This window comes from Microtetraspora sp. NBRC 16547 (genome assembly GCF_030268965.1).
Lineage (GTDB): Bacteria > Actinomycetota > Actinomycetes > Streptosporangiales > Streptosporangiaceae > Microtetraspora.
Map to the genome: position 1 here is coordinate 1 of NZ_BSSE01000017.1, position 175190 is coordinate 175190.

The following is a 175190-nucleotide window of genomic DNA, read 5'->3' on the forward strand; positions in this document are numbered from 1 at the left end:
ACCGTTCAGGGGCACATCCCTCCCCACGACACGCGAACGCGCACAAAGACGAGTGGGGACTTAAAACTGGCCACCAGCGGTGACCTCAACCCGGCCACCTGCGGCTACTTTTACACGGCCACGGACAACAATGTGTTCGCCTCGCCTCGCCCCGCCGTGGCGGCGATCTGTGCCTGCAACGAGGTCCATCGAGTGCGCAGGCCCTTCGGTAGCCCCGAGTCGCGCTCAGGACTGTCACCGGCACGTCGGGAAGCCGTGAGGAGGCACGCAGCCGTCGGATAGCCGGGATGTGAGCCCGGAGCAATCCGTACTCCGCGGCGGCGGTGCGCCTCTGATGCTCGTGCGCATCGCAGGCCGATTCCGCATCGACGAGCAGATCCCGGACGCGTGGGTCTTCGCTCTGTTCGCCTGCCTCCTGTGCGATCCGCTCGCGACGAGTACCGTCAGCCAGCCCTAAGGACGCTCTCAAGACAGACAGGCGGGCGAGTATCGCCTCAGCCGCGCGTATGGTCCAGGGCTGGAACTCCTCGTGCGCGGGATCCACGAGAACCAGCCCCGCGATCAGCTCCGGATCGGCCCAGGCCACGAGCTGGGCCAGCATCGTGGAGAGATACGCGTCCATCATGAGCCCGTAAGGAGGGGCACGTAGCGGCAATCATTGAGACGCCTTTCTCGGCTTGAGGTGCAGGGCCGTCATAACCTGCCGCGGTCACCCGACCACCTTGTCCAGGAATCCGGCCAGGTTAGCCGTGGTCCTCTCGATCTGCTCCTCCAGCGTGAGCGACTCATGAAGCCGCCCGCCGGGCCCGACCTCCTTCTTCCCGCGCAGGTAGAGCGAGCAGGCCAGATCAGTGCAGATGTAGGCGCCCACCGAGTTGCCCTGCTGCCCGTTCCGCCCCGCTCTGCGCGCGGTCAACAGCGAGACGCCGTCTCCCGTGTGCATGGTCAGGCACAACGAGCACATGCTCCGCCGTACATGCCCGGCATGCGGCGCAGCCCGCCGCAGCGCCACCGCCATGAACCCGTCGCCGGACTCGGCGACCAGGTAGGCCCGCTCCGGCGAAGCCGGGTCCCGCCAACCGAGGAAGTCCAGGTCATCCCATGGCCGCGCGGCCAGATCCCTGGGTACGGCCAGACGCTTCGCCTCGCCCTTGGTGCAGTTGACGAATGACGCGCGGATGTCGCGCTCGGTAACCGGTCTCACAGATCAGAAAGCTACTGTTCCTAGAGAAACATGGCGAGTGATTATTTATTATCCTAGACCCTCTAGGTTGGCCGCCGGCTTCGTGTTCGTCGATGGGTCCAGGCGCCACCACCGAGGCTCGGTTCCCGCGAGCCCGCTTGTTCGAATTCGGACCCCACCCGCGGGTGTCAGGGCTGGGCCCTGTCGGCGAGAGAACCCCGCTCGGGAATGGAGCCGAGCTTGCCCACCTCCTGGGCCAGCCCCTCGAGGACCGCGCGGAGCTGCACCTGCGTGACTTCCGCGAACGTACGCAGGTAGGCGATCCGGCGTTCCAGCTCCTCGGCGTCCGCCGTCTGGGGGGCGGCCCCCTCGCGGTACGTGCCGGCCGCCCGCTCCGCCGCCTCCTCCGCCCGCTGCTTCGCCTCCTGCAGGATCTGCTCGTACTGCTGACGGGCCTGACCGATGATCTGGCGGGCGTAATCCTCCGCCTCGGCTATCTGGGCGTCGGCCGTCTGCTGCGCACGGGACAGGATGTTGACCGCGTCGACGCTGAGGCCGCCCAGCTGGACCATGTCCGCGGGATTCATGTTGATCCCGTGCTCCTTGTACCACTGCCTCATGCGGTCGACGTCCGCGCGCAGGTCGGCCTTCTCCCTGTCGCCGGACGCCATGTCCTCGGCCACGCGGTACAGGAAGGTGCGCACCTCGTCCGCGCTGTAACCGCGTTGTCCGATCTTGCTGCGCGAGAACTCCTGGTTGCGCACCCGGTCCGGGGTGAGGGGCTGGTGATCGCCCAGCAGGCGATTCTCCCATCGGGTCTCCACCGTCATGACTCCAGACCTCTTTCGCTTGTGAACTCGTCGAAATGGATCTGATCGGCTGGCACGCCGGCATCAAGCAGGCGTGCGACGGTGGCGCGAACCATCTCCTCTGAGCCGCACACGAAGACCTCCTGGCCGCGCCAGGACTGCAATGCGACGTCCACCGCGTAGCCGCGATTCCCCCGGTAGAAAGGGTCGTGGGAGACGGCGGGCGTCACCGTCAGCCACGGTTGCTCGGCGTCCATCTTCGTCAGCGTGTCGAGGTCGTACAGGTCCCGGGATGTGCGGGCGCCGACAATGAGATCGACCTTGCGCCCGGGTCCCCCGAAGATCGCCTGTTCCACGAGCGCCTTGAGCGGCGCGAGACCGGTGCCGCCGGCGATGAGGAGCAGGTCACCGGGCATGTCGGGGCGGAGCGTCAGCCGGTCGCCCACGGGCGCGCCCAGCCGCAGGATGTCACCACGCCGAGTGCCCAGCACGAGAGCCGTGCTGACGGCTCCACCGTCGACCATGCGGACATGCAGGTCGATGGTGTTGTCCTGCCGCGGCGCGTTGGCCATGGAGTAGTACCGCCAGCGCCCGGATCGCTTGACGACCGACACCGAAGCCGACTGGCCGGGCTGGAATGGGTACTGATATTTCATGCGGGCCCGGATGACGGCGGTCTCCAGGGTGCGGAGCTCATGGCTGATGACCTCGGCCTCCCACCAGGGTGGAGTCGTCTTCGCCGCCTCCGCGGCGGCCTCGACCATGACCTGGGCGACCAGGTCGTACGCCTGCGTCCAGGCCTGTGCCAGGGCGGGCGTCCAGCGATCGCCGAGGAAGTGCTCCAGGGTGGCGAGCAGCGCCCTGCCGACGGCGGGATAGTGGTCGGCGACGACGGAGAACTTGCGGTGGTCGCGGCCGAGTTGCTGCAGGAACGGAACCAGTTCGTTGACCCGGTCGACGTTGCTGACGATGTGCCCGAGTGCGCCGACGAGCCTGTCACGTTGATGTGCCATGGAGACCGGGAACATGTTCCGCGTCTCCGGATACATCAGGAACAGTGCCGAGTAAAAGTACAGCGGCACCTGGTCGCCCGAGCGGGAGACCTGGTGCCAGCTGTCCTTCAAAGCTTGCGCGTCCACCTATTTCGCGTCCGCGGGCTCGCCCACGATGGACGGCATGACGCCGTTCAGGGTCTCGACGACGTGCTGGAGGATCTCCTCTCCGACGCCGCCGTCCCGCAGGATCGTCACGAGGATCTCGCCGACCTTCGCGTAGTGCTCGGGGGTGATGCCCATGCCCCGGTGCGCCTCGCCCAGGTCACGGCCTTCGTACGGGTCCGGGCCGCCGAGGACGGAGCACAACAGCATGACCATGTGCCGCTTCAGCTTGGGCATCTCGACATCGGCGAAGTATGGCTTCAGGTCGATGTCGTCGAGCACGACCACGTAGAAGCGCTCGACCACGTCACGGACGACCGACGCGCCCCCGACCTGGTCGTAATACGACAGCTGGGTTTCCACAGAACCTCCTAAACCGCGCTATGACAGCATGGGGCGAGTTGACGGCCATTTGATCACTTGGCCAACCCGTGCGGTCATGGCGCGGTCGAACCGAGACGGACGACGCCCGGCGGCTCGGGATATCCGGCCGCTCCCGCCCGCGAAAGGGGGCCCGGAGCAACCTGGACACCCCAGGAAAGATGCCGAATGAGGGCGCGCGTGCCGCCATTCCGTCACCCTCCTTCGAGGCCAGAGCGCAGGAAATGCCGAGGTGTCGAGCCGCGTCCGAGACTGTGGTGCGGGCGGTCACCTCAACAACCTCGCCCTATCTAAGCAGCAATCACTCGGGACTGTCACAGTAATGGCAATATGCGACCAATTCTTCCGATTTTTGCCGATCAGGCCGTACGTAGAGTCATATATCAAGGTCAGTCGTGGTGGCCGCCGCGAGAAGTCCGTACGTTACGGAACGCTCCAGCGCCTTGTACCGCGCCAAAACTCGTCACATGGGACGTGAGCTGGGAGTTTCTCCAGAGCTGCTGCTTGGAACGGTGGATATTCATTGATCAGCCCGCCGAGCGGCCACTTCCATGACGAACAGGACGCGAATATTTTTCAAGAAATGTTTTTTAAGAACATCGCGTCGGAAAAAATCGATCTTGCCCGCATCGCCACCTCAGTCGGAGGATCAGCAACGTGGAAAGGCGTGGACCGCCGCACCAGCCCGGTGGACCCCCCTACGTCAGGGGTCGTCGTACCGGCGTCGGCCCACGCCTTACTACCACCGGGCGGTCAGTTGCCGGGGTCGATGATCAGGTCCTTGTCGAGTTTCCTGATGGCCTCGCGGTCGGCGTAGATCTGCTCGACATCGTCGTGGGCGAGGATGACGTAGCCCATGGTCATGCTCGCCACGATGTCGGTGGTGGCTTCCACGCGGTCACCGGTGCGCACCACGTGCTGGCGGAGTGCTGATACGGCGGGATCAATCGAGGTCCTTGACCGCCTGGTATGCCTCGTCGATCGCCGAGTCCACGTAGGCGCGGGGCCCCGCGTCCGTGTTGGCGATCGCCAGGTTACCGTACGGCCGGCGGGCGGTCGCGCTGGGCAGCGGGCCGTCCGGGTAGAAGGTCGCCCACGGCCTGCCGTACTCCAGGGCGTAGCCGTGAGCCCACCGGTTGACCGTGATCGCCGTGATGTCGCGGGCCGGATCGAAGCCACCCTGGCCCAGGCTGCGCAGCAGCAGTTCCCTGGTGGTGCGCTCGATCTGCTCGAAGGGAGTCTGGATCAGCTCGACGCGCCCCTTCACCGCGCCGATGCGCGGGTCCGGGTTGGGCAGGGCGCACGCCCGGGTGAGGTGCAGGGTGATCGGCTCGTCGGGGTTGCGTGGGTGCTCGTAGCCGCCCATGCTGACCGGGAAGTCGAGCGAGGCGCCCACCCAGTACGACCCGGGGTAGCGGACGCTCTGGATGCCGAGGTTCTTGAACGCCTTCCAGTCGCGCAGCACCACATTGGTGTAGAGCAGCGGCAGCCGTACCGCTTCCTTCAGCGCGAGTCGCTGATCCTCGGGGAGGTCGGGCACCAGGTAGGGGATCATCTGGTGCTGGCACGCGAGGATCACCTTGGCGCCGTGGACCGAGCGGAGGCTGCCGTCCTGGACGTAGGAGACCTCGCCATCGCCCGTGACCTTGACGACCGGGCTGGACAGGCGCAGCCGTACCTTCGAGCCCTTCACATCGAGCTGGTCGTAGCGGACCTTGGCCGTGACCAGCTTCTCCATCGTGTGCCCGGAGGCGGAGCTGGGGATCAGCGCGCGGACCAGCGCCCTGGCCACTCCGGCGTTGCCGTCCGGGAAGTGGTAGATGTACTCGTCCTCGGCCTCCCAGAACTTCCACGCGGTGGGCGAGCTGAGCCGGTGCGGCTTGGAGCTGTCGAGCTGGAGCCCGCCGAAGCCGGGGTAGCCGTCCCCCCACGCGTCCAGCGCACCGACCGCGTCGGCACCGTAGCCCCAGTTGCCGCTCGGCATGGTCTGCACGTACTTGATCACGTCGGGGTGGACCTTGACGACGTCGCGCAGGTAGTCGACGTAGGTCAGCTCGGCCAGCCGGAGCTTCTTCTCCTCGTCCGACAACCCCGTCAGCCAGTCCTGGGAGTCGAGCCCGGCCAGGTCCTTCAGCGCGTCGGCGTGCAGCGGCGCCTCGGCCAGCCCGTCCTTGCCGATGGCCAGGTAGTCGCGGCCGAAGGTCTCCTTGTCGAAGAAGGTCGCCCGCCCCAGGCCCTTGTAGGTCTCCTTGTGGAAGTAGCTTTCGAACCGCTGCACCTCGATGCCGACGTCCTTCAGCAGGCCCTTGGCTTGCTCCGAGTAGGTGGAGGGGTGGTCCAGCGACTGCGAGCCGCCGTAACCGATCAGCCTGCGCCCGTCCACCTCGAACTCGTTGCGTACGGCATGCCCGCCGAAGTCCTCGCCCACCTCCAGCAGCAGGATCGTGGCGTTGGCGTGCTTCTTGTGGTAGAACCAGGCCGCTGCCAGCCCGCTGAGCCCTGCGCCGACCACCACCAGGTCGTAGCGCTCTCCGGTCGGCTTGGCCTGGCCCATGTCGAATGTGCCGTTGCGCAAGGCGTGCGGCACCTTGAACATCTCGTCCGTCTGGCCTCTGAGCCCACTCTTCGCAGGGGGGTACGGCCCGGCCGTCGGCTTGTCCGCCGCCGCGGTCGATGCCGCATGGGCGGGGCCACCCGCGGTGCCGACCGTGAGCCCGGCAGCGGCGGCGGTGAGGACGACGCCGTTGAGGAAGTCCCGCCGGTTGATAGCTCGATCCATACCAAGTTCGCGGTCAGAGAACATGGCATCTCCTTGATCTTGGGGGATGGCGAGGAGTCAAGCACCGCGCTGGTTATACGCACAAGCACGATGCATGTAACGACACACCGGCAAGCTGTTACACGTTGTCGGACGCAATGACGGCGGATGACGGAAGCGCAGGAGGGGATGGCTGCTTAGGCTCCCTGCGGGTCGGGTGTCTCGGCGAGCTCAGCCGGCCAGCGCGTTCCGGACCCATTCGCGCAGCTCCGACGCCGGCGCCGCGCCTCTCTGCCGGCTGACGACCCGCCCCTGTTTCAATACGGCGAGGGTCGGGATGGCGTGGACGCCGAAGCGCTCCGAGAGCCGGGGCGCCTCGTCGACGTTCACCTCCACCAGCTTTACTCGCCCTGCCAGTTCCTCCGCCACCTGCCGGAGCACCGGGGTCACCATGCGGCACGGTCCGCACCACTTGGCCCAGAAGTCGACGACGACCGGGATCTGCGCCCCCTCGACGACCTCGGTGAAGTCGTCGTCCCCGGCTTCGGTGACCCAGGGCAGGGGCTCGCGGCACTCGCCGCAGCGTGGGATCCCTGACGCGGCGCGGGGCAGCCGGTTCTTACGCCCGCAGTGCGGGCAATGCACGACGCTCGACTCCGTGACCTTGGGGGGCATTCGTCATGCCTCCGGATTCTCACTCACACGCTGGTGGTCCAGATCCGCCCTACCCTCACCTCAACCCGACAAACCGGGCGCCGCTGCGGCAGCTGCACCTTCGTGTGTGACTTGGCGTCCTCCATCCTCCAAATATCCATGGAATATTGTGCGCGATGCGGGCGCTGCGACCAGCACATCCCGCAGATTCGGATTTTTGGAGGACTGCCATGGGCTTCGCCGACGACCACCTGATACCGCTGAACCCGCACGCCGACTTCCTCGTGGCCTGCGGGCCCGCCCACTACGCCGCCGTCCACGGTCGGCACCTCGCGGGCGGAACGGAGGGCCGGCCGTGAGCACCGCCTCCAGCACTCCGTCGACCGCGTCGCCCACGTCAACCGCGTCGACCGCGTCACCCGCGTCCGGACGACCGCCCATCCGGCTGGGCCTGCGCGAGAACTGGCTGCAGTTCACCCTGCTGGTCATCGTCAACGCCTGCGTCGGCGGCCTGGTCGGCCTGGAACGCACCACCGTCCCGCTGATCGGCACCCACGTGTTCGGCCTGGCCAGCGACCTGGCCGTGTTCTCCTTCATCATCGCCTTCGGCGTCACCAAGGCCCTGACCAACCTCGCCGCCGGCGCCCTCACCGCCCGCTTCCGCCGCAAGCAACTCCTCGTGGCGGGTTGGCTGATCGGCATCCCCGTGCCCTTCGCCCTGGCCTGGGCGCCGTCCTGGGGCTGGATCGTCGCCGCCAACGTGGCCCTCGGCATCAACCAGGGCCTGACCTGGTCGATGACCGTCAACATGAAGATCGACCTCGTCGGCCCCGCTCGTCGCGGCCTGGCCACCGGCCTGAACGAGGCCGCCGGATACGTCACCGTCGGCGGCATCGCCCTGCTCACCGGCTACCTCGCCACCGCCCACGGCCTGCGTCCCGTCCCCGAACTGATCGGCGTGATCTTCGTCGCTGCCGGACTCGCCCTGTCCCTCGTCGTCCGCGACACCGCCGCCCACGTCGCCCTCGAACTCGCCCAGCACCCCAAACCGACGCCCTCCGAGGAGTCCACCGGACTGGCCTCCGCCTTCGCACGCACCACCTGGCGCGATCGCTCCCTGCGGGGCGCCAGCCAGGCCGGCCTGGTCAACAACCTCAACGACGGCCTGACCTGGGGCGTCTTCCCCCTGCTGTTCACCGACCACGGCCTCGGCCTCGCCGCTGTCGGCCTCATCAAGGGCCTCTATCCGCTGCTGTGGGGCATCGGCCAGATCCCCACCGGCCACCTCGCCGACCGCTCCGGCCGCAAACCCCTCATCGTCACCGGGATGCTCGTCCAGGCCGCCGGCTTCGTCCTCGCCCTCGCCCTGCTGGAGCGTCCCCTGCTCGCCGGCATCCTGTCCGCCGTCGCGCTCGGCATCGGCACCGCCATGGTCTACCCCGCTCTCATCGCCTCCGTCTCCGACCACGCCCACCCCACCTGGCGTGCCAACGCGCTGGGCACCTACCGCTTCTGGCGCGACATCGGCTACGCCGCGGGCGCCCTCGTCGCCGGCATCCTCGCCGACGCACTCGGCCTGAACGCCACCGTCATCGCCGCCGCCGTCCTCACCGCCGCCTCCGGCCTCCTCGCCGCCCGCTGGATCACCGAACACCCCACCCGCTGATCCCGACGGACAGCGCCGACGAGCCGGGGCGGGATGGTCAGACCTTGGTGATGCGGACGGCGTCGGCGATGACGTAGCCCGTGGTGGAGGTCCACCGGCTCACGCCCACCACCTTGTACGTCCCGGCGGCGAGGGTGAACGTGCCGAGCGAGCGCCACTGGCCGCCGCCCGTGCGCTGGTCCACCGGCACCGTCTGGTTGCCGCCGCTCGCCGCCACGATGTACGGCGTCGCGCTGTTGTAGCCGGAGTTGGCCGGATACCAGACCTCCACGCGGTAGCTGCCCGCGCTGGGGATGGCCGCGGTGAACCAGGCCGGGTCGCTGGCGGCCACCGGGGTGGCGAAGCGGTAGTCGGCGCCGTACGCCTGGGAGGAGTAGGACGAGGTGCCCCAGGCGGAGCCGGCGGTGAAGGACGGATCGGAGTTGTCGACCACGACGCTGAACGCGCCGGAGGCCACCGTCTTGCCGGTGCTGGGCGCGCTCTCCTGCTGCCACCGGTCGAGGGCGGTGATGTAGTAGGTGGCGGTGCCCCCGGGCGCGGTGTCGGTGTAGCTCGTCTGCCTGGTCGTCCCGAGCAGGTTGCGCGCGTCCGCGAAGAAGCACGGATCCGCCGTCGAGGGGGTGCCGTCGACCCGGTATACCGCGTACGAGGTCGGCGAGCCGGTGGCCTGCCAGGAGAGGGCGACGGCGTTCGACGTCCGGGTGGCCGAGGTGATCGTGGGGGCGGCGGGCGCGCTTCCGGTGCCGCGGGCGGGCAGCAGCGCCGGCTTGGAGTAGTGCGCGGAGGCGAGGGCGGAGAAGCCGCCGATCCGGTCCGCCTTGACGTCCTTGGCGCTGAAGTACACGTCGCCGGCGACCTCGGGGTGCTTCCTGTTCTCGTAGAGGTGGTTGCTGAGCTCGGCGGGATTCTGCCAGGCCGCGTCCTGCCCGCTCACGCCGACCCGGTAGGCGGCCTGGCCGACGACGAACTGGACGCCGGTCCCCTTGACGACGTCGGACCACCACGCGGTGAGCACGTCGTAGGCGGCGGGGGCGTACCCGATGTGCCAGTAGATCTGCGGCGCGATGTAGTCCACCCAGCCCTGCTTCACCCATTGCCTGCTGTCGGCGTAGATGGCGTCGTAGGACTGCAGGCCCGACGTGCGGGAGCCGAGCGGGTCGGTGGAGGAGTTGCGCCAGATGCCGAACGGGCTGACGCCGAAGGCGAGCCACGGCTTGGCCGCGTGGATGCGCTGGTCCAGCTCGCGTACGAGCCGGTTGACGTTGTCGCGGCGCCAGTCGCCGATGTCGGAGAAGCCCCCGCCGTACCGGCTGTAGGTGGCGGCGTCGGGGATGGTCTCGCCGCTCACCGGATACGGGTAGAAGTAGTCATCAAGGTGGACGCCGTCGATGTCGTACCGGCTGACCGCGTCCATGATCGCGTCTTCGATGAAGGTGCGGACCTCCGGAATGCCGGGGTTGTAGTAGAGCTTGCCGCCGTAGGCGAAGCGCCAGTCGGGATGCTGCCGCGCCGGGTGGGTGGACACCAGCTTGGTCGGGTCGGCGTGGTTGGCGATCCGGTACGGGTTGAACCAGGCGTGCAGCTCCAGGTTGCGCGCGTGGGCCTCGGCGACCATGAACGCCAGGGGGTCGTAGCCGGGGTCGACGCCCTGGGTGCCGGTCAGCCACTGCGACCACGGCTCGTACGGCGAGGGCCAGAAGGCGTCGGCGGTCGGCCTGACCTGGATCATCACCGCGTTCATGCGCTTGCTGACGGCCAGGTCGAGCGAGGCGCGCAGCTCGGCCTGTTGCGCTGAGACGCTCAGGCCGGTCTTGCTGGGCCAGTCGATGTTGGCGACCGTGGAGATCCACATGGCGCGGAGCTGTCGCTTGGGAGTCGCGGGGTCGGTGGCGCAGGCCGCCGCCACGGCGGAGGTCATGGCGGAGGTGGGGATGACGAGGTTGACGATCGCGACGGTGAACACTGCCAGGAGGGTACGCAGAAGCGCGGTCACGAAAGGAAGTTTCAAGACATTGCATTCTTAGCGCAATAGTCTTCACGCGATCGAGGGGCTCAAATCTTGCGGAGCCCGGATGCTCGGCATCTCCGGCATCACTTAGGGCGAAAATTTTCATCTAACACAGATCGTTTGTCAATTATCGACATCGTGTCAGAAGTGCCATACGGTGCAGCCGTACCCCCGCGATCAGGAGCCCCCCATGCCCCTCCCCCTCGCCCGATTAACTGCTCTCATCGCCTCCGCCATCGCCGCCCTCGTCGTCCTCGCCGGCCAGCCCGCGATGGCGGCCAAGGAGCTCCCGCTCCCGGCGGCGTTCGCCCGTGCGGCCGCCGCGCAGGACGTGCCGCAGGACCTGCTGGTCGCCGTCGCCTACGCCGAGACCCACCTGGACGCCCACGAAGGCAAGCCCAGCGCGAGCGGCGGCTACGGTGTCATGCACCTGGTCAGCAACCCCACGACCCACGCCCTGGAGAAGGCCGCCGAGCTGACCGGACTGCCGGCCGGGAAGCTCCGCACCGACACCGAGGCCAACATCATGGGCGGCGCCGCCATGCTGCGCGCGTACGCCGATGAGCTCGGCCTCGACGAGGCGGCCAGGAAAGACGCCGGCCGCTGGTACCAGGCCGTCGCCAAGTACGGCAACGCGTCCACACCGGAGGTCGCCCGCCTCTACGCCGACGCCGTCTACGAGCAGCTCGGGCTCGGGATCGACACCCGCGGCGTCAGCGTCAAGCCGCAGGAGATCACCGCCGACCGCGGCGAGTACGCCAAGGCACGCGACCTGAACGCGGCGGTCGACCCGAACGCGGCGGCGGGCATACTCAGCGCCGACTATCCGCCCGCGAACTGGGTCGCGGCCAGTTCCAGCAACTACACGGCCTCCAGCCGTCCGTCGGCCTACGCCATCGACCGCGTGATCATCCACGTGACCCAGGGCTCGTACGCCGGCTCCATCTCCTGGTTCCAGAACCCCAGCGCCCAGGTCTCGGCCCACTACGTGGTCAAGTCGTCGAACGGCGAGATCACGCAGATGGTCCGTGAGAAGGACGTCGCCTGGCACGCGGGCAACTGGAACTACAACACTCGCTCCATCGGCATCGAGCACGAGGGCTACATCAACGACGCCTCGTGGTTCACCGACGCCATGTACCGCGCCTCGGCGGCCCTGACCCGCGCCATCTGCGACAAGTACGGCATCCCGAAGGACCGCTCGCACATCATCGGCCACATCGAGGTCCCCGGCGCCACGCACACCGACCCCGGCCCGTACTGGAACTGGACCACGTACATGAACTACGTGACCGGCGGCGGCACTCCCCCGTGGTCGGCCACGATCGACAACTCGAGCGCCGGGTTCTCGGCGAGCGCGAACTGGGGCACCTCGTCCTACTCCAGCCAGCGCTACGGCGCCGACTACCGCTTCGCCAACCCCGTGGCGGCCAGCGACCCGGCCTGGTACCAGGCCAGCATCCCCAGCGCCGGCACGTACAAGGTCGAGGTGTGGTACCCGGCCGACCCCGGCTACAACTCCTCGGCGCCCTACATCGTGGCGGCGTCGGGCGGTAACCAGACGGTCTACGTCGACCAACGCTCCGGCGGCGGCACGTGGCGCAGCCTGGGGACGTTCTCCCTCAACGCCGGCACGTACAACGCCGTCGGCGTCAGCCGCTGGACCTCGGGCACGGGCTACGTCATCGCCGACGCCGTCCGTATTACGCGGGTCTGACACCCGTACGAACTGTTCAACCTGTTCAACCTGTTCAACCTGTTCAACCTGTTCAACCTGTTTCAACCTGTTTCAACCTGTTTCAACAGCACGGCCCGCGCCGGTCGCCCGGCGCGGGCCGTGCCGCGTTTCCGCCGCAAGAACGTGTCGTTACTTTAAGTAGTGGTCAATGTGCTGTAAGTAAAGAGTCGAGGCTGCCTCACGCAACACCCGTCTCATCAGTCCAGAAGATCGGAGTCTTCATGCGACCAGCCGCGACCACTGCGACCACGACCGTCCGACGCCCCCGAGCCGCCACCCTGGCAGTGCTCACGGTCCTCGCCCTGGCCCCCGGCGTCGGCACCTCCCTGGCCGCGGGCTCGACCGGGCACCCGGCCACCAAGGCGGGAAGGGCGGGCACCGGCTACTGCCTGGACAGTGGCGGGGACAACTCCCAGATCAAGGTCCGCGCCTACCAGTGGGGCGACTGCACCAACCCCTCAGCGAACCTGAAGTGGGTCATCCAGAACGGCCAGATCAAGAACGCCGCCACCGGCTACTGCCTGGACAGCGGCGGGGACAACTCCCAGATGAAGGTGCCCGCCTACCTGTGGCGCGACTGCACCAACCCCTCAGCGAACCTGAAGTGGGTCATCCAGAACGGCCAGATCAAGAACGCCGCCACCGGCTACTGCCTGGACAGCGGCGGGGACAACTCCCAGATCAAGGTCCCCGCCTACCTGTGGCGCGACTGCACCAACCCCTCAGCGAACCTGAAGTGGGTCATCCAGAACGGCCAGATCAAGAACGTGGGCTGACACAGGCCCGGGCCCGGATCGACCTTCGCGGGCCGATCCGGGCCATCGGGCCGACCGCCTCACTCGGCACCGCCGAGTGAGGCGGCAGCCGCGCCCCCTACGGATCGGGCGGCGATCGGGCGGCACAGTCAAGGCCGACGCCCCCTTCTACGGCCACGTTCACCCCGGAACCGCTCGGCCGGCCTCCCCTTCATGGTCATGCGTCCGGCCGCCCAGCTGGGCCCGTAGCCCCGCCAGCAGCGCGACCAGCCCGAGCTCGAAGGCCGAGTCGGCCCGGCCGGAGGTGGGGGTGGCCTGGACGGCGGCGGCGAGGCGCGGGTGGCGGGTGGCGTCGGCGGACAGGTCGATCATCTCCTCGGGAGCCGCGAGGTCGAGCGCCGAGCCGAGGATGAAGGCCTCCAGCGTGGTGAGGATCCAGATGACCTGGTCGGAGCGCCAGCCCGCGTCCTCCAACGAGGCCACCACCAGCTCGTATTGGTCCAGCACCTCAGAGGTACGCACGGGTGTGGTGGCCAGCAGCTTGACCGTGTTGGGGTGTTCGGCGAACACGGCCCGGTAGGAACGCGCCCACTCCGCCAACACCTGGTCCCACGTCAGGCGGCCCAGGGGCGACCAGTCCATCTCCGCCGCGAGCAGGATGCGCACACCGTGGACCACCTGCTCTCGGCTGTCGACGTGGTTGTACAGCGAAGGCATCCGCACGCCGAGCGCTTTGGCCAGCCTGACCAGGCTGAATGCCTCGATTCCCTCCCCGTCGATGAGGTCGAGGGCGGCCCGATAGATGGCTTCGGCGCTCAGAATCGCGCGGCGGGGGCGGCCCGCCGGTCTGGTGTGCCTGCTCATGACATAGCCAGATTAAGGGTCTTCCCAGCGAGATGAGAGGGAGCTACTCTTCCCCAAAACTACACCCTAAAGTTTTAGGGAGATCCAATGTCCCCACCCCCCGCCCTGGAACGCGATGCCATCGGCACCTGGGACCTGGTGTTCTTCGTGGTCGCCGCCGCGGCGCCGCTCACCGTCATGGCCGGTATCGCCCCCATCGGCCTGGCCGTCGCCGGGCCCGGCGCGGTCTCCGGATATCTCATCGCCGGACTGGCCCTGTTGCTCTTCTCCGTCGGCTTCACCTCGATGAGCCGGCACATCAAGAACGCCGGAGCCTTCTACGCGTACATCGCCGAGGGCCTCGGCAAGCCCGCCGGCGTCGGCGCGGCGCTGGTCGCGCTGATCTCCTACAACGGCATCGGCATCGGCCTGTACGGCGCGTTCGGGTTCTTCGCCGCCACCACCGTCGCCGACCTGACCGGGCTCGACCTGCCCTGGTGGGCCTGGGCGCTGGCGGGGGTCGCGCTGGTCTGGTTCCTGGGCTTCCGCCGGGTCACGGTCAGCGCCAAGGTCCTCGGCTACGCGCTGCTGGCCGAGGTGCTCGTCCTGGTCGTGCTCGCCATCGCCGTGCTGGTCAAGGGCGGACCCGAGGGGTTCAGCATGGCGTCCTTCGCCCCGAGCAACGTCTTCACCGGCGGCCTCGCCGGGGCGCTGGCGGTCACCTTCGGCGCCTTCATCGGCTTCGAGGCGACCGCGATCTACGGCGAGGAGGTTAGGAACGCCGGACGCGCCGTGCGCCGCGCCACCTAAATCGCCGTCGGTTTCCTCGCCCTCTTCTACACGTTCATCGCCTGGATCGTGGTCACCGCCTACGGCCCGAGCATGATCGGCGCCACGGCCGCGGAGAACCCCGCGCTCGTCTTCACCGCCACCGGCGATTACGTGGGCACGCTGGCGGTCGACGTGATGAACATCCTGATCGTCACCAGCTCGTTCGCCGCGGTCCTGGCCTTCCACAACGCGGCCAACCGCTACTTCTACGCGCTGGGTCGCGAGCGCGTGCTGCCCTCGGCGTTCGCCCTCGTCCACCCGCGTACGCATTCGCCCTGGGTGGGAGGGGTGGTCGGCACGGCCCTGGCCGTGGTCGTCGTCATCGCTTTCGCGGTGGCCGGCCTCGACCCCTTCACCAACCTGCTGGTCTGGCTCAACACGCCGGGCGTCATCGGGATCATGGCGCTCCAGGCGCTGTGCTCCTTCGCCGTCGCGGGCTTCTACCGGAAGCGCGCCGACCTGCCCGGCAGCACCTGGGTCCGGCTGATCGCCCCCCTCCTTGGCGGGCTCGCCCTGACCGCCGCCTCCTGGCTGGCGGTGACCCACGTCGACCTGCTCACCGGGGCCGGTGCGACCACCAATCTGATCCTTCTCCTCCCCCTTCCCCTCATCTTCCTGGTGGGCGTGCTGCTGGCTATGCGGCTGCGTGCCGCCGACCCGAACGCCTACGCACTACTCGCAACCACCGACGTCGAGGAGACGACAGCATGACCCGCTCTGACTGGTCCGACGAAGAACTTGGAATGCGCCGCCGGATCACCCGCCGCGACTTCCTGGACGGGGTCGCGGTCTCCGTCGGCGCGCTCGCCGCGGGATCACTTCTCGGGGGTACGGCGTCGGCCGACAGCCGCGGGACGTACTACCCGCCGGCCCTCACCGGCATGCGGGGCAGCCACGACGGTGCCTTCGAGGTCGCGCACGCCCTCCGCGACGGCACCTTCTGGGACAACGCGGGCAGCCCCGACTCCACGGGTGAGAGCTACGACCTGGTGGTGGTGGGCGCCGGGATCAGCGGACTCTCGGCCGCGCATTTCTACCTGCGCGACGTCGACCCGCGGGCGAGGATCCTGATCCTCGATCCGCACGATGACTTCGGCGGGCACGCCAAGCGCAACGAGTTCCAGGTCGGCGGCAGGACGCTGATCGGCTACGGCGGGTCGCAGTCGATCGACACGCCCAGCGCCTATCCGGCCGAAGCCGCCCAACTGCTCACCGACGTGGGCATCGACGTGCAGAAGTTCACCACCTACTACGACGGGAGCTTCTACCGCCGCAACGGCGCCGGCGGCCGGGCGGTGTTCTTCGCCAAGGAGCAGTGGGGGCGCGACCACCTCGCCAAGGGAAGCTCGGCCGCCCAGCTCCTGGCCGACGCGCCCATGGACGACGAGGCCAAACGCCTGCTCATCGAGGTGCTCAGCGGGGGGAAGGACTACCTGCCGGGCCTGACGCCCGAGCAGAAGCTGGAGCGGCTGCGGCAGATCAGCTACGGCACCTACCTGAGCCAGGTGGTCGGGCTGACCGGCGACGCCTACCGCTACCTGGAGGGCTCGACCCTCGGCGGGGCCGGGGTCAACGTCGACCAGTTCCCGGCGCTGGACGCCGCCGCCCTGGGCTACTCCGGCACGTCCGGGCTCGGGCTGGACTTCTCGGGCGGGCCGTGGCCCGGGCTGAGCAAGACGGGTCAACGGTTCTGGGGTCACAAGGATCCCTACATCTTCCACTTCCCGGACGGCAACGCCTCCGTCGCCCGCGCGCTGGTGCGCAAGCTGAACCCGCGGGCGCTGCCGGGCTCCACGATGGAGGACCTGGTCACCTCCCCGTGCGACTACAGGAAGCTCGACAACCCCGGCTCCCGCACCAGGATCCGGCTGAACAGCACCGTCGTCCTCGCCAAGCACCGCCCCGACGGCAAGACGCTCGACGTCTCCTACGTCCAGGGCGGCAGGCTCTACTCGGTGCGCGCCGGCGGCGTCGTGCTGGCCTGCTGGAACGCGATGATCCCGCACATCGCGCCCGACCTGTCCGCCGAGCAGAAGGCGGCCGGCCACCAGGCGGTCAAGTACCCGCTCATCTACGCCAACGTCGCGCTCACCAATTGGAGGGCCTGGCAGCGGCTCGGCGCCTCCGGCATCTCCTTCCCCGGCGGTTTCTGGAAGAGCGCTTCCCTGGACTTCCCCGTGAGCATGGGCGGGTACCGCTTCTCCTCCGGACCCGACGACCCGATCATCGTCCACTTCGAGACGGCCCTCACCAAACCGGGACTGAACCCTCAGGCGGGGGCCAAGGCCGGTCGAGGCCAACTCGCCCGCACCCCGTTCGCCGACCTCGAACGCTCCATCCGCGACATGCTCGCGCGCAGTCTGAGCCCGTACGGCTTCGACCCCGCCGCCGACATCGCCGGCCTGACCACGAACCGGTGGGCGCACGGCTTCGCGCGCTACTACGGCCTGCCGTTCGACGCCGCGTTCTGGCCGGCCGGCCCGACACCTGCCGACATCATCGGCACACCCGCCGGCCGCATCACCGTGGCCACGACCGACCAGGCCAACCACGGCTTCGTGGACGGCGCCATCGAATCCGCCTATCGGGCGATCCAGCACCTGGGAGGGTATCTGTGACATCCAGCGGGCACGCCGACCTCGTATTGACCGGGGCCGCCGTCTATACCCAGGACACACGCCGGCCCAGGGCGGAAGCCGTGGCGATCTCCGACGGGCGGATCGCCGCGGTCGGCTCGGATGAGGAGATCCGCTCGTGGATCGGCCCTCGCACCGAAGTCCGCCCACTCGACGGCCGCATGGTCATCCCGTCCTTCCAGGACGCGCACATCCATCCGCTGATCGGCGGACTGGAGATGCTGCGGTGTGACCTGACCGGCCTGACCCAACGCGAGCAGTACCTGTCGGCTGTCGCCCGCTACGCCGCCGATCATCCAGCCGCTTCCTGGATCACCGGGGGCGGCTGGATGATGGCCGCCTTCCCCGGCGGCACCCCCCTTGCCGCCGATCTCGACACCCTCCTCCCCGACCGGCCGGCCTTCCTGCTCAACCGTGACCACCACGGCGCCTGGGTCAACTCCCGAGCACTGGAACTGGCCGGCATCACCACCGCCACGCTCGATCCGGCGGACGGCCGGATCGAGCGCGACGCGAGCGGCCGCCCGACCGGCGTGCTCCACGAAGGCGCCATGCACCTGGTCGAGAAGCTGATCCCGGCGCCCGGGCTCGACGAGCAGGTCCAGGCGCTCCTGGCCGCGCAACGCCGTCTGCACGCGTTCGGCATCACCGCCTGGCAGGACGCCCTCGTCGGCGCATACGCCGGCTCTCCCGATCCGATCCCCGCCTATCAGGCGCTGATCTCCCGCGGACTGCTCACCGCCCGCGTGCGCGGTTGCCTGTGGTGGCGCCGCGACCAGGGTGTCGGGCAGATCGACGATCTCCTCCACATACGCGCGACGGCCGGTCCCGGCCTGGCCCTGGACGCCGTGAAAATCATGCAGGACGGGGTGTGTGAGAACTTCACCGCCGCCACCCTCACCCCCTACCTGGACCGACACGGTCATCCGACCGACAACCGCGGCATCTCCTTCTTCGACCCGGCCGAGCTCACCGAGACCGTGACCCGCCTCCACGGCACCGGTCTGCAGGTGCACTTCCACACCATCGGCGAACGCGCCGTCCGTGAGGTTCTCGACGCGGTCGAGGCCGCGCTGGTCCATCATGGCCGCTGCGACCTGCGTCACCACCTGGCGCACATCCAGATCGTCCACCCCCACGATCTGCCCCGCTTCGCCGCGCTCGACGTCGGCGCCACCATGCAACCGCTCTGGGCCTACCACGACGACCAGATGACCGACCTCACCCTGCCCTTCCTCGGCGAAGAGCGCGGCCGCTGGCAGTATCCCTTCGCGGCCCTGGAACAGTACGGCACCCGGTTGGCCATGGGCAGCGACTGGCCTGTCTCCTCACCCGACCCGATCCTCGGCCTCCACGTGGCGGCCAACCGCACCACCTACAACCCGGGGGCCGATCCGGCCCACGACGCCCATCGGCCTTTCCTGCCCGAGCAGCGCCTCACTCTCGCCAGCGCGCTGCGTGCGGCCACCGCCGGATCGGCCTACGTGAACCACCTTGACCAGGTCACCGGCACCATCGAACGGGGCAAGGACGCCGACCTCGCCATCCTGGACCACGACCTCTTCTCCCTCCCCACCGAGGACATCTACACCGCCTCGGTGCTCACCACCATCGCCAGAGGGGTCGTGGTTCACGACACCAGTCGCCAGTAATGCTCTGTCAGGCCGACCCGCTGTCGCCTGGTCAGGCTGAACGCCCTTGGCCCACTCCGATCAACGGGCCAAGGGCGTGCACGCAGGGCCTCATGTGCCGGAGCCGTATGCTTTGGATGTGCCCGCTCAGGAAGCATGATGGTTCTGTCGCAGGTCAGGGCCACAGCACAAATCAGCACTCGCCGAGATGGCGAATCTCGTCCTGAGGGCGAGCGGGGAGATCACCCGCGGTGGCGGAGTCGTCTCGCCTCCGGCCCACGTACTCTCGCCGATCACATCCAGCGCCGGGCGTGGTCGATGGAAGAGATCGCGACGGTCGATGCGGAGGGAGAGCCGTGAATCTCCAGATACTCCCGTTGGCCGCCACCATGATGATGGGACCGCAGATCATGTGCGCCATCATCCTGGTGACCGCCGAACATGCCGTACGTGTTTCGTTGGCGTTCCTCGTCGGCGTCGCCGCCGCCGCGACGACAGGGGTCGCCGTCGCTCGTGGCGCCTTCGCGTTGCTCGGCAACAGCATCTCGCTGGACACCGCCTCCGGCACCGGATCGGCGGGAACCGCCATTCAGGTCGGTCTTGTCGCTGTTCTGCTCGCCATCGCGGTGAAGAACTACGTGCGGCGGAAAACGACCGAACCGCCAAAATGGCTCGGAAAGTTGATGGGAGCGGATCCATGGAAAGCTCTCACGACCGGCTTTCTGGTGATCCTGCTGATGCCCTCGGACATCTTCGTCCTGCTGACGGTAGGTGCGAATCTGAAGCAATCGGACGCGAGGCTGATCGCGGCGTTGCCGTTCATCGGGGCCACCCTCGTGATCGCGGCTCTGCCGCTGCTGGGTCTCCTGCTCTTTCGCGAGCGCGCCGAACGTGCCATGCCCCGGGTCCGGGAGTGGATGACGTCCCACGGCTGGCTCATCAACATCGCCACCTGCCTGATCTTCATCGCGCTGATCCTGTGAGCCGCACCGCCCGAGCCTGCGGGACGACGGTCCGCGAAAATTGTCCGGCTCTGGGGTGTAGGCCGTATGACCCGTGGCAGATGGAACAGCACGCGGACACCACACAAGGGGGACATATGACCTCAGCGACACCCCCCGGAGCGGCCGGCCCGGTCAGCGGACGGATGTTCGACACGTTCAACACACGACTGGCGAGCCGCGCCTGGGGAATAGGCGTGACCGCCGGCATCCTGTCGGTGCTGTTGGGTCTGGCCATCGTGGTGTGGCCGAACATCACCATCGGTGCCATCGCCGTAATCTTCGGTCTAAAGCTGATCATCCAGGGTGTGTACCGGACCGCGCAGGCCATCGTCGCGCTCGAGGCGAGCGGCGGCACACGCGTTCTCTTCACCCTTCTGGGCGTGTTGTCGTTCTGCGTCGGTGTCCTCGCCCTGCGCCACCCGTTCCACACCGTCGAGCTCCTGGCTCTTCTCTTCGGCCTCTTCTGGCTGATCAGCGGCATCATCGGGGTCGTCATCGCGCTGACGGACCGAACCATGCAGGGGCGCGGCTGGGCGGCCTCCTTGGCGGGCCTGTCCGCGCTCGTGGGGATCGCCCTGCTTCTCTGGCCCGGTATCACTCTGGTGGCGCTCGCGTGGTCCTTCGGTCTGTGGCTCATCATCTGGGGGTCGCTGACGGTGGCCCTCACCCTGTGGTTGCGACGTGTCGACAAGCGACTGATGAGCGCGGGTCGATGACCCACTCTCCGTGCAACCACGGCTATGACGATTCGTGAGTGATCGTTCCACCCTTACGGGTGACGGTGAGGCTGCGCCGGCCGCGGCTGTGGCCCAGGTCGGCCAGATCGGCGGTGCAGACCTCCGAACCCAAACGTCCTCGGCTGGGTCGGGGCTGGCGCTGGGACCGATCTCAGTGCTGACACGGATTACTCCCAGCCACTCGCGAGCCTAACTTGAGAGTCGTGGCCACGACCATGACGCCAGGGAGGGCACGAGCAGCGCCGCGAGTCCCCGCCGGACAACCGGGCGACCATCGGTTAAGCGCACCCGGATGAGCACCCGCCTCCTGGAGGCATGTCTCGATCATGGTGCCGGCCCGGCGATCCGTCTGGGGCCGTGCCCCTACTTGTGCCGAGAAGTCTCCCGGCACAAGTAGGGGCATCGCCCCATGCGTCCCGGGCGCGGGACTCCGAAAGTGGCGTGTATCCCCGCCTCGCCAACAGAGCGCCGGTCTGCCCCCAACGGTTTCCCCACTCAAGGCCTGCCCGCCACCACCGGGGCACGCCCCGGACCCGACCCCCACAGGAGGAGACGATGCGTACTCCACGGAAGATCACGGTAGTTGTCGCGATGGTCCTGGCCGCTGTTTCGGTGGTCTCACCATCGGCGTCGGCGGAGTCCAACGCCACCGCCCCGTATCAGTACAGCGCCTATCATGGCCTGAATTTCCTCGACAAATACCGCCGCGACAAGCTCATCCGGAACAACAAGGCGTTACGTCCGGTGACCATATCGGTCGGGCTGCAGGATTCTCAGGAAAGATACGCGATGTTCTGGGACAACAGGCCCGGCCCCACGTGGCTTCAGCGTGTGGTCAACGCCACAGGGGATGCCGGTGGATATACCGGCGGATACCAGAGGCTGTTCGACCAACTCACCTCTCAGGGCTACCAGCCCAGCGTGGTGAGCGCGACAGGCAGCGGGTCGGCCGCCACATTCGCCGCCATCTTCGAGAAGAAGACGGGCAGGTTCGTCGCCCGCCACGGCATGAGCGCGACCGAGTTCGACTCGATCAACTTTGAGCTGCGGAACAACCAGGGCTACATGCTCAGCTCGCTCAACGTGTACGGCACGCCGTCCGACCCGCGCTACGCAGCGGTCTGGGTGCCCAACCCATCGGACATCTCCTGGAACTACAGCCTCTCCATCAGCGCATCCAGCTATCAGAGCCTTTTCGATGCCGCTGTCAAGGCCGGAACCCGGCCGTCCGTCATCGCGGTCGGCCCTGATGGGAAAACGTACTCAGTTGTCTGGGTCAAGGACGGGGTCCGCACCTGGTACGCCTTCCACGGGATGAGCGCGGCCCAGTACCAGAAGCGGTTCGACGAGATGACGGCCAAGGGCCTGTACCCGACTTCCATCGACATGGAGAACGGCGTCTACGCCGCCGTGTTCACCCCCAGGTGACAGGCCTTTGAGAGCGAACCGCAAGGGTTCACGGCGGCCGACGTCAGTAAGAAGGTCGACGCGGCTACCAAGAAGCTCATGGCCGCCTGCTCCTGAGCCCCTTCAGTGCTCCAGGCCCCAGTCGTGCGGGCCGAACAGTTCCGGGAGACGGCCGCCCTCAAGCACCAGGAGGCCGGGCCAGGCGTCAGCGCTTGACGGCCCGCAGGACCACGAACCTCGGGTCGCTGGCCGCGACCTCGCAGTTGCCGAAGAGCCGGCGCAGCTTCACGTGGTAGCCGAGGTGGCGGTTGCCGACCACCCACAGCTCACCCCCGCGGCGCAGCGCGGCGCGCGACCCGTTGAACATGCGCCAGGCCGTTGCGTCGGTCGTCGCGCGGTGCGAGTGGAACGGCGGGTTGTTCAGAACCAGGTCCACCGTCCCCGGCGGAACGGACGACATGCTGTCGGCCGGCAGGAACGCCGCCCTGCCGACCGGGCCCGCGTTGGCCAGGAACGTCGCCTCCGCCGAGGCCAGCGCCTGGTGGGACTCGTCGATGAACGTCACCCTGGTCTCCTCGTCGGACAGCGCCGCGGCGAGCCCGATGACCCCCGTGCCGCAGCCGAGGTCCACGACATGCTCGCGTCCGCGGATCGGCGGCAGGTTCCGTAGGAAGAGGCGGGTGCCGATGTCGAGGCGGTCGGCGCAGAAGACGCCCGCGTGGCCGGTGACGACGCGGCCGGAGACGATGCCGACGTCGTCCGGCAGCGGGTACGTCCGCGGCCAGGGGTTGGCGCCCCTCGACAGCCGGGGGGCCGGCGTGCTGAAGATCAGCCGGGCCTTCTTCGCCGCCAGCGACGTCCTGGTCGGTCCGAGGACGCGCTCAAACAGGGCCAGCGTGGAGGTGTGGATCTCGGTCACCATGCCAGCGCCCACCACCACGGTGTCCTCGTGCAGGCGGGGGGCGAGGCGGTGCAGCTGGTCCTCCAGGAGGGCGAGGCTCTTGGGCACCCGCACCAGGAGCACGTCGATCCGGTCCGGCGGCGCGTCCCTAGTCGTCAGGAGCCGTACCGCGTCCTCGGCCACCCCGGCGCGCCGCAGGTTCGCACGGGTCGCCTCCCGGCCCAGGAAGGAGTCGGAGATCTGTACGGGACGGTGACCGGCGAGCGCGGTGACCAGCGCGCCCCAACGGTCGCCCAGCACGACCACCGTGCCCGACAGGTTCACGGGTCCGGCGTCGATCCCGTCGAGGTGCCGCAGCAGGTACTCGTCGGCGGCGTCCCAGGCGCGGAACGGGTCGCGGGGATCCTCCGGGAAGCGGGTGAGGTCGAGTTCGCCCCTCGACGTCGTCAAATGGTTCATCGCGCCCCAGGTTAGCGATCGGCCCGCCGTGCTCGCGCACCGTCCGCGCCTGCGGGCGGCTCGGGTGAAGGCGTCCGAGACGGGCACAGATTCCCCCCGTTCCGAGCTTCAAAAATGGAACAGGTTCTATTATCCTCTGCTTCCATGCGGTTCACCTACGCCGAGGCCATGACCGACCCGTCGTACTACCTTCCGCTGGCCCAGGCCGCCGAGGCGGCGGGGTACGCGAACTTCAGCGTGGCGGACTCCCTCATCTATCCGAAGGAATCCGACACGAGCTATCCGTACACCGCGGACGGCGACCGGGAGTTCCTGGAGGACAAGAGCTTCATCGAGACGTTCATCCTGATCGCGGCCATGGGAGCGGTGACGTCGACGATCCGGTTCACGCCGTTCGTGCTCAAACTGCCGGTCCGCCCGCCGGCGCTGGTCGCCAAGCAGGCGAGTTCGATCGCCTACCTGACCGGCAACCGGCTGGGCCTCGGCGTCGGACTCAGCCCGTGGCCCGAGGACTTCGCGGTGATGGGTGTGCCGTGGCCGCGGCGCGGCAAGCGGATGGACGAGGCCATCGAGGTGGTCCGCGGCCTGACAAGCGGCGGCTACTTCGAGTACCACGGCGAGTTCTACGACCTGCCGCCGGTGAAGATGTCTCCGGCTCCCACCGAGCCGATCCCGATCCTGGTCGGCGGGCACAGCGAGGCGGCACTGCGCCGGGCCGCCCGCCTCGGCGACGGCTGGATGCACGGCGGAGGCGACGCCGAGGAACTGGACGCGCTGCTGACCAGGCTGGCCACCGTCCGCGTCGAGGAGGGCACAGCCGACCGGCCCTTCGAGGTCCACGCGATCTCCTACGACGCGTACACCGTGGACGGGGTGAAGCGACTGGCCGACAAGGGCGTCACCGACCTGATCGTGGGTTTCCGGAGGCCGTACATCAAGGGTCCGGACACCGAACCGCTGGCCAAGAAGATCGAGCATCTTGAGCGCTTCGCCGAGTCGGTGATCTCCAAAGTCACCCCTTAACCCACGAATGAGAACAGGTTACAGTTTCAATATGATCGATTCCACCGCTGTCACCTGGGAAGCGCCGGACGGCGACCACCCCGCACGCCGGGCGGCGTGGTCGTCCATGGCCGCGGTCTCCGCCGGACACAAGGCGGACTGGCTGAGGCTGTTCACCCCGGACGCCGTCGTCGAGGATCCCGTCGGCCCCTCGATGCTCGATCCCGAAGGGAAGGGGCATCGCGGCCACGACGAAATCGAGAAGTTCTGGGACGGCCACGTCGGCTCGGTGCGCGAATTCCACTTCCACGTCAGGGACTCCTTCGCCAACGGGCCATGCTGCGCCAACGTCACTTCCATCACCATGACGCTGGACGGCGGCACGACCATGACGGTCGACTGTGTGGCCATCTACACCGTCGACGACGCGGGTTCGATCACCTCGCTCCGCGCTCACTGGGAACCGGATCGCGCGATGGCCACCCTGACCTCCCCGAAGGCCGGCGCGTAGCGGACCGGGCTTGAACGTCCGCCTCACCGCACGAAGAGGTGCTTCGTGAGGCGGACGAGCCGCGCATGCCATTCGGTGATGCCGAGAACAGCGGCTGGGGACGGTTCGGGCCGCGCGCCGGGAGGCACCGGACAAGCGCGGCGACCTGCGCGAATGGCAATGCCGGCGGGCCCACACCTGTCACGGGGTCCAGAAGTGGGACGTCCGGGATCGCGGGGCCCTATACACCAAACCAAGCGCTTGCTACGCTCCCGCCATGGTGTCCACAATCGTCTGGGGTACCGGCAACGTGGGCCGCGCGGCCATCCGCGCCGTCGAGGCCCATCCGGCACTGGAACTCACCGCCGTGCTCGTTCACAATCCCGACAAGGTCGGCCGCGACGCGGGCGATCTCGGCGGGCTCGACCACCGCCTGGGAGTCGCCGCGACGGACGACGTCGACGCGGTCCTCGCCTCCGGTCCCCGCGCCGTGGTGTACGCGGCGTCCGGCGACATCCGTCCCGACGAGGCCCTCGCCGATATCATCAGGGCGATCCGAGCCGGAGCCGTGGTCGTCACGCCCTCGCTGTATCCGCTGTACGACCAGCGCAACGCCCCGCCCGAGCTGCGGGAACCGGTCCTGGCCGCCATCGCCGACGGCGGCGGCTCGCTCTTCGTCTCCGGCGTCGACCCCGGCTGGGGCAACGACGTGTTACCGCTGCTGGTCAGCGGACTCGGCACCACCATCGACGCGATCCGCTGCCAGGAGATCTTCGACTACACCACCTACGACCAGCCCGACTCGGTCCGGTACCTGGTCGGCATGGGCCAGCCCATGGACTACGAGCCGCCGATGATCGCGCCGACGGTCCCGACCATGGTGTGGGGCGGGCAGGTGCGGATGATGGCCCGGGCCCTCGGCGTCGACCTCGAGGAGATCCGCGAGACCGTGGATCGGCGCCCGCTCGACGCCACCGTGAGCACCACGGCCATGGGCGATTTCGAGGCCGGCACCCAGGGCGCGGTCCGGTTCGAGGTGCAGGGCATCGTCGAGGGCGAGCCGCGCATCGTCATCGAGCACGTCACCCGCATCCACCCGTCCTGCGCGCCCGACTGGCCGACGCCTCCCGACGGCGAGGGGGCGCATCGGGTGATCATCGAGGGCCGCCCGCGCATCGAGGTCACCATCGAGGCCACCGACGAGGGCGGCAACCGGTCCGCGGGCGGGAACGCCACCGCGGTCGGCCGGCTGGTGAGCGCCATCGACTGGCTCCTGGAGGCGAAACCCGGGTTCTACGACGCGCTCGACGTCCCGCTGCGCCCCGCGGTGGGCCGGCTCGGAAGGAAACGATCATGAGAATCGACATCCCCGAGGGCAAGGACCCGATCGAGTACGTGTGGGGCGAGATGGTCCCCGGCATCGGGGCCGCCGCCGCGAACTTCTCGCTGGCGGTGTACGCCCACACCACCCTCGGACTCCGCGAGTTCGAGGCCGCGCGGCTGCGGATCGCACAGATCAACGGGTGCGTCTTCTGCCTCGACTGGCGGACCGAACGGGACGGACAGAAGGTGGAGGAGGAGTTCGCCGACGCGGTGACCGAGTGGCGCACCACCGACGCCTTCGATGACCGCACCCGGCTGGCCGCCGAGTACGCCGAGCGGTACGCCCTGGATCACCACGGCCTCGACGGCGAGTTCTGGACTCGGATGACCGCGCACTACAGCCAGCTCGAGATCGTGGAGCTGACCATGTGCATCGGCTCCTGGCTGTCATTCGGCCGGCTCAACCATGTGCTGGGCCTCGACACCGTGTGCGTGCTGCCCAGCGGCCCCTCCCCCTCCGGCAAGCGATAACGCACCGCCGCCCTCCGGACATGCACATGCAGCCGGACAGTCGACTTATCCAGCAAGGCGCGAACCACCATGTAGAACCCGTTCCCCGTAGGTCGGGGGTAGTCGAGAGTAAAGGACCTCGCATGAGTGACAGCACGTCGGTCGGTTCAGGTGCCAAGGGCGTCTCACGCCGTGGCTTCATCGCTGGAACCGGTTCTCTTCTGGGAGCCATGGCCCTCTCCGGCCGCGCTCCCGCGGCCCTGGCGCAGGCCGTCTCCGCGACCGCTCCGATCGCCGGCGGGGCTCACGTGCCGGCCCTGGTGATCGGCTCCGGATACGGCGGCTCCGTCGCCGCTCTGCGTCTCGCCGAAGCCGGCGTCGACGTACACATGATCGAGATGGGCATGGCCTGGGACACTCCCGGCCCCGACGGCAAGATCTTCTGCAACACGCTCTCGCCGGACCACCGGTCCTACTGGCTGCGCACCAGGACCAAGGCGCCGCTCAACTACTTCCTCGGCGCCCCGATCGACAAGAACATCTCCCGCTACACCGGGATCCTGGACGCCGAGGAGTTCAGCGGCATCACGGTCTACCAGGGTCGCGGCGTCGGCGGCGGTTCGCTGGTCAACGGCGGCATGGCGGTCACCCCCAAGCGCGAGAACTTCGCCGCCATCCTCCCGTCGGTGGACGCCGACGAGATGTACAACATCTACTACCCGCGCGCCAACGCCGGGCTCGGGGTCGGCACCATCGACCCGGCCTGGTTCGACTCCACCGACTGCTACCAGTACGCCCGGGTCGGCCGTAAGCACGCCCAGCGTTCCGGCTTCCCGTGGGTCTTCGTGCCCGACGTGTACGACTGGGACTACATGAAGCAGGAGGCGGCCGGGACGGTCACCAAGTCGGCGCTGGCCGGTGAGATCCTCTACGGCAACAACAACGGCAAGAAGTCACTGCAGAAGACCTACATCGCCCGGGCCAGTGCCACCGGCAGGGTCACCATCTCACCGCTGCACAAGGTCACCTCGGTCGCTCCGGCGGCGGGCGGCGGCTACACGGTCGTCATCGACCAGATCAACACCAACGGCGACACGATAGAGACCAAGACCGTGACCGCGGACAAGGTGTTCTTCGCCGCCGGCAGCGTCGGCACCAGCAAGCTGCTGGTCAAGCTGAAGGCCACCGGGGCACTGCCCAACCTGAACGGCGAGGTCGGCAAGGGCTGGGGCGACAACGGCAACGTCATGTGCGGCCGCGCCAACCACATGTGGGATCCGACCGGCTGCCTCCAGTCGACCATCCCGTGCTCCGGCATCGACAACTGGGCCGCGGGCGGCGCCTTCGCCGAGGTCGCACCGCTGCCCACCGGGATCGAGACCTACGCCTCGTTCTATCTGTCGATCACCAAGAACCCGAACCGCGCCGAGTTCTCCTGGAACGCCGCCACGGGCAAGGTCGACCTGAACTGGCAGACCTCCTGGAAGCAGCCGTCCATCGACATGGCCAAGACGATCTTCGACAAGATCAACGCGAAGGAGGGGACGATCTACCGGACCGACCTCTTCGGCGTCTACAAGATCTGGGGCGACCACCTCACGTACCACCCGCTCGGCGGCGCGGTCCTGAACAAGGCCACCGACAACTACGGCCGCCTCGTCGGCTACCCCGGCCTGTACGTCATCGACGGCGCGCTGATCCCCGGCAACACCAGCGTCAACCCGTTCGTCACCATCACGGCACTCGCCGAACGGAACATCGAAAAGATCATCGCCACCGACCTGTAGGGCCGTCCGCGGCGGGCCGGCCACGCGCGGCCGGCCCGCCGCATCCGACGCGACCGGAGATCCATGCTCCGGACACCTCTGTCCTCGCCGCTCCCCACCCGGTCACTCCGGTCTCCGGCGCCGGAGGATCGCCGACGCGGGAAGCAGGACGGCCAGGGCCAGGCACAGCCAGGCGAACCAGTCGCCCGCCCAGGTGTAGACCGTGCGGGCGGCGCCCGTGCCGACGGTCGCGGTGAGCACCGTCGGCGCGAGACCCGTGGTCGCGGTCTCGGCGCGGACCCTGCCGTACGGATCGCTCACCGTCAGGTTCCCGTTCGCCGCGCTGCGCACGGCCCAGAACCCGTTCTCGACCCCGCGCAACACGGTCGTCCGCGCGTGCTGCCATCCGTCGAGGTCGAAGTCCCAGGCGGGCAGCAGCATGACCTGCGCGCCCCCGCTGCGGTACGCGCGGGCCAGCTCGGGGAAGTCCAGGTCCTTGCAGATCGCCACGCCGGTCTCGGCGCGGAGGAACAGCCGGTCGCCGGGCTCGTACGGCTCCACCCCGGGCACCATGTGCTGCTTGTGGTAGACGCCCGGCTCACCTCCCCCGGCCGGGAAGAACATCGCGGTGTTGTGGTTAGCGTCGGTGACGATCACACCCGCGACCACGTCCATACGCCGCTCGCGGGCCAGCGCCGCGAGCGGGCGGGAGATCAGGGGAAGGTCCGCCGCCGTCGTCACGAACCCGCCTTCCGGCAGGACCACGGCGTCGGTCCCCGGCGGCAGCGCCCGCACCCGTGCCAGCACCTCGCGGAGACGTTCCCGGCCGCGCGGCGTGTCGATCGGCGCCCAGTCGTCCTGCTGCCGGGAGGCCAGCAGGACGACCGTCCTTTCCGTGCCCCTTTCCGTGCCCCTTTCCGTGCCCCTTTCCGTGCCGTACGGCTCGGCCAGGGCGAGCCGTACGGCTCCGCCGACCGCGACGAGGACCGTTAGCGTCAGCGCGGTCACCGCGACCCGCCATGGGCGCTTCGCCGCCTGCCGCCGGTCCCCTTGCCGCGCGTCCCGCCGGGGCGCGGCGGAGGCGGCCAGCGCCGCCGGGACGGCCGTCACCAGGAACGAGATCCCCCACCCGCCGGTCAGCGCGGCGAGCTGGACCACCGGCAGGACCCCGGCCTGCGTGTGCGCCAGGCTCCAGATCGCGCCGTACGGCGTGAGGGCCGCGACGAGGTACTCGGCGCTCACCCACACGGCGGGCACGACCGCCGCCGCCGACCACAGGCGGCCGCGCCGTACCAGTGTCCGGAAGAGCAGGACGGCCAGGGCCGCGACCAGCGCGGGCAGGACGACGGTGAGCAGCGCGACCGGAAGCGGCAGCTCCATCCGGCCCCGCTGGAGCTCCCACATGTTCGCCCCGCCCACGGCCCATGCCGCCACCGCCGCGAGGCACGCGCGGACAGCGGTCGTCCGCGGCGCGATCAGCAGCACCGGCAAGGGAGCCGCCCAAATAAGCCACGGGATCGGATGCAGACCCGTGCCGAAGTGGAGCAACCCCGCCGAGAGCGCCGCGCACGCGACGAGCGCGAGCGGGTCGCCGGCCCGGCGCACGCCACCGAGTCCGCGGGGACGGTCGACCCTCCCGCGGGAACCCTCCGGACGGTCAGTGCCGGAACGGCTGATATCTGGACTGATGGAATCTGGACACATGGGACGGCCTCCTCGCGAATCGCCGTCGATGCTGCCCGCGAAGGGGTGCCGTCCGGATCGCCGCCGCGAGTGAATCCCGGCTCACTCCTGCGATGGAGACCCCGGGACGGCCACCCCCGACTCATACGCGAAGACGACGGCCTGGGCGCGGTCGCGCAGGCCGAGCTTGGTCAGCAGGTTGCTCACGTGGGTCTTCACCGTGTGCTCGCTGACCACCAGCTCGGCGGCGATCTCGGCGTTCGACAGGCCGCGCGCGACCTGCGCCAGCGTCTCGCGCTCCCGGACGGTCAGCTCGTCGAGCCTGGCCTTCAGGCGGGGTACGGCGTGGCCGCCCCGCGCCAGCGTCTCGATCAGTCGCCGGGTCACCGTCGGAGCGAGCAGCCCCTCCCCCGCGGCGACCACCCGAACCGCGCGGACCAGCTCGTCGCGATGCGCGTCCTTGAGCAGGAACCCGCTCGCGCCCGCGCCCAGCGCCGCGTACACGTATTCGTCCAGGTCGAACATGGTCAGCACGAGCACGCGGGCGGACGTGGCGGCACGGATCCGCCGCGTCGCCTCGACGCCGTCCATGGTGGGCATCCGGATGTCCATCAGCACGACGTCCGGCTGGAGTTCGGCCGCCGCGCGAACCGCTTCGACGCCGTCGGACGCCTCGCCGACCACGGTGATGTCCGGTTGCGCGTCCAGGATCATGGAGAAGCCGCCGCGGAACAGGTCCTGGTCGTCGGCGACGAGGACGCGCAGCATCAGCCGGCCGCCTCTCCGGACGGTTTCCGGACCGGGAGCGTCGCCTCGACGGCGAACCCGCCGGACCGTCCCGGCTCCGCCCGGAAGGTGCCGCCGCACGCGGCGACCCGTTCCCGCATCCCGATCAGCCCGTGCCCTCCGCCCGGACCGTGCCCTCCGCTCGGTCCGTCCCCGCGATCGCCGGGGCCGCGGCCGTCGTCGGCCACCTCGATCCGCAGCGCGTCCGGCGACCAGTCGAGCACGACCTCGGCCCTGGAAGCCCCCGCGTGGCGCAGCGTGTTGGTGAGCGCCTCCTGCACGAGCCGGTACGCCGCCACCTCGGCCTCCGGGGGAAGCAGGCGCGGCGTGCCGCGCGACTCGACGGTCACCGCCAGGCCCACCCGCCCGACCCGCTCCGCGAGGTGTTCCAACGCGTCGAGTCCGGGCGGCGGTTCGGCGGGGTCGGGCCCAGTGGTGTCGGGCCCAGTGGTGTCGGGCCCAGTGGCGCGGAGCACGCCGAAGATGTGCCGAAGCTGGCCGATCGCCTCCCGGCCGGTCTGGCCGATAGTCTCGAACGCCGTCTCGGCCCGGTCCGGCCGGGTGTGGACCATCAGCGCGCCCGCCTCCGCCTGGACGACCATCATGCCGACGGAGTGGGTCAGGATGTCGTGCATGTCGCGAACGATCCGGGTCCGCTCCCGCGCGGCGGCGGCCATGCTCTCCTCCTCCAGCCTGCGGGCCCGTTCGCGCAGCGCGGTGATCTCGGCCGAGCGGGCCCGCGCCCCCATGCCCAGCGCGTACGCGGTGGCGAACGCCATCCCGAGGTAACCGAAGGACTCCGGCGGCTCCCCAGGGACGATCAGGGACACCACCAGGGATCCGGCCCAGCAGGCGACGGCCGGGAGCTGCCAGCGCAGCGGGCTGCGCGCCGCGACCGTGTACGCCGCCACCAGCGCTCCGTACGGCAGCGGCGGCATGGCCTGTTCCAGCGACAGCACGGTCGTCGCCGCGCCCACCAGGAGAGCGACGGACACCGGCGCGCGCCGCCTCCACAGCAGCGGCGCGGAGGCGGCGACGGCCGACCCCGTGCCGAGCCATCCGGCGGACGCCCAGGTCAGCTGGGGCCACAGTGTGGCGACCAGAACCAGCGCGGCGATCCCGGCGTCGATCGTGTGCGGTCCCGGGCGGCGCGGTCCGGTCCGCCCGCGCGGAAGCGGGAAAATCAGTGACACGAAGCTCCCTGAACGTTCTCGCTTCCGAGTATCGATCACCGCCCACCGTCCGGGAACGCCGATCCGGCCCGAAGGGCGGGTGCTCAGGACCTCAGCCAGTTGAGGGCGAGCCAGAGGCGGGCCCCCTGACCGCCCTCCCTCCGCGCGTTCAGGGGGCGAACGCGCGGAGGGTGATCTCCACCAGCGCGTCGGCGTACTGCGGGGTGAGCGGCCCGGAGCGGTGCAGCCAGCGCTGGTAGAGCGGGGCGTACAGCACCTCGAGCACCAGGTCAAGGTCGGCGTCCGCGGCGAGCTGGCCGGCCCGCTGGGCGCTGCGTAGCCGTTCCTTCTTGGCCTCGTCGACGGGGCCGGCCAACTTCTCGCGATACTGGGCGGCGAGGGCGGGGTCACCGATGATCTCCGTGTTGAGCGCCCTGATGGGCGCCTCGAACACCGGGTCGGCGAACTCGGCGACGGTCGCCCGCATGACGGTCTTGAGGTCGGCCTCAAGGTCGCCGGTGTCGGGGAGGCTCATGCCCTCCTCGCTCTCACTGAGCGCGAGGAAGGAGTCGAAGATCACCGCACCTTTTGACGGCCACCATCGGTAGATGGTCTGCTTGCCCACTCCCGCCCGGGCGGCGATGGCCTCGATCGAGACCTTGGCGTATCCGAGCTCGGAGACCAGATCGCGCGCGGCTTCGAGGACGGCCTGTCGGGACCGTTCACTGCGGCGGGCTGGGTTCGGTTTTCTGGGTTGGGACATGCCTGGAGCATACCACTCGGCGAGACGAGACGGTCCGTCTTGACATAGAACCGACCTCCCCCCACACTGTGACGTGACGAGACGATCCGTATCGTCTCGAATGACGCGATCGCCGCGTCCAGTCCGCACCGAGAAGAGGAGGTGGGCCTTTGCGTACCGCTCCCCAACTGGCCCTTACGGAGGCAACCAAGCGTTACGGCACCCGCGTCGTCCTGGACCGGGTGTCACTCACCGTCAAACCCGGCGAGCGGATCGGGGTGATCGGCGACAACGGGTCCGGAAAGTCCACCCTGCTCAGGCTCATGGCAGAGACCGAGCGGCCGGACAACGGCGAGCTCGTGGTCGTGGCGCCCGGCGGCATCGGATATCTGCCGCAGTCACTCGCGCTGCCTCCGCACTTGGCCGTGGCCGACGCGGTCGACCTGGCGCTCGCCGATCTGCGCGAGCTCGAAGCCCGGATGCGGGCGGCCGAACGGTCGCTCGGCGAGCCCGGCGCGGAGGCTCGCGCCGGGCTCGACGCCTACGTCCGATTGGTGGCGGAGTTCGAAGCGCGGGGCGGCTACGAGGCCGACACTCGGGTGGAGGTCGCGCTGCACGCGCTCGGGCTGCCCGGACTCGACCGGAGCCGTCCGCTCGGCACGCTCTCCGGCGGCGAGCGATCCAGGCTCGCCCTGGCCGCCACGCTGGCGTCCGCCCCTGAGCTGCTGCTACTCGACGAGCCGACCAACGACCTGGACGACCAGGCCGTGGCCTGGCTCGAACAGCGCCTGCGCGCCCACCGGGGCACAGTCGTGGCGATCACCCACGACCGGGCGTTCCTGGAGCGGGTGACCACCGCAATCCTGGAGGTCTCCGACGGGCAGGTGCGCCGCTACGGCGACGGGTACGCCGGATACCTCACGGCCAAGGCCGCCGAACGCGCCGCCCAGGCGCGGGCCCACGAGGAATGGAAGGCCGAGCTGGACCGGCATGCCACGCTGGTGGCGGCCAACGCGGGCCGGCTGGCCGTGATTCCCCGCAAGATGGCCAAGGCGGGCATGGGCACCGGAGCCTGGCGGGCGCGCTCGCGTACGCACGGGGCCGCCGGACGCATCCGGCAGTCCCAGCAGCGGCTGCGGTGGCTCACCGGCCACCCGGCGCCGCCGCCACCCGAGCCGCTGCGCTTCACCGCCGCGCTCGCCACCGCGGAAACCGCCGCCGGGGCCGAGGTGGCCGCGCTCGACGGCGTGGTGGTGACCGGGCGGCTCCGCCTCGACTCCCTGGCCATCCGCGCCGGTGAGCGGCTGCTCGTCACCGGCCCGAACGGCGCGGGCAAGACCACGCTGATGCGGGTGCTCAGCGGGGAGCTGCAGCCGGACGCGGGCGCGGTACGGCGGGCCGGCCGGGTCGGGTTCTTCCGCCAGGACGAGCTGGACACCGGCGACGTACGGCAGGCCGGACCTGCCGGGGCGGCGGACCGTACCGTGCTGCGGGCCTACGCGCAGGGGCGTCCCGGGAGCCTGGACGAGCACGCGGACGCGCTGCTGGCTCTGGGACTGTTCCGGCCGTCCGACCTGGGGCTGCGCCTGTGCGAGCTCTCTTATGGACAGCGCCGGCGGATCGAGCTGGCGCGGCTGGTGAGTGAGCCCGTGGACCTGCTCCTGCTCGACGAGCCGACCAACCACCTGTCGCCGATGCTCGTGGAGCAGTTGGAGGAGGCGCTGGCCTCTTACCAGGGCGCGCTGGTGGTCGTGACGCACGACCGGCGCCTGCGGGCCGCGTTCACCGGCTCCCACCTGGAGCTGGGCACGGGAGTGGCGGCGTAGCCGGCCGCACGCGAGCGCGCGGACAAGCCGACCTCGGCCAGGACGCCCACCGTCTCGGAACACCACGCCGGTGAGGGCGGGTGCGGGACCTGCTCCTCTTCGCGGGAGGCGTCGGCCTCTTCGTTCTCGGAATCGTGGTGAAGGGCCGTTTTCCGCTCGTCGGTGCGTACGGGTCCGTGGTGGTCATGGCGGCCGGGCTGGTGCTGCTGCTGTTCGGCGTGACCCTGGCCGCGACCTGGTTGATCAGGGCGTACGCCCGCAGGGCCGGTCGACGGGCCCGGTCGGCGGAGGCGCTGCTGGCCGCGCGGCTGGTCGAGGCGGATCCGCGGGCGTGGGCCAGGGCCCTGTCCGTGGTGAGCCTGACGGTGTTCTTCGGCGCGGCGGCCGGGGCCCAGCAGGCCGGCGTCGGCTACTCCCAGGCCCACGCGCTGGTGGACGTCGCGCTCCTGGTGGCACTGGTGACCTCGACGGTCGCCCTGGTGGTGCACCAGGCGGAGGAACTGATCGACCTTCGCCGCTCGTTCGCCGCACTGGCCGCTTCCGGAGTGCCGCAGCGGGCGCTGAGCGGGGTGCTCATGCGGCAGGCCGCCATCGCCGCACTGCCGGTCTGCGTGATGGCGGCCGTCTCGGGAGTTGCCGTGGTGGTTTTTACCGTTATGGACGTCTACCAAGTTCAGTGGCTCGGCTGGGCGGTTGCCAGGGCCGTGGCCATGGCGGGCGTCGGGATGCTCGCCGCGGTGCTCGTCGCCCTGGCGGCACGCCCCCTGTTGCGCGGCGCACTCCGTTTTGAGACGTGGATATGACCACGGTCCCGTAGTAGATGATCGGGAGAAGCGTGATCACCGTCCGCCGGGATCCGCGACCTCCTCACGGAGATCCGCCGGCCGTTGCCGCCGGGCGCGGCTCGCTCGCGCCCGGCAGGTCACGCCGGGAACGCATCGGGCCGAGCGCGAGGATCAGCGAGCACGGCGCGAGCAGCCCAGCCATGATCCACATGGTGGGGCGGAGGCCGAGTAGGTCGCCGAGGAACCCGCCGAGCAGCGACCCGATCGGGATGGTGCTGTGGTTGAGCATCATCGTCGTCGCAACGACCCGCCCCAGCAGGTGGGGCGGGCAGTAGCTCTGCCGGAAGCCGCCCAGCACGATGTTGCAGGCGACGATCCCCGCACCCACCGTGAACGAGCCGACGGCGAAGAGCAGCAGACCGGGGCCCGGCGTGGTCAGCGGCAGCAGGAGCGCGAAGGGGCCGGTGACCAGCTGCAGGAGCAGCATTCCGCGGGCGGTCCCGAAGCTCCGGCCGACCGCGGTGGCGAGCAGGGCGCCGGCGATGCCGCCGAGGCTGCCGACCATGATCAGGCCGCCGACCGTCGCCGCGTTCGCCCCCACCGTGCGTACCAGAAAGACGATCTGGATCCCCTGGTAGCCCATCAACGCCAGGTTGACCAGGGCGCCGTAGACGACCATCGGCCGCAGGTAGCGGTCGTGCACGACGAAGCGCAGGCCCTCGCCGATCTGGCGGCGCAAGGTGTCCCCCTGCGCCAGGGCTGCCGGTACCGGCTCGCGGACGCGGAGCATGAGCAGGCACACGGTCGAGATGACGAAGGTCACCGCGTCGATCAGCAGCCCGGAGACCGCGCCGAAGGCGTCGGCGACCAGGCCCGCCGCACCGCGGCCGATCACACGCGTCGCCGCCTCGCTCCCCTGGAGTTTCGCGTTGCCCTCAAGCAGGTCGCGACCGTCGAGCACGGCGGGAACGTACGCGTGGTACGCCGTGCTGAAGAACACCGTGGCGACACCGCAGACGGCCGCGACGGCGAGCAGGTGGGCGAACGTGAGCGCCCCCAGCCACGCGGCGACCGGGACGCTCGCGTACATGGCCGCCGAGACGAGGTTGCCGGCGATCAGGACGGGCCGCTTCTGGAGCCGGTCCACCCACGCGCCGACCGGCAGCCCGATGACCAGCCACGGCAGCCAGACGACGGCGGCGAGCAGGCCGACGGCGAACGTGTCGACCCGCAGGACCACCACCGCGATCAGGGGCAACGCCACGCCGGTGATACTGGTCCCCAGGCCGCTGGCGGTCTCACCGATCCATAGCAACCGGAAGTCCCGCTGTCCCAGCACGCCGAAGCGGCGGCGTCCGGTCGGCGCGGTGTCGCCCGTCGATTTCATCAAAGCCTCCGAGGGGACCTCCGCCTTTTGGGCAGAGGGGGAATCGGACCTCATACGGAGCAGGGCAGGAGCAGGGCAGGAACCGGCCGGTCGCCGCAGGGCGGCCGGCCATGGTCACGAGTGCGGCAGACGCCCGGCGCGCGTGGCGATCCCACTGCGGACGACGTCGGCGACGGAGAACGGCCCATGGGGAGCGTTCGGCGCGAGAAGGTCACCGCAGACCACGTCGAACGGTCACGACCGGCGCCTCGGGTGCCGCGGCACTCGAGCCGGTGAGTGATTTCCGTGTGCGAGAGACCGCGCCACGGCGTTGCGGCCCTACGGAGCCGAGCCGTACCTGAGGCTCGGACGCGCTGGACCCGTCTGTGTGCCGGTCAGCGAGAGAAGCCGGCTAGGCCTAGCAAGGCCACGACCCGGCGAACGCGGGTACGCGTGATCCGGCCAACCACGAGACGGGGAAGCCGGACGAGGCCATGCGGCGGCACAACGGACATAGCGTCGAACATTAAAGCCCGACCCGACCAGAGGCAACCGATTCGCACCGATCTCCGGCCGGCCTGACCCGGAGCCCGGCCGTGGCGAAGCGAATACCTTCGTCAACCTAGGTTGACGAACTGAAAATTGCCAACTACGGTTATTCGCGTGTCGCTTTTGGCCGATCACCGCGCCTCGCGAGCCGGGCATCGGCGTACCGCGCCGGCGGCCTAAAGCGTCCGGCCCGATCAAATTGCGGATGTCGAAGGTCGAGCCGACGACCCACGACGGCGCCGCTCGCCGAGGATCAAGAAACCCCCGGACGGAAAGAATCGATGAGAGCTCCGAAGATCTCAGGCACCACTTCCGCCTACCTGTTATGTGGTGCGATCGGTGGCCCCCTGTTCGTCGTCGCCTTCCTCCTCGAAGGCGCCACCCGCGCCGACTACGACCCGCTCCGGCATCCGGTCAGTTCGCTGGCGCTGGGGCCGTACGGGTGGATGCAGATCGCCAACTTCGTTGTCGTCGGCCTGCTGATGTTGCTGTTCGCCGTCGGCCTGCGCCGAGGTCTGCACGCCGTTGGGCGACGCTCGACCTGGGGCCCGCTGCTGGTGGGGACGTACGCCATAGCGCTTGTCGGCGCCGGGATCTTCGTGACCGATCCGGTCGGCGGCTACCCCCGTGGCACGCCGGCCCAGAGTGTGCACACGTGGCATGGCATGCTGCACAACTTCCCCTTTTCACTGCTGGTCTTCGCCGCACTGGCCGGCGCGTGCTTCGTCTTCGCCCGGCGCTTCGCCGGTTGGGGCGACCGCGGGTGGGCGCTCTACTCGGCCGCCACCGGCACCCTGGTCGTCATCGGCTTCTTCCTGTCCGGCCAAGCCTTCTCCCAGGCCGAAGGCCTCGTCGAAATCGGAGGGCTGCTTCAGCGGCTGACCATCGCCGTCGGCTGGGCGTGGCTTGCCCTGCTCGCCGTCCATGTGCGCGGGGAGGGGCAGTCGGCCGGCGAGCCGCGATGACAGGCTCCTCTCGGCGGCGGCTCGCGGATCTCACTGGGTAAGGTCCAGGCCGGTGACGCGATCATGCGCGGACGAACGCATCACGAGGGGGGTGGCGCGGTGAGCGCCCTTGACATACGACTGCGACCGGTGACCGAGGACGACCTGGCCATGTTCCGGCGTTTCGCCACGGAGCCGGGGTTGGTCGGCCTGGACTGGACGGGGTTTCGCGACGCGCAGGACCCGGCCCGGCGCTACGCCGCCGACGGGTATCTGGGCGAGGACCACAGCCGGATCATCGTCGAGGTCGACGGCACGGCCGCAGGCTTCATGAGCTGGTCGAAGCAGGGGTTCGGGGTCTCCCGATACTGGGAGATCGGGATCGCGCTGCTCCCCGACTGGCGGGGGCGCGGCATCGGCTGGCGCGCTCAGGCGATGCTGTGCGACTACCTGTTCACCCACACGCCGGTCGAGCGCATCCAGGCGGCCACCCACCCCGAGAACATCGCCGAACAGAAGTCGCTGGTGAAGGCTGGTTTCACGCTGGAGGGCGTCCTGCGCGCGGTGGAGTTCCGCGCCGGACGGTGGCGCGACGGCTGGATGTACAGCAGGCTGCGGAGTGATCCGCCTCCACCCAGCCTGTGACCGATGCGCCCCTCCCGGCATCGAGCTCTGCGGGTAGGTAGCCGCCGAGGTCCGCGATCTCTTCATTGAGATCCGCTGACCGTTGCCGCCGGGCGCGGCTCGCTCGCGACCGGCAAATCACGCCGGGAACGCATCGGGCTGAGCGCGAGGATCAGCGAGCACGGCGCGAGCAGTCCGGTCATGATCCACATGGTGGGCCGGAGGCCGAGCAGGGCGCCGGCGATGCCGCCGAGGCTGCCGACCATGATCAGCCGCCGACCGTCGCCGCGTTCGCCCCCACCGTGCGTACCAGAAAGACGATCTGGATCCCCTGGTAGCCCATCAACGCCAGGTTGACCAGGGCGCCGTAGACGACCATCGGCCGCAGGTAGCGGTCGTGCACGACGAAGCGCAGGCCCTCGCCGATCTGGCGGCGCAAGGTGTCCCCCTGCGCCAGGGCTGCCGGTACCGGCTCGCGGACGCGGAGCATGAGCAGGCACACGGTCGAGATGACGAAGGTCACCGCGTCGATCAGCAGCCCGGAGACCGCGCCGAAGGCGTCGGCGACCAGGCCGGCGGCGCCGCGGCCGATCACACGCGTCGCCGCCTCGCTCCCCTGGAGTTTCGCGTTTCCCTCGAGCAGGTCGCGGCCGTCGAGTACGGCGGGAACGTACGCGTGGTACGCCGTGCTGAAGAACACCGTGGCGACACCGCAGACGGCCGCGACGGCGAGCAGGTGGGCGAACGTGAGCGCACCCAGCCACGCGGCGGCCGGGACGCTCGCGTACATGGCGGCCGAGACGAGGTTGCCGGCGATCAGGACGGGCCGCTTCTGGAGCCGGTCCACCCACGCGCCGACCGGCAGCCCGATGACCAGCCACGGCAGCCAGACGACGGCGGCGAGCAGGCCGACGGCGAACGTGTCGACCCGCAGGACCACCACCGCGATCAGGGGCAACGCCACGCCGGTGATACTGGTCCCCAGGCCGCTGGCGGTCTCACCGATCCATAGCAACCGGAAGTCCCGCTGTCCCAGCACGCCGAAGCGGCGGCGTCCGGTCGGCGCGGTGTCGCCCGTCGATTTCATCAAAGCCTCCGAGGAAACCTCCGCCATTGGGCGGAGGGGGAATCGGCACGGCCGCCTTCGGCGCGGTAGGAAGATCGGAGACACATCGCTCAAACCGGGAGGGTCTGTGTACTCCAGCGATGATCCCTATCTGACGCCGCGCTGCGCGTCGTCGGCGCTGCTGACCGGCGACGTGCAACGCGACTTCCGCTCCGAGGCATTGGCGTGAATCCGCTGCCCACCGTGGCCGTGGTCGCGGCCCTTCGAGACGTCCCCCGCCGATGACCCGCCGGCGCGGTCTCCCGGCCGCCGTGACGGTGATCTCGTACGCCGCGGCCGTATTCACGCTCACCTGGCTGACCATCGACAACCGGCTCGGGGACCAGCTCTACGGGCATGCTGCTGACGGCCTTCCCCGCCTCTGTCCCCGGCCTGCTGGTGGACTCCTGGCTGTACTCGGCCCTGATCGACAACGATGTCTCCCTCGCCGGCGTCGTCCGGGACTACGTGCTGCTGGCCTGGCCGGGCGCCGCTCTCGCCGCCTTCCTCGCGTTCCTGCTCGTCCGGCGCCCGGCCGCGGGCCGCGTCCTGGGCCTGCTGCTGGCCGGTTGCGTCATCCTGACCGGGGTCGCGATCACCTTCGACGAATGGGCGCCGCGCCGCCCGTACGGCTGGCCGTTCTTTCTGTGTGGCATTGTCATGCTCGTCGGCCTGTTCGCGGGTCGTTCGGCCGGAGAGCCGCGATGACAGACGCCGCAGGGTGCCGCGCTACCTCGGACGGGGCGACGGGGTGATGGACCCGCCGCCTCGCCAATTTCCATCCAACCCCGGTGGGCCTTCAGTTGAAGAACTTCACCAGAATCTGCGCCAGGGCCGCCGGGCGCTGCAACACCGCGTGGTCCTCTCCAGGCATCACACGCAGTACTGCGCCCGGCACGGTCGCCGCGACCGCCTTCGTCGCCTCCGCCAGGCCGGGCGCGGTCTGGTCGCCGTAAATCGCCAGCACCGGCACGCCGATCCCGGCGATCCGCTCGAACGGCATGAGCTGCCAGGGCTTGCTGACCAGCACGTCGTACGGGAGGCTCGGCGCCTTGTCGACAAGGAACGGCCACCCCTCGCCGGCCTTCATCCCGGCGATCGCCCCGGCGGGGACGCCGACCGCCTCACCGAGGAACAGCTGCACCGCGCCGTCGCGGTCACCGGCGGCGACCAGGGCCTTGAGGCGGTCGTAGACGTCGGCCCGCGGCTTCGGCTGGCTCTCGTCGGCGCGGTACGGCGGCTCGTAAACGGCGAGCCGGTCGATCGGCAGCCCGTGCACGGCCCCCTCCAGCACGAGGACGGCGCCGGAGGAGTGGCCGAACACCGAGGCCCGGCCGCCGACGTGCTCGATGACGGCCGCCAGGTCGTCGATCTCGTTGGCGACCAGGTAGTCGTCGCTCTTGTCATCGCTGGCCCCCCGGCCGCGCCGGTCGTACGTCACCACGGTGAACGCCGACGCGAGTTCGGCGCCGAGCCCGGCCACGGTCGAGCGGTCGTTGAACGCGCCGCCGACAAGGATCACCGGCACGCCCTGGCCGATCGTGTCGACGGCGAGGGTCGTGCCGTCCTTCGAAGTGATGTTCACGGTCACGTCGGTCAGCCTTTCAGGTGGGCTACGGTCGAGTGAAGGTCATGTGGGTAACACCGCTCGGGGTGGTGACGGACTCGACCCGGAAGCGCTTTTCGAGCCCCTCGAGCCCGTCCCACAGTCGCTCGCCGCGACCCAGGACGATCGGGACGACGGCGACGTGCAGGTGGTCGACCAGGTCCGCGGCCAGGAAATCGCGGACGGTGCTCGGCCCGCCGCCGATCCGTACGTCGAGGCCGCCCGCAGCCTCGCGAGCCTGACGCAGCGCCTCCTCCGGGGTGGCGTCGATGAAGTGGAAGGTGGTGCCCCCTTCCATCTCCACGGAGGGCCGGGGATGGTGAGTCAGAACGAAGACCGGTGTGTGGAACGGCGGGTTCGGCCCCCACCAGCCGGTCCACTCGTGGTTGTCCCACGGGCCCCGCTGCGGCCCGAACTTGTTGCGCCCCATGATCTCCACGCCGACGCCCTCGTTCCATGTGCGGGCCACGGCATCGTCGACCCCGTTGTCGCCGCCCTTCTTTCCGCGCATCTCGTGGAAGATCTGGGTCTCCAAGAACCACTCGTGGAGCCGTCCGCCGGCGTGGCCGAACGGCTCGTCGAGGCTCTGACCCTCACCGGTGGCAAAGCCGTCCAGGGAGACGGCGAAATTGTGCACTCTGACACGCGACATGGCTGGACTCCCGTTCCGGTGATTGCAGGTTGCAACTACCGAGCAGGAGCGTAAATTAGGTAGTTGCAAAATGCAATCACCGAGAGGTCGGCCATGCGACACGATCCGCGATCAGGATGTGCGATCAACGCGGCGGTGGAGGCACTCGGGGATCAGTGGAGCCTCATCGTCCTGCGCGATGTGATCTTCGGCGGGCGCCGGCACTTCCGTGATCTACTCGCCAACTCCGAGGAGGGGATCGCGTCCAACATCCTCAGCAGCCGCCTCAAGTCCCTCGTCGCCGGAGGCCTCCTGACTCATGAGGAGGCGGAGCGGGGACGACGAGGGACCTACAGCCTCACCGAGGCGGGCATCCAGACAGTCCCGATCATGGTCGCGCTCGGGTCATGGGGTCTGCGTCACCGCCCGACGACACCCGAGTTGAGCGTCCGAGCACGCCTGCTTGAGGAGGGCGGCCCACCCCTCTGGGAAGATCTGATGGATGAACTGCGCGAGGCGCACCTGAACATCCCCCGCCCGAACCCAGGCCGCCCGCGCGCGTCCCGACTGCTCCAGGACGCGTACGAAGAACGGAAGAACGCGGTCGCGCCCACGGAAGTGGTGTAAGAGTTTCCGCTGGTAGAGGCGTTCGTGAAATGAGGACGGGACCGTGGACGGGCGGCGTCTCCCGGCGGCGGTGAACCGGCCGGGAGACGCCGGGAGGCCGGCGTTGCGCGCGGCCAGGACCGCGCCGAACACGACACCGGCGTCGGTCCGGTGTCCGGGAGCGGTCAGTCCGCTGCGGAACGCCTGGTCCTGGCCTGCCGGCGGCGGGCCATCCGGCTGTCCGGCCCGGCGTCCGGCCTGTCCTGGGCCGTGAGATGGCGGGCGAGCGCTCCGACGGTCGGGTACGTGTACAGCGTGGTCAGCGGGAGCCGCCGCCCGAGCGAGACCTCCAGACGCTGCTGGACCTGGGCCATGAGCAGCGAGTGGCCGCCGAGGTCGAAGAAGTTCTGCCCCCAGCCCACGTCTGCCACCCCGAGCGCCTCGCACCACGCCACGGCGACAGCCTGCCCGATCTTGGTCTCCTGCTGGGACAAGGAAGCACCGTCTCCGGCGGACACGGCGGGTACGGCGGGCGCCGGCAGCGCGCCGGCGTCCACCTTCCCGGTGGGAGTCAGCGGGAAGGACTTCATCGGCACGATCATCGACGGCAGCATGAAGTCCGGCAGCGTGGAAGCGAGCCTCCGCCGCAGCGCGGCAGCGTCGACCGCGTCGACCGCGTCGGCCGCGTCGACCGGGTTGCCCGGGTCGCCGATCACGTACGCCACGATCCGCCGTTCGCCCCGCACCTCGCGGGCGACGACCGCGGCCCTGGCCACCTCGGGCAGCGCGGCCAGCGCCGCCTCGACCTCGCCCAACTCGACCCGGTGGCCGCGTATCTTCACCTGCCGGTCCAACCTGCCGAGGTAGGCGATCCGGCCGTCCGGCAGCCTGCGTCCCAGGTCTCCGGTCCGGTAGTACCGCATGCCGTCCGGGTCCACGCCGAACCGAGCCTGGTCGCCGTCCGGGTTGCGCCAGTAGCCGGCCAGGTGGGGGCTGCGGATGACGATCTCCCCCTCGGCCTCCCCCTCGGCCTCCCCCTCATCGCCGGCCGCCTCCCCGCCGGTCCGGCACAGCTCGATCTCCGCTCCGTGCAGTGGGAAGCCGATCGGCACCACCCCGGCGCCGGTCCCGCGACCGGCTCTGATGTCCGCGGTGGACAGATGGTTCTGGATCGCGAAGGAGATCTCGGTGGCACCGTACCCGTTGACGAACACGCAGTCGTCGCCGAAATGACGGAGGAACCGGTCCAGGTCATCGCGTACCACCTCCTCCCCGCCCAGCACTACGGCCCGCACGCTCGGGAGCCGGCCGTCGGCGGCCAGTGCGTCGAGCAGGTAGCGGTAGACCGTCGGGGTGGAGTGGTAGATCGTGACTCCGCGCTCGGTGAGCACCTCCGCAAGGTGAGTCAGGCCGTGCCTGCGCATATCCACCGGCACCACGGCCGCGCCGTTGAGCAGCGCGGAGAAGCTGTCCGTGACCGCCATGTCGAAGCTGAACGAGGAGAGCACGCTGGTCCGGTCCGAGGGCCCGATCCGCAGGTTGTTGGTGTGCGTGCGGATCTGGAACAGCGCGTTGCGGTGGGTCTGCACCACGCCCTTCGGCCGCCCGGTCGATCCGGAGGTGAACAGGATGTACGCCGCCGCGTCCGGATCCACATCCACCGGCTCGGCGGGCGGAGCCACCGGGGCGGGCGGCAGTTCGGTGATGTCCAGCACCTTGGCACCGGCGAGCAACGCGTCGGCGAGTCGGCGGTGGCCCGGCCCGGCGATCAGGAGGTCGGGTTCGGCGAGCTGCGCCATCCGGGCCAGCCGTTCCGCCGGGTAGTTCGGGTCGAGCGGGACGTACGCCGCTCCGGCGGTGAGCGTGCCGAGAATGGCGGCCAGCGTGCCGGGACCGTGGTCGAGCAGCAGCGCCACCCGGCCGCCCGGGGAGGTGTGCGCCTTCACGGCCGCCGCGACGGCGCGCACCTCCCCGGCCAGCTCGGCGTAGCTGAGCGTGCGGTCGTCCCCGATCACCGCGAGGCGGTCCGGGTGCTCCTCGACCACCCGCCAGAAGCGGGCCGCGATCGACTCCTCCAGCCACTCGGCGCGGAACTCCCGGTGCCCGGGGTCGCCGCTCCCGTGCACCGCCGCGAACTGGGCCTCAGCCATCGTTCTGCACCTTCCCCGCGGATCGCTCGGCGAGGACCTGCGCGCCGACCAGGTCGTCGGGCAGCGCGTCCGGCATGTCGATGTCGAGCCTGGACAGGATGCGGCTGCGCAGCGACACCACGGAGACCACCGCCATCCCGAGGCCGAACAGGATGAAGGCGAGCGCGATGCCACGTCCGGGGCCGGTGCCGATGACCGCGCCGACCGTGGAGGCAAGCGCCCCGTCGTGTGCCATCAGCGGTTCCAGCACCGCTCCGGACAGCGGCGCCAGGATGCCGAAGCCGATCGGGAACGTCGACCAGGTCACCGCTTGGGTGATCGCGACCACCCGGCCGTGGAAGCGCTGCGGCACCTTCACCTGCAGAATCGTCATGTAGATGCTCTGGCTGAACACCAGCCCCATCCCCGCGCCGAACATGCCCACGGCCACCAGCCCCACCGAGGGCCGCAGTCCGGCGAGTACGAAGAACAGCGCCACCGCCAGGGTGGCGAGGATGGAGCGCGGCATCAGGCGGCGCTGAGGGCCGCCCCACAGCGTCATCGTCAGGCCGCCGATGATCGCGCCGAGCGCTTCGGCGAACGACACCGTTCCGACGTCGGCCATGGTGCCGAACTCCAGCACCAGCGGCGAGATCAGCAACATCGGGGTGGCGAGCAGCAGGTTGAACGACCCGGAGTACAACAGCACGGCGCGGAAGCCGCGGTTGTGCCACAAGTAGCCGAAACCCTGCTTGATCTGGGTGAGCAGCTGCTCGCGCCGGATGCGGCCCATCAGATCGGGGAAGCGGACCATGAGCAGAACACCGACGGCGAGCACGTAGCTGACGATGTCGATGGCGAGGATCGCACCCAGGCCGACTCCGGCGAGCAAGGCCGCGGCGACCAGCGGCATGAACAGCGTCGCGGCTCCGTTGATGAGCTGGTTCACCCCGTTGGCATGGCCGAGATAGCGCTTGGGCGCCAGCTGCGGGATCGCCGCGGTGAACGCCGTCCGTTGGAACACCGAGGCGATCGCGAGCAGGCCGAGCAGGACCAGGACGTACCCGACCTGCAACCGGTCCGTCCAGAAGAGCAGCGCCATCACCAGTTCGAGCGTTCCGGACGCCAGCCCGGCCGCGATCAGGATGCGGCGGCGGTCGAGGCGGTCGACGAACGCTCCGGCCAGCGGCAGCAGGAGGATGCCCGGCACCATCGCCACCACCCCGAACATGCCGAACCAGGTGAGCGAGTTGGTCTGCGTGTAGATCCAGATGGGCAGCGCCCACTGGGTCAGCGCCGTGCCGGTCAGCGACACGAACTGGCCGAGGCTGACGGTGAGGAACCGCCGCATGCTGGGTTCGGCTCGGCTGGCGGCGGTCGCGGCCCGCGTGCCGTCGTCCGGCCCGCCCGGTGGAGCCGCCCCGCCGCCGGCGCGGTCGACGGCGTGTAGCCACCAGGTGGCGTCCGGCCGGGCGGCTGCCTGCAGCGTGTCCTCGGTGCCGTCGGCGATCGCCCGGTGGGTCCCGGTGATGATCTCCACCAGCTCGTCTGCGCGGTACTTCAGGAAGAAATGTCCCGCCTCCTCCAGCACGACCACGGCCGTGGTGCCGGCGAGGAACTGCCACTCCCGGTACCGCTCCTGGTAGTAGTCGGTCACCGGGTCCTGCTCGCCGACCACGGTGATGATCGGCGCCTTCAGCCGGTCGACCTCGTTCTCGGACAGCGTGGTGAAGTGCGCCTCGGCACTGCGCGAGTCGGCCCGCATGTTGCTGATGATCCGGTCGGCCTGCTCCGGGTCGAGCTCGTCCATGGTGACGCCCATGGACTTCAGCCAGTTCTCGTAGTTGCGGTTGCCGGTCAGCCGCTCGAACCGCTCCATCAGCCCGGCCAGCCGCCCCTTCGCCCGGGTGAAGGGGAAGACGGCGCCGGTGTAGACGGCCTCCAGCTCACGGCCGGCGGCCTCCAGCCGGCGGGCCAGCTCCACGATGAGCGCCCCGCCCACGCCGCAGTGGCCGTACAGCACCACCGGGCCCTCGACCTTGGCCAGGATCTCCTCGGTGCACCGCCGGGCCAGCTCGTCGAACGGCAACGACTCCTCGTCCAGTCCGACGTCGTGACCCGGGATGCCGACGGAGTACAGCTCGTGGCCGGGCGGGAGTGCGTCGGCCAGCGGCTGGTAGACCACGGCGCTGCCGCCTCCGTACGGCACGCAGACGTACGACATGACCCGCTGGTGCGCGGGAACCGCCGGGGTCAGCCGGTGAAGCAGCCCGCGCGGGCCGGTGTCCGGGCCGTCGATCAGCGCGGCCAGATCCTCCACCGTGCGGTTGGCGAAGATGTCCATCACGCTGACGGCACGACCGGTGCCGTCGAGCGCCTTGCGCAGCCGGGCCACCACCTGGGTCGCGAGCAGGGAATGGCCGCCGAGGTCGAAGAAGTCGTCGCGTGCGCCGACCTTCTCGACGCCGATCACCTCTGCCCAGATCCGCGCGACGAGGCGTTCGGTGTCGGTACGAGGCTCGATGAACTCCTGGCTGTCGTCCCGGGTGAGGGTGGGGGCGGGCAGGGCCTTGCGGTCGAGCTTGCCGTTGGGCGTCAACGGCAGCGCGTCCAGCTCCACCAGCGCGCCCGGGACCATGTAGTCCGGGAGCCGCTCCTTCAGCGCCGCCCGGATCGCGCTCTGGTCGCCGACGCCGACGAGGTAGCCGACCAGCCGTTCGTCGCGCACGACGACGGCCGCGTCCCGGACCCCCGGCTGGTCGCGCAGCGCGGCCTCGATCTCGCCGAGTTCGATGCGCAGGCCGCGGAGCTTGACCTGGTTGTCGATACGGCCCAGGAAGTGCAGCGTTCCCTCGTGGGTCCAGCGTGCCAGGTCGCCGGTGGCGTACAGGCGACCACCGGCCGGGCCGTAGGGGTCGGGAACGAAGCGTTCGGCGGTCAACCCCGGACGGCCCAGATAACCCCGGGCGACACCGACGCCGCCGATGTGCAGATGTCCGGGTACGCCGAGGGGCACGGGCCGCATGGCGTCGTCCAGGACGTACAGGCGGATGTTGTCGATGGGAGAGCCGATGGTGACGGGGACGCCGGGCTCGCACCGGACGGCCGAGACGTCGACGGCGGCCTCGGTCGGGCCGTACAGGTTGTACAGGCCGCAGCCGGGCAGCCGCGCCAGGAAGTCCCGGGCCACCGGCTCTGGCAGCTCCTCGCCGCTGCAGATCGCTCGCCGCAGCGACGTGCAGTTCTCCAGACCGTCCTCGGAGAGGAACACCGCCAGCATCGACGGCACGAAGTGCGCGGTGGTGATGCGCTCGGCGACGATCAGATCGCGCAGGTACACCGCGTCCTTGTGGCCGCCGGGCTTCGCCATCACCAGCGTCGCGCCGGTCAGCAGCGGCCAGAAGAACTCCCACACCGACACGTCGAACGACGCCGGAGTCTTCTGCAGCACCCGATCCTCGGCGGTGAGCCCGAAATACCGCTGCATCCAGTGCAGCCGGTTCACGATCCCCCGATGGGAGTTGACCACGCCCTTCGGCCGGCCCGTCGACCCCGACGTGTAGATAACGTACGCGGCGCCGGCCGGGTCGACCGGCACCTGCGGCGCCACCGGCTCGCCGGCCCACCCGCCGGTTCCTTCGAGTACCCCGTCCAGGGGCACCGTGGTGGCTTCGCCGTCGGGCAGCCGGTCGGTCAGGTGGCTCTGGGTGAGCACCACCGGCGCCGCGGCGTCGCCGAGCATGAACGCCAGCCGGTCGGCCGGGTACTCCGCGTCCAGTGGCAGGTATGCCGCCCCGGCCTTCAGAACCCCGAGCAGGGCGACCACCAGCTCCACCGACCGCTCGGCGCAGACTCCCACCACCGACTCGGGGCCCACCCCGAGCTCGCGCAGCCGGTGCGCCACCCGGTTCGCCGCGGCATCCAGCTCCGCGTATGACACGCCGGCGCCTTCGCAGACCACCGCCGGAGCGTCCGGGGTGCGGGCCACCTGCTCGGCCACCAGCCCGTGCAGCGTGGCGTGCGCGGGGAACTCCGCGTCGGTGTCGTTGAAGTCGGTCAGGATCCGCCGCCTGCCGGCCTCGTCGAGCAGGTCCAGCTCGCGCACCGGCAGGCCGGGATTCTCGGTCATCGCCCGCAGCACGGTGCGCATCTGGTCGGCCAGCGCGGTGATCGTGGGCTCGGTGAACAGCGTGGTGTTGTAGACGAACGTGCACTGCAGCCGGTCGGGCATCTCGATCGTGTGCAGTTCGAGGTCGAACCGGGTGGAGGCGACGTCCACCGGCTTCCACGACACGCCGGTCCCGTGGTCGCCTCCGTCCAGGTCGCGCATCTCGTAGTTCTGCATGGCGAAGGTGACCTGGAACAGCGGCGAGCGGGAGGTGTCCCGCTCCACCCCCAGCTCGTTGACCAGGTGCTCGAACGGCACCTCGGCGTTGGCGAGCGCGTCGAGCACGGTGCGCCGGGTCCGGTCGAGCAGCTCGGCGACCGTCGGACCGCCGGTCAGGTGCGCGCGCAGCGGGAGCATGTTCACGAACATGCCGACCAGGGCCTCCAGCTCGGGCCGGCTCCGCCCGGCCACCGGCGAGCCGACGGCGAAGTCGTCCTGGCCGGAGAACTGGGCGAGCAACAGCTGGTAGCCGGCCAGCAGGGTCATGAACAGGGTGGCGCCGTGCTCACGGCCCAGCTTGGTGAGGTCGTCGACGAGGTCCTGGTCGAGGTGGAAGACGTGCCGGGCGCCCTCGAAGCTCTGCGTGGCCGGTCGTGGGAGGTCGGTGGGGAGGTCCAGGGGCTCCACCCCCGTCAGCCGGTCCTTCCAGTACGCGAGCTGCCGCGACGGCTGCTCGCCGGTCAGCTGGTCCCGTTGCCAGGCGGCGTAGTCGCCGTACCGGGCCGGCAGCTCGCGCAGACGCGGCGGCCGTCCCGCGACGTGCGCGCCGTACAGCTCAAGCAGCTCGGCCAGCAGGATCTCGGTGGACCAGCCGTCGCTGGCGATGTGGTGGACGGTCACCAGCAGCAGGTGGTCGTCGTCGGCGAGCCGGAACAGCCGGGCCCGCAGCGGCGGCTCGTCGGCCAGGTCGAACGGCTCGGCGGCGACCTCCTCGATCCTGGCGAGCGCGTGCTCCTCCGACTCCGCGTGCTCGACAGGCAGCGGGACCTCGGCGACCGGGGCGACGACCACGGTGGGAAGCCCGTCGTCGTCGGCGGGGAAGCGCGTCCGCAGCGGCTCGTGCCGGGCGGCCAGGTCGGTCAGGGCGCGTCCCATGGCCTCGACGTCCACACGGTCGCGCAGCCGTACCCAGACCGGGATGTGGTAGGCGGTGGTGCCCGGGGCGTACTGCTCCATGAACCACAGCCGCTCCTGCCCGTAGGACAGCGGGGGCGCCGTGCCGTCGGGGCGGCGGGGGATGCCCGGGGCCGCCCCGCCGCGCGCCGCCGCCCTGAGGCGGCGTTCGAGCAGCGCCCGCCGCACGTCGGCGGGCCGGGCGTCGGTGCCCGGCGTGCCCGGGGAAGGGGTCTCCTGCGAGGGGGTCAGGGTCACCGCCGGTTACCTTCGCTTTCGCTGAGCAGCTCCGCCGCCTCGTCGTCGGAGAGGACGTCGAGTTCCGCCATGAGCAGCCGCTCGATCTCGGCGGCCAACTCCTCGACGGTCGGATGGGAGAACAGGGTGTGGACCGTGAGTTCCATGCCGACCGCGGCGGCCAGCCGGGAGATCGCCCGCACGGCGAGCAGGGAATGGCCGCCGAGGGCGAAGAAGTCGTCGTGCACGCCGATCCGATCGACGCCAAGCACCTCCGACCACGTCTGCGCGACGAGTTCCTCCGAGGTGCCGCGCGGGGCAACGTACGCGACGGCCTCGGCGGGTGCCGGGGCGGGGAGCGCCTTGCGGTCGAGTTTGCCGCTGGGGGTCAACGGCAGGGCGTCGAGGGCGAGGTAGGCGGCCGGGACCATGTAGTCGGGCAGCCGGTCCTTGAGTGCCGTTCTGAGCCGGGCGGGGTCGACGTCGCCGGTGAGGTAGGCGACCAGCCGCTCATCGCGGACGGCCACTGCGGCGTCGCGGACGCCGGGCTGGTCGCGCAGGGCGGTTTCGATCTCGCCGAGCTCGATGCGCAGGCCGCGGAGTTTGATCTGCGTGTCGATGCGGCCGAGGTAGCGCAACGTCCCCTCAACGGTCCACCGCGCCAGGTCCCCGGTCGCGTACAACCGCGACCCCGGCGGGCCGTAGGGGTCGGGGACGAAGCGTTCGGCGGTGAGGGCGGGCCGGCGCAGGTAGCCGCGGGCCAGGCCGACGCCGCCGATATGCAGATGTCCGGGGGCGCCGATGGGGACGGGACGCAGGGCGTCGTCCAGGACGTAGAGCCGAATGTTGTCGATCGGCCCCCCGATCGTCACCGGTGCCCCGGGCTCGCACCGCACCGCCGACACGTCCACCGCTGCCTCGGTCGGGCCGTACAGGTTGAACAACCCGCACTCCGGCAGCAGCCGGTCCGCGCGTTCCACAAGGTCCGCGGGCAGTTCCTCACCGCTGCAGACGATCCGGCGCAGCGGCGTGGCCGCGTCGACCGCCTCGACGGCGAGGAACTCGGCGAGCATCGACGGGACGAAGTGCACCGTCGTGATGCGACGGGCGACGATCACGTCCCACAGGTAGGCGGGGTCGCGGTGACCGCCGGGTTCGGCCATGACGAGGGTGGCGCCGGTGAGCAACGGCCAGAAGAACTCCCACACCGACACGTCGAACGACGCCGGAGTCTTCTGCAGGACGCGGTCCTCGGCGGTGAGCCCGAAATACCGCTGCATCCAGTGCAGCCGGTTCACGATGCCCCGATGGCTGTTGACCACGCCCTTGGGGCGCCCGGTCGAGCCGGAGGTGTAGATCACGTAGGCGGCGCCGGCGGGGTCGAGCGTCACGCCGGGTGCGGCCGGTCCCGCGTCGGCGGGCGCCGTGTCGCCGATGAGCATCATCGGCGAGCCGGAGGGCAGCCGGTCGGCGAGGTGGGGCTGGGTGAGGACGACCGGGGCGGCGGAGTCCTCCAGCATGAAGGCCAGCCGGTCGGGCGGGTAGTCGGGGTCGAGGGGCAGGTAGGCGGCCCCCGACTTGAGCACGGCCAGCAGGGCGACGATCAGGTCGAGGGAGCGTTCGGCGCACACGCCCACGATGGATTCGGGTCCGGCGCCTTCGGCGGCGAGCCGGCGGGCGAGCCGGTCGGCCGCGGCGTCCAGTTCGGCGTAGGTCAGGGACCGGTCCTGGAAGACGACGGCGGTGGCGTCGGGGGTGCGGGCGGTCTGTTCCCGGATGAGGCCGTGCAGGGTGGCGTCGGCGGGGAAGTCGGCGGCGGTGTCGTTGAAACCGGCCAGGATGCGTTCCTGCTCGTCCGCGTCCAGCAGTTCCAACTCCGACAGCCTGGTGCCGGGGGCGGCCACGGCCTCGCCGAGCAGCCGCAGGTAGCGGTCGGCGAGGGCCTGCGCCGTGGCGGCGTCGAACAGTTCGGTGCTGTACTCCAGCCGTCCGACCTCCCCGGCCAGCTCCAGCGCGAGATCCTCCTTGGCGGTTCCGTGCCCGGAGCCCACGGCGCGCAGCGGGAGACTGTTGAACCCGATCTGGTACAGCGGCGGCACCCCGCTGGACCGGTCGGGGGCGAACTCCTCGACCAGCCGCTGGAACGGCACCTCCCCGTGGTCGAGCGCGCCGAGCATCGCCTCCTTGACGCGGCCGACGAGTTCGCCGAACGTCGGGTCACCGGCGGTGGAGACGCGGACCACAACGGTGTTGACGAACATGCCGATCAGCGGGGCGAGCTCGGGCAGCTCCCGGCCCTGCACCGGCATGCCGACGACGATGTCCGCCGAACCGGACATCCGGTGCAACAGCGCGGTGAAGCCGGCGAGGAAGACCATGACCGGTGTGGCGGAATGCGCCGCTGCGACCCGCTGCGCCTCGGCCCGTAACTCGCCGGACAGCTCGAACAGCAGGTCCGCGCCCTCGTACCCGGGCTCGGCGGGGCGGGGCCGGTCGGTGGGCAGATCGTGGCAGACCGGCAGGTCGGCCAGCGCCTCCCGCCAGTACGTCAGGTGCTCGGCCAGCCGCTCACCCGACAGCCGGTCGCGCTGCCAGGCGGCGTAGTCGGCGTACTGGATGTCCAGGTCGGGCAGGAGTGGCGGCCGGCCCTCCACCGCGGCGCGGCACTGCTCGACGATCTCGCTGCTCACCCGTTCGCAGGAGGTGGCGTCGCAGATGCTGTGGTGCGCGGCGAACATCACGCACCAGCCGTCCTCGCCCAGGCCGATCAGCCGGGCCCGCCACAGCGGTGCGGTGTCCAGGTCGAACGGCGCCCGCACGTCGGTGACGTACAGCTCGACGATCCGCCGCTCCCGCTCCTCGCGCGGCAGGTGGCCGAGGTCCAGCTCGGTGAGCTCGACGGGCACCTCGTCGTACACGACCTGGCGCAGCTCACCGTCGACCAGCCGCAGCGCCGTACGCAGCGTCTCGTGGCGGCGCACCACGCCGGCCAGCGCCGAGCGGACCGTGTCGGCGCCGACGTCGAACGGCAGCGGGATCGGGGTGCCGACGTTGTAGATGGGCGCCTCTCCCGCAAGCTGGTCGGCCATCCACAGCCGCTCCTGCCCGAACGAGGCGGGCGCCATCCACTCCTTACTCACGTGGTCTCCTCAACCGGTCGCGCCCGGTTCGCCTGTTCGCAGTTCACGATCCGGCCTCCATGCCGGCCGCCATGCCGGCCGCCGTGCCAGCCTTCATGGCCTCCCGCAGGCTGCGGGGCCGCATGTCGGTCCACACCTGCTCGATGTGGGTCAGGCACTCCTGGCGGCCTCCGGTGAAGCCCTCCTCCGCCCAGCCCGCGGGCAGCGGCCGGTCAGCGGCCCAGATCGAGTACTGCTCTTCGTCATTGACGACGACCAGCCAGTTCTGCTCGGACACGTCGTACCTCCTGGTCTCATCGCCGGTCTCATCGCTGGTCTCATCGCCGGTCTCATCGCCGGGACAGTCGCGGGATGGTGACGCCGGCCGGTTCGGCGGCGAGTTCGTCCCGCTCGGCGCGGAGCTGCTCGACCCGGGCGGCCATCCGCGCCACGGTCGGCGCCTCGAACAGCGTGCGCATCGGCAGCTTCACGCCGACGGCGCCGCGCACCCGGGCGATGAGCTGCACCGCCACCAGCGAGTTGCCGCCCAGGTCGAAGAAGTCCTCATCGGCGCCGACCTCGGCCACGCCGAGGACCTCGCCCCAGATCCGCGCCAGGCCGGCCTCAAGTTCGCCGGCCGGCGCGGTGTAGGTCCCGTCGCGCTCGGCGTCGTTCTCCTGGGCTGCCACGTCCTGCACGGTGAGCCGCCGCTCCCGTTCGACGATCTCGTCGATGGGGCTCGCGCTGATCACCACCTGCGATCCCAGGTCCGCGGCGAGCAGGCGGCGGAACGCCTCCACACCGTCCGCGGGTCGGATGCCCGGGCCGCCGGCGTCCGGAGCCGGCCGCTGTGTGAACGCTGCCCGCTCCGGCGCGGATGCTGCCCGCTCCGGCGTGGACGCCAGCGAGGAGGTCACCGCGCCCGTGTCGATACGGCGCAGCACGAAGTCCTCGATCTCGACCAGCACGGCTCCGGACTCGTCAAGGAGAGTGAGGTCCACCGCGACCACCTCGCCGCCGTCGCCGCGGTAGACCAGGTGGCTGTAGAACGTAGCGGGCAGGGCCGCCCGGACGAGCAGGCGGCCATAGCTCAGCGGCAGGTACGACCCGGTGCCCCGGCTGCGGCCGAACGAGGTGGCCACGTCGAGCAGCGCGGGGTGGAGCACCCAGTGGTTCACCTCCGCGGCGACCGCCTCGGCCGCGTCGACGAGCGCCAGCTCCTCGCCGTCGCCCACCCATGTCCGCTCGGGGGAACGCCAGCGTGGGCCGAACGTCAGCGCGCTGACCCGCCCATCGCCCGTGGCCGCGTCCGCGGGCCGCAGCCGGCCCCGCAGCCCGGCGACGTCCACCGGTGCGACCGGCGCGGCCGGCACCCAGGCGGCGGCGCCGCGGGTGTGCGTGCGGGCGCCGCCGCGCACCTCGAACGCGGTCTCGTCCGGCCCGCCGGAGTGTGCCGTGCTCAGTGACACGGTCAGTTCGGCGCGGGTGCCGTCGGGCACCGACAGCGGTTCGGTGAAGACCACGTCACGCAGCTCGACCGCGTGCCCGGGCGTGGGCCGGGGTACGGCTGCCGCGAACGCGGCCCTGGCGCACTCCAGCTGGGCGGTCGCCGGCAGCACCGGCACCCGCCCGATCCGGTGCTCGTCCAGCACCCAGTGCGTGTCGGCGGCGAGCGGCCCCCGGCATGCCATGCCGGACCGGACGCGCAACACCGGGTGGTCGATCGGGACGTCCGCGGCGTCCGGTACGGCGGAGTCAGGGCTCGGCGTGCCGTGCGCCGCCCGGAGGGCCGGTGGCACGACGGCCTCGGCGGCCATGCCGACCTCCCGCCAGGCGCCCCAGTTGACCGACAGGACGCGCGGCCCGCGCGCCGACCGGGCGTAGGCGTCCAGGAAGGCGTTGGCGGCGCAGTAGTCGACCTGGCCGAACCCGCCGGTGACCGAGGTGACCGAGGAGCACAGCGCGACGAAGTCGAGATCCAGGTCGCCGAAGGCCTGCCACAGCGCGAGCGTCCCGGCCAGCTTCGGGGCGAGCACGGCCTGCGCGTCGGCGAGTTCCTTGACCTCGGCCATGCCGCCGCCGGGCAGGCCGGCCGCGTGCACGACGCCGTCCAGACCGCCGTAGGCGGCGATCACCTCGTCCCGGACCTCACGCATCCGTACCGGATCGGTGACGTCCGCGGCCACCACCGTGACCTGGGCGCCGGCCGCCTCCATCCTCCGGATCGCGGCGATCGCCCGGCCGGTGCGGCCTTCGCCATACCGGTCCCACTCCTCGCGGGGCGGCAGCCCGGTGCGGCCGAGCAGCACGATCCGGGCCCGCAGTCGGGTGCCCAGTTCCTCGGCCAGGGTGATGCCGATGCCGCCCATGCCGCCGGTGATCAGGTACCGGCCGCCCTCGCGGAGGCCTCCGGAGCGGCCGCCCTCAGGCAGCGCGACCGGCTGGAACTCCCGCATCCAGCGCCGGCCGGACCGCAGCGCGATCACGTCGTCGGCGGCCGGGCGGCGCAGCTCGGCGAGCACGGCCTCCGGCGGCGTGCCGGCCGGGTCGAGGTCGATGTGCCGCACCCGCAGGCCGGCCACCTCCAGCGGCACCACCCGCGCGATACCCGCGACCGTGGCGTGTTCCGGCCGGGTCAGGTCGCCGCCGAGCACGTCCTCCGTGCCGGCGGTGAGGACATCCACCTGCACGCCGTCGGCGACCTGCGCGGCGCTCAGCGCCTGGACGAGCCACAACAGGCTGAACAGCCCGTGCTCCTGGGCGCTTTCGGCGGCGGCGATGTCGGCACCGGCCGGTTCGCCGACCAACGGCCAGGCGTGCAGCACCCGGCCCGGCACCCCGCCCGCCGCGGTCAGCGCGGCGACCAGTGCGTCGTAGTCGGCGCGCTCGCCGGGCCGTACCGTGTAGCCGTCCGCGACCGGCGCGAACTCGGTGCCGGGCCGCACTTCGAGCACCTCGGTCCCAGACGCCCGCAGTGACGCGGACAGCTCCGCGCCGCGCTCGTCCGCCGTGAACGCCAGGCACCTCCCGACCGGCTCCCCGGGGGCGGCGGGGGGAACCTGCCGCCAGACCGGCACCTCGAACCAGTCCTCGACCGCCCGGGACCGGGAGGCCTGCACGGGCGCGGGCACGACGGCGCCCGCGCCGGGCTCGACGAACCGGTACTCGCGCTCGTAGGGGTAGCCGGGTAGCGGCACCCGCCGGCCGGCGGTGGGCATCTCCACCGGCGCCCCCGCCACCCACAGCCGACCGGCCGTGACGTACAGAACCTCCAGGTCGCCCGCCTTATCCTGCGGCCCCGGCAGGCTGCTCATGGGGGGCAGGGCCCCCTTGGCGACGGCCTCACGTAGCTGCATGCGGGCCAGCCCGGACAACTGCTTGCCGGGGCCGCACTCCACCAGCCCCCACTCGCCCTCCGCGAGCAGGGTGGCGACGCAGTCGGCGAAGCGCACCGGCCGACGCAGGTGCTCCGCCCAGTACGCCGGGTCGGTCGCCTGCTCGGCGGTGATCCACGTCCCGGTGACGTTGGACAGGAACGGCAGGCTCGGCGCCCGCCGGGGCACGGCGGCCACGATCTCGGTGAACTCGGCCAGGATCGGATCCATCATCGGCGAGTGGAACGCGTGCGAGGTGCGCAGCGGCGTGGATCGGACGCCGGCGGCGCGCAGCTCCTCGGCGAACGCCTCGACCGCCTCGGTCGAGCCCGCCACCACGCAGGTGCCCGGGCCGTTCACGGTGGCGACGGCCACACCGTCGGGCAGCCGGGCGGCGACGTACTCCTCGTCCTTCGGTACGGCCAGCATCGCACCGGGCGGCATCGACTGCATCAACCGGCCGCGGGCCGCCACCAGACGCAGCGCGTCCGGCAGTGTGAACACGCCCGCGACGGTGGCCGCCACGTACTCGCCGATGGAGTGGCCGATCATCGCCGCGGGTGTGACACCCCACTCCTGCCACAATCTGGCCAGGCCGTACTCGATCGTGAACAGCGCCGGCTGGGTGAGCCGCGTCTCACGGAGCGCGGCGTCGGCCGCCTCGCCGGGGGTGAACAGCAGCGGCCGGATGTCCTCGCCCAGCTCTGCGGCGAGCACCTCGGCGCACTCGTCGACCGCGGCGGCGAAGACCGGCTCGGCGGCGTACAGCTCGGCGCCCATGCCGGCGTACTGCGCGCCCTGTCCGGAGAACAGGAATGCCACCTGCGGAGCGGGATCGCCGGCCACGCCGGTCTGGCAGCGCCTCCCGTCGCCCAGCGCCGCCACCGCGTCGGGCACGTCGGCGGCGAGCACCGCCGCCCGGTACGGATAGATCGCCCGGCCCGCCCGCAGCGTGTGTGCCACGTCGGCCAGCGCCAGATCCGGATGCTCGGACAGGTGCTCGGCCAGCCGACTGCGCATGGTTCGCAGCGCCTCCGCCGTGCGTGCCGAAAGCCGCAGCAGCCGGGGCGTCGGAGAGGCGAAGGTGGCCACCGGTCGGGGCGGCGCCTCCTGGAGCACCACGTGGGCGTTGGTGCCGCCGATGCCGAACGAGCTCACCGCGGCCCGCCGGGGGTGCGGTCCCCGCTCCCACTTCGACAGCGTGGACACCACGTAGAACGGGCTGGAGTCGAAGTCGATCGCCGGGTTGGGCCGCTCATAGTTGATGCTGGGCGGGATCAGCCCGTGCTCCAGCGCGAGCACCGCCTTGATCACGCCGACCACGCCGGACGCCTGGCTGAGGTGGCCGATGTTGGACTTCACCGAGCCGACGCCGCACCAGCCGCGCTCGGTGGTGTCCCTGCCGTACGCGGTGGACAGCGCGGTCATCTCGATCGGGTCGCCGAGCGCGGTGCCGGTGCCGTGCGCCTCGACGTAGCCGATCGTGCGCGGGTCCACCCCGGCCACGCCGAGTGCCTGGGCGATCACCTCGGCCTGCCCGTCGATGCTCGGCGCGGAGAAGCCGACCTTGCCGGCGCCGTCGTTGTTGATCGCGTTGCCGAGGATGACGGCACGGATGTGGTCGCCGTCGGCGAGCGCGTCCTCCAGCCGCTTGAGCACCACCACACCGACGCCGCTGCCCCAGATCGTGCCGTCGGCGGCGGCGTCGAACGGGCGGACGTGCCCGTCCGGCGAGGTGTAGCCGTCCATCGCCGGGTAGCCGCGGCCGTGTGGCAGCTCCACGCAGACCCCTCCGGCCAGCGCCATGTCGCATTCGCCGCCGCGCAGCGCCTCGCTGGCGAGGTGCACGGCCACCAGCGAGGTCGAGCAGGCCGTGGTGACGGTGAGGCTCGGGCCGCGCAGGTTCAGCCGGTACGACACGGTGGTGGCGATGTAGTCGGTGTTGTTGCCGACGGACAGGCCGAGCTCTCCCGCCCCGCCCGCCACCTGCGGGTTGGTGCGCAGGTTCAGCCACTGGTACAGGTTCGGTCCGGCGCCGCCGTACACCCCGATCCCGCCGTCGTAGCGGGCCGGATCCTGGCCGGCGTCCAGCAGCGCCGCGTGTGCCTGCTCCAGGAACAGCCGCTGCTGGGGATCGGCCAGCTCCGCCTCGCGCGGGGTCATACCGAAGAAGGCGGCGTCGAAGTGCTCCATGTCGCGCACCACCGGGGCGGCCGGGACGAAGGAGGGGTCGTCCAGCTGGGCCTCGGTGGCGCCGTGGGCCAGTTGCTCCTCCCGGCTGAAGAAGGTCACCGACTCCACGCCGTCGACCAGGTTCTGCCAGAACTGCCGCAGATCGTCGGCCCCGGGTACTCGGGCGCTCATGCCGATGATGGCGATGGGCTCGGCACCGTCCGGAATGTCCGCCAACTCGTCGAACTCGGTCATCGTTGACTTCTCCTCTTGCGTTGTTCCGCCCGTTGCCTGCGTGCCGCGGCACGCTGATCCGCCCGGTCGAGTTCCGGCTGTTCCGTGTCGCCGTCGAGATGGGCCGCCAGCGCGCGCACGGTCGGGTGCCGGAACAGCTCGACCACCGCGAGCTTCCGCCCGGTCAGCTCGGCCAGCCGGTCCTGCACCACGACGACGGCCATCGAGGTGCCCCCCACGTCGAAGAAGTTGTCGGCCGCTCCCACCTCAGGCCGGTCGAGTACCTCGCACCACACCTGGGCGATCAGTCGCTCGGTCGCGGTCGACGGCCGCGCCGATGTGCCCGGCGCGCCGGCGGGCACGGCCTTGGTGCGCGTGACCTTGGCGGGCTCGGCGGCCACACCCACGGCCAGGGTCGCGGCGCCCGGCAGCTCGTGCGCGTCGACCGGGCGTTCCGGTGCCGCGCTCGCCTGGTCGAGCAGCGACGCGTACGCCTCGAGGAGTGCCTGGATCCGCTGCGGCGTGTACAGGTCGGCGTTGTAGACGCAGTCCACGGCGTAGCCGCCGTCGCGGTCCACCACATAGACGGTCAGGTCGAACGGCGACCCGGCCAGGCCGGGGGCGACCCGCTCGGTGCGCACCCCGGGCAGCCGCAGGCGCGGCTCAGGGAAGTTGTAGACGTTGAACAGCACCTGCACCAGCGGCGCCCGGGCCGGATCGCGAGGCAGCGCGAGCGCGTCGACGATGCGCTCCAGCGTGGCGCCGGGGCGCGCCAGCACGGCGAGGAACTCGTCCGCGCAGCCGCGCACCCGCTCGGCGAAGCTCTCCCCGGCGGCGCTACGCAGCCGCAGCGGCACCACCTCGACGAAGAACCCGACGAGGTCGTGGAAGGCCTCGTGCCTGCGGTCGGCCGCGGGGGTGCCGACCACGACATCCCCACGCCGGGTGATCCGGCGTACCAGTTCGGCGAAGCCGGCGAGCAGCACGGTCGGCGCGGTGGTGCCGACCCCTGCGGCGAGCGCGCGGATCGCCGCCGAGGTGGCGGCGGACAGCGCGATGCCCGACTGGGCGCCGCGGTAGGTCTGCACCGGCGGACGGGCCCGGTCCCTGGGCAGGTCCAGCACGGCCGGGGCGTCCGCCAGGTGCGCGGCCCACCAGGCCAGGTCGGCGTCTCCACGCCGGGTGTCCCTGGCAGCCCGCCATACGACGTAGTCGGCGAACCGGGCCGGCGGATCCGGCAGCGCGACCGGGTTCTCCCCTCCCGCGGCGTGGGCGTAGGCCCGGCCGAGATCCTCCAGGAAGGGGCGCTGCGACCAGCCATCGAACACGGCGTGGTGGAAGGTCAGCGCCAGGAGATGCTCGGCGGGGCCCAGCCGGGCGAGCCTGGCCCGCCACAACGGCCCGGTGGCGAGGTCGAACCGGTGGGCCGCCTCCTCATCGAGCAGCGCGCGCGACGCCGATTCCGGCGCGCCGGTGAGGTCGTCGACGTGCAGCGGCACCGCGCCCGGCGGATCGACCTCGACGTACGGCATGCCGCCGGTGTCGGGCACCCGCCACCGCAGCACGTCGTGCCGGGCGGCCACTGCGGCCAGCGCCGCGCGCAGCGCGGCGACGTCCAGCGGGCCGTGCAGCCGCTCGGCCAGCGCGATGTTGTACGCCGCGGTGTCAGGGGCCAGCTTGTCCACGAACCACAGCCGGCGCTGCGCGGCCGACAGGGTGGCCGGGCTGCCGGACGGTAGCGGCTCGGCCCGTTCCGCCGCGTCCTCGATCCGGGCGGCGAGGCCGGAGAGGGTACGGCCGGCGAACACGTCCTCCACCGACACGGCCCGGTCCAGCTCGGCCCGGACTCCGGCGACCAGCCGCATCGCGGTCACCGAGTGGCCGCCGCAGGCGAAGAAGTCGTCCTCCAGGGAGACCTTCTCCGCCGGGAGGCCGAGCACCCGAGCCCAGATCGCGGCCACGTCGCGTTCCAGCGGGGTGCCGGGTGCGGTGCCGGTGGCAGTGGTGTCGTGTTCCAGAAGCGCGCGCAGCGCCTGGCCGTCCACCTTGCCGGAGGCCGAGAGCGGCAGCCGTACCAGGCACACCACCCGCGAGGGCACCATCGCGCTGGGCAGCCGCTCGGCGCAGTACGCGCGTAGCCGCTCCGCGTCCGGTACCTCCCCGGACGAGGCGGCCGGCGAGGTGCAGAACGCCACCAGCCCGACACCGTCCGGCCCTTCGACCGCTTCGACGACAGCGTGCCCGACCTCGGGGTGGGCCCGCATCACGGCCTCCACCTCGCCGATCTCCACCCGCTGCCCCCGGATCTTGATCTGCCGGTCGGTACGCCCAAGGAAGAGCAGCTCACCGTCGGGCTGCAGCACGACCAGGTCGCCGGTGCGGTACAGGCGCTCGCCGGGCCGGTCGCCGAACGGGTCGGGCACGAACCGCTCGGCGGTGAGCGCGGGGTCGCCCAGATAGCCCCGGGCCAGCCCGGCCCCGCCGATCAGCAGCTCGCCGGGCTCGCCGGGCGGCACCGGGCGCAGTTCCTCGTCGACGACGTGGACCCGGTGACCGGCCAGCGCCCTGCCGATCGGCAGCGGACGCTCCCACCGCCCGCCGGCCTCGAAGGCGGTGACGCAGACGGTCGCCTCGGTCGGGCCGTAGCAGTTGAGGAACCGCCGACCGGAGCCCGACCAGCGTTCGACCTGTTCGGGGCCGGGCGCCTCCGCTCCGGTGATCACGGTGCGCCACTCGGGCAGGCCCGCCGGGTCGAGCAGCGGCAGCAGAGCGACCGGCACGCAGCCCCAGGTGACCTGGTGACTCGCCGCGAACCGCTGCAGCCGCTCCGGGTCGGTCCGGTCCGCCTCGCCGGCCAGCTGGACGGAGCCGCCCACGGCCAGCGGGACAAGGATGTCCAGGACCGAGACGTCGAAGCCGAGCGATGCGAACCCGAACGAGCGGGTGTGCTCCTCCGCGCCGGTGAACTCCGCGAACGCCAGGGCGTAGGAGACCAGGCTGCGATGGGTGACCACCACACCCTTGGGCCTGCCGGTGGACCCGGAGGTGTAGAGCACGTACGCCGCGTTGTCCGGTCCGGCCGGGCAGACCACCTGCCCGGCCCGGCCGTCGCCGTCCGCCGGAGCGCCGTCCGCCGGAGCGCCCGCCACCGGGACCGCCTGCGGCCCCTGGCCGTCGAACAGCCTGGCCGTGGACTCGTCCACGACCACCACGTCGATGTCCGCGTCGGCGATGATCTCGGCCCGGCGGGCGGCAGGGCCGTCCGGGTCGAGCGGCACGTAGGCCCCTCCGGCCAGCAGCACCCCCAGCATCCCGGCGACCATCGGCGGCCTGCGGCGCAGGCACAGCCCCACCCGGTGCTCGGGGCCCACCCCGTGCGCCCGCAGCCGCGCGGCCAGCCGGGTGGCGGTCTCGGCCAGCTCAGCGTAGCCGAGCCGCTCGTCCCACTGTCGTACGGCTGTTGTCTCCGGCCGACGGGCGGCCTGAGCGAGGACCAGCTCCGGCAGCGTGCTCATACGCTCCCTCCCGCGGCCGTGAACGGGGCGGGTACCGGGTCGACCGCGTGCATTCGCAGTTCGGTGAAATATCGGCGGCCCTCGGCGTCGGACAGCCAGGCCTGGTCAGGGGTCGGCAGCATCTCGGTCACCACGAGGCGGACGTCCGGGCCCTCGGCCAGGTGCGCCTTACGCACCATGGCGCAAAACAGCGAGGCGTACAGCGGGCTGGTCAGATCCACGTAGGACGGTTTGATCTCGGTGCTCAGCTTGACGAACACCCGCTCGGGCAGGCCCAGTTCCCGCCGCCATCGGCGCACCGCCAGGTAGGCGGCGCGCTCCCCCGAAGCGTCGGCCAGCCCGGTTGCGCCGGTCGTGGTCCGCCATGTACGGCGGGCGACGACCATCCGGTCGATGACGATCCGCGGAGTGTGGCCGTGCGGCGCGGCGGCGGTCAGCTTGAATCCGTCGACGGCGTGCATCGACACCAGCTCGGAGAACATCTCGATGAGCGGCCAGCGCCGCCCGCCGGGGTCCTGGGCGACCAGTTCGCCGTCCACCTCGGTCACCAGCACGGCGGCCGCCGGGAGCAACCTGTCCGGGTCGACGCCCGGCGCCGCGGTCCAGCCGAGCTGCCGGTCGGTCGGCCCGTCCAGGCTGTGTGCCATCCGGCCCGTCAAACGGGGCCAGTCGATTGGGTACAGCGGCCGGATGCGGTGCCGGCCCACGTCGGCCGCCAGCGCGGTTCGCAGCGCCTCCGGGTCGGGGTGCGTTCGGGTGAACACCGCGCAGTCGAAGGTGGGCCAGGCGGCGTGCAGCTCGCCCAGGACGACCAGGTAGTCCCCACGTTCGAGCGCCTCGACGCTGTCCGCGCAGATCTGCAGATCCGGGCTGTGCAGCCGGCCCACAGACCAGCCTGGCGCCACGGCGGGGAACGCGGACGCGGCGGCCGCGGCCAGCTCGGCCGCGGTGAACCGCAGCTCCGCCGTACCTTCCGGAACGTCGGCGAGGCCGAACAGCTTCGCCCAGCGTTCGGCCAACTCCCGGGCGACCGTGTCGACCGGGCGGTCTCCAGAGCCGAACAGCAGACCCTGCGCCAGGTACCACACGTCGGCCAGCCGGACCTCGGCCGCGTCCGCGCGCAGTTCCTCGTACAGCTCGCGCAGCGCGGCGCCGTACGCGGCGGCCAGCTCGGCGGTCAGCCAGCGCGCCGCGCCGAGCAGCAGGGCCAGCGGATCGGCGAGCACGTCGAGCAGCGGCCCGCCGAAAGTCACCTGCACGTCCCGGACGGTGTCCTCGTAGACGAGCCCGCGCCCCGCGTAGGTCTGCCCGGCGCGGCGCTGCGCGGACAGGCCGGTGACCGCGGTGAACTCCGCGTCCAGCGTCTCCAGCGCGACGAGCAGCGCGTCGGGGTCGCCCGCGGCGGCGGCCACGGCGTCGCGGGCGGCGCACAGCCGGTCGAGGCCGGCGACGGCCTCGGTCCGCACGTCCGGCTCCTCGATCCCGGTCAGCAGCTGGCGCAGCTCCCGTTCGGCATCCGGGCTCTGTGGCAGTTCGCCGTGCCAGGCCAGCAGGCCACGTTCGGCCAGCCGGTCCAGCAGCAGGTAGGCGTCGTCCGCGGTGCGGATTCCGGCGTCGCCGACCACCTCGGCGACGACCTCGGCCGCGCTGCGGCGTCCGTCGCTGCGGGCCAGCAGGGCGGCCTCAGCGGCCGAGACCGGTACCGGCGGCTGCGCGGGGCGCGACACCTGGCGGCCGTCCAGGACCAGGTGCGGCTGCAGTGCCGGGGGCAACGAGCGGCGGATCCGCGGGTCCTCGGCCAGCCGGGCGGCGTACGCCCGCAGCGCCCAGTCCTCCAGGTCGGTCCGGCGCCGCCGCGCCAGTCCGGGGCCGATCCGCACATCGGCCACCTGACCCCGCGGGTCCAGGTCCGCCCAAGCGACCGGGCCGAAGAACCCGATGGTCTCGTTTTTGGCGCAGTAGCGCTGCCAATACTTGGCCACCGCCAGCTCCCGGACGCGCCGGGGCCGGTTACGGCTCTGGCCGGGGCCGCCGCGCACCAGGGCGTCCAGCGTGACCAGCATGTTGCGGTTCTGCCAGGTGACGGCTTCGCGGAACAGCGGGTCGGCGGCCACCTGGCAGGCCTGCGCGGCGCCGTCGGCCAGTGCCTGGCCGAATGCCTTGTCGAACTGTTCCTCACCGGCGTCCCCGGCCAGCAGCTCGTCGGCGGCCTGCGCGCAGTACGGCGCCGCGAACCGGTCGAGTCCGTCGGCGGGGAAGCCCGTGCTACGCAGCACCACGTCCCGCCACACCGACCAGCCGGTGTCCCCCAGGGGCACCAGGTGGCCCGCGACGGGGTCCGTCCGGTCGGCCTCGGCGGGGAGGAGGTCGGCCGGGAGCGGGTCTGCGGGGAACAGGTCGGCAGGGAACAGGTCGGCGCGGATCTCCTGGAGGATGCGCGCCCGGCTGGTGTGCAGGAAGAAGTGGTCGCCCGGCTCCACGTGAAGGCGGAACGCGCCGGTGGTGTGCCGCTCCCACTGGCGGATATCGGCCGCCGGCACGGCCGGGTCGGCCTCGCCCGCGAACGCGACGATCGGCACCTCGATCGGCGGCTCCGGCCGGTACGTGTAGCCGTCAATCCAGGTGAAGTCGGCCCGCAGCACGGGCAGGACCAGGTCACGCAGCTCGGGCTCGGCCATCACCTCGTCGGGAATGCCACCGAGCTCGGCCAGCCGGGCGAGCAGCTCCTCGTCCCCGGTCCGGGCCAGCCGGGCCAGCGGCTCGGCGAGGTCAGGGGGCCGGCATCCGCCGAGGTAGAGCCCGACCGGCTGACGCTCGCCGCGCCGTCGCAGCTCGCGGACGACCTCGAAGCCGAGCCTGCCGCCCATGGAGTGGCCGTAGATCGCGTACGGCCGGTCGGCGCGGGCGTGGATCGCATCCGCCAGCTCGACGACGTCGATGGCCGCCCGCTCGAGGAATCTGCTCTCCCTGCCGGGCAACACCACGGAGAGCACCTCGATCCGCGGGTCCGCGTCCGCCGCCCAGCCGTGGAAGGCACTGGCCCCACCCCCGGCGTACGGCAGGCAGAACAGCAACGCGGCGGCGCCGGGCCGGGGCGCCGGCGAGACGAACCAGTGGGAATGACGACTCACGTGAGTGCCTCGATCCAGTAGCGCTTGCGCTGGAACGGGTACGCCGGAAGGGACACCCGGCGGTGCCCGTCGTCGTACAACGCCGTCCAGTCGACGTCGGCGCCGGCCAGCCACTCGGCGGCGAGCCGGCACAGTTCCTCGGGCCCGTCGTCGCCGCCCCGCAGGCCCTCCGGCCCGTCAACGCGCCCGTCACTGGGCCCGTCACTGGGCCCGTCATTGGCGCGGAGCAGCGCCACGGCCTCGTCCCGGTCGCGGCACAGCACCGCCGTCCGGTGGCCGAACGCCCGGCGCCCCATCGCGAGGGTGCAGGCCACGTCGTCCAGCCGCGCCTCGGGGGTGCGCTCCAGGTGATCGGCCAGTCGCTCCGCCGTCGCGCGCAGGGCCTGCGGCGTACGCGCCGAGACCGTCAGCAGGTGCCATCCCGCGGGGGCGGGCCGCGGGGGCGCGGCCGGCGGCTGCTCGACGATCACGTGCGCGTTGGTGCCGCCCAGGCCGAAGGAGCTGACCCCGGCGCGCCGCGGCCCGGGCTGCTCCCAGTCCTGGGTCTTCACCGGGACGAAGAACGGCGAACCGGCGAAGTCGGTGTCCGGGCCCGGCCGCCGGTAGTGAAGGCTGGCGGGGATGACGCCGTGCCGGACCGCGAGCACCGCCTTGATCAGGCCCGCGGCGCCGGCCGCGGCGTCCAGGTTGCCGATGTTGGTCTTGATCGAGCCGAGCGCGCACGAGCCCGGCACCGGGTCCGGCCCGAACGCGCGGATCAGGGCGGCCGCCTCGATCGCGTCGCCGACCAAAGTGCCGCTGCCGTGCGCTTCGACGTACCCGATCGCGGAGGCGGTCAGCTCGGCGGCGGCCAGCGCCTCGGTCACCACCGCCGACTGCCCCTCCGTGCCGGGTGCGGCGAAGCCGGCCCGTACCGCGCCGTCGTTGTTCACCGCCCAGCCGCGGAGCACCGCGAGCACGTGGTCGCCCTGGTCCAGCGCGTCGGCCAGCCGCTTGAGCGCGAGCACCGCCACGCCGCTGCCGTACACCGTGCCCTGCGCGGACGCGTCGAACGTGCGGCAGCGTCCGTCCGGCGAGATCAGCCCGCCCGGGGTGTGCCGGAACCGCGGCCAGGTGATGCTCACCCCGCCGGCCAGCGCCAGGTCGCACCGGTAGTCCAGCAGGTTCTGGGCGGCGGTGCAGATCGCGACCAGCGAGCTCGAGCAGGCGGTCTGCACCGCCACCGCCGGGCCGGTCAACCCGAGCCGGTAGGCCACCTGGGCGGGCAGGTAGTCCGCCGCCGCCCCCTGGACCAGCTGCTGCTCCAGGTCGTACGGCTCGGCCCCGGTGGCGGCCGGGTTGCCGAGCAGGTGGAACAGGAAGTACCGGTTGGCCGAGGAGCCGGCGAACACTCCGACCACGCCGTCGTAGGCCGCCGGGTCGCAGCCGGCGTCCTCCAGCGCCGCCCAGGCCTGCTCCAGGAACAGCCGCTGCTGCGGGTCCATCCGCTCGGCCTCGGCGGACGGCACGCCGAAGAACTCGGCGTCGAACTCGGCCACGCCCGGCAGGTGCCCTCCGGAACGCACGTGGGCCGGGTCGCCGATCAGCCGCTCGTCGACACCCAGATCGCGCAGTTCGTCGTCGGTGAAGTCGTGGACCGCGTCCACGCCGTCGAGCAGGTTGCGCCACAGGGACGGCACGTCCGGTGCTCCGGGGAACCGCCCGGCCATCCCGACCACGGCGATCTCGTCGCCGGTGTACCCGCCGGACATCAGGCGCGCACCGCCGCCAGCACGTCCTCGACGCCGCTCACCTTGATCATCGCGTCCGGCTCCAGCGGTTGGTAGTCCGCGCTGGTGTAGCACCCGGTGCCGTGCACCACGATGTCCCGCCCCTCGTCGATCAGGCCGCGGTCGACCGCGTTCAGCACGCCGGTCAGGGCCATCACCATCGACCACTCACGCAGCGTGCGGAAGTCGGCGGGCAGCGCGCACCCGGTGCCGGCGAGCAGATCGCGCAGGTGCGGGTAGCGCTGGACGCACTCGGCGAGCGACACCACGATGCCCTCGCCGCCGAAGCGGCCGATCAGCTCGTTCATCGCCGGGGAGGTCGCGGGGCGGTGAGTGTAGAACGTCGGGTCGAGGATCTCGTCGGGGTCGTAGGTGACCTGGGGGAAGTGCGGGTCCGCCGACTGCCGGTAGAGGCCGTCGGCGGGGTCGATCCGGTAGGCCGGCAGGTTGCCGCGGTCGAAGTCGCCGTGCCGCAGGTTGAGGACCATGTCCGGGGTGCCCATGTGCTGGACGAGCAGGCTGGCCGGACGGGTGTCCCGGCTCGCCTGCCCCGTGGCTTCGAGCACCTCCCGCCCCTTGTGGTAGCCGAGCAGGCCGAACGCGCTGGACACCGCGTGCGCGTGCAGCCGCGGCGCGCTGATCGGGTCCGCGTCGTGCTCGAAGAACGCCCGCACCGTGTCGGCGACCAGGTAGTTGCCCAGCTCCAGGGAGAACCACAGGTTGTGGCCCCGGGCCTGGAACTCCGCCGCGTACCGGTCGACGAACTCGCGCCCGATCGCCTTGACGTGCTCGGGCTCGGGGCCGGTGTAGAGCAGCATCGGGTTCAGCGCTCTGAGCGTGGGGTCGGTGGAGAGGCGGCTGGAGCGCAGCTTGGCCAGGCAGGACTGCGGGGCGAGGATCACCACGCGCAGCAACTCGGGGTCCACCAGCCCGGCCTCGATGGCCCGCAGCACCGCGTCCCGCAGCGCCACGCCCTTGTTCGCCGAGGTCGGCGAGAAGATCGACACCGGCTCGCCATACCGGCGGATGTACTCCACGGCCCGCGCCACGATGAGCAACGAGGCGAACGTCTTGGTGGTCCCGGTCCCCGGGTTCCCGGTCAGGTCCAGGAGGGACAGCCGGTGCGTGCCGTACATCCCCAGATGCCGCCACTCGGCGGTGGCCGCCGACAGGAACCGGCGCAGGTCGTCGTCCAGCTCGGGCAGCAGGAAGCCGGGAGAGAACGGGCCGCCGTCCCGGACCGGGTCGACGTCGCCGCCGCAGGCCGCGATCGCGGCGGGCAGCCGGTCGTAGAAGTCGATCAGCAGGTTCGCCGAGCGGACCGGGGTCACGGTCTCGGCTTCGACGGTGGGCACGGGGCTCGGCATTGTTTGCGTACCTCGTTCGTAGCGGGGTGGTTGGTTGCGCAGTCGGGTCCTGAGCTGGTCGAGACGGTGGGTGACCGCTTCGATGTCACTGATCGGGAAGCCCTCCGCCAGCTCCGGCACAAGCCGGCTCAGCTCCTCCTGGGCGGTCGGGCCGAAGCGGACCCGGCCGTCGTCCACCACGACCCCGTCCCGCAGCGCGGCACGCGAGTTGAACGCAACCGCCTCCGCCCGGCTCACGCCCGCGGGCAGCCGCAGCTCCAGCCGGGTGCCGGACAGGCGTACCGGGTAGCCGCCCGGCAGCCCGAGCACCCCCGGCAGGGTGGTGTCGGTCTCGGCCCCGGCGAGCAGGTCGCGAACGAGCTGTGCGGCGGCGTACCCGGTGACGTGGTTGAGTTCGGACCGGGTGGCGGCCCGCTGGGCGGCGAGCAGCTTTCCGACCTCGGCGACGGGCTGGCCGTCGTACCAGGCGAGCGCCTCTTCCTCGCCCTCCGACGGGGTATGCAGGTGAACGTGGTGGGCCAGCACACGCAGGCGGCGCTGGTCAGGGAGCCCAAGAGCCGCCTGGATGCTGGCGGCGATCAGCGCGCCGTTGCCGATGCCGCACAGCGCGGGCACTCCCGCCGCCGCCAGTACCTGGTTGGCCGCGTCGGGGAAGCAGGCGTTGATCAGCCACGCCTCTGGGTGCGTGGCCGCGAGCGCTCGGCCCACCCGCAGCGCGGGCTCGGCCTGGAACGGCAGGGTAAGGCCGAACCCCGCCCGCTGGACGAGCTCGGTCCACGCCGACGGGGCGTTCTGCCGCTCCCAGGGTGACTGGCTGGACGCGGCCACCAGCACGCCCGTGGGCGCCCCCACGCCGAGCGTGTCGGCCAGGGATCGATCGCAGGCCGGATCGACGGTCAGCGGCTGGAAGGTCACCGGTACGCCGGCCGCCGCGGCTCGGGCGGCGGCGACGTAGCAGACCTCCGCGGCCCTGCCGTGGTCGCGTCCTGCCACCAACACCCGGATGGGCTGAGTGCCGCAGACGGCCAGCGCGTAGCAGATGCTCCGAGCGAGCCCCCCGGTACCGATGACGGCGAGCGTCGGCTGGTCGGTCATGGGTGCCATGTGCCGCTACCGCCCCGCCCCAGGACGCGGCCGGTGCGCCGTGGAGAGCGTGTCCGCGGGCTCGGCGGCAGAGGAGCGATGGGCTGCGCCGGTCTGATGGATCTCCGACTTGGACATGGTGCAAGACAAGAAGAACTCCCCGAGCGAAAGCCGCTGTCCCCGGCCTCAGTCGCGCCTGACCGCCGCCGCGGAGGGTCTCACCACGGCGTTGGACTTAAATGCATGGCGGCATCACGAGAAGACGATGCGTGACGGCATGTTTCAGCACACTCTCTCGTTCGACCGTGAACGGTTGCCCGATTCTGTATAAACACGGACTCCTATGTCAATAAGGTCATAGGACCAAAACCGCAGAAAACGGCCATAGAGCTGGCCGGCTCGCTTTACTTACACAAACGATCACAGAAGGTAACCGCAAGGCCAGAAAGTCTTCAAATCCTACATGAATTACCCGAAATGCCTGGATTCGGCGCGGCACGCTTCGCTCGGCGCGCAGGTGCGTCCGCGTTTCCGACCGCGAGACCAGGCTGCCCGCCCCACCTTCCCGCCACCCTCGCGACGCAGGGCCGCCTCTACCCCAGGGGCTTGACGGTGGTGAATGGTCAGGGCTCGCGACTGCTCGGCGATTTCCCGTCCGCACGCGCCATGCCGCGAAACAGTCCGTCACAACCCGACAAATGAACGGGGACGACGTAGACGAAATGACAGAAGTAGCCAAGCCGAGATGCAGAATAGCATTTATCAAAAAACTCATGATCCGTGAGTCGCGAGTTCGAGCCCCACCCGCCCTAAATAGCGAACATGGCCCCTGACCTGCGTTTTTCAATGAGTCGAGATTGTGGAACGAGCGAAAGGAGCCGATGGCCGCCCTTGGGCCACGGACCGGGCACGCGATAGATCGTTTGGACCGCCTACGTCAGGTCGGGCCACAAAAACGATCAAGAGAAGACCGCAACCGAAGATCTCTCAGGCTTCCGCATCCGCCACATACCGACAGCCAAGGAAGGGTCCGCACCAATCCGGCCATCTCTGCCAGACGACGCTTGAGGTCGGTACCGCTCGGAGCCACCGCCATGGAGGCTCCCTTCGAACCGCACCCCTCCCCCGGGTTCACTGACCAGGGCATCATCGGCGATCCCTTCTCCTACAATGCGCGCGGCTCCTGTGAGGGACTCCGGATCGAACCTGCGCCTCTCGGCTCCCGCGAGCCCTCCTCATCTCCGGCCAGAGGCGGATCGAGCCAACGTGATCTTGTCCGACATCTGTCGGAAATGCCGCGATCGAGACAGAACGGCCGTCCGAAGACATCCCGCACCTCCGCCCATAGCATCAGGCCTTCCGGGGCCTCTTTACGGTCCCTTCAACCCCCCTTGGGGCCGACTTTCGGTCCCACCCACCCTGATCGTTCGGGAAGGTTCGTCGATGTCTTTGCCGCGCCAGGTGATGGGCCTTGTGGCACCAACCGCGTTCCGTAGTCCGAGATCAGCACGCCGCGGCGCCGCGGCGCTGGGTCTCGCCGCCACCATGACCCTTGCCGGGGTCGCCGCGAACCCGGCCCCCGCCGGCGCGGCCGTCCCGGTCGGACCGGTCTTCAAGGACGGCATGGCCCAGCCGGTGTTCTCCTCGAACCGCAACGACTGGATCCGTGAGGAACTGTGGATCGAGACCTCGATCGACAGTGACGGCGACGGGCGGAACGACCGGGTGCACGCCGAGGTCACCCGGCTCCGGGAGACCGAGACGGCCGGCCTCAAGTCCCCCGTCGTGTACGAGGCCAGTCCCTACTACGCGGGCGGCAACGCGGTCGAGAACCACAACGTCGATCACGAGCTCCACCAGGCACTCCGCCCGGGCAAGGGCTGGATGAACCGCGGTGGTTCGGTGAAGGACCCGGCAACCGACGAGCGGCTGGCCGCCGCCGCCGAAGCCGACGCGGCCGGCGAAGCCGACGCCGCCGCCGCGGGCACCGGCCCGCAGCCCGTCATCAGCACCAGCCACGAGTCCAACTGGCTGCCTCGCGGTTTCGCGGTGGTCCATGCCGAGTCGCTGGGCAGCGGCAAGTCCGACGGCTGCCCGACCACCGGCGGGCGCAACGAGACCATCGGCGCGAAGTCCGTCGTCGACTGGCTGAACGGTCGTGCGAAGGCCTACGACGCCGCCGGCAGGGAAGTCCACGCGACGTGGACGACCGGCAAGGTCGGCATGATCGGCACCTCGTACAACGGCACCCTGCCCAACGCGGTCGCGAGCACCGGCGTCGATGGCCTCGAGGCCATCGTTCCCATCTCGGCGATCTCGAGCTGGTACGACTACTACCGCGCGAACGGCGCCGTGGTCGCCCCCGGCGGCTACCAGGGCGAGGACGCCGACGTGCTCGCGGAGTACGTCTACACCCGCGCGAACAAGCAGATCTGCCGAAACGTCATCGAGCAGCTCGCGAAGGAGCAGGACCGGGTCACCGGCGACTACACCGCCTTCTGGGACGAGCGCAACTACATGAACGACGTCGACAAGGTCCACGCCGCGGTGCTGGTCGCGCACGGACTCAACGACTGGAACGTCAAGACCAAGCACGCCGCGCAGTGGTACGAGGCGCTCAAGGCGCGCGGCGTGCCGCACAAGATCTATCTGCACCAGGGCGGGCACGGCGGCTCCCCCAGCGTCGACGTACTCAACCGCTGGTTCACCCGCTACCTGTGGGATTACGAGAACGGCGTGGAGAACGACCCGCGGGCGCTGATCCAGCGCGAGGACAGGACGCTGGTGGAATACCCCGAGTGGCCTGAACCGGCCGCGGCGGACGCCGAGCTCAACCTGGCGCCCGGCAGCGACGGAGCCGCCGGTGGCCTTACCGGCGACAAGACCCGCCTGGGCACGCCGGTGACCGAGACGATCGTCGACGACGCCTCGAAGCGGGCGCAGACCCTCGCCGACGCCGCGACGTCTCCCAACCGCCTGGCCTACAAGTCCGGGACGCTGATCGGTGCGGTCCGGTTCAGCGGCACGCCGAAGGTGTCGCTGCGGATGTCCTTCGGCCAGCCGGCCGCGAACGTGACGGCGCTGCTCGTCGACTACGACCAGAACGGCAAGGCGAAGATCATCACGCGGGGCTGGACGGATCCGCAGAACCGCAAGTCGATCTCGCGGACCGAGCCGGTCAAGCCGGGCAGCCCGTACCGGATCGACTTCGACATGCAGCCGCATGACTACGTGTTCGCGGCGGGACACCGCATCGGCATCGTGCTGCTGTCGAGCGACTACGAGTACACCATCCGGCCCACCCCGGGCGCGACGCTGCACCTCGACACGACGAAGAGCACGGTCATGCTGCCGCTCGTCGGCGGAGCGGCCGCGTTCACCGCGGCCAACGGCTGAGCCGGGACCGACCTACGGGGCGGGCCGCCAGTCGGCGGCCCGCCCTCAGCCGTACTTGTGGCACCCAGAGGAAGAGGAGCGCGACCGCGACCGCCGCCGGGCCCGCGGCCAGCAGCAGCTGACGGGCCGATCGCCCCCTCTCGATAGTCCTCGCCGAGGACGGCGTGCGGGGATAGTGCCCGGCGGCAGCGGAGCCATGACGTCCTCAGGTACCTGACTGCTGGAACGGTCGGGCCCGCGCCGAGCATCGGCGCGGGCCCTGTGGGTCAAACCGTCAGCACGACTCAGGACGTAGGGCGAAGTCGGTGTTCACCGTCTGCCCCTTGATGGTGACCTTCGTCGTCTGCGGTATCCATCCGTCCCGGGTCACGATCATCTGAACCGGGTTGGCGTTCGTCGGTCCCCAGATCGCGTACCGGCCGTCCGGGTCGGTCTTCAAGGTGAACGACCAGCCCTTCGCGCCGCTGACCTGCACCGTGGCCCCGCGCAAGGCCGCGCTCGCGCCCTTGCAGTCGACCCCGGTGACCACGCCGGCCAGCTTGCCCCAGTTGTTGGGCGGCTGCGCGTTCATCGTCACGTCGATCGGCGCCACCGCGTACGGCGTGTTGGACTTGACGCCCAACTGGGCGGTGTAGTTGCCCGGCTGGGCCACGCCCGCCTCCGACCTGGCGTCGAGGGTGACCGTCACTGTGACGCTCTCCCCGGGCTGCAGCGTGGCCGTGGTCGGCGACGCGGACAGCCACGGCACGTCGGTGACGGTGGCGCACTGGTCGAAGCCGGGCAGCATCTCGCTTTCCGGCGTCGGGGTGAACCCACCGGTCGATCCACCGATCTTCACGAACCCGCACGCCGCCCCTGCCCGGTAGCGGGAGAAGTTGGCGTTGGGCAGTGCCGACCAGGAGTTCGCCGCCGGGTCGTAGGCCCAGCCCTGGTTGGTGACCACGGTGGAGTTGTTGATGACACCGGTGGAGAGCAGCAGCAGCCCGTTGGCGGTGCCGGCGCCTGCGGCCCAGAAGTCGACCGGCAGGTCGGCCAGCTGGGTCCAGGTGTTGCTGCTCGGCGAGTAGGCGTAGGTGCTCTTCAGCGTCGTCGTCCCGTTACCGCCGGCGCAGTACACCGTGCCGTTGATCCCGCCGCATCCCTGCCAGGCCACCGGGACCGGGTACGGCGCGACCGTGGTGAACGTGTCGTTGGCCGGGTTGTACTTGACGACCGCATTGGACTTGGCGCAGTTGCCGTCCACGCAGCCGCCGACCAGGTAGATCTGGCCGTCGACCACGGCGAGCCCGGCCGCCGCCCGCGGCGCGGGGTTGACCGCGGCCCGGGTCTGCCAGGCGTTGGTCGCCGGATCGTAGACGTACACCTTGGTCGATGTGTTGCCGGCCGAGTCCCATCCGCCGAAGACGTACATCTTCCCGTCGACGAAGGTCGCCGCCGGCTTCTCCAGGGCCGCGGGAAGATCGGCGATCCTCGTCCAGGTGTTCGCCGCCGGGTCGTAGGCGTAGCCGTTGGCGAGGTTGGCGGTGGCGGAGGCGCCGCCGACCGAGTACACCTTGCCGTCGAACGCCGCCGCGGCGTTGTCCATCACCGCCACCGGGTAGTTGGCCGTGTTGATCCACGGCGGCGCGTACGGCGACGGCTCGAACGGGTCACCGGGCTGGCTGTCGCCCCGCCAGCCGGGCGAGACGCCGCCGCCCTTGACCATGTTGCGCTGGAGCGGCGCACCGCGCGGCCCGAGAATCTCAAATCCGCCGCGACGTTCCGACAGCTCCACCGTGGCCGGCGCGTTGCCGGTGTTTCTGATCGTCGTCTTCACGGTCTTGGTCTGGCCCAGCGGCTGGTCGCTGCTCACCTTCGGCGGGGTGATGGTCAGCCGGCCCGCCTTGAGGTTGAAGTCCGACCGGGTGGCCTGGTCCGCCGCCACGTTCACCGTGGAGGTGACGGAGCCGTAACCCGCACTCGCCGCGGTGAACGGGTGGTTCCCGGTCAGGGAGGAGAACATCCAGTAGAACCCGTCGCCGACCTTGCTGTCGTCGGGTGACGGCGCCGTGGTGGCCTGCTCGGCGGGCTTGTCGACGCTGGTCACGGTCGCACCGTTCAGCCCGTCGCGGGTGTTGCTGTCGAGCGCCCGCCCGACGACGAGACCCCCGGGGATCGGGTCGCAGGACCGGTTGACCAGGGAGACGTTGTCGATCTGCCACCACCAGGCGTAGGCGCCCCGGTAGTGGAAGCGGATCTTGACTTCGGACTTGCCACCGGCCTCCGGGATCGACAGCTCCTCCAGGACCGGCCCGCGCCGGCTGGCGGTGGTCCAGTTCGACACGGTCTTCCACGTGGTGCCGTTGTCGACGCTCACCTCGACGTTGCCGAATCCGTTGAGAGCGCGGTAGTCGCTGTTGAACCGCAACACCGGTGCCGATACGGCCGACAGGTCCAGGGCCGGGGTCACCAGATCGGTGTCGATGGTCGTACCCGATCCGGCCGCGTCACTGTCCGCGATCACGTACTTGCCGGTGCCGCCCGTGAGGTTGCCCCGGTTCTTCGGGTCGTTGAACACCCAGCCGCCGCTGGTGGTGCGGTTCACCACGCTCCAGCCCTCGGGAGCCGTCCCGGACTCGAACTGCTCCGTGAACAGCGGGCTGCCGTAGTTGATCGTGTATCCGGCGGCGAGGCAGGTGTTCTCCACGGCGAGGCTGAAGTCCTTCGACTGGTCGCCGTCCTCGACGCGGAGCTCCGCCGTGGCCTGCTGGTACGACGGGTACATCGCCTTGACGGTCAGGGCGTACTCGCCGCTCGGCAGGTCGATGCTGTACGCGCCGGTGGCCGGGTCGGTGAACAGCGGCTCGCCAGGCCGGCCGGCCACGTCGATCCGCGCGTACAGCGGCCAGCCGTGTCCGGATCCGTCCTTCACCACACCGGAGACACGGTGCTTGGCCACGACTTCGAGGGTGAAGTCGGACGTCACCGCGCCCCCGTCCCCAACGGTCACCTTCGCGGTCTTCGTCGCGTACCCGAAGGCGGAGACGGTCAGCTCGTGCTCGCCGGCCGGCAGGGTCAGCTTGTACGCGCCCTGCGCGTCGGTGGTGGTGCCGCCGCTGCCCACCCGCACGGCGGCGCCGGCGATCGGGCCGCCCGCCGAGGAGGTGACCTTGCCGGTCACCTCGCCGCGCGGACCGGCCACGCAGTTCGGGAACTTCATCGAGCCGATGCGGGTCTGCCAGTTGGCGGAGCTCGTCGTGGTCAGGTACTCGGACGTGAACCAGAACGTGCAGCCGTCTGTCGGGTCCACCGACATCGAGGTGTAGTCACCCCAGCGGGACGCGGAGTGGGTCTGCGCCCCGGTCCCCGCGATCAGCGTCCGCTCGCTCTGGCCGAGCTGGCCCAACGGATCCCCGGCGAGGCGGCCCGCCATCCGGATCGAAGGGTAGCTCGTGGTTCCGGAGGCCGAGTACCCGAACGCGATGTTGCCGGAGACATCCATCGCCCCACTGGCCATCCAGCGGTGCTCGGCGTCCGGCGCGTAGGTGCCCTGCTGGTGGATGGTCCAGTTCGTGGGGCTCGTGCTCCGCACCTCGTACCAGCGCACGCCCGCGTGGTCGTTGCCGTCGGCGTCCACGGTGTGGTTCAGCACGATCGAGGCGTGGTCGCCGAAGTTACGGTACGCGGCACGGTACATCAGCCGGTCGGCGATCGCGTCCAGCTTGGTCGTGGTGCCCTGCTGCGGGACGCAGCCGCGCGCGTAGTTGCACATGTTGGAGTCGAACGGGGCGGTCTCCATGTATCGGCTCGGCGCCAGGTTGTTGCCGAAGGTGGAGTTCGCCGGGTTGGCCCAGTCGACCTTGAAGTCCCACATCAGCAACCGGTCGGTGGGTGAGACGCCCCACGCGTCGTCGTCGAACATCACGAACGGGTTCGGCGCCCCGGCCGGCGGAGCGAGGCCCTCCGCGTCGGAGGGCAGCAGGCCTCCGTAGTCCGGCCCGAGGTGGAAGTACACCATCCGGGCCGGCTGACCGGCGAGCATCTTCTCCCGCTCGAACGCCACCGCACCCGCGCCGACGAACGACGGGGCGAACTCGTTGGTGGTCATGTAGTAGGCGTCCGGCCAGATCCCGTACTTCGGATAGTCGTTCATCCGGGTCTGGTGGTAGAGGAAGTCGTACCGGTAGTACGCCCCCGTCGGGTCCGGGGTCTGCGAGATCGCCATGCACTGGTGGTTGCCGGCGGATCCGCCGGGCAGCGCGAACTGGGTGATCATCCACCGGTCGGCGGCCTCGTCGTAGAGGACCACCGGGTCACCGTCGTTCCTGGTCTCGCAGGGCCCGCCGAAGCCGGAGAACACCGCGTTGCCGGGCAGCGGGCCGAGCATCAGGTTGCCGCGCTTGTCGTAGACCGCGTACGAGAGGTTCACCATCTGCACGTAGTGGTTGGGGCCCACGTCGCCGTTGATGTCCGGGGGCAGCACCCCGTCGACGTTGCCGATGCCCTCGAAGTTCACGCCGAACTCGGGCACCTGGGTCGCGGTGAATCCTCGTTGCACCACGTCGCTGCCGGTCTTGGCGCTCGCCACCGCCGCCTCGCGGGGCAGCTGCCGATTGATCGGCTCCTCGACCTTGGACCCGCGGTCACGGGTGGCTTTCGGATGGAGATCGCGCATCTTGCGGGAGAGGTCGTGCTTGACGGCTTCGCGGATCTCCGCCTTGGAGTTCTTCGCGGCTGGGGCGGGTTCCGGCGCCGCCGCGGACTGGGCGGCGGCCGGTAAGCCGCCGAAGAGCAGCAGTGTGGTGACGGCGGCCACTACTGCTCTCGCTCGTAGTCGTCGTACCTGTCGCATCTGGGGGGCTCCTTGCTGGCGGCGGACGAGGGGTGTGTCGCCGCCGGAAGACGCAGGTGGACTGCCGGCCCGGCGGACACGGGGTGTCGGCCCGCCGGAGGAGAAGGAGGGGGTGACGGAGTAGGCACACGCCGCGGGGTTGACGGCGTCCGATCATCATCAGCCGCTGCCGGTCTTTTCTCGAGACCAAAATGTGGGCGATAGCGGGGCAGAATCGGCTCAAAGCAGTCCGTATCGATCTGACATCCATCCGTCACAGGTGCAAGTCTGGATATTGACTGTGTGTGGCGCCGTTGTTTTCCTTAGCCCATGAGCGTTAACCCGGCGGGTGATATCGACGAACAGCCGGTCATCTTCTGTGTGACATCCAGCCCCAGCAAGCGCGCCCGGATCGCCCGGTTGATGGGCGGCACCGGCACTTTGTTGATGTTTTCCGACCTGAACTCGGTCCGCAAGATCCTTTTGTGCGAGACGGAGGAGATCTCCTCCTCCCTCCCGACGGCGGAGATGGTGGCCCTGGGCCGTCTGGTCATCGACGCCGATCGGCAAGAGGTCAGCTGGGCCGGCAGGGTCCTTCCCCTCACCCGCATCGAACGGGAGGTGCTCACCGCACTCGCCAGTCCGCCCCTGCGGGTCTGGACCTACCGCCAGCTGTACGAACGGGCCTGGGGAGCCGACTATCTGGACGACGCGTCCGCGGTCCGATCGACCGTCAAGCGGTTGCGCGCCAAACTCCGCGACGCGGACGCGACCGTCTGCGTGGAGTCGATGAGAGGAGTGGGGTTCTCCCTGGTCGATACCGGACGGTAAACCCTGCCAGGGGTGCGGAAATCGCGATCCGTGCACTGAGCTGGGGTTATTCGGCGGCTTTCCAGCGCATCACCGGTATTCGCCGATCGGCGCTACTTCATCCGGGGCGCCAACGAGGGAGCCGAGAAGGGCTGACCGTACCGGCCGGTCAGCCCGGGTCCAAGTCCGGGGGTCGTCACTCGGACCTCCGCCGGCCGGCAGGTGGCTGGTGGGCCGCCAGGTAACGAGCCACCTCGGGGTCGGCGGGCCGTACCTCAACGGGGACGGACCCGTTGCGCAGCGACTCCGTCGCCGCGAGCCCGGCCGCCACGGCGTCGCGCGCGGCGAGCGGTGAGGTCGTGGTGGCGACACCCCTGGCCACGAACCTGAGGAACTCGTCCACGGCGAGCCGGTCGGCGTCGTCGTGCCCGTCGCGGTCGCCTTCGATCCGATAGACGTCGTCGCCGTCCGGGTCGTAGTCGCCGCGCCGGTCCCAGATCCGGATCAGCCCGCCGTCGCCGTCGCCGAAGTTCTCCATCCGGCCCCGGTCGCCGATGACGGTGTAGTTGCGCCAGTAGTCCGGGGTGAAGTGGCACTGCTGGTAGCTGGCGAGGACACCGTTGTCGAGCTGCATGAGCATCATCGAGAGGTCCTCGACGTCGATCACCGGGTTGAGGTCGCGCTGGCTCCTCGGCGGCCAGTTGCCCGGGTCCAGCCAGTCCTCCATCAGCCGGTCGCTGTTGTCCCGCCGGGCGGTGACCCCGCCGTAGATCTTCAGCGCGCCCATCGCCGTGACCCGGATGGACGTCCCGCCGGACAGGTAGTGGATGACGTCGATGTCGTGGGCACCCTTCTGCAGCAGCAGGCCGGTGCTGTGGCGGCGATCGGCGTGCCAGTCCTTGAAGTAGAAGTCGCCTCCGTGGCCGACGAAGTGCCGGCACCAGACCGCCTGCACCTCGCCGATGCGCCCGTCGTCGATGAGCTCGCGCATCTGGCGGACGACCGCCATGTGGCGCATGTTGTGGCCCACGTAGAGCTTCGTCCCGGTGCGCAAGGCCGCGGCGAGGATCGCGTCCGCGTCGTCGAGGGTGATCGCCAGCGGCTTCTCCAGGTATACCGCCACACCCGCCTCCAGCGCGTCCACGGTGATGGCCGCGTGCGTACTGTCCGGCGAGGTGACGAAGACCGCGTCGAGGGACGGCCGCGAGGCGAGCAGTTCGGTGTGGGTGGCATAGGTCTGCACCGCCTTGCCGAAGAGCTCGCGCGCCCGTCCCCTGCCCGCCTCCGTGGGGTCGGCCGCGGCCACGACCGCCGCGTCGACCTCGCTGCGGCCCGTCCAGGTGGCGAGCACCGCGCGGACACCCACTCCGATCACTCCGATGCGCATCGTTCGTACATCCCGTCCTGGTGTGTGGACGGACCACGCCGCTCGGGCAGCGGAGGGTCCGGGTCGATGGTCGTCTCGACGGCGTCGCTCGCCGTCCGCTTCGGCCGTTCGGGTACCGCTGGTCCCGGCCCTGTCACAGGCCGGGACCAGCGGGCCGGGACCAGCGGGCCGGGATCAGCGGCAGGCGACGCGGTAGGCGTCGAGATCGAGGTTCTTCCTCAGGGAGTTGAAGTTCTGCGCGTTGGACTTGGCGCAGAACTTCGAGGTGGACAGGGTGTACTCGACGGTGAAGACGGCCTTCCCCGCATTGACGAACTGGTCGTAGCCATAGCCACCGTTCTGCGCCGTGGTGCACTCGCTGTACTGCCAGCACTGCTCGTTCAGCGCCCAGTCGAAGTACGGCAACAGCGCTGGGATCTGCTCGATGTCGTTCTTCAGGCCGACCGACAGCCCGCGGGTGTGAGCTTCGTTGGCCAGCCAGGCGTTGTAGGCGAGTTGGTCGGCGGCGGTGAGCGGGAAGCCCGACACGTTGGCGTAGCCGTCGACGTTGTCGAACTCGACGGCGTCGAAGCCCTTGGACCTGCACATGTCCATCCGGGCCCGCATGATCGTGCCGAGCGTGCCACCGTACTGGCGGATGTCGAGCCAGCGTTCGCCCGCCCAGCCGTCCAGTGGCTTGCCCAGCACGGAGGCGGGGAAGCTCGCGGCGTCGGGACGCCAGTCCTCAAAGGAGCCGGCGCTGATGTAGCAGACCACCTTGCGCCCGGTCCTGGTCGCGTGCAACCGCTGCACCGTCGCCGCCGAGGCGTTGAAGCCGTCGATGTCGTACATCGTGACGTCGAGGAACGGTTCGCCGGGCACCGAGGACAGCTGCCATTGCCAGCTCGTGTTCAATGCCGGGTGCCAGCAGCCCGGGCAGGCGACGGGGGCGGGCAGAGCCGAGGCGGCCTGGGCTGGCTGTACCCCGGCGAGTGCCCAGCAGGCGATGAGCGCCGCCACCAGATATCGACAGATTCGCATGTTCATCCTTCGCATGAAGATCGATGAAGGGGCGCCTCCGCGCTGTTCCTCACTCTCCACGTCGCCCGCCCCGGCGGTGTCGCTGCGACGCGGAGTGGCGTGCCCGTGCGGAATACGCCCGGGTCCGCCAGCACCTGGCTGATGGCCTCCTCTCAGTTCCGGCGATCGGTCCCGGTTAGTCTTGGGCGATCGGTCCTGGGTCAGTTCTGCGCGGTCAGTTCTGCGCGAACAAGGCGTTGACCTGCTGATTCGCCGCGATCAGGGCGGTCCGCGCGTCCTTCTGGCCGAGCCAGACCTCTTCCAGCGCGGTCGTCACAATCTGGTTGATTTCGTCGCCGTGGTCGCTGACCGGCAGCACGAAGGTCCCTTCTCGCGCCTTCGCCTCGTCCACGAACAGCCCGACATCCCGCCCGGCCTTCTTGTGCGCGTCGAGCGCGCGATCGGTCGAGGACGCGATGGCGGGGAAGACCACGGCGTTGTCGGCGACGATGTCCTGGCACGCGGTGGACCCGAGGAACTTCACCCACTTCCAGGCGGCGTCCTTGTGCTCGGTCCCGGAGTAGATGACGTCGGCGAGCCCGTTGAACGCGGACTTGCGGCCCTGGGGGCCGGTCGGCAGCGGCGCGAAGGCGAACTTCTGCTCGGTGGACTCCAGGTACGCCTTGATCATCCAGGAGCCGGTGATGCTGAGCGCGGCCTTGCCCGAGTTCAGGACCGCGTCCGTACCGAGCGAACTGGTCTTGTCATACGGCGCGGCGTACCCCTTGTCGATCAGCACCTTGAACCAGGTGACGGTCTCGGCCAGCTTGGGGTTGTCGTAGAAGTACCGGGTGCCGAACGGGTTCTTGTAGATGTAGGAGAAGCCGTTGGAGACCGCCAGGTTCCCCCAACTGTTCTGGCCCTGCGAGCCGTCGTTCAGCTCGGGGACGATGCCGCGCACGGCCACCTTGGACTTGTCGAAGCCGGCCTCGTCTCCTCGCCTGCCGGCGGTGTCCACGGTGAGCCTGGCGATGGCCTTCTCGAAGGTGCCGCCGTCGGCGGGGTTCCAGGTCAGGTCGGTCAGGTCGACGCCCGCCTTCTTCGCGAGGTCGACGTTGTAGACGATCGCCATGGTGTCCCAGTCCTTGGGCAGGCCGTAGCGCTTGCCGTCCTTGACCCACAGTTCGGCGAGGCCGGGCCTGTACTGGGCGAGATCGACCTTGTCGGCGTCCACCATGGGCTGGATGTCGAGCAACTGACCGTTCTTGACGAACTGCGGGTAATAGGAGGCCTGCATGGTGATCACGTCGGGCGCGTCGCCGGAGACCATCTGGGTGGTGAGGTTCTGCCAGTACTGGTCCCACGCGTTCTGCGTGATCTGGATCCTGATGCCCGGGTTGGCCTTCTGGAAGGCGTCGGCGCACTGTTGGTAGGCGGTCTGCTGCACGTCGTCCCAGAGCGCGTACGTCAAGGTGGTCGTGCCGTCGCCGGCCGGGCCACCACCGCATGCCGCGGCCAGGAGCACCAGTGCGATGCCCGCTCTTTTCATCGTCTATCCCTTCATGCCGGAGAACTGGATGGAGTCCACGAGGCGGCGGCCGAAGAAGACCAGCAACAGCAGGACCGGGATCACCGACAGAGCCGAGCCGGCCATCAGGCCGGTCCAGTCGGGAGCGGTGTTGGGCGACTGCTTGAGGAAGATGCCGAGCGCCGCGGTGAGCACCCGGGTCTGCTCTCCCGGAGCCACCAGCAGCGGCCACAGGTAGTCGTTCCACGTCCAGACCGCGGTGGTCAGGGCCAGGGTGAGGAGCGGTCCCTTGGTCATGGGCATCACCACGCGCCAGAAGACCGTCCACTTGCCCGCGCCGTCGATGTACGCCGCCTGCTCGACGTCACGTGGGATGCCGAGGAAGAACTGGCGCAGGAAGAAGACCGCGAACGGGGTCATGAGCAGGCTGGGCGCGACCAGCCCCTGGTACGTGTTGAGCCAGCCGAGCTCCTTGACCAGCACGAAGCTGGGCAGCAACGTGAAGATCGGCGGCACCATCAGCGCGGCGACGAACAATCCGAACAGCGCGTCCCTGCCACGGAACCTGAGCCGGGCGAACGCGTAACCGGCCATCGCGCACGCCAGCGTCTGCACGACAGTGATCACTCCCGTGTAGACGACCGAGTTGCGCAAGTAGAGGAAGAAGTCGAGGTTCGCCCCCGATCCCCCCGCCGCCCTGGTCTCCTCCCGGCTGGCCAGGCCGAGGACGCGCTGGAAGTTGAACAGCGTCGGATGCCTGGGCAGCAGCCCCGCACTGTCCGTGGCCAGCTCGCGGCCCGGCGTGATCGCCGTACGGAGCATCCAGTAGAGGGGGAAGAGGGAGATCAGGATGGCCGTGATCAGGCAGGCCCAGGCCAGCGGGCGGCCGAGTCTTCTCATGCGAGATCCGAGGTTGAGGCGCGCAGCAGGCGCATCTGGACGAAGGTGAGGACGCCGAGGATGAGCACCAGGCTCAGGGCCAGCGCGGACGCGTAGCCCATCTTGAAGTGGGTGAACGCCTGCTCGTAGATGTAGAAGTAGACGACCCGGGTGGCGTTGACCGGTCCGCCCTTGGTCGTGACGGCGACGGTGTCGAACAGCTGGAAGGAACCGATCAACGACACCACCAGCACGAACGCCAGGATGGGCCGCATCAGCGGCAGCGTGACGCGGAAGAGCGTGCGCACCTCGCCCGAGCCGTCGATCGCCGCGGCCTCGTAGACCTGCGGCGGCACGAGCAGCATCCCCGCATACAGCAGCAGCGCCGTGTACCCGGTGGAGCTCCACGAGTTGATCAGCGCGACGCTCGGCATCGCCAGCCCGGGCGAGGTCAGGAAGCCCTGATTGTCGAGACCGAGCGAAACCAGCAGGTGGTTGAAGAAGCCGAGATTGGCGTCCAGCAGCCACATCCACAGCAGGCCGACGGTCACGTTGGGCACCAGCCAGGGCACGACCAGGAGCGAGCGGACCAGCAGTGAGCGGGTCAGGCGGTGCAGCAGCGCGGCGAGGCCGAACCCCAGGAGCATCTGCGTACCGATGGTGAGGATCACGTAGTAGGCGGTGACCTTGAGGGAGTTCCAGAACAGCGGGTCCCGGACGAGCGCGGCATAGTTGTCCAGCCCGACGAACTCCGGCTCCGACAGGAGGTTCCAGTCGGTCACCGAGTACCAGGCGCCGCGCACGGCCGGATAGAGGTAGAAGACCCCGAACCCGACGAGCGCGGGGGCCAGGAAGGCCAGCGCCACCCTGCCGTCGCCGCGTCTCCCCGGCATGGTGCGGGTCGGAGTCACAGGTTTAACGAGCGTCATCGTCATCGGCTGGTCCGGATGGTTCGGGGGATGTTGCAGCCCATCATGTCGACTTACGAAAACTTGTCAATACCTTCGATCCGGACGGGCATTTCGCAATTTATTCGACTAAATAAGGCCGCCGATCGCAAGAGTTGACAAGATATCGAAGGTGCTGCGACCGTTCCTGGCCATGGCCACATCAGACTTCGACCTGCTCGTCGTCGGCGACGCCAACCCAGATGTGATCATTTCCGGGACACCCAGGACCCCCGCCTTCGGCCAGCGCGAGCAGCTCGTCGAGACCGGAGAGCTGGTGCTGGGCGGCTCGGGGGCGATCACGGCATGCGGGGCCGCCCGGCTGGGCCTGCGCACCGCGTTCGTCGGCCGGGTGGGGGACGACGACGCGGGGGCTGTCACTCTCGACGCGCTCACCCGTCGTGGCGTGGACGTCTCCGCCTGTGTCGTGGACCGCGCCGCCGCCACCGCGCTGACCGTCGTGCTCGTCGACGGCTCCGACCGGGCGATCCTGACCGCGCCCGGCTGCCTGGACCGGCTCGACGCCGCGGACGTGCCGGCGGAGCTCCTCGCGCGCGCCGCGCACGTCCACGCCTCGTCCTACTTCCTGCAGCCCCGCCTGGCCGCCGGCCTTCCCGACTTGTTCCGTGCGGCGCGGGCGGGCGGGGCGACCACGTCGCTTGACACCAACGACGACCCGTCAGGCCGCTGGCAGGGGCTCGACAAGGTCCTCGAACTGACCGACATCCTGCTTCCCAACGATCGCGAGGCGCTCGCCCTCGCCGGCCGTACCGACGGTGACCTGGACCGCGCGGTCCGGGACCTCGCGGAACGCGGCCTGACGCCCGTGATCAAGCGCGGCGCGGACGGCGCGCTGGCCTTCGCGGACGGCGAGCCGATCCGCGTGCCCGCGCTACCGGCGCGGGTGGTCGACACCGTCGGCGCGGGCGACAGCTTCAACGCGGGCCTGCTGGCCGGTCACCTGCGGGGCCTGCCCCTGCGCCGCAGCCTGGCCCTCGCCGTGGCGTGCGGCACCCTCTCCACCCGAGCCGCGGGGGGAACTGCGGCGCAGCCAACCTGGGAGGAAGTCACCCGATGAGAAACCCCAAGATCGTTTTCATCGGCGCGGGAAGCGTCGTGTTCACCCAGGGCCTGCTCGCCGACCTACTCGCCTATCCCGAACTACGGGAGATCCGCGTCGCGCTCCACGACATCGACGCCGAGCGGCTGGAGGTCGCCGAGGCTGTCGCCCACCGGATCGCGGCCGCGCGAGACGCGCGCCCCGAGATCACCGCGAGTCTTGACCGCCGCGCCGCCCTGGACGGCGCCGACTTCGTGATCAACATCATCCAGGTCGGGGGGCATGAGGCCACCGTCACCGACTTCGAGATCCCCGCCCGTTACGGCCTGCGCCAGACGATCGCCGACACCATCGGCGTCGGCGGTGTCTTCCGCGCCCTGCGCACCTTCCCCATGCTCGACGCGCTGGCCGCCGACATGGCCGCGGTGTGCCCGGACGCGTGGCTGCTCAACTACACCAACCCGATGGCGATGAACATCTGGTACCTCACCGGAAAGGTGCGCAACGTCGTCGGCCTGTGCCACTCGGTCTACTGGACCATGCGCGGCCTGGCCGACCTGGTGGCGGTGCCGTACGACGAGATCTCCTACCTGGCGGCCGGGGTCAACCACCAGGCGTGGGTGCTCCGCTTCGAGCGCGACGGCGAGAACCTGTACGACCGGCTCGACGCGCGGGTGACCGCCGACCCCGAGCTGCGCCGCAGGGTGCGGATGGAGATGTACCGGCGCCTGGGCCACTATCCGACCGAGACCAGCGAGCACTCGGCCGAGTATCTCCCCTGGCTGCTGCGCCATGACGCCGAGATCGACCGGCTGCGCATCCCCATCGGGGAGTACGTGCGCGTCAGCGCGGAGAACGCCCGCGAATACGCGCGCACCCGCGACGCCGTACGGCACGGCACGGAGATCGCGATCGCGGGCACCGACGAGTACGCGCCGCAGATCATCCACAGCATGGTGACCGGCACCCCGCGCGTGGTCTACGGCAACGTGGCCAACGACGGCCTGATCGCGAACCTGCCTCCCGGATGCGTGGTCGAAGTGCCCTGCGCGGTCGACTCCACCGGCGTCCGGCCGACCCGCGTCGGCGCGCTGCCACCGCAGTGCGCGGCGCTGAACCGGGCCTACGTCAACGTCAACGAGCTCACCGTGCGCGCCGCGCGGGAGGGCAGGCCCGAACATGTACGACACGCGATGATGGTGGACCCCAACACGTCGGCCACGCTCTCGCTCGACGAGATCTGGCGACTGTGCGACGACCTGACCCGCGCCCACGCGGCGCTGCTCCCCGAGCCGCTGCGTGCGACGCTGGTCAGCTAGCGATCTCCACCCTCAGGCCCCGGTCCCGCAGGACGGCCACCAGACCCGGGTCGGCCGACTCCCCGGTGATGAGGAGATCGATCTCCGACAGCGCGCAGATCGGCGCCATCTCGATCACGCCGAGCTTGGAGGAGTCGGCGACCACGATTCTGCGGGTGGCGGCGCGTAGCATGCGCTGTTTCATCTCGGCGTCGGGCAGGTTGACATTGGTGATCCCACTGTCGGGGTGCACTCCGCCGCAACCGAGGAAGACCGTGTTGGCGCGGATGCCGTCGAGGATCCTCCCACCGAGCGGGTCCACGAGGGAATGTTGCTGGCGGCGGAGGCTGCCCCCGGTCACCACGACGGCGAACCGGGGCAGCGCCGGTTCCAGCTCCAGTGCGGTGCGCAGACCGTTGGTGAAAACGGTGACCTCGGTGAGGTCGGCGCGAGCCACCAGCTCCCTGGCCACGTGGGCCGTGGTGGTGCCCGCGCCCATCATCACGCTCTCCCCTGAGCTCACCAGCCGCGCGGCCACCTTGGCGATGAGCGCCTTCTCCACCGCGGCCGCGCCCAGCGACAGCTCGAACGACGGCTCGGTCCGCGGCGGCGGGGCCGCCGCCACCGCGCCGCCCCGCACCCTCCGGACCTTCCCCTGCTCCTCCAGGGCGTCCAGGTCGGCGCGGACGGTCACGCTGGAGACGCCGAACGCCTCGGCGAGCTCCGCGACCCGGGCGAACTCCTGGTCCATGAGCATGCCGAGCATCCGCTCCCGCCGCACCTCGGTCGGCATGGACTCGATCATGACCGGGAACCCGCGGGACGGACGGACTCGGGGAGGAGATCGCCGTGCGCCTCGATCAACTCGTCGCAGAGCGCCTCGATGGTCGGCAGCGGCAGCGTCGCCGCGGTGTTCGGGTCGAGCATCGCCGCATGGTAGACGTGCCTCCGGTCGCCGTCGAGCACCGCCCGTACGGTCAGCTCGACGACATTGAGGAAGGTGCGGTTGAGCGCCACCAGCTGGATGGGCAGTTCGCCCACCGCCCGGGGGTGGATGCCCGCCGCGTCCACCAGGGCGGGCACCTCCACGCAGCAGCCTTCGGGGAGGTTACCGATCAGGCCGCGGTTGCGGACGTTGACGTAGACCTCCTTCTCCTGGCCCGTCAGCATGGCCAGGATCGCGGCCGCCGCGGGCTCCTGATGCTGCCACCGGATGAGCAGCGGCCTTCCGGCCGACAGCGCGCGCCGCGTCTCCTCGTAGAGGTGCATGCTCTTCCCGACCCGGCGCAGGTACTCCTCCACCGGCACGCCGAGCCGCGAGGTCTCCCCCTCGTGCCGCATGAACCACGGGACGTATTCGGCGGCGTGCTCGCTCGACTGCGTCGGGAAGTAGCCGAAACGGCGATACATCTCCACCCGCACGTGCGCGCCCAACTCGGGGTCGGCCTCCAGCGCCGCGTCGAGCTCCGGGTACAGGGAGCGGCCCGCTGCCTCGAACCGCAGGACGAAGGACTGGTGGTTGAGGCCGGCGCTGAGGAACGACACCTCGTCCAGGCCACGGCCGACCAGGTCCGCGAGGTACGCGTGCGTGTCGCAGACGGCGTGGCAGACTCCGGCGAACCGCTCGAACCCGGTGGCCTCCTGCACCGCCCAGCCGGTCATCGCCATCGGGTCGCTGCAGCTCAGCAGCCACGCGTCCGGGCACAGCTCGGCCATCTCCCGGCCCAGTTCCACGAAGACGGGGATGGTGCGCAGTCCACGGAAGATGCCGCCGATGCCGATCGTGTCGCCGATCGTCTGCCGTAGGCCGTACCTGTGCGGGATCTCAAAGTCCCGCAGAGTCGCCTCGAACCCGCCCACGTCGAAGTAGCCGACCACGAAATCCGCGCCGTCGAGAGCCTGGCGCCGGTCCTGGCGGGTGCCGATCACCGCGGCCGCGCCCGCTTCCGCGTCGAGCGAGCGGACGAGCGCCTCGGCCGTGGCGAGACGGCCGGGATCCTCGTCGTGCAGCACGATCTCGAGCGCACCCCGCAGTGAAGGGGCGAGAAAGAGATCGGAGACGACCCGGCGCATCAGATCGACGTGCCCGGCACCGATGAAAACGATCCGCGCCATCCCACCTCCCGCCCGTTCCGTGCGCGAAGAGTATTTCACCCCGAGAATCCTGGACGGACTCGTCACCTATGAGCTCATGGCCGGATTCTGGCCGACCGCCGACGCCGACCCGTCGAGCACCGGGCCCACGGCGGAGTTCGCCGGCATCTGGCGGGACATGCCCAAGATCGTGTTCTCCCGGACCCTGGAGCGCGCCGAATGGAACACCACCGTCGTGCGGGACGTCATCGTCGATGAGATCCTGGAGCTCAAGGCGAAGCCGGGCGGAGATCTGGTGCTCGGCGGTGCCGATCTCGCCGCGACTTTCATGCGACACGACCTGATCGACGACCCAACCGCTATGCGGCCCCTGCCGGGGTGCTTCGCATTGGCGCCGGCCGCTCCGCTCCACGGCCGAAACACCACAAGGCCCCCGCCCCCTCAGCGGCGCATGAGGGAACGGGGGCCAGAGAGCCGCCGCCCGATTGGAATGGGGAAGCCGGACGACGGCACGGACGCGCAACCACACCCCCTGATCCTCGGGGGCCGCCCCACGTCACGGGTCCGCCTGAGCGCACGGGTCAGAGAGCGGGCCAAGAAAACGGGCACGCCCCGGTGAGCTGGTCCCACAGGTCGATGGACTGGGCGAGCGGGGAACGCACGTCCTCGTCGAGGACACCCCGAAGCAGGCTCACGTACAGGGCGACACCCGGGATGGCCGTTGACGCCTGAGTGACCGCCGCGCCGTTGACCGACGTCAGTGCACGGCCGCCGTGAGGAGCGGCGAGGGAGGGCTCACCCTGGTCCGCACGTGATCCCTCCCCGGCATGCCTTCCCCGGCAGAGCTTCCGAGTCAGGGCCCACCGCCCAGCGTGGGTGATGAAGCGCAGCAGCGGGATCTCGATCGCCGCGGCCGCGAAGATCTCACTCGGCCAAGCCGGAAAGGCCGTCCACGCCGGCGACCGGAAGCGGGTGTTGTCGGCTCCGCCGGGGCGACCTACCCTTGAGTGAGGCACCTCGTTAGGTGAGGCGTCTGTCCGGATACAGGCCACTGACCCCACGACGTCGAGAGACGCCCAGGGTCAGGACACCTCTCCCCGGCCTAAGGGGTGAGGCCAGGTGGCTTCCCGCGGATGACCCGCGGGCATACGCCGGGCAGTGCCGAAGCTCTTACGAGATGTGGGGTGCGTCGCCTGCCACCGGGCGGGCTCTGTCGTGGACGCAGCCTCGGAGGCAGCACCGCGACGTCGCGGTGCCCTGCCGGACGGAGGTGAGGACGTGTCCGAACGCAACTGGGGCCGAAGTCGGCTCATTCGCGTGTCCTCATCCGCCTCCGGCACGCGGTAGCCGCCCATCCGCGCCCCTCCCCTGAACCGTCACGTAGTCCGATCACCTCGTGAAGGCAAGGAGGTGAGCGACCATGCACGCTCTGACCATCACCGACTTCGTACTCCGCCTGGCCTCCGGAGTGGGCTGCGGCGCCCTGATCGGGCTTGAGAGGCAATGGCGCGCCCGGATGGCCGGCCTGCGCACGAACGCGCTCGTCGCCACCGGCGCCACCCTGTTCGTCCTCTACTCCGACGCCGTAGGCGGCGGCGGGAGCCCCACCCGCGTGGCCTCCTACGTCGTGTCCGGAATCGGCTTCCTCGGCGCCGGGGTGATCCTCCGGGACGGATTCAACATCCGCGGGCTCAACACCGCCGCCACCCTGTGGTGCTCGGCGGCCGTCGGGGTCCTGGCCGCCTCCGGGTACTTCGCCTTCACCGGGATCGCCACCGCCACGGTCCTGGCCGTCCACCTTCTCGGCCGTCCGCTCGGGCGGCTCATCGACCACGACACTCCGATCGCGGATGAGGACCTTCGCCCCTACCTGCTGCACCTGATCTGCCGGACCAGGTCCGAGCGGCACATCCGCGCCCTCCTCGTCCAGTACACGAGCGGCGGCGAGGTGATCCTCCGCGGCATCAACGCGACGCGCGCCGACCAGAGCGGCGACACCCACCTCACCGCTCACATCCTTCTGGACGGGGACGCCGCGACGCATCTGGAGCACCTGATCGGCAGACTGTCGCTGGAGCCCGGCATCCACGCCGTCGAGTGGCACACCGCCGACGACCACGCCGCGAATCTGCCCGGCTCCGTCGTCCCCGCAGTGGTGGGCGGCTCTCGATGACGTCCCTTCGACACGCCCCCGGCCGACGTCCCGCAGGACTCTCGCGGTCCTGCGGGAGTCCGTCGGTCCCATCCTCGCAGCGCTTGGTGACCTTCAATCGGAGACGGTCGATGGGTTGACGCCGTCCCACTCGGCCAAGGGAGCGCAGTGCCATCTCCATCCGACCTGACGCTCGTGGCCGGGGAGATCAACGCGGCCATTGGCCCAAAGCAATGTCAACCACGGGTCCGTGTCGGTGGGTGCCCACGGGAACAGTCGGCGCAACGTAGCGCCGCTGAGCGCCTCCGAGGGTACGAATGAGCGGCTGAGGCCGTGGCCTACGTCAGCCATATGAACAAGCATCTCGTCGCACGCCATGGCCGCGAATCCGGAGGCGTCTGCGCGGCCGTAGGGGTGCCATCCGCGAGCCTGGGGCGGTGCACCGTCGACGACACGTGCGAGGAGTGCGGCGAAGGAGGTCAACGTGGCGACAAGGTCCGCCTGCTCAGACTCGGGTCGGACACGCATCTCCATGGTGCTGAGCTCTCTATCACCTACGACGAGATCAGTGGAGTACCACAGCAGGCATTCGCTCATGTGTGCCACGACCCGCGCGACGGTCCAGTCCATCCCTGGAATCGGGGTCATCCAATCCCGATCCACCACCATGTTCAGAAATCGCCCACATTCATCAGCCGTCCGCAGAATCACGCTTCCGTCCACGTCTGCATCTTCGCACCGACACTGGAGGCCAGGGTGTGGCAAGTGGCATGAGAGCTCGGGACGCTCCCCTTCCGAGGCGGGGAGCCGTCCGGCTACTTGGGGGTGATCGTGAGGGTGATCCGGCCGGACGTCTTGGTCCTGACGGTCAGGACGCGCCTGGCAGCGTCCCAGGTGGCCTCGCCTTCCGAGGCCCGGCCCCCGTTGGGGAAGCCCGCCGCGGGCAGATAGATCTCGGTCGGGCCCGACTCGTTGCCGTCGAAGGTCACGGTCAGCGAGCGCGCCTCGGAGCGGATGTTCACGGGGACGCCGCCGATCGCCCGCGGGTAGGGCCTGGCGTAGACGTCGACCAGGGGAGTGGCCGTGCCGCTCTCGTCGTACGGGCCCCAGGACCACGGGTCCCGAGACCAGTACGCCACGCCCGCACCCATCCGCTCGCTGAGCCGTACGACCCGGTCCACCAGGTCACTCGCGCCCGGCCTGGTCATGTCGAGGCCGAACTCGCCGAGCAGGATCGGCGCGTCGAGCCGGTCCGCCGTGCGCAACACGTTGTCGCGCCACCAGCCGAGCGTGCGGTCGGTCCACTCCTTGGAGCCCGCCGTGTAGTCGTCGCCCAGGTCGAGCGGCAGCGGGTAGAGGTGCGGGGCGTAGGCGATACGGGGCGGACCGCTCCGGGGGTCGTCGAAGTGCGGGAGCCCCGAGGGCAGCCCCCAGTTCACGCCCACCGCCTGCGGCTCCAGGAAGATCCAGCCATCCGGATCCACGGACCGGATCTCCGCGATGGTCGCCCGATAGAGCGCGGCGAGTGGGCCGGCCTCGAAGCGCGGGCCCTGAACGGAGCCGCCCCAGGGTTCGTTCATCAGGTCGTAGCCGAGTACCGCGGGGTCGTCCTTGAACCTGGCGGCGACCGCCTTCCACGCCTTGGCGTAGTGGTCCATCAGTTCGGGGTGCTCGCCGGTGGTGTTCCAGAAGTTGTCGAAGGCGCGCATGACGCCCGGCTCCAGGTAGCCCAACTCCCAGGTGGGCAGGTCGGTCTCGACCGGGAACCCGTCGAGATAGGTCGCCCACGTGGGGGCGCCGTTGCCCGTCTCACCTTCCGGGCTGACCCCGCTGCCCCACACGTCCTGGTGCATGTCCAGCAGGACGTGGCAGCCACGCTTGCTGTACCAGCGGACCCGTTCCGCCACCTTGTCCAGATATTTCGTGTCATAGACGCCCGGCTGGGGCTCCACCGCGCGCCACTGGATGAGGAATCGGACGAAGTTCGTCCCCATGTCCCGGTACTCGCGGTCGAGGTCCGCCTCGGTGAACTCGGGCAGGGCGTCCGGGGTGCTCTTGGCGCTGCTCGCCGTGTTGAAGCCGCGCAGGACGAGCGCCCTGCCCTGATCGTCGGTGATGAAGCGCGTGCTCGGCTCCGGCGCACTCCTGGTCGCCGAGGCGACGCCACCGGCCAGGACGGCCAGCGCGGTGAGGGACACGATCCACCGAGCCGTCTTCATCTGCTGATCTCCGAGGGGCTTCCGCCGGAAACGTGGACGCGGCTAGCATGGCCGAATATGAGCCTTGCTCGCAACCGCCTGCCTGTGATCGTCACCGTCCTGATCGTCGCCGCGTTCGGCGTGTTCGGCGTCTCGCTGGTCACCCGGGTGGGCTACCTGGCCGTGCCCGCCGCGCTCGGCCTCCCGTCCGGGCTGCCCGGGCTGCGGTTCGTCCCGGTCGGCGAGACGACATGGCTCATGGCTCTCACCGACAGCGTGGCCGCGCTGGTGCTCGTCGCCCTGGTCGCCCTCGCGCGCGGCGGCTTCTGGCGTACGTGCGGCGCGTTCCTGACGGGCGCCGTGCTCGCCGACCTGCTGCGGGCCGTCGTGCTGGCGCAGACGGCGTCCACGGGCCTCGGCGCGTACGCGGGATACCTGGCGGGAGCGCTGGCCTCGGGGCTGGTGTGGGGTGTCGCGCTCGGCTGGCTCGCCGGACTGGCCGCCCTGCCGCGCAAGAAGCACCACGCGCCCGCGGGCGCAGGCTAAAAGGGCATCCCCTGGGGGATCAGGCTGCTGCCTGCCGCTCCGATGCGCGCACCCTCAGTGAGGCGGGCGCCAGAACGGCCAGCGCCAAGCACAGCCAGGCGAACCAGTCGCCCGCGCGGGCGTAGAGGGTGCCGACTCCCCCTGTGCGGGCTCTTGTTGATCTTGCTGCGAGGGGTGCCAGACCTCCCCGAGCGGGGGTGCCACGGCCCTGCCACGGGGGTGCCACCAACGTGGCACCCCTTCTGACCTGTAACCATCCCCCGACCCCTCTACCGTGGCACCGGGTGTGCCACACGCGCATCAGGGATTCAGCGGATCTTGGCTGGGTTCAGGCGCCGGGCAGCTTCGCCACCTGCAACGTGGAGTCGAACGCGAGGAGCCGCTCCGGAGCGGCGGTGAGAGCGGGCCAGCCCCGGGAGCGGCAAGCAGCGGCGACATATGGGCGACCAGGGGAAGTCGGTCCTCGGCTGCGACTACCGCTCAGGCGTTCCGGCCCTCGACTTCCCGCGCCCGGCCACGCTGACCCTCACCGGGCACCTGCCGCTCGGAGTCGTGACCGGGCGGCGCTTACCCGGCGGCGGCGCAGCCGATGACGTCCTTGACTACGCGACCGCCCACGACGACGAACGGGGGATCCAGCAGCGCGTCGACGCCGGACCGCGGGTCGGCATCGACCGCGATCAGGTCGGCCAGGTATCCGGGCTTGACCGCGCCCGCCTGCGCCAGTCCGGCGGCGCGCATTCCGGCCTCCGTGGCCGCCGCCAGCGCCTGCCGTACGGACAGGCCCGAGGCGACGAGTCCGCGCAGGCCGTCGACGACCCCGCCGACGTGCGGGTGGCGAGGGATGCCCGAGTCGGTCCCGGCGAGGATCGGCACCCCCGCGGCGTGGAGCTGGGCCACCCAGCCGCCCCTGACGTCGAGGGAGATGGGATGGGTGTGCGCTCCGGCGAGCCCCAGCGTCGGACAGACCCCGGTCCCGGCGCCCACCAGATCGCGGACCACGGCCGCGTCGTAGCCGTCCCCGCCCTCGGGCGAGATGAACGTCGCGTGCTCGACCGAGTCGACCCCCGCGGCGGCCGCCGCCCGGACGCCCACCGTCGACAGGGCGTGCGCGGCGACGGTGACCCCGAGCCGGTGCGCCTCGTCGACGATCGCCGCGAGGGCCGCCTCGGACACCTCGAAGCGCAGCGGGTCCGTACCGGGGGTCATGCGACCGCCGGTGACCATGACCTTGACGAGGTCGGCCCCGGCCTCGATCTCCTCCTGTACGGCGGCCCGCGCACGCTCGGGCCCGTCGACCTCGTTGCCCATGAACCAGCAGTGCCCGTTCGGCCGGGTCAGCGGCCGGCCGGCGACCATCAGGCGGGGGCCCGGCGTCGTCCCACTCCGGATCTCGTCGCGGATCCGCGCGGAGAGTCCGCGCGGCGCACCGAGGTCCCTGGCGAAGGTGACCCCGCTCTCCACCAACTGCCGCGCTGACAGCCGCATCCCGTCGAGCTGCGCCTGCTCGTCCCTGGCGAGCATGCTCGCCACCGGGTCGTTCCCCGCGTCGAAGGCCAGGTGCACGTGCGCGTCCATCAGCCCGGGAAACAGGACGCGTCGGCCGAGGTCCACGACCGCGGCCGCCTCGTCGGCCGGCGCGTCGACGGTCGGCCCGACCCAGACGATCCGGTCGTCTTCGACGAGGACGGTCGCGTCGGCGACGGCTTCGTCGGCGAGCACGTCCGTGATGACGGTGGCGGCCCTGAACGCGATCCTCATGTGATTCCCTGATCTCCTTCGACGCCGCCTTCGCGGTATCCCAAGCTCTGTGACACGGCCGTGGCGGTGTCCTGGACGGCGGCGGACAGGCTGGCCAGCCGCCGCTCGTCCACCGCCTGCTCCAGCACCGTCACGCAGACGCAGTACCGCACCGATCCGTCGGTGTCCCAGACCGGTGCCGACACGCCGACCGTGTGCGGCGTGATCTCCCCGTCGCTGACCCAGACCCCTTCGGCCCTGATCCGGTCGAGCATGTCGCGGATGGCCGCCGGGTCGGTCGGCGTCTGGTCGGTGTAGCGCGGCAGCGGCGCGGCGAGAACCTCCTGGACGAACCGCTCGTCCTGGAAGGCGAGCATGGTCTTCCCCGCTCCGGCGTTCAGGCCGATGGTGTCACCGATCTCCACGGTCACCGCGGTCTCCGCGTTGATGTCCAGCCGCTCGACGCAGACGTAGCGGTGGCCCCGGAGCGTGTAGAAGAGCACGACCTCCCCCGTCTGCTCGGCCAGACGGATCAGGTGCCGGCGGGCGGCCGTCCGCGGGGCACGCCGCCCGGCCGCCCGGCCGAGCGCCACCGCGGCGGGGCCGAGGGAGTACGAACCGCGGGCTTCGGCCTGCTCCAGGAACTGCCGTGCCTCAAGAGACCGGACGATCCGGTGCGTCACCGCCTTGTGCATGCCCAGGTGCTTGGCCAGATCGGAGACACGCCACTCGGCCTGCCCCACGAAGGCCTCAAGCACGGTCAGCACCCGGTCCACGCCCTGCAACGACGCGGGCTTGACAGGCCCCTCCACCACGTCTTCCTCCAACCGCGAGTCAGCTCCGAGGATCATCGCGTCCATTCTCGATCATCGCGATCGGCCCCCGGGCTCGTTCATCGGAGGTCGCCGACGAGTGATCCGACGTGTTCGATCTCCGACTCGGTGTTGTAGTAGTGCACCGATGCCCGTACGACACTGGCCAGACCCCGTGACGGCAGGTCCCACTGCGACGACGTGGACTTCGAGACGCTGACGTTGACTCCCTTGCCGGCGAGAGCCGGCCTCACGTCATCGGGCGTGACACCTTCGACGGTGAACGACACGATCCCGCACCGGCTCTGCCCGAGGTCGTGAACCCGCACCCCCTCGACACCGGTGAGCGTCCGCCGCAGCAGGTCGCCCAGCGCGAGAACGCGGGCCTCGATCGCGTCCATCCCCAGAGCCAGGGCGTAGTCTACGGCCGCTCCCAGGCCGACGACCGCCGCGTAGTTCTTCTCCCACGTCTCGTAACGTCGGGCGTCGGGGTTCATCTCGTACGCGGTGGGTGACGTCCACACCGCGGAGCCGTTGTCGAGCACGGCCGGCTCGAACGCGTCCATGGCGTCCTCCCGCACGTACAGGAAGCCCGTACCGCGCGGCCCCCGCAGGTACTTGCGGCCCGTTCCGGTCAGCACGTCGCACCTGAGTTCGCGGACATCGAGGTTCAGGTGCCCGACGGACTGGCAGGCGTCCAGCAGGAACGGCACCCCGGCGGCCTCGGCCAGCGCGCCGACCGCCGCCGCCGGGTTGATCAGGCCGCCCTGGGTCGGGATGTGCGTCATCGACACGAGCTTGACGCGGTCGTCGCCCAGTTCCCTCTCAAGCTGGTCGAGGTCGATCTGCCCGCTCGCATCGTTGCCGACGACCCGGGTCTCGACGCCGAAGCGCTTCGCCTGCTGCAGGTAGGCGATGGCGTTGCTTCCGTACTCCGACTGGCAGGTGAGGATCCGGTCTCCCGGCGTGAACCGCATGCCGTAGAACACCATGTCCCAGGCATGCGTCGCGTTGTCGGCCAGCGCGATCTCCGACGGCCTGGCTCCGATCAGGGAGGCGAGCGAGGTGTAGGTCGCCTCGATCTGCTCGGATCGCTCCCTCTGGACCTCGTATCCGCCCCGCGACGCCTCGTTCCGCAGGTAGTCCGTCATCGTGTCGACGACGGCCGCGGGGGGCAGGGAGCAGCCGGCGTTGTTCAGATGGATGAGGTCCCGGCAGCCCGGGGTCTCGTCGCGCACCCGTTCGACGTCGATGCGGTTGTCCACTGTTGTGTCAGCCTCGCTTCAAGAATTCTCGTGCCCGCGCCGTACGCGGATCGGTGAGCACGGTGTCCGGGTGGCCTTCCTCGACGATGACGCCTTCGTCCATGAAGCACACGTGATCGGCGACGTCACGGGCGAAGCCCATCTCATGGGTGACGACGATCATCGTCATGCCCTCGGCGGCGAGGTCGCGCATGACCGAGAGCACCTCGCCCACGAGCTCGGGGTCCAGCGCGGACGTCGGCTCGTCGAAGAGCATGACCTTGGGCTTCATCGCCAGGGCCCGGGCGATGGCGACGCGTTGCTGCTGCCCGCCCGACAGCTCGTTGGGGTAGTGATCGGCGCGCTCGGCGAGGCCCACCCGGTCCAGCAGTCCCATGGCCAGGTCGCGGGTCCGCTCCTTGTCGGCGCGGTTGACGCGGAGCGGCCCGGACATGACGTTCTCCAGCGCGGTCATGTGCGGGAAGAGGTTGAACCGTTGGAAGACCATGCCGATCTGGCGGCGCTGGTCGGCGATCTCCTTCTCCGGCAGCGGGATCACGTGATCCCCGTCGATCCGCAGGCCGATCAGCTCGCCGTCGACCCAGACCTCGCCCTCGTCCGCCGGCTGCAACCCGTTGATGCAGCGGAGCAGGGTGGACTTGCCCGAGCCGGAGGGGCCGATCAGGCAGCTGACCGATCCCCTGGACACGGAGTAGTCGACTCCCTTGAGGACGTGCACGGAGTCGAACCGCTTCTGGATCCCCCTCAGGACGATCATGGGAGTCTCCACTAGGCCTCCTTGAGCGCGACGGCGTCGCTCGTCCCGGTCGCGGCCCGCGGGCGCGACCTCGGCACGTAGCCCTTCGAGTACCTGCGTTCCAGCAGCGACTGGAAGTAGCTGAGGAGCGAGGTGAGGAGGAGATACCAGAAGGCCGCGACGATGAGGAGCGGGATCGTCTGGTAGTTCAGCGCGTAGACGACCTGGGCACTGTGCAGGAGATCCGCCAGGCCGATGACGCTGACCAGCGCGGTGTTCTTGAACGTGGTCACCAGCTGGTTGGCGGTGGGCGGGATGATGGTGCGTACGGCCTGCGGCAGGATGATCCCGAAGACCTTGCTCGGCCGCATGCCGAGCGCCTGAGCCGCTTCGTACTGGCCTCGGTCGACTCCCAGCAGGCCGCCGCGCACGATCTCGGCCATGTACGCGCCCTCGTTCAGCGACAGCGCGAGCACCGCGGCGGTCCACGGCGTGACGAGGGCGTTGGCGTCGATGCCCGCCAGTGTCGGGCCGAACGGCACGCCCAGCGAGATCCGCGGGAAGAGGGCCGCGATGTTGAACCAGAAGATGACCTGGATCAGCAGCGGCGTGCCGCGGAAGAACCAGATGTAGGCCCACGCGCCCCGGGCGACGAACGTGTTCGTGGACGTCCGCATGACCGCCAGGATCACGCCCAGGACGGATCCGACGACCATCACGACCGCAGTGAGCTCCAGCGTCAGCAGGAGCCCGTCGAGAATGACGGCGCTGAAGAGGTACTGCCCGACGACCGGCCAGCCGAAGTTCGGGTTGGTCAGGACCACGTCGGCCAGCGCGAGCGCCAGGAAGAGCATCACGGCGATGACGACGTACCGCCATGGGCTTCTCTTGGGATTCCGGCGGGGCCTCAGACCGGGCCCTTCGGTGACGTTCATGGGTTCGATCACCTAGCCCTTGAGCTGGCCGAGCTCGGCGGCCGGAAGCGCGTAGCCGGGCATCCCCCACTTCTCATAGATCTTGTTGTATTCGGGGAGCCCGTGGAGGACCTCCATCGCCTTGACGACCGCCGGTGTCAGCTCGGAGCCCTTGACGACGGCCATCCCGCCGGTCGAGGTCAGGTTGGACTCGTCCTGCAGCACCTCGAACTTGGTGTCCTGCGTCTTCTGCGCGTAGCCCAGGACCGGACCGTCGGCCATGACCGCGTCGATGCGGCCGCTCGACAGGGCCAGCAGCACCTGGCTCTGGTCCGGCAGTTCGACGGGCTTGATGGCCGGCTGGCCCTGGCTTGTGCACGCCTCCTCGCTGAGCTTCGGCAGCCGGGTCGTGGCCTGGAAGGATCCGACGCCGACGCCCACCTGGAGGCCGCAGAGCGTCTTCGAGCTGAGGCCCTTCGGATTGCCCGCGGGTACGGCGATCGCGGAGCCGCCCTTGGTGAAGGCGACCATGTCGAGGACCTCGAGCCGCTCCGGGCTCGGTGACATGGAGGCCACGGCCATGTCGTACTTCTTCGACTGCAGTCCGGGGATGATGCCGTCGAGCGGGATGGACACGAGCGTCGGCTCGACCCCCATCGTCCTGGCGAGCGCGCGCCCGATGTCGGCGTTCAGCCCCAGGCTCGTCTTCCCGTCGGGAGAGATGAACGACGTGGGCGGAGCGCCCGCAGTGAGGACAATCGTGATCTTCTTCGACTGCTTCATCCCCGCGGGAAGCAGAGCTTCGACCTCCGGGTTCGGCTGGATCTGCGGGAAGGCATCGGCTTGCTCGAAGGCCGCCCCGCCGGTCTTCCCCTGATCACCCTGAGGGGCATCGGTGGGCGTCGAACAGCTGACGAGCGCGACTGCGGACACCAACGTCGCCGTGGCGACCTTCACCCTCTTCACGGGCGCTCACATCCCTCAGACAGTCTCTTTGAGAGAGACAACGTATCGCGGAGAGAGACGCTATTGGAGCCGACTCAGCATGGTCAAGAGCCCGGCCGCATACTGGGACGAAATGGCTGGTCCGGCGCATCCGCGGCTGCCCGACCTACCCGGTGCGGGCGATCACGGGGATACGGCCCACCGCCTGGTCGAGGTGCCGGGCGTGCCGGCGGGCTTCGGCCGGCGCGCTCACAGACGGCTGGGAGCGCTTGGCGAGACGCTGAAGTCGCTCGCGGCGACGGTGAGCGAGGCGCAGGTTCTGGTCGGCGAAACCCGCGCCGCGCTCACCACGCACGTCCGCGACGACGCTGTCACGGACGGGTGAGGCGGACCGACGTCAAAGACTGGCCAGTGCCTGGGTGGGCGGCGTGCGGGCCGCTCTGATGGCCGGGTAGAGTCCGGCGATTCCGCCGATGATCAAGGTCGCCGCCAGTGCTCCGCCTGTGGCCCAGGTGGGCAGCACGGCGGGCCAGCCCTGGGCCAGGGCGTAGACGGCGGTGACCGCGGTGCCCAGCAATATGCCGCCCAGCCCGCCGAGCCCGGCCAGGAGTTGCGACTCCACCAGGAACTGCACCCGGATGTGGCCACGGGTGGCGCCGAGCGAGCGGCGCAGTCCGATCTCACCCCGCCGCTCCAGCACGGAGATGATCATCGTGTTGGCGACGCCGACCCCGCCCACCAGCAGCGCGACCCCGCCCAGGCCGAGCAGGAGCCCGGTGAACGCCATGTCGGCCGCTCGCTGGGCGGCGAGCGCCTCCGACGGGCGGCTGACCTTGACCTCGTGCGGGTCTTCGGGGTTGGCGGTCGCCGCCAGCAGGTCACGGACGGCGAGGACCTGATCGGAGGAGCCCACCTGAACGTAGATCGTCGTGGGGTGGCCCTCGAAGCCCAGGGTGGTCGCGATCTGCTCCCCGATGAGAGCGCTCACATCCAGTTCGGGGGCGAGCGGCGCCGATTCGAGTATCCCGGCCACGGCGAACCAGCGTCCGCCCAGCCAGACCCGCATCCCGGGGCTCGGCACGCCGAGCAGCTCGGCGGCGTGCGCGCCCAGCACGGTGACCGGATAACGGGCGGTGGCCGGGTTCAGCCAGGTGCCCTGCGCCAGCCGGGCCTTCGTGACCTCCAGCAGGTTCAGGCGGGCGGCGCGGACGCTGAGCCCCTTGCTCTCCCCCGCCGGGATCCGGTCGTTGCGGTAGACGTTGACATCGGCCAGCCGGGCGGCGGCGGAGACCTGTTCCACTGCGGTCAGTCTGCCGATCATGCCGACCGAGCCGGTCGGCAGCTCCGCCTGTCCCCCGGCCAGCTTGTCGCCGGGGCTGACGGTGAGCATGCCGGTGCCGAGCCGGTCCAGCGTCCGCTCCAACTCGGCGCGGCTGGAGGCGGAGATCCCCACCACGGCGACCATGGCCGCGATCCCGATCGCGATGCCCAGCACGGACAGCGTCACCCGCAGCGCACGGGCCCGCAGCCCGTGCAGCCCCACCCGCACGACGTCCTGCCCGCGCAACCGGGAGACCGGCAAGCCCGCCCCGACTGCCCGGGCCACGTCCTCCTCGCGCGACCGCGAAACGTGCACGCTCATACGATCCTCCCGTCCCGCAGCTCGATCCGGCGTGGCAGGGCAGCGGCCAGCTCACGGTCGTGGGTGATCACTACGACCGTGGTGCCGTCGGCATGCAGCTCGTTGAGCAGCTCGACCACGGCCTGACCGGCGACGGAGTCCAGGTTCCCGGTGGGTTCGTCGGCCAGCAGCAGCAGGGGTTCACCGACCACCGCGCGCGCCACCGCGACCCGCTGGCGCTCTCCTCCCGACAGCTCGTTCGGCCGGTGGGTCAGCCGGTGTCCCAGGCCGACCCGTCCCAGCGCCCGCTCGGCGCGCCTCCTGCGCTCCGACGGCGCGATGCCCCGGTACAGCAGCCCGTCGGCCACGCTGTCCACCGCGCTGACGCCGGGCGTCAGGTGGAACTGCTGGAACACGAAGCCGATCAGCCCGCCGCGCAGCCCGGACACCTGCCGGTCGCTCAGCGCGGCCACGTCGTGCCCGTCGATGCGCACCGTGCCCGAGCTGGGCTGGTCCAGCGTCCCCATCAGATGCAGCATCGTGGACTTGCCGGATCCCGACGGCCCCACGACGGCCGCCAGTTCGCCACGCCCGATCCGCAGGCTCACCTCGCTGAGGCCCACCGTGCCGTCGGGATAGACCCGGGACACCCGGTCGAACTCCACCGCCGGAACGCCCGCCATACCACTGCTTGCGACGGGTGTCATGCGGCGGGTACCCCGACTCGCGTTCCCTCCGTGACCTCGGCGCCGCTGATCTCCACCTTGCCCTGCGCGAACATGCCGACCTGTACGACGACCAGCTTGACCTGCGTGCCGGTGACGACCTGGACGCCGTACCCGTCGCCCGGCATCGCGACCAGCGCCTCCACGGGTACGGCGAGCACGCCCTTCTTGCCGCCGGCCGCGAGTTCGACCCGGACGGGCGCCTCGTCCATGCCGCGAACGGGCTTCTTCAGCCGTACGGTGACCGGAATCCGCGCCTCCCCCTTCTGGGGATCGGCCACGGCGACTCTGCCCACCTGGCTCACGACGCCCTGGACCGTGTTCCCGTCGGGCAGTTCCACCTGGACCCTGCCGCCGACCTTCGCCATCTTCCGCTGATCGGCGGGCAGGTCGAAGCTGACCACCTTGCCGGTGCCGGTGTACTCCAGGATCGCCCCGGACACGGGTCCACCCAGCTCACCCACCTGCCGGGCGATCCGCACCGGCCCCGCCACGACGACCGCCTGGTCCGCGGTGACGACGCCCGTCTGCGGGAGCCGCAGCGACCTCTGCCAGCGCTTGACGGCCCGCGCCGTCTCCCAGGTGTAGGAATCGTCCATGGTGAAGCCGTCGTAGCCGAGCGCGGCCAGGTTGCGTTCGAGCAGCGCGACGTCCTTGCCCTTGACGCCCATCTTGAGGGGCCGCCACAGCGGGGTCCGGCCCCAGAGCGCGACGACCGCGTGGTCGTCCACCCGGTACAGCGGTCTCCCCCGCTTCACCACCGCGCCGTCGCCCGCCACCCACGTCAACGTGCCGGGCGCGCGCCCGCGCACGACCGTGGCCGGTCCGTAGCCGAGCCGGCCGTCGACCGTGGTCGTCTCGGTCAAAGTCGTCCGCTCGACGGCCGCCGTGGACAGCGGCGACCGCACCGTTGTGGGCGTTTCCGCAGCGGTGGTGGGCACCATCGCCCAGACGGTGACGGCCGCGCAGCCCAGCACCAGGACGCCTCCGCCCACCCAGACCCATCTCATGAATTGTTCGCTTTCGCGCCACCGCTGTCGCAGACCCGCCCGGCGGCCTCCACCTTGGTGCGGAACTCGTCGTCGGGCAGCTTCTTTCCGTCCGAGGTCAGCCCGGTGACCTCATACTTTCCCGTCTCATCGGGATCCCCGATCCGCAGCCCGGTCTTCTCGCGTAGGCAGCGGACCAGTGCTCGGACCTTGTCCAGCTCGTCGGGCGTGAGTTGCTTGCCGCTCTCCGTGAAGCCGGTGAGCTTGCCGCACTTCTCCATCGCCGCGTTGATCTTGGGCTGATCCTCTTTCTTGGCGTTTTCCGGCCCCAGCTTGACAGGCTCTCCGAGAACCGGGTCCTTCATGTCGATCCCGTTCTCTCGCATGCATTTGGCGAACTTCAGCGGACCGTCTTCGAACGCTTTCCGCGCAGCGACGTCATCGGACCCACCCGCCGCACAGCCTGCCACCAGGAGGAGCGCCAGCCCGCCCAACCAGAACCTCATCGTTCCTGCCTCACCGAATAGGGACCAACAGGTCCACAAGGTCATCCCAGAAGTAGACAATAGTTGTCAATGCCGCCACCGCGACCGCGATAATCGCAATTCCTTCGAATTTCAGCGAGCCGGACGAGAACGCCTCACCGACGGCTCCCAGCAGCGCGGCACCCATCAGCAGGACATTGCGCACGACGTGACGTCCACCGAGGTTCGCGCTCTGCTTGCCGAAGCAGTTACAGGAAGCCCGCTGCCCGCGCGACATCGCCCGCACGATGACCACGGTGAACGCCAGGAGCAGGGCGATGGCCGACACCAGACCCAATCGGGGCGCCAGGGCCAGCAGAAACACCACCGTGACCTCGGCGGCGACCACGGAAGCCGCCATATGCCCGGCCAGCCGTGCCGGCGCGAGCTTCAGTGGAACCAACGACCTCGCGAAGGATCCGAGGTCGCGCAGCTTTCCGACGGAGGAAAGCACGAAAACCGCCATCAGTAACAACCGTGCGGCCAGCGTCAGATAGCTCATCTGGTCATCGGCCCTGTCATTGGCTCTGTGACAGTCGGCCGACTACGGTGCCTACAACCGGCTTTGCAGGAATGTAACCCATACACCGAGAATCCAGGCTTCCATCAGAGTTATCACCCAAAATGATGAGATGACCGGCAGGGACGTGAGCGCCCGAGGGAAGATTCGCCCGCTCTGCGAGTTCTGCGGAGATCGTGTCGCCCGCCACCCCCGCGACCCGTTTGACGATCAGCGGCGCCGTCGCCGGCTCACCGGGCGGGGCTCCGGCTCCCCAGCGGCCGAGTCGCCCGCGGTCGAGCACCACCACCCGCCCCGTACGCGCGACGCCCGGCGTACGGACGACGAGCAGCCGGTCCCCGTCGCGGTACGTCGGCTCCATACTGCCGCCTTCCACTTCGATGATCAGCAACCACCGCCGGGCGATCAGACCGGCGACCGCGCACGCCACGACGACCCACAGGAAGACGATCAACTGACCGGCTCCCGGTAGCCGGACGCCTGCAAGGTGAAGAGGCCCGCGTAACGGCCGCCGGCCGACATCAGCTCCTCGTGCGTGCCCTGCTCCACCACCTGCCCGGCGTCCAGCACGACCAGGTGGTCGGCATCGCGGACCGCGTTGAGCCGATGGGAGATCAACACGCTGGTACGGCCCTGCCGGAGCGTTCTGAGCCTGGTGTGGATGGCGTGTTCGGACTCAGCGTCCAGACCGGAGCTGGGCTCGTCCAGGATCAGCAGGTCACGGTCGCCGCGCAGCAGCGCTCTGGCCAGGGCCACCCGCTGCCACTGGCCGCCGGAGAGCATCACGCCGGTCCCCTCTTCCGCGGGAAGAAAGACGCGCGTCAGCGGGGTGTCGTAGCCGCCCGGCAGCGCGGCCAGGTCCTCGTGCACGCCCGCGTCCCGCGCCGCCTGCTCCAGCCGGCGCCGATCGTCCATCAGCGCGAGGTCGCCCAGGCCGATGTTCTCCCCGGCGGTCAGGTCGTACTCCATGAAGTCCTGGAACAGCACGCCCAGCCGTCGGCGCAACACCGTGGGATCCATGTCGCGCAGGTCGACGCCGTCCCACAAGATCGTGCCGCGTGTGGGGTCATAGAACCGGCAGAGCAGCTTGACCAGGGTGCTCTTGCCCGCACCGTTCCGGCCGACCAACGCGACGGCGGCACCGTACGGGATGGTGACGTCGACCCCCCGGAGGGCCCAGGGGTGGTCGGGCGAGTAGCGGAACCAGACGTCCTTCAGCTCGATGCCGCGCCGGAGCGGGGGGACAGGGGTGGCCCGCTCGGGGACCGGGAGATCCTGTGGCGCGTCCACCACCGCCCGGAAGTGCGCGAACAACAGCAGTTGCTGGTGGGCGGCGGCCACGTCACCCGCCATCTGGGCCAGACCGGTCTGCACCCCACCGACCGCCGCGATGAACATGGCGACGTCGCCCGGAGTCAGCCGGCCGCTCCCGGCCTCCGCGATCGCCCACAGCAGGCCGGCGCCCGCGACCACGGCGGACAGCGGCGCCAGGCAGGTCTCCACGGCGAGCCCGCGCCGGTCCATCCGCCGCTGCGCCGCGTTGACAAGCCGCCGCTCGCGCAGCATCCGGTTCTGCAGCCAGGCGCCCAGGCCGAACAGCCGGACCTCCTTGGCCGCCCGGTCGTCGCTCAGCAGCATGCCGTAGAAGATCTCCCAGCGCTGCATGGGCACGACCTGCCACATCATCGCGGCCCTGCGCCGGGACAGCCACACCTCGGACACCAGCACGGGGAGCGCGGAGAGCACGACGATCCCGGCGATCAGCGGGCTCATGACGAACAAACCGGTCAGGAAGCCACCGACGACCAGCGTGCCGCGGACCACCTGCAGGCCCGTGTCGACCACCTGTCCCGGGGTCAGCCCTCCGGACTGGCGCGCGAGTTGCAGCCGGTCCAGGAACGCCGGGTCTTCGAAACGCGCCAACCCGGACAGCCGGTTGACCGCGCCGAACAACCGCTCCTGGGCCACCAGGCCGGTCGCCCGGTCCAAAGCGGTCCGGACATACTTCAGCACGCCGGGCATGAGGCTGGAGATCACCCCGACGACGGCCAGGCCGATCGCCAACGGAGCGAGCCGCTGCCAGACCGTACCCGCCGCCACCTCGTCGATCGTCAGTTTGGTCAGCCAGGCGACGCTCAAGGGCACGGCGGCGGAGCACAGGGTGGCCAGCAGATAGCCCAGCACCCGCAGCGGTCCGGACCGCCACGCCAGCGCGACGGCAAGGACCATCACACGCCCGCGGGCTTGAAGTCCGGCAGCATGTCCACTGTGCCCTCGGTCCCCCGGACGACGCCGTCACCCGCCACGACGAACGCCGGCACCACCGTGTTGACCCCGAACGCCCTGGCCACCGGACCACCCGGCGGCTCCAGGATCACGCGCACATTGCCGTCCAGCGCCGCGACCTTCTCCCGGACGGCCTCGGGATCGGCGCCGGTGTCGAACACAACGGCCCAGAATCGGGGTCCGTCCGCCGGATACCTGGCAGCGTAGGCCGTGAGCTGCGGAATCTGCTCCTCACATGGCTGGCAGCCGGGCGCGAAGAACGCCGCGACGACCAGGGGAGGCAGCTCACTCGATGAGAGTGTCTCACCCGCCGTGGTGACCGCCGTGAACTCGCCGACAGGATCGCCGGCCGATTTGGAGAACATCTCGGGCCTCGCCCGCTCGCTCAACAGCTCCGCGTGCTCCTTGAGTCGCCGGATGACGGCGACCGTCAAGAGCAGATTCACCAGGCAGAGCGCTCCGAGCAGGACCAGGGCAGCCACATTCCATGTCATCGGCAACCATCCTCAATAAAATGATGACGGCGTGTCGGCTTGATGAGAGCAGGCCGACACGCCTCGACATGCTCAGCTACGTACAGGTGGTGCAGGTCACCGTTCCCGAGCGGTAGCAGCAGGTCTGATGACCGGGGCGAGAGCAGGACCAGCACCAAACGCCCGAGCAGCAGGTCGCATACACCGTGCAGGTCACGTAGTCGCAGTCAGCGGCTGCGGCTCTGGCCTTCGGGACCAGCGCCGCCAGGACCCGGTCAGCCAGGTTCAGCATCGTTGTCATCGGAATGCCTCCCTAGTTGCAGCTCCCGCAGGAGTACCTTCCGCCGGGGTACGAGCAGCAGTACTGCCGGCCGGTGCGCCAGCAGGACCAGCAGTAGCTGCCCGAGCAGCAGGTCGCGTACACCGTGCAGGTCACGTAGTCGCATTCCGTCGCCGCGGCTCGAGCTCTCGGCACAAGGGCGGACAGGACACGGTCCCCCAGCGCCAACGCCGTCTTCATCGAAACACCCCCTTTCTCCGTCAGTGACGTTGGGAGTCATCATGAGCTACTGGCGATTCCCTGACTATTGGCCGTTCCGCCATGGCGGGTCAGCCAATTGACGATTTCCGATCCGCGATGCACAGCGAATCCGACCATTGCGGCCTGTATGCGTCCTGTTACTTGCAGTTTGCAGAGGATGCTGGCCGTGTGGGCGCGCGCGGTGCGATGAGTAATGGAAAGATGCTCGGCTATCTGCTGATCTGTGAGCCCATGGGCAAGCAGCATCAGCACTTCTTGCTCGCGCCCGGAAAGATCAGTGATCCGCGACAGCGCCGACTCGACATCGAAACCCAACGGCAAATCAACGGACATTCACTCCGCCTTCACTCTCTTGCGCCGTCATCTGGCTCGAAAAAAACCTTGTTCTCCGATTGCCTTTGTAGTGACAACGCCGGCATCGAGGCCGGCCCGATGGCCAGCGGACAGCCGCCCTGACTCCAGCCTTTGAAGCCTCATGGCGCGAAGGTGATGGTGGCGCCTGCCGCAAATGTCAAGTAGGTCTTCCTGCGGTCCTTTCCGTCGGCGCCGGGGCAGCACGAACTCGCCCACTCCAAGGGAAGGCGGAAATTCCCGCCGGTCCATTCCCGTCCGGGGGTGGCCGCCCCTCTGCCGACGGCCCCGTTCAGTGCCTCATCAGTTGACTGAGCTCATGTTCAATGGACTGAGAGTTCGTGTCAAGATCGAGCCCTGAGCCTCGAAGCGAACACACGCGGTTACCGATACCGCTTCAAAAACTCGCGACAGGGACCTTAAGGACACCGGAAGGGGACCGTAAGGGACGTCCGGCAGTGTGGATCTCCTCGGAAGCGATCCACGAAGCCCTGTGAGGGAGGCCATGACGAAGACCGCCGAGTTCGAGATCCAGGCCTGAAGCGTTCTCATGTCGCGAGACCAATTGACGCGCTCCCCAGCCTGAAGGCTGGAGATTCAGCCCGTGCCGCTTCATGCGGCACCTCTGCGGCTTCCTGCTTCATCGGGCTGTGCCACCCGGTGGGGTGGTCTTACCTGCCCTCCACCGGGACGGCACGCGCCGTCCCGCCCACGAGTGTGGGAGGCGTTTAACCTCTCCGCCCGTCCGGCGGCCAGGATGTTCTTCGCCGCGTTCACGTCCCGGTCGTGGACCGCCCCGCACGGGCAGATCCACGACCGGACGGAAAGCGGCATGGACTCGGCGAGCGCTCCGCATTCGGAGCACAGCTTGGAGGAGGGGAACCACCGGTCGATCCGGTGGAAGGTCCGCCCGTACAAGCGGGCCTTGTACTCCAGCATGCCGATGAAGGATGACCAGCCCGCGTCGTGCACGCTCTTGGCCAGCCTGGTGCGCGCCAGTCCCACGACGGCCAGATCTTCCACGATCACCGTTTGGTTCTCACGGATGATTCTTGTGGATTCCTGGTGGTGGAACTCGCGGCGCGCGTCGGCGACCTTGGCGTGCTGGCGGGCAACCGCCGTACGGGCTTTGGCCCGGTTGTTCGATCCTTTACGCTTGCGGGACAGCGCCCGCTGGAGTCGCTTGAGTTTCTTCTCGGCTCGGCGCAGGAAACGTGGAGCGTCGATCTTCCGCCCGTTCGACAGAACTGCGAAGTGCCCTAAGCCCAGGTCGATGCCGGTCTCAGCGCCGATCGGCGGGAGGGGTTGTTCGGCGACCTCGACGACGAATGAGGCGAAGTACCGCCCGGCTGCGTCCTTGACCACCGTGACCGAGGATGGGTCGGCGGGCAGGGTGCGCGACCAGCGGACCTCCACATCGCCGATCTTCGGCAGGCGCAGTTTCCCGCCCGCAGTGATGGAGAACCGGGCGTTGCGGGTGAAGCGGATCGCCTGCCGGTTGTCCTTACGGGACCGGAAGCGGGGCGGGGCGACCTTACGCCCCTTCCGCGTGCCCGCCAGGGAGGCGAAGAAGTTGCGGTAGGCGGTGTTCAGGTCGGCGAGCGCCTGCTGCAACACCACGGCGGAGACCTCGCCCAGCCAGGAGCGCTCCGGCGTCTTCTTCGCCTCGGCGATGACCTGCCTGGACAACTCCCCGTCCGAGACATACGGCAAGCCGGCCGCGTGGGCGTCCCGGCGTGCGCGCAACCCGTCGTTGTACACCACCCGAGCGCACCCGAACGCCCGAGTCAGCGCTTCACGCTGGACGGGAGTCGGGTACAGGCGGACGTTGTACCGGAGCTGCACACCGTGACCATACCCTTGGTCTATAGCCGAGCGTGGAGATATCAGAACAGGCAGGCATTGCGTTTTCGGCCTGCACGCCCACTTGGTTTTCCTCACCAAGTTCCGGCATCCGGTGTTCACCGGCACCCACCTGGAACGCATGAAGCAGATCACGCGGGACGTGTGCGCCGACTTCGAGTGCAAGCTGGCCGAGTTCAACGGCGAGGCCAATCACGTGCATCTGCGGGTGAACTTCCCGCCCAAGGTCGCCCTGTCCAGGCTCGTCAACTCACTCAAAGGCGTGTCCTCCCGGCGGATGCGCACCGAGTTTCCCGACCTGGCCCGCCACTACTACCAGGCGAACAAGCTGTGGTCGGGCTCCTACTTCGCCGGGAGCGTGGATGGTGCGCCGATCAGCGTCCTGCGCCAGTACATCGAGCAGCAGAACCGCCCTGTCTGAGCCACCCAGACACCGATCCGCCTTGACGGCGAATCGGCTTTTCCTGCCCCTCTACGTGGGAGAGTCCGCTTCACCCCCGGCCTGAAGCTGAAGGCCGGAGCACTACGGACGATCCCGGTAGCTGAAGGCCATCAATGGGGTGGCTGCGGTGATGGTCGGTGGCGGCGGCGATGTTGGTGTCCCCGTCATCAGAGGATGTTGCCGCCATACTCTCCTCGCCGGGACTTGGCCTTTGCCGCGCACTGCCCAGCGCAGGTGAAGTCGGGGGTTCAGTACCCCGGCCCCTCTACGGAGGGGCCGGGGCGCTCCGACAGGTCAGGTCTCCACGTCACGACGCACGCCGAGCGCGCTCGGCGGCCAGGGCCTCCTCCAGCGGCACGTACCGACCCGTGCCAGCCTTGGCGTCCCTGACGGCCTCGTAGTAGCCGGGCTGGTTGGCGGCCACGACGACAAGGCTCCACCGGTGCAGCAGCAGCCGCAGAGCGGCGTACTGGGCGACATCGTCTCGGGCGGCCTCAACGGCGGCCCGGTACTGGCGGAGAAACTCGTCGCGCTCCCGTTCCGGCAGTCCCCACAGAATCGTCTGTGGGTCCTGGGGATCATCCTCGTGGACGGGTTGGGCGCTCATATGGGCAGCATATGCGTGACCGCTCGGTGCCGCCCGTTCCTCCAGCGCGATGAGTATAGGAACCTCCCCCACCGATGTTCCTGCTGCATGCTCTCGCCACTGGTCCCAGCATTCCAAGGCGCATACGCCCGACCCTAAGGGGATGGGAAGGCAGGCCGCCGGGCGGGAAAGGCCGAAGACGCGCGGATCTGGAAGTCGGCGGACAGGAGGCGGCCCTGGTCGCCCTCGCGGCCCTCGATGCTGTCGACGAGGAGTGACACGGCCGCCTCAGCGGTCTCGCCGGGTAGATAGCTGAGCGTGCTGGTCGGCGGATCCGTGTACGGGGCCGTCGGGTCCTCTGTGGTGCAGACGAGCAGCAGGTCGTCAGGGACGGACCGGCCGAGTTTGCGGATCGCGTCCAGCAGGAGCGCCGGGTTGATCTCGACCAGGGTGAAGAGCGCGTCGGGCGGGTCGGCGGCGTTGAGCAGCCCCTCGACGGCGTTGAGCACGTGCTGGAGCCCGGGACCGGGAATGTAGGCGACGCGGGGTCCTCGGCCGCGCTCGGCACACCAGTCCTGGTAGGCGCCGACCGACTGCTGGTAGAAGCAGGCCGTGGTCGCGGCCGTGACGATCGCGATCCGTTCGGCGCCGGCTGCCTCCAGGTGGTCGAGGGCCTGGCGCACGGCACCGTCGTAGTCGAAGTCCACCCATCGGCTGGGCTCCCGTGCCTCGATGGCGACCTCGGTCAGAGCCCGGCGGTCGGAGACCACCGGGACACCCGCCGCGAGGAAGTCTCCGACCATCGGATCGCCCTCGACCGGGTCGATGACGAACACGCCGTCGAGCGGCATGTCCAGCCAGCAGTCGTCCGGACCGGAGGTGGGCAGCAGGACGATGCCGTATCCGTGGGCCAAGGCCGCCTGGGTGATCGCGGTGACAAGCGTCCCGAAGTAGGCCAGTTCGGCATAGACCCACGGCGTCTCGACGTACTCCCGTGCCGCCACGCCGAGCAGCATGGTGTGCCCACGGCGCAGCAGCCGCGCCGTGGCGTTCGGACGGTAGCCGAGACTCCGCGCCACCTTCTGCACGTGCTCGCGGGTTGCCGCGGGAAGGCGCCCGGCTCCGTTCAGCGCATCCGACACGGTCGTCTTGGACACCCCTGCGGCGCGAGCCACGTCCACGAGACGGACCCGGATGCGATCCGACTTGCTCATGAGCGGGATCCTGTCACCTGGCCGGAGGGTTCGCCACCCCTCCTAGCGTTGCAGAATCGTTCCTTCGACCTCTTGTGCAGGAACGTTCCTTCACCAATACTCGCTGCAACCTCAGCCGCATACCGGATCGTTGCGGCCTGTTCAGAAAGAGGTGATCTGATGCGCACCTCCCGTTTGGTCGCGGCGACCGCTCTGCTCGCCCTCGCGGTCAGCGCCTGCGGCGGCGCTACGAGCGCCGACAAGAATGGCGGCTCCGCCGCTTTCGAGATCACTGAGGACACGCCGCCTGCCAAGGGCCCGGTGGACTCGGTGACCTGGTCGCTCTACGCCGAACCGCAGTCCCTGGACTACGCGTACGCCTTCGACTACCACCCCAACACCGTGCTCGCCAACGTATGCGAGCAGCTCATGCGGATCACTCCCGACCTCAAGGTGGAGCCCGGCCTGGCCAGTGCGGCGGCCAACCCCGACCCCAAGCGCTGGGTCTACACGATCCGCGACGGCGTGAAGTTCCACGACGGCTCCACGCTCACCGCCGACGACGTCGTCGCCAGCCTGCGCCGCCACATCGATCCCAAGGTCGGCTCGTACTGGATCTCGGCCTACATGAACGTCAAGTCGGTCGAGAAGACCGGGCCGATGGAGGTCACGGTCCATCTGAAGAAGCCCGACCAGCTCTTCAACGAGGAGATGGGCACTTCCGCCGGGACCGTCGAGAGCGCCGCCTGGCTGGCCAAGGAGGGCTACGGCACCCCGGACGTCGGTGTCAACTGCACCGGACCGTTCGCGCTCGAGTCGTGGCAGAAGGGCCAGGCGCTCAACTTCAAGAAGTTCGACGGCTACTGGGACTCATCGCTCGCACCCAAGGTGAACACGCTCAAGATGGTGTTCATCCCGGACCCCGCCGCCCGCGTCAACGCGCTGCTCTCCGGCGAGGTCGACGGCGGCTACCTGCTGCCGCCCCCCGGGTTCCCCAAGCTGCGCACCGCCGGCACCGGCACGCTCTACTTCGGCCCCAACACGACGGCCGTGAACCTGATCCCCACCGACCTCAAGGGCACACTGGGTGACCTCAAGGTCCGCAGGGCGCTGTCCATGGCGCTCGACCGCGAGGGCATCATCAAGGCCGCCGCGGGCGGGGTTGCCACGCCGGCGAAGGCGCCCGCCGCCATCGGCGCCTGGGGAATCGCCCCGGAGGCGGCCAAGGACTACTACGCCAAGCTTCCGGCCCTCACCAGGGACGTCGCCGGGGCGAAGAAGCTGATCGAGGAGGCCGGCGCCACCGGCAAGAAGGTCGTGATAGCGACCAGCACGCTCTCCCCGGAGATCGGCGTCATCGCCAACGCGGTGCAGTCGGCGGGGCAGGCCATCGGCCTGAAGGTCGAGCTGAAGGCGGTGGCCCCGGAGGCCTACACGGCGCTGTTCTCCGACGAGAAGGCCCGCGAGGGGATCGACCTGGTCATGACGATCTGGTACAACTCCACCCCCGACCCGCTGGAGTTCTACGGGATCCTGGAGACGGGCAACTTCGCGAACTACGGCGGCTATTCCAACCCGGAGTACGACGCCCTGGTCGACGAGGCCAACGCCCAGGCCGACCCGGCCGCGCGCGCCGAGGTGATCGCCAAGCTGCAGGAGATCGCCGTCCGTGACGTGATCTGGATCCCGCTGTACGAGGTGCCGCACAGCATGTTCCTCAACAAGCGGCTCACCGGCGCGCCGACCAGCATCGCCCAGCTGATGTTCCCGTGGGCCGCTCGTCTGGGTTCGGCCGGTTGAGTTCGACCATGGCAGGTTTCCTCCTCCGCCGGATCGCCGGGATCGTCGCGACGCTGTTCATCACGTCGTTCCTCGTCTTCGGTTCGGTTCACCTCGCCCCCGGTGACCCGGCGTCCTTCCTCCTGGGAGGGCGCTCGGCGTCACCGGCGGCCGTCGCGGCCATCAAAGAGCAGTACCACCTGAACGACCCGTTCCTGGTCCAGTACACGAAGTGGATCGGCGGCGTCGTCACCGGCGACTTCGGCAAGTCCGTGCAGTTCCGGCAGGACGTGGCCGGTCTGATCCTCGCCCGGCTGCCGACGACGCTATGGCTCATCGGCTACGCCGCGCTGCTCATCCTGGTCGGGGGGCTGGCGTTCGGGGCGCTGGCCGCGCTGCGGCGGGGCGTCGTCGACCGCGCGGTCCTCATCGGCACGGGCGTCGCCACGGCCACCCCCTCGTTCGTCGCCGCGATCGGGCTGATTTCGCTGTTCTCCGTCCAGCTGGGCTGGTTCCCCGCCTTCGGCAACGGCAGCGGCTTCGGCGACCGGATCAGCCATCTGACGCTCCCGGCGGCGGCGCTGGCCCTGACCTTCGTCGGCCTGCTGGCCCGGGTGACCCGGACGTCGATGCTGGAGGAGCTGGGACGCGAGCACGTCGAGGTGGCCCGCTCACGCGGGGTGCCCGGCTCGGAAGTGGTACGGCGGCACGTGCTCCGCAACGCCCTCGGCCCGATCACCACCGTGACCGGGACCATCGTGGCCGGCCTGCTGGTCGCCACCTCGATCGTGGAGACCGCCTTCGGTCTCTCCGGGGTCGGCCAGTTGCTCGTCAGCTCCGTCACCGTCAAGGACTTCCCGGTCGTGCAGGCCGTCAGCCTGCTGGTGGTGCTGGCCTTCGTCACCGCCAACCTCGTCGTCGACCTGGTCCATCCGCTCATCGACCCCCGCCTGTCCCACGCGAAGGGAGGCACAAGATGACCGCCGTGCCCGTCCACCGGCGCAGGATCCTCGCGCCGCTGGCCCGCATCGCGGGCGGCGACAAGCTCGTCACGGCCGCCCTCGCCGTGCTGGCCTTGCTGATCGTCGCGGCGGTCCTGGCCCCGCTGATCGCCCCGCACGACCCCGACGCTGTGGACCTGTCCGCGACCTTGAGCGGCTCCACCCCCGAGCACCTGCTGGGCGCGGATCAGTCCGGCCGCGACGTCCTGTCCCGGCTGATCTTCGGCGCCCGGACGGGACTGCTCGGCCCGCTGGTGATCGTGATCGTCTCGACGCTGCTCGGCATGCTGATCGGGGTGACCGCGGCCTGGCGCGGCGGAGTCGTCGACTCCGTGCTGTCGCGCGTCATGGAGCTCATCTTCTCCTTCCCCGCCCTGCTGCTGGCCATCATCCTGGTGGCGGTCTTCGGTGTCGGGCTGACCGCGCCGGTGATCGCGATGAGCGTCGCCTACGCCCCGTACGTCGGCCGGTTGGCACGCAGCGTGGCCATGCAGGAGAAGGCCCGCCCCTACATCCAGGCGTACCGGGTGCAGGGCTGGTCCGGCTGGGTGATCTGCGTGAAGCACCTGCTCCCCAACATCGCTCCGCTGATCCTCGCCCAGTCCGCGATCAACTTCGGATACGCGCTCATGGATCTCGCGGCGCTGTCCTTCCTCGGCTTCGGTGTCCAGCCGCCGACCGCCGACTGGGGCGCGATGATCAACGAGGGCGCCCCGGCCCTGCTCCAGGGCGCGATGCTCCCGGCCCTCGCCCCCGGCGTCGCCATCGTGATCACGGTGGTCGCGTTCAGCATCGTCGGCGAGTCCATCGCCGACCGCGTCGCCAGGCGGGAGCAGTGATGACCACTCGGCTACTGGAGATCGAGAACCTGACCGTGCGGCTCGCGGCCGGCAAGGCCGCGCGCCCCATCCTCGACGGGGTGTCGCTGCACGTCGAGCGCGGCGAGGCCGTCGGACTGGTCGGCGAGTCCGGATCCGGCAAGTCCGTCACGTGCCGAGCGGCGCTGGGGCTGCTTCCGGAAGGGGCAGCCGCCACCGGAGCCCTGCGGCTGGACGGAGACGACGTCCTGACGATGTCCCCGGCCCGGCTCCGCGACCTGCGCCGCCGCGACGTCTCCATGATCTTCCAGGACCCTCGGGCCTCCATCAACCCGATGCGCAGGATCGGCGACTTCGTCACCGAAGGGATGCGCGCCGGCGGCATGCAGCAGAAGGACGCTCTCAAACGGGCCGAGGAGCTGCTGGAATCCGTCGGCATCCGTGAGCCGCGCGCGGCTCTGCGCCGGTACCCGCATGAGTTCTCCGGCGGCATGCTGCAGCGCGTGATGATCGCCGGCGCGCTCGCCGGAGAGCCCCGGCTGCTGCTGGCCGACGAGCCCACCACGGCGCTGGACGTCACCACGCAGGCCGAGGTCATCTCGATCCTCACCAGGCTGCAGGCCGAGCGCGACATGGGGATGCTCTTCGTCACCCACGACCTGGAGCTGGCCGCGGCGATCTGCGACCGCATCTACGTGATGTACGCGGGACGGATCGTGGAGGCGCAGTCCGCCGACGGACTCTTCAACCGGCCCCGCCATCCGTACACCGCGGGACTGCTGGCCGCGACCCCGCGGCTGGACTCGGACCAGGCACCGCACGGCGTCCCCGGGCGTCCGGTGTCACTCGCCGAGGCTCCGAGCGGATGCGCCTTCGCGGCCCGCTGCGCGCACGCCCAGCCGAGCTGCACGGAGCAGGAACCCGTCCAGCGGGAGATCGACGGTGCTCAGGTGGCCTGCCTGCGCGTGGAGGAGCTGATCCATGACTGAGTACGCACTGGAGGTCGAGGGGCTGCGCAAGTCGTTCGGCGACCATGTGGCCGTCGACGACGTCTCCTTCTCGCTGCGGCCCGGCGGCTCCCTGGCCATCGTGGGCGAGTCGGGATCGGGGAAGACGACGACCGCGCGGATGCTCGTCGGCCTGGAGCGGCCGGACTCCGGCCGGATCCGCGTCGGCGGGCGGGACCGCTCGGCCGTCGCCCGCGGCAGGGCGACCCGGCTGGCCCGTGCCCGCGAGATCCAGATGGTCTTCCAGGACCCCTACCTTTCGCTCGACCCCCGCGTCAGCGTCGCCCAGTGCGTCGAGGAGCCGCTGCGCCTGCACTTCGCGCTGGGCGAGCAGGAACGACGGGCCCGCCGCGACGAGCTGCTGGCGCGGGTCGGCCTCGGTGAGCGGGAGGCGGACGCGCTCCCCAGGCGGCTGTCCGGCGGCCAGCGCCAGCGGGTCGCCATCGCCCGCGCGCTGGCGACCGAGCCGAAGGTGCTGATCCTGGACGAGGCCACCGCCGCCCTCGACGTGTCCATCCAGGCCCAGATCCTCGACCTGCTGGCAGAGATCCGCGACGACACCGGCGTCGGATATCTGTTCGTCACGCACAACCTGGCGCTCGTCCGGCACATCGCCGACGACATCCTCGTGCTCTACCAGGGGCGCGTGGTCGAGTCGGGCCCGACCCGGGATGTGCTGGCCGCCCCCGAGCACCCGTACACCCGCCTGTTGCTGCACTCTGTGCCGCGACCCGGCTGGGACCCCGCCCAGATCGCCGCCGACCGGCGTGCCCTCGCCGCCGCCCTGCAGGAGACGACGACCACCACCGAATCCCCCCAAGACCCTGATGCCCACCCCGCAGTAAGGAGTGTCTCCCCGTGACCGACCTCGCCTACCTTTCCGCGACCGAGGCCCTGCGGCTGTTCCGGTCGCGAGACCTGTCTCCCGTCGAGCTGATGAACGCCGTCATCGAGCGGGCCGAGGCCGTCGAGCCTCAGGTCAACGCGATCAGCGAGCGCATGTTCGACGAGGCGCTCCTCCAGGCGAAACAGGCCGAGGAGGCCTACCGCGATGGCACCGCGCGGACGCTTGAGGGCATTCCGGTCGCCACGAAGGACGAGCAGCCGATCGCCGGGCGGATCGCCTCCGACGGCTCGCTCGCCTACGCCGACCATGTGGCCGAGGTGACCCACCCGGTCATCGAGCGGGTCGTGGCCGCCGGCGGCATCGTGCACGCCCGCTCCACCACCCCCGAGTTCTGCTGCGCGGGCTTCACGCACTCGAAGCTGTGGGGGATCACCCGCAACCCGTGGAACCTGGACTACTCGCCCGGCGGCTCCTCGGGCGGCTCGGGCGCGGTGCTCGCCTCCGGCACCGCCACCCTCGCGACCGGCTCCGACATCGGCGGCTCGATCCGGCTGCCCGCCGCCAACACCGGCACGGTCGGCTACAAGCCGCCCTACGGCCGGGTGCCCGCGATGCCGCCGTTCAACCTGGACCACTACTGCCACGACGGGCCGATGGCCCGCACGGTCGCCGACTGCGCGCTGCTGCAGAACGTCATCGCCGGCCCGCACCCCCACGACGTGGTCTCGCTCCGCCCCACCGTACGGGTCCCCGAGCAGCTCGGCGACGTGACCGGCCTGCGCATCGCGTACGCGCCGAACCTGGGCGACTGGCCGATCGAGCCGGAGATCGCGGCCAACACCAAGGCCGTGGCCGACGCGCTGCGTGAGGCAGGGGCGATCGTCGAGGAGGTCGAGGTCGGGCTGAGCCGCGCCGACGTCTTCAAGGCCGCCTTCATCCACTTCGGCGCCATCTTCGGTCCCATGGTCACCCGGGTCGCGGATGAGCACGGCGACAAGCTCAACCCCTACGCCCTCGCGTTCGCCGAGACGGCCGCGAAGGCGATGAACGAGCCCGGCGCCTTCCTGGCCGGGCTGGAGCTGGAGGCGGCGATCTACGCTCCGATCGGCGAGCTGCTCGACCGGTACGACGCGTTGATCTGCCCCACCACGGGGGCGCCCGGCCTGCTCGCGGGTGAGGAGTACGTCGACACCAAGTTCTCCGTGAACGGCGTCGAGCTCGACCACTACCTCGAGTACGCGATGACGCCGGTGTTCAACATCGCCAGCCGCTGCCCGGTGCTGAACGTCCCGTCCGGGCGCGCGTCCAACGGCATGCCGACCGGGGTGCAGATCGTCGGCCGCACCTACGACGACGCGACCGTCTTCAACGTCGGCGCCGCCGTCGAGCGGGTCCGCCCGTGGGCCTTCCGCCCCGAGTCGCTCTGATCCCTCTGATCTCATCTCGAGGAGAATTCGCATGACCACCCATGCCGACCTCGTCTTCCGAGGCGGTCCGGTGCACACGCTCGCCTTCGGCGGCCCCGGCGGCCCTGTCGCCACCGCGGTCGCCGTCCGCGACGGCCGCATCGTCACAGTCGGGGACGACGCCGACGTACAGTCGCTGATCGGCCCGGACACCGAGGTCGTCGACCTGGCCGGTCGCGCCCTGCTGCCCGGCTTCCAGGACGCCCATGTGCATCCGGTCCTCGCCGGGCTCACCATGATCCAGTGCGACCTGCACGACGCGAACGACGCCGACGAGGCCGTCGCGGCCGTCCGCGCCTACGTGGAGGCGAATCCCGACGCCGAATGGATCAGCGGAGGCGGCTGGTCCATGGAATGGTTCCCCGGGGGCACGCCGAGCCGTCACCTGCTGGACGCGGTGGTCCCCGACCGCCCTGTCCACCTGGTCAATCGGGACGGTCACGGAGCCTGGGTCAACACCAGGGCTCTGGAGCTGTGCGGCATCGACGCGGCTACCCCGGACCCGGTCGACGGCCGCATCGAGCGGGAGGCCGACGGCACCCCGCAGGGAACACTGCACGAAGGCGCGTCGGGCCTGGTCGGCCGGAACGTCCCCGAGCCGACCGCGGACATGGTGCTGCGCGGTCTGCAGGCCGGCCAGCAGCGGCTGCATTCGGTCGGCGTGACGGCGTGGCAGGACGCGATGGTCAACACCGAGGTCGAGCAGGCCTACCGGACCGCGGCCGAGTCCGGGCTGCTCACCGGCCGCGTGGTCGGCGCGCTCTGGTGGGACCGCGAAAGGGGCGAGGAGCAGGTCCCCGAGCTGCTCGCGCGCAGAGGCGGCGTGGGCACGTTCCGCACCACCAGCGTCAAGATCATGCAGGACGGCGTGGCGGAGAACTTCACCGCCGCGATGACCTCCTCCTACCTGGACGGCTGCGGCTGCGGGACCGGCAACCAGGGGCTCAGCTTCGTCGATCCGGAGAAGCTGCGCGCGTACGTCACCCGCTTGGACGCCGAGGGCTTCCAGGTTCACGTGCACGCCGTCGGTGACCGGGCGGCCCGCGAAGCCCTCGACGCGTTCGCCGCCGCGCGGGCCGCCAACGGCACCAACGACAATCGCCACCACATCGCCCACCTCCAGGTGGTGCATCCGGACGATGTGCCGCGGTTCGCCGCCCTCGGCATCGCCGCCAACATGCAGCCGCTGTGGGCGGCGCACGAGCCGCAGATGGACGAACTGACCATCCCGTTCCTCGGTCCGGAACGCGCCGGCTGGCAGTACCCGTTCGGGGACCTGGCCCGCACCGGCGCTCCGCTCGCGGCGGGCAGCGACTGGCCGGTCAGCAGTCCCAACCCGTTCCTGGGCATCCATGTCGCGGTCAACCGGGTGATCCCGGACGAGAGCCAGGAGGTGTTCCTGCCGGAACAGTGCCTGGACCTGACGGCCGCGCTGGCCGCCTACACGATCGGCACAGCGCGGGTGAACCACCTGGACACCGAGACCGGCACGATCGAGGAGGGCAAGTTCGCTGACCTGGTGGTCACCGACCGCGACCCCTATTCGATCCCCGTCGGTGAACTCGCCGAGACGTCGGTGCTGGCCACCTACGTCGAAGGCCGTCGGGTCCACACCGATCCGGCCTTCTGACGCCGTCGTGGTGCGGTGCGTTGTCGCACCGCACCACAGATCCGTTCACGGGCCTGATTGCCGGCCGAGGACGGAGCGACCTCCGCCGGCCGGAACCCGTCGTGACGTCTCAGCCGCGGATGTGATCAGCCGGTCTGCCCGCGAGAACGGCGCGGGCGGGAATCAGCGTCGCGGCGAGAGCCAGGCCCAGCGTCGCGGCCACCATCGCGGCGAGGGCCACGGGCCGCACGTGCGGGATCGCCGATCCGGTCAGCCCGTAGCTGATCGCCATCAGCGTCGGCACGGCGATCGCCGTACCGGCAGCCAGTGCGATGCCGCCGACGAGCAGCGCCTCCCAGCGGATCACGCCGAGCACCTGCCGCCGGGTGCCGCCGACCAGACGCAGCAGCGCGAACTCCCGCACCCGTCCGGTCGTCGCCATGACCAGCGTGTTGATCACCGAGACGGCGATGAACACGATGATCAGGCCGAGCGCGAGGAGGTTGACCCAGTTGTTCAGCTCCAGCTCCGCGTCCCGCACGTCGGACGCGTCGTCGCGGTCCAGCACCGTCAGTCCGGGGCTCAGCTCGGCGAGGCCGTTCCTGATCGATCCGTCCCCTACGACGAGGAGCCGGTCGGCCATACCGGAGGCCGTGTGGGCGCGCACCAGGTCGTACGGCAGGGCGACGTCGCCGAAGCCGAGGCCCCGGCCGTAGACGGCCACCACCGTCGGCGTGATCGGGGTGCCGTCGCCGAGGCGCAGCCGTACCTTGTCGCCGACCGACACGCCGAAGGAGTCGGCGGCGAGCGTGCTCAGCGCCACCGTGCCCCCAGTGCTACTCCCAGCGCTACCCCCGGCGCCTCCTGTGTCCCCCGTGTCGCCGCGCAGCCGGTCCAGCGAGCCGGCCTGGACGTCCAGGTCGAGCCCGTGGGCGGGGACGGTCAGCCCGATCGCGCCGTACGGGCGCAGCGTGCGCTCGCCCAGCTCCTCGAGGTCGCCGACCACCCGGGTGTCGATCACCTCGGTCACCCCGGCGACCCCGGGGAGGGCCCGCGCGGAACGGGAGACGTCCGAGGGCACCCCCGGCCCCGCGGACCGCACCACGTAGTCGGCCCGCAGGCCGTCGGCGGCCTGCCGCGCGGTCGCGTGGCCGATGGTCGACTGGGTGAAGACGGTCGTTCCGGCGAACGCGAGCATCAGGATGAGGGGGCTGACCACGGCGGCCAGCCGCTGGGCTCCGGTACGGGTGTTCGCGACGGCGAGGTAGCCGCCCACCCGGGACGACCGGCCGAGCGCGCCTCCGACCAGCGTGACGGCGAGCCGGACGAGCCACGGTCCCAGCAGCGCGGCGGCCACCGCGAGGAAGAGCACGATGCCGCCCGCGCTCATCGCGGCCGTCTCGCCCGCCACGAACATCGAAACGACGCAGAGGCCCGCCCCCAGGGCCAGGAAGACCAGCCCGGTGATCACGCGGCCGCGGCCCAGCGCCCGGCGCTCGGTCACCGCCTCGCCCAGCGCCTCGGTCGGCCGGATCCGGGTGGCCCGGCGTACGGCTCCTCGCGCCGACAGCCAGGCCGTGGCCGTCCCCGCCGCCACGGCGACCAGCATCGGCACCGGCCCGACGACGGGCGGGAACAGATCCGGAAGCATCCCCTTGGAGACGAGCTCGCCGAACATCCACCGGCCCACGGCGACGCCCGGCAGCACGCCGGCGGCGCTCGCCACCGCGCCGATCAGCAGGGCCTCCTTTCCGGTCAGCCGCGCCTTCTCGGCCAGGGCGGCGTCGAGGACGATCTCACCGGGCGAGGCGGGCACGTGTCCGGCGCGCAGCGTGTACGGCGTGAGCCGCGCGGACTCCCACGCGTGGCCGGAGGTGGGGCCTTGAACCATACGGCCGTCGGAGCCCAGCAATCCGACCGGGAAGGTCAGCTCGGTCACGACATCCCGTACTCCGGGCACCCTCCGGATCTCGCCGGCCAGCGAGGCGGGGATGGACGCGGGCTCCTCGAGCGGCACGCTCTCGGTCACCTCGATCGGCTCGTCGCCCTTCTTGACGATCGAGGTCTGCTGCGGGCCGGCCAGCACGACGGGGACCGCGCCGTACCGCTCCGGCCGTACCTGCGCGCGCAGGCCGGTCTCCATGAGCACCCCGCACGCGGTGACCAGGACGGCGGCGAACAGGAGGGCGAGAAAGGAACCGGCGAGCGACGACATCCGGCCGCGCATCGTCGCGAAGGCGAGGCTCAGCATCACACGGCCGCCATCGACCGGCCGAGCGCGGACATGCGCCGTGCGATGGACTCGGCCGATGCCGAGCGCACCTGGTCCACGACGACGCCCTCGGCCAAGAACAGCACCTCGTCGGCGTAGGCCGCCGCCACCGGATCGTGGGTCACCATCACCACGGTCTGGCCCGTCGCGTCCACCACCTGGCGCAGCAGGCCCAGCACCTCGGCGGCCGTCGTGGTGTCCAGTGCGCCGGTCGGCTCGTCGGCGAAGACCACCTCGGGCCTGGTCACCAGCGCGCGGGCGATCGCCACCCGCTGCTGCTGGCCGCCGGAGAGCTGGGACGGCCGGTGGGTCATGCGTCGCTCGAGCCCGACCCGCCTGACGACCTCCTCCAGCCAGGCCCGGTCCGTCCGCTCGTCCGCCAACCGGAGCGGCAGCGTGATGTTGTCACCGCGTTCATCCGAATGGCAGGCGATGCCACTTGAATCCCCCGTTTATCCCAATTGCCGATTGCCTTGCCAACCGTATTGACCAGCGGGTTTCCGCGGGAGAAGGCGTCCCACCATGTCGGCGGTAGGGCCAGCCCTACCTTTCGGCAGGCTCGCCGATGGTCGGCACGTCCGGCCGGATCGCCAGGATCTCCGCAGAGTCGGTGAGGCCGAGCTTCCTGCGTACTCGTTCGTAGAACGTGGTCAGACCGAGCCGGACGACATGCGCGGCGGCGGGCCGGGGACGGATGCCGATGCACTCTCCCGGCTCGACATAACCCGCGACGTTCCCGTCGACCTCGACGGCGAGCCTTCCGCTCGCGGGCAGGATGGCCAGCTCGACGGTGTCTCGCAGGGACAGCACCACCCCGCGGTTGTTCGCGGAATGCGGGGCCGCGGGGGTCACGAGCAGGGCCTCCACTTCGGGGTTCACGATCGGCCCCCCGGCGGAGAAGCTGTACGCGGTGGACCCGGTCGTGGTGGCGACGATGACGGCGTCGCCCGCGTAGCCGATGAACGGCCGGCCGTCGACGCGCACCATCACAACGGCGCTCTTGTGCCCGGGGACGCGGACCACGGCGACATCGTTGAAGGCGGTGACGACGCGGGAGCCCAGAACGGCGTCTATGGCCAGCCGGGGCTCGATGGTGAATTGCTGGGCGTCGATGGCCGAGAGCGCACTGTGCAGATCGGGCACGTCGACCTCGGCCAGGAAGCCGAGCTTGCCCACGTTCACGCCGAGGACCGGGGCACACTGCCGGTCGGCCAGCCGCATGGCCCTGAGCATGGTGCCGTCTCCGCCGAGGCTGACGACGAGCTCGGACCGAGGGCCGAGCTCCTCTGCCTTCACCGGGATCACCCCGCGGTCGAGTCGCCAGACCTCGTCCTGGATGCCGAGGACCAGCGCGTTCCTCCGGGCGGCCCAATCCAGGACCGCGGTGACCGCTTCCGCGCAGTCACGTCGAGGGTGCAGAACCAGGCCGACAGAGCGCATCACACCGAGCCTCCGAAGTGAAGCCAAGGACTTGGGCACCGCTCCGCGTCGCGAGAGAGCGATCAGCTCGTCCGCTGGCCCACGGCGGCTGGGCTCTCGCCACCCCTGCCGCTTCGGAGTCTCGCGCAGACAGGAATCCCATTTGTCCCCGTATGGCCATTTTAATGGCGCACAGGCCACGGGCGCGGCGTGGGACGGCGCCAGGGCTGACTCAAGCGGCGTCCGGCGACTTCTCGCTGACAGGCAAGCGCACCGTCCGATCGCCGAAGTCGACGACCAGATCCAAGCGGGCCCCGAGCGCCTCTACATAGCGGGCGATGACCTCAAGGGATGTGACCTCGCCATGCTCGATCTGTGAGACACGGGCAACGCTCACGCCCATGGCGGTCGCGACGTCCTTTTGTCCGAGCCCAAGTTGCTTGCGTGCCTCGGCAAGCTGATGGCCTCGCGCCTCGGCGAGGAGCTTCCTGGCTCCCTCCTCGATGATGGAAGGGGAGACACCGGCATCATGCAGTTCCCGCTCCAGGTCGGCCCAGTCCCCCGGCGTCCTCTTCGGCATGTTCACTCCTCGTCGTCGCTGGTGTAGTCGATGTAGAGCTGTATGGCCAGGGGGATGTTCTGCTTGTACCACCGTTCCCAGTTGCCCGCCTTATCGCCGCCCAACAACAGCAACGCCGCCCGGGTGGGGTCGAAGGCGAAGATGATCCTGATCTCCGATCGCCCGCGCGATCCTGGACGCAGTTCCTTGAGATGGTGGAGGGAGCTTCCCTTGAGCCGGTCGACGAGCGGCCTGCCAAGTGTTGGCCCCTCCTCTCGGAGAGCGGCTACAGCCTGAGCGACCTGAATCGCCGAGTCGAGATCCTCCTTGAGGAGCGTCCTGAACCAGGCGGCGTACTCATCTGTGACCTTCACCGTCCACGCCAAGAGAGCCCTCCCGAAATCAAGGCTAGCCTTAACTTGGACAGTAGGCTACTGCCACCCGAATGGGATGTCGTGAGGTTGAGCAACTCCATACACAGACTCGCGGCGTCCGGTCATCGGCGCGGCACGACGGGCCTGAGCCTCCACGGCGTCGCCGCCCGCGCCGACCGTTGGCTTCGCCGAGCATCCCGCAGAGCTCCACCGGCGGCCCGCACATCGCGCCCGAATCCGTCGTGCTACACAGGAAAAGGGGTGATGGCCGATGCCTCGTTTCCTTAACAGGGACCTCGTGGCGGTCGTGGCCGCGTTGCTGGCTCCCCTCGCCGTCGCGGCGCTGATCGTGCCGTTCCGCGCGGGCTTCTCGAACACGAACGTCGCTCTCATCCTGGTCGTGGTCGTGGTGGCGGTCGCCGCCGCCGGGAACCGCCTCGCCGGGGCGCTCGCGGCGGTCTCGGCCGCCGCCTGGTTCGACTTCTTCTTCACCCAGCCCTACCAGCGGTTCAGCATCACCAAGGCCGCGGACGTCCAGACCGCCGTCCTGCTGCTCGTCGTCGGACTGGTGACCTCGCAGCTGGCCGCCTGGGCCCGCCGCCTGAAGGTGATCGCCGTCACCGACGCCGACTATCTCGCCCGTCTCCACGACGTCGCCGCGCTGGCCCAGTCCGCCAGATCACCCGGCACGGTGATCAACCAGGTGCAGAGCCAGCTCACCGACCTCCTTAACCTGCGCGGGTGCCGCTTCGAGTACGGAACCCTGCTCGGCCATCCGCCGCGTCTCGAACAGGACGGCGCCGTGACGGTGGGCCACAGGCACTGGGACGTGGAACGGAAGGGACTCCCCGATCGGGAGATCGAGCTGCGCACCTTCGGCAACGGCCGCTTCTATGGCCGGTTCATGCTGCAGCCCACGCCTGGAAGCAGGCCGTCCCTCCAGGCGCGGCTCGTCGCGGTGACCCTGGCCGATCAGGCTGGCCACGCGCTCGACGTCGCGGCGGCCTCCCGCGGCAAGGAGTGATCGCCCGAACGGCGGCATGGGGCGTTTTGATCCCGTTCCCGGCCTGAGTCCGGCGACTGTCGTACGTGTTATGTTCTGCGACATGGCCAGGGGAACGGACGAAGTCAGCGAGCCCATGTACTACGTGCTCACCGCGCTGCTCGACGGCCCTCTGCACGGTCACGCGATCATGAAGGTCATCGGGGAGCTCTCGGGCGGCCGGGTGAAGCCGTCCGTCGGCACCCTGTACGGCATCCTGGAGCGCCTCAACGACCGCGGCCTGATCGTGGTGGACCGGGAGGAGACGGTCAACGGCCGCAACCGTCGTTACTTCCGCATCTCTGAGTCCGGCCAGTCCGTGGTGGAGGCGGAGGCGCGGCGGATGCAGGAGGCCGCCGCCCTGGTGATGAAGCGCACCAGCTTCGCATGACGCCGCTCGAACGCCGTTACCGGCTGCTGTTGCTGGCCTATCCGCCCGCCTACCGCGCCGCCCACGGCAAGGAGCTTCTCGGCGTTCTGCTCGACTGCGCCGCGCCGGGCCGGACGACCCCCGAGGTCAGAGAGTCGGCCGGCCTCGTCACCGGCGGCCTGCGCGAGCGGGTGCGGCACGCGGCGCGCGGGAGCGCCTGGCGGGACGGCCTGCACCTGGGCGCCACCGCCGTGATGGCCGTGCAGCTCGCCGTGCTGCTCCCCTACGCCGGGTCGATTCCGTTGTGGGTGGTGCTGTCCGCGCTGGCGCTGCTCGCCGTTCTCCGCGGCCGGGTGCGGATCGCCCTCCCGCTCGCGCTGCTCACCGGTGCCAAGGCGGTGGCGATCGCGAGCGGACGGCAGCTCCTCGATGTGACCCTGCTGCCGGTCTATCCGAGTTTCCTCACGGCCAGGCCGATGTTCGTGGCGAGCAGCCCGGCCACCGTCGCGGTCGGTTACGGGCTCGCCTGCTGCTGTCTGCTGGCGCTGGCGGCCAGGGAAGCGCCGCCGCGCACCAGGTCCTGGTGGTGGTGGGCGGCCGTGCCGTTCGCCGCCTGGGCGGGGCCGGCGTGGATGGCCGAGGGGACGCCCTTCCCGATCAGCCTCAGCCGGATGGCCCTGGAGCTGGCCGTGCTCGGCCTGGCCGTCTGGGCGGCGCGGCTGGCCGGCGATCCCCGGTGGGCGCTCGCGGCGGCGCTGTACCTGCTGGTCGTCTCCACCCAGCTCGGCGAGCATCTCGCCATGTTGACCCCGCAGCACCTGGCCTACTGGGGACTGCTGGTGCTGCTGACCGCGCTGGCGGCCCTGGTCCCGTACGGCGGCCGGCGTCGCGTTCTCCTCGGTTGACCATGCTCCGTTGAACGAAGTATGGTCCTCCGCATGCCCAGGAGATCATTTCCAGCTTTGGCCGTTCTCGCCCTGATCGCCGGATGTGGCACCGACACCGCCGCGTCGCCGTCGGCGGCGCCCTCGCCGAAGCAGGAGAGGGCCCACATGATCCAGGTGGCCAAGGCGGACTGCATGAAGGGGAAGGGCTTCCGATACGTCCCGTACGTGGCCCGGCCGGAGATCAGCGAGCAGGACATGAAGACCTTCGACTACGCGGCAGCGAAGGCCGAGCGCTCGAAGTACGGCTTCCGCATCTTCAGCTCCTTCGTCTATCCCGACAAGAGCCCGGACGACGAGGCCGACCCCAATGTCGCCATCATCGTGGACCTGTCACCCGCACAGCTTGGCGCCTACAAGAGGGCTGGGGAGAGCTGCGACACTCAGGCGATCAGACAGGTCACCGGCAAGAACGTGAAGTCCTACGAGGACTGGGCCACCCAGGCCAGCGAGATGGTCCACCGGCTCTGGAAGCGAGAGCTCGACGGCGACCCGAAGCTCGTCGAACTGGCCTCGGCCATGGCCGACTGCCTCACCGGCAAGGGCTACCGGGTGACCTCCACCAAGCCGGTGGCCATGAGCGAGTGGGCCGCGCAGATGGTCCAGAGCGAGCTCCAGGGGGGCCGCAAGACCATGACCCCCAATGGAGAGGGCCCCGTCTTCAAGCCGATCAACATCTCTCCGGACGAGGCGCGGCGCTACCTGGACAAGGAGATCAAGGTGGCCCTCGACGACCTCGAATGCGGCAAGCAGTTCTACCCCGTCATCGTCCCCAAGAGCAATGAGGTGGAGCAGCGGGTCAACGAAGAGTTCGGCATATGAGATCGCCCTGACGGTCCTGCGCCCGCCGAGGACGCCCTTGCCCTTATCCCCCAGAGAGCGGCATGCATTGTGTTCGGCATGCCCCAGTTCAGCGAAGGCAGGTTCACGTTCCGATGTCCTGGCAGCTCCGCCTCTCCAGCCGCGGGTGAGAGACGACCATGAGATCACCACGCAGGCTCCTGCTGGCCGTACTGACGGGGGTCCTGATCCTCGCGGCCGTCGGCTGGGGCGTCAGCACCCGATTGCGCTCGCCCGCCGACGAGGCGGCGCTCCGCAAACCGCCCAAAGCATCGCTGATCACCGCGCCTGTCGAGCGCACCAAGCTGGTCAGCACGGTCGCGGTCAGCGGCACGCTGGAGTACGGCTCCCCGCTCCCCGTCACGCTGGCCGGAGCGGTCGGCGGTGACGACCCGATCCAGCGCGCCACCCGCGCACCCCGGCCGGGCGTGATCAAAGAGGGCGCGGTCCTCCTGGAGGTCAACGGCCGTCCCGTGATCGCTCTCGCCGGCAGGGTGCCGATGCACCGCACGATCAGCCCAGGTGCCGCGGGCGCCGACGTCAGGCAACTGCAGCGGGCGCTGCGCAGGCTCGGGTACGGCGTACCCGTCACGGGCGTGTTCGACCAGGCGACCATCACCGCGGTCGGCCGTTTCTACGCGAAGAAAGGATACGAGGCGCAGAAGCCCACCCTCGCCGACCGGCAACAGCGCGACCTGCTGCGCAAGGCCGCACGCACCGCGCAGGAGACCCTGGCCGCCGAGCTGAAGGGGCTGGACGACGGAAGGGACGTGCTGCCGCTCAAGGTCAGGATCACCAACGCCAAAGCCGACCTGAAGATCGCGCAGAGGGAGTTGGCCGAGGCCGAGGCCCAGCGGTCCACTCCGGAGGACGAGGCCGCGCTGGAGGCGGCGGAGTCGGCCGTGCGCGCGGCGGAGGAGCGGCTCGTCGAAGCCGAGCGGGCGCTCGATCAGGCGCGTACGGAGACCGGCCAGGCCTCCACCCCCGGCGGCACCCCCGGTGGCACCCCGGACGCCACCCCCGCCCCGCAGCCGACGGCCGACACCCGGTTGCTGGAGCTGCGGGTCGCCAACGCCAGAGCGGACCTGGACAGCGCGCGCAGAGCGCTCGCCCGCGCCGTGGACGCGGCCGAGGCCGCGCGGGACAGGCGGCTGACGGAGCTGCGCAAGGCCGTACGGGATCGGAAGGAGGCGCTCCTCACCGCCCAGCAGGCTTTGCGCCAAGCCAGACGGCTCTCACCGATGCGGCTCAAGGTGGACAACGCGCGGACGGACCTGGCGGAGGCCAGGGCGCTGCTCGCCGAGTTCGACCGCACCTACGGCACCACGATCCCGCCGGGCGAGTTGGTCTTCCTGCCCACGCTGCCGGCACGCCTGCGGAAGGCCCGGATCAAGGCGGGCGAGACGGTCGAGAAGGACGTCGCCGTCGTGACGAGCTCGTCCTTCATGGTGACGGGTTCGGTCGACTCCTCCGAGGCCGGCCTGCTGAAGGAGGGCATGAAGGCGGTCATCGAGACCGATTCCGGCAGGACCTACCCCGCCACGCTCACCGCGATCGGGGAGAAGGCCCGCTCCGCCACCGACGAGGAGCCCTCCGATGAGGAGTCCTCCGGCGGCAATGCCGCCAAGGGCGGGAACGGGCTGGGCTCCGAGAGCGTACTGATCGTCCCTGACTCGATGGCGGGGCTCAAGCGCTTGACCGGCGCACCGGTCACCGTGCGGGTGGCGGTCGGCGCCACCGACGGCGAGGTGCTGGTCGTCCCAGTGGCCGCGGTGATCACCGCGGCGGACGGCCGGCCCAGGGTGCAGGTGGAGATCGCGCCGGACCAGACCAAGGAGGTGGAGGTGCGCACCGCGCTCACCGCGGAGGGCAAGGTCCAGGTCACTGGCGACCTCAAGGAGGGTGACCGGGTGGTGATCGGCGGTGCCTGAGCCAGTCATCGAGCTGGAGGGGATCTGCAAGGAGTTCCCCACCGACCCGCCCGTGCGCGCGCTGTCGGACGTCCGCCTGCGCGTCGAACGCTCCGACTACCTGGCCATCGTGGGCCCGTCCGGCTCGGGCAAATCCACCCTGCTCAACGTGCTCGGCCTGCTCGACGTGCCGACCTCGGGCAGCTACCGGCTCGACGGCGTCGAGACGACCGCGCTCGGGGACGGCGCCAGGACCCGGCTGCGCGGCAGCCGTATCGGCTTCGTCTTCCAGTCGTTCCACCTGCTGAGCCGCCGCACCGTGGTGGAGAACACGATGCTCGCCGAGATCTACGGCGGACAGTCAAGGCGGGGACGCCGCGAACGCGCGCTCGCGGCGCTCGACAGGGTGGGGCTCGGCCACCGCGCCGGCTTCCCGCCCGAGCGCCTGTCCGGCGGCGAGCGGCAACGGGCCGCGATCGCCCGCGCGCTGCTCGGGGAGCCCTCCCTGCTGCTGTGCGACGAGCCGACGGGCAACCTCGACAGCCGGAACACCGACGCGGTCCTCGACCTCTTCGACGAGTTGCGGGAGCAGGGCATGACGATCGTGGTCATCACGCACGAGAACGAGGTGAGCGAGCGGGCCGTACGCAGGGTCCGGATCACCGACGGCGTGCTGGCGGAGGAGTGACGTGGACATTCGCGACCTGACGGGCGAGGCCGTCGCCGCCATAACGGTGCGCGCGGCCCGATCGGCGCTCACCACCCTCGGCACCGTGCTCGGCATCACCACGCTGGTCATCACACTCGGCATCGCGGCGACCGCGGGCAACCAGATCGTCGGCAGGTTCGACGAGCTCACCGCCACCGCCGTCACCGTCGAAGTGCCGGAGAACGATCAGGAGATCGTGGCCTGGGACGCCCTCGACCGGGTGACCCGGCTGCGCGGGGTGGTCGCCGCCGCCGCGCTGGCGGAAAGCAAGGAGAGCGCCAACCTGAGCGTGCGCTCCAACCTCCTGATCGACCCGACCAGGGTCACCGCGCAGACGCTGACCGTGGTCGCCGCCTCCCCCGGGCTGCCGGGGGCGGCGCGCGGCCGCATGGTCCAGGGCCGCTTCTTCGACAGCGGGCACGTGGCCCGCCGGGACGAGGTCGTGGTGGTCGGCGAGCAGGCGGCCAAGATGCTCGGCATCACCCGTGTCGACAGGGCGCCCGCGGTCTTCATCGGCGATCACGCCTACACCGTCATCGGCATCCTCGGCGGGCTGCGCCGCGAGCAGAGCCTGAGCAGCGCCATCATGGTTCCGCCCACGATCGGCCGGCGCTTCGGCCTGCGGCACGTCACCAGGGTGCTGGTCACCACCAGTCTGGGCGCCGCCGAGCTCATCGCCCGGCAGGCGCCCACCGCGCTCAGTCCCGGCGACGAGGGAATGCTGCAGGTGATCGCCCAGACCAGCCCGACGAGAGCGCGCGACGCCGTGCAGAACGACGTCAACGCGCTCTTCCTGATCCTCGGGCTGGTGTCGCTCGTCGTGGGCGCCGTCGGCATCGCCAACGTCACCCTCGTCACCGTCATGGAACGCACCGGCGAGATCGGACTGCGGCGCGCGCTCGGAGCCGCACGCCGGCACATCGCCGCGCAGTTCCTCCTGGAGTCCACGCTGATCGGGCTGACCGGCGGGGTGATCGGCGCCAGCCTCGGCATCGTCGCCATCGTGGCCGTCTCGGCCGCCAAGGAGTGGACGCCCGTGCTCGACGTACGGCTCGGGCTGGCCGCGCCCGTCGCGGGGGCCGTGGTCGGACTGCTGGCCGGCCTCTACCCCGCCCTGCGCGCCGCCCGGATGGAGCCGGTCGACGCGCTCAGATAGCCGGCTCTCAGCATCCTCAGACGGCCGCCCCGCGCCGGGACGCGGCGCGTCCCCCGCATTCGCGGCTCCGAGCACGCTCGCCTGGGGATGCTTCCCCCGCTCCCCGACAGGGCCGACTCATGGTCTTATATCGCTTATAGGCGTGCGATATTGTGCGCGCTAGGGAGTATTTCGTGGATCTTTGCCGTAGCGAGGATCGGCCAGATGGATGCGTCGCAAGGCGGAGGAGGAGGCCGGAGCGGAGCCTCCGGCCGACACTCCCGGGCCCCGCGGAAAGTCCGAGCTTGCGAGGAGTTTTCGTGGGTGGGGCGACAACGCCGCGAGGCGCGATCTGGGCGACCGCAGTAGGCCAAAAAGATCCACGCAACACGACCTAGTGGCCCCTACGGGTCCTCGTGGCGCGGCAACAGGAGGTGCGATGCCGTACCGACGGCAGGTCAGGCGGGTTCTCCCCGGCGGCAGGCCCCGATCGGGCCGGAGGTCGTCATGAGCGGTCTGCTGGGCGCCCTGGTCGACGACGCGGGGCTCTTCCCCCCGACCTCACTGGACATGCGCTCCGCGGTTCGGCGGCACCGAGGCGATCTCGCCGGGGGCGAGCCGATGCTGGCCCACCGCTTCCTCTGCCCGGCCGCCCGGATCGGCGAGTTCATCGCGGAACTGTCCCCCGAGGACCGCTTCCGGGTGATCCTCATCGGCGGCGCCGACCCGGCCGCCACGCGGGAGGCGATCCGCCTTGTGATCGACACACCGGCGCTCACGCTCGTCGCGGTCGAATGGGCGCCGATGGCGATCACCCCTCCCCCGTCCGACGTCGCCCCCGAAGCCACACAGCCCGCCGCCGCTTCCGAAGCGACACAGTCCGCCGCGGCTCCCGAAGCGACGCAGGCCGGTGCGGCCCTCGACACCGCGCTCCGGACGCTGGCCGACGCGGGAGCCGGTCCTGACGTCCCGCTGTTCGCCGAGCCCTCCGACATCACCGGAGCCGCCGCCATGACGGCCGCGATCGTGGCGGCCAGGGCGTCGGCCGGCCGGCCGCTCGGGCTGAAGCTCCGCTGCGGCGGCGTCCGGCCGGACCTGTTCCCGTCCGCCACCGACCTGGCGACCGCGCTGGTCACCGCGGCGGAGGCCGGGGTACCGGTCAAGGCGACCGCCGGGCTGCACCACGCCGTCCGTCATGTCGACCCCGCCACCGGGTTCACCCACTTCGGATATCTCAACGTGCTGCTCGCCTCGGCGCAGGCCCAGCGGGGCCGGTCCGTCGCCGACGTCGCGTCCGTACTGCTGGACGAGGACGCGGACCGGCTGCGGGCCCTGGCCGAATCCCTCGGTCCGGAAGAGGCGCGCCGGGTCCGGACCGGCTTCGCCTCCTACGGATCGTGCAGCACGTCCACCCCCGTACGCGAGGCCGCGGAACTCGGCCTGTCCGCGCGTGTCACGACATGATCAGCGGGAGACGCTGACGGAGGTGGGCACGGCTTGTGCTCCCGACACGGGTCACCCGCACACCAGGAGCTGCCTTGTTCTCCGAATTGGGCGAAGTGATCCTCTGGTGCGTCTGGCTCTCCCGTGACCTGATTGTCGGGCTGGCGCTGCTCGCCGCCATGCTGTTCTGCGCTTTCGTGGTGGCCACCGGACTCATCGCCGCCCTCGATCACGCGATCCGCCGTCTCGTACGACGCCTCCGGCGAGGCTCGGCGAGCGCGGAATCGACCTTCCGAGAAGACGACGACTCGGGGATCGATATCTTCCCGGGCGCCGTCAATGATTTCACCGGTCACGGTGCGCGTAGGTGACGACCTGGCCGGTCACTCCGAGCCGGAATCTTGACGTGAGTCATGTGAGAGTTGACTCTCTATTACGGGAAATTACATGTCACAGTCCGCGCCTGGACAGCTGCGGAATGTGACTGAGAAGGGTTGTTGGGCGACCAACCATCCACCGAAGGGGAATTCCGAATGAGCGTTGAGGAGCAGGTCCTGCACTACCCGATCCCGAATGACGCGGCGCTGGACCCGCCCGCGGAATGGGCGCGGCTCCGCAGCACGTGCCCGGTGACCCACGTGACGCTGCCGAGCGGCGACCGGGCGACACTGCTGACCCGCTACGAGGACGTCAAGCAGGTGCTCGCCGACCCGCGCTTCACCCGCCAGCTCACCGCGCCCGACGCGGCCCGGCTGTCGGCCGAGGGTGGGGTGTTCAACAGCGAGATGTCGCAGATCATCCCCGACGGAGGCGAGGAGCACCAGCACTGGCGGCGCCTGGTCGTCAAGTGGTTCACGGCCAAGCGCATGGCCGCCATGCGGCCCACGATGACCCAGATCGCCGAAGACCTGATCGACGACATGGTCAAGCGCGGCGCGCCCGGCGACCTCAGGGCCGACCTCGGTTTCCCGCTGCCGGTCTACGTCATCTGCGACATGCTCGGCGTTCCCGCCACCGACCGCGACCGGTTCTCGTACTGGTCGGACACCCTGCTCAACCTCACCCGCTACAGCAAGGCCGAGACGGAGGCCGCCCAGGGTGCGTTCTTCCAGTACATGTCCGACCATGTCGCCGCCAAGCGCCACCGACCGAGCGACGACCTGCTGAGCGAGCTGATCGCGGTGGGCGGCCCCGAGGACGGCGGCCTGTCCGACCTCCAGATCCTGGTCACCGGCATGGCGCTGCTGGTGGCCGGACACGAGACCACCGCCAACATGATCGGCAAGATGGTCTCGATGCTGCTGGCCGACCGTGACCGGTGGGAGCGGCTGCTGGCCGACCGTGACCGGTGGGAGCGGCTGCTGGCCGACCCGTCGCTGATCCGCACGACGGTCGAGGAGTCGCTGCGCTTCGACGCCAACTCCGGCTTCGGCCTGCCCCGCTACCTCCGCGAAGAGACCGAGGTCAGCGGCACGGTCCTGCCCCGCGGCACCACCGTGGTGTGCAGCATGGCCGCCGCCAACCGCGACGAGAGCACCTTCGAGGCCGCCGACCAGATGGACCTGACCCGCAGCCCGAACCCGCACCTGGCCTTCGGCGCCGGCGCCCACTCCTGCCTGGGGCAGGCGCTGGCCCGCACCGAACTGCAGGTCGTCCTGGAGGTGCTCCTGCGCAAGCTCCCGACCCTGGAGCTGGCCGTACCGGTCGAGGAACTGGAGCGGGTGGAGGGGCTGGCCGTCGGCGGCCTGCGCACCGTCCCGGTCCGCTGGTGAGCCGGCGCCACCGGAGCCGCCCGACAGAGAGGAACCCGAGGTGAAGGTCACCGTCGACGAAGACAAGTGCTGCGGCGCCGGCCAGTGCGTGCTGCTCGCGCCGGAGGTGTTCGACCAGCGCGACGACGACGGCATCGTCAACCTGCTCGACCCCGAGCCCGGCGCGGACCGGCATGCCGCCGTCCGCGAGGCCGCCGCCGTCTGCCCCGCGGCCGCCATCGAGCTGATCGAGTAGGTGTGACGAGGAGACCCGTACGCCTGCTGTGACGAGGCCGGTCGGGCGGTGGAGTCCGGCCGCCCGGCCGTTCTGATCGAGCTGAGCGGGACCCGGCGAACGGCCCGGCCATAGGTTCGACGCGTACCCCCTGCCCGGACAGCATTGGAGGAGTTTGTGACAAGCGCACTGTCGGCAGAGTCTCCGGGGTCTCCGGCGCTGGAGCTCGCCGCCGGACGCCTGCCCGCCTTCGTCTACGACCTGTCCGAGCTGGACGCGCACCTGAGGTCCGTACGGGCGGCCCTCGGAGACGTCGAGCTCTATTACGCCGTCAAGGCGAACCCCGACCCGGAGCTGCTGCGGATCCTCGCGCGGCACGTCGACGGCTTCGAGGTCGCCTCGGGCGGAGAACTGGCCCACGTACGCGGGCTGCACCCGGAGAAGCCGATCGCGCTGGGCGGCCCCGGCAAGACCGACGAGGAACTGGTCAGCGAGGTCACCCGGCTTCACGTGGAGAGCAGCGGCGAGCTGCGCCGGCTGGTCGCGTCCGGACACGCCGCCGACGTGCTGCTCCGGGTCAACCTCGACATCCCCGTCGACGGCGCGTCCCTGTCCATGGGAGGCGGGGCGACTCCGTTCGGCATGGACCCCGCCGCGATCGCCGAGTGCGTGGAGCTGCTCTCCGCCCAGGACACGGTCCGGCTTCGCGGGATCCACGCGCACCTCGCCAGCGGGCTCGACGCGCCGCGCATGCTGGAGCTGGCCGCCGCCGTCCTGGAGTACGCGCGGGGACTCGGCCTCACCGAGATCAACCTCGGCGGTGGCATGGCCGTCTCCTACGCCGATCCCGGCCGGCGCTTCGACTGGGAGACCTACGGCCGGGGACTGGCGGGGCTGCGCCGACCCGGCGAGGTCCTCCGCATCGAACCGGGACGGTCACTGACGGTCTACTGCGGCCGGTACGTGACCCGGGTCATCGACGTCAAGCGCGTACACGGAGAGCTGTTCGCCGTGGTCGCCGGCGGAACGCACCACATCCGCACGCCGGCGACCAAGGGGCACAGCCAGCCGATGGCCGGCGGCGAGCCGGGCGAGCCGGTCACGATCGTGGGGCAGCTCTGCACCCCCAAGGACGTGCTCGCCCGGCGCGTGCCGGTCAGCCTGAAGCGGGGGGACGTGGTCGAGTTCACCATGGCGGGCGCCTACGCGTGGAACATCTCCCACCACGACTTCCTCATGCATCCGAAGCCGGGCTTCCACTACGTCGGGGGGTGAACCGGGGGGTGCGGACGGCGATGCCGGAGGTTCAGCGCCATCTAGCCAGGACTCTTGGGCATTCAAGCCCGAGAGGAATGGCTACCTGTTCATGGTCTTTCTGTTACGGTCGGTGATGCGATTACGGGATCGAACGCACCCGGCCTGCCGGGGAACGGCTTTGTGATCTGTTATCGGAATCGCACAAGGCATGGCTTGCCGTGCCGAGGCTGCTGTCAACCAGCCCAACGCGAGAAGTGAATCTTCTTGCAACGCGGCCTATGCCTGTCCGCCAGACGGGAGCAAGAGCTGCAAGCTCTGGCCCTTCAGGGTCGAGTCGTTGACGGCAGTGTGACGAACTTGCCGAGGAACTTCCGGGCCGTGGGGGTGTCCAGCCGGTAGTCGAAGTTGGTCGCCTTGCAGGCGTCGTCGTCTCCGCTGATCGTGGTGGCCACGAGCAGATGGGAGTCGCGCCCGCCGAGGAAGTTGGGGCCGCCGGAGTCGCCGAAGCAGGTGCTGCCGTCCGTCTTGTCGACCAGCGACAGGTTGAGCCACTTGGATTCGAGGGACTCGAAGGAGATGGTCGTCTGGTTGCGCCTGTCGGCGTAGACGTACTTCCGGCCGTCCTTGCCCTTGACCGGGTTCAGCGAGCCGTACCCCACGGGGGTGAAGTCCGCCGTCTGCAGCTTGTTGTCGGCCTCGAGCTCGTCGAGCAGGCCCTCGGTGGGCAGCGTGGCGGGGGTGATGTCGGGGATCGCCGTGTCGAAGATGACGACGGCCATGTCATGGAGATCGGATTTGTCGCCGTAGAAGCGCGGGTCGGACACGAATCGGCCGGTGTAGACCGTGTCCCCCTGTTTGTAGTGGCTGGAGAAGGTGACGCGAGCGGTCTTCTTCCCGTCCTTCCCCCTCCGCACGTCGTCCCCGCAGTGGGCGGCGGTGAGGAAGACGGTCGGCGAGATGAGCGTTCCGGTGCAGAACGACCACGTGTCGTCTTTGTGTGGTTTGTCGGCGATGAGGGCCCCTACTTCAGGATGATCCGTTCCGTCGGCGGAGCCGTTCGTGATGGCCGCCGCGGGAGAAGCGACGCCCACGATCAACGCAGCAGAAATCGTGACAAAAGGGACAAAACGCATTCACGCACTGTATCCGCACATGGCGTCCACATGACACAGCGGACGGAAAGATCTACGTGCGAGGCGTTTGTACCGAAAGATCCCCGTATGACCGTCAGGGCGGCCCCAGCGGCCGCCGGCCGGCCGTGGACGGCTGACCGGCGGCGTCGGGGACGGAAGGTCAGAACATGGCGCGCGGGTCGGCGTGCAGAGGCTGCGAGAGCCGTACGGTGATGAACTCGTTGGCGTCGGGCTTGCCCGGCGTCCGGCCGGAGGAGAACGGGAAGTTGTTGTCGTTCAGGATGGCCAGCGTCTGGTCGTCGAGCAGGGCGACGTCCTCGATGGTCTGGAAGGGGAAGCGGAAGGTCGGCCCGAAGCCGCCGATCCCCTTCGGGTTGGCGAGGTCGAGCAGGTCGGCGACGAGGGTCTTGTCCAGCTTGCCGTCGTCGTCGCGGTCCCTCATGTCGGCGAGGTAGACCCGCTTGAACGCGGCGGCGTCGCCTTCCGCGTTGTCCCTCTCGATGATCAGGAACCGGTGCCGGTCGACCGCGATCGCGTCGCCGATGGCGTTCGACGGCGACTCGAGCTGATAGGTCCAGCGGTGCTTGGTGTAGGCGCCCTTGCGCACGTCGAACTCGTACATGCGGAGGGCGCCCGGCTCGTCGCCCGCCACGGTCCCTTCGAGGAGCGGGTAGAGGCGCTTCCCGTCCACGGAGCGGGCCATCCCCTCGAAGCCCTTGCTCCGGCCGAGGTTGGGGGTGCCCCCGTTCAGGTACGGATTCTCCGGCGCCTGCACGCCCGGCAGCGGGATCGGGGCACCGAGCAGCTTGCCGGTGGCCGAGAAGTGCAGCAGGAACGGGCCGAACTCGTCACCGATCCAGATCGTGCCGTCCTCGGACCGCACGATCGACTCCACGTCGAAGTCGGCTCCGGTGAGCACGCGGTCGGCCCGGGTGAGCGGGAACGTGATGTGCTTGTCGGGGTCGCTCAGGTTGAACCCGCCGAGCACCTCGACCTTGCCGGTCGACACGTCGGGCTTGATGTGGTGGACGCGCAGCAGGAAGTCGGCGCTGTTGGCCTTGGCTCCGTAGCCGTTGTCCGAGAGGACGTCAAAGGTGCCGTCACGCCGCCGCAGCACGCCGCTGAACCCCTGGACGGGCTGTCCCGCGAAGGGAGCGGAGATGCCGTTGAACGGCCCGGACCCGATCGCCGAACCGGACGGCTCGCTTCCCGGCACGAAAGTCTCGGCGGGAAGCACGGCGAAACCGGTCAGCGTGGCCTGGCCGAAGGTGTCGCCGTGGGTCCCGGCGGAGGCGGGCTGCGCGAGCCCGAACGTCAACGCGGCGGCACCGATGATGGTCAGAATCCGTTTCATGGGGCGCACGCTAGAGGGATCAGATGACCGGACATCCAACGCGAGCCGGACGGGATGTGGCCGGGCGATGGACCCGGCCGCACCCCGCCGGGCAACGCCGGGAGATCACTGCTTGGTGGTGAAGACGATCTCCACTCTCCGGTTCTTGGCCCGGTTTTCCTCGTTGGGCCTGCCGTTGACGTGGTTGGGCACCTTGGGCCGGCTCTTGCCGAAACCTCTGGCCTGGAAGGTCACGCCCGGCAGCTTCTCCTGGAGGAACCGCTGTACGGCCTGCGCCCGCCTGAGCGACAGCACGTTGTTGTAGGCGTCGGTGCCCTGGTCGTCGGTGTGCCCCTCGATCCTGACCACGCCGCCCGCGGACTCGGCCTGGATCTTCGCGGCCACCTGCTGCAACCGCTGCCGCGCCCGCGCGGTCAACAGGGACTTGTCCAGCGCGAACAGCACGTCACTGGTGAGCGCGACGGTGACCTGTTCGCCCTGCTTTACCTCGGTTTCCGTCCCATCCAACGACTCGGTCTCCGGGACGATGTCCTCGACGGGGAACACCAGGTCCTCGATCACTGCGGTCACGGTGGAGGGGACCGTCGGCTCGGCCCGGGCGGCCGCTCCCGCCCCGACCTCCCCGAAGCCGACCACGAGGGCGGTCGCGAGCACGCCCACCGCGATCCGCTCAGGAGATCGGGACATCGGTGAACACCCCCAGGGCGGGGAACTCGACGTTGACCATCGTGACGTCCGGGGGCGGCGTCCCGTAAACCGCGTACATCTCAAGAGAGCTGCCGGAGTCGACGTACTCGGTCTTGCTGCACACGCACTTGGCGTCCGACTCGGTGCCGTTGCGGGCGACGCGGTACCGCTTGCCGTTGACCGGATCGATCAGGGTGACACCCGAGACGGTGTAGTCAGTGAACGAGACGCCCAGTTTGGTGCCCGCTGACCAGCTCTTACCGTTCGGGCCGAGGTTGGCGACGGTCCAGGTAAGCGTGGCGATCTTGCCCTGCCGCTTGAGGCCGGTGATGTCGATGCGCAGGTTCTTGCCGTCGTGTGTGATCTTTCGGCTGGCGATCGCCGTGAGCTCCTCGGTCGAGACGGCCGGCCGCTCCCCGGACTCCTCGGCGGTCTGCTCCCCGGGCTCCTCGGCGGTCCGCTCCCCTGTCGAAACCGCGGTGGTCCGGTCGGCCACTTTCTCCGTCTGGGGGATCGCCTGCTTCTCGTCGCCGCCGCTCCCCTGCTGGCCGGGCAACATCCCGCAGCCTGCCAGCATCGCCGCCGCAGCGACCAGAGAACAGATCTTGATGCGCATTCTCGTCTTACCTCGTGTCATCGCTTGGCAGTGAAAGTGACCCCGACACACCGGTCCCGGCGATGTCGCGCCCATCCCATCTCCGCCTGTCGTAGATCGCGTCTACCATAGGCGGACAAACCTTCAGAATCCGCATAGCGCCCTATATGCGCAAGCCACGGCGCCGTGCCGCCTCATCGGCGAGCCCCTGGGCCGCGGCAAGGCCCTGTGTGTCACCGAGAGCGGCGAACTCTCCCACAGCACGCGTCACGGCATGGACCGCCTCATCCACCTCATCGAGGTCCAGGAAGGCGCCGGCCAGCACCAGGAGCGCCCGCGCGGCTCCCCCGCGGTCTCCGTACTCGCGGAAGGTCCCGAGCGCCTCCTCCGCGGACACGCGGGCGGCGTCGGGCCGGCCCTCCGCCATGGACACCCTCGCCAGGACCACGAGTCCCCCGGCCTCGGGCAGCCGATCCCCCAGCCGCCGCGCCAGCCCGAGGCCGCGCTCGGCCCGCGTACGCGCCTCGGACGGCCGGCGCCGGTCCAGGTACAGCCCGGCGAGGTCGAGCGAGACGGCCGCCTCGCCACGCGGGTCCCCCAGCTCGCGGTAGATGTCCAGGCTCCTCAGCAGCAGCTCCTCGGCGCGACGCACCCCGCCGAGCGCGCGCAGCGCGTCGGCTCTACCGCGCCGATCCGCCACCGCCGAGAACGCGGCCAGGCAGGCCACGAAACAGGCCTCCGCCTCAGCCGCCCTCCCCTGGGCCAGGTGGACCAGGCCGAGCCGGTGGCGGGTGCGGGCCAGTTCGCCCGCCTCCACCAGCGGAAGCGCGCGCTGGAGGGCGTCGGCCGCCTCCGGCAGCCTGCCCTCCGTACGGTGCAGGTCCGCGAGGGACCGCAGCAGCAGCGCCTCGCCGTGGCGGTGGCCCATGCGCCGGGCGGCGCGCAGGCCGATCTCCACGGTCGCGCGCCAGTCCTCGCGGTGCGCGCCCAGCTCGAAGAAAGGCGTCAGGTAGAAGGCCAGCCGCCAGGCCGACTCGTCCAGCCCGTTCCGCTGGAAGTCGGCGACGGTCGCGACCAGGAACCCCCGCTCCGCGCCCAGCCAGCGGGCCGACTCCCTGAGCTGCGTGGTCTCCAGTGCCGCCTCCCCGCCCACCGCCTGCTCCGCCGTACGGACCTGGGTCTGGCCCGAGCCCGGTTCCGCCGGCAGGAGCAGCGCCCGGGCCCGGCGGGTGCGATCGAGCGCCTCCTGGACGGCGGCGGCGAGCACCTGGGCGGACGGTCCCTCCTCCAGGGCCAGCCGCTCGGCGGCGTAGAGCCTGGTCAGGTCGTGCCAGCCGTACCGCTCCTGGCCGGCCGCGTCGAGCCCGCGCGCCTGCAGCAGGCCCGCCTCGGCCAGCGCCTCCAGCAGCCGGTCGGCGGGCGCGCCAAGGACGGCGGAGGCCGCCCATGGGGCGAAGTCGGGCGCGGACAGCGCGCCGAGACGGCGCAGCAGCAGGCGTTCCCGGTCTGAGAGCGCGCGGTAGCCGAGCGCCAGGCTGCTGCGCACCGCCAGGTCCCCCGCGCTGAGCTCGTCGAGACGGCCGTGCTCGTCCTCAAGGCGTCCCGCGAGGTGCTCGAGCGTCCAGCTCGGCCGCCGCGCCAGCCGGGATCCGGCGATCCTGAGCGCGAGCGGCAGCCCGCCGCACAGCGCGGCGATCCGCGCGGCGGCCTGCTGCTCCGCGCGCACCCGCGCCTCCCCCACGACCCTGGCCAGCAGCGCCACCGACTCATCGGCGTCGAACACGTCAAGCTCGAAGGCGCGCGCCGCCTCCAGGCCGGACAGCGGTGAGCGGCTGGTCACCACCGTCAGGCAGCCGGGGCCGGTGGGCAGCAGCGGGCGCACCTGGGCCTCGTCCGCCGCGTCGTCCAGCACCACCAGCAGCCGCCGCCCGCTCACCACGCTGCGGTAGAGGCGGACTCGCTCGGCGAGGTCGGCCGGCACGGCTCCGCGCGGGCAGCCGAGCGAGCGCAGCAGATCCTCCAGGACCGCGCCCGGCGTCCTGGCCCCGAGCGAGGCGTACAGCCGCCCGTCGGGGAAGTCGAGCGCGGTGGCCGCGTGGATCGCCACCGCGGACTTGCCCGCTCCCGCGGGGCCGTGCAGCACCAGATGGACGGGCGCGGTCCCGGCCGGGGGCACGGACCGCCGGATCCAGTCCAGCACGCGCTCGCGTCCGGTGAAGTCGGCGACGTCGGGCGGCGTCTCGTTCGGCACGCCCCGCCCGTCGTTCGACACATCCGGGCCGCCGGGCGCACTCCATCCGTCCAGGGTGTTCTCCGCGCCCGGGACGTTCAGCGCGTTCGGGGTGTTCAGCGCGTTCGGGGTGTTCGCGGCGTTCGCGGCGTTCGCGGCGTTCGACATGGTCGGCCTGTTCGGCGAAGGGGCGCCTCCCGCCAGCACCCGCGCGTGCGCCTCCCGCAGCTCGGCACCGGGTTCGAGGCCGAGCTCGTCGACCAGCAGCCGCCGCGCCTCCTGGTACGCGGTGAGCGCCTCGGATCTGCGTCCCGCCTGGTTGAGGGCCAGCATGAGCAGTCCCCACGCCCGCTCCCGCAACGGGTGCGCGGCCACGAACGCGCGCAGCTCCCCCGCCACCTCCGCGCCGCGGCCGAGCGCCAGATCCAGCTCGACCCGCTCTTCCAGCACGGTCAGCCGCAACTCCTCCAGCCGTACGGCGTGCGCCCGCCGCAGCTCGGCCGAGTCGATGCCGGCCAGCACGGGTCCGCGCCAGAGAGCCAGGGCGGCACGCAGGTCGTCGGCCGCCTCCGCGATCCGGCCCGCGTCCCTGGCCCGCCTGCCCGTGGTCACCAGGCGCTCGAACCTGTGCGCGTCCACCTGGTCGGGATCGACATCGAGGAGGTAGCCGCCGGGCACGGTGCGGATCCCGTCGACCACCTTGCGCAGGGCGCTCACGTACACCCTCAGCACCGGTTCGGCCGACGCGGGCGGCTCGTCGCCCCACACCTCGGCGATCAGCCGGTCGACGGTGAGCGGCCGTCCCGGTCGCAGCAGCAGCGCGGCCAGCAGCGCGCGGTGCTTGGCCGGGCCGGGCGTCAGGTCACGCTCGCCCGCCAGGACCCGCAGTGGTCCGAGCACGCCGAACCGCACCGCTCAGCCCTTCGCCGCTCGGAGCTCGAACGTGCGGAACCTGACCTGGAGGGGCCGCGCCGTGTCCGGGGCCGCGTACACGCCGGAGGCCCCCGGGCCGTAGGGGCTGCGCGTGTCGACGGCGTCGCCGACCAGCTCGTCGTCGAGCCACATGCTCAGGGCGACCCGCTCGCCCTGCTGCGTGCACTGGGCGACGACCCGGTTCTCGGCCGACCTCTTCACCTTGACGGGGCCGTGCAGGACGGTGCTCTTCCCGGCGCGCCGCTTGGTGATCGACGCCTCGCCCGAACCGGTGACCGCGAACTCGTAGCGGTCGCCGGTGCCCGCGTCGCCGCGGCACCACACGCCGAACTCGCCCGAGCCTCGCTCCAGCCGCATCCTGGAGCTGATCACGATGCCCTCGGCGGGTTCGCCCGAGAAGGGGGCCGACTTCCACAAACGCCAGCCGGCGTTCGCGGTCAGCACGTAGGCCCCGCCGTCCGTCTCGCTCCGGCCGCCGTCGGATGTCCCGACGGCCCAGGATTCGGCGAAGTCGGCGCGGTACGGCAACGTCGTCGTGCCGACTCCGGCGTACACGGCCCACCCGCCCGCCAGAACCGCCGCGAGCACGCCAGCGCCCACCACTGGACCCGTGATCCGCGACCACCGCCGCCGGGCCGTCGCGGGTCGCGTCTCCGATACGGCCGGATCCGATATGACAGGACCCGATATGCCCAGGGCGGCCGTTCCCGGACCCGATGTGCCCGGAGCGGCCATGCCCGGACCCGATGTACCCGGAGCAGCCATGCCCGGACCCGATGTACCCGGAGCAGCCATGCCCGGACCCGATGTACCCGGAGCAGCCATGCCCGGACCCGATGTACCCGGAGCAGCCATGCCCGGACCCGATGTACCCGGAGCACCGGTGCCGGACCAGCTGCGCTCGACGACCTGGGTGGCCGCCGCCGCGGTCGGCCGGCCGCCGACCAGCTCTTCCAGCAACCGCTGGGCGCTCGGCCGCCGCGCCGGGTCCTTGGCCGTGGCTCGTTCGACGAGGTCTCGCATGCGCTCGTCGAGGCCGTCGAGGTTCGGCCCCTCGTTGACGATGCGGTAGAGGACCTCGTGCGGTGAGCCGCCGCCGAACGGCAACCGGCCCGTGCCGGCGAACGCGATCACCCCGCCCCACGCGTAGACGTCGGCCTCGGGCGTCAGCGGCTCGCCGCGCACCTGCTCGGGCGCCATGAACGCGGGCGTGCCCAGGATCGCCTGGCTGGCCAGGCTCGGGTTGTCGATGAGCTGCGCGATGCCGAAGTCGATCACGCGGGGGCCGAGCGGCGACAGCAGCACGTTCGACGGCTTGAGGTCGCGGTGGATCACGCCCGCCCCGTGGATGGCGTGGAGGGCGGTGGCGATCCCGACCGCGAGCGCCTCCAGGTTGCCCCCGGCCAGCGGTCCCTGCTCGCGTACGGCCCGGGCCAGGTCGGGGCCCTTGACGTACTCCGTGACGAGGTAGGCGACGCCGTCCTCGATCCCGGCGTCGAGCACGGGGGCGGTGCAGAACCTGGCCACGCTGCGGGCCGCCATGACCTCGCGATCGAAGCGCCGCCGGAACGCGGGGTCGCCGGCCAGATGCGGATGGATCACCTTCACCGCGGCAAGGCCACCGGTCGGGGTGGCGGCGAGGTGCACCACGCCCATGCCGCCCCGGCCGAGCTCACGCGTGAGCGTGTATCCGCCGATCACGTTCATCCGAGTCACCTTACGGTCAAACGCCCACATCGAGGACACACGCCCTGGGGCCTCGTCGCGGCTCACGAGTGACCGGGAGACTCTCCGGACGGCTCGCGCGCGCACGGCCGGGAGCCGTTCACCGGCGCCCGCCGGATCCTGGCGGCCATGACCGCCTGATCACCGCGATCGGCCGCGGAGGTGTCATGGAGGGCCTGATCGCCGACGACGGCGGTCAGGCCCTCTCGGGTTCCCCCCGAAACCCGGTGAGACCCGTGAACATATGCCGCTTTCACCGACGTTGACGGGATACGTCAGGGCGTCTTACGTTCGTGAGGTAGATCACATCTCCGGACGAAGCCGGCGAGGGGTCGGCCCGGCGTCCGGCTTCGCAGCGAGGTGATTCATGGCGCGTGACGAGACGACCACTCCCCACTTCGACGCGGTCGTCGTGGGGGCGGGACTCGCCGGCCTGTACATGCTCCACCGCCTGCGGCGGCTCGGCCTGCGCGTACGCGTGTACGAGGCCGGCGGCGGCATCGGCGGCACGTGGTACTGGAACCGCTATCCCGGCGCGCGCTGTGACATCGAGAGCCTGGAGTACTCCTATTCCTTCTCCCCCGAGCTCGAGCAGGAGTGGGTCTGGACCGAGAAGTACCCGAGCCAGCCGGAGCTCCTGCGGTACGTCGAGCACGTCGCCGACCGGTTCGACCTGCGCCGCGACATCCGGCTCGGCACACGGGTGGCGGCCGCCCGCTTCGACGAGGCGGCGAGCCGCTGGGTGATCCGTACGGAGGCCGGCGAAGGCTCCGTGGAGAGCGCCGGGGAGAGCGCCGGGGATGACATCGGGGCGGACGCCGAGGAGACCGTGTCGGCGCAGTTCCTCGTCATGGCGACCGGCTGCCTGTCCGCTGTGAAGAGCCCCGAGGTCGAGGGTCTGGATCGCTTCCAGGGCGGCTGCCACCACACCGGCCGCTGGCCGCACGAGGGCGTCGACTTCACCGGCCGGCGCGTCGCCGTCATCGGGACCGGCTCCTCAGGCATCCAGTGCATCCCGATCATCGCCGAGCAGGCCGCCCATCTGACCGTCTTCCAGCGGACGCCGAACTTCAGCATGCCCGCCCACAACGTCCCCCTCGATCCCGAGACGCAGCGGGCCAGGAAGGCGGTGTACCCCGAGCACCGGCAGCTCGCCCGCGAGTCGGGCTTCGGCGTTCCCGTCGACCTTCCGGTGAAGTCCGCCCTGGAGGCGCTGCCCGACGAGCGGGATCAGCGTTATCAGGAGAGCTGGGACAGGGGCCTCGTCGTCGCCATCCTGTTCGCGTACACCGACCTCCTCATCGACAAGAGAGCAAACGACACCGCGGCCGAGTTCATCCGCGCCAAGATCCGCGAGATCGTGGCCGACCCGGACGTGGCCGCCGCCCTGTCGCCGACGGACCACCCCGTCGGCACCAAGCGCCCCTGCCTCGACTCCGGCTACTACGCGACGTACAACCGGGACGACGTCACCCTGGTCGATCTTCGTCGGTCGCCGATCGTGGAGATCACCACGAAGGGCATCCGGACCGCGGACGCGGAGCACGAGTTCGACGACATCGTGCTGGCGACCGGCTTCGACGCCATGACCGGCGCCCTGCTGTCCATCGACATCCGGGGGAAGGGCGGCACGTCCCTGAGGGAGAAGTGGGCCGAGGGCCCCCGAACCTATCTCGGCATCGCCACGGCCGGCTTCCCCAACCTGTTCACCGTCACCGGCCCGGGCAGCCCGTCCGTGCTCAGCAACATGATGGTGTCCATCGAGCAGCACGTCGAGTGGATAGCGGACTGCGTCGCGTTCCTGCGGGAGCGCGGCATCGCGTCGATCGACCCGACCGTGGAGGCCGAGGACGCGTGGGTCGAGCACGTGAAAGTGGTGGGCGACTTCACGCTCTATCCCACCGCCGACTCCTGGTACATGGGGGCGAACGTTCCCGGCAAGCCGCGCGCCATCCTGCCCTACTGCGGCGGCGTCGGGGTCTACCGGCAGAAGTGCGACGAGGTCGCCGCGAAGGACTACGAGGGCTTCACTCTCTCGGCGTAGCGTCCGGACGCCGGGGCCCCGGGACGGGGACCCCGGCGGACCGGGCTCATGGGCGTCAGACGGTGGCGGGATCGGCCTCGGAGAAGGACATCACCGGGGGCTTGCGCCGGAAGAGCCGAGTGAGTCCGAGGAGGTAGACCACGCCGATGCCCATCCAGGCGAGTCCGACCTGGAACGTCACGCCCGAAAGGCTCGTCCACAGCCAGACGGTCAGGGCGAAGCCCACCAGGGGCACCAGTCCGTACCGGAGCAGGTCGCCGGTGGAGCGCCGCCGCTCGTCGACGAGGTAGCGCTTGATCACGGTGAGGTTCACCATCGAGAAGGCGATCAGCGCACCGAAGTTGACCATCACCACCGCGTTGTCCAGGCTGATGAAGAGCGCGACGAGCGACACCGCGGACACCACGGCGACGGCGAAGACCGGTGACCTGAACCGGGCGTGCAGCATGCTGAACGCGCGCTTGGGCAGCACGCCGTCCCGCCCCATGGAGTAGAGGATGCGGGAGACGCTCGCCTGGGTGGCCATCGCCGATCCGAAGGCGCCGATGACGTAGATGCCCACGAAGATCGTCTCGAACGCGGCGCCGCCCAGGGCGGCCATGATGTCCACACCGGCGGTGTCGGGGTTGGCGAAGTCGTCGTAACCGGGGTGCGCGAGGCTGCCCATCCAGGCGACCAGGATGAACAGCAGGCCGCCGATCAGCGTAGTGAGCACGATCGCCCGCGGGATGTCCCGGCGCGGGTCCCTGGCCTCCTCCGACAGCGTGGAGACGGCGTCGAACCCGAGGAAGCTCAGCGCCAGGACGGCGGCGCCGGAGAACACGCCGGCGCCGGGCGTGAAGGGTGCGAAGGGCGCCGGGGAGGGGTGGCCCCCCAGGTGCTTGAGCGACAGCGCGACGAACACGAGGATCAGCACCACGGAGACGCCGACGACCAGGACGTTGACCCGACTCATCACGGTGATGCCGAGGATGTTGAGCGCGAGCACCACGAGCAGGGCGCCCAGGGTGAACGCCCACTGGGGCACGGCGGGGAACTGGCTGTGCAGGTAGATCCCGATGAGCAGGAAGTTGATCATCGGGAGGAAGAGATAGTCGAGCATCAGGGTCCACCCGGTCAGGAACCCGACGTGCCCGCCGAAGGTCTGCTGGGTGTAGGTGTAGGCCGATCCGGCGGTGGGGTACACCCGGGCCATCCGGCCGTAACTCACCGCCGTGAACAGCATGACCACCAGGGCGACCACGTACGCCGAGGGCAGGTGCCCCTGGGTGATCTGGGTGACGGCGCCGTACGTCGTGAAGACGGCCACCGGGGCGAGATAGGTCAGCCCGAACAGCGTCAGGCCCGGGACGCCCAGGACCCTCTTCAGTCCAGGGTCCGCGGCGGGTTCTTTCATAAAACGTCACTCCTGTCGGCAGGGGGGTGAATTCGGGTGCCGGCCATCCACGTGCCGCGGACGGCCGACCGGAGTGCGATGTCATGTGGGTCCATCTGGCGTACGTCGACGTCCAGCCAGACCAGGTCGGCGACCTTCCCGGGGGTCAGCAGGCCGCGCTCCTCCTCGGCGAAGGCCTGGTAGGCGACCCCCGCCGTGTACGCGGACAGGGCGTCGTCGAAGCCGACGCGCTCCTCGGGCAGCCAGCCGCCGGCCGGCTCCCGCTCCTCGTTCTCACGCGTCACCGCGACCGGCAGGCCGGCCAGCGGGCGGTGGTCGCTCACCGGCCAGTCGCTGCCGAAGGCCACGGTGACCCCGGCGCGGAGCAGCGAGCCGATGAGGTACTGCCGCCGAGCGCGTTCGGCGCCGATCCTGGGGAGGGTCAGCTCGGTCATCGCGGCGTCGGTACGCGCCCACAGGGGCTGGAGGTTCGCGGTCACGCCGAGCTCGGCGAAACGCGGCAGGTCCGCCTCGTCCAGCACCTGGACATGGGCGATGACCGGCCGCCGGTCCCGTGGGCCGTTGACTCGGACCACGTGCTCGATCGCGTCCAGGGCGGTCCGCACGCCGGCGTCGCCGATCGCGTGCAGGTGCGCCTGCAGCCCCATCGCGTCCACGGCGGTGAACGCCTCGAGCAGCTCCTCGTACGGCCAGATCGGCATGCCGCGCGTGCACGGGTCGTCGCTGTAGGGCGCGAGCAGTGACGCCGTGCGGTTCTCCAGGATGCCGTCCACGAAGAACTTGACCGTGTTCACGGTGAGGCGGTCGTCGCCCAGCGCGCGCACCCGGTCGCGGGCGTCGGCGAACTCGGCGAGCTGGACGCGCCAGCGCTCCGGGTCGGCGCGCAGGCCGAGGTTCACCCGGGTGGCCAGCACGCCGCGCCGGGCCGCCTCGACGTACGCCTCCACGGAGGCGTGCTCCACCCAGGCGTCCTGGATCCAGGTGGCCCCGGCCGCCGCGTAGGACTCGGTGGCGATGCGCAGCGCCCGCACCAGGTCGTCGGTGGTGCGGGCGGGCGCGGCGCGGAGGACGGCGTCCACCGCGTCCCATTCGTACATCGTGCCGATCAGCTCGCCGTCGGCGCGGCGGGCGAAGGTGCCGCGGGCCGAGTCAGGAGTGGAGGCGGAAAGACCGGCCCGCCTCATGGCCTCGGTGTTGCACCAGATCGTGTGGTAGTCCCAGGCGCGCAGGACGACGGGCCGGTCCGGTACGGCCGCGTCCAGCCAGCGGGCGTCGAACACGCCGTCGGGGGCCAGGGTCGAGTCGTAGCTGGCGCCGACGATCCACTCGGCCTCCGGGTGCGCGGCGGCGTACCGGCGGACCTCCTCGACGATCTCCTCCACGCTGCCGCAGGACCTGACTCGCGGGCCCATCGCCTCAAACCCGGCGTGGTCGGGGTGGCAGTGGCCGTCACCGAAAGCCGGGAGCAGCAGCCCGCCCTGAAGGTCGACGACCTCGTCGGCGCCCTGTTCGGTGGCCTGGGCGAGAGCCTCGGCCCCGACGGCCTCGATCCGGCCGTTCCAGGTGGAGAGGGCCGGGACGGTGCTCCCGGTGCCGGTCCAGATCGTGCCGTTGCGGAAGAGGATGCGAGTCATCGGCGTCCAAAAAAATGAATGTCGTTCGTTTAGTGCGGGAAGGATAAGTTGTCCGGAGGCCAAAGCGGAAGGGGTCGGCCGGGCAAAATGAGAAGACGCGCAGGCCGACCGGCCACACCGATCCTGAGCAGGGAGATCATCGCGCGCGCCGCCCTCGGGCTCATCGACGACGCCGGAGCCGAGGGGTTCTCCCTGGCTGCGCTGGCACAGCGGCTCGGGGTGCGGCCCTCCTCCCTCTACAACCACGTCGCCGGCAAAGACGACATCCTGGCCGCGGTCCGCGAGCTCGTCTCGGACTCGATCGACGCCTCGATGTTCACCCGGCTGCCGTGGGACGAGGCGATGGTCCTGTGGGCGCACGGCTACCGCGCCACCTTCGCCGCGCATCCGCCCGCCATTTCGCTCCTGGCAACGCTTCCGATCTCCGGCGCGCTGCGGACCCTGCGGATGTACGAGCAGGTCGTCACCGGACTGGAACGCGGCGGCTGGCCGGCGGAGATGATCATCCCGGTCATGGTCTCGGTCGAGTCGTTCATCCTCGGGTCCGCCCTGGACATGGTGGCCCCGCCCGACATGTTCGAGTCCGGGCCGCTCTCGGCCGAGGCGCCCTCCTTCGCCGCGACCGTACGCGCCCGCGACGAGGCGGCGGCCGCCCGCCGGTGCCCGCCCGCCGACCTCTCGTTCGAGGTCGGGCTGGCGGCGATCGTGGAGGGACTGCGCGGCACGCTGCGATCACTCGCCGGGTGACGTCCCGCCGCGACGAAAATCTGCCCCTATGAAGAATCAAACGTTCTGGTATACGTTGACTTCAGATTCCGGTGTGAATACCGATTCGTTCGATGCTTTCTAAGGCAGTGATCATGATCGACCGTGCTCGTCTCGCCGACCTGCTCGACCGTGAGCGCCGCGCGTTCCGTGACCGCAACCCGCGCTCGGCGGCCGCGTACGAGCAGGCCCGCGCCCACCTGTTCGGCGGCGTGCCGATGACCTGGATGAACAAGACCGCCGCCGGTTTCCCGCTCTACCTGGCCGAGGCCCGGGGCGCCCGGGTCACCGACGTGGACGGCCACACGTACGTCGATCTCTGCCTGGGCGACACCGGCGCCATGGCGGGGCACTCGCCGCAGGCGACCGCGGACGCGGTAGCCGACCGCTTCGCGGGCCGTGGCGGCGCGACCGTGATGATGCCGACCGAGGACGCGACCTGGGTCGGAGCCGAGCTCGGCCGCCGCTTCGGCCTGCCGTACTGGAGCTTCTCGCTGACCGCCACCGACGCGAACCGCTGGGCCATCCGGCTGGCCCGGGCGATCACCGGCCGGCCGAAGATCCTGGTGAACAGCTACTGCTACCACGGCAGCGTGGACGAGGTCCTGCTCGTGGTCGGCCCGGACGGCGAGCAGGTCTCCCGCGAGGGCAACGTCGGCGCCCCCGTCGACCCGACCGTCACCTCCCGGGTGGTGGAGTTCAACGACCTGCCGTCCCTGGAGCGCGAGCTGGCCCACGGCGACGTCGCCGCCGTCCTCATGGAGCCCGCCCTCACCAACATCGGCATCGTGCTGCCGGAGCCCGGCTACCTCGACGGGGTGCGGGAGCTGACCCGGCGGTACGGCACCCTGCTCATCAACGACGAGACCCACACGTTCTCGGCCGGGCCCGGCGGCTGCACGGGGGCGTGGGGGCTCGACCCCGACATCGTGACGATCGGCAAGGCCATCGGCGGCGGCATCCCCAGCGGCGGGTACGGACTGTCCGCCGAGGTGGCGGCCCGGATCGAAGGGATGAGCGGGCTCGACCTGATCGACATGGGCGGAGTCGGCGGCACGCTCGCCGGGAACGCGCTCTCCGTGGCCGCCATGCGGGCCACCCTCGAGCACGTGCTCACCGACGACGCCTTCACCGCCATGACCGAGCTGGCGACCCGCTTCACCAAGGGCGTGCAGGAGGTCATCGACGAGCACGCGCTCCCCTGGTCGGTCACCCAGCTCGGTGCGCGCGCGGAGTACCGCTTCACCGACCCCGCCCCGCGCAACGGCGGCGAGTCCAACGCGGCCGGCGACCCCGACCTCGACGACTACCTGCACGTCTACCTCGCCAACCGCGGCGTGCTGCTCACCCCGTTCCACAACATGGCGCTGATGTGCCCGGCCACCACCGAAGCCGACGTCGACCGGCACCACGAGGTGTTCGCGGCCGCCGTGGCCGAACTGGTCGGATGAACCTCGACGAGATCGACCGGCTCGTCCTGCGCGAGTTGCAGCGGGACGGCCGGGTGTCCTACACCGCGCTGGCCGAGACGACCGGGCTCTCGGCCCCCGCCGTACGCCAGCGGGTGCAGCGGCTGCGGGACGAGGGCGTCGTCCAGATCGTCGGCGTGACCGACCCGATGGCGCTCGGCCTGCCCGTCATGGCACTGATCGGTGTGCGCGTCGAGAGCGACGTGCACACCGTCGCCGACCGGATCAGCGAGCTGTCCGGCGTGATCTACGTGGTGCTCACGTCCGGCTCGTTCGACATGTTCGTGGAGGTCGTGTGCAAGGAGCCGGCCGAGCTCCTCGCCATACTCAACGACCACATCAAGCGGGTGCCCGGAGTCACCCGCGCCGAGGCGTTCACCTACTTCGGGATCCACACCCACCGCTTCGCCTGGCCGGGCACCTGAGCCCTTCGGGCGGCGTGTGGCCTGAGTCCTTCGGGCGGCGGGCGGATGGTGCGGGCCGCCCGCGGTGGGCGGCCCGCGCCGACGGTCAGCCCTTGTCCAGCGCCAGGTTGAGCGTGAGGACGTTCACGGCGGGCTCGCCCATGAAGCCGAGGGCGCGCCCGGTCGTGTTGTCCGCGATGAGCCGCCTGACCCGCTCCAGCGGGATGCCGCGCTCCTTGGCGACCCTGGGCGCCTGGAGCTCGGCGTACGCGACCGAGATGTGCGGGTCGAGGCCGGAGCCGCTCGCGGTGACCGCGTCCGCCGGGACCACGGCCGGCGCCGTACCTTGCACGGGCACGGTACGGCCGGCGGCCAGGTCCTCGCCGGGCTTGGCGCACTCCACCTTCACGCCCTGGTACTCGGCGACGAAGGGGGTGGCCGGGCATGCCTGGTTCGCGCTGACCACCCGGGTCGGCGTGCCGACGGCCGGGAAGACCTTCAGGACCGCGCCCACGCCGTCGTCCGTGCAGTACGGCCGGGCGCCGCTGACGCCTTCGAGCTCCCCGACGGCGCGGCTGCGCGCGCACACTTCGGTGAGCAGGCTCCGCTTGCCGGTGTCCGGTTCGCCCTTGGCGTTCTTCGCTCCGGGTACGGCGAGCATGTCCAGGACGTTCTCGGGGCCGAGGTTGCTCGCCCCGCTCGCCGTCGGGTCGTAGCCGTTCCCGGCCGCGCTCGGGCGGCTCTGGAAGTACTTCCTGATCGGGGCGCCGTCCTTGCCGGTGAAGGACTGCCCGATGAGCGAGCTGCCGACGACCGCGCCGTCCTTCCGGACGGGGGAACCGTTGGCCTGGTCGTTGAGAAGCGCCTGGGCGACGCCGGTGACCGCGAGCGGGTAGGCGATTCCGAGCACCACGGTCAGCACGAGCAGCGCGCGGATCGCGGCGAGATGCTGGCGGATCCAGCCTGGCAGACGTTCCATCACGACATCCCCGGGATGAACTGGACGAACAGGTCGATGAGCTTGATTCCGATGAACGGCGCCACGATGCCGCCCAGGCCGTACACGTAGAGGTTGCGGGAGAGCAGCTTGGCGGCGCTGGACGGGCGGTAGCGCACGCCTCGGAGGGCAAGGGGGATCAGCGCGACGATGACGAGCGCGTTGAAGATGACCGCGGAGAGCACCGCCGACTGGGGGCTGGCCAGGCGCATGACGTTGAGCACGCCCAGGCCGGGGTAGACCGCCGCGAAGATCGCGGGAATGATCGCGAAGTACTTGGCGATGTCGTTGGCGATCGAGAACGTGGTCAGCGCGCCCCGGGTGATCAGGAGCTGCTTGCCGATCTCGACGATCTCGATGAGTTTGGTGGGGTTGGAGTCGAGGTCGACCATGTTGCCCGCCTCCTTGGCGGCGGACGTGCCGGTGTTCATCGCCACGCCGACGTCGGCCTGTGCGAGCGCGGGCGCGTCGTTGGTGCCGTCACCGGTCATGGCGACCAGCCGGCCGCCCTCCTGCTCCCGCTTGATCAGCGCGAGCTTGTCCTCGGGCGTGGCCTCGGCCAGGAAGTCGTCCACCCCGGCCTCGTCCGCGATCGCCTTGGCGGTCAGCGGGTTGTCCCCTGTGATCATGATGGTGCGGATGCCCATCCGGCGCATCTCGTCGAACCGGTCCCGCATCCCGGCCTTGACCACGTCCTTGAGGTGGATCACGCCGAGGACCCGGGCCTTGCCGTCGGCGATCTCGCCCACCACCAGAGGCGTGCCGCCGGAGGCGGAGATCCCGTCGACCAGGTGGCCGACCTCGTCGGTCGGGTGCCCGCCGGCGTCCCGTACCCATTTCATGACCGCGGTCGCCGCGCCCTTGCGCACCTGGCGGCCGTCGACGTCCACGCCCGACATGCGGGTCTGGGCGGTGAACGGCACCCACACGGCGTGGGCCAGCTCGCCCGGCTGCCGCTCGCGGAGGCCGTGGGCCTGCTTGGCGTACACCACGATCGAGCGACCTTCGGGCGTCTCGTCGGCCAGGCTGGCGAGCTGGGCCACGGTGGCCAGTTCGTCGGCGCTCACTCCGCTCGCCGGTACGAACTCCGACGCCTGCCGGTTTCCGAGGGTGATGGTGCCGGTCTTGTCCAGCAGCAGCGTGCTGACGTCTCCCGCCGCCTCCACCGCCCGGCCGCTCATGGCGAGCACGTTGCGCTGGACCAGCCGGTCCATGCCGGCGATGCCGATCGCGGACAGCAGCGCGCCGATCGTGGTGGGGATCAGGCACACCACCAGCGAGGCCAGCACCACGCCCGTGACGCCGTTGCCGGTCAGCGCCAGAGAGTCCGGAATGCCGGGGTTGACGCTCTTGGAATAGATCGCGAGGGGCTGCATGGTGGCGGTGGCGACCAGGAAGATGATCGTCAGTGCGGCCAGCAGGATGTTCAGTGCGATCTCGTTGGGCGTCTTCTGCCGGTTGGCGCCCTCGACCAGGGAGATCATCCGGTCGATGAAGCTCTCCCCCGGTTTCTGGGTGATCTGGACGATGATCCGGTCGGAGAGCACCTTCGTGCCGCCCGTCACCGCCGACCTGTCGCCGCCGGACTCGCGGATCACCGGCGCGGACTCCCCGGTGATCGCCGACTCGTCGACGGAGGCGATGCCCTCGATCACGTCGCCGTCGCCCGGGATGATCTCCCCGGCCTCGACGATGACGACGTCACCCTGCCGCAGTTCGGTCGCCCCGACCACGTCCCAGGCACCCACGTCGCTCCTGTCGCGCAGGCGGCGGGCCGTGGTGTCGCGCTTGGCCGCGCGCAGTGTCGCCGCCTGGGCCTTGCCCCGGCCCTCGGCCACGGCCTCCGCCAGGTTGGCGAACACCACGGTCAGCCACAACCAGACCACGATCGCCCAGGCGAAGAACGAGGGATCGACGGCGGCCAGCACGGTGGTGAAGACCGCGCCGATCTCGACGATGAACATGACCGGATTGCGCCACAGCGTCATCGGGTTGAGCTTGCGCAGCGCGTCCGGCAGCGAACGGACCATCTGCTTGGGATCGAGCAGGCCGCCGCCGACCCTGCCCTTCCCGGGGGTACGGCCCGGCGCGTGGAGCACAGGTGTTGACATGTCAGTGGATTCCTTCTGCGAGCGGCCCGAGCGCCAGGGCGGGGAGGAACGTGAGGCCGACCAGGATGATCGTGACGCCGACGACCATGCCGACGAACTGCGGCCGGTGGGTGGGCAGCGTGCCCGCGGAGGCGGGGATGGGCGATTGCCGGGCCAGCGAGCCAGCCAGGCCGAGCACGAACACCATCGGCAGGAACCGGCCGAAGGCCATGCACAGGCCGAGCGCGGTGTCGTACCACGGGGTGTTGACGGTGAGGCCGGCGAACGCCGAGCCGTTGTTGTTGGAGGCGCTGGTGAAGGCGTAGAGCACCTCCGACAGGCCGTGCGCACCGCCGTTCAGCATGCTCGCGCGCTGCTCGGGGGACGCCATCGCCAGCGCCGTGCCGATCAGGACGAGCGCCGGGGTGGTCAGGAAGTACAGCGAGGCGAGCTTGATCTCGCGAGAGCCGATCTTCTTGCCGAGGTACTCGGGCGTGCGGCCGACCATCAGTCCGGCCACGAAGACGGTGATGACCGCGAGGACGAGCATGCCGTACAGGCCGGAGCCCACGCCGCCGGGCGCGACCTCGCCCAGCATCATGTTGAACATCGTGATCATGCCACCGAGCGCGGTGTAGGAGTCGTGGAAGGAGTTCACGGCCCCGGTCGAGGTGAGCGTGGTGGCCGCGGCGAAGGTGCCGGAGTTGGCCACGCCGAACCTGGCCTCCTTTCCCTCCATGGCGGCCCCGATCGCCTGCGGGACCGTGCCGTTGTGTGAGAGTTCCAACCAGGTCAGGACGCTGACGCTGGCCAGGGCCAGCACGCCCATGATCGCGACGATGGCGTACCCCTGCCGCTTGTCGCCGACCATGCGGCCGAAGGTGCGCGGCAGCGAGAACGGCAGCATGAGGATCGCGAAGATCTCGACCCAGTTGGTCCAACTCGTGGCGTTCTCGAAGGGATGGGCGGAGTTGGCGTTGTAGAAGCCGCCGCCGTTGTTGCCCATCTCCTTGATGATCTCCTGGCTGGCCACCGGGCCGCCGGTGATCGTCTGGTTCCCCCCGGCCAGTGTCGCGACCGTGTGCGGATCGGCGAAGTTCTGGATCAGGCCGCCCGCGACCAGCACCAGGGCGCCGACGAAGGCGAGGGGCAGCAGGATGCGGATCGAGCCGCGGACCAGGTCCACCCAGAAGTTGCCCAGATCATCGGTCGCCTTGCGGGCGAAGCCGCGGACCAGGGCGATCGCGACGGCCATGCCCACCGCGGCGGAGACGAAGTTCTGCACGGCCAGGCCGGCCATCTGCACCAGGTGGCCCATCGTGGACTCACCCGAGTACGCCTGCCAGTTGGTGTTGGTCACGAAACTGACCGCGGTGTTCCACGCGATGTGGTCGGGCACCGGGCCGAAGCCCAGCGACAGGAACAGCTTGTCCTGCAGGCGCTGGAACGCGTACAGGAACAGGATCGAGACGGCCGAGAACGCCAGCACGGATCGGGCGTAGACGGTCCAGCGCTGCCCGGAGTCGGGACGGACGCCGATGACCCGGTAGATCACCCGCTCAACGGCGAGATGCCGGGTGCCGGTGTAGACGCGGTACATGTAGTCGCCGAGCGGCCGGTGCACGATCGCGAGGGCGACGACGAGGGACGCGATGAAGACGATTCCCGCGACGGTCGGCGACATCAGAACCGCTCCGGGAACAGCAGGGCCGCGACCATGAAGATCACCAGGCCGACGGTCACGACCAGGCCGGCCGCGTTGACGGCGCTCACAGCCGCTCCACCGCCTTCACAACGAGCCCGAGGACCGCGAAGATCGCGATCGTCAGGGCGACGAAGATGACGTCTGCCATCCCCACTCCTCAGATGCCGGATAGGTGCCTCAGGGCCGCCCAGATGAGCGGCCCTGCAGCAAGCAAATCGCGGAGTTAGTGAGAGTTCGCCCCGTCTTGACGGCTTTCCTACGCCGTCCTGTTGATTATTGACAGCATTCCTACGTGGGCGGCCGACAAGCGATCCGCAGCGGAGCCGTCACGGACGCGCAGTCCCGACCTCAGGCCCTCGGCGACGTTCCTGGGGCCGGGACATCAGGAGGCCGGGGCATCAGGGGCCGGCGGCGTCGCCCCTTGGGCTAAATCTGACGTTTTGGAGGCTTTTCCTCCCGTTTGTTCCCACCTCGTTCTGAGAAGAAAACGCATGGATGGTGGGTCGCGAAAGGAAAAACCGACCGTGCCCGATGTCGACAGTTCGCCGGATTCCATCGAAGAGCTGGATCTCGATTCCAGCGTGGACAGCATAATCACTGCCGGAGAGACCGCAGCTCGTTTCGCCCGCGAATTCGGGCTGAACGAGGACGGCTGCTACCGGCTCGGCCTGGCGGTTCATGAAGCCGTCGCCAACGCGGTCGTTCACGGAAACCGGCACGCGCCGGAGAAGAGAATCCGCATGTGGATTTCCTTCCGGCGAGACCGCATAACAGTGACGATCCGCGACGAAGGCGAAGGGTTCGATTCAGGCGGCCTGCCCGACTGGCCGGACCCGAGGAGTCTGCACAGGTCAGGCCGCGGACTTCCACTGATGAGGGAATTCGTCAACGAACTGTCCTTGCGTCATCACGACGAGCCACCGGGCACCGAGGTCCGCCTGATCAAAAACGTCCGCCACTGAATCACATCGACGAAAGGACGCCACAATGCCTCAGCTGACTCTGACCGAACGCCGGAACGGCGACGTCACCGTGCTCGACGCGGCCGGTAAAATCGTCATCGGAGACGGAAGCGTCCAACTCAGGGATCGCGTACGCGACCTGATAAGCAGTGGACATTACAAGATCCTGCTCAACCTCGGCGCCATTTCCTACGTAGACAGCTCCGGCATCGGGGAGCTCGTCTCCTCCTATACGACGGTCAACAACGTCGGCGGGCAACTGAAACTCGTCAACCTGAATCGCAAGATCCAGGATCTGCTGATGATCACCAAGCTGCTGACCGTCTTCGAGACATACGACGACGAAGAGGAGGCCGTGAAGAGCTTCCGCTGAGGCCCCTGCTCGCTCCGGCCGAGGTGGGTGACGCGACCGCTGCCGGAGCGAGCCCCGAAGAGGCTCGCTCACGCCCTGGCCGCTGGGAGCCGGGAGAGGACGGGCCAGAGGGCTTCTACCGGAAGCTCGGGTTCCAGCTCACAGGTGAGCAGAGTGAGGGCCAGACAGTCGGGGTGCTGGATCTGACGAACCCCGCGTAAAGGCGAGAGCCCGGCCCCCTCCTCTGCCTGAGCGCCCGTCAAAGCGCGGCGAAGGAGGAGAGAGGCTGTTCCGTCCAGATGACCTTGCCGTCGGCGGTGTGGCGGGTGCCCCAGCGTTGGGCGAGTTGGGCGACGAGGAACAGGCCGCGTCCACCTTCGTCGGTGGTGGCGGCGCGACGCAGGCGTGGTGAGGTGCAGCTGCCGTCGGAGACCTCGCAGATCAGTGTGCGGTCGCGGAGCAGGCGCACCTGGATGGGGGCGCCCGCGTACCGGATGGCGTTGGTGACCAGCTCGCTGATCATCAACTCGGTGGAGAACGTCAGCTCCTCCATGTCCCAGTCGGCCAGTTGCCGGGTGACCGCCGTACGTATGCCGGAGACGGCTGCCGGGTCGGCGGGCACGTCCCACTGGGCGACCTGCTGGGCGTTCAACGCGCGGGTGCGGGCGACGAGCAGGGCGACGTCGTCGCTGGGCTGGGCGGGGAGCAGGGCTCCGAGCAGCGCGTCGCAGGTCTCCTCCGGCGGGCGGTCGGGGTGGGTGAGAACGCACCGCAACTGGTCGATCGCGACGTCGATGTCGCGGTCACGGTGTTCGATGAGCCCGTCGGTGTAGAGGATCAGCTGGCTGCCCTCGGGCATCGCGATGTCGACGGTCTCAAAGGGCGCACAGCCCAGGCCGAGAGGCGGTCCCGCGGGCACCTCGGGAAGTTCCACGGTGCCGTCGGGGAGGACGAGCGCCGGCGCGGGGTGGCCTGCGCGAGCCATGGTGCAGCGTTGGGAGACCGGGTCGTAGACCGCGTACAGGCAGGTGGCACCGATGATCCCGGCTCCGGCCGCCCCGTCCGGGTCCTCGTCGAGGTCGAGACGGCCGACGAGGTCGTCGAGGTGGGCGAGGACCTCGTCAACGGGCAGATCGAGGTCGGAGAAGTTCTGGACCGCGGTGCGCAGGCGGCCCATGGTGGCGGAGGCGTGGAGGCCGTGGCCGACGACGTCGCCGACGACCAGCGCCACGCGGGCACCCGACAGCGGGATGATGTCGAACCAGTCCCCGCCCACGCCGGCCTGCGCGGGTAGGTAGCGGTGCGCGGCCTCGACAGCGGTCTGCTCGGGCAGGCCATGAGGGAGCAGGCTGCGTTGCAGAGTCAGGGCCGTCGTGCGTTCGAGGGTGAAGCGGCGGGCGTTGTCGATGCACACCGCGGCGCGGCCGGCCAGTTCCTCGGCAAGGGACAGGTCGTCCTCTTCGAAGGGACCCTGGTGCTCCAGCCGGTAGAAGCTCGCCACGCCCAGGACGACGCCCCGGGCGAGCAAGGGGACGGCGATGGCCGAGTGGATTCCACGCGCGCGGACCTTCTCGGCACGTGCGGGATCCTCGGGCAACCACGTGGACGCGAGAGCCGGTAGTGGTGAGAGCACAGACTGCCCGGTCGCCAGGCACCGTGCTTGTGGCGTGGCCGGGACGAACGTGACCAGATCGCCCACCGGGTACAGGTGGGAGCCCTCGCTGACGGCGCCGAGCGCCACCCGGCGCATCGCTCCGCTCACGTTGGTCGGCTCCTCCCCCCTCAGCACGGCGTCCGGCAGATCGACGGTGACGAAGTCCGCGAGCCGCGGGATCGCGACCTCTGTCAACTCCTCGGCGGTCCGGGTCACGTCGAGAGTGGTGCCTATGCGGATGCCGGCTTCGGTGAGCAGTTCCAGACGCTGCCGTGCCAACAGGGCGAGTCGGCCGACTCCTGGCTCGCCCACGGCGATCAGCCACTTGTCCGTGACACTGGGCGGCTCGGTGAGAGCGGATCGGTCGGGAGAGGCGGTTGTGTATGGCGGAGACAAGGTGATCGGGCTCGGAGTGACGTTCTTGTACGGCAGGACAGGGCGAGCGGTGGTGGCGAGACGCCGGAGCGCACCGCCGGGCAGGACCGCCTCGACGGCGACGCCGGTTTCCCCGGAGGAACTCGTCACCGGCCGGCTCAGGAGTGTGGCCGCCCGGCCGTGCGGGAGGGGCACCTCGACGATGGCCGCGTGTCCCGAGGAGATCAGCTCCGCGGCCTTCTCCTGCAAGATGAGCCGGTCGTGCCGGTTCAGCAGATCGCCGCCCGAAGCTCCTGGGCCGACAGGCTCGCCCTCCTCCGGCCGGAGGAGGGAGGCGGGCGGGGCACCGCCTGCCGCGCGGTGGGCCTGGAAGAACGTCCGGAGCAGGGCCCGCTCTCGTTCCGTGCTCTGATCGAGGAGACGCCGTTCGATGCTACGGGCCGCCTCGCGAGCGAGGGCCAGCATCGCCGGATCGGCATCCTCACACAGGCAGGTCAGGTCCAGCAGACCTCGGCTCTGTCCACTGAGGGGGTCGCGGATGGGAATGCCCGCACAGCTGAATATCCGCAAGGCGTCGACGAAGTGCTCGCGGCCGTGAATCAAGACGGGTCTCCGATCGACCAGCGCGGTGCCTATGCCGTTGGTGCCGGCGAACTGCTCGGCGTATCCGAATCCGGGGGCGAGCCCTCGCGCGTCAAGAACTCTGTTCAGTGACGGATCGTCGACGCGGCGGTCGATGATCCGCGCCTGCTCGTCGCAGAGGAGCACGCCCATCGGCATGCCGTAGAGCGCGGAATTCAGCTGATCGATCACGGGACCGGCGGCGCGGATGAGATCGCTTTCCAGGTCCAGGTCCTGGTGGTAAGGGATATCGACCTGGTCGGCCCGGATGCCCAGGCTTTGACAGCGCTGCCACGAGGTCAACACCGATGTCCGCACGCCTGCGCCGACGGGTCCCCCCGTAAGGAAGCGCTCGCAGTCCTCGGTGAGAGCATCGGTGTCATTCCATCCGGCCGTCACTTCGAGCGCTCCCCCCACATGGCGCTTGGATCATGATGGGCGCCGGGATCATGCCGCGGAGACCCCATTTGGATGTAACAGCATTTAATCGATTTGTTCATATAGGTGCAGTCTATGAACGTTATGCAAAATGGGGGGAGATACCTGCACTGGATTTCATCGGCTTTGACCAAAGCGGGCAAGGCCGTACCGGACCCTTAAAACCCAGATCGTTCACACGATTCACTTCGTACGTCCCGCCCGCAAGGGATGCGGTACAGGGTCACAGGGCAAGGCGGGGGCCCCGCCGGAGGTCCCCGCCGGAGGCGTGGTTTTCAGCCGGTCAGCTTCTTGAACATGCGGACATCCTCGTGGCCGCCGGGGATGCCGAGCATCGCGAACCCAAAGCGTTGAGATGCCGCACAGACCGCCCCAGGTCCAGGCGGTCAGTCCCGCGACCAGCGCGCCGGATTCGTCGGTGACCTTGACGGAGAAGGAGTCTCCGTAGGGCGTGCCGGTCGCGGCTTCGTTGAAGGCGGTCAGCGCCTCGTCGAGTCACCTGCTCAGTTCGGGGTCGTGGCCGCCAACGGTCAGGACCGGACGGGCGTTAGCTGTCATGCTGACGGAGTGCGGCAGTGGTGTCCGGTTCAGGGCGAGTTGTCTCCGGGCGACCCGAGGCACCGGAGGTTGAGCACTCAGGCCCGCGCCTGGAGTCGCTGGATGCAGTCGAGTAGAGCCGCATCGACCTGGCTGCGGCTGTAACCCCGAATGACGATGTTGAACTTGGCAGCCCGGATAACGTCCGGAGTGACACGTTCCAGCTCATCCACCGAGCCGGTCAGAGTCTTCTCGATTCGCTGGAACAATTGGTGGACCGGATGGCGGTCATAACCACGAAAGACCACATCAAACGTGTACCGATTTGATGGTCCATCGGAGAACTCGCCCGGCTCCTGATTTACCGAATCATTCATGAAGCCGATAATGGCACATATGTCAATGCCGGGCAATAGGCCGACCTACAGTAACTGACTGTCCTTGATCCCTCATTTCGGACGCGAGTCGCGAGACACGCCGGCGCCCTTCCCCGCGAGTCAAAAGGCAGTCTCCTGCCGCAGCGACGAGATCGAGCGAGAGGGTCCCCTTTTGCAAGGAGGCCGGGGTTATGTTGTGGTTGATGCGAAAGGCATTGTGCGGGTCCGATGCCCCACGGCGACGTGAAGCCACTCATGCCGTCCTGCCGTCGAATAGCCGCTTACGTTCAGCCGTGTACGTCCACCACGGACGTGCCGGCTCGCCGTCGGCCTGCCGGACCGCGGAGATGAGCGTGTCCAGCAAGCACGGGTCTTCCGGGTGCCCGGCTACCGCCTGCATTCGTTCGAACAGTTCTACGGGATCCGCCCCTCGGAGTTCACCGACGGTCGAGATGCCAATCCGCTGGAATCGCGCCGCTACCTTCGGGCCCACGTTCGCAAGCGACCGCACGGGACGGTCATCGCGGGTATGGCCAGGGTACGAGCTTGGCTCGGTTGGTGACATGATCTGAGTCGCCCTCTCCACTTGTACGGGTTGACCCCCGAGTGAGGGAGACCCGATGCGGACCTTGCTTGCCCTCTAAGGATCATCAAACCTCCGCCTGCGGTCTTGTACATTCCGGCCATCACGTGCGGTCGCGCGAGGACACATCCTCCACGAGGATGACCCTGCTCTCGTCAACCCCGAGCTGACCGGTTTCCTCGGCACCGGCGCCAAGCCATGAGGCTGTGCCACACACTCCCTAACGCGATCTATACGACACCTATACAGCCGCTGATCACGCTGATCCCGACTGTCCGATCGCGTTAGGCGGAGGTAGACGGTGCTGAAGAAACTGGGGCGGCTTACCGCATTACCGCCCCTCATTGTCTTGGCGCTGACATCCACTGTTCTCGTACCGCTCCCAGCGGAAGCCGCGCCCGTTCCGATCAAGACCCAGGATCCGACCGCCACCTGTCCCGACGAGATGCCCACCGAGATCTCCGCCAAGCTGGCCGCCGCGGTCTGCGGTAAGCGGATCAAGGTGGCGTCGCTCACTTCGGAGACAGACGAGTACTTCATCAACCCAGATGGCACCGTGACCCAGGACCATCGCTACCGCCCTGTCCGGGTGAAGCAGGGCGACCAGTGGGTCGCCGCGGACGCGACGCTGGTCGCGAACCCGGACGGGTCGGTCACGCCGAAGGCCGCCGCCATTTCCTACCACTTCTCCGGCGGCGGTGAGGGCCCGCTGGTGAGCGCCTCCGAGGAGGGCACCGAGCTCACCCTGGGCTCGCCCCTTGGCGCCCTGCCCAAGCCGGTGCTGGACGGCGCGACCGCCACCTACCCCGAGGTGCTGCCCGGCGTCGACCTGGTGCTCACCGCGGATGTCGACGGATTCGCCGAGAAGCTTGTGGTCAAGACTCGCGACGCGGCCGCCGATCCCAAGCTGAAGGCCCTGACGTTCGCCACTTCCCTGAAGAAGGGCAAGATCAAGGCTGACAAGCACGGCAACGTCACGATCGTGAACGCCAAGGGCGACGCGGTGTTCGCCTCTTCGGCGGCGGAGATGTGGGACGCCACCGCTGAAACCGCAATGAAGCGGAACCCCGCCGCCCCGACCATCAGCGCAGGGGCGGGCAAGCGCAGCAAGATGGACGTAACGCTCTCCGACGGCGCCATGAAGGTCATCCCTGACGCCGCCCTGCTGGTCGACCCGGCCACCGTCTTCCCTGTGACGATCGACCCGAGCTTCACCTCGGCCAAGTCGGGCTGGACGTACGTCGACTCCGCCTACCCGACCAGCACCTACTGGAACTCCACCAATGACGCCACGAGCGGCACCAGTAACTCCGGCGGCTACAAGCGGCGCTCGTTCTTCAACATGAGCCTTTCGGGGATGGGCACGAGCAAGCACATCATCTCCGCGACCTTCAACATCAAGGAGACCTGGGCCTGGTCCTGCTCGGCCAGGAACGTCGAGCTGCACAGGACCGCCGGGGTGACCTCCTCCACCTCGTGGAACAACCAGCCGGCCTCCAACCTGAACATCGGCGCGAAGAACGTCGCCTACGGCTGGTCATCCAGCGGGGCCGGCGGCCCTTCGAGTTGCCCCGCGGCCTGGGTCGGCTGGGACGTGACCAGCGCCCTGCAGGGCATCATGGACTCCGGCGGCACGTCCATCACGTTCATGGTGAAGGCCGGGAGCGAGACGGACAACTACTACTGGAAGCGGTTCGAGAACAACCCGAACATCTCCATCACCTACAACACCGTCCCGGCGACGCCCACGAACCTGGCGATCGCGCCGTGCACGACCTGCACCAGCCCCGCCCTGGTGGGCATCTCCCAGCCGACGCTGTCCGCCAAGGTCAGCGACGCGGACGGGCAGGCGCTGCGGGCCGACTTCGAGGTGTGGACACCCGACCACGTGACCAAGGTCAGCAGCGGGTCGGTCTCGAACATCTCCTCCGGCGCCACCGGCTCGTGGAAGGTGAGCACGGCTCTCGCCAACACCTCCTACCACTGGCGGGTCCGCTCCTACGACGGCACCGACTACAGCGCGTGGTCGAGCTGGTTCACCTTCACCGTGAACGCCGCCCCTCCGCCCGCCCCCGACGTCTCCTCCGACGACTACCCCCAGGATGGATGGGCGAAGGGTTCCGGCCAGGTGGGCAAGTTCACCATCACGCCCTCCGGCACTGACGTGTCGGCCGTGCTCTGGTCCTTCGACGGCGGCGCCCAGCAGTCCGCCGCGAACTCCGGCTCGCCGTACACGCTCAGCTGGACCCCCGGCAGCGACGGCCCGCACACCCTGAAGGCATGGGTCAAGAACAAGGCGGGCAACCAGTCCGCCGCCACGACGTACGCCTTCAACGTCGGCGCGTCGGCCGTCACCTCGCCGAAGGACGGACAGTCGACCGCTCGCCGTACCGTGCTGACCGCGACGGGCAGCTCGGGGCTGACCGCGGTCACCTTCTCCTACCGGCGCGGCGAGGCCGACACCTGGCATCAGGTTCCCGCCGCCGACGTGCGGAAGAAGTCGGACGGCGGGGCGATCACCTGGCCGGTGGCGATGGCCTCGGGCGTCTCTCCCGATCTGGTCTGGGACACCACGCACACGCTTACCGAGGACGGCGTGATCCAGGTGCGCGCCGAGTTCACCACCTCGACGGGAACTGCGGCGTCGCAGCCGGTCGACCTGATCGTCGACCGCAACGCGGAGGGCGCGTCCAGCCAGCCCATCGGGCCGGGCTCGGTCAACATGCTCACCGGTGACTTCAAGATGGCGGCCACCGACGCCAACGTGTTCGGCGTCGGGCTCATGCGCTCCTTCTCCTCGCGAAACCCGCGCAAGGGCTCGTCGCTGCCGGGGATCGCGGCCATCTTCGGCACCGAGTGGACCCCGAACGGGCTCGCCCAGTCGGGGCAGGGCACTTTCGCGACCCTGCGCAGCACCTCGGCCACCTCTGTCGAGCTCGGCGGCGAAGACTCATCGGTGGCCTTCACCAAGAACACCGACGGATCCTTCACCCCTCAGCCCGACGCCGCCAATCTGAAGCTGACCTACGACTCGGCCGCCGATCGATACACCCTCTCCGACGTCAACTCCGGCGAGCGGACGGTCTTCGCCAAGGTGGGCCCGTCGGCGACGACCTATCTGGTCCGCGCCGTCTACCCGGCGAGCGGCAAGGGCAGCACGGCCTTCGTCTGGGAGTCGGTGACCGGCTCTGACGGCAAGTCGCTGGCCAGGCCTCTCAAGATCATCGCGCCGTCCTGGTCGGTCGCCTCGCAGAACGACTGCGACGTGGACAGCCTCGCCGTCCTGCCCCAGGGCTGCCGGCTGCTCAAACTGACCTACGCCACCACGACGACCGCGGGCTCGCAACTCGGCGACGTGGCCGGCCAGGTCAAGCAGATCAGTCTCTGGGAGGGTGGGAAGAGCGCGCCACAGGGCCTGGCCGAGTACCGTTACGACGACCTGGGCCGCCTCCGCGAGCAGTGGAACCCCAACACCCCCGATGTCAGGACCCGCTACGACTACGACCTGGGCGGCCGGGTGAACCGGTACACCCCGCCCGGCGACCTGCCATGGACCTTCACCTACGGCAAGGCGGGCAACCTCGACACCGCGGCCGACGGGATGCTGCTCAGCGCCTCCAGGCCGACGCTCCGCCCGGGAACCATGAGCGAGACGAACGGCACCGCGACCGTCTCAGTGGTGTACGACGTCCCGATCAGCGGAAGCGGCTCGCCGTACACGCTGTCCGGGGCGACCACGGCGACGTGGGGCCAGAACGACGCGCCCGTCGACGCCACCGCCATCTTCCCGGCCGACCAGGTGCCCGCGAACCACACGGGGCGCGGCGGTCTGGCCGCGTCCGACTATGGCCGCGCCACGATCATCTACCTCAACGCGTCAGCGCAGGCGGTCAACCGCGCCGAGCCGGGCGGCGGCATATCCGCCACCCAGTTCGACGCGCAGGGTAACACCGTGCTCTCGCTGTCGGCGGGCAACCGGGCGCTCGCCCTGGGGCAGGGGACGAACGCGGGGAACGACCTGGCCCAACTCGGCCTGCTCAACACCCCGACAGAGGAGCGGGCCCGGCTGCTCTCCGAGGAGTCCGGCTACAGCTCCGACGGACAGCGCCGGCAGTCCGAGTTCGGGCCGCTGCACCTGATCAGGTTGGACGGGGCTCAGGTGGCGGCCAGGAAGCACACGGTCAACACCTTCGACGAGGGCCGGCCGGCGGACGCCAAGGTGGCGAACCTGGTCACCACGGTGACCGTGGGCGCCTGGGTGCCCGGCAGGACGTCGGACGCCGACCCCAGGGTCAGCAAGACGTACTACGACTGGAACACCGGCAAGGTCACCAAGACCGTCGACGACCCCGGTGGCCTGGCGATCACCAGGACGACCGCCTACGACACGGAAGGCCGGGTGATCAGCACCACCATGCCGAAGTCGTCGGGTGACGACGCCGGCACGACGACGAGCGAGTACTACACCGCCGACGGCACGGGCACCTGTGGCGGCAAGGCCGAGTGGGCCGGGCTGCTCTGCCGTACGAAGGCGAAGACGGCGATCTCCGGCGGCGGCTCCAACCCCGCCGAGCTGGTCACCAAGGTCCACACCTACGAGGCGGGCGGCCGTCTCACGGCGGTGACCGAGACCGCGAACGGGGTCACCAGGACCACTGCCACCACGTACGACGCCGCGGGCCAGATCGTGAAGACCACGATCACCGGTGGCGTGGGCACAGCGGTTCCCGAGGTGACCGCGACCTACGACGCGGCGGGGCGCACGGTGCGGACCACGGCCTCCAACGGAACCGTGATCAGCAGGGAGTACGACGCGCTGGGACGCCAGGTGTCCTACACCGACGCCGACGGCGGTGTGACCAGGGTGGAGTACGACGCGCTCGATCGGGTGATCAAAAAGACGGACGGTGCCCCATCGACGGTGACCTACGCCTACGACACCTCCGCCGACCCCAGAGGCGTGCTCACCTCGATGACCGACTCGGTCGCGGGCACGTTCACCGCCCGCTACGACCTGGACGGCTCCATCGTGCACGAGGACCTTCCGGGAGGCGTCTCCTACAACCTCCTCAGGGATCCGGCAGGCGCGCCGACCTGGCGCGGCTACCAGAACGCCGCCGGAGTGAAGCTGGTCGACGACTCGGTGACCTGGTCGATCCACGGCCAGCAGGTCACACACAACGGGCTCTCGGCGCAGCAGATCGGCTATGACAAGATCGGCAGGATCGGTTCGGTGGACGACACCGTGAGCGGGACCTGCACACGGCGGACGTACGGGTACGACGCCAACTCCAACCGCACCTCGCTGACCAGCAGCCGCTGCGACGGCTCGGGCGCGGTCACGGAGAACCACGCCTACGACGGCGGGGATCGGCTGGCCGACTCCGGTTACGTGTACGACGCCTACGGTCGCACCACGGCCACACCCGCGGGGCTGACGGTGAGCTACTACACCACCGACCTGGTCAAGTCGATGACCTCGGGCTCGGTGCGGCAGTCCTACACGCTCGACCCGCAACTGCGGCGCAACACCACCATGCTGGAGCAGCTGTCCGGCGGGACGTGGAACAGCATCGGCACGCGGATCGAGCACTTCGACGCCGATGACGACATGCCCGCGTGGGTCGTGGAGAACGCCACTTCCGGAGCCGTCACCAGGAACATCCGCTCGATCTCGGGTGGCCTGGCAGCGGTCACGTCGGCCACCGGAGACGTCCGGCTGCAGCTCACCAACCTGCACGACGACATCAACGTGGTGTACACCGTGGTCGGCGGGGTCCCGCTCGCGCTGGACTTCGACGAGTTCGGCAACCCGCGCCCGGGTCAGCCCTCGACGCGATACGGCTGGCACGGCGCGGCCGAGCGGGCCTCCGACACGCCTGACGGCACCATCCTCATGGGCGTCCGGCTCTACCAGCCCAAGCTGGGACGGTTCCTCCAGACCGACCCGGTCGAGGGCGGGAGCGCCAACGCCTACGACTACGCGTACCAGTCGCCCACCTCGAACGCCGACCTGGACGGCAAGAAGTGGTACTGGTGCACGAACTTCTGGCACTTCGCGTTCAACCACTGCGGTATCAGCTACGCGTGGTATCACGGCAGTTGGCGCTCCGTCCAGTGGGTGAAGACCCCGGCGGGCTGGTGGATCCGCGGCGTGTACTACGACTACTGCACCAAGGCGCCCGACAGGCCGCTCGGGTTCGACTTCCGTCAGGCGTGCATGATGCACGACTACGGATACGCCCTGCGCAACGCGAGATACATCCACAACAAATACGAGGTGGACTACGTCTTCTACTACGTCCTCTACTGGGGCGTCTGCCCGCACTACTTCTTCAAGGGGACGTGCAGGAGAATCGCCTATGACTACTACCTCGCGGTGCTCGCCTTCGGCTGACCCGCCTTCGAATCACTGACCCGCACCGGCGGGAGCCGTCACGACGGCTCCCGCCGGTGTCCGTGTGAATCGGATGTGGATCGGATGTAGATCGGCTCGACTCATGGGGTTGACGGGAGTAAATCGATCGTGCACATTGAATCAACTTTGATCTTTGTGCACGACCGTTCTCTTCCGGGGAGCGCGATGGAGTTCGCCGTCTTAGGGCCGCTTCACGTCTCAGCCGATGCCCAGCCACTACCGCTCGGCGGAGGGAAGCAGCGCACCCTGCTCGCCGAACTCATCTGCCACGCGGGACGCGCCGTGTCCCGCTCCATCCTCATCGAGGCGCTCTGGGGCCAGACCCCGCCACGCACCGCCGCGGACAACCTCCGGCTCTACGTACACCAGCTCCGCAGGACGCTGGGCGGGGACCGGATCACCCGCACCAGCGCCGGTTACGGGCTTTCCATCCGTCCGGAAGAGTTGGACGCTGACCGGTTCGAGACCCTGGCCGAACAGGGCAGGGCCGCCCTCGCCGCCGGAGACCACGAACGGGCCGCCGCGCTGCTCAGGCGATCTCTGGAGCTCTGGCGCGGTCCGGCGTACGCGGAGCTGAACCTCACCGCCGGGCTTCGCGACCACGCGCACCGGCTGGAGGAGGTGCGGCTCACCGCGTTGGAGAACCGGATCGAGGCGGACCTGGCACGCGGAATGCACGCCGCGCTCATCGCTGAGCTCAGCGGGCTCGTCGCCGAGCATCCGCTGAGAGACCGGCCACGCACCCAGCTCATGCTCGCTCTGGCCAGGTCGGGACGGCAGGCGGAGGCGCTGGCCACCTACCAGGACGCCCGACGGCTGTTCGCCGCCGAACTGGGCCTGGACCCCGGTGCCGAGCTCCGCCACCTGCACCAGGCCATCCTCACCGGCACGCTCCCCGTCGACACCTCCACCACCCCGTCAGGCGATATCTCCCCCGCCCAGCTTCCGACCGGCATCTCCGACTTCACCGGTAGGGAGGACCAACTCGCCCAGCTGACGGGCCTCCTCGGCAAGGAGCCGCCACCGGGACCAGGGCCCGTGCGCGTCTGCGTCATCACCGGGATGGGCGGGGTCGGCAAGACGACGCTCGCCGTACACGCCGCCCATCGGATCGCGCGGCACTATCCCGACGGCCAGCTCCATGCGAACCTGCACGGCGCGGAGGCCTGCCCCTCCGACCCGACCCAGGTCCTCGCGGCCTTTCTCACCGCGCTCGGCACGCCGCGCTCCACCCTGCCGGAGACCACCGAGGAGCGGGCCGCGTTCTTCCGGAGCCGACTGGCGGAGCGCCGGATGCTCATCGTGCTCGACAACGCCGCCTCAGAAGAGCAGGTCCGCCCGCTGCTCCCCGGCACGTCCGGCTGCGCCGTCATCATCACCAGCAGGATCCGGCTGACCGGGCTGTCCGGCGCGCCCCTGATCGAACTCTCCGTGCTCCCGCCCAAGCAGGCCGTACAGCTGCTCTCCAGGATCGCGGGGGCCGGCAGGGTGGCCGCGGAAGCGAAGGCGGCGGCTGAGATCGTCAGGCTGTCGGACTGCATCCCGCTCGCCGTCCGGGTGGCGGGAGCTCGGCTCGCCGCCAGGCCGCACTGGCCGCTGACCCACCTGGCCAGGCAACTCACCGACGAGCGGCGGCGGCTTGACCGGTTCACCACCGGCGATCTCGCCGTCAGGGCCAGCCTGGCGCTCAGCTATGTGGGGCTCGACCACGAGACGTGCAGGGCGTTCCGGCTGCTCGGCTCCCTGGACGTGCCCGACTTCGCCGGCTGGGTGGCCGGGGCGCTGCTGGACCTGCCCGTGGCGGCAGGCGAGGAGCTGGTCGAGGCTCTGGTGGACGCGCAGCTCGTGCTGATCAGCGGGACGGACCCGGCGGGACAGCCCCGGTACCGCTTCCACGACCTCGTCCGCCTGTACGCCCGCGAACGCAGCGAGCTCGAAGACGAACCGGAGATCGTGGCCGCGGCGCTCGGCAGGGCCTTCGGGGCATGGCTCGCGCTGGCAGAACACGCCACACAGAAAGTGCCCGGCACCTCATCCGCCATCATCCACGGCACCGCCCCTCGCTGGAGCTCCCCCGACGAAACCCCCTGGGAAGGTCTGGCCGAGCAGGACCCGATGGCCTGGTTCGACACCGAGCGGCCGGCGCTGGTCGCGTCGATCCGTCAGGCCTGCTCGCTGGGCTTGGCCGAGGTCGCGTGGGATATGGCCTGCTGTGTGGAGCGCTACTTCGACGTGTGCGGGCAGTTCGACGACTGGCGCGCGCTCCACGAGGGCGTTCTGGACGCATGCCGTAGGGCGGGCAACAGACTCGGCGAAGCCATGATCCTGCGCGGGCTCATGCACGCCACCACGTGGATGGAGACCGGCGGCGAGGCCATGGCCGCGCAGTTCGACGGGGCTGAGCAGCTGATCGCCATGTTCTCCGAGTTGGGCGAAAGGCGCGGGCTGTCCGACGCCTACGTGCTGCGAGCCTGGGGGGAGGCCGCCAGGGGCGATATGACGCAGGGCCTGCGGTCAGGGCGGATCGCGCTGAGCCTCGCGGAAGGCAGCGGCCACCTGGGCGGGGAGGCCAGGGCGCACGTGTGCATGGCTGTGGCGTACGGAACACGGCAGATCAGGATGGCCATCGTCCACCTGCTGCGCGGCTTGGAACTGGCCGAGAAGCTGGGCAACCCGCGTTTCGAGGCCACGGCTCTGCAGTTCCTCGGCCTCGCGCACGCACACGCCAGAGAGTTCGAGGCAGGTCTGCAGTACCTCTCCAGGGCCCTGGCCATCTACCGCCAGTTCCGCGACCCGCTGCTCGAAGCGATGGGCCTGGTGGCGCTGGCCAAGCTCTACGCCGTACACCACGACCCGCGGGCCAGGGCCGCGGCGGAGGCGGCCGAGGCGCTGAGCCGCTCCCATCACCTGGCCCACCACACGGCCGACGCGCTCTGGGTGCTCGGCGAGGTCGACTTGGCGGAGGGCAGGATCAGCGAGGCGGTCACCCATCTGGAGGAGTCGGTCAGGCTCTGGCGCACCCGTGGCTGGCAGGAGTTCCTCGCAGGCGCGCTGGCCAGCCTCGCTGACGCCTACACCGCCGCCGGGGACCTCGCGGCGGCCGCGCAGGCCTGCCGAGAAGCGGGTGCCCTCGCCGGGATACACACCGATCAAATGCGGCAACCTACTCAATCGCGATGAGTATTCGTACCCTTATCAGGAGGTCCATCGCCGATAAGGATGAGTCATGAGCAGCGGCTATCGGACCTAGGAGTGATATGCCCCGTTCCGTCCTCGTGTGGGCGCTGGCCCTGATCATCGCAGGATCCATCGCGGTGGCCATCTGCGTCGCTTCCGCGCCCCCGGTCGCCGCCGACGCACCCCGCGACTTCATGGACTCGCCCTATCTGCTGCTCTCGTTCGTGGGCCTGGCGATCCTGGCCGGTCTGGCCGGATGGTTCGTTCCTCAGACAGGGTTCCTCTGGGGCCTGATCGCCGCCGCTCCGTTCTACGTCTATTTCGCGGTAGGCGTCATCGAGGAGCTCAGGGAAGGCGGCCAGGGCCTGTGGCCGGTCGGCCTGTTGTTCCTGGTGGGCCTCACCCTCATCCCTGTCGTCTCCGCCCTGACGACGTCTCTCGTCGCCAGGGCACGTTGAACTCCTCCCCGGCCTGAAGACCGGAGACTCTCCCGTCGCGTCACGGTCAAGCGGCGCGCGGGGGTTGACGCTTCACAGACCGGGCAGCCCCGAGGTCTCCACGTCCTGACACCACAGTTCCTGCGGCGTTGCTGATATTGATCGCGGCGTTGGTGTCAGCGTGGCCGGTCCACCC

136 protein-coding genes, 2 pseudogenes and 1 riboswitch are annotated in these 175190 nt (G+C 70.0%); of the genes and pseudogenes, 59 read left to right on the plus strand and 79 right to left on the minus strand.

Annotated features, from left to right (window positions below):
• Positions 1–334 precede the first annotated feature (334 nt).
• Positions 335–457: a hypothetical protein gene (locus tag QSK17_RS22200; RefSeq protein WP_285706975.1), complete on the plus strand. Its 123-nt coding sequence runs from the start codon at positions 335–337 to the stop codon at positions 455–457.
• 252 nt (positions 458–709) lie between these two features.
• Here QSK17_RS22200 and QSK17_RS22205 read toward each other — a convergent pair whose 3' ends face one another.
• The 7 genes from QSK17_RS22205 to trxA form a co-directional block, all read right to left on the minus strand.
• Positions 710–1204 carry an FBP domain-containing protein gene (locus QSK17_RS22205; protein ID WP_285706976.1) on the minus strand — a complete coding sequence of 165 codons (495 nt, stop codon included), beginning with the start codon at positions 1202–1204 and terminating at the stop codon, positions 710–712.
• A 167-nt stretch (positions 1205–1371) separates the two neighbouring features.
• Entirely contained in the window at positions 1372–2013 is a 642-nt protein-coding gene (locus QSK17_RS22210; protein ID WP_285706977.1) for a DivIVA domain-containing protein, read from the minus strand.
• A complete protein-coding gene (locus QSK17_RS22215) occupies positions 2010–3131 on the minus strand; it encodes a globin domain-containing protein (RefSeq protein WP_285706978.1) in 1122 nt (373 codons plus the stop codon). Before QSK17_RS22215 ends, QSK17_RS22210 begins: the two co-directional genes overlap by 4 nt.
• Positions 3132–3512: a group I truncated hemoglobin gene (locus QSK17_RS22220; protein WP_285706980.1), complete on the minus strand. Its 381-nt coding sequence runs from the start codon at positions 3510–3512 to the stop codon at positions 3132–3134.
• 771 nt (positions 3513–4283) lie between these two features.
• Positions 4284–4424 carry a hypothetical protein gene (locus QSK17_RS22225; protein WP_285706981.1) on the minus strand — a complete coding sequence of 47 codons (141 nt, stop codon included), beginning with the start codon at positions 4422–4424 and terminating at the stop codon, positions 4284–4286.
• Between the two features lie 49 nt (positions 4425–4473).
• Entirely contained in the window at positions 4474–6333 is a 1860-nt protein-coding gene (locus QSK17_RS22230) for an NAD(P)-binding protein (protein WP_285706983.1), read from the minus strand.
• A gap of 186 nt (positions 6334–6519) precedes the next feature.
• Positions 6520–6963: a thioredoxin gene (gene trxA / locus QSK17_RS22235; protein WP_285706984.1), complete on the minus strand. Its 444-nt coding sequence runs from the start codon at positions 6961–6963 to the stop codon at positions 6520–6522.
• A gap of 209 nt (positions 6964–7172) precedes the next feature.
• Between trxA and QSK17_RS22240 the strand changes: the two genes are divergently transcribed.
• Both QSK17_RS22240 and QSK17_RS22245 read left to right on the plus strand, forming a co-directional pair.
• Positions 7173–7301, plus strand: coding sequence for a hypothetical protein (locus QSK17_RS22240; RefSeq protein WP_285706985.1), 129 nt, complete (start codon positions 7173–7175; stop codon positions 7299–7301).
• Positions 7298–8608, plus strand: a complete 1311-nt coding sequence (locus QSK17_RS22245; protein WP_285706986.1) for an MFS transporter — start codon at positions 7298–7300, stop codon at positions 8606–8608. Before QSK17_RS22240 ends, QSK17_RS22245 begins: the two co-directional genes overlap by 4 nt.
• Positions 8609–8645: 37 nt before the next feature.
• Here QSK17_RS22245 and QSK17_RS22250 read toward each other — a convergent pair whose 3' ends face one another.
• Positions 8646–10601 carry a family 10 glycosylhydrolase gene (locus tag QSK17_RS22250; RefSeq protein WP_285706987.1) on the minus strand — a complete coding sequence of 652 codons (1956 nt, stop codon included), beginning with the start codon at positions 10599–10601 and terminating at the stop codon, positions 8646–8648.
• A 205-nt stretch (positions 10602–10806) separates the two neighbouring features.
• On the opposite strand from QSK17_RS22250, the gene QSK17_RS22255 reads away from it, so the two are divergent.
• Together QSK17_RS22255 and QSK17_RS22260 are read left to right on the plus strand one after the other, a co-directional pair.
• Entirely contained in the window at positions 10807–12333 is a 1527-nt protein-coding gene (locus tag QSK17_RS22255; RefSeq protein WP_285706988.1) for a golvesin C-terminal-like domain-containing protein, read from the plus strand.
• Between the two features lie 242 nt (positions 12334–12575).
• On the plus strand, positions 12576–13130 hold the full coding sequence (locus QSK17_RS22260; protein ID WP_285706989.1) for an RICIN domain-containing protein: 555 nt from the start codon (positions 12576–12578) through the stop codon (positions 13128–13130).
• Between the two features lie 159 nt (positions 13131–13289).
• Here QSK17_RS22260 and QSK17_RS22265 read toward each other — a convergent pair whose 3' ends face one another.
• Entirely contained in the window at positions 13290–13973 is a 684-nt protein-coding gene (locus QSK17_RS22265) for a TetR/AcrR family transcriptional regulator C-terminal domain-containing protein (RefSeq protein WP_285706990.1), read from the minus strand.
• Between the two features lie 87 nt (positions 13974–14060).
• Here QSK17_RS22265 and QSK17_RS22270 point away from each other — a divergent pair.
• The 6 genes and pseudogenes from QSK17_RS22270 (at position 14061) to QSK17_RS22295 (ending at position 22219) form a co-directional block, all read left to right on the plus strand.
• Positions 14061–15494: pseudogene (locus QSK17_RS22270) on the plus strand (APC family permease).
• On the plus strand, positions 15491–17401 hold the full coding sequence (locus tag QSK17_RS22275) for an NAD(P)-binding protein (RefSeq protein ID WP_285706991.1): 1911 nt from the start codon (positions 15491–15493) through the stop codon (positions 17399–17401). Before QSK17_RS22270 ends, QSK17_RS22275 begins: the two are co-directional and overlap by 4 nt.
• Positions 17398–19071, plus strand: a complete 1674-nt coding sequence (locus QSK17_RS22280; RefSeq protein ID WP_285706992.1) for an amidohydrolase — start codon at positions 17398–17400, stop codon at positions 19069–19071. Before QSK17_RS22275 ends, QSK17_RS22280 begins: the two co-directional genes overlap by 4 nt.
• Before the next feature lie 335 nt (positions 19072–19406).
• On the plus strand, positions 19407–20033 hold the full coding sequence (locus QSK17_RS22285; RefSeq protein WP_285706994.1) for a GAP family protein: 627 nt from the start codon (positions 19407–19409) through the stop codon (positions 20031–20033).
• Between the two features lie 215 nt (positions 20034–20248).
• Positions 20249–20770, plus strand: coding sequence for an HdeD family acid-resistance protein (locus QSK17_RS22290; RefSeq protein ID WP_285706997.1), 522 nt, complete (start codon positions 20249–20251; stop codon positions 20768–20770).
• Positions 20771–21382: 612 nt separating this feature from the next.
• On the plus strand, positions 21383–22219 hold the full coding sequence (locus tag QSK17_RS22295; protein WP_285706998.1) for a hypothetical protein: 837 nt from the start codon (positions 21383–21385) through the stop codon (positions 22217–22219).
• Positions 22220–22403: 184 nt separating this feature from the next.
• Here QSK17_RS22295 and QSK17_RS22300 read toward each other — a convergent pair whose 3' ends face one another.
• A complete protein-coding gene (locus QSK17_RS22300; protein WP_285706999.1) occupies positions 22404–23558 on the minus strand; it encodes a methyltransferase in 1155 nt (384 codons plus the stop codon).
• 144 nt (positions 23559–23702) lie between these two features.
• On the opposite strand from QSK17_RS22300, the gene QSK17_RS22305 reads away from it, so the two are divergent.
• The 5 genes from QSK17_RS22305 (at position 23703) to QSK17_RS22325 (ending at position 28670) form a co-directional block, all read left to right on the plus strand.
• The gene (locus QSK17_RS22305) at positions 23703–24581 is read left to right on the plus strand and encodes a TIGR03619 family F420-dependent LLM class oxidoreductase (RefSeq protein WP_285707000.1); all 879 of its coding nucleotides are present in this window, start codon (positions 23703–23705) and stop codon (positions 24579–24581) included.
• Positions 24582–24612: 31 nt separating this feature from the next.
• A complete protein-coding gene (locus QSK17_RS22310; RefSeq protein ID WP_285707001.1) occupies positions 24613–25071 on the plus strand; it encodes a nuclear transport factor 2 family protein in 459 nt (152 codons plus the stop codon).
• Positions 25072–25327: 256 nt separating this feature from the next.
• A complete protein-coding gene (locus tag QSK17_RS22315) occupies positions 25328–26407 on the plus strand; it encodes an NAD(P)H-dependent amine dehydrogenase family protein (RefSeq protein ID WP_285707002.1) in 1080 nt (359 codons plus the stop codon).
• Positions 26404–26904: a carboxymuconolactone decarboxylase family protein gene (locus QSK17_RS22320; protein WP_285707004.1), complete on the plus strand. Its 501-nt coding sequence runs from the start codon at positions 26404–26406 to the stop codon at positions 26902–26904. Before QSK17_RS22315 ends, QSK17_RS22320 begins: the two co-directional genes overlap by 4 nt.
• Positions 26905–27026: 122 nt before the next feature.
• Positions 27027–28670, plus strand: coding sequence for a GMC oxidoreductase (locus QSK17_RS22325; protein ID WP_285707006.1), 1644 nt, complete (start codon positions 27027–27029; stop codon positions 28668–28670).
• Between the two features lie 102 nt (positions 28671–28772).
• Here the strand turns inward: QSK17_RS22325 and QSK17_RS22330 are convergent, their stop codons facing one another.
• The 4 genes from QSK17_RS22330 to QSK17_RS22345 form a co-directional block, all read right to left on the minus strand.
• The gene (locus QSK17_RS22330; protein WP_285707007.1) at positions 28773–30254 is read right to left on the minus strand and encodes a nitrilase-related carbon-nitrogen hydrolase; all 1482 of its coding nucleotides are present in this window, start codon (positions 30252–30254) and stop codon (positions 28773–28775) included.
• 180 nt (positions 30255–30434) lie between these two features.
• Positions 30435–31100, minus strand: coding sequence for a response regulator (locus QSK17_RS22335; protein ID WP_285707009.1), 666 nt, complete (start codon positions 31098–31100; stop codon positions 30435–30437).
• Positions 31100–32311 carry a sensor histidine kinase gene (locus QSK17_RS22340; RefSeq protein ID WP_285707010.1) on the minus strand — a complete coding sequence of 404 codons (1212 nt, stop codon included), beginning with the start codon at positions 32309–32311 and terminating at the stop codon, positions 31100–31102. Before QSK17_RS22340 ends, QSK17_RS22335 begins: the two co-directional genes overlap by 1 nt.
• A gap of 148 nt (positions 32312–32459) precedes the next feature.
• Entirely contained in the window at positions 32460–33053 is a 594-nt protein-coding gene (locus tag QSK17_RS22345) for a TetR/AcrR family transcriptional regulator (protein WP_285707012.1), read from the minus strand.
• Positions 33054–33202: 149 nt separating this feature from the next.
• On the opposite strand from QSK17_RS22345, the gene QSK17_RS22350 reads away from it, so the two are divergent.
• Positions 33203–34858 (plus strand): TlrC/CarA/OleB/SrmB family ABC-F type ribosomal protection protein, encoded by a 1656-nt coding sequence (locus QSK17_RS22350; protein ID WP_285707014.1) that lies wholly within the window; start codon positions 33203–33205, stop codon positions 34856–34858.
• A gap of 80 nt (positions 34859–34938) precedes the next feature.
• Positions 34939–35661, plus strand: a complete 723-nt coding sequence (locus QSK17_RS22355; RefSeq protein ID WP_285707015.1) for a hypothetical protein — start codon at positions 34939–34941, stop codon at positions 35659–35661.
• 64 nt (positions 35662–35725) lie between these two features.
• On the opposite strand, the gene QSK17_RS22360 is transcribed toward QSK17_RS22355, so the two are convergent.
• A complete protein-coding gene (locus QSK17_RS22360) occupies positions 35726–37030 on the minus strand; it encodes an MFS transporter (protein ID WP_285707016.1) in 1305 nt (434 codons plus the stop codon).
• An 809-nt stretch (positions 37031–37839) separates the two neighbouring features.
• Here QSK17_RS22360 and QSK17_RS22365 point away from each other — a divergent pair.
• Positions 37840–38523, plus strand: a complete 684-nt coding sequence (locus QSK17_RS22365; RefSeq protein WP_285707017.1) for a DUF998 domain-containing protein — start codon at positions 37840–37842, stop codon at positions 38521–38523.
• Positions 38524–38622: 99 nt separating this feature from the next.
• Entirely contained in the window at positions 38623–39147 is a 525-nt protein-coding gene (locus tag QSK17_RS22370; RefSeq protein ID WP_285707018.1) for a GNAT family N-acetyltransferase, read from the plus strand.
• A 62-nt stretch (positions 39148–39209) separates the two neighbouring features.
• Here the strand turns inward: QSK17_RS22370 and QSK17_RS22375 are convergent, their stop codons facing one another.
• A complete protein-coding gene (locus tag QSK17_RS22375; protein ID WP_285707019.1) occupies positions 39210–39392 on the minus strand; it encodes a hypothetical protein in 183 nt (60 codons plus the stop codon).
• A gap of 2 nt (positions 39393–39394) precedes the next feature.
• On the minus strand, positions 39395–40213 hold the full coding sequence (locus QSK17_RS22380) for an MFS transporter (RefSeq protein ID WP_285707020.1): 819 nt from the start codon (positions 40211–40213) through the stop codon (positions 39395–39397).
• Between the two features lie 375 nt (positions 40214–40588).
• Between QSK17_RS22380 and QSK17_RS22385 the strand changes: the two genes are divergently transcribed.
• Positions 40589–40939: a hypothetical protein gene (locus QSK17_RS22385; protein ID WP_285707021.1), complete on the plus strand. Its 351-nt coding sequence runs from the start codon at positions 40589–40591 to the stop codon at positions 40937–40939.
• A 91-nt stretch (positions 40940–41030) separates the two neighbouring features.
• On the opposite strand, the gene QSK17_RS22390 is transcribed toward QSK17_RS22385, so the two are convergent.
• Together QSK17_RS22390 and QSK17_RS22395 are read right to left on the minus strand one after the other, a co-directional pair.
• Positions 41031–41816, minus strand: coding sequence for an alpha/beta fold hydrolase (locus QSK17_RS22390; protein ID WP_285707022.1), 786 nt, complete (start codon positions 41814–41816; stop codon positions 41031–41033).
• A 28-nt stretch (positions 41817–41844) separates the two neighbouring features.
• Positions 41845–42489 carry a dihydrofolate reductase family protein gene (locus QSK17_RS22395; protein WP_285707023.1) on the minus strand — a complete coding sequence of 215 codons (645 nt, stop codon included), beginning with the start codon at positions 42487–42489 and terminating at the stop codon, positions 41845–41847.
• A 135-nt stretch (positions 42490–42624) separates the two neighbouring features.
• On the opposite strand from QSK17_RS22395, the gene QSK17_RS22400 reads away from it, so the two are divergent.
• Positions 42625–43095 (plus strand): winged helix-turn-helix transcriptional regulator, encoded by a 471-nt coding sequence (locus QSK17_RS22400; RefSeq protein ID WP_285707025.1) that lies wholly within the window; start codon positions 42625–42627, stop codon positions 43093–43095.
• 164 nt (positions 43096–43259) lie between these two features.
• Here QSK17_RS22400 and QSK17_RS22405 read toward each other — a convergent pair whose 3' ends face one another.
• From QSK17_RS22405 to QSK17_RS22445, 9 genes are read right to left on the minus strand one after another with little or no spacing between them, the layout of a single operon-like run.
• Entirely contained in the window at positions 43260–45224 is a 1965-nt protein-coding gene (locus tag QSK17_RS22405; RefSeq protein ID WP_285707026.1) for a non-ribosomal peptide synthetase, read from the minus strand.
• A complete protein-coding gene (locus QSK17_RS22410) occupies positions 45217–50742 on the minus strand; it encodes a non-ribosomal peptide synthetase/MFS transporter (protein ID WP_285707027.1) in 5526 nt (1841 codons plus the stop codon). Before QSK17_RS22410 ends, QSK17_RS22405 begins: the two co-directional genes overlap by 8 nt.
• The gene (locus tag QSK17_RS22415) at positions 50739–53861 is read right to left on the minus strand and encodes a non-ribosomal peptide synthetase (RefSeq protein WP_285707028.1); all 3123 of its coding nucleotides are present in this window, start codon (positions 53859–53861) and stop codon (positions 50739–50741) included. The genes QSK17_RS22410 and QSK17_RS22415 overlap by 4 nt, the downstream gene beginning before the upstream one ends.
• A 43-nt stretch (positions 53862–53904) precedes the next feature.
• Positions 53905–54138, minus strand: coding sequence for an MbtH family protein (locus QSK17_RS22420; protein ID WP_285707029.1), 234 nt, complete (start codon positions 54136–54138; stop codon positions 53905–53907).
• Between the two features lie 52 nt (positions 54139–54190).
• On the minus strand, positions 54191–59641 hold the full coding sequence (locus QSK17_RS22425) for a type I polyketide synthase (protein ID WP_285707030.1): 5451 nt from the start codon (positions 59639–59641) through the stop codon (positions 54191–54193).
• The gene (locus QSK17_RS22430; RefSeq protein ID WP_285707031.1) at positions 59638–63135 is read right to left on the minus strand and encodes a non-ribosomal peptide synthetase; all 3498 of its coding nucleotides are present in this window, start codon (positions 63133–63135) and stop codon (positions 59638–59640) included. Before QSK17_RS22430 ends, QSK17_RS22425 begins: the two co-directional genes overlap by 4 nt.
• Complete coding sequence (locus QSK17_RS22435) at positions 63132–66266, minus strand: lantibiotic dehydratase (protein ID WP_285707033.1); 3135 nt, start codon at positions 66264–66266, stop codon at positions 63132–63134. Before QSK17_RS22435 ends, QSK17_RS22430 begins: the two co-directional genes overlap by 4 nt.
• Positions 66263–68017 carry a beta-ketoacyl synthase N-terminal-like domain-containing protein gene (locus tag QSK17_RS22440; RefSeq protein ID WP_285707035.1) on the minus strand — a complete coding sequence of 585 codons (1755 nt, stop codon included), beginning with the start codon at positions 68015–68017 and terminating at the stop codon, positions 66263–66265. Before QSK17_RS22440 ends, QSK17_RS22435 begins: the two co-directional genes overlap by 4 nt.
• Entirely contained in the window at positions 68017–70497 is a 2481-nt protein-coding gene (locus tag QSK17_RS22445; RefSeq protein WP_285707036.1) for a DUF6002 family protein, read from the minus strand. The genes QSK17_RS22440 and QSK17_RS22445 overlap by 1 nt, the downstream gene beginning before the upstream one ends.
• 1533 nt (positions 70498–72030) lie before the next feature.
• On the opposite strand from QSK17_RS22445, the gene QSK17_RS22450 reads away from it, so the two are divergent.
• Entirely contained in the window at positions 72031–73881 is a 1851-nt protein-coding gene (locus QSK17_RS22450) for a Xaa-Pro dipeptidyl-peptidase (protein ID WP_285707037.1), read from the plus strand.
• Between the two features lie 274 nt (positions 73882–74155).
• On the opposite strand, the gene QSK17_RS22455 is transcribed toward QSK17_RS22450, so the two are convergent.
• Positions 74156–78712 carry a carboxypeptidase regulatory-like domain-containing protein gene (locus QSK17_RS22455; RefSeq protein WP_285707039.1) on the minus strand — a complete coding sequence of 1519 codons (4557 nt, stop codon included), beginning with the start codon at positions 78710–78712 and terminating at the stop codon, positions 74156–74158.
• Positions 78713–79021: 309 nt separating this feature from the next.
• Between QSK17_RS22455 and QSK17_RS22460 the strand changes: the two genes are divergently transcribed.
• Positions 79022–79522: a winged helix-turn-helix domain-containing protein gene (locus QSK17_RS22460; RefSeq protein WP_285707040.1), complete on the plus strand. Its 501-nt coding sequence runs from the start codon at positions 79022–79024 to the stop codon at positions 79520–79522.
• A 175-nt stretch (positions 79523–79697) separates the two neighbouring features.
• Here the strand turns inward: QSK17_RS22460 and QSK17_RS22465 are convergent, their stop codons facing one another.
• From QSK17_RS22465 to QSK17_RS22485, 5 genes are all read right to left on the minus strand, one after another.
• Positions 79698–80888: a Gfo/Idh/MocA family protein gene (locus QSK17_RS22465; RefSeq protein ID WP_285707042.1), complete on the minus strand. Its 1191-nt coding sequence runs from the start codon at positions 80886–80888 to the stop codon at positions 79698–79700.
• Between the two features lie 174 nt (positions 80889–81062).
• On the minus strand, positions 81063–81908 hold the full coding sequence (locus tag QSK17_RS22470) for an endo alpha-1,4 polygalactosaminidase (protein WP_285707043.1): 846 nt from the start codon (positions 81906–81908) through the stop codon (positions 81063–81065).
• Positions 81909–82122: 214 nt separating this feature from the next.
• The gene (locus QSK17_RS22475) at positions 82123–83436 is read right to left on the minus strand and encodes an ABC transporter substrate-binding protein (protein WP_285707046.1); all 1314 of its coding nucleotides are present in this window, start codon (positions 83434–83436) and stop codon (positions 82123–82125) included.
• A gap of 3 nt (positions 83437–83439) precedes the next feature.
• Positions 83440–84315 carry a carbohydrate ABC transporter permease gene (locus QSK17_RS22480; protein ID WP_285707047.1) on the minus strand — a complete coding sequence of 292 codons (876 nt, stop codon included), beginning with the start codon at positions 84313–84315 and terminating at the stop codon, positions 83440–83442.
• Positions 84312–85205: a carbohydrate ABC transporter permease gene (locus QSK17_RS22485; protein WP_285707048.1), complete on the minus strand. Its 894-nt coding sequence runs from the start codon at positions 85203–85205 to the stop codon at positions 84312–84314. Before QSK17_RS22485 ends, QSK17_RS22480 begins: the two co-directional genes overlap by 4 nt.
• Before the next feature lie 169 nt (positions 85206–85374).
• Here QSK17_RS22485 and QSK17_RS22490 point away from each other — a divergent pair, with 169 nt between their 5' ends.
• The gene (locus QSK17_RS22490) at positions 85375–86319 is read left to right on the plus strand and encodes a carbohydrate kinase family protein (RefSeq protein ID WP_285707049.1); all 945 of its coding nucleotides are present in this window, start codon (positions 85375–85377) and stop codon (positions 86317–86319) included.
• On the plus strand, positions 86316–87620 hold the full coding sequence (locus QSK17_RS22495) for an alpha-glucosidase/alpha-galactosidase (protein ID WP_285707050.1): 1305 nt from the start codon (positions 86316–86318) through the stop codon (positions 87618–87620). The genes QSK17_RS22490 and QSK17_RS22495 overlap by 4 nt, the downstream gene beginning before the upstream one ends.
• Here QSK17_RS22495 and QSK17_RS22500 read toward each other — a convergent pair.
• Positions 87613–88392, minus strand: a complete 780-nt coding sequence (locus tag QSK17_RS22500) for a DeoR/GlpR family DNA-binding transcription regulator (RefSeq protein ID WP_285707051.1) — start codon at positions 88390–88392, stop codon at positions 87613–87615. The genes QSK17_RS22495 and QSK17_RS22500 overlap by 8 nt on opposite strands.
• An 8-nt stretch (positions 88393–88400) precedes the next feature.
• Positions 88401–89714 carry an alpha-galactosidase gene (gene melA / locus QSK17_RS22505; protein ID WP_285707053.1) on the minus strand — a complete coding sequence of 438 codons (1314 nt, stop codon included), beginning with the start codon at positions 89712–89714 and terminating at the stop codon, positions 88401–88403.
• Between the two features lie 19 nt (positions 89715–89733).
• Here melA and QSK17_RS22510 point away from each other — a divergent pair, with 19 nt between their 5' ends.
• Positions 89734–90312 (plus strand): dihydrofolate reductase family protein, encoded by a 579-nt coding sequence (locus QSK17_RS22510; protein ID WP_285707055.1) that lies wholly within the window; start codon positions 89734–89736, stop codon positions 90310–90312.
• Here QSK17_RS22510 and QSK17_RS36240 read toward each other — a convergent pair.
• Positions 90275–90745, minus strand: a complete 471-nt coding sequence (locus QSK17_RS36240) for a hypothetical protein (protein ID WP_352231828.1) — start codon at positions 90743–90745, stop codon at positions 90275–90277. The two genes, QSK17_RS22510 and QSK17_RS36240, sit on opposite strands and share 38 nt — an antisense overlap.
• Positions 90703–90879: riboswitch (M-box (ykoK) riboswitch) on the plus strand. Its footprint overlaps the gene before it by 43 nt.
• A gap of 234 nt (positions 90880–91113) precedes the next feature.
• Here QSK17_RS36240 and QSK17_RS22515 point away from each other — a divergent pair.
• Positions 91114–91866, plus strand: coding sequence for an MgtC/SapB family protein (locus tag QSK17_RS22515; RefSeq protein WP_285707057.1), 753 nt, complete (start codon positions 91114–91116; stop codon positions 91864–91866).
• A gap of 93 nt (positions 91867–91959) precedes the next feature.
• Here QSK17_RS22515 and QSK17_RS22520 read toward each other — a convergent pair whose 3' ends face one another.
• Positions 91960–92568: a maleylpyruvate isomerase N-terminal domain-containing protein gene (locus QSK17_RS22520; protein WP_352231829.1), complete on the minus strand. Its 609-nt coding sequence runs from the start codon at positions 92566–92568 to the stop codon at positions 91960–91962.
• 92 nt (positions 92569–92660) lie between these two features.
• Positions 92661–94064 (minus strand): cellulase family glycosylhydrolase, encoded by a 1404-nt coding sequence (locus tag QSK17_RS22525; protein ID WP_285707059.1) that lies wholly within the window; start codon positions 94062–94064, stop codon positions 92661–92663.
• Positions 94065–94121: 57 nt separating this feature from the next.
• On the opposite strand from QSK17_RS22525, the gene QSK17_RS22530 reads away from it, so the two are divergent.
• Positions 94122–94589, plus strand: a complete 468-nt coding sequence (locus QSK17_RS22530) for a hypothetical protein (RefSeq protein ID WP_285707060.1) — start codon at positions 94122–94124, stop codon at positions 94587–94589.
• Between the two features lie 567 nt (positions 94590–95156).
• On the opposite strand, the gene QSK17_RS22535 is transcribed toward QSK17_RS22530, so the two are convergent.
• From QSK17_RS22535 to QSK17_RS22560, 6 genes are read right to left on the minus strand one after another with little or no spacing between them, the layout of a single operon-like run.
• Positions 95157–96350: an amidohydrolase family protein gene (locus QSK17_RS22535; protein ID WP_285707061.1), complete on the minus strand. Its 1194-nt coding sequence runs from the start codon at positions 96348–96350 to the stop codon at positions 95157–95159.
• Positions 96347–97180: an IclR family transcriptional regulator gene (locus QSK17_RS22540; RefSeq protein ID WP_285707062.1), complete on the minus strand. Its 834-nt coding sequence runs from the start codon at positions 97178–97180 to the stop codon at positions 96347–96349. The genes QSK17_RS22535 and QSK17_RS22540 overlap by 4 nt, the downstream gene beginning before the upstream one ends.
• 41 nt (positions 97181–97221) lie before the next feature.
• Positions 97222–98406 (minus strand): aminotransferase class V-fold PLP-dependent enzyme, encoded by a 1185-nt coding sequence (locus QSK17_RS22545; RefSeq protein WP_285707064.1) that lies wholly within the window; start codon positions 98404–98406, stop codon positions 97222–97224.
• Positions 98407–98413: 7 nt separating this feature from the next.
• On the minus strand, positions 98414–99163 hold the full coding sequence (locus QSK17_RS22550) for an amino acid ABC transporter ATP-binding protein (protein WP_285707065.1): 750 nt from the start codon (positions 99161–99163) through the stop codon (positions 98414–98416).
• Positions 99164–99174: 11 nt separating this feature from the next.
• Positions 99175–100077 carry an amino acid ABC transporter permease gene (locus QSK17_RS22555; protein ID WP_285707066.1) on the minus strand — a complete coding sequence of 301 codons (903 nt, stop codon included), beginning with the start codon at positions 100075–100077 and terminating at the stop codon, positions 99175–99177.
• Between the two features lie 12 nt (positions 100078–100089).
• Complete coding sequence (locus tag QSK17_RS22560; RefSeq protein WP_285707068.1) at positions 100090–101022, minus strand: transporter substrate-binding domain-containing protein; 933 nt, start codon at positions 101020–101022, stop codon at positions 100090–100092.
• A 112-nt stretch (positions 101023–101134) separates the two neighbouring features.
• Between QSK17_RS22560 and QSK17_RS22565 the strand changes: the two genes are divergently transcribed.
• Positions 101135–101386: a hypothetical protein gene (locus tag QSK17_RS22565; protein ID WP_285707069.1), complete on the plus strand. Its 252-nt coding sequence runs from the start codon at positions 101135–101137 to the stop codon at positions 101384–101386.
• Positions 101387–101398: 12 nt separating this feature from the next.
• Here QSK17_RS22565 and QSK17_RS22570 read toward each other — a convergent pair whose 3' ends face one another.
• The 12 genes from QSK17_RS22570 to QSK17_RS22625 form a co-directional block, all read right to left on the minus strand.
• Complete coding sequence (locus QSK17_RS22570; RefSeq protein ID WP_285707070.1) at positions 101399–102643, minus strand: ABC transporter permease; 1245 nt, start codon at positions 102641–102643, stop codon at positions 101399–101401.
• The gene (locus tag QSK17_RS22575) at positions 102640–103305 is read right to left on the minus strand and encodes an ABC transporter ATP-binding protein (protein ID WP_285707071.1); all 666 of its coding nucleotides are present in this window, start codon (positions 103303–103305) and stop codon (positions 102640–102642) included. The genes QSK17_RS22570 and QSK17_RS22575 overlap by 4 nt, the downstream gene beginning before the upstream one ends.
• A 20-nt stretch (positions 103306–103325) precedes the next feature.
• Positions 103326–104357 carry a peptidoglycan-binding protein gene (locus tag QSK17_RS22580; RefSeq protein WP_285707072.1) on the minus strand — a complete coding sequence of 344 codons (1032 nt, stop codon included), beginning with the start codon at positions 104355–104357 and terminating at the stop codon, positions 103326–103328.
• A complete protein-coding gene (locus QSK17_RS22585) occupies positions 104354–104830 on the minus strand; it encodes a hypothetical protein (protein WP_285707073.1) in 477 nt (158 codons plus the stop codon). Before QSK17_RS22585 ends, QSK17_RS22580 begins: the two co-directional genes overlap by 4 nt.
• Positions 104831–104852: 22 nt before the next feature.
• Positions 104853–105362 (minus strand): MauE/DoxX family redox-associated membrane protein, encoded by a 510-nt coding sequence (locus QSK17_RS22590; protein ID WP_285707074.1) that lies wholly within the window; start codon positions 105360–105362, stop codon positions 104853–104855.
• Positions 105363–105378: 16 nt separating this feature from the next.
• Positions 105379–105834 (minus strand): S26 family signal peptidase, encoded by a 456-nt coding sequence (locus QSK17_RS22595; RefSeq protein WP_285707075.1) that lies wholly within the window; start codon positions 105832–105834, stop codon positions 105379–105381.
• Entirely contained in the window at positions 105831–107609 is a 1779-nt protein-coding gene (locus QSK17_RS22600; protein WP_285707076.1) for an ABC transporter ATP-binding protein, read from the minus strand. The genes QSK17_RS22595 and QSK17_RS22600 overlap by 4 nt, the downstream gene beginning before the upstream one ends.
• Entirely contained in the window at positions 107609–108160 is a 552-nt protein-coding gene (locus tag QSK17_RS22605; RefSeq protein WP_285707078.1) for a TlpA disulfide reductase family protein, read from the minus strand. The genes QSK17_RS22600 and QSK17_RS22605 overlap by 1 nt, the downstream gene beginning before the upstream one ends.
• 76 nt (positions 108161–108236) lie before the next feature.
• The gene (locus tag QSK17_RS22610; protein ID WP_285707080.1) at positions 108237–108440 is read right to left on the minus strand and encodes a hypothetical protein; all 204 of its coding nucleotides are present in this window, start codon (positions 108438–108440) and stop codon (positions 108237–108239) included.
• 12 nt (positions 108441–108452) lie between these two features.
• Positions 108453–108659 (minus strand): hypothetical protein, encoded by a 207-nt coding sequence (locus QSK17_RS22615; RefSeq protein ID WP_285707082.1) that lies wholly within the window; start codon positions 108657–108659, stop codon positions 108453–108455.
• Positions 108660–108698: 39 nt separating this feature from the next.
• Complete coding sequence (locus QSK17_RS22620) at positions 108699–109013, minus strand: response regulator transcription factor (RefSeq protein WP_285707084.1); 315 nt, start codon at positions 109011–109013, stop codon at positions 108699–108701.
• Positions 109014–109643: 630 nt separating this feature from the next.
• Positions 109644–110876: an RNA-guided endonuclease InsQ/TnpB family protein gene (locus QSK17_RS22625; RefSeq protein WP_285707085.1), complete on the minus strand. Its 1233-nt coding sequence runs from the start codon at positions 110874–110876 to the stop codon at positions 109644–109646.
• Between the two features lie 22 nt (positions 110877–110898).
• Here QSK17_RS22625 and tnpA point away from each other — a divergent pair.
• Positions 110899–111341 (plus strand): annotated as a pseudogene (tnpA, locus tag QSK17_RS22630) (IS200/IS605 family transposase).
• Between the two features lie 302 nt (positions 111342–111643).
• Here the strand turns inward: tnpA and QSK17_RS22635 are convergent.
• Positions 111644–111943: a DUF6247 family protein gene (locus tag QSK17_RS22635; protein WP_285707087.1), complete on the minus strand. Its 300-nt coding sequence runs from the start codon at positions 111941–111943 to the stop codon at positions 111644–111646.
• A 134-nt stretch (positions 111944–112077) separates the two neighbouring features.
• Positions 112078–113136: a LacI family DNA-binding transcriptional regulator gene (locus tag QSK17_RS22640; protein WP_285707089.1), complete on the minus strand. Its 1059-nt coding sequence runs from the start codon at positions 113134–113136 to the stop codon at positions 112078–112080.
• A gap of 159 nt (positions 113137–113295) precedes the next feature.
• Between QSK17_RS22640 and QSK17_RS22645 the strand changes: the two genes are divergently transcribed.
• Genes QSK17_RS22645 through QSK17_RS22675 form a run of 7 tightly spaced genes read left to right on the plus strand, consistent with a single transcriptional unit; the run spans position 113296 to position 121663 of the window.
• Positions 113296–114915 carry an ABC transporter substrate-binding protein gene (locus QSK17_RS22645; protein ID WP_285707090.1) on the plus strand — a complete coding sequence of 540 codons (1620 nt, stop codon included), beginning with the start codon at positions 113296–113298 and terminating at the stop codon, positions 114913–114915.
• 8 nt (positions 114916–114923) lie between these two features.
• Positions 114924–115874, plus strand: a complete 951-nt coding sequence (locus QSK17_RS22650) for an ABC transporter permease (protein WP_285707091.1) — start codon at positions 114924–114926, stop codon at positions 115872–115874.
• The gene (locus tag QSK17_RS22655) at positions 115871–116734 is read left to right on the plus strand and encodes an ABC transporter permease (RefSeq protein WP_285707092.1); all 864 of its coding nucleotides are present in this window, start codon (positions 115871–115873) and stop codon (positions 116732–116734) included. Before QSK17_RS22650 ends, QSK17_RS22655 begins: the two co-directional genes overlap by 4 nt.
• On the plus strand, positions 116734–117702 hold the full coding sequence (locus QSK17_RS22660; RefSeq protein ID WP_285707093.1) for an ABC transporter ATP-binding protein: 969 nt from the start codon (positions 116734–116736) through the stop codon (positions 117700–117702). The genes QSK17_RS22655 and QSK17_RS22660 overlap by 1 nt, the downstream gene beginning before the upstream one ends.
• Positions 117695–118582: an ABC transporter ATP-binding protein gene (locus QSK17_RS22665; RefSeq protein ID WP_285707094.1), complete on the plus strand. Its 888-nt coding sequence runs from the start codon at positions 117695–117697 to the stop codon at positions 118580–118582. The genes QSK17_RS22660 and QSK17_RS22665 overlap by 8 nt, the downstream gene beginning before the upstream one ends.
• On the plus strand, positions 118579–119994 hold the full coding sequence (locus QSK17_RS22670; protein WP_285707095.1) for an amidase: 1416 nt from the start codon (positions 118579–118581) through the stop codon (positions 119992–119994). The genes QSK17_RS22665 and QSK17_RS22670 overlap by 4 nt, the downstream gene beginning before the upstream one ends.
• A gap of 31 nt (positions 119995–120025) precedes the next feature.
• Positions 120026–121663, plus strand: coding sequence for an amidohydrolase (locus QSK17_RS22675; RefSeq protein WP_285707096.1), 1638 nt, complete (start codon positions 120026–120028; stop codon positions 121661–121663).
• 109 nt (positions 121664–121772) lie between these two features.
• Here QSK17_RS22675 and QSK17_RS22680 read toward each other — a convergent pair whose 3' ends face one another.
• The 5 genes from QSK17_RS22680 to QSK17_RS22700 form a co-directional block, all read right to left on the minus strand.
• Positions 121773–123893: an ABC transporter permease gene (locus tag QSK17_RS22680; RefSeq protein ID WP_285707154.1), complete on the minus strand. Its 2121-nt coding sequence runs from the start codon at positions 123891–123893 to the stop codon at positions 121773–121775.
• Complete coding sequence (locus QSK17_RS22685; RefSeq protein ID WP_285707097.1) at positions 123893–124297, minus strand: ABC transporter ATP-binding protein; 405 nt, start codon at positions 124295–124297, stop codon at positions 123893–123895. Before QSK17_RS22685 ends, QSK17_RS22680 begins: the two co-directional genes overlap by 1 nt.
• A 160-nt stretch (positions 124298–124457) precedes the next feature.
• Positions 124458–125354, minus strand: a complete 897-nt coding sequence (locus QSK17_RS22690; RefSeq protein WP_285707098.1) for an NAD(+)/NADH kinase — start codon at positions 125352–125354, stop codon at positions 124458–124460.
• Between the two features lie 211 nt (positions 125355–125565).
• Positions 125566–125913 carry a helix-turn-helix domain-containing protein gene (locus tag QSK17_RS22695; RefSeq protein WP_285707099.1) on the minus strand — a complete coding sequence of 116 codons (348 nt, stop codon included), beginning with the start codon at positions 125911–125913 and terminating at the stop codon, positions 125566–125568.
• 2 nt (positions 125914–125915) lie between these two features.
• The gene (locus tag QSK17_RS22700) at positions 125916–126278 is read right to left on the minus strand and encodes a type II toxin-antitoxin system RelE/ParE family toxin (protein ID WP_285707100.1); all 363 of its coding nucleotides are present in this window, start codon (positions 126276–126278) and stop codon (positions 125916–125918) included.
• A 259-nt stretch (positions 126279–126537) separates the two neighbouring features.
• Between QSK17_RS22700 and QSK17_RS22705 the strand changes: the two genes are divergently transcribed.
• The 12 genes from QSK17_RS22705 to QSK17_RS22760 all read left to right on the plus strand — a co-directional run bounded on the left by QSK17_RS22705 (position 126538) and on the right by QSK17_RS22760 (position 137920).
• Positions 126538–127290: a DUF4118 domain-containing protein gene (locus QSK17_RS22705; protein ID WP_285707101.1), complete on the plus strand. Its 753-nt coding sequence runs from the start codon at positions 126538–126540 to the stop codon at positions 127288–127290.
• Positions 127291–127372: 82 nt separating this feature from the next.
• Positions 127373–127699, plus strand: coding sequence for a PadR family transcriptional regulator (locus tag QSK17_RS22710; protein WP_285707102.1), 327 nt, complete (start codon positions 127373–127375; stop codon positions 127697–127699).
• Positions 127696–128583, plus strand: a complete 888-nt coding sequence (locus QSK17_RS22715) for a hypothetical protein (RefSeq protein ID WP_285707104.1) — start codon at positions 127696–127698, stop codon at positions 128581–128583. The genes QSK17_RS22710 and QSK17_RS22715 overlap by 4 nt, the downstream gene beginning before the upstream one ends.
• 33 nt (positions 128584–128616) lie before the next feature.
• A complete protein-coding gene (locus QSK17_RS22720; protein WP_285707105.1) occupies positions 128617–129444 on the plus strand; it encodes a hypothetical protein in 828 nt (275 codons plus the stop codon).
• A 158-nt stretch (positions 129445–129602) separates the two neighbouring features.
• Positions 129603–131393, plus strand: a complete 1791-nt coding sequence (locus QSK17_RS22725; RefSeq protein WP_285707107.1) for a peptidoglycan-binding protein — start codon at positions 129603–129605, stop codon at positions 131391–131393.
• A complete protein-coding gene (locus QSK17_RS22730; protein ID WP_285707109.1) occupies positions 131386–132060 on the plus strand; it encodes an ABC transporter ATP-binding protein in 675 nt (224 codons plus the stop codon). Before QSK17_RS22725 ends, QSK17_RS22730 begins: the two co-directional genes overlap by 8 nt.
• Position 132061: 1 nt before the next feature.
• Positions 132062–133237 (plus strand): ABC transporter permease, encoded by a 1176-nt coding sequence (locus QSK17_RS22735; RefSeq protein WP_285707111.1) that lies wholly within the window; start codon positions 132062–132064, stop codon positions 133235–133237.
• Positions 133238–133723: 486 nt separating this feature from the next.
• The gene (locus QSK17_RS22740; RefSeq protein ID WP_285707113.1) at positions 133724–134680 is read left to right on the plus strand and encodes a hypothetical protein; all 957 of its coding nucleotides are present in this window, start codon (positions 133724–133726) and stop codon (positions 134678–134680) included.
• 74 nt (positions 134681–134754) lie between these two features.
• Positions 134755–135030, plus strand: coding sequence for a hypothetical protein (locus QSK17_RS22745; protein WP_285707115.1), 276 nt, complete (start codon positions 134755–134757; stop codon positions 135028–135030).
• 162 nt (positions 135031–135192) lie between these two features.
• Complete coding sequence (locus tag QSK17_RS22750; RefSeq protein WP_285707116.1) at positions 135193–136431, plus strand: cytochrome P450; 1239 nt, start codon at positions 135193–135195, stop codon at positions 136429–136431.
• Positions 136432–136471: 40 nt separating this feature from the next.
• On the plus strand, positions 136472–136666 hold the full coding sequence (locus tag QSK17_RS22755; RefSeq protein ID WP_285707117.1) for a ferredoxin: 195 nt from the start codon (positions 136472–136474) through the stop codon (positions 136664–136666).
• A 156-nt stretch (positions 136667–136822) separates the two neighbouring features.
• Entirely contained in the window at positions 136823–137920 is a 1098-nt protein-coding gene (locus QSK17_RS22760) for an alanine racemase (RefSeq protein WP_285707118.1), read from the plus strand.
• Between the two features lie 305 nt (positions 137921–138225).
• On the opposite strand, the gene QSK17_RS22765 is transcribed toward QSK17_RS22760, so the two are convergent.
• From QSK17_RS22765 to QSK17_RS22790, 6 genes are all read right to left on the minus strand, one after another.
• Entirely contained in the window at positions 138226–139035 is an 810-nt protein-coding gene (locus QSK17_RS22765) for a trypsin-like serine protease (RefSeq protein ID WP_285707119.1), read from the minus strand.
• 160 nt (positions 139036–139195) lie between these two features.
• Positions 139196–140389: an esterase-like activity of phytase family protein gene (locus QSK17_RS22770; RefSeq protein ID WP_285707120.1), complete on the minus strand. Its 1194-nt coding sequence runs from the start codon at positions 140387–140389 to the stop codon at positions 139196–139198.
• A 105-nt stretch (positions 140390–140494) separates the two neighbouring features.
• Positions 140495–141076 (minus strand): OmpA family protein, encoded by a 582-nt coding sequence (locus QSK17_RS22775; protein ID WP_285707121.1) that lies wholly within the window; start codon positions 141074–141076, stop codon positions 140495–140497.
• Positions 141060–141692, minus strand: a complete 633-nt coding sequence (locus QSK17_RS22780; protein ID WP_285707123.1) for a hypothetical protein — start codon at positions 141690–141692, stop codon at positions 141060–141062. The genes QSK17_RS22775 and QSK17_RS22780 overlap by 17 nt, the downstream gene beginning before the upstream one ends.
• A gap of 142 nt (positions 141693–141834) precedes the next feature.
• On the minus strand, positions 141835–144801 hold the full coding sequence (locus QSK17_RS22785) for an AfsR/SARP family transcriptional regulator (protein WP_285707124.1): 2967 nt from the start codon (positions 144799–144801) through the stop codon (positions 141835–141837).
• Positions 144802–144816: 15 nt separating this feature from the next.
• Positions 144817–146541, minus strand: a complete 1725-nt coding sequence (locus tag QSK17_RS22790) for a serine/threonine-protein kinase (protein WP_285707125.1) — start codon at positions 146539–146541, stop codon at positions 144817–144819.
• 385 nt (positions 146542–146926) lie between these two features.
• On the opposite strand from QSK17_RS22790, the gene QSK17_RS22795 reads away from it, so the two are divergent.
• Positions 146927–148603 (plus strand): flavin-containing monooxygenase, encoded by a 1677-nt coding sequence (locus QSK17_RS22795; RefSeq protein WP_285707127.1) that lies wholly within the window; start codon positions 146927–146929, stop codon positions 148601–148603.
• A gap of 55 nt (positions 148604–148658) precedes the next feature.
• On the opposite strand, the gene QSK17_RS22800 is transcribed toward QSK17_RS22795, so the two are convergent.
• Entirely contained in the window at positions 148659–149999 is a 1341-nt protein-coding gene (locus QSK17_RS22800; RefSeq protein WP_285707129.1) for an APC family permease, read from the minus strand.
• A complete protein-coding gene (locus QSK17_RS22805; protein WP_285707131.1) occupies positions 149996–151633 on the minus strand; it encodes an amidohydrolase in 1638 nt (545 codons plus the stop codon). Before QSK17_RS22805 ends, QSK17_RS22800 begins: the two co-directional genes overlap by 4 nt.
• An 87-nt stretch (positions 151634–151720) precedes the next feature.
• Between QSK17_RS22805 and QSK17_RS22810 the strand changes: the two genes are divergently transcribed.
• From QSK17_RS22810 to QSK17_RS22820, 3 genes are all read left to right on the plus strand, one after another.
• On the plus strand, positions 151721–152380 hold the full coding sequence (locus QSK17_RS22810; RefSeq protein ID WP_285707133.1) for a TetR/AcrR family transcriptional regulator: 660 nt from the start codon (positions 151721–151723) through the stop codon (positions 152378–152380).
• A 113-nt stretch (positions 152381–152493) separates the two neighbouring features.
• Entirely contained in the window at positions 152494–153849 is a 1356-nt protein-coding gene (locus tag QSK17_RS22815; protein WP_285707134.1) for a transaminase, read from the plus strand.
• Positions 153846–154292: an Lrp/AsnC family transcriptional regulator gene (locus QSK17_RS22820; protein WP_285707135.1), complete on the plus strand. Its 447-nt coding sequence runs from the start codon at positions 153846–153848 to the stop codon at positions 154290–154292. Before QSK17_RS22815 ends, QSK17_RS22820 begins: the two co-directional genes overlap by 4 nt.
• Before the next feature lie 85 nt (positions 154293–154377).
• Here QSK17_RS22820 and QSK17_RS22825 read toward each other — a convergent pair whose 3' ends face one another.
• The 4 genes from QSK17_RS22825 to kdpF are packed head-to-tail and all read right to left on the minus strand — an operon-like array spanning position 154378 to position 159131.
• The gene (locus QSK17_RS22825; RefSeq protein ID WP_285707136.1) at positions 154378–155250 is read right to left on the minus strand and encodes a potassium-transporting ATPase subunit C; all 873 of its coding nucleotides are present in this window, start codon (positions 155248–155250) and stop codon (positions 154378–154380) included.
• Entirely contained in the window at positions 155250–157379 is a 2130-nt protein-coding gene (gene kdpB, locus QSK17_RS22830) for a potassium-transporting ATPase subunit KdpB (protein ID WP_285707137.1), read from the minus strand. Before kdpB ends, QSK17_RS22825 begins: the two co-directional genes overlap by 1 nt.
• A 1-nt stretch (position 157380) precedes the next feature.
• On the minus strand, positions 157381–159042 hold the full coding sequence (gene kdpA, locus QSK17_RS22835; protein ID WP_285707138.1) for a potassium-transporting ATPase subunit KdpA: 1662 nt from the start codon (positions 159040–159042) through the stop codon (positions 157381–157383).
• Complete coding sequence (gene kdpF, locus QSK17_RS22840; protein ID WP_285707139.1) at positions 159042–159131, minus strand: K(+)-transporting ATPase subunit F; 90 nt, start codon at positions 159129–159131, stop codon at positions 159042–159044. The genes kdpA and kdpF overlap by 1 nt, the downstream gene beginning before the upstream one ends.
• Before the next feature lie 456 nt (positions 159132–159587).
• Between kdpF and QSK17_RS22845 the strand changes: the two genes are divergently transcribed.
• Together QSK17_RS22845 and QSK17_RS22850 are read left to right on the plus strand one after the other, a co-directional pair.
• Positions 159588–160025 carry an ATP-binding protein gene (locus QSK17_RS22845; RefSeq protein ID WP_285707141.1) on the plus strand — a complete coding sequence of 146 codons (438 nt, stop codon included), beginning with the start codon at positions 159588–159590 and terminating at the stop codon, positions 160023–160025.
• A gap of 25 nt (positions 160026–160050) precedes the next feature.
• Positions 160051–160398: an STAS domain-containing protein gene (locus tag QSK17_RS22850; RefSeq protein ID WP_285707143.1), complete on the plus strand. Its 348-nt coding sequence runs from the start codon at positions 160051–160053 to the stop codon at positions 160396–160398.
• 238 nt (positions 160399–160636) lie between these two features.
• Here the strand turns inward: QSK17_RS22850 and QSK17_RS22855 are convergent, their stop codons facing one another.
• The 3 genes from QSK17_RS22855 to QSK17_RS36245 all read right to left on the minus strand — a co-directional run bounded on the left by QSK17_RS22855 (position 160637) and on the right by QSK17_RS36245 (position 164944).
• On the minus strand, positions 160637–163426 hold the full coding sequence (locus QSK17_RS22855; protein WP_285707145.1) for a SpoIIE family protein phosphatase: 2790 nt from the start codon (positions 163424–163426) through the stop codon (positions 160637–160639).
• A gap of 674 nt (positions 163427–164100) precedes the next feature.
• Complete coding sequence (locus tag QSK17_RS22860) at positions 164101–164379, minus strand: DivIVA domain-containing protein (RefSeq protein WP_285707146.1); 279 nt, start codon at positions 164377–164379, stop codon at positions 164101–164103.
• A gap of 253 nt (positions 164380–164632) precedes the next feature.
• Positions 164633–164944, minus strand: coding sequence for a helix-hairpin-helix domain-containing protein (locus tag QSK17_RS36245; protein ID WP_352231830.1), 312 nt, complete (start codon positions 164942–164944; stop codon positions 164633–164635).
• 367 nt (positions 164945–165311) lie between these two features.
• On the opposite strand from QSK17_RS36245, the gene QSK17_RS22865 reads away from it, so the two are divergent.
• From QSK17_RS22865 to QSK17_RS22875, 3 genes are all read left to right on the plus strand, one after another.
• Positions 165312–171359 carry a phospholipase A2 gene (locus QSK17_RS22865; protein WP_285707147.1) on the plus strand — a complete coding sequence of 2016 codons (6048 nt, stop codon included), beginning with the start codon at positions 165312–165314 and terminating at the stop codon, positions 171357–171359.
• Between the two features lie 186 nt (positions 171360–171545).
• Positions 171546–174560 carry an AfsR/SARP family transcriptional regulator gene (locus QSK17_RS22870; protein WP_285707149.1) on the plus strand — a complete coding sequence of 1005 codons (3015 nt, stop codon included), beginning with the start codon at positions 171546–171548 and terminating at the stop codon, positions 174558–174560.
• Between the two features lie 77 nt (positions 174561–174637).
• The gene (locus QSK17_RS22875; RefSeq protein ID WP_285707151.1) at positions 174638–175015 is read left to right on the plus strand and encodes a hypothetical protein; all 378 of its coding nucleotides are present in this window, start codon (positions 174638–174640) and stop codon (positions 175013–175015) included.
• Positions 175016–175190 lie beyond the last annotated feature (175 nt).

What these genes read in the sequence shown, in the direction of transcription:
- QSK17_RS22200 (WP_285706975.1), top strand. Translation starts at nt 335, where the DNA reads ATGCTCGTGCGCATCGCAGGCCGATTCCGCATCGACGAGCAGATCCCG.
- QSK17_RS22210 (WP_285706977.1), bottom strand. Translation starts at nt 2,013, where the DNA reads ATGACGGTGGAGACCCGATGGGAGAATCGCCTGCTGGGCGATCACCAG.
- QSK17_RS22230 (WP_285706983.1), bottom strand. Translation starts at nt 6,333, where the DNA reads ATGTTCTCTGACCGCGAACTTGGTATGGATCGAGCTATCAACCGGCGG.
- trxA (WP_285706984.1), bottom strand. Translation starts at nt 6,963, where the DNA reads ATGCCCCCCAAGGTCACGGAGTCGAGCGTCGTGCATTGCCCGCACTGC.
- QSK17_RS22240 (WP_285706985.1), top strand. Translation starts at nt 7,173, where the DNA reads ATGGGCTTCGCCGACGACCACCTGATACCGCTGAACCCGCACGCCGAC.
- QSK17_RS22255 (WP_285706988.1), top strand. Translation starts at nt 10,807, where the DNA reads ATGCCCCTCCCCCTCGCCCGATTAACTGCTCTCATCGCCTCCGCCATC.
- QSK17_RS22260 (WP_285706989.1), top strand. Translation starts at nt 12,576, where the DNA reads ATGCGACCAGCCGCGACCACTGCGACCACGACCGTCCGACGCCCCCGA.
- QSK17_RS22265 (WP_285706990.1), bottom strand. Translation starts at nt 13,973, where the DNA reads ATGAGCAGGCACACCAGACCGGCGGGCCGCCCCCGCCGCGCGATTCTG.
- QSK17_RS22275 (WP_285706991.1), top strand. Translation starts at nt 15,491, where the DNA reads ATGACCCGCTCTGACTGGTCCGACGAAGAACTTGGAATGCGCCGCCGG.
- QSK17_RS22295 (WP_285706998.1), top strand. Translation starts at nt 21,383, where the DNA reads ATGGTCCTGGCCGCTGTTTCGGTGGTCTCACCATCGGCGTCGGCGGAG.
- QSK17_RS22300 (WP_285706999.1), bottom strand. Translation starts at nt 23,558, where the DNA reads ATGAACCATTTGACGACGTCGAGGGGCGAACTCGACCTCACCCGCTTC.
- QSK17_RS22305 (WP_285707000.1), top strand. Translation starts at nt 23,703, where the DNA reads ATGCGGTTCACCTACGCCGAGGCCATGACCGACCCGTCGTACTACCTT.
- QSK17_RS22310 (WP_285707001.1), top strand. Translation starts at nt 24,613, where the DNA reads ATGATCGATTCCACCGCTGTCACCTGGGAAGCGCCGGACGGCGACCAC.
- QSK17_RS22315 (WP_285707002.1), top strand. Translation starts at nt 25,328, where the DNA reads ATGGTGTCCACAATCGTCTGGGGTACCGGCAACGTGGGCCGCGCGGCC.
- QSK17_RS22320 (WP_285707004.1), top strand. Translation starts at nt 26,404, where the DNA reads ATGAGAATCGACATCCCCGAGGGCAAGGACCCGATCGAGTACGTGTGG.
- QSK17_RS22325 (WP_285707006.1), top strand. Translation starts at nt 27,027, where the DNA reads ATGAGTGACAGCACGTCGGTCGGTTCAGGTGCCAAGGGCGTCTCACGC.
- QSK17_RS22335 (WP_285707009.1), bottom strand. Translation starts at nt 31,100, where the DNA reads ATGCTGCGCGTCCTCGTCGCCGACGACCAGGACCTGTTCCGCGGCGGC.
- QSK17_RS22345 (WP_285707012.1), bottom strand. Translation starts at nt 33,053, where the DNA reads ATGTCCCAACCCAGAAAACCGAACCCAGCCCGCCGCAGTGAACGGTCC.
- QSK17_RS22360 (WP_285707016.1), bottom strand. Translation starts at nt 37,030, where the DNA reads ATGAAATCGACGGGCGACACCGCGCCGACCGGACGCCGCCGCTTCGGC.
- QSK17_RS22365 (WP_285707017.1), top strand. Translation starts at nt 37,840, where the DNA reads ATGAGAGCTCCGAAGATCTCAGGCACCACTTCCGCCTACCTGTTATGT.
- QSK17_RS22375 (WP_285707019.1), bottom strand. Translation starts at nt 39,392, where the DNA reads ATGGTCGGCAGCCTCGGCGGCATCGCCGGCGCCCTGCTCGGCCTCCGG.
- QSK17_RS22380 (WP_285707020.1), bottom strand. Translation starts at nt 40,213, where the DNA reads ATGAAATCGACGGGCGACACCGCGCCGACCGGACGCCGCCGCTTCGGC.
- QSK17_RS22385 (WP_285707021.1), top strand. Translation starts at nt 40,589, where the DNA reads ATGCTGCTGACGGCCTTCCCCGCCTCTGTCCCCGGCCTGCTGGTGGAC.
- QSK17_RS22395 (WP_285707023.1), bottom strand. Translation starts at nt 42,489, where the DNA reads ATGTCGCGTGTCAGAGTGCACAATTTCGCCGTCTCCCTGGACGGCTTT.
- QSK17_RS22405 (WP_285707026.1), bottom strand. Translation starts at nt 45,224, where the DNA reads ATGGCTGAGGCCCAGTTCGCGGCGGTGCACGGGAGCGGCGACCCCGGG.
- QSK17_RS22425 (WP_285707030.1), bottom strand. Translation starts at nt 59,641, where the DNA reads ATGACCGAGTTCGACGAGTTGGCGGACATTCCGGACGGTGCCGAGCCC.
- QSK17_RS22430 (WP_285707031.1), bottom strand. Translation starts at nt 63,135, where the DNA reads ATGAGCACGCTGCCGGAGCTGGTCCTCGCTCAGGCCGCCCGTCGGCCG.
- QSK17_RS22440 (WP_285707035.1), bottom strand. Translation starts at nt 68,017, where the DNA reads ATGTCCGGCGGGTACACCGGCGACGAGATCGCCGTGGTCGGGATGGCC.
- QSK17_RS22445 (WP_285707036.1), bottom strand. Translation starts at nt 70,497, where the DNA reads ATGACCGACCAGCCGACGCTCGCCGTCATCGGTACCGGGGGGCTCGCT.
- QSK17_RS22450 (WP_285707037.1), top strand. Translation starts at nt 72,031, where the DNA reads ATGACCCTTGCCGGGGTCGCCGCGAACCCGGCCCCCGCCGGCGCGGCC.
- QSK17_RS22455 (WP_285707039.1), bottom strand. Translation starts at nt 78,712, where the DNA reads ATGCGACAGGTACGACGACTACGAGCGAGAGCAGTAGTGGCCGCCGTC.
- QSK17_RS22460 (WP_285707040.1), top strand. Translation starts at nt 79,022, where the DNA reads ATGAGCGTTAACCCGGCGGGTGATATCGACGAACAGCCGGTCATCTTC.
- QSK17_RS22465 (WP_285707042.1), bottom strand. Translation starts at nt 80,888, where the DNA reads ATGCGCATCGGAGTGATCGGAGTGGGTGTCCGCGCGGTGCTCGCCACC.
- QSK17_RS22470 (WP_285707043.1), bottom strand. Translation starts at nt 81,908, where the DNA reads ATGCGAATCTGTCGATATCTGGTGGCGGCGCTCATCGCCTGCTGGGCA.
- QSK17_RS22475 (WP_285707046.1), bottom strand. Translation starts at nt 83,436, where the DNA reads ATGAAAAGAGCGGGCATCGCACTGGTGCTCCTGGCCGCGGCATGCGGT.
- QSK17_RS22480 (WP_285707047.1), bottom strand. Translation starts at nt 84,315, where the DNA reads ATGAGAAGACTCGGCCGCCCGCTGGCCTGGGCCTGCCTGATCACGGCC.
- QSK17_RS22495 (WP_285707050.1), top strand. Translation starts at nt 86,316, where the DNA reads ATGAGAAACCCCAAGATCGTTTTCATCGGCGCGGGAAGCGTCGTGTTC.
- QSK17_RS22500 (WP_285707051.1), bottom strand. Translation starts at nt 88,392, where the DNA reads ATGCCGACCGAGGTGCGGCGGGAGCGGATGCTCGGCATGCTCATGGAC.
- melA (WP_285707053.1), bottom strand. Translation starts at nt 89,714, where the DNA reads ATGGCGCGGATCGTTTTCATCGGTGCCGGGCACGTCGATCTGATGCGC.
- QSK17_RS22515 (WP_285707057.1), top strand. Translation starts at nt 91,114, where the DNA reads ATGCACGCTCTGACCATCACCGACTTCGTACTCCGCCTGGCCTCCGGA.
- QSK17_RS22525 (WP_285707059.1), bottom strand. Translation starts at nt 94,064, where the DNA reads ATGAAGACGGCTCGGTGGATCGTGTCCCTCACCGCGCTGGCCGTCCTG.
- QSK17_RS22530 (WP_285707060.1), top strand. Translation starts at nt 94,122, where the DNA reads ATGAGCCTTGCTCGCAACCGCCTGCCTGTGATCGTCACCGTCCTGATC.
- QSK17_RS22535 (WP_285707061.1), bottom strand. Translation starts at nt 96,350, where the DNA reads ATGAGGATCGCGTTCAGGGCCGCCACCGTCATCACGGACGTGCTCGCC.
- QSK17_RS22540 (WP_285707062.1), bottom strand. Translation starts at nt 97,180, where the DNA reads ATGATCCTCGGAGCTGACTCGCGGTTGGAGGAAGACGTGGTGGAGGGG.
- QSK17_RS22550 (WP_285707065.1), bottom strand. Translation starts at nt 99,163, where the DNA reads ATGATCGTCCTGAGGGGGATCCAGAAGCGGTTCGACTCCGTGCACGTC.
- QSK17_RS22555 (WP_285707066.1), bottom strand. Translation starts at nt 100,077, where the DNA reads ATGAACGTCACCGAAGGGCCCGGTCTGAGGCCCCGCCGGAATCCCAAG.
- QSK17_RS22565 (WP_285707069.1), top strand. Translation starts at nt 101,135, where the DNA reads ATGGCTGGTCCGGCGCATCCGCGGCTGCCCGACCTACCCGGTGCGGGC.
- QSK17_RS22570 (WP_285707070.1), bottom strand. Translation starts at nt 102,643, where the DNA reads ATGAGCGTGCACGTTTCGCGGTCGCGCGAGGAGGACGTGGCCCGGGCA.
- QSK17_RS22575 (WP_285707071.1), bottom strand. Translation starts at nt 103,305, where the DNA reads ATGGCGGGCGTTCCGGCGGTGGAGTTCGACCGGGTGTCCCGGGTCTAT.
- QSK17_RS22580 (WP_285707072.1), bottom strand. Translation starts at nt 104,357, where the DNA reads ATGAGATGGGTCTGGGTGGGCGGAGGCGTCCTGGTGCTGGGCTGCGCG.
- QSK17_RS22590 (WP_285707074.1), bottom strand. Translation starts at nt 105,362, where the DNA reads ATGAGCTATCTGACGCTGGCCGCACGGTTGTTACTGATGGCGGTTTTC.
- QSK17_RS22600 (WP_285707076.1), bottom strand. Translation starts at nt 107,609, where the DNA reads ATGGTCCTTGCCGTCGCGCTGGCGTGGCGGTCCGGACCGCTGCGGGTG.
- QSK17_RS22605 (WP_285707078.1), bottom strand. Translation starts at nt 108,160, where the DNA reads ATGACATGGAATGTGGCTGCCCTGGTCCTGCTCGGAGCGCTCTGCCTG.
- QSK17_RS22610 (WP_285707080.1), bottom strand. Translation starts at nt 108,440, where the DNA reads ATGACAACGATGCTGAACCTGGCTGACCGGGTCCTGGCGGCGCTGGTC.
- QSK17_RS22615 (WP_285707082.1), bottom strand. Translation starts at nt 108,659, where the DNA reads ATGAAGACGGCGTTGGCGCTGGGGGACCGTGTCCTGTCCGCCCTTGTG.
- QSK17_RS22620 (WP_285707084.1), bottom strand. Translation starts at nt 109,013, where the DNA reads ATGTCCGTTGATTTGCCGTTGGGTTTCGATGTCGAGTCGGCGCTGTCG.
- QSK17_RS22635 (WP_285707087.1), bottom strand. Translation starts at nt 111,943, where the DNA reads ATGAGCGCCCAACCCGTCCACGAGGATGATCCCCAGGACCCACAGACG.
- QSK17_RS22640 (WP_285707089.1), bottom strand. Translation starts at nt 113,136, where the DNA reads ATGAGCAAGTCGGATCGCATCCGGGTCCGTCTCGTGGACGTGGCTCGC.
- QSK17_RS22645 (WP_285707090.1), top strand. Translation starts at nt 113,296, where the DNA reads ATGCGCACCTCCCGTTTGGTCGCGGCGACCGCTCTGCTCGCCCTCGCG.
- QSK17_RS22650 (WP_285707091.1), top strand. Translation starts at nt 114,924, where the DNA reads ATGGCAGGTTTCCTCCTCCGCCGGATCGCCGGGATCGTCGCGACGCTG.
- QSK17_RS22655 (WP_285707092.1), top strand. Translation starts at nt 115,871, where the DNA reads ATGACCGCCGTGCCCGTCCACCGGCGCAGGATCCTCGCGCCGCTGGCC.
- QSK17_RS22660 (WP_285707093.1), top strand. Translation starts at nt 116,734, where the DNA reads ATGACCACTCGGCTACTGGAGATCGAGAACCTGACCGTGCGGCTCGCG.
- QSK17_RS22665 (WP_285707094.1), top strand. Translation starts at nt 117,695, where the DNA reads ATGACTGAGTACGCACTGGAGGTCGAGGGGCTGCGCAAGTCGTTCGGC.
- QSK17_RS22675 (WP_285707096.1), top strand. Translation starts at nt 120,026, where the DNA reads ATGACCACCCATGCCGACCTCGTCTTCCGAGGCGGTCCGGTGCACACG.
- QSK17_RS22680 (WP_285707154.1), bottom strand. Translation starts at nt 123,893, where the DNA reads ATGCTGAGCCTCGCCTTCGCGACGATGCGCGGCCGGATGTCGTCGCTC.
- QSK17_RS22690 (WP_285707098.1), bottom strand. Translation starts at nt 125,354, where the DNA reads ATGCGCTCTGTCGGCCTGGTTCTGCACCCTCGACGTGACTGCGCGGAA.
- QSK17_RS22695 (WP_285707099.1), bottom strand. Translation starts at nt 125,913, where the DNA reads ATGCCGAAGAGGACGCCGGGGGACTGGGCCGACCTGGAGCGGGAACTG.
- QSK17_RS22705 (WP_285707101.1), top strand. Translation starts at nt 126,538, where the DNA reads ATGCCTCGTTTCCTTAACAGGGACCTCGTGGCGGTCGTGGCCGCGTTG.
- QSK17_RS22710 (WP_285707102.1), top strand. Translation starts at nt 127,373, where the DNA reads ATGGCCAGGGGAACGGACGAAGTCAGCGAGCCCATGTACTACGTGCTC.
- QSK17_RS22715 (WP_285707104.1), top strand. Translation starts at nt 127,696, where the DNA reads ATGACGCCGCTCGAACGCCGTTACCGGCTGCTGTTGCTGGCCTATCCG.
- QSK17_RS22720 (WP_285707105.1), top strand. Translation starts at nt 128,617, where the DNA reads ATGCCCAGGAGATCATTTCCAGCTTTGGCCGTTCTCGCCCTGATCGCC.
- QSK17_RS22725 (WP_285707107.1), top strand. Translation starts at nt 129,603, where the DNA reads ATGAGATCACCACGCAGGCTCCTGCTGGCCGTACTGACGGGGGTCCTG.
- QSK17_RS22740 (WP_285707113.1), top strand. Translation starts at nt 133,724, where the DNA reads ATGAGCGGTCTGCTGGGCGCCCTGGTCGACGACGCGGGGCTCTTCCCC.
- QSK17_RS22750 (WP_285707116.1), top strand. Translation starts at nt 135,193, where the DNA reads ATGAGCGTTGAGGAGCAGGTCCTGCACTACCCGATCCCGAATGACGCG.
- QSK17_RS22765 (WP_285707119.1), bottom strand. Translation starts at nt 139,035, where the DNA reads ATGCGTTTTGTCCCTTTTGTCACGATTTCTGCTGCGTTGATCGTGGGC.
- QSK17_RS22770 (WP_285707120.1), bottom strand. Translation starts at nt 140,389, where the DNA reads ATGAAACGGATTCTGACCATCATCGGTGCCGCCGCGTTGACGTTCGGG.
- QSK17_RS22775 (WP_285707121.1), bottom strand. Translation starts at nt 141,076, where the DNA reads ATGTCCCGATCTCCTGAGCGGATCGCGGTGGGCGTGCTCGCGACCGCC.
- QSK17_RS22780 (WP_285707123.1), bottom strand. Translation starts at nt 141,692, where the DNA reads ATGCGCATCAAGATCTGTTCTCTGGTCGCTGCGGCGGCGATGCTGGCA.
- QSK17_RS22790 (WP_285707125.1), bottom strand. Translation starts at nt 146,541, where the DNA reads ATGAACGTGATCGGCGGATACACGCTCACGCGTGAGCTCGGCCGGGGC.
- QSK17_RS22795 (WP_285707127.1), top strand. Translation starts at nt 146,927, where the DNA reads ATGGCGCGTGACGAGACGACCACTCCCCACTTCGACGCGGTCGTCGTG.
- QSK17_RS22800 (WP_285707129.1), bottom strand. Translation starts at nt 149,999, where the DNA reads ATGAAAGAACCCGCCGCGGACCCTGGACTGAAGAGGGTCCTGGGCGTC.
- QSK17_RS22805 (WP_285707131.1), bottom strand. Translation starts at nt 151,633, where the DNA reads ATGACTCGCATCCTCTTCCGCAACGGCACGATCTGGACCGGCACCGGG.
- QSK17_RS22810 (WP_285707133.1), top strand. Translation starts at nt 151,721, where the DNA reads ATGAGAAGACGCGCAGGCCGACCGGCCACACCGATCCTGAGCAGGGAG.
- QSK17_RS22815 (WP_285707134.1), top strand. Translation starts at nt 152,494, where the DNA reads ATGATCGACCGTGCTCGTCTCGCCGACCTGCTCGACCGTGAGCGCCGC.
- QSK17_RS22820 (WP_285707135.1), top strand. Translation starts at nt 153,846, where the DNA reads ATGAACCTCGACGAGATCGACCGGCTCGTCCTGCGCGAGTTGCAGCGG.
- QSK17_RS22825 (WP_285707136.1), bottom strand. Translation starts at nt 155,250, where the DNA reads ATGGAACGTCTGCCAGGCTGGATCCGCCAGCATCTCGCCGCGATCCGC.
- kdpB (WP_285707137.1), bottom strand. Translation starts at nt 157,379, where the DNA reads ATGTCAACACCTGTGCTCCACGCGCCGGGCCGTACCCCCGGGAAGGGC.
- kdpA (WP_285707138.1), bottom strand. Translation starts at nt 159,042, where the DNA reads ATGTCGCCGACCGTCGCGGGAATCGTCTTCATCGCGTCCCTCGTCGTC.
- QSK17_RS22850 (WP_285707143.1), top strand. Translation starts at nt 160,051, where the DNA reads ATGCCTCAGCTGACTCTGACCGAACGCCGGAACGGCGACGTCACCGTG.
- QSK17_RS22860 (WP_285707146.1), bottom strand. Translation starts at nt 164,379, where the DNA reads ATGAATGATTCGGTAAATCAGGAGCCGGGCGAGTTCTCCGATGGACCA.
- QSK17_RS36245 (WP_352231830.1), bottom strand. Translation starts at nt 164,944, where the DNA reads ATGTCACCAACCGAGCCAAGCTCGTACCCTGGCCATACCCGCGATGAC.
- QSK17_RS22870 (WP_285707149.1), top strand. Translation starts at nt 171,546, where the DNA reads ATGGAGTTCGCCGTCTTAGGGCCGCTTCACGTCTCAGCCGATGCCCAG.
- QSK17_RS22875 (WP_285707151.1), top strand. Translation starts at nt 174,638, where the DNA reads ATGCCCCGTTCCGTCCTCGTGTGGGCGCTGGCCCTGATCATCGCAGGA.